This window comes from Chryseobacterium sp. TB1-D10 (assembly GCF_059803555.1).
Window position 1 is genome coordinate 173,015 of the sequence record NZ_JAPFHB010000002.1, and the last position, 230,686, is coordinate 403,700.

Here is a 230,686-nt window from a genome sequence, read left to right on the forward strand (position 1 = left end):
AGGGAGAAATATCGAGCAACACGATGTTTTCTTTGGTATTGCAGAAAGTGTCGAAGACCTGCATTCGGAGATCAAAAATTTTTGGAAATTTACCAAACTTCATATCGACTGTTATCAGGAAGTGAAATTTGCTGATGGTTACGAACTGAAAATTGTAGAAAAAACATCTGAAATATCTGATAATCAATTATTTTTTGTCAATCTTGGTGGATATAAGTCAGGGCATTTTGAGGAATTTCATGAGCAGCATTTGATGGTTGGGAAATCTTTGGCAGAAGTCATTAAAAAAGTTAAAAAGACCCGGTTTTATAAAACAATGGGTTTCAAAAATGCACCCAGCCACGTAGATGATCAGCACGGTGTTGACATTGATGATATTTATAATGTCAATGATCTTTTGTCAAAAGAAACTAAAGAAAAATATTCCATTATTCTTGAAAAATCGGAAATTGAAAATCAGGAAAATGTGATGAAAATAGGTTATTTTAAAATCAAATAAATATGAAAATATTCTCACTTTTTTTAATTTTAATTTCATCATTTGCCTATTCGCAAACATCGGAAGAGAACTTAGTAAAAGCTTCGATTAATAGCTTGTTTGACGGAATGAAAACTTCAGATTCAGCGAAAATTAACAAGGCTTTTTCCAAAACAGCAGTTTTGCAAACCATTACAAAAAATGGTGAAGTCAAAAGTGAAAATATCAACGATTTTGCTCTTGGTATTTCCAAAGCTGAAAAAGGAAGTCTGGATGAGCGAATCACATTTTCAAGTATCTTTATTGATGGAAATCTGGCTTCTGTGTGGACACCTTATGAATTTTATTATCAGGGAAAATTCTCGCATTGTGGCGTCAATTCTTTTCAGTTGGTGAAATTTAATAATGAATGGAAAATCCAGTATATCATTGATACTAGACGAAAAGATAATTGTAAAAAGTAATATAAATTTAGAAATAAAAAGAAAGTAAAAAAATGAAAATCGGAATTTTAGGAGGCGGACAACTCGGAAGGATGTTCATTCAGGAAGCATTGAAATATGACGATGAATTCTATGTCCTTGATCCAAATCCGGAATGTTCTTGTGCTAATATTTCGCACTACACAAGAGGGAATTTCAATGATTATGATGATGTTTTGGAATTTGGAAGACACAAAGATGTGGTTACGATTGAAATTGAACACGTGAATGCCGATGCGCTGGAAGAATTGGAAAACCTGGGTGTGAAAGTAGTCCCGAATTCAAGTATTATTAAGATCATTCAGCAAAAGATTCTTCAGAAAAAATTCTATGAGGAAAACAGAATTCCTTCTCCGGAATTTGAAATTATGGATGGAAGCGAGGAGGAAATCAAGATTCAGCTTCCCTTTGTTCAGAAACTAAATACCGGCGGATACGACGGCAAAGGTGTACAACTCATCCGAACAGCTCAGGATTGGAGAAATCTTTGGACGCAAGAATCAGTTTTGGAAGATTTGGTGGACATTGATAAAGAATTATCTCTCATCGTCGCCAAAAATGAAAATGGTGAAACCAAAACTTTTCCAGTGACAGAAATGGTTGCTGACCCTAAACTGAATCTTCTCGATTTCAATATTTGTCCGGCTGATATTTCGGCAGAAACTCAAACTCAAATCGATAAAATTGCCAGCCGATTCATTAACAGTGCAGATTCTCCAGGACTTTTTGCCATCGAGTTGTTCCTGGATAAAAATGGGAAAGTCTGGGTCAATGAAACTGCGCCAAGACTGCACAATTCCGGACATCAGTCTCAGGAAGGAAACTCAAATTCACAGTTCGAACAGTTTTACAGAGTGGTGAGAAATCTACCGTTGGCAGATACAGATTCTTTCGGATTCTCAGGAATGTTGAATCTGGTTGGTGAAGAAAATTATTCGGGAAAAGTAATGTATCAAGGTCTGGAAGAGGTTCTGAAATTACCAAAAACCTATGTTCATCTCTATGGGAAAACCGAAACAAAGCCTGGAAGAAAAATGGGTCACATCAATGTCTTGGCAGATTCCCGGGAAGAATTGATGGAGAAACTGATTCAAATAAAATCTATGGTAAAAGTCATTGCATAGAAAACAAAAAGCAAGGTTTTTGACCTTGCTTTCTTTTTATTTTTAAGTTGAAAATTATTTAGCTTTCAATTTATCAAGTGTATTGTTGTAAGCTTCTTTGGTATCCTCAGCCGCTTTTTTAGTTGCCTCTTTTGTATTTGCTGCTGCATTGTCCATGGCTTCTTTGGTGTCTTTGGCAGTTTCTTTCATATCCTGTTTCGCATTTTCTGTTGCCACTTTTGCTTTGTCGACCGTATTGTCTACGCCTTCTTTTAGATCCTGAGCGGCATTCCCAATAGCAGCTTTCGTATTTTGCCACGCAAGATTTGCATCTGCTAACGCTTGTCTTGCAGCCGTTTCTGCTTCTTTATCTCCTTTTTTGATGGCAGCATCCAGGTCAGCTTGTGCTTTGTCAATTTTTTCTTTCGCTTCGGTTTCTGTCATTGTTCTGGTTTCTGTACTTACTACGGCAAGCGTGTCTTTATTTTCGTCAGTTACGACGGTTTTTTCCTGTTTAGTACAAGATGTTGCGAACAATAGTACAGTTACAGAAGCTGTTATAATAATTTTTTTCATTATAAGTTTTATTTTAAATAGTTTGGATAATAGTATCAATGTAAAAGTATCAAATAAATCAATACAATTTGTTTAATTTTTACTGTGCCTTGGTTTTCTTTTCAGCATTCCCGGTTTGTAATTGATGATGAAAACCCCGCCAATGATAAACACAGTTGCCAAAAGGAATTTTGCAGAAATGGTCTCACCCAGAATCAGCCAGCTGAGGAAAATACTGATGATCGTATTCACGTAAGACAAGATAGAAACTTGTGTCGGCAGTAATGTTTTCAATAAATAATGATAAGCGAAAAACGCTGTCACAGAACCGAAAACTGCCAGATAAACAATCGCTGAAATACTTTTTACAGACCAGCTGTCAATATCAATTTTATCGGAAAATAGAAATGCAAAAATCAACTGCACGATTCCTGCAAAAGCAAATTGATAGAAAAGATTGAGGAACAGATTATTTTTCTCAGAAGTCAGTTTTTTTGTGTAGATCGTTCCTGCGCCCCAGCAAACAATGGCTAAAAGTAAAACCAACAAACCATTTCTATAATCCGGATTTCCAAGATCATTGATTCCGTCCCAGAAAATGAAAACCACACCAAAAAGTCCCATCAGAAGACCAATCATCGTTCGGAAAGTAAATTTTTCCAACCCGATAATCATACTTGCAATAAAGATGAAAACAGGAGAAAGCGCACTTATCAATGATGTTAAACTACTCGTAAGATCTTTCTCAGCAACTGTCGTTAAACCATTTGCACCAATCAACATCAATGTAGAAAGTGTAAGTTGGATGGAGAGATTCTTCCAGCTAATCCATTTCAATTCTTTTTTGAAAAGTAAGATGGGAAGAAGAATAATAGCCGCTAAAAACTGACGCAATCCTGCAACAAACCAAGGCGGAACAGTTTCTACCCCGATCTTGATACCCAGGAAAGTCGTTCCCCAGACGATGGCAACGATGAAAATACAGATAATGGTTTTGGAAGTCAAGCCTAAAGAATTAAAAACAAAGATATTCCAAAATCCAGAGTTTTACTCATAAATCTTTATCTTTGGACATCTAATAAAACTTTAAAAATGGTTGGAATAATAATGGGCAGCCAGAGCGATCTCCCAATTATGCAGCAAGCAGCAGAATTTTTGAAAACACTGGAAATTCCTTACGAGCTTACCGTAGTTTCTGCGCACAGAACGCCAGAGAGAATGTTTGATTATGCAAAAACAGCGAAGGAAAGAGGCTTAAAAGTCATCATTGCAGGTGCTGGCGGCGCGGCACATCTTCCGGGAATGGTTGCCAGTTGTACCACTTTACCAGTGATTGGCGTTCCGATTTTGTCTTCAAATTCCATCGATGGTTGGGATTCTGTTTTATCGATTCTTCAAATGCCTTCCGGAATTCCCGTTGCGACAGTTGCATTAAATGGAGCGACAAACGCCGGAATTCTCGCTGCCAAAATCATCGGAACTTCAGATTCAGAAGTTTCTCAAAAATTAGAAATATATCAAAATTCATTGAAGGATAAAGTCCTTGGAACAGTGGATGATATTAAGAAATTGCATCCGAATCAGTTTGATAAATAATTTTTGGGCAGCTATTTCCGTCTTCCGTTCCCAATCTTTTTTGCCTAAGCTTTTCCAGCCGCAAAAAAGGATTTCCACTCAAGCCGGACTGCAGTTTCAACCTTTATAGATATTTTGCCAGAAGTATATGATCAGTAAAAAAGTCATCGAAAAATTGAGTGACAAAGAACTCAGCAATTACATTAAACCCGAAAGCAAATTTGTCGCAAAAAGTATCCGATATGCCTTTGACATTTTGAAAGAAAGAGGACACGTTTTTTCAGAAACCGAAACCGAACGCATCGAACAACTGATCCGATCGAAAGAGAAAATCGAAATGGAAGATGTCACCATTGATGACAAATGGGACAAGAATTTAAGCGAAGATGAAACCGCTATCGAGTTGTATTCCAATAAAGTGATTTGGTTCTTCAGTGTCATTTTTGGTGTGATCTTCGGAACGGCTTTGCAGGTTTTTAATTTCTTCAAGGTCAATGACAAAAAAGGAGCAATCACATCTCTCGTTTTCGGAATTTCGTACGCTCTTGCAACAACTTATCTTTTGAATCTATTTGGAGACATCAGATAGGGTAAGATGTCACTCAGGTTTTTACTTTCCGGGATTGGCGCAATAGGACTAAACTTGATCAGAGAAAAAATGTTTAAAAGCGAGATGGAATATCGAGCAAAGTCGTTCGTCACACCGTTAGTGGTTTCGCTTTCTATACATCTCGTCATCATCTATTTCGTCTTTTTTGAATCATAATCGATGCACTTATTATAAAAATTCTACTTATCCAAAATTCCCCGAATCTTATTCGCATTCGTGATTAATTCCTCCAAATAATCAAAATTCTCTTTCTCCAACGCAGACTTGAATTTTCGAAGCTGTGTAATATGTTCATTCAAAACATCCAGAACATTTTCTTTGTTTTGACGGAAAATCGGAACCCACATTTCCGGATGTGATTTTGCAAGGCGAACGGTGCTGGAAAAACCGGAACTCGCCAACTGAAAAATAGTATCTTCCTCACGTTCTTTTTCCAAAACTGTGTTCGCCAAAGCGTAAGAAGTGATGTGCGAGATGTGCGAAATGTAAGCGGTATGAACGTCGTGCGCATCGGCATTCATATAGATTGGATGCATCTCCAGATTCTCGATGACCTTTTCTACAATTGTCAGAGCATCTGCGTCCGAATCTTCTCGGTTGCAAATCACAGCCGCTTTTCCTGCAAAACTCTCTTTGGTTGCAGATTTAGGACCTGAGTTTTCCGTCCCCCACATCGGGTGGAATGCCACAAAACGTTTCCTGTTCTGGTGACCTTTGATCGAATCTACAATCCCGGATTTTGTAGAACCAACATCCATCACAGTTTGTTTTTCATTAATTAAATCCAAAACCGATGGTAATATTTTTCTTGCCGAATCTACAGGAATTGCAATGATAATTAAATCAGAATTTTTCACACCGTTTTCCAGATCTGCTTTCTCATCAATGATATTAAGCCTCAGAGCACTGTTGAGATGTTCTTCATTCTGATCAATTCCATAAACGAAATCTGTGAAGTTTTTGTTCTTTAATTTCAGTGCAATAGACCCGCCGATCAATCCGGTTCCAATGATGCTAATCTTCTTCATAATATTTAAATTTTTAAAACAAAAAACCCCGTCATCAGGACGAGGTTTTGATATTTATACATACGAATCCTAATCCTTTTTGAGGGTCAAAATTGCGTAATAATATGTCGTGTTAATTGTTTTCACAGAACGAAGATAGACATTATTTTTTTAAATTTATTTATAACTCTTTTATCTTTTAGAAAGTTATCCGTATTATATTTCCAAACCCGCTGTGGAAGGGAGCCGGACGGTGTATCTCACCAGACCGCCCCGGTCATCTCTCCGGACCGCCCCCGTGCTTAAAGCAGACCGCCCCCGTAACTTCACGGGGGCGGTCTGTCGGATTACGCTCTCAGTATATCTTTGAGCATTATGGATTCGATATGATCAAAGTAGACGGAATGTCCGATAACCAGAGGCTTTTGGAATCGATGAGGTTTTTCCAGCTTTTGCTGCTGATTAACATTAAATCCTGTGACTGAAGAAAATCTTTCTCAATAATTTTTTCGTTGTAAAGCGTGATGTGATTTGGTGCGATATGTTCGATATTTCTGATTAATTCACGGATTTCGGTATTCTTACGGATTTGTCCGGCTGCGTCTAAGATAATCACTTGAGAATCGTTATTGTTGATCAGGCGTTTTGCATATTCTACCAAAAAGAAATCATTAAGTTCAAAGATCGGGATGAATATTTTATCAGCACTTTCGAATTTTTTATCCACCATAATCCCGACAGGAATATTGGTTTTATCCAGAATACTCAATGTAAAATCATCAAAAGGCGATGAATTAAAAATGTAGGATTTTCCTTTTACAGTATTCAATAATTTCTCAGGATTAATGATTTTCGTTGTGAATCCAAGCAGTTTTCCAAGCAAGCTACCTTCATAAATCGATTTTCCTAACATCACAAGAAGCAAGTCGTAATGACCTTTGTTTGTAATGCTGATCAGATCATTCTCAATATCATTAGACGCTTTGAAAAGGGTAGTGACTTCCAGCTTCAACTCGTTAGAAGTATCGATCACATTTTCAAACATATCTTTTTCATAAACATCATTATCAAAAGCGTGAAGCTCATCAACCGGTGCAATTGTCATCGCTGTTATGCTTTTGTTGCTATTCATTTTGTTTGTGAAATTATCTGCCAGTTTCAGAAGCGTACTTCCGGATTCAGCATTATCGAAAGATAGAAGAACTTTATATTTTCCTCCGTTTTCCTCCGTTTCTCCATCAGTCAAATCCTTTTTTCCTCTGAATATAAAATTAATCAAATCGAGAGCAGGACCAGTCATAAATGTGGTTACCAACGCCATTATAACCATCATCGCAAAGATTGACGGACTCAAAACGCCAAGATCGTAACCAATATTCAGAACAATTAATTCCATCAGGCCACGCGTGTTCATCAATGCGCCAATCGTAAGACTGTCCTTCCAGCTTATCTTCAGGAATTTTGCAGTTAAAGCACTTCCGATAAATTTTCCAGTTACAGCCGTGAGAATAATTAATCCTGTTATAAGCCAAAGATGACCGTCGTTCAGCAATCCGATTTGAGTTCTTAAACCAGTAAAAACAAAGAATAATGGAAGTAATAAAACCAATGCAACATCTTCAACTTTCTCGATAAATAAGTTTCGGAATTTCACATTTTCCGGCATTATCGCTCCAGCCATAAAGGCTCCGAATAATGCGTGAATCCCAATAACTTCTGTTGCATAAGACGAAATTATTAATGTTAAAAAGAAAATCGCAACTATTGATTTATTAATGATTCCTTTTCCGGCTTGCAGTTCTCCGATTCTTTTCAGGAAAGGTCTTACAATTTTAATCATCAGGAAAACATAACCGATCGCCATCAAAATCACATAAATAGAACTGGCAAAAGATCCGGCTTTTACAATCGCAATCACGGCTGCCAAAATACACCAGGCTGTAATGTCATCTGCTGCAGCACAAGTTATGACGATGGTTCCGAGTTTTGTTTTCTGAAGATTCCGTTCCTGAACAATTCTTGCCAAAACCGGAAATGCTGTGATACTCATCGCAATCGCAATAAACAAGGCAAATGAACTGAATTGAATTCCTTCCGGCGCAAATTCCTTATAAATGAAATATGACAATCCAATTCCTAATGCAAAAGGAATAATAATACTTGCGTGGCTGATGACCACTGCATCGTGCGCTTTTTTTCTAAGAACGCTAAGATCCAGTTCCATTCCTACGATATACATAAATAAAATTAATCCTATCTGGCTGAGAAACTGTAAGTTGCCTAATGATTCTTTCGGGAAAAGAAAAGCGGAAAATTCCGGGAAATATAATCCAACTAATGACGGTCCGAGCACGATTCCAGCAATCATTTCACCAATTACAGATGGCTGCTTCAGCTTCATACAGATCCAACCGAAAAGCCTGGCTACAAAAATAATGGTAACGATCTGAGCCAGAAGTAGTGCTAAAGGATGATGCAGATTGGTCATAAAAGACTCCGAGAAATTGTCCCACATTGATCCCTTATTTTCTTTGATCACAATGTTTTCTCCAGCTTCCAGAGTTTTTCCTTCTACTATAAACCAATATATCAGTCCTGAGAAAAAAAGAATTGTAACAACGTAAAAAATAATATTCCTGTACTTTTTCATATTCATTAATCTAAATTTTACCTGATTTCAAGATGTAAATTTGAGAAGTTTTTGAATACGAAATTCATCTTACACTAAGAAATGTAATAAAATGACTGAATTATGTACTGAAATTTTAATTTTAGTATTTCCTTATCAATTTTTCAGAAACCTGATCTTTGAAAACCTCACTGACAGTTAGTTTTACGGGATTTCCATCAGCAGAAATTAGATCCAGAATTATATCCGATGCAGAAAAAATCTTAATAAGCTGAACATTCACCATTTCCTTTTTATTAATCTGGACAAAATATTTTTGTGGTAATAATTCCGATAAATGTTTGAAACTTAGATTTTTTAATATAATTTCTGAGCCACTTTTCAGTATGACATCTTTGTCGCGGCTGTCGATCTCAGAAGTTTTTATGTAAACGATTTCGTTGGTCAGAATTACGGTTTTTCCAAGATTTGTGTTCCATTCGAAAAAGCTGTTTTTTTCTGTTTCGATGATGAGTTTTTCTACCTTTTCAAAAGCCTGCTGAAGACGTTCTTTTTTGATTGGTTTCCGGACATAATCGACTACACTCAGATCAAAAGCTTCCGCTGCGTATTCTTTATAAGCTGTCGTAAAAATGATTTTCTTTCCTTTAATCAATTCAGCAACCTGAAGTCCGTTCATTCCCGGCATTTCTATATCCAGAATGCAAAGGTCGCAATCGATATTGTCAATTTCCTGCAAAAAAACTTTTGGATTGTTGAAGGCTTTTACAACTTCCACATTTAATTCGTCACAAAGCAATTTCAGGTAACTAATTGCCAGTAATTCATCATCCAGTATAACGCACTTTATCATAAAATTCTCCCAGATTGATTTTTAAATGAGCGGTATAAATATCATTATTAATGCTTTTCGTCAGTTTGTAATGACTTTTATAAATCATCTTCAGCCTTTGATCACAAGAACCGCTTCCGAAACCGCTGTTTTCTTTCTGCATCGGCGTTTTTTCGGAAATCTTGTTGCTGACTTTCATTTCGAATTGACGATTTTCCAGACTTAAATTAATTGAAATAAAAGAATCCTGAGCAAGAAAATCGGTGTGTTTGAAAGCATTTTCTATTAGATCAACAGAAATTAATGGCGCGAATATTTTTTCGGAATAAATTGAATCTTCCTTATCAATTTTAGTTTTAATCCTAAGGTCAAAAAGTGGGTTGATTTTGATTTTATTAATATCAATCAGACTCATGGCGAAGTCGAGTTCCGCTTTTGCGCTGACATATTTGTTGCTGCTTTCGTAGAGAATGTAATCCAGAATATTGGCCAATTTATCAAGCGAAATGTAAGTCTGATAAGCGTGCGACTGTACAGAATTCAGGATATTTTTAAAAAGATGGGGATTGAGTTTGGTCTCGATATGTTCCAGCCTGACGTTTTCCAGTTTACTCTCAATGGCTTTGTAGTTATCCTCGAGAATCTTGTTTTTTGTATTTGCAGATTTGTATTTCCCGTAAAGAAAAAAACATAAAACGATCAGAAGAAAAATGGCGAAAATCCCTCCAAACAGCAAATAATCCGGGAGTAATAAATTTCTGCCATTCATTGGATAGATGTTAGAAGTTAAGTTTTAGAAATTAGATTTAAAATTAATATTAAATCGACAGATCTATTTTATTTTTTTTAATCCTGTAAATTCTGCATTTTCCTTACATTTGGAATAGTTGACTTCGAATCTTGGATTGTTTTTCGGGTAGAGCAGAAGGTATTGCGGACAAGGTTTTTGTTGAGCTTTACTTCTGTCGAAATCGATTTTTCCTGCAGAAATAATACTGTCTTTTAGGAATTGTTCTGAGATTTTATTGATTTCCATTTCTACCTGAAAATCCGGAGAATAGATGAAGTCTTTGGTCAATGTTTCTGCAATCACTCTGTCATTCGGAAAATAAGAGCAGGTTGTTCCTTTTTGATTAAGTATAAAAAATACGATCAATAATCCAGGAATAAGCCCGATGGAATAGAATTTAAGTTTTTTGAACATTGTCTGGTCTTAGAAAATCAAAAGATTAATGTCGTGGTAAGGAAGATCAAATCTGTTGCAGATCAACTGTTTCGTATGTCGGCCTTTGTACATATATAGTGATTGCTTAATTTCACTTTTATGGATCAGCATATTTTCGAATCCGCCTTCTTCGTCGTAGCCTAGAAGATAACTTAGGAAGAAATTGCTCACAGCTTTCGTAGTAGTTCTTGGCATTTTCGAAGTTAGGTTTGGTAATCCGCAATGGATCACGCCGTGTTTTATAACGAAAGGATTCTCTGTGGTTGTGAGTTCCGAAGTTTCGATTACTTTTCCGTTATCGATTGTTATGTCGATGATGACGCTTCCTTTTTTCATTTTCATTACCATATCTTCGGTAACGATTGGTGGAAGATTAAGTCTTGGCAAAGCACCGATGACAACGTCTGCTCTTCTTAATGATTTGGTTAATTCTTTAGGATCGATGATAGATGTCGGAACGCGGCTGTCAACCAAAGTATGAAGTCTTCGAAGCTTCGAAAGTGAATTATCAAAAACTTTGACGCTTGCTCCTAGTCCAATTGCTGCTTTCGTTGCAAATTCACCAACGATTCCTGCTCCTAATATTACAACTTCTGTCGGACGAACACCGGTGATTCCGCCGAGCATCAATCCGTTTGACATTGCCAAAAGTTCTGATGCATATAATATAGAAACACTACCTGCGATTTCCCCGATTAATCTTACCAGAGAAAGCTGCTTATACTCATCCGTAATGAATTCGAAAGCAATCGCATTGACTTTTTTACAAGCCAATTTCAGGAAATATTCTTTATCCCGAAGGTTGATCTGCAAAGCGGAAATCAAATAAGTCATCGGCCTTAGATAGTCGATTTCTTCTTCTGTAGGTGGGTTAATTTTTAAAACTAAATCCTGGGCAAATGCCACTTTTGGATCGTCTGTTATCTCTGCGCCAGCCTCAGAATACAGTAAATCCGAGTAATGGGAACCAAGACCAGTTCCGGCTTCTATGATGACTCTGTGACCATTATTAACAAGGATCTGAACAGCGTCCGGAATGATACACGTTCTTTTTTCGTTCAGACAGGTTTCTTTCGGGATTCCGATGCTGAATGTTTTTCCCTTTTTTACAACTTCAAGTTTTTCTTCCTTCGGCATCAGATCTTCTTCTGTAAAAGGCGTAAATATGGTGGATGTACTGCTCATAAAAATGAATCGTTAATCAAAAATAAAGAACAAAGATAAAACAATTTAGTGTAAGGTTAATTAAATTCGATTTCTCTTCCGGAATCTGTATTGTTAATAGTCATTTCATGAAAATCATAACCTTCCAATTCGTCCATATAAATCTCCGGCCATTCAATGATAGAAAGGTAGCAATTGTCCAGATATTCCTCGATTCCGAAATCGTAAGCTTCCTCAACAGATTTTAATCGATACAGATCAAAATGGAAAACTTTTCCCTTTGGAGTGTCGTATTCATTGACGATTGAGTAGGTTGGTGACGAAATTTCGTCCTGGCTTCCTAATTCTTTAAGAAGAAATTGAGAAAAAGTTGTTTTGCCTGCGCCAAGATTTCCTTTTAATAACAAAATGGGATGTTTGATTTCCGGGATAATTTGCTTTACAACCTCATCCCACTCATTCAATGCATCAATAAATAACCTCATTTATTTTTTTTTGCAAAAATAGCTTATTCCGAAAATAGTATTCATTTATTTACTTTAATATTAACATAAAAATAATTTTTTGGATGATGTCATAATGTATCAATTATATTATTATTTTTGCAAAAATAATGTAGTATTGATGATTGTCTTGCATTTACATTGTTTTTTTAATTATAAAACCAAATATTGTATGAATAAAAAATTTATTCTTTTGTTAGGAATAATGTTATTTCAGTCAATTTGTGCACAGGTAGGGATTAATACAAGTTCTCCTACCAGAACATTGCATGTAGCTGGCGATCTGAAGATAAGGCAGATGACAGACGTGTCAGAGTTGCTGTCTTATGATAGAATTCTTGCCGAGGATGCGGATGGAAATATAGATTATGTTTCAAAAAGCAACTTGCTGCCAAATAGTTCTGATCCGGATGAGGCTAACAAGGAAGCCTACAGTCAATTATTCAATATGAGCACTGAAAATGGAGATCCCAGCAAAATTCTAAAATGTGGGAAGTTTTATTTTTTATTTGATTCCGGTGTTGATTCACGTATTAAATTCCGATTGGCAGATGAGCCTGCTTCTTCAGTAGACATATTTATGAGTATGGAGCAGAATTGGGACGGCAACGGATTCCAGTTTTTTCAAGGTCACGCTTCAAATGATCCGGCCACTGTACCATTTGTTTTCAATCCCGAAAATTACAATATACCACAGGAATTTGCAGAGGCAAACGTAGCAGATTCTGAGCAGAATGTCATGCATTTCCAATACCCAAATGACCCCAATTTTTACAGGCTTACAATATACAGAGTGAGGCAAAAAATAGGATCTCCGGTTGTACTCAGCTGGGATTTTGCTGCCACTTGTGAAAAATTCTAAATATGAAAAAAATTACTTTATTGCTTTTTACATTAATGAGTATCTATGCAATATCTCAAAATCAAAATGTCGGCATTAATACTGAAAATCCCACACGTAAGCTTGACGTCAATGGTAATCTGAGGTTGGCTACACTCCCGGATGTTACCAATGATAGCAATTTCCCGAAAATCATGGCAGTCAATAAGGATAACGGAAATGTGGATCACATTACTGCTTCTTCTTTTATGCAATCTGATGTCAATAATGTAGAGGTAAAGCGAAGTATCTATCTCGCGCCTACTCCAGATGATACAAAAGAATGCAGTTGCGGAGATATGACATTCAGGATTAATAGTTCGAATATTGCTGAGTTCAAACTAAACAGCAATGCGATTTTTAATTCAATCAATTCTACCGCTTTCGAACTGGATTATGGGATAAAAAGATGGACGAGTACTTATTACAATTACTTCAATGATACTGTTAATTTTACATTAGCCAATTATTCCACTTATCAGACTTTAGATCCGGAATTATTCAATTCAAATAATACAGTAAGGATCTACACCATCATTCTGCCGAAACAGAACAACCTTTACCGCCTTACCCTTACAAGGCTTGCAAACACAGACAGCAACCATACCTTCAGTTTAATTTGCGAAAAATTCTATATACAGACTTTATAAGATGAAAAAAATAATTACTTTTTTTACAATTGGATATTCGGTATTACTATTTTCACAAGTAGGTATTGGAACGCAGTCTCCGGACAAAACATTAGACGTCAATGGTGATCTGAAAGTGGTAACAACTACAGACAAGAGCAATGATGCAGCATATAATAAGATATTGGTAGCTAATTCTTCTGGTGAAATAGGAGCCTGGACAAAAGACGGAATCCGGGATCAGATAGAAAGTGTATTTCTGGAAAACAAAAAAGTAATCGTCTTTTCCAACGCGCCCGATATTGACAGGACGATGGAGTGCGGTAAATTTGAGTTCAGATTCAACACAGGTCCTGAACCTCAAATGAGATTGTCGACAGCTCCCACTTCCGGTACAACAATCTACTACAGCAGGATTCATAAGCAAAATTCCGGGGCTAATTCATTTTACGGAGATAATACGATCACTACAAACATACCTGCCGTTTACGACACGTCAAACGATTGGGTTTCGCTGGATCCTTCAGGACGTATTCTCAATTCTTTGGATGAGATTTACATTTCTTATCCGGGCGACAAAAACCTTTATAGATTGACATTGCTTCCAAGAACCATGCAGACAACGCCAACGGTACTGTATTTTTATACAATGATGTGCGAAAAATTTTAGAAAATATTGGTCGCCGTAATTTTTTTTAAAATTTGAAATAAATATAAAATCTCCATCTGGGGATTTTTTTGTTTCCAGACTTTAAATATTATAAATTTACCTCGTGATTACAAAAGAAACCATAGACCAGATTTTCTCTACCATCCGTGTTGAAGAAATTATCGGCGAATATGTTCAACTGAAAAGGGCCGGCTCCAACTTCAAGGGTCTGAGTCCTTTTCACGAAGAAAAGTCGCCGAGTTTTGTCGTTTCTCCAAGCAAGCAGATCTGGAAAGATTTCTCCACGGGAAAAGGTGGAACCGCTATTTCTTTTCTGATGGAGATTGAAAATTTCACCTATCCGGAAGCACTTCGCCACGCTGCGAAAAAGTACGGAATTGAAATTAAAGAAGATGTAAAAGAATATTCCGAAGAACAAATACAAGCGCAGACTGAACGTGATATTTTGTACAAAATCCACGAAATTGCCAACGATTTTTTCCAGGATCAGCTTTGGGAATCTGAGGAAGGCAGGATGATCGCTTATTCTTATTTTAAAGAAAGAGAACTTCGGGACGATATTATCAAGAAATTCCAACTCGGATATTCGCCTGAAAAGAAAAATGCGTTTACAGAATTTGCTTTAGATAAAGCCTATTCCAAAGAAATATTAGAGAAATCAGGACTTTCAATTTTTCCGGAAAACTCACCTTCCGGAATTGACAGATTCCGTGATCGTGTGGTTTTTCCAATTCACAGTTTTTCAGGTCGGGTTTTAGGTTTTGGAGCAAGGATTCTCAAGAATAATGTCAAAACTGCAAAATATCTCAATTCACCGGAAACCGAAATTTACCACAAGTCAAATGTTCTTTATGGATTAAATCAAGGTAAACAGGCGATTTCCAGAAAGAATCTCTGCCTTTTGGTAGAAGGTTATATGGATGTGGTTTCACTTCATCAAAGTGGGATTGAAAACGTGGTGGCAAGTTCCGGAACGTCTTTGACAACGGAACAAATTAAATTAATAAAACGCCTCACCGAAAACGTCACAATTCTATTCGATGGTGACAATGCAGGAATCAAAGCGAGTTTTCGAAGTATCGATATGTTGCTTTCCGAAGGGATGAACATTCGGGTGTTGCTTTTCCCGGACGGCGACGACCCAGATTCTTTCGCAAGAAAACATCCGCAAGAATTTGTTGAGAATTTCATTGACAAAGAAGCCAAAGATTTCATTGATTTCAAAGCCGAAATTCTTCTCAGAGATGCAGGAACTGATCCAATCAAAAAAGCAGAAGCCATTCGTGATATTGTAAAATCCGTTGCTTTTGTTCAAAATGGTTTGAAACGTGAAGTTTATCTGAAAGAAGTTTCCAATAAGTTTGGACTCAGCGAGCAAAGTTTGTTTAATGAACTCGAGATTCATAAAAACGCGCCTAATCAGGAAAGAAAACCTTCATCATTTCAGGAAAAACAAGTTCCGCAGAAGTTAGAAGTTGTTCAGGAAGCTTTAATTACAATCAATCCGCTTTTGATGCTGGAAGAGAAATTGGTGGATTTGATGTTGAAATATGGTGATCTTATTCTTGAAAGAAAAGACCACGAAGGAAATGCTTATCAGATTACGGTCATCGAAGAAATACTGAATCACCTCAATGAAGACGATTATGAAATTCAGCTCAAAATCAATCAAAAAATAATTTCCGAAATCAAAGAAGGAATCGAGCAAAAGGAATTGCGTTCCGGTCAGTTTTTCTTCAATTTTATGGACGAGGAAGTTTCCGGTAAACTGGCAAATGCACTTATAGATAATTATCAGACCAGCAATTGGAATCAGTATAATATCTATTTTAGTTCAGAGGAAGAAGTCGTTCCAAAAATGGTCTCAGACGTTGTTCTGCGTCACAAAAGAGAATATGTTGTAAAATTAATTCACGATCTCAAAAATTCCCTTAACGACCATGGAACGCTAATCTATCAGCAAATAATCCTTTTAACTCAATTAAAGAACAAATTAGACAGCGAATTATTTCGTATTTTGTGACAGAAAGTCCTACTTTAGCAAAGGAATAGAAATTGCAAACTCAAAAGAAATTTAGAAACAACCACAGATAATATGGACATTAAAAAAGAATTCAGAGATTTCTCAGTAAAACATTTGGGAAACAACGGTCTGGTAACAGATCAATATATGGGAATGTTTAACCCGACCAACCTGACGCCTTACATTATGGAGGAGCGCAGAATGAACGTTGCACAGATGGACGTTTTCTCCCGATTGATGATGGACAGGATTATTTTCCTTGGAACAGGAATCGACGATCAGGTTGCGAATATCGTGACAGCACAGTTACTTTTCTTGGAAAGTTCTGACTCCGCAAAAGATATTCAGATCTACATCAATTCCCCTGGTGGAAGCGTTTATGCAGGATTGGGAATCTATGACACGATGCAGATCATCAAGCCAAACGTAGCGACAATCTGTACAGGAATCGCAGCATCAATGGGTGCAGTGCTTTTGGTAGCGGGCGAAAAAGGAAAACGTTCCGCCTTGAAACACTCAAGAGTAATGATTCATCAGCCAAGCGGCGGCGCACAAGGTGTAGCTTCCGATATGGAGATCAACCTGAGAGAAATGTTGAAGTTGAAAAAAGAACTTTATGACATCATTTCCGACCACTCCGGACAGACTTACGAATGGGTAGAAAAAGCATCTGACAGAGATTACTGGATGACCTCTACCGAAGCCAAAGAATACGGAATGGTAGACGAAGTTTTGGAAAGAAAAGCTTAATTAGAAACCAAATAATACAATAAAACCTGATTCACTTGAGTCAGGTTTTTTTATTTGGGGCGCCTTTATCCGCCCTCCGTTCCCGCTTTTTTTGCCATTGCGATCGACGTGAGACAGTCAAAAGAACTTTTCAACAATCGCAATGACAAAAAAGAGCTCCACTCAGGTCGGGGCGCACTTCGCACAGTTGAAACATTAGTCTTGTAATTTTGGATTTGTAATACAATTGAAGCAAATTAATTAGACTTATTACATAATACATTATACAGCGCACATTTTACAAAAAAACATTTTGCAGAAAATCTCAATTTCACTACTTTTGACGCATCAAAATTATAGAAATGAAAAAATCAGTGATATTGTTGGCTTCCGCTATTCTCGTTATTTCTTGTGACATCCCTGCCGGAGGGAACAAAGGCCGTCTGAAAAAAGAAGGCGATATTGTAAGATACGACGACCCAAATGCACCTCACGGAACTTACGCACCAGCGTCAGATACTGCAAAAGCAGTTCACAGCATCGCAGACACCGCAAAAGCTTCTACAATGGAATCAAAAGCAACTGCACCCGCAACCACCGAGGCCCCAAAAGCTGAACACTAATCAGAATTTTATAAAAATATTATAACAAAAAATGTCTTGCGTTTGCAGGACATTTTTTATTTTTACGAACCTTACTTTGACAAAGTTTTTTAATCAATTATCATTTATCAATCATAATGAGTACACAAACATACATCAACGAAAACAAACAACGTTTTCTCGACGAACTTTTCGACATTCTCAGAATTGCTTCCATCAGCGCAGATCCAGCCTACAAATCAGAAGTTCTGAAATGTGCAGACGAAGTCGCAAGACATCTGAAAGTTGCAGGTGCAGATAATGTGGAAATCCTTGAAACCAAAGGTTATCCAATTGTTTTCGGAGAAAAGATCATCGACAAGAATTTGCCAACTGTTTTGGTTTACGGGCATTATGATGTTCAGCCAGCAGATCCGTTGGAATTATGGACAAGCGATCCATTCGAACCAGTTGTGAAAACGACCGAACTTCATCCGGAAGGTGCGATTTTCGCAAGAGGTTCTGCCGATGACAAAGGTCAATTTTTTATGCACGTCAAAGCGTTCGAAGCAATGATGAAAACCGATTCTTTGCCTTGTAATGTCAAGTTTTTGATAGAAGGTGAGGAGGAAGTTGGCTCTGCAAGTTTGGCAGATTTCCTTGAAGATCATAAGGAAAAACTGAGCTGCGATGTAATCTTAATTTCCGACACGCATATTTATTCGAATGAGCAACCAACTGTTACAACAGGTTTAAGAGGTTTGAGTTATGTGGAAGTCGAGGTAGAAGGTCCAAACCGTGATTTGCATTCCGGACTTTATGGTGGTGCCGTTCCGAATCCGATAAATGTTTTATCAAAATTAATTGGCGATTTAATTGATGAAAAAGGACACATCACAATCGATGGTTTTTATGATAATGTTTTGATCGTTTCGGATGAAGACAGAGCAGAAATGAACAAACTGAAGGACGATCAGGAAGGTTATAAAAAATCGATTGGTCTTAATGATATTCAAGGCGAAGAAGGTTACACGACTTTGGAAAGAGCGTCAATCAGACCAACTTTAGATGTCAACGGAATCTGGGGTGGTTATACTGGCGAAGGAGCTAAAACTGTGATTGCTTCCAAGGCTTTTGCCAAGATTTCAATGAGATTGGTGCCAAACCAGACACCTGAAGAAATCACGGAAAAATTCACCAAATACTTTGAAAAGATCGCGCCTAAAAGTGTGAAAGTAAAAGTAACGCCTCACCACGGCGGAATGCCTTACGTTTTGGAAAGTGATACCAAAGAATTCCAGGCTGCTAAAAAAGCAATGGAAAAAGCTTTCGGAAAAGAAGTTTTGCCTTATAGAAGTGGCGGAAGTATCCCAATTACATCACTATTCGAGAAAGTGTTGGGCGCAAAATCTGTATTGATGGGATTCGGTTTGGATTCAGATGCTATTCATTCACCAAACGAACATTACGGACTTTACAACTATTACAAAGGAATAGAAAGTATCCCTTACTTCTTTGAATTTTACGCGAAAGGATAAAAAATTAAAGACAGTTGATTCTGTCTTTTTTGTTAAATATTAATCATTAACTAAACCACATAGACACATAGAAATTAAGTATTTATAAAGATTAAATAGAGTATGAAGTTTTTCTATTTAATCTTAAAATTTTTCTAAAAAAACTATGTGCCTATGTGGTTAAAAATAAAATAAAAATTATGTCAAAAGTAATATACATCACAGGCGGAACCAAAGGAATCGGTTTCGGAATAGCAGAAGTCCTATTGAAAAACGGTCACAAAGTAGCCATCAGTGGGAGAAAGCAAGAAGATATTGATAAAGCTGTTTCGGAACTTAAAAGAATTTCAGAGAGTATTTTTGGTGTGAGTTCGGATGTTAGAAATTTTGCAGACGAAGAGAATGCAGTTTCAAAAATTGTAGAAAGATTCGGAATTCTGGATGTTGTCATCGCCAATGCTGGTTTGGGAGTTTTCAAACCAGTTGATGAATTGAGCATCGAAGACTGGAACGCAATGCAGGAAACCAATTTGACAGGCTGTTTCTATTCATTGAAAGCTTCGGTTGAGGAATTGAAAAAATCTGAAGGTTATTACATCACCATCGCAAGTCTCGCAGGAACCAATTTTTTTGAAAATGGCGCTGGATATAATGCTTCCAAGTTTGGAGTTGTCGGTTTTACACAAGCCGCAATGATAGACCTTAGAAAATATAACATCAAAGTTTCTACCATAATGCCAGGTTCTGTTGCTACAAATTTCAATGGAAATGTTCCTACAGAAAAAGACGAATGGAAGATCCAGCCGGAAGATATGGGAAATCTCGTCCTCGATATGCTGAATATGAATCCAAGAGTTTTGCCAAGTAAAATAGAATTCAGAGCAAGTCAGGTTAAGAAATAATTGACTTAAAATCGAAATTTGTCTTGTTTAAGTTATTAAAAATGTAGACGGTTTTTAGCAAAATTGTCAGTATTTATCGGCTTTATTATTTGTAAATATTCTAAATACCCGATTAATAAAGGCTTAACGAATCCTATTTATTAAATAACAATAAATTATGCATGCATAGCATTTTTTATATAAATTAGCCAAATTCATATAACAAAATATATCACAATAAAATGAAAATATTAGTTTGTATCAGTAGTGTTCCAGATACTACGAGTAAAATTAACTTTACGGCAGACAAGTCTGCATTCGACAAAAACGGAATCCAGTGGGTAATCAATCCTTTGGACGAATTTGCTTTGACAAAAGCTATAAAATTACAGGAATCCCAAGGCGCAACCGTAACAGTTGTGAACGTTGGTGACGCAGGAACAGAGGCGGTTATCAGAAAAGCTTTGGCAATAGGAGCGAATGACGCAATCAGAGTTAATACTGAAGCTAAAGACAGTTTCTCTGTAGCTAAAGAAATCGCAAAAGTTGCTCAGGACGGTGGTTATGAATTAATCCTGATGGGAAAAGAATCCATCGATTACAATGGTGGCGCAGTTCCGGGAATGGTAGCGCAATTGCTTAATTTCCCATTTGTGAATGCATCAGTTGGATTAGAAGTTAATGGCTCAGAAGCGACTGCAGTAAGAGAAATCGAAGGTGGAAAAGAAACTATTTCTGTAAAATTACCAGCAGTTGTTGCAGGTCAAAAAGGTTTGGTCGACGAAAAAGATTTGATCATCCCAAATATGAGAGGCATTATGTCTGCAAGAACAAAAGCTCTTCAGGTGGTAGAACCTTCAAATTCGGAGGTGAAAGTGGAAGCTGTTTCTTTTGACAGCGTTGCACCAAGAGCAGCCGTGAAATTGGTTTCTGCAGATAACCTGGATGAACTGGTAAGATTACTTCACGAAGAAGCAAAAGTTATTTAATCATTCAAAATTTCACATTCAAGATTCATTGTTTCCCAAGCTTGAATTTTGAATTTTAAACCTTAAATTTAGAAATTATGGCAGTATTCGTATACGCAGAAAATATAAACGGAATTTATAAAAAAGCAGCATTTGAAGCCGTTTCTTATGCAAAAGCAATAGCAGCAAAAACTGGAGATTCAGTGACTGCGATTTCCATCAATCCTACAGATTCTTCAGATTTACTTTATAAATATGGCGCAGATAAAGTCATTAATGTAAAAGATGCAGGTCTTAAAAACTTCAGTTCAAAAGCTTACGCACAAGCAGTGAATGAGGTTTTCGACGGAAATGTTATCGTTTTTCCTCATACAACAGACGCATCTTCAGTGGCGCCGATGTTGGCAATTCAGAAAAATTATTCTTTGATTACCAACGTAATTGAAGCTCCGGAAAGCACTTCGCCTTTTCAGGTTAAGAGAAGAGCGTTCTCAGGAAAAGGATTTATGCACGCAAAAGCTGACGCAGCGGGCGTTATCGTAACAGTTTCTCAGAACGCATTTGGTGTTAAAGAAAATGCGGCTTCCGGTTCAGAAGAAGTGAAAGAATTGAGCATAGCCAACGAAGATACAAAAGTGATCAACCACGAACAGTCTTCCGGAAAGCTTGATCTTAAAGAAGCTGAAGTTGTAGTTTCCGCTGGCAGAGGTCTGAAAGGTCCTGAAAACTGGGGAATGATCGAAGATCTGGCAAACGTTTTGGGCGCAGCAACAGCTTGTTCCAAACCAGTTTCAGATATTGGATGGAGACCTCACACAGAGCACGTTGGACAAACTGGGAAAGCCATTTCTCCGAATCTTTATGTGGCAGTTGGTATTTCCGGAGCGATTCAACATTTGGCGGGTGTCAACAGTTCCAAGACGATTGTTGTGATCAATAATGATGCGGAAGCACCTTTCTTCAAATCTGCGGATTATGGCGTAGTAGGTGACGCTTTCCAAATCATTCCTGCATTGACAGAGAAAATCAAAGCTTTAAAAGGCGCTTAATTTTCATTAATATAAAATCAAAACCTGAGTCATTGGCTCAGGTTTTCTGTTTATATATTCTAATCATTGATTCATTTATTTTTTTAATTTTCATGGCAGCTTTTTCCGTCCTCCGTTCCCAAACCTAACGTAGTGGTTCGATGAAGTCAATCTTTTTTGCAGATGATTTCCAGTTCAATAGAAATCGAATTCTTCGCAAAAAAGGATTTCCACTCAGGCCGGGCTGCGAAGATTCGTGTTCAAAATCAATGCGTTATATTTTATTAAAGTTTGGCATTTTGAAATAAATACTTTTTACGTCGTACTTTCTACATAAATACGATGCAAACCACGTAAAATTCAACAATTTCTCAGCGAAAATTAACAAAAAATTTTATATTTGCTAAATGGATTATAAAAAATTAATCATACGAGGAATCTCATACAGCCAAACCCAGTCGGGAGCTTATGCGCTGTTGTTGGAACATGAAGAAACATCAGTCAAACTGCCTGTTGTTATAGGAAATTTTGAAGCGCAATCCATCTCTTTAGGATTAGAAAAAGACATCAATCCGCCTCGTCCTTTGACGCACGATCTGTTCACACAATTCGTTAAAAATACCAACTTCAAGATCGAATCTGTGATCATTTATCAAATAAAAGACGGCGTTTTCTTTTCAAATATCAATTTCAAGAATCCATTATCCGATGAAGAACTGATTTTGGATGCAAGAACTTCCGACGCTGTTGCCATGGCAGTCCGTTTTGATGCACCAATTTTCACAACTTCCGATGTCCTGAATGAAGCCGGAATTCTGTTGGAACTGGATGAGACACCGAAAGTAAGCGATGAGGAAACAGAAGCCGAAGAAGTTGCAGATTTCAATGATCTTTCCGGGATTACTTCCGAAGAATTGGACCAGCTGCTGAGTGATGCTGTGAAAGAAGAAGATTATGACACCGCGCTAAGATTACAGGAGGAAATCAAAAGAAGAAACAAAAAAATCGATTAACCAATACTAATATCATTTTATATAATGAGTCTAAAATTACGATTGACTATACTTAGCTTTCTGCAATTCTTTGTTTGGGGAGCTTGGCTGATAACGATGGCAAACTTCTGGTTTGGAACCAAACATTGGGATGGAACACAGTTTGGCGCTGTTTTCGGAACGATGGGAATTGCCTCGATCTTTATGCCAACCATCACGGGAATCATCGCAGACCGTTGGGTCAATGCGGAAAGGATTTACTCTGTTTTACAAATTCTCTACGGTATTGTACTTTTCATTTTGCCACATTCGGAAACGCCGGACTCATTCTTTTATATTATGCTTTTAGCAATGTGTTTTTATATGCCGACCATTGCTTTGACGAATTCAATTTCTTATACCATTTTGAAAAACAGTCATCTGGATGTTGTGAAAGACTTTCCGCCTATCAGAGTTTGGGGAACGATTGGTTTCATCGTTGCGATGTGGATTACAAATCTTACAGGAAATAAGGCGACAGAAGGGCAGTTTTACATTGCCGGAGCTGTAGCAATTCTTTTAGGCTTATATGCTTTGACATTACCAAAATGCCCGCCTCAAAAATTAATCGACAAAAGTGCACCGCTTTCTGAACAACTTGGGCTAAATGCTTTTAAGTTATTCGGTAATTTCAAAATGGCTTTGTTCTTTTTATTTTCGATGCTATTGGGTGCAGCTTTGCAATTAACAAATGCTTACGGTGATGTTTTCCTAAGCGAATTTGCTAATTTCCCCAAATACGCCAACTCAATCGTAGTAGAAAAATCGACAATCATTATGTCTATTTCTCAGATTTCTGAGACCCTGTTTATTTTGGCAATTCCATTCTTTCTTAGAAAATTCGGAATCAAAAAAGTAATGCTGATCAGTATGTTTGCCTGGGTTTTGCGTTTTGGATTGTTTGCATTCGGAGATCCTGTAAACGGACTTTGGATGATTATTCTTTCCTGCGTGGTTTACGGAATGGCATTTGACTTTTTCAATATTTCGGGTTCACTTTTTGTAGAAACTACAACCGACAAAAAGATTCGCTCTTCTGCTCAAGGTTTATTTATGATGATGACAAACGGTTTTGGAGCTGTTCTTGGAAGTTATATCGCAGGTTGGGCCATTGATAAATTCTTTACCATAAAATTCACAACGGTTTCCGAACTTTCAAATTATCTGCAGACAACTCCGGATAATTCTACTTTCTTGGGCATTTTGAAAAATTCATTTAATTCAGCTGTCAATCCGGATGGAACTTTGTCGAATATTGTATTTGTAAAAGACTGGACTCACATCTGGCTTTATTTTGCAGCTTATTCTTTGGTAATAGCTATTCTTTTTGGATTATTTTTCAGGCATAAACATTCTGTTGCAGATGTTGAAACTATTAAGCATTAATTAATTCATAATTATATTGGCATATTTTTATATACACTTACAGAAAAATAAAGTTTATGAGAAAAATAATAACAAGTGTCGTTTTGGTTTCTTCTTTCCTTGCGATAGGAAATATTACAAGTAGCTGTAGTAAAGTAGAAGATATTATTGATGACATTTCGGTGCCGGTTCCTTTGACAATTCCATTGGATTTCAATGCGGAATTCCCATTTGCAATAGATAATAATGTTTCTTTGACCACTCCAGAAATTCCTGTAACTCTTGATGTTAATCAAAAGATTAAAGATTATAACGAAAATTTATCAATCAATAATTTGAAATCAGCTAAACTGGACAAATTCAGTATAGAAGTTGTTGAAGGAAATACTGTGCCTTTAGATGCTATAAAAGATGCTGAAGTTTACTTTAAAACGCCAAATGTAGGAACGGTTTTGGTGGCTAAATTTACAGGTAATACCAATCCGACTTCTGTTACATTTACACCCACTAGTGACGATTTAATCAGTCATTTGCAGACCAACCAGCACACTTTCTACCTGAAAATAACAGGTGGTAAACTTGCGGCTGGTAATATGAAAATCAAAGTTAATACAGGCTTTAGAATATCAGTAGGCTTATAATATAAAAGATGACTTAGCGGTCATCTTTTTTTGTGAAATCTTCGTAAGGATTTTCTTCACTGAAAAGTAAATTGAGAATCATTCCAATAATCACGCAGGTATTAATGATCAACCATAAAAAATGGGGAATTGGAATGACTAAGAAAGGATTATAAAGTATTGCGAGCGAGAAAAAGATCTTGACATCCAATTGGTCTCGTCTCTGGAAAGCATCGTAAGCGAGCCATCCAAAACCTGCAAATAAAATATACCCGGAAAACCTGTAAAATAAGTAAGGCATTTGCAGAAAACATAGTATCAGAATTCCCGCTAGAATTAATTTTAGAAGCTGATGCATATTTCTCAGTTTCTTGTAAAATTAATAAATAAATGTTTACGTTCTAATTTATTATTGGATATTTTAAATAATTGATAAATATAATTAATTATGATAAGTTATTTTATAAAAATAGAAAATTGTATGTATTATTCGAAAACAAGATTATTCTGGATTGCCAGAGATTTTAATTCAGTTTCTTCCCATTCTTTTTGGGCGTTACTTTTCAGCGTAATTCCACCTCCAACAAAGAGAAAAGCGTAATTCTTAAAGAAGCTTGCACATCTTAAATTTACAAAATAGTAAATGAAATTTTCTGTCTCAACCTTGATGTATCCTGCGTAGAATTCTCTGTTAAAATGCTCAATACTTTTGATGCCTTGTGCGCAGAGTTCTTTCGGAAAGCCGCAAACGGCTGGCGTTGGATGTAATTCAGAAATAATTTTGTCCAGACTTTCCGGGCTTATTTCCGCCGAAAAGTTGGTTTGAAGATGTTTGATATTTCCGGAAATCAAATCTCTGGTTGGGGATATTTTCAGGTTAGATGAGAATTTTCTCAAAATTGACTGGATGTAATCTGTCACCGCTTTTTGCTCCTCAACTTCTTTTTCTGTCCAGTTTTCTTCCAACGGAAGCGTTCCTGCAAGGCTCATTGTTTCAAAGGAATTATTCCTTTTATCAAATTTTCCCAGGACTTCGGAAAATCCGCCCATCCAGATTTCATTATTTTTCTCGAAAAGATAGCAGAAAGCAGAAGGGTAGCTGTTGCAAAATTTGAGGAAACTTTTCGTTAATGATAATTTTTTCTCGGAGTCGATGTCAAGGTACATCAGTAGTTTTCTTCGGGAAAGAACTAATTTTTTAAGTTCATTCTTCTCAATGAAATCTTTGGCCTGCGAAATTTTGAGAGCATAAGATTCCTGAGTTTCTTTTCCGATTTCTATTAATGAGCTTTTGTTTTTTGGAGAAACAGTCTGATTTTCAATTTCCTCTTTCGAAATTTCTTTGATAGATCCCTTAAAATCCAAAATGGTTTTAGAATCAAAACTGACGAAGGAAACCTGTTTTTCTGATGAATTTTCTAACGTGTGAAAAACCTCTGAGTCGGGCAATCTGAAAACGAGCATATTGATTAAAATAAATTAAACTTTGCCAACAGGAACAATATTATTCGTCATTGTCGTGTGGTTGATGAGGTTTCCCTTTTCATCACGGATTTCGATTTGGGAAACGTGCATTGTGTTTCCTTTTCGGATGAAAGTCGCCGTTCCTGTCACGATTCCCTCTCTTATGGCGCGCAAATGATTGCTATTAATATTAGTTCCGACAGGAACCGATTTGGAAAGGTCCAGATTAATTAACGAAAGACAAGATCCTAAAGTCTCTGCCAAAACGCAACTTGCACCGCCGTGCATAATGCCGTATGGCTGATGAACTTTCGGTGTTACAGGCATTGTTGCGGTCAAATGGTCATCTGAAACATCTGTGTAAACAATGTCTAAAGTTTCACCAAGAGTATTTTTACTGGCTTTGTTCAGGCGGTCAAGGATTTCTGTTTTTTTTGCTTCGTTCATTCTTAATAAATTTGCGGATTCCAGTTCTCAGGATGTTTCGGCGTGATATCATATCTGACATAGAAATCCTGAATTTCCTGCATGATTTCTTCAAAAGTATGCGTTTCTAATTTTTCGTAAGGAATTTTGTAACCAAGATTGATGGTTTTTCTTTTGTAATCTCCTCCTGCCAAAACAATTGGAACTTTCGCAGCCATCGCCATATTGTAAAAACCTTTCCGCCATTTCGGAACCCAGCTTCTGGTACCTTCCGGCGTTATTACAAGACTGAAATCATCTTTTTTGAACTCATCTGCTACAAATTTCACAAGGTCGTTTTTTTGCGAACGGTCGATTCCAATTCCGCCAAGACCTTTTACAATGCCGCCATAGAAGGCTTTTGTATGAGCATCTTTGATGATGACTTTTAATTTTTTATCCAGCGTCCAATACGCAAGATTACCAAGAATATATTCGCTGTTATCGGTATGTGGTGCGACAACCAGGATGCATCTGTCCAGATTGTTGACATCGCCTTGCAGAACAACTTTCCAGCCAATAAGTTTCAGAATGGCTTTTCCTAAAAATTTCCTCATAAACAAAAAAATAAAGTACAGCGACAAAGCTATACTTTACAAATTTACAAAATATGTTTATTTTCTAAGAAATATCTAGATATTCTTTACATTCAAAAAAGGCTGGAGAAAAAATCGACCAATTTGATGGCGATAGCAATTACAAGTTGTATCATTTTATAGTAGTTTTTGGTTAGAAATTAATTTTCTGAAACAAATTTAATAAATTAATTAATAGTATTGATAGTAATTTGGTTAATTTTTTACTAAATTTTTAATTTATAGTCGGGTAAATTACGGCATTTGTAAGATCCAAAGGATTATAGCTTTTCAAAATGTGATTCTGCATCACTTTTGCCATTTCCTTGAATTGATCTTTGCTTGTAATTTTGGTTCCTCCAACCTGGAAAGTTCCCGGTGGTACATCATCGAACTTCTCTCTCAGTTCTTTCATCGGATCGTTATAGAATTTCAGCATTTGTTTGTGCATATCTTCAATTTTGACATTCAAAGGTTTTTTGCCTGCAAAAGCTTCCAGGAAATCTAAGGTATCATAAGTCTTTTCCAGCTTCTGGCTTTTGGCTAATTTGAAAATAAAATTGTCTTTGCTGTCATTCAATTCAAAGATCAAACCTGGCAAGCCTCGGAATTTGTAAGGTCCTTCTGAAATATTGACGTCTTTGGCGAACCAGGCTGTCCATTCTCTTCCTCCAAAATTAGTCGTCGCTTTTTGCAGGGTGTATTGTCCTGAAGTTTTGGTTTCATTTTCCAGTTTCCAATCCATTTTGTCTGTGGTTTGGTACGAAAAATAATCCATCATCATTTCGTAATTTGTGTTTTGATAAGAATTTTTATCTCTTTTGATGGCCGGCGTCTGATTCCAGCTGTAGTTGTGTCCGCCTTTTTTATTAATAGAATCGTTCAGAATGTTTTCATAGTCGTAAAACTTAACATCGGTTGGATTGATGTCCAAAGCCATATTTACCTTTCTGTATTCTGTAGATTCGGAATTAGGCTTGAACTGATATTCGTAAATAAAACGGTGTGTTTGTGCTTTTGATAAGGTGGTGAAAACTACCAAAAGAAAAAGTGTATAGATTTTCATATTAACTTGATTTTAATAAAATTGAACTTGAGAGTAGAATAATAAATAAAATAAATCCTGTGATTTGCCAGATGGTTGATGGCTCTCGGTAATCGTGTGTTTCTGAGATTTTGATTCCTAAAATAGGTTTCAGCTTATTCCAGTCCCAGGCTACTAAAACTAATGCTGCAAAAAGCATTAACGAAGTGATGACCCAGGTTCCGGTAAAATGCATACTGATTGTAAGAATGCAAATGTTGAGAATAATTCCAAAAAACATCAAAGCGCCTAAAGTTGCAAATCTCTGAGTGAATAATAGTAAGGCTGTCAGCAATTGACAAAATCCTAAAAACTCCCAGTAAAATCCCGTTCTGTACATCGCTTCGAAATAGTAGCCAATCGGATTATCAGTTCCAATGTTTGTAAATCTTTCTCCAAGCAATTTGGTAAGTCCCGAAGGAATAAAAGCAAATCCAACTAAAAACCGAATGCCAATGATCATAAGATTCAGCGTTCTGTTGTTTCTCAGTTTTGAGTACATAGTTTTTAGTTTTTTTAAAGAAGAACTAGAGGAAAAGCGGAAACTCTTTACAGTTTTTGACCCGCTTTTCGACTAATCCACTCTCAATTTTTATTTGGTTTTGATATTGATTTCTTTCTTTCCGTCTTTGATGTTGATGTTAAGATCTTCTATGCTTTTCTTAACTTTCTCATCAATTTTCATTCTTTCCAAAACCACATCTGCAGAATCTTTGGAGTAATATTTCCCATTGATTTTCACGCTGTCGCTTTCGTCAGAGTTGTACTCGATTGTCGTTCCGTTGATATTGATTTTGTTTTTCTCAACCGTTATTCCGTTATTATCCTCATTGTCAGAATCGTTGTCGTCATCGTCATTATCATCGCTTACATTTACCTGATATTCTTTTTCATTAATAATTTTCGTATTTCTAGGAACTACAAGTTCATAATCCAGTCTGTAGTTTCTGAAACGGTATTCATAAGGATATTCGAAGTAGTTAGGTAATATAATTTTGTTCCCTACAATTTCCACCGGTACTTTCATTTTGAGAGGCTGGTTGTATCCATCCGCTTCTTTTTTCACAATCAGATATGGTGTTTTGATATCATCTCTTCTCGTGATTTCTACGTGAGGATAATCTTTTTTATAGATCTTCGACTTATCAGAATAGATATTATTAAAATAAGTTTTGAAGTTCTCAGGAATTTCCACTTTTTTGCTGTCGATGTAAATGGTGTCAGCAGCATTTGGTGCAGTAAGTGAGATGTTTTCATAATCCTCATTGTCTCCGCTGTAAGTGAAGTTGAATTTTGAAGCATTAGCAGCCAATACACCTACCAAAACTAACCAGATAATTCCTAAAGTTCCCAACACAGGACCTACATAATTGAATTTAGTTTTCGGAGAGAATAATTTGATAGATAACAATAAGAAAGCAACTCCGAAGATAACTGTAGGCAAAGCCGCAATCGCTAAGATCAGATAACCCATATTATTTTCTTCAAGATAGAATCCAAGGTTGTTGTCGATTCCAAATTTCCCGGATCCGTAAGCAAATGTCATTGCGAAAAGTCCGATGAAACATCCTGCAGCCATCAGTGCCAGCCATACAGCAAGACAATACTTAAGGATTTTCAGGATTGTGTCTCCTGCAGATCCGATTTTTGGTTTGTTTTCCGTGTAGATTTCTCCAGCTCTTGTAGAAGTTTCGTTTGCAAACTGAACTATTTTCCCAGATTCTTCCTTTAGATTGTCAAAATTCAAAGGTTTCCCTTTCATTTTCAAAAAATCCGAAGCTGATTCTGCTTTTGGTAAAACAGCCCAAAGGATAAAATATAAAATCACAACTAAGAAAGATGAGCCTGGCGCTACCCAAAGGAAAAGAAATGCACCAATCCAGATCAATCTCATCCAGCTGATTTCCATTCCGAAATAAGCTGCCAATCCTGCGCAAACTCCCGCAATTTTTTGTCTTTCCGGATCACGGAACAGTTGCTTTTGAGAATTGCTGCTGTAAGAAAAAGCTCCGGTTGTTTTAGACTGCTTTTGTTTACCTTCAGAGAAATAGGCTTCCTCTTGTTCATCAATCTGTTCTGGTGTTCCGATTTGAGCAATTACTTTCTCTACGTCAGAATCATTGATGACTTCTCTTTTTCCAAGCGTTTCTTTGAAGATCTCTACCATTCTGATTTCGATGTCGTTCATCACTTCATCAGCTTCAGCGGCGTCTAGGGAATTTCTAAGAGCATTCAGATAATCGCTTAATTTTATATAAGCCAGCTCGTCTATCGTAAAGGAAAAACCAGCGAGTGCTATAGATAATGTCTTGTTCATAATATTAGTTTTGAGAGTTTGAGATAATTTGGTTTACAGAATCTGTAAGTTCTTGCCAAGTGGTTTGCAGTTCAGCGAGGAAGAGACTTCCTTTTTCCGTGATCTGGTAGTACTTTCTTGGCGGTCCGCTTGTGGATTCTTCCCATCTGTAAGCTAAGAATTCGCCATTTTTCAATCTTGTAAGAAGGGGATAAAGCGTTCCTTCCACTACATCCAGTTTTCCTTTTTTGAGAGATTCTATCAGGTCGGAAACATACATTTCACGTTGTTGGATAAGACTCAAAATACAGAATTCCAAAATTCCTTTGCGCATCTGCGCCTTTGTGTTCTCGGTATTCATATTAATTATTTGGTTTTAAAATTTCGAAGTTTAAAGTTTGATATTTTGAGTTTTATAGAGCTTCAAAACATCTTTCTTAAACTTTACATTGCAAAGATATGTAAATAGAAAGGTATTGTGCAATACAAAGTAGTAAATATTTTTTAAATAGTTATTTAATTGATTGATTATCAGTAATTAAAATTTAAATTAAAAATTTGAGAAAATTTAAACTGAATATAATTTGTTTAAAAATGGACTTTTAAACAAAGTTTTTTTGATGCGTTTAAGCAAGAGTGATGAACTTTTATAATCTGATTTTGCGTTAATATTATAAATTTTAAAAAAAAGTTTTTTATAAGGAATTCAATCTTATTATAAAAGACGGCTGAGTAAAATGTCTGGAAATAGCAGACTTTGAAATTGCCAAGAGAAATAACCTATAGATGATTATTAGGACATTGAACTTAAAATCTGTCACATTTTATTTTTGCTTTCAAAAGAAAACATTTTGTAGATGCAACAGTAAATTTCATTAAATCATAATGGAAACCCTTGAATATATAAAAAATAATTATTTAAAGAAATTCAAAAATTATTGAATTAAAATTTGCAAATGAGAAATGTTTTCATACTTTCGTAACAGATTTACAACAACGATAATGAATTTCATATTCACAACAACAACAACTTCTACAACTACAACTACAACATTTGTAGGTTGCAGGAAGACGCGTTTGTAAATTGAAAAAAAAATATTTAACAAAAGCCTTTCTGAATTCAGAAAGGCTTTTTTATTTAGCTACAGAGAAGCAAACTGTTAATAGAGAAAAGTAAACGTAATAATCGAAGCTCCGTAAGAACGAGCATTAAAAAATATAACCAATGAAAGTATTAAAATTTGGAGGAACTTCAGTCGGAAGTTTGGAGGCGTTGAAAAATGTAAAATCAATCGTTGAAAAAGAATTCAATAAAAATGAACCATTAATAGTAGTTTGTTCCGCCTTTTCCGGAATTACAAATTCTCTTTTGCTAGCAGCAGAAGAAGCATTAATTCAAAATGATTTCTCAGAAATTCTGAAAACAACAGAAGACAAACATTATCAGATTATTTCAGGATTGCTTCCAAGAACGATGCAGAATCCATTATTGATGTTGGTGAAAGTGAGCTTCAATGAGATTGAGGATATTCTGTTTAGCGTCAAAAACTTAGGCGAATTATCTGTAAGAATCAAAGATACATTATTGTCTTACGGCGAACAATTATCAAGTAAAATAATTGCTGCTTATCTTCAGTCAGAAGATTTTCCAGCAAATTATAAAGATGCCAGAGAGCTGATTGTAACGGATTCAAACTTCGGAAATGCATCAGTCAATTTCATTAAAACAAACGATAATCTGATGAATTGGAATCCGGAAAATCAGATTTATGTAACCACTGGTTTTATTTCAAAAGATGAAAATCAAGACACAACAACTTTGGGAAGAGGCGGTTCTGATTACACTGCGGCGATTCTTGGCTCTGGTTTACAAGCCGAAGAAATCCAGATTTGGACAGATGTTGACGGTTTTATGACAGCAGATCCAAGATTGGTGAAAAATGCTTTTTCTCAGCCGGAACTCAGTTATCAGGAAGCGATGGAAATGTCCTATTTCGGCGCAAAAGTCATCTATCCGCCAACAATGATTCCGGCCATCGAAAGCCAAATTCCGATTTATATCAAGAATACTTTCAATCCGGAAAATCCGGGAACTTTGATTCATCAAAAATCCGAAATTTCCAAAAGTCTAATCAAAGGAATTGTCTCCATCGAGAAAACTTGTCTCGTCAATATCATCGGAAACGGAATGATTGGGATGAAAGGTTTCAGCGGAAGATTGTTCAATGCTTTGGCAAAATATGATGTCAATGTTATCCTAATTACGCAGGCGAGTTCGGAACACAGCATTTCTTTTGTCGTCAATTTTAATGATGAGAAAAAAGCCGAAAAGGCCATCCGGGAAGAATTTGAATTTGAAATCAATGCCAACAAAATCGATGAACCGCAGTTCGATAATGAGTTCAGTATTCTTTCCGTTGTCGGCGAGAATATGAAAAAAACGAGAGGAATCAGCGGGAAATTTTTTAGCGCTTTGGGCAAAAATGGAATCAATATTATTGCCATTGCCCAAGGTTCTTCCGAGCTCAATATTTCTGCTGTCATTGAAAGAAATGAACTCTCAAAGGCTTTGAATGTTGTCCACGATTTGCTTTTACTTTCGCCAGTGAAAACCTTCAATGTGATGTTTGCGGGAACAGGAAATATCGGTAAAGAACTCTTTAAACAGCTTAAAAGAGAAGAAGAAAATCTGGAGAAAAATCACCAAATTAAAATCAATGTCATTGGTGTAACCAACAGCCGACAAATGATTATCTCTGAAAACGAAAGTTTAAATTTTGACTTAAATGAAATTTTGGATAAAAATTTGGAAAAAGCTAATTTAGAGTATTTTATAAATTCTATTTCAATCAAAAATTTACCTAATATGGTTTTTGCAGATAACACTTCCAGCGAAGATGTTGTGAGCTATTATCCACAATTCTTTGAGAATAATATTTCGATTGTAACTTGCAACAAAAAGGGAAATTCTTCCGGTTACGAGCAGTACAGTAAGTTCAAAAGATTGGCAAAAAAGAACAACGTCAGTTTCCTTTATGAGACCAATGTAGGCGCGGGACTTCCAATCATTAAAACGCTCAATGACCTCTGGATTTCCGGAGACGAAATCTTGAAAATAGAAGCGATTTTATCAGGAACCATTTCTTACATTTTCAATAATTACGTGGGCGAAAAAACCTTCGCTGAAGTTGTAAGAACGGCGCAAGAATTAGGTTACACAGAACCCGACCCAAGAGACGATTTGAACGGAATGGATTTCTCCAGAAAGATGCTGATTCTTGGACGAGAAATTGGCTTACCTTTGGAAATGTCCGATGTCAACATCAAAGATTTCCTCCCGGAAGCTTGTCTTAAAGCAGATTCGATTCCGAGTTTTTATGAAGAGTTGGAAAAGAACGAACCTTACTTTTCATCATTCAAAAATGAAGCAGAAAGTTCTGGTCAAAAACTCAGATTAATCGGAATTCTGGAAGACGGAAAAATCAACATCGAAGTCAAAATGGTTGACGCCAATCACGCTTTCTACGGACTGTCAGGAAGCGATAATATCATTTCATTCACCACTTCAAGGTACAAAAACACGCCTTTGGTTGTCAAAGGTCCAGGCGCCGGCGCAGAGGTTACTGCCGCAGGTGTTTTCGCAGATTTAGTACGAGTTACAGCACAATAATTTAAAATATCGCAAAGGCTCAAAAATTATAAAAAATAATCGCTGAAAAGCCGCCAAGAAATTTGCGACTTAAAAAAGTAAGCATTTAGAATTTTTTTGCGCCTTTGCGTTAAAAATTTTTATCATTAAATCAATTAAAGAAAATTATGTCTTTAAATACAATAAAAGTTTTCGCTCCCGCAACAGTCGCCAACGTCGTTTGTGGCTACGATATTCTCGGTTTTGCCATCGATGAACCAGGCGACGAAATCATCCTGACAAAAAACGATTCCAACAAAATCACCATCACAAAAATCGAAGGCGATGGCGGAAAACTTCCAAAAGACCCGGAGAAAAATGTCGTTTCACACGTCATCAGATTATTCTTGGAAAAGATAAATTCAACCCAAGGAATCGATATCGAGCTTTACAAAAAAATGCCACTCAACAGCGGAATGGGTTCCAGCGCAGCGAGCAGTGTTGCGGCTTTGGTCGCGATTAATGAATTGATGGGGAAACCATTTTCGAGACAGGAATTGTTGCCTCTCGCAATGGAAGGCGAACGTATTGCCTGCGGAAATGCACACGCAGACAATGTTGCACCCGCACTTTTAGGCGGAATGGTTTTGGTCAGAAGTTACGAGCCGTTGGATGCGCTAAAACTGCCTTATCCAAAAGATTTGTCGGTAGTTTCCGTTCATCCGCACGTGGACGTTCCCACAGGCGAAGCGAGAAAAATCATCAAGGAAAGAATCAGCCTGAAATCTGCTGTTCAGCAATGGGGAAATATCGCAGGATTGGTCGCCGGATTTTGCACCAACGACCTTGGTTTGATCAGCCGAAGTCTCGAAGATGTTATCATAGAGCCGGTTCGCGCAATGTTGATTCCATATTTTTACGAGATGAAACAGCTTGCTTTGGACAATGGCGCGATTGGTTTTGGAATTTCCGGTTCCGGCCCGTCGGTTTTTGCCCTGTGTGAAAAGCAGGAAATTGCAGAAGTTATTTCTCATAAAATAAAAGAGTTACTCAATCAGAAAAATATAGAAAGCGAATCATTCGTCACAAAAATCAACGACGAAGGTGCGAGAATCATTAATTAAAATAATTTGACTACGTCGAACCGCTTTGTTAGGTTTGGGCAGCTTTATCCGCCTTCCGTTCCCAATCTTTTTTGCAGAAGATTTCAGTTTAATTAGAAATTAAGTATAAGCAAAAAAGGATTTCCACTCAAGTCGGGCTGCGCTTCGCAAAGTTGAAGATTTGTCTTTTAGTCCAATTTTGTCATTCCGTAGGAAACCTAACGAAGTGGTTCGACGAAGTCAATCTAAATTGTTGAGATTCCTACGGAATGACAAAAGAGCTTTAAAATTTAATTTCTTTGCTGAGCGTAACCGCCTTTACGAACCTTAAAATATTTTCAATATGAGTAAAAAACTTTGCGGACTTTGCGTTCAATTTTTCAAACATTTAAAAAACTAAAATGAAATACATATCAACAAGAAAACAAGAAGAAACCAACATCAAAACAGCCATTCTGAAAGGTTTGGCAGATGACGGCGGACTTTTTATGCCCGAATGCATTCCGCAATTAGAATCAGAATTTTTTGAAAATTTATCCAATCTTAGTTTGCAGGAAATCGGTTTTCGGGTTGCAAAAGAATTTCTCGGCGAATCCATTTCTGATGAAAACTTAAAAGAAATCATCAACGAAGTCCTGAACTTCAAAATTCCGGCTGTCAAAATCTCGGATCACATTTATTCCTTGGAACTATTTCACGGTCCAACGATGGCTTTCAAAGATGTTGGGGCAAGATTTATGGCGAGGATGATGGCGTATTTCTCAGAAGGAAAACCGATGAAAGTCATTGCTGCAACTTCTGGCGACACGGGAAGTGCTGTTGCTTCAGGGTTTTTTAACGTTCAGGGAATTGAGGTCTATATCCTTTATCCAAAAGGAAAAGTAAGTCCGCTGCAGGAAAAGCAGCTGACAACCTGGGGCGGAAATATCAAAGCTTTGGAAATCGATGGGACGTTTGACGATTGTCAGGCTTTAGCAAAACAAATTTTGTCTGATGAAGAACTGAATCAGAAATTCACTTTGACATCGGCAAACAGTATCAATATTGCCAGATTGATTCCACAATCATTCTATTATTTCTGGGCATTTGCTCAATTACAAAAATTAGGAAAGCCAATTGTTTTCTCAGTTCCAAGCGGGAATTTCGGAAACTTAACGGCTGGTCTTTTTGCCAAGAAAATGGGATTGCCGATTCATCAATTTATAGCTTCGACCAACGCCAATGATGTGGTTCCGAATTATCTGGAAACTGGAAATTACGAATCAAAACCTTCAAAACAAACCATCAGCAATGCAATGGATGTTGGAAATCCAAGCAATTTTGAAAGAATGAAAAGTCTTTTCAATGATGATGTTTCAGAATTCAAAAAAGAAATTGAATCTTATTCTTTTTCAGATGAAGAAACGAAATCAACGATGATAAAAGTTAAGAATGATTTTAATTATATTCTTGATCCGCACGGCGCAGTTGCTTATCTTGGTTTAGAAAAGTATTCAGAAAAATTAAATGAAGATTTTGTTAGTGTTTTATTGGAAACTGCTCATCCTGCAAAGTTTGTAGAAGTTGTGGAAGAAGTTTTAAAAGAGAAAATCGAAATCCCTGAAAAACTGGAAGCTTTTAATAAAAAAGAAAAACAATCTGTGGAATTCCCAGCGGATTTTGAATTGGTGAAAAGTTATTTGATGAAGGAGAATTAATAAAACCACATAGACACATAGAGGTTAATGGTTTTAAAGGTTAAATAGAAGTAGTGCCCTATTTTATCTTGAGCTTAAAAAAACTATGTGCCTATGTGGTGAAAAAATATTAATTGTTTTTAAACAAATTTTATTTTATCAGTTTCTAATCCCAAATAAAATCATATCTTTGCACCCGAATTACATAATAATCATTAAATAATATTGGAATGTATTTAACACCAGAAAAAAAGTCAGAAATTTTCGCAAAGCACGGAAAATCTGCAAATGACACAGGAAGCGCTGAAGGACAGATTGCTCTATTCACTTTTAGAATCAACCACCTTTCTCAGCATTTGAAAGCCAACCGTCACGATTTTGCTACAGAGAGATCTCTAGTAATGTTGGTAGGTAAGAGAAAATCTCTTCTTGATTACTTGAAGAAGAAAGAAATCTCCAGATACAGAGCTATCATCGCTGAATTGGGAATCAGAAAATAATTTCCGCTTTCAAGCAAAAAACAAAAGCAACTCAATTTGGGTTGCTTTTTTTGTGGATAAATGATCTTGTATTATTTTAATTTTTTTTATCTCTATTAAACTCTATTTGTGCAGTTATAAAATTCGTAAATTTTCTAACAAACTTAGGGTTATAATTCATTATACTAAATGCTTTATCATATTCTGAATTATATTGCTCTGAATCATTAAGATAAATTGTTTCTTGAATTAATTTTCCATTTTTAAATCCTGCTTGATATTCTTCCATAGTAATATCTGATAAAGCTGATGTATGTCCAATTATAAAATTTTTATCTATTAAATTTATTTTCTTTAATAGATTGAGAATTAAATTATCATCTTCATTATTTTCAAATTCTTCAATAAAAAATTTAATTTCAAATCCGTCCATATCTAATGGAAAAGTGATTAAATCTCTTACTTGAAGGAAAATTACATCATCAGTAATAGTTATCTTTTCGTTTGTTACGATAAAGCTATAATCCATTTTTAGTGTAAGTTTTAAATTAATTATGCTTCAGCAATCTCAGATTTCCGAGAATCCCTAAACAGAAAATAAACCCCAATCAAACTCAACAAAACAAACAACCCAAAACTTATCAAAGAAAATAATTTCCCAGTTTCGATAACGGCTGGTTCAAATTTCATTTCAATTTTATGTTTTCCTGCTGGGACGTAAAGCGCTCTCAGAAGGTAATTAGCTTTGATGTAGTCGACTTTGTTTCCGTCCAGATAAACATTCCAGCCGTGTGGATAATAAATTTCTGAAAATACTGCTAATTGAGCTGTTTTGGAAGATGAATCAAACGACAATTCGTTTGGCTGATAAGATTTCAAAGCAAGAAACGCCGTTGAGTCTTTTACCAGATTTTTTCCGTTGAAATAAGCTTTATCATCTTTAGAAATTACAGCGATTTTCTTGGTGTCGAGATTTCCGGTTTCGTTCAGTTCTTCGTTTGGATTGTCCACGAATTTGATGTCAGAAACAAACCACGCATTCCCGTTGGCTTCAGGATTTGGTGTGATTTCCGGTTTTTGCTGGTCGCCCACCAGGAAATATTTGGTGTTCAGCATATTCAGGATTCTCACCGTTTTTACCTGGTCTGTTGTTGAAAAATATTTGTTGATTAAATCATCATAACGTCTCAGTTTCACAGCGTGATAACCGCCAATCGACGATTTGAAATAAGACGTATTTGTCTCACTGAAAGTTGATAGAATGTTATTGAAAATCCTGTAATGATCCTTGTCTTTTTCTGCAATTGTCTGCAAAGCTTTATTAACTTCGGTCTGTTGAAGAAGACTTTGAACAAACGTGTCGTTTCCAGCTTTGCTCATCAGATATTCCGAATTTTCTGTTTGAAATGGATAATCAGCGAAGGTTTTGTCAACGAAGTTATCGTCGTTCAGATAACGTCTGTTAACCGTCCAAAGGTCAAATAAACTCACGAATCCGATAATTAATAAAACGATGTTGACGTTCAGTTTTTTCTTTAATCCTAAAAATAAAACACCAGCCGTAATCAAAACATAAACAATCGCTTTGAAAGCATCGGTTTGGAACATAGACGCTCTTTCATCAACCAAATAATCTAATAAGAAAGGCGGAAGATAAGTTTTTTCAGTAGCGGTATAGAAACCTAAAATTCCTTTTCCGAAAACCATCAGAATCAATGTAATTCCCAAAACAGTCCCAGAAACATAAAATAAGATTTTCTTTTTGTATTCTTCGGTCAGATTTTCATCAGTAAAGAATTTATATAATCCAAGAATCGCAATGAAAGGAAACAAAAATTCCACCACCACCAAGATAGACGAAGGCGCACGGAACTTGTTGTACATCGGAACATAATCGATGAAGAAATCTGTCAAAGCTGAGAAATTGCTTCCCCAGGCTAAGAAAATTGTCAAAATTGATGCGCCTAAAATCCAATATCTGTAACGTTTTCCGGCAAAGAAAAATCCTAAAACGGCCAAGAAACAAACCACTGCACCTTGATAAGCTGGACCAGAAGTGCTTGGCTGGTCGCCCCAATAAGTCAGGCTTCCAAAACCTTTCATCATCATTTCGTATTCCTGTTGAGATTTGATGTTTTCCTGAGCCAGTTCCTGCACGTGTTCCATCATTTTGTCAGAACCTTCTTCCTGACTTGCTCCTCCCATCAATCTTGGAATGAATAAGTTAAGTGTTTCCAGTTTTCCGTAGCTCCACATTGTGATGCTTTCTTTATCCATTCCGGATTTTCCGGCTGTAGTGGAACCAGTGTTCAGAATTTGTTTTCCACGTACGGTTTCTTTTACATATTCGGCGTTGGCCATAATTCTTTGCGAGTTCATTCCAACGCCGATGATTCCGGCAACTGCTACGATTCCTGTCGAAATCAGAAAATGTTTCCACTCGATTTTTCCTTTGATGGCTCTTATTAATTCAGATAAAAATAAAAATCCTAATCCGATGAACAGGTAATAAGTCATCTGCGGGTGATTCGCACAAATCTGAAGTCCCATAAATAGGGTAGTAGCAATGAATCCGAGAATATATTTTTTTCTGAAATAAACCAATAAAATTCCGGCTACCAACGGTGCAAAATAAGCAATCGTATGAACTTTTCCGTTATGTCCCGCCGCAATAATAATGTAAAAATAAGTTGACAATCCGAAGAATGTCGCACCAAGCAAAGCGTATTTCCAATTTCTAACCGCAACCATTCCCAAAAAGAAAAATCCGGCAAACAATAAGAACAAGTAATTTGCAGGTTTTGGAAGGAACAAAAACAAATCGTCAATTTTTTTGATGACATCGCCACGAAATTGCGCACCAGTCTGGTAAGTAGGCATTCCACCGAACATTGCGTCGCTCCAGTACGTTTCATTTTCGTTATTCGCACGGTATTGCAAAAGTTCTTCTGCACCACCTTTGTAGAAAACGATATCGTGCTGCATCAGACGTTTTCCGGAGATGACAGGATTGGCATAAACCACCGCCAGCAAAATGAAAACGACAAGACTCGCAAGGATGAAAATTAGATTCTTCTTATTTTTGAACATAGATGTTAGACTTTAGATATTAGATTTGAAATCAGTATTTTACCAATTAATATCAATTTCAAAATGGCTTTAAAATTTAAATTCCAAATTTAATATTAAAAAACCTTTCAGACTTCATAATCTGAAAGGTTTTGTGTTTATTTTATGTCGGATTTTGACTATTGTTTTTTCTCTTCTTTTATTTCTTCAAAATCTACAGTTTCTGCGTCCCATTTTACTTTAGGCTCAGGCATTTTTTTCGAACCCGTCTGTTCATTTTGCTGTTGATTCTTAGGATTCAGATTTGGGAAGTTTTTATAAAATGCATTAAAAAACAATCTTTTCAAAATATTCCAGACGAAGAATATGATGATGGTTGCGATAATGAATTCGAAAATGTATTTCATTTCCTTATTTTTTTATTTAATTCTAAAATCTATTTGTAAGAAGGATTGATGATAATAGACGTCGTCGAGTTTTTGCTCATGCTCTGCGTTTGCTTTCCGTCAGAAACACTTTCTTTTTGGGTTGTTTTGATGCTCAAATTCTGGTTCAGAAGCCAGCCTGTATTTTCATCGATGATGATTTTGCCGCTTTCGGTTCCGCCAACACTCATCGTATGCGTCATTCCATTTTGAGTTTGCTTATCAGATTTTGAAGGAATCACACCAGTTACACTGATTTCCGCTTTCCCATCCTCAACTTTAGTCAATGTAAATGTCAAAGTTTGTTTAACTTTTCCAGGAACAATGTCTTCAGAATCTGTCCATTTATCACCGATTTTTGCTCCTTTTGCAGGAAGAAGTTTCAGGTTTTTGCCTAATTGTTCTTTCATCATTGCTTCATTGAAACCAGTTTTGAAACTTTCTATAAAAGCTGTTTGCTGTTTTGTATCTTTCACAGTTCCGGCAATTGCTTTTTTCAGATTGTTGTAAACGGCATCAAATCCAGTTACAGATTTAATGTTTCCATAAGAATCCATTTTCACATTCAATTTGTTGCCTGCCAAGCCTTTGCTTACCAGATAATCCATTTTAAGAGCTTCCTCTTTTGGTGCCGCCTGTTTGGTGTCAATGGTTATCGTTTTTCCGTTCGAAGAATTAGACATTCTTTTTCCGGTCATATTCAATGTCAAATCGTAAATATTGTTTTTGAAATCATTGACAGTTACAGACATTTCGTCCGTAGTTTCATTGGTTCCGGACATTGTTTTTCCGTCTGGTGTGTTCAAAGTTTGAATTTCTCTTTGATAAGAAACCAACGGATAAGTTACTCCTTTTTCCAAAATGAATTTCTGCTTGTAAACGCCGCTGCTGTCAGCAATCGCTTTCGGTTTTGAAGCTTCCTCTGCGGAAACTTCTACCGTTACAGTTTCGGTTTTTCCTGTTTTCGGATCAACTCTTGTAATGGTTTTCGTTTCCTTTTTACAAGCTACCAATGTTATGGCGATAAGCGCGAGCGCTGTTATTTTTTTCATAATTGATGTTTGGTAAATGAAATAAGGTTTAAATTTTTTTAATCCTTAATTATTCATTTTTAATTATTAATAATTTTCTGTCTCACTGCTTCATAAAGAATCGCACCACACGCTACAGAAACGTTCAGGGATTGGGTTTTGCCTTCTATCGGCAATTTTATTTTTTCGTCCGAATGATGAAGTACTTCTTTGGAGATCCCAGTTTCCTCATTTCCCATTACGATTGCGCAAGGTTCTGTAAAGTCCACGTCGTATATCAATTTTTGCGCCTTTTCTGTTGCTGCAAAAACTTTGATCCCACTTTGCTGAAGAAAATCTACGGAATGGGCAAGGTTTTTTTCTTTACAGATTTTAATATTATAAATCGCTCCAGCCGAAGTTTTAATCGCATCGGAATTAATTGGTGCACCACCTTTTTCCGGAATCAAAATCGCATCAACGCCCACACATTCTGCAGTTCTACATATAGCTCCGAAGTTCCTGACATCGGTCAATCTGTCAAGAATCAGGATAAACGGTGTTTTCCCTTCTTCGAAAAGTTGAGGCAGAACATCCTCTATTTTATGGAACGGAACATCAGAAATAAAAGCAATTACACCTTGGTGGTTTTTTCTGGTGAAACGGTTGAGTTTTTCTACGGGAACATAGTTCGGACGGAGATTGTGCTTGGCCAAAAGTTGCTTCAGTTCGAAGTAAATTTCGCCCGTCAAAGCGTTTTGTAAAAATATTTTATCTACGGTTTTTCCGGCCTCTAGGGCTTCCATCACTGGTCGCAAACCGAATATGAAATCGTCTTTTTTCTCTGGATTCATTAATGAGATTTTGTTTTGCAAAAGTAGTCTTTTTGAGATTAATTTTATCTTAACAAAATTGTAAAGTTCTGTATTGAACCACAAAAGTCTCAAAAGGAAATAATTTATTGAAGAAATTTAGAATAAGAGAAAAAAGAAAATCTTATAGAAAGTCTTTTTTAACTTTTGAAAAACAGATTAGAGAATAAAATTTTGTGATGTTTGTGGTTTTTTTAATCAAGCACAAAAACCAAAAACTCATCATTTTCAGTTTTGAATTTCAGATCACCGGTTTTTCTGTAATCTTCGAAAAGTGGTGTGGGGAAAGTGTCGTCGAATTGTTTGGTCTTGAAGAATTTTCCTTTTATTTTCAGTGGAATTTTCTTGATGAGTTTATCTGTCGTCACTGGAATTTTGAATTTTCTCTTTTCCGGATCTTTGGAATCAACGTAGAAACAATGTGCAATTAAGTCAGCTTTGTCAACGTATTTTTTATAATCAGCAACTTTTACGAAATTGGGAAGATTTGTATCATCCCAAGTCAAGTATATAACTTCAATTTCCTGAGTTTTGCTGATAGGTTGGTAATACTTGAATCTCTCATTCTCAGATTTTGAAAATGATAACAGCATTAAAAGCAAAGTCGGAAAAAGAAATCTAAGATTCATTTATTTTTGATTTTGAATAAATCATTTATCAATTATAACTCATCATCTATAAACTGAGTCCTTCTCCAATCAACGCTCTTTTCTGCGCAAGAATGTAGCCGTAATGAATACTTTCGTGCATATTATTAAAAATAATTGCATCCTGAATATTCTTAAGATCGATTCCAAAACTTGTGGAATAAGGTGTGTAATCCGGGAAAAAATCGCCGTCATAATCCTTCATCAGGATTTTTGAAGTTTCAATAAGAAGATAGGCCAGGTCTTCCATTTCGGATTGCTTTACATCCACATTGGCAAATGTCCCTTTTTTGTAAGTTTCTACCCAGTATTTGTCGATCCGGAACTGATTTCCGCTAAGATAATAGCAAAGCAATTGTTGTTGTGCAATACAATGCGCGATATTCCAATAGATGTTATTATTAAAACCGTCTGGTATTGTCAGAAGATCTTTTTCCGAGGTTGTTTGTAAAATATTTAAAAGGTTTTTACGGATCTGTCTATGATTGGCAAAATGATAATTCATTTTCGAAGAGAAATTTAATTAGCTCAAAGTTATATTAATTATAAATAAACGACAAATTATCCATATTTATTAGCAAAAACAAAAACAGTTTGCAGATAACTTTCGACTTCTAACTTCCAACCTTAAACCTTTTAACAAATATTTAACGCAAGATTGGCAATTCTTATGTTTGCTATTGCTGGATTTTATGTGAAATTTACCAATTATTTTTATTAATTAATATGTCAGAATTGAATCAAGCAGAAGATATCAGACAACTTACCGAAAAAGTAAAAGAGCAGAATTACTTTTTCTCGATCCTAAAACAGGAAATCAACCGCGCCATCATTGGGCAGGAATATATGATAGACCGTTTGCTCATCGGACTTCTTGGCAATGGACACGTTCTTTTGGAAGGTGTTCCCGGATTGGCAAAAACATTGGCAATTAAGACTTTGGCCGAAGCGGTCGACGGTCAATTTTCCAGAATACAGTTCACACCGGATCTTTTGCCTGCAGATGTTGTGGGAACGATGATTTATAGTGTAAAAGACAACGATTTCAGTATCAAAAAAGGACCAGTTTTCGCGAATTTTGTTTTGGCAGATGAGATCAACCGGGCGCCGGCAAAAGTACAGTCTGCACTTCTCGAAGTGATGCAGGAAAAACAAGTGACGATCGGTGACGAAACAATGGCATTACCAAAACCTTTCCTTGTTCTCGCAACTCAAAACCCGATTGATCAGGAAGGAACTTATCTGTTGCCGGAAGCGCAGACCGACCGTTTTATGCTAAAGTGCAAGATCGATTATCCGGAATTTGAGGATGAGCGAAAGATTATGAAAATGATTTCAACGCAGGATATTCCTCTGATCAGAAAAGTGGTGGATTTGAATCAGATTATTGAAGCTAAGAAACTCATCAATCAAATTTACCTTGACGAAAAGATAGAAAAATATATTCTTGATATGGTGTTTGCAACCCGTTATCCTGAAAAATATGGATTGTCCGAAATCAAAAATTATATCAGTTTTGGTGCTTCGCCAAGAGCAAGTATCAATCTGGCAATTGCTTCCAGAGCTTTTGCATTCATCAAAGGAAGAGCATTCGTAATTCCGGAAGATGTGAAAGAAATTGCAAAAGATGTTTTGAGACACAGAATTGGATTAAGCTTCGAAGCTGAAGCCGAGGAAGTGACTCAGGATGATATTGTGAATAAAATTCTGGCGAAGATACAGGCGCCGTAAGAACGGGAGAGTTCTGTAGGAACGAAATGTTTGTAGAAAGAAGAAAGTAAATTTAAGACGGCTCGCTAGGAGTCGAACTTACAAATTGGTTAATCTGTTGATAGTGGTCAGTCGTCCTATTGTTTTTGAAAAAACTAAGAGGTCTGAAAACTATCAACCGATGACCGACAAAAAATAAAGAAAGTAAAGTGCAAATAAAAGACATTGTCAAGAAAGTAAAGCAGATAGAAATCCGCACTCGCAAGAAGACGGAAGCATCGCTTATGGGACAATATCACAGTGCATTCAAAGGACAGGGAATGACCTTCTCCGAAGTCCGCCAATATCAGTTTGGCGACGATACCCGAAGAATGGACTGGAACAAAACCGCACGTTTCCGCGAGCCATTCGTCAAAGTAATGGAAGAGGAAAGGGAACTCACAATGATGCTCGTTGTGGACATATCTGCCTCAATGGATTACGGAACAAAAACTCAGTTGAAAAGAGAATTTGTCGCCGAAATCTGCGCATCACTAGGATTTTCTGCTGCGGGAAATAATGACAAAGTTGGATTGATTCTATACGCGGACAAAGTTCTGAACGTGGTTCCGCCACAGAAAGGACGAAAGCATGTTTTGTCCATCATCAGTAACATTTTGTCGGCAGATTACGTTCCTTCAAAATCCAATCTGGATGTGGCTTTCAATTATATGATGAGCGTTTTCAAAAGAAAATCTCTGGTCTTTTTGTTTTCAGATTTCGAAGATGAATTTGACCAAAAAATCCTGAATGTGACCGCAAGAAAACATCAGGTTTTAGGACTTCGTGTTTTTGATGAAAAAGATATGGAGATTCCGGACATCGGTTATGCGCTTTTTCGAGATGCAGAAACAGGTCAGCAAGTCTGGGCAAATACTTCCAGCGCAAGATGGCGATATGAATTTGCGGAACAGCAGAAGCGGAAAATGCGCCAGACAAAAGAGGAATTTGAGAATTCGTCCGCTCATTTTTTAGATATTAAAACCTCCGAAGATTACAGTAAGTTTCTGTATCAATATTTTAAGAAATAAATTTCAAGAAACAAGAGTAAAGAGTCAAGATTAAAGACAGCAAAATAATGCCTTATAGAATTTTCAAAATATTTTTTTCGTTTTTCATTTTAATTTCAACATTAAATTTATCTCAAACCTTATCGTCAAATCTAGATAAGACCACTCTGGCATTGGGTGAAGTAGCGCTTTTTAAAATTCAAATCACAGATCTTCAAGGGAAAGATGTTCAGATTGCGGCCAGAAATGAACTGCTTCCTTTTCATTTTGAAATGGTAAATGACAGTATTGCAGTTCAAAAAGATATTTATCTGAGATCTGTGAAATTTGCTGTCTTTCAGGAAGGTAAATTCACAATTCCGGAAATCGAAGTTAAAGTTGGCGACAAAATTCTGAAAACCATCCCTTACGAAGTTGAAGTCATTAATACAGCCAAAAAAGGCGATCAGATTAATGACATTATGAAGAATAAGGAAGTCCGGCTTGATGTTAAGGATTATTGGGAATTGTACAAATTCTATGTTCTTTTGGCTTTATTAATCATTGCAATCATTGTTTTGATCTACGGAATTATCAAGTATGGAAGAAAGCGTAAAGACAGTCCTGCAGTTACTACAAATCAAACTCTTAAAGATTTGGAGAAACTGAGAAAGAAAAATTATATCGAAGACGAGAATTTCCGTGCTTTCTATGTAGAATTGATTGAAATTTCCAGAGCTTTCATCACTAAACAATATCAGATTCCTGCAGATGTTTTGCTGACAGATGATCTCATCACTTATATGAAATCGACAAATGCCATTTCTCAGGAAAACGAAAAAATTGTGGAAGATATCTTTCTTCGTGGTGATCTTGTAAAGTTTGCGAAAACAATTCCAAATCAGGAAATAATGTCCAGAGATTTTGCGGAAATCCGTGAATTTGTTAAACGTTCAACAAAAGATGTGGAAGCAGAGAATCTGAGAAGCATGAATAACGGCGAAAAAGAAAATTTCAGAACCAAAAATCCATAAGTTTTTCTTCAATCATTTATCAACCATCATTTATCAATTATAATTAATCCGTGAATTTCGAATTTTACAGTCCGTGGTTTTTATTGCTTTTTATTTTGTTTATTCCATTAATGATCTTGGATGCGGGCAAAAAAAAGAGTAGGGGAATTGCTGTGCCTTCGGTTCAGAATATGCGGCCAAGCGGAAATATTTCCCTGGTAATGGCTTTTCTGAGAATTTCAAAGTATTTTATTCTTACGGCTCTGATTATCGCTTTGGCAAGACCAAGAACTTACACGGTTTCTCAGGATCGTGACGAATCAAAAGGAATTGACATAATGCTTTCTGTGGATGTTTCGCTCAGTATGCTGGCAAAAGATCTGGATCCGGACAGGCTGGAAGCTTTGAAAAAGATTGCCGTAGATTTCGTCAATAAAAGAGAAAATGACAGAATTGGTCTGGTAGCATATTCCGGAGAAGCGTACACAAAAGTGCCGTTGACGACGGATCATCAGGTTGTTGTAGATGAACTTAATCAACTCAATCCTTTGGAATTACAACCCGGAACGGCGATTGGCGAAGGATTGTCCGTAGCAGTGAATCATTTGAAAAGCAGCAAAGCAAAAACTAAGATTATCATTCTGATGACAGATGGCGTGAATACCATCATCAACGCCATGCCACCACAAATAGCTGCAGAATTGGCAAAAAACAACGGTATCAAAGTTTACACCGTTGGGATTGGAAGCAACGGATTTGCCGCTTTTCCAACAGGAACCAATATTTTTGGAGACATTGTTTTCACGGAACAAAAGACAGAAATTGATGAAAATACATTGATGGATATTTCACAACTTACTGGGGGAAAATACTTCCGTGCAACAGATAATTACAGTCTGCAGACGGTGTATGATGAGATCAATCAATTGGAAAGGTCGGATGTAAAGACTTCCAAATTGTATAATTATGAAGAATATTTCAGGATATTCCTTTGGGTTGCTTTAGGACTTTTGCTGTTGGACGCATTGTTTCGTTGGGTCATTTTTAAAATTTTGAATTAAGCTGATGAATTGGTCTTTAGGAAATTACTGGTATCTTTTATTACTGCTGCTGCTACCTGTCATTGGTTACTTCATTATCCATTATATCCGATGGAAAAGCAAGAGAAGGAACATCTTTGCAGAAGACAGATTTCAGGAGGTTTTGTTTGAGAAAACATCCTGGTTCACAAAAATTTTTCCGGTTCTTTATCTCTTTGGATTCTTGTTTTTAATCTTTGCCATCATCGATCTTTTGGGAGGAAAAGAAGAGATCAGCGTAACTCAAAATGTGAGCAGTACAATCTTTGTTCTAGACGTTTCCAATTCGATGAATGCCCAGGATATCCAGCCAAGCCGATTGGATGAGGCTAAAAATATCATTATCAATTCGCTTCAGAAAATGACCAATGATAGAGTAGGAATCGTTGTTTTTGCGGGCGATGCTTATTCAGTAATGCCTTTGTCCAGCGATTATTCTGCGGCAGAAACATATCTTTCCGGCATCGAAACCAGCGTTGTACAAAACCAGGGAACCGATTTTCTGAAAGCAATGGAAGTGGCCTCTCAGAAATTCAAAAATATTAACAAAGGTTCCAAAAATGTTGTCTTAATAAGCGATGGCGAAGACAATGAAGGCCACGAGGAAGAAGCCATCGATCTGGCAAAAAAACAAGGCATCAAAGTCACAACAATTGGCGTAGGAACAGAAGAAGGTGCGCCCATTCCGGAATATTATTATGGACAATTAATGGGCTATAAATCCGATATGTACGGAGAAACCGTAGTTTCCAAATTACAGACAAAAGCGCTTAATAACATCGCTTCGTCAACAGGCGGAAGTTACTTCAATGGGAATAATCTAGACGAGGCGATCAATCATCTCACTACCGAATTACAGAAAAATACAGGCTCCAGTTCCACAACCATCAGCTCTCAGTCGGCGGTTCATTACTACCAATACTTTCTGGCAGCTTCTTTAATTTTCTTTTTCCTGATTTATTTATTCAATCCGAAGAAAGATTTCAATTTATAGATTAATTTGGGCAGCCATTTCCGCCCTCCGTTCCCGCTATTTTTTGTCAGAGGATTTCGGTTTTTATAGATACGTCAGGCAACCACAAAAAATGAGCTCCACTCAGGTCGGGCTGCAGCTTCGCAAAGTTGAGGTTTTTATCATTATTTCAACGTTTACTCTTCCATTGAATTTTTCAAAAAAACTATCAATATCAATCTGCAAAATTTGAAAGAAAATATCAATCTCAAATTTTAAACTTTTACATTCAAAAAATGGTATTTTCCATCCTTATAATCGGCAAAAATATGATGAAGACCATTGCTGATGATGATCTGTTCCGCACCAATTAAGCTGTTGTATCTTGCAATCTGTTCAAAGTGGATTTCCTTCAAAGCAATATTCGGCGCTTTGCATTCTATTAAGATTTTCGGCTTTGTTTTTTCGGTGATCAGAAGGTCGATTCGTTTAGTTGTTCCATTTAATTCAAGCTTCTTTTCTAGGATGAGAGATGACAGATTCTTCTTTTTTACAAACCGGTAATAATGCAGCCAGTGCTGTCTTACCCACTCTTCAGGCGTCAGTACAAGCCAGATTTTCCTTACCAGATCATAGATAAAAAATGTATCTTTGTCTTGTTTGATTTGCAAATCAAAGTCATTTTCAAAATTAAGTTTCGGAACCTGCATACGATAAGATGAAAGAAATAGATATTATCCTCAAAAATATTAAAAATAAAGAACTATTACCGGTTTATTTTTTTCACGGCGAAGAGTCCTTTTATATAGATCTGGCGGTCAAGCATTTTGAGCAGGACGTTTTGGAAGAGGATGAGAAAGCTTTCAATCAAACCGTTGTTTACGGTAGAGATACCAATTATCCGGAAGTTCTTTCATTAGCAAGACAATATCCGATGATGGGCGACAAGCAGCTGATCATTGTGAAAGAAGCACAGGATATGAAACTCAATGATGACGAATCCAAAGCGTTGGAAACTTATCTGGAAAATCCTGTGCCTTCGACAATTTTGGTTTTTGCACATAAGTTGAAGAAATTGGACGCAAGAAAAAAGGTTACGAAAACTTTAGCCAAATTCGGAATGCTTTTCACTAGCGAAAAGATGAAGGATTATCAGCTTCCAACCTGGATACAAGGCGAAATGACCGTGATGGGAATCAAATCTGCACCCAACATCAGCCATCTTCTGGCAGAATATTTGGGAAATGACCTTTCCAGAATTGCCAATGAACTCAACAAACTGAAAATCGTTCTGAAAGACGGCGCCATTCTGGACGGAAAAATCATCGAGGAACATATCGGGATCAGCAAAGATTTCAACATCTTCGAACTTCAGAATGCTCTGGCTACAAAAGATCAGGCAAAAGCTTTCAGCATTGCTTATTATATGGGCAAAAACAAAAAGGCAAATCCTGTAGTAATGTCTTTTGGTTTTCTGTACAAATTTTTCTCAGATCTTATCATTTATCATACACTCACTGGTCAATCGCCTCAAACCATTGCTTCACAGATGGGCGTTGCGCCGTTTGCTATTAAGAATTACGCAGAAGCCGCAAGATTCTATCCTTTGAAGCACGCTACCCGCGTCATTTCAATTCTTCGTGAGATGGATCTCAAATCCAAAGGTCTTGGTGTGAGACAAATGGAGGATGAAGAGATTTATAAAGAATTGGTTTACAAAATCATAAAAGTGGACGAATTGAAGGTTAAGGTTTAGCAATATTATTTGCCATTCACATCAGCCACATTGATACTTTAGATAGGTTTTGAATAATTAATTCACGAAATTTGTACTCGCTTTTTCGCATAAAGATTTATATTTGAAAACTTATAAATTGGAACGGAAATCGCTAATCAATTAGCCTTAAAAGAATAAAATAATTTAATTTTAAAAATGGAAAACAATATTTTAGATTGTGTCATTGTAGGTTCCGGACCTGCTGGTTTTACAGCGGCCATCTACGCTGCCAGAGCAAGTCTGAAACCCGAATTATTTACAGGATTGGAGCCAGGAGGACAACTCACAACGACTACGGAAGTTGAGAATTTTCCAGGTTATCCGGATGGCGTTACAGGTCCGGAAATGATGTTGCATCTGCAAAAGCAGGCAGAACGTTTTGAAACCAAAGTTCATTACGAGATGATCACAAAAGTAGAGTTTGCCAAAGAACGTGGCGGAATCCACAAATTAAGTACAGGTTCTCGCGAGATTCTTGCAAAAAGTGTAATTATTTCTACAGGAGCTGCTGCAAAATATTTGGGATTGCCGGATGAAAAAAAATATTCCGGTGGCGGTGTCTCTGCGTGCGCAACCTGCGATGGATTTTTCTACAGAGGAAAAGATGTTGTAGTTGTAGGAGCCGGAGATACAGCTGCAGAAGAAGCAACTTATCTTTCTAAAATTTGCAACAAGGTAACTTTGTTGGTAAGAAAAGACCATTTCCGAGCATCAAAAGTGATGGTGGACAGAGTAATGAGTACATCTAATATTGAAGTAAAATACAACCACGAACTTATCGGTATAGAAGGTGAAAACGCTTTGGTAGAAAGAGCAAAAGTGGTGAATAATTTGACTGACGAAGTTTCTACAATAGATGTTCACGGGATTTTCATCGCTATTGGTCACAAACCAAATACAGGCATGTTCAAAGGACAAATTGATCTTGACGAAAACGAGTACATCATCACCGAAGGGAAATCTGCAAGAACCAATCTCCCTGGTGTATTCGCAGCTGGCGATGTGCAGGATCACCATTACAGACAGGCTATTACGGCTGCAGGAAGCGGATGTATGGCCGCGATGGATGCAGAGAAATATCTTGGAGAATTAGCTGGCGAAAACCATACCTGGGTAGAGCAATAAGCATTAATTACAATATCATAAAATCAAAATACACCGGGAAATTCCCGGTGTATTTTTTAAAAAAAAGAACTATTAAAACTAATATATATGATTGTGTTTGTTTTGATTACTTATCGCTAAAAGCTAGATTTCTTCTTGTTTCAGGTTGATTTCTGCTTCTGTCTTCTTCTTTGCTATGGATTTTATAGTACAAATAAGCAATCAAGGTTGGCTTCTGGAAAATTTTGTAATATCTGTATTCTGTATGGAAATGACGCAGATTGATCTTGTAAAAATCATACCCGATCACGACCAAAAGACATATGCTGATCACATAAAATACCCGGAATTCTAAACTGTAATAAGTCAGTCCTGAAAAGATAGCTCCCAGAACATAAGCAGCCATAATGCTCATCAATAACTTTGCTCTGGCAATGAGCTCCGGATTTTTCCTGAATTTTTTCTGAGTAAACATCGAAGCCAAAATTCCCAAATCCGTAGTAGTTCCTGTAAGGTGAGTTGTTTTCACAGAGAAGTTGGAGATACTTGCCGTCAAACCATTTTGAAGACCTGTTGCGAATAACATCAATGCCACCAAAACTTCTGTCTCCTGAAGGGTTTTCTCATAAAAGAACTGACCGTAGATTCCGACTGCCAAAAGACATAGGATTTCAAGAAAAATCGGCAATGAGTGTGCGAAATATTTACTCTTTTTGTTAAGATTGATAACGCTCATATTTGCTACAAATCCTCCGAAGAAGAATAAGAAAATCCATCCACCCACAACTGCAACCTGAGACCAGTTTCCCTGGCTGATTTCTGCCGCAAAAATGGCATAATGCCCTGTTACGTTGGAGGTGAAGGAAAGAAATATTAACAGAGATGCAATATTTATAGTTCCTGCCGTAAAAGCAGTCAGCGTCCCCAGTCTTATATTGTCTCCTAATGTCCTGCTGTTACTATAATTTCTTAACATGATATTTACTTTTATTCATTAATTTTAAACTCATCATTTCAACTTCATCATTCAGATTTTCTCTATAAAAAGATTTCTGCCAATCTTCCTTTTTCCGGAACGTATTCCTGAGTTTTTGTTACAACTTCCTGAGCCTCTAATATTTTGTTTTTCTTGAGGTAATTAGAAATATCGAATTGATTTTTGCTCAGGTTTTTACTTTTGGCAGATGCGTAATAAGCCTCGTCTACATTTGCAGCTTCCAGATAATTGTTGAAAGTTCTTTGGAAACTTCCGGTGAAAATATCACAAGTTACCTTGTTGATCAGATTCGGATATTTGTTACTGATAATGCTGTACGCATCGCAGAATTCTTTTGGTCTTATTTTGTTGAAGATAGAACTCTTGGTAGAAAACAAAAGATCTCTGATAGAATCTCCCATATCATAACCGGAAACGAAAAGAATGTTGTATTTATTCTCATCATTTTGATTATATTTCTTTTTCAAAACTTTTTTCAAGATGTCCAAAGATTCAAGCGAAAAGTCGGTTGCAATTAAAATGGTTTTGGTCATAACTTTAATATTTGTGAGTTGTTGTTTTTTGATACTACAAAACTATATCCGCCAAATTAGAAAGTCTTTGGAACCAAATTAAAATGTAATGAGAGAGATTAAAATGAGATTAGAATTTCATTTTTGGATACTAAATGAATCTAAACTTGTCATCCTGCAGTTGCTGAAGGATTTGAATTAAAACAAAAAAATATTTATTAGTGTACAGAAAAAGCAATCTGAAAAGATTGCTTTTTTGATTTATTTTACTTTTTCCAAAAGATAAAGTTTTCCGCCAGAGAAAGCTTGCGTGGGCATCAGACTGCCTTCAAGAATCATTGTTTTACTGCTGATATCGATGACCGAAATATAATTGCTGGAATTGATTTCGATATAGTTTTCCTTCTCTTTCGTCAAAGGGTTTTTACCAAAATCGAAGTCATACTTCTGCCAGCTTTCTTTTTCGGTACTGCAGTGTACCGGCTTGAATTTTGACCTCTTGGAATTGAAGATAATCTGGTCAAAACCATCCGCGCAGTCACTGGTAAAGGAACTTTCCGGATTCTGATCCGCGCTGAAGTCTGCAAAAGATCCGTGATAAATTCCGACAATTTTCCAGATACCGTCTATTCTGTCTTTGTCAATTTTTCCATTGGCCTTGCTTACGGCCCAGCTCACGCCTTTTACAGTACCTTTCACGGCTTTGTATCCAACTTTTGCAACGCCTTTCACAGCTTTTGCAGCCGTAGAGACGATGCAGGATTGCAGAACAGCTAAGGCAAATAATGGAAGGATTATTTTTTTCATAACATCAGATTTTACACGAATATAATACATATAAAGTACTTATTTGGGTAATCTAAAAAAATACTTTGATGTATTAATTTAAAATCTTAATAACTAAAAGTTCTAGACATTTTCTACCGGAACGAAAATCGGAAAGCTGATCTGCACCGTAGTTCCCACATTTTCCTTAGAATTAATGATCAATTCTCCGTTGTGAATCCTGATGATATTCCGTGCTAAGGGTAATCCGATCCCGTAACCTTCATAATTCTTCGTGTTGGAAGCGCGGAAAAACGGATCATAGATTTTATTAAATTCAGAATCCGGAATACCAATTCCATTATCTTTTACAATGATGTAAACGTGCGTATCTGTTGCTCCTAAAGAAACTTTAACTTGCTGAAAATTAGAATATTTGCAAGCGTTATTAATGATATTTGCCATTGCAAGATGAAGGAGCTGCTCATTTCCCTGGACTTTTAGTTTCTTAGGATTATCCGGCAACATACTGATGTCCATAAAAACATTGTTCTTGGAATTGATTCTCGTAGCAGTTTCTATAACATCCCAAAGAAGCTGATCCATACGTAATTTATCCATCTTCTGTATTTTGCCGTCAAAACCGGTCTGGGCAATCATCAGTAACGCTTTGATTTTTTTGTCCAGCTTTTCTGCTTCATCCAAAATAATCTGAAGTGTTTCCTGATAATGTTCCTCGGATCTCTTCATAGAAAGCGCTACATCCGCTTCTCCCATTATGGATGTAAGGGGAGTTCTTAGTTCGTGTGACACATTTCCAATCAGGTGGTTTTGGGTTTCGAAGGATGTTTCCACTCTGTTCAGCATATCGTTGAAGGTGTCTACCAATTCATTCAATTCTTTGTTTCCGGGCTGAGGTTCCAAACGCAAATGCAGGTTTTCTGTACTTATTTCTTTTACTTTATTGGTGATTTTTAATATCGGTTTGAACAAAGTCTTAGACAAATAGAAAGAAAATATCATTGAAAAGAAAAGTGCCAGAATCATACACGTAATCAGCGTTCTTTTGAGATACCCCAGATAATAAACCACATAATGGTTCTTTGCAGATGCAATTGCTATATAGTCTTTGTTGTGAGAGCGGAAACTTTGACCAATGTAATAAAGCTCTTTGTCATTATAATTGGCTACTCCTTTTTTCACAATGTTTTTAAAGAAGGTATCAGGAATGTGAATCTGATGGGAAATCCTGTTGTAATTGGAATCTTTTGGGATTTCAAACACATAATCTTTTTCCATTGGTAATTCCTCTTCGCGGGTCAGATTTGTAATGATCTGATTGGTGGTTGTATCAATATGAGGTCTGCTTTTCTCGATCTGAACAATCGTAGTTGCACGGATTTTCAGCAATTCATAAAACCTCTGATGCGAAAAATTAACGATCGAAAAATAAACCAATCCGCTGAAAAGCATAATGACCACTGTAAAAACAAGCATCAGAAGAAGCATTGTTTTAGTTTGATTGGTAGAGATTATTTTCATCATATTTTAAGGTTTTTTCAGGACGTATCCCATTCCTATTACGGTATGAATGATTTTGTTCTCATCCTGGCTATCCAGTTTTTTTCTGAGGTAATTCACATAAACATCTACCACATTGGTTCCCAATTCATAATTCACGCCCCAAACAGCATCCAGGATTTCGGCTCTGGAAATTACTTTTTCCGGATTATTGAGGAAATAGAGTAGGAGCTTATATTCTGTGGATGTAAGCGAAATTTCTGTTCCGCTCCGCGTTACCTTTTTGGTATAATCGTTTACGGTAAGATCTTCGAATTGGTAAGTGTTTTCATCATTTTCAACTTCATTGGAGTCTGTTCCGTTGCTGTGTCCGCTTCTTCTGAGTAATGATTTTATCCTCGCCACAAGTTCGATAAATTTGAATGGTTTTACCAAATAATCATCACCGCCACTTTCCAGTCCCAGAACGATGTTTTCGGAAGAATCCAAAGCTGTAAGGAACAAAATTGGAATTGTTTTGTTCTTTTTTCTGATTTCTTTGCAGACTTCCAGACCATTGATGTCTGGCAGCATAATGTCCAGAATGATCATATCGAACTCATTATTCTCAACCATTCTAATTCCTGTAGAACCGTCCAGCGCAACTGAAATTTCGTAATCCAATTCCTGAAGGCCTTTTTTGATAAAGGAAACAACGCTGGATTCATCTTCGATCAGAACAATTTTTTTCATAGAAATTAAAATCAAATGGGTGTTGATTTTCAAAAATAACGATTTAAAATTTAACTCAGATAACTAACCTTTAAATCTAAAGTCGATTTTTCATAAATTAGCCTAATGAGAAATTTAGTTTACATTTTCCTGGGTGGTGGTTTTGGAAGCGTAGTGCGTTTTCTGATCTCAAATTATACACAGAAGCTATGGAATATCAATGCCTTTCCACTGGGAACTTTTGTTGTGAATGTTTCCGGCTGTTTTCTAATCGGGATTTTGTCCGCATATTTTCTGAAAGTCGATAGTTCTCTTAAATATCTTTTGATCACTGGCGTTTGTGGTGGCTATACCACTTTTTCTACTTTTTCCGCAGAAAACTATTTACTCTGGCAAAATGGGAGCTATTATATTTTAATTTTATATGCTTTATCAAGTCTCATTGTAGGGTTATTAATGGTTTTTTTAGGGTTTCAGATGATCAGGAATTAATTTTTCCCTTTGATTACGAAAGATTTAAAACTTTTTCTCAAAATTAATTTGGTCGTAAAGCAAAAGCTTTTTATATTTGCACCACTGAAAACGAGAAATCGTAGCAAGTAAGGAGAGATGGCAGAGTGGTCGATTGCGATAGTCTTGAAAACTATTGACTGTAACAGGTCCGGGGGTTCGAATCCCTCTCTCTCCGCAGAAAACCCTATAAACGTAATGTTTATAGGGTTTTTAATTTTCGGGTGCTAATATAGGTGCTAAATATTTTTATATGTAATTATATATTGTTTAGCAAATCACACTACAAATTTATATTTTTACCATCCTTGATGTTTTCCATTTCATCCTCTATTTTATCAAGAAAGATAAAGAGTTCTTTAAAATCAAACAGAATGTTATCCAGATCATTTGGAGTTCCTCCCTTTAAAGTATAAGTATAGTCTACAAATAATGAAAAAAGATTTCTTTTTATAGTTTTTGGAGGGTGGTCTTCTATAAACCGAATAATAGCTTTGCTTAGATTTTCATTCAATTGTTCCATCCTTTTCTGTTTTATCAATTAATCCTTCTTCTTTGACCAATTCATCAAGGTCATTCATCAGCTTTTCCACGATGACTTTCATATGGTCTATTACTTCCTTGTCAAGACAAGTAAACTTATGGCGCAGAAATTTATGGTATTCCAAAGTGGGAATAAGTTTAAGCAGGAATCCATCATATAAATGTTGATAGCGTATCATATCCGGATTGGCGTATAAGCATAGTTGCCATAATGATTGAAAGGACAAATAGTTGGGCATATAGCAGAGCTTCACAAAAATGTAGGTTCTGCAAAACGAAAGGAAGAATAAAGCGAAAAGAAATGGTATTCCCTGATGGTTGTCATTTTCATTCCCAACCATACTCAAAAACTGCAAGCCATTGCCTTTTGCTGATTTGTAATATGAATCCAAGTCTTGGTGCAGATGATGGGGAGATTCCCAATGTGGCTCGGGATGATATGGACTTGAAGCGTAAATCCTGTTTTTACCCTGTATAATCTTGGCAAAGAAATTTTGATACTTGAATAGGTGTTGCTGAATCCAATTGCGGTCGTGGCTGATAAGCACAAAATCATATTGTTTGCCAGCTTTACTTTTAAGATAATATTGGGTCTCTTTCAATTTTTCATTACTAACATTATGAGCAATTATAAGCAGATAATAGGTAATATTGTTTCCATAGGTGGCTTTATGAAACAGATAGATCTCTTCTGTATTTTCCAACTTTATAATGATTTTGACTGCTTTATCGACAATTTTATCATTGTTATCCGCCAAAACATCGGGTATTTCAAAAGGTGTCACAATGTGACGAGGTGATTTTTTGATCTGTTTTTTCAATTGGTCTAAGCGTATTTCTATCATACTGAAAAGACTTTCTTCTGCAATACCAATTGCTTCAAAGAATTCGTTTTCATACATAAGTTCATCCTCACGAGCTGATCTTCTTGCTTTGTCAAATAAACTGATCAGATAATATTTCTTTCCATTTTGTTTTACAAAATATTTTTGAATCTCAGGAGTATAGGGTACTAAATTATAAATGCGCTGGTGCAGGTTTTTTGTATCAGAGGAAGATCCTGTATATAGGTTTTCAAGATATTCCAAGTCATACCTAATCACCTTTTCATAGCTGAGGAAAACACTTACAAACGATTTGTCCTTAATGAATTCACGTGTTTGAGACAATAATAAATTGTGATCGTGGTAAAATATTTCCTTGTAATTTTCAAACTTTTTGTTGAACTTTTTCCAATTTCTATCAATCAAAAGGTGATTTCCATAATGCTCATTTTGATAGATCAAAGCAGATGGTTTGCAGTAATATTCAACATAGGGATGTCCTGAGTCAAACTTATGATGGAGTTGAGTATTGTAAAATAGATGGATATGCACTTTATGCTCATAGTAGGCTTTTTTTATCCAGTGTTTTTGTTTTAACTTATCAATATCCTTTTGGTGTTCCAAATTAATAATTAGATGAGAATCCTGAGAATGTACACTTTTGTTATAAAAGATCTGAATGACATTGTAATCTTGGTTAACCTGTTTGATTGCACTTTCCAAAACTTCGTTTTCGAGTTTTAAGAATGAAAATTGTTCTGAAGTTTTCATATTAGTAAGATTTTGGATTGTGATTTTCGATATTAAAGTAGAAGTAAATAGCCTCAAGAATCACACGCATTAAGGAGAACCATATCATTAAATCAATATGCACCTGCAAATCTTTATCTTTCTCAAGTTTCAGAATATCATCGATAGTAAAATCTGGATTGCCAATCTTCTCAAGGAATTTTTGGTAGTATTCTTCGCCAGTAACAGAAAGGACACTCAGAAAAAGTTCATTTAAATAATCATCCAAAGGGATTGAAGCAATGATATAATTTTCAGCTTGATAGGATTTATCATTTTTAATTTCATCCGCAGGAATAATCCGCCCCGATTGGTCTATAAACTCGGGAATGCTTGAAATCAGAAATTGTAGGTACGTCAGTAACCCAGCAATTTTCAGATTGGCTGAATCAATGTCCGGAATCTTCATATTTCCCGAAAACAGTTCTTTGATCCTGTACTTTTGTATCAGTCTGGGATAGCGGTCAAACAGTTCAGTGACTTCCGAATTTCCTAATTTACCTAATAGCAGATAGATTCCTTTATTCAGTTCATCTATCTGCCTTTTGTCCGACAGTAATTTAAAGCTCGTTTCCACCATCTCTATTGAGTTGATGATTCTTTCGTTCCTTGTTTTTTTATTTCTCATATTAAAATTTTAGAGAAATAAAGGTGGTAAGCTGCCGTCAGGTATTCAATGCTTTAGCAAGGTTTAATATTCTACTAGGCGGATTTCTTATTCTTTGTTTTTTTTGATGCCTCTTTCACTTATGATTTTTGCAGCATCCAGCATTTTAGTCAAATGAATGAATGGCGTAATGAAATCATACTCAAACTCTTCTGCAAAGGGCGACAAGGACAGATGTGTTATTTCACAAAGAAAGAAATCAAATTCATCGGGTGTTTTCTCGTCAAATGCTTTTTGAAATACTAAAAATGGATTTTGATATTCCTCGCTAGTAAGTGAAGCCTGCCCAAGAATTGACCACTTTTCCGGAGCTTTTCTCACTTTCAATTTTTTATCTTTAGTTTTTAAGCTAAAACACGCTTTCAAAAAAGAGCGAAAAGCAGTATATATAATAAATGTTTGTCCCGGAGTGCCTGCCTCATAAGCTTCCAGCTTGTTGGTGTGAAGTAGAAAATGATTCAGTGTTTCTTTATAATAATCTAAATTGGCATATTCAAAAAAGACCTCTAAAAATTCAAAAGGGTTTTCGACTTCCTGACCTGCCCAAAAGGAAGTTTCCAAAGATATTTTACTCTTTTTCATTATTACCTGTTTTTATTTTTTTGACACCTCTTTCACGGATTATTTGTGCGGCATCAAGTATTTTAATCAAATGGATGAAATGCGCTGCATTGCTATCCGCTGGTTTATCATAAGAATTGGCTAATGAGAAATAGACAATTTCTGTAATAAAATATTCAAACTCTTTCAAACTAAATTCTTTGAAAGCTTTTTGAAAGACAAGGAAAGGATTTCGATATTCTGCATCTGAAAGGAAACCTTGTAACAATAGGGATTTATATTCCGGAGGATCATTTAGTTTCCATTTTTCACTTTTGAATTGTATGAGGTAGCTAGCCCTAATAAACGATCGAATGCATAGATGAAAATGAAAGATCAGTGAAGGGTCATCCTTCATCAAGACCTTGGGCTGTGTTGAATAGTTGATTACATCACATAGTCTTTCTTTTACAGCGACTAAATCATCCATTCTGTAAAAGGCATCTATGAGTGTTAAACAAGAATGCTTTGTGTCACCATCCCAAAATTCAGACTCAAAATCTATTTTCTTCTTTTTCATAATAATTAGATTAAATGATTAGAAGCGAATTTCAAATCTTAAAAATGGATAATCAATACTAAAAGCGGGTATTACATCCTCAAAAAAGGATATTTTACAGGATATTTTTTTAACTTTACAATTCAGACGATTTAACAGAAATGGTTTTATCTTTGAGCCTTTAAAATTTGATAACCGCTATGGAACAGAAAATACATCAGGGAAGAAATGTAAAACGCTTTAGGGAGATGCTCGGCATTAAGCAGGAAGCATTAGCTCTTGACTTGGGCGAGGAATGGAATCAAAAGAAGATTTCTTTGCTTGAACAAAAAGATGTGATAGATGAAAATTTGCTGAAAGCAATATCTCAAGCACTGAAAATTCCTGTTGAAGCTTTCCGAAATTTTGATGAAGAACAGGCAATTAACATTATTTCAAATACATTTGATAATGGAGCTTTCTTAAATACAGGGCATACTTCTACATTTAATGTTAATCCAATTGAAAAGATGGTTCAATTACACGAAGACAAGATTGCATTATACGAGCGTATGTTGAAGGAAAAAGATGAAATGATGGAAAGACTTGAAAAGCTCATTAATAGATAAAAATATAAGTAATTCGGGATAATCACTTTTTCATAGGAAAGGCTCAACTAAGGTTGAGTCTTTTTATTGTTGATTTTGAAATACTCTTTTTATTATTTTCACTATTTAATTATTTTTAACGCTATGGATATGTCACGATAGAAAACATTCTTCATATATACGCTAATTGATCTGTCCTGTCCTTGCTTCACCTACAGATAAGGTATGGACAAATCTCTTTGTGCATAAACAAAAAAACCACATTTTATACACCGTTTTTTGAGATGTTATTAAATAAACTCACTAATTTAGCACCAGACAAATTAACGTTTGACTATGAACAGAATTAAGGAAGTGTTGGAACAAAAAGGAATTAAGCAAACTTGGTTGGCTAAAAAACTTGGAAAAAGCTACAATATGGTAAACGCTTATGCTCAAAACAGACAACAACCACGATTGGAAACTTTAATGGAAATAGCGGATATTTTGGACATAGACGTGAAAGAATTGCTAGTTTCCAACAAACCTGAACAAAATAACTAATGAAATCAACCGAAATAAAGCATAACGTTCAGAACCTGATTGACAACTTCTCAAAAGATGAATTTGTCTTTGATTTATTGATTGCATACGGCATCTCTAAAACGTCTGTAACCCGACTAAAAAAAGGAGATTACAATCTATCCAAAGTTGATGGAGAAATATTATACAAAAAGAAAATATTCTTTAAAGTTGAAGCCACTGACAAATTGTTAAGCAGTATTGAATCCATTACAAAAGAAGAGCGGATTTTAAAACAACAGCCACGATTTGCAATTCTTACCGACAATAAACAAATAGTTGCCAAAGACCTGAAATTAGGTAAGAACTTAGATATTAAACTAAAAGAGTTACCCAATTATCACGATTTCTTTTTGCCCCTTGCTGGCAGCGAAGTTTACAATTCTGGCAACAACAATGAAGCCGATAGAAATGCTTCCTATAAAATGGCTTCTTTGTATGATTTGTTGATTGATGAAAACCCAACTATTTACAACTCAAAAGAAAGCATACACAGCCTTAATATTTTCTTATCTCGTTTATTATTTTGTTTTTTTGCAGAAGACACAGAGATTTTTAAAGATGAAAGCATTTTTACAAATACACTTGTTCAACACACTACTCAAGATGGCTTAGACACAAATTTATTTTTAGATGATTTGTTTGACCGTTTAAATACCGAAAATGTAGAACATCTTCCAGAATACCTTAGAAAGTTTGAATATGTAAACGGTGGTTTATTTGGTCAAAAAATAAATGCACCACTATTTAATTTCAAAGCGAGAAAGACATTAATTGAACTCGGCGAACTAAATTGGAAAGATATTAACCCAGATATTTTTGGGTCAATGATACAGGCGGTGGTAATTCCTGAATACCGAAGCGATTTAGGAATGCACTACACCTCTGTAGAAAATATCAAAAAACTGATAAAACCTCTCTTTCTTGATGAACTCTATGAAGTTTATGAAAATGCAACAACAGTAAACCATTTAAGAGCACTTATCAAAAGAATCTCCAAAATCAAATTCTTTGACCCAGCTTGTGGTAGTGGAAATTTCTTGATTATTACCTACAAAGAAATACGATTACTGGAAATACTCATTTTAGAAAAAATTACGGATTTAGAAGGACAAAGTCCCACTATAAAATGGACTGCAATACAGCTTTCGCAATTTTATGGTATTGAAATAGATGATTTTGCCCACGAAATGGCAATACTTTCACTTTGGTTGGCAGAACACCAAATGAACAAAGTGTTTGAAGAACGATTGCTTGATTACGGAAAATCGAAGCCTATATTACCATTAAAAGAAGCAGGACAAATAAAACAAGGAAATGCGACAAGAGTAGATTGGAATATCGTATGCCCAATTTCTTCAGCAGACGAAGTGTATGTGATTGGGAATCCACCATATTTGGGAAGCAGAAATCAAAATGAAGAACAGAAAAAAGACCTTGATGCATCAATCAATATGATTAAATCATATAGAAAACTTGACTATATCTCTGTTTGGTTTTATAAAAGTGCTAATTATATAAAAGGTTATAATGCTAAATCAGCTTTTGTTTCAACTAATTCGATTTGTCAAGGTGAGCAGGTTGGAATTTTATGGAAGCCCATTTTTGAAATAGGAATTGAGTTTGACTTTGCGTACACGGATTTCAATTGGACTAATAATGCTAAAGGAAAAGCAGGTGTTACGGTCGTGATTATCGGATTAAGAAATATAAGTAAAATCCCAAAATACTTAATTACAGATGGAATAATTACAACAACTCAGAATATTTCGCCCAATTTGGAAAACGGTACAACAAAAAATATTCAAAAACAAACTAAACCGTTGAGTAAATTCCCTGAAATGAGAAGAGGAAATATGCCCAACGACCAACAGTTTTTAAGAATATCAAAGGAAGAAAAAGACCAATTGATAAATAAATACACTGAAATTGATAAAATAATTAAAAAGCAAGTTGGTTCAGATGAATTCATAAACAATATAGAAAGATATTGTTATTGGATTAGTGATGAAAATCTTTCTTATGCTTTGACAATTCCAGAGGTTAAATTAGCCATAGATAATTGCTACAATTATAGAATTACCAGTAAGGACAAAACATTGCACTCTCAAGCTTTAAGAGCTCATCAATTCAGAGAGTTTTTTGAATGTAATGACAATTCATTATTGATACCTATAGTTTCGTCAGTAAATAGAGAATATATACCAATAGGATTTGTAGATAGGGATACTATCATTCCAAATTCAGCACAAGTTATTTATGATGCCAATAGCTTGATTTTTGGAATTCTGACATCCAAAATGCACAATGTATGGGTCAAATTTACTGCAGGAAAAATGAGAACAGATTATCGATACTCTATTTTTCTTTGCTACAACACTTTTCCATTTCCAGATATCACAAACAAACAAAAGGAAAACTTAAACCTCTATGTTTTTGCCATTTTAGATGAACGAGCCAAACACCCAAGCAAAACAATGGCACAATTGTATAATCCAACTACAATGCCCAAAGGTTTGCTACAAGCACATCAAGAACTCGATACTGCTATAGAGCAATGTTACCGTTTGCAACCTTTTAAAAACGATACCGAGCGTTTGGAATACTTGTTTAAACAGTATGAAGAAATGTTGCAGAAAGACACACTTTTTGCGAAGCAAAAGAAAACGAGAAAAACGACAGTGAAATAGTATGGAAGCACAACTAAATATTGAAGTAAGGAGCCGAATCCTCGAATACTCTTTATTCATTGAGGGGTCAATTAATGATTTACTCCTATTAAATCTTGGAATCTATAATGAAAAAGAAAAGACAAGGCTATTTAGCAATAAAGGGAAATTAACCTTCCAAAACAAAATCGATTTATTATTTGACATTGAAGTTTTATCGAAAGAAGAAAATTCAGAGTTCGAACTTTTGATGAATATAAGGAATAAGTTTTTACACGATTTAGAATGCAACTCTTTCAATATACTATTTAACGAAAAGATTAAGGATAATGGTCTTCAAAATCGATTTAAAAAATTTCTTGAGGAAGGACAATCAATTTCTGATGAAGAAGCCTGTAAAAAGGCTTGTTACAGTTTATTTCAAAAAAACATTGACACAATTAAGAAAAAAAATAGTGAAAATATAAAATCTATAGAGAACAAAAATAAATTATTCCAAGTTCAAAATGAACAAATAATATACTACATAGATTTTATTCAAGAACTTTTAAATAAGGTATCAATAGCAACTGAAAATGCTGAATTGGAAAATCCAAAGGTTGCAATTTTAGGAGAGTATATTCTAAAAATATTAGAGGAATCTGTCCAAAAACTTAATAGCGAATCAAGAACAAATATTTATGAAGAATTTTTCAATTCTAATGAAAACATTAAAGCAGCTTTCGGCATAAAAGGAGAACTTAAAGAATTGCCAAAATGGGATGATTTTAACTTGAAAAACAATCATAAATCAAGCAATTAATGTCAAAGCATACTAAAATAAAATCCCAATTCAATCAATTCATCAAGACTTTAAAAGTTGATGAATTAACATCTTATGAAATTAAATTAGTCAATTTGATAACTGAAAATTTTGATTCCATTGCAAGTGTCGGAACAGCGGCAGGAAAAAGAGCTTTATTATTAAATGATTTGATTAATCAAAATAGAGATAAGATTAGTACGAGCTTACCTCAAATAGAAGACAATAAAAGCGAAAACGTCAACGATATTTCACGAATAAATAGTATTGAAATTGAGAATTTCAGAGGTTTTGCTTCTAAGGAATCTTTTGACCTTGATAAACCAAAAATTTTAGTTTATGGGCCAAACGGAAGTGGTAAAACAAGTTTTTGTGAAGCATTAGAATACTCGTTACTCGGATATTTAAGCGAAGCAGATGCAAAAAGAATTGATGTAAAACACTACATAACAAATCTTCATACTGGTAAATCCTCAAAACCAATTATTAAAGGGATAAACTCAGAAGGAGAAATTATTGAAATCAATGCCAATCCTGACAGCTATTATTTTTGCTTGATAGAGAAAAATAGAATTATTGACTTTGCTCGTTATTCATCAAAAACGCAAGGACAACAAGAGAATTTATTGGCTACGCTTTTTGGTTTAGATGAGTTTTATTCTTTCATAAACGGATTTACTGATAATATCACTGGTAGAATACCCGTTGAATCTCAAAAACAAAACGAACTCAATAAAAAAACACTTGAAATAGAAGGATACAAACAAAGTATTAAAACTTCTAATGAAAAACTCGTTGAGCTTGAAAAGCAAAAACAGACTATTTCTGAAAATTGCAGATTAAACAAGGCATTTGATAAATTGGATTTATTTATCAATGGAAATCAAGAAATAAAAGGCAGAATAGCTCTTGTCGATGAGGAGTTACAGAAGCCTAAAGGCCAGTTGTTCACTCATTCATCAGTTAATGAACTATTTGAATCTATTTCCAACATTGAAAAAAATCTTTCAACTTTTGAAGTAAATAATACAAAGTTTGAAGAAGAAAAAGAGAAAGTAGACTTTGTTGAGTTATTTAGATTAGTTGAGAATTTTGAGGAAACTCTTTCCGACAAATGCCCTGTTTGTGAAACACCAGTAGAACAAGCAAAAGTTAATCCATATGAAAATGCTAAAACCAAACTAAATGAGCTTGAAGGTATTGCCAAAATCCAACAAGATAGAGACAACGCTTGGAGTAATCTAGTTTCGGAAGTTTATAATTTCACTATTGACTTTGAGGGAAGAAAAAAAAGTGCTGATGAATTAAAAGTTGAGATAGCTGTAAACATTCCAGAACAACTCAAAAACTTTCAGAAGGAAAAATCGGAACAAGAAAGCTATGTGAAAGATTTAAAAGTGTTTTTTAAAAACATCAAATTACATAAAACCAGTTTACTTGCATTAGAACAAAAGATTACAGACACAAATGCTGTTTCAAATAAACATATAGAAACCCAAAATCAGCTACAGGCAGAAAGAAAGAACTTATTAGCAATCAAAGGGCAGATAGACCAGTTAAAAGCCAATACCAAATCTCATAAAGATATAGTAAGTTCGGCAGAAAAGGGGATAAAGGAATTTGATGCAATAAATAAAACACTCATTGAAGAAGTTCAAAAAGAAAAGATTTTAATAGATGATAATAAAAAGTTTGTAGAAGCATACTCCGCATTGTTGCAAAAACTCAATAAATATAAAAGAGAATTGCCTTTATCACTTGTTTCAAATCTTAATGATTTAACAAAAGCCTTTTATAACTTCATAAATCAAGGCGATAGTAAATTTGAGTTAATTGAAAATATTGTATTGCCTTCCAACGCAGGAGACAGAATAAAAGTTTTTTTTCAGGATAACCCTGAAATTGAATTGGATGCAATGCATATTTTAAGTGAAGGTCACACAAGGTGCTTAGGTTTATCCATTTTACTTGCAAAAGTTGTTCAAGACAGACTTCCATTTATAATTTTTGATGATATAGTAAATGCTATTGACCACGACCACCGTGGAAATATAAGGGAATTGATGTTTGATAATCCAATTATTAATGAAAAGCAAATAATTATTACTTCTCATTCGGAAGAATACATTAAGGATATTGAGAATAAACATTTTACAAAAAATGGTTTTGAAAGTGAAAGAATATTGTATGCGTTCTTAAAACCAACATCAAAAACTGTTCGCAAAAAAGAGACAACAAAACATTATATAAACAAAGCTTCGGCACACATTGAAGAAAATTCGTATCGAGACTGCTTAATGGAGTGCCGAAGAGCTCTTGAAAATTTAAGTAATGCCCTATGGAATAAAGCAAGTAAAAAGTATAATTTTCAAATAAGTTATAAAGTTAGAACTCCAAACGCACCGCCAGACTTGATGGGAATTGTTAATTCTCTTAAAAAAGAACTGACTGCACTTAAGGTTACAGACTTTGAGAATAGTTTAAAAATTCTTACTTGGCTAGCAGGTCTTGAAACTACAAATAATCAAATATGGAATTATTTGAATAAAGGTACACACGAAGAACCTGACCGTGATGATTTTGATTCAAAAATTGTGGAAGAAGTTTTAGAAAGTTTAATTCAGTTAGAAGCCGAATTACATCAAAAGAAAGGAAAATGAGCAAGGAAAATCAAAATAACGATTTACAGCCTATAAACAACTTTGTTATTTTCAAAACCGAAAGTGGCAAAGTAAATATAGACGTTTTTTATCAAGACAAAACGCTTTGGTTAACTCAAAAAACAATAGCTGAACTCTTTGAAAAAGGACGTTCAACCATAACCGAACACCTTAAAAAAATATTTGAAGATGCCGAATTGGATGAAGCTTCAGTATGTCGGGATTTCCGACACACTGCCGAAGACGGCAAAACCTATCAAACCAAATACTATAATTTAAGAGCCATAACAGCGGTTGGCTACAGGGTAAATTCCCAAAGAGCCATTGAATTTAGAAAATGGGCAACTGAAATTTTGCACGAATACATCATCAAAGGTTTTGCTATGGATGATGAGCGATTGAAACAAATCAAACATTTTGGAGAAGATTATTTTGAAGAAATGTTGGAGCGAATCCGTGAGATTCGATTAAGTGAGAGACGTTTATATCAAAAAATTACAGACATCTACGCTCTTTCTGCTGACTATGACAACAAATCGGAAATTACCCAACACTTTTTTGCTTCGGTTCAAAATAAACTACATTGGGCAATAACAGGGAAAACGGCTGCCGAGATTATTTATACAGAAGCGGATGCTACCAAAATTTATATGGGTTTAAAAACTTGGAAACAAGCCCCTGATGGAAAGATTTTAAAAAGTGATGTAACTATTGCCAAAAACTATTTGAATGCAAAACATTTAAAAGCTTTAGAAAGGATAGTCACATCTTATTTAGACTTAGCAGAAAACCGAGCAAGAAACAGGCGGGTAATGAATATGAAGGATTGGGATAGCTTTTTAGTTCAATTTTTGGAATTGGCAGATTATCCTATTTTAAAAGACAATGGCAAAATATCAATGTTGGAAGCAAAGCTAAAAGCCGAAAGTGAGTATGATAAATTCCGTGTGATTCAAGACCAAAATTATGTTTCCGATTTTGATAAGGAGATGAAAAAATTAATAGACAAGAAAAAGAAATAGCCAATGCAAAATTTAGTACACGTAACATACGACCAAACAGGAAAAAGTAAAAGTACCAATGCGTTTGGTATGCGAGAGATGCAGGAGAAAGCGTATGAAGGTAGAACTGCACAATATTTATTGCTAAAAGCACCTCCAGCATCAGGTAAATCGAGGGCTTTAATGTTTATTGCTTTGGATAAATTGCAACATCAAGGCATTAAAAAAGTAATTGTTGCTGTTCCTGAAAAATCCATTGGAGCATCTTTTGGCACAACAGAACTAAAAAAATATGGCTTTTTTGCCGATTGGAATCCAAACCCAAAATACAATCTCTGTACACCAGGAGAAGAAAAAAGTAAAGTAACAGCTTTCTTAAATTTTTTAGATTCTGAAGAACAAATATTGATTTGCACACACGCTACGTTGCGTTTTGCCTTTGATGGTTTAGACGTAAAAAAATTAGATGATACTTTGGTAACTATTGATGAATTTCATCACGTATCAGCAGAAGGCGACAATATTTTAGGACAGGTTTTAAAAAGCATTATGGCTAATTCGAATGCTCATATTGTAGCTATGACAGGTTCGTATTTTAGAGGCGATAGTGTACCGGTTTTAATACCAGAAGATGAAGCAAAATTTACGAAAGTAACCTACACTTACTACCAACAATTAAACGGCTATGAGTTTTTAAAGTCATTAGGGATTGGCTATCATTTTTATACAGGTAAATATTTTAAAAAGAATACTGAAACAGGAATTTCTGCTTTAGCAGAAATATTAGATGAGAATCAAAAAACAATTATTCATATTCCAAGTGTAAACTCTGCAGAATCTTCGAAGCTTAAGCACGATGAGGTTGACCATATTATTGATGTTTTAGGAACAATAGAATATCAAGATGAAATCACGGGAGTGATACACATAAAAAGTCACAAAACAGGCAAGATTTTAAAAGTTGCAGACTTAGTTCAAGACAATCCAAAATCAAGGGATAAAATAAGTGGGTATTTACGTGAAGTAAAATCGGCAGATGATATTGATATTATTATTGCTTTGGGAATGGCAAAAGAAGGCTTTGATTGGCCTTATTGTCAACACGCTTTAACCATAGGTTACAGAGGTTCGCTGACAGAAATTATTCAGATTATTGGCAGAGCTACGAGAGACAGCAACAATAAATCACATGCTCAATTTACCAACCTCATTGCTCAACCTGATGCAGAAAATGAGGATGTGAAATTGTCTGTAAACAATATGTTGAAAGCTATTACAGCATCTTTGCTAATGGAGCAAGTATTAGCGCCAAACTTCAAATTTAAACTAAAAAAGGATGAAGATGAAGACGACGACGATACGGATGATGAAACCACTATTAAAATAAGAGGATTTAAACTTCCAACTTCTCAACGAGCCAAAGACATCATTGATACGGACATAAATGATTTGAAAGCAAAGTTATTGCAAGACCCTCAGATGCTTAAAGCAATGCCAGGTAATGTTGAGCCAGAAGTTATTAATACTGTTCTAATTCCAAAAATCATACGAGAAATCTATCCTGATTTAAGTGATGAAGATGTTGAAGCAGTTAGGCAATATGTAGTGGTTGATTCAGTAATAAAAAACAGCACTATTGAGGAACAAGGTGATAAGAAATTTATTAGAATGGCAGGTAGTTTTGTAAATATCGATGATATTCATATAGACTTGATAGACCAAATAAATCCTTTTCAAAAAGCATTTGAGATATTATCAAAATCGGTAACAACACAAGTTTTAAAACTAATTGACGAGCATATTCAATCTACTAAGTTTGAAATGACCGAAGATGAAGCGATTTTGTTATGGCCAAAAATCAAAGAATGGGTAAAAAACAATAATGGAGAACAGCCCAACATTCAAGCATTTGACCATAAAGAAAAAAGAATGGCAGAAGCATTAGTATTTTTAAGAGAGTTGAAACGAAAAAAAGCACTTGCAAATGGCTAAGAAAAAACTAACAATAGAAGATATTTTTGATGATGACGACTTTGGATTATTAGATTCAAAACTCAAAACTTCGGCTGTAAAAACAGATGAAGAAAGACTGATTGATTCCTTTGATGAAATAAATACCTTTTTTGATAAGAACCAAAGAGAACCAAATAAATCAAGTATGTCTGAATATGGCTTGTTGGCAAAATTGAAAAACTTTAGAGAAAACGAAGCGCAAAAGAAAATCTTAAAACCTTTTGACAGGTATAACCTGTTAGGCTATGTTGAAATGGAAAGGCAAACAATAGAAGATATTTTTAATGAAGAGGATGAGTTGGGCTTGTTAGATTCGGATAAAGATTTAGATATTTTTAAATTCACACATACGCCAAAACCAGAAGATAGAGCGGATGCTGATTTTGTTGCACAAAGGAAGCCTATTAAAGAAAAAGAGTTTGAGAAATATGAAGCAATGTTTCAAAAAGTTCATAAAGAAATTAAAGAGGGAAGAAGAAAAATTTTGCCCTTTACAAATATTGAAAAAAATCTACACGTAGGAGATTTTTATTTAATGGATGGCTTACTACTTTACTTAGAGTCAGCTAATTTAAAAAAAGGAGAATGGGAACAAAAATCTGGTAACAGAGTGAGAATTGAAGGACGCACAAGAACAATTTTTGAAAATGGGACTTACAGTAATATGCTTTATCGTTCGTTAGGTAAACAAATCCAAAAAAATGGAAAACTTATTACTAATACTTATGAAAAAATTGAACAAGACTTGTTTGTCAATACGGGAGTTGTAAAGGAAGAAGATATTCATTCAGGTTGGATTTATGTATTGAAATCAAAATCAACCAACACGCAAATAGTGAATATTAAAGACTTGTATAAAGTTGGATTTGCAAGTAATTCAGTAGATGAAAGAATAAAAAATGCTCGATACGAAGCGACTTATTTATTTGCAGACGTTCAAAAAGTTGCGACATATAAAGTTTATAATAGAAATGCTGACAAATTAGAGGCACTTTTGCATAGATTTTTCGGCAATGCTTGTTTAGACATTGACTTGTTTAATGAAAAAGGTCAGCGACTAAATCCTAGAGAATGGTTTGTAGTTCCATTTGAAGTAATAGAAGAAACAATTCAATTGATATTAAATGAAAATATTGTGAATTACGAATACGATCCTGTTGCGAAAAAAATTAGATTGAAATAGAGCAAAAAAAAATCAAATAATCGTGCTTCTATAAGATATACAATGTCAGTTCGTAAACGAACTGACATTGATAAAAATAATTAGATTTTTAGATGTTGCGAAATAACGCATAAAATATTAAATTTGCTTTACGGTAAGGAAATGTATTGAAAAGCAAAACACTAAGTACGGTTAGGAAATTCAATACCACTATTAATTATAATATCAAATTCAGTAATAACTATTCTTATTTATTTTCCTTACTTGCTTCAAACCCATCCTTAAATCTCAGAAAATCCTCTGCTTTTTTAGGGTTCTTTTTAATCCACAATTGCATTACTTGAGTGTTTTCTTTCAATGTTTTTATCTTATTTTCATCGTAGATTTTTTTTCCTTCATTAGCAATTTCATTTAAAATATCTTGGCGCAGTTCACTTTTGGCTTTGATGCTTTCTTTGTACCAAGTGGTTGCTAAGTAGATAGAGCCAATCAACACTAAAACCGCAAAGACAAAAACACCAATTCCACTCCAAATGAATTTCTTTTTCCACCTTATGTCCTTTCCGAAACTTTCCAAATAATCTTTGCTTTCTTTTGAAAGAACCGCCTCTATTTGAGTCGGAATACTAGCAATGAATTCAGCTTTTTTAGTTTGCTCCATTTCTAAAATTCCAAATAAATTCTCACAATTTGAATTTACTACTTCCAAACTCATTTGTACCTCATTCAATAAAGTCGTATGATCTTCAATAGCAAACTCAAGTTTGATATTTTGTTCAGTATTTGCAATGTTTGACTTAACTACATTTTCTAAAAGTTCCATCCCGTCACTTTGTGATTCTCTATTTTCATTTTCCATATTAATAATTTTTTACCGTGATTATCTTCTTAATTTTCGCTTCTTTTTCCAGAGTTCATCTTCGTCTTGAGCTACATAACTAGGTTTTAATAAGTCTTCTAATAGATCACCTGCAATTTCTATTAAGCTTTCATTTTTTTCTGATCTCAAAACATCACCTATTTCATTAATTACACTATTCTGACTTAATGATTTTAACAGATCATCAAGATCAGAATCTACTACCAAAAGAGAAAACCCGACATTTTTCCGAAAAAAGAATCCGTTTTTCTCTTCACTACCACCAACTTTATTTATCCACAAATCTCGAATTTCATTTTTTTGAACGGATTTAAATTCTCCGTTATATTGGATTCTTAATGAAAATCCTTTTTGTTGTAAATGATCTCGAAATTCCTTTAAGTTGTCAGCGTTTTTTTGTGCATCCCTAACTGCTTTCTTAATTTTAAATACAGATTTTATTTCAGAAATTTTTAGTTGATTTGAGATTTCAGACAATTTGTAACCAGCTTTGTAAATTCTTTCTGTTTGATTATTTTTGTCTTTTGCCATCACAATTCGCATCCCCGAAATGCCGTCCTTGACATTTGAAGACAATTGAACTTCAAAACCCTTTTCTTTCATTTTTGAAATAAGTGCATCAAAATTATCAGTGGTCTTTAAAGTTTCCGATAAGTTCTTCAGCATTTCCGATTTCTTCTTGATACCAATTTCAACATCGGTCAATAATCCTTTTTCTTTACAAACTTCCCGAACAGCTTCCCCGAATCTTCTTCCTATGTCGTGTGATTTCACGGTACATTTCCCCGAAATATCAATCCTGTTCACGATAAAATGAATATGCTTATGCTTTGTACTGTTGTGAATATCCAATCGATATTGGTTGTTTTCTGTCACTCCAATTTTATCTAAAGCTTTAATGGCAATTTCTGCAAATTCTTTATCCGTCAATTTTCTGCCGATCTCGTCCGGTTGAGAAATGTAGCCAGTCAATGCCCATTTTTTTACTTTTAGATTTCGGTCAGCTACGATTTTCATTTCCTGAAACTGACCTTCCGGAGTGGAACTCAAAAGGCAATTTGACGAAATCATTTCGGCTGTTCCTTTGTCATTCCCATTATATTCTAAAGCAACTTTTGTAATGGCTCTTGTCGTCGCAGAATTATTCATTTTCCCGAGTTTTTTGAATATAAATATTGATGAATCAATTCGATTAGATTTTCAATTCTTATTAAAATTTCTTTCTTATTTTCAAAAACATTCCATTCTCGATTTCTTAAAAGATTGCTTATTTTTTTGAAATGATTTCCATATTTTAATAAGACTTCATCGGTTTGAAATTCATTAATCTTCAGTTCTTTTTCAAACAAAACATTCCGGATATAAGTGGATAGTTTTAGCGAATGTTTTTCTTGTTTCTGAATCAGAATTTCATATTCGGAATTGGTCATTCTTATCGAAATCACTTTTTCCAATTTTTTTTTCTGTTTGGTTTTCAAACCACCTTTCCGACCTAATTCTTGAAAGTATTTTTTTCTCTTTTCCTGAGCAATCCTTTCTGCATTTTCTTTGGCGGCTTGATGTACAAATTCTTGTAAAAAGTCTTTTTCCATTGTGTTTATTTTTGTGTATTTCAAAACATTTCTGACGGTAGGAAGAAATCAAAAAGCCCAATTTTGCAATCAGCGGTCACGCTTATTGTAAACTTTGGGTACTTTTTGCACTAACAACCCACCGTTTTGTACTTATGTTTATTTTACCTAGGTCAGTCTCAGAATACCTGTATCTATTTTACGCAGGTATTTTAAGTACAACCTTGTGTTATTTTACTTACCTTCTTCTAAGCTTGACTTGACTTTCATTTGATGGGTTTTTATGAACTAACCAATCATTCAGGTCTTTAAAATCTGAATACAGAACCCGACAATCTTCTGCACTTTTGTTTACATTTATAATCATTTCAACGGCACGATTTCCGGCTTCATCATTGTCAAAATAAAGCTCAATATTTTCATAATTTTCAAGTGAGTTTTTAATGTTAGAAATGATCGAAACTGAATTCAAAATGATATAGTCCGAAGGTTTTTTTTCCAGAAAAGTTTCTACATTTTTAAATGATAGAAAATCAAAAAAGCCTTCGAAAACCCGAAGCGAGTCCAAACCATCTTTAATGGTGAAAATATCTTTTTTACCCAAACAAATTTTCGAATATTTATTACGAATTTCATAACCTCCGGAATCGTTCTCGAAACCTATTCCGAAATAGTTTTTGTCATTCATTTGATAATGAATTTCCTTTAAAAAGTCAGTTTGCTTTTCAACTTTCCTTTCTTTTAAGTATTCCAAAAGTGCAGGATGCTGGACGTTTTTGATTTCAATTATCTCATAAGTTTTCTGAAAATCATCTAATTTCTTGTTTGAAATATTTTGCTGATGAAAAGAAGAAAACTTTTGATCTTCTGCCCAAATTAAAATTTCACTGGTAGTCTTGTTCAGATATTTTTTCAACAGATCTACGTTAGTTCCGCCGATTCCTTCTGAAAACAAGTACCAATAATTAAGTTTTTTATTAATTTTAAAAGAGGCTTGGGATTCGCTGGCAAAGGGGTTAAGATACCAAGCTTCTTTTTCCGATTGTTTCGTGGGAAGGTGTCCGAGAGAAAGGAGGACTTCTTCCAACGGGATTGTATTTAATTGTTTGCAATTCATTGTTGTAATTTTTAGTGTTATTAGTGATAAATTGTAGGTGTGCTGTTCCTTCAAATGGACGGGTTTAGTTTTAAGGAATTTTTGATGAATTGATGAGGGAACGCTGTATTTAATTGATATGAAGTGTTTTAAACCCTCATCAAACTCTCATCATCTCATCAAACTAGAAATATTTTGCTCATCAAACACTCATCAAAAAACAAGGGTTAAAAATTTGATGAGGCTTTTGATGAGACATAAGAGATTGATTTTCTTTTCATTATCTCTTAATTCATCATTTCATCAAATTTTTGTAGAATAAAATTTCTTTCTATTGTAAAATACCGTCCTGTTTTGTTCTGTTGGAAAAAACTTAAGCCATAATCTAGGTCGTATTTGATATAGGCTAATGAATTGTTTTGGGGCTCAAGCTTCCAGATCTCTTTGAGTAACTTTCTGACATCATTGATTGTCCAATAACTGTTTTTGAACATTTTACCCAGCATATTGAAAATATCCTGTGGAACACAATGGATCTTGCTGTCTTCTGTGTTTTCAAAAAACTCATATAAAAGTCCAATGATCTTGGATTCGAGTTTGTTATTGTTTTTCCATAGCAGTTTCTGAAGCGCTTTGGTTCTGATCTCAGACTCGGTAAACCACATTCTGGTTACCTTATGGCTGTGGAAGGGTCTTTCAATCAGATAGCGTAAGAAATAGGGGATTTCGGAATTCAGATTTTTTAGAAATTCGGTATTTTCTGATTTGATGGATTTTACTTTAATAATCCAAAAACGAATTTCTTCTTCATCGATCTGAATAAAGTTGTCCTCATTATTGGAACAGAGAATGAATTTTCCAAAGAATTCTACTTCCTCACGGTCTTTTCCTTTGGCTTCCTTCTTGTCTTTATCGGTTGTCGAAAGGTATTTAAGACGCTCAGTAATTTCTTTTTTATCAAAAAATACTTCATCGATGGCAACAATTAACATTGAAGTCCAATCCGAATTGAACTGACTGCTGAAAGAATCTCCTTTGATGTAGGTCATATTTAGTCCAAAAATGGATTTCAGCCATTTGATGAAAGTAGATTTTCCGGTAGATCTTTCTTTGCTTACCAAGCAAAGAATAGGCAACATCTGGATTGGATATTGGAGTAGGATTTTGATATAATCTAAACCTAACTCCAACTGTTCTCCGAAAATATGTTCCATAAAGTTCAGGGAAAATGGAATTTTTTCTTTTATGGAATTCAGTTCTGACTTTTCGCTGGTAGGTTGATAGGGGATTTCATTATACATATTATAAAATCCTGCAATAATTTGCTGATAATTTAGATGATTGGGAATACAGCAGAAACCGTCATATTTAGGAACTTTTGATACATAAATCTTTCCGTGATCGCTGATAATGGTTTCACGATTCCAACGGACTAATATGGAAATCTTATCGCCAGAGATCTGCGGTTTTTGAATGGTTTTATAGTAGGTGGTTCCTACTCTGAGATATGGGATTTTTTCGCTCATTTTGGTAAGGGGTTATTCCGTACGGAAGTACGAAAAGGTTGAACAATAATGATTCTGATAGACAAGCGATTTTGTCTATCTTTTGTACTTTAGCGATTTAACATCGCTTAAAGCACTCATCAGATCTAAATGGCTGATTCGGTAGAATCGTCCTATTTGTTCTGCTTTAATGTTTCCTTTTAAAATGTGTGAGCGTACCGTCTGATAATCAAGTTTAAGAATTTCTGAACATTCTTTGATAGAGTACAGTTTCTTTTTTAGTTCGATGTCAGGTTCTTTTTTCAGAGAATAGAGTAAGTCCTTTACTTCTCCTAATTCGTCAAGAATGGTTTGGAATGGATTTGTTGTCTGCATAACGATATTGTTTTATTTGCAGACAAAATTGTATGATTGGATTAACTAATGATGCAATTCTACTCAATTGCGTAAAGTTTAATGCTTGATATTAAATAGTTTAGATAATTCTTGATAGATACTTTCTTCAAAATCAGTAGTTTTAACAAGAACAGCTCTTGAAAATGTTCCTTTATCAAAATTGGTATTATATTCATTTTCCATTGCCTCAATAATCGTAGTGTCTTGAAAATCCGGATTGATGATATGATTGTCCTTTAAGAATCGGTGGATTCTGATGAAGGAAGATTTTTGATCTACGAGTAAATTGTGATTTTCATCGATGAATTTTTTGTCTTTCAAGAAAGCAATAAATATTTTTGAGCTGTCATTGCCGATCATAATATCAGATAATCGAATCTCTCTTTTTGTTTTGCTTTCTAAAGCAAAATATAGAAAAAGGGTAGCTCCTGCACCACTCAGAAAATTCCCCTGTAACTTCATCAGGTTGCTTGAGTTAAAGTGTTTTGTCGATTCTTTTTTATATTGGTCTAAACAATACTGAATCTTCTCCTCAAAATTATGATTTCTGGATGTGTCAATGTCTTTGAAGTGAAAACTGAAAAAATTATCCAATTTTTCGTATTGGATCAAAAATTCATTTTTCATCTTTTCGGTAAGAATAATTTTACTGGCTTTCTGTTTGGCTTTTTCAATTCTTCCAGACAACAATTGTTGAATTCTTTCTCTTTTGACAACCCAATAATAGATCATCATAGGATAGCCTATAATCTCTTCCCAGAAATTCCAACGTCCATAAAGCTTCTGTTTATCCATAATCTAAATTAATAATTATTTAAAAACTTCGTTCATATAATTGACTTTGTCATCTTCACTTGGGCGGTAGTAATTATTGAAAACCTCTAAGCTGGTGTGTCCTGTGTAGCTCATAATTACTTTGTCGGGAACTTTATTGTTCTTCATTATTGTAATAAAGCTTCTTCTTGCAGTATGGGATGAAATTCTTTCCCAAAATTCAGACTTTACATCTACCAATTCATCACCGTATTTCATTGTTTTTTTGATATCCTCTGTAAATTTCATTTCCTTAAATACCTCCTTTATAAATTCATTCATCTTTTGATTGGAAATATTAGGAAGTTCAAACTCGTATTTTTCCAAAATCGCTCTGGAAATGATGTTTAAAGGAATTGCCAAGTTTTTGGTCTTGCTTTTTAAATCAATTACCCGGATAAAGTCTCCCTGAATATCCTGTTTCGAAATGCTGTTATAATTTCCGAATCGCATTCCTGTTACGCAACCAAAAATAAATAAATCTCTAACTCTTTCCAATCTCTTATTTTTGCTAAAATCATACTGATAAATTGTTTCAACCTGCTGGTAATTCAAAGCAACTTCATCAGTTCGGAATTTGGGAGGTTTCTTGAAATTAATAAAACTATTGTTGTAGGTGTATTTTTTGTTCAAAGCCCAGTAAAGAAATGTTTTTAACAATCCAACATTACGATGTACTGTATTTGCTGAATGGTCTTTTTCTTCAATACAGTATTTGAGAAACTTATTATACGTTTTTTCGTCAAAATTTCCCAAGGTTAATTTTATCTTTAATTTATCCTGAAAATCCTGTAAAAGTTTTTTATTGTAATCATATCGGTCTTTGGTAGATTTAGAAATCGAGTTACCTGTATAATCGTTTTCTTTTTCCTGAATAAATTCATCGTATATTCTTGAAAAATCATCTTTTATTTTGATGTTTTTAAATTCTTCATCAAATCGTTGTCTTATAACGTTAATAGTTAACTCTTCTCCAATATTTTTATAGCGATTGACGATTTCGGTAAAAAAGCCAACATACCTGTCAAGTTGCTTTTTTATGCTTCTGTGATTTTCAGATCTCTTTGTCCTGCCGTTAATGTCATTAGGTTGCCTATTTTCAAAATCCCATTCAGAAGATTTTATTTTTTCACCTGTAGAATAAATAAAATTCTTATTTTCATTTCCGAAATAGGAGCGGAAATATATGAGTGTTTCCTTTTCGCTGTTAGGTTCTTTAAGTTTGAAGGTAGAATTCATAGGGTGCTAATTTAGGTGCTAATACTTCTATAATTAAACATAAAAACAAGTTGTTTTTATTACTACAAATATACTTAAAATATTGATTAATAGGGTATTTATACAAAATTATATATATTAATTTTAATAAGGTTCGTTTCCCTCTCTCTCCGCAACATTCTGTAAAGCGTTTATTTAAAGCGTTTTACAGAATTAAAAGCGGTAAAATAGTAAATTAAAGTAAGTTTTTCTTGTCCTCAACGCCTGCGAAGCAAAAACGACAATGGAAAATCTCGAAGTTAAAATCTATATGCCAAAAAGGCAGGTGGAAGCTATTACGTTTATATCTATGACAGTTCTTGTCAGAAAATAATCCAAAAATATTACAAAGGAATTAATGTTGTCCCAGATCCGGAAGAAGGGCTTGCCGCTGCTCAGGACCTCCAAAAGGCATTAATAATCAAATTAAAATCCGGATGGTTTCCAAACATAGGCAAATTACTAATACAACCCACAACAATTAAGGAAGCTTTTACTAATGCTTTGCTCCGGTTAGATGGAAAAGTATCAAAGAATACTTTCGATGCCTATTCCGGTACTACTCGATTTTTTATTCAAGCAATCGATTATTATAATTATTCGAAACTACCTACAGAGAAGTTTTCACGGGCATACGCAAAGAAGTGCCTGGACTGGATAGTTGAAGAAAGAAAGTGGTCAAATAAGGCTTATAATAAGAATTTGGGTTTTATCAGATCAGTATTTTCAGAAATAATTGAATCCGAACAAGCTGAAATAAATCCATTCAGAGAAATCAAGAATTTAAAAACAGAATTTTCAACCGCCAATTTACCACCAACTGATCAGGAAATGAAATTGATCTGCGATGAGTTAAAATCTAAAAATTACGGCTTCTACATTTTTTATATGCTAATTTATTATTGCGGAATAAGGCCGGATGAAGCCAGACAACTAAAAGTAAGTGATCTAAACTTTATTAAAAACATAATCAATTTACCTGGTAAAATTACTAAAAATGGAAAGTCTCGATCAATTCCTATGCTGGGAATATTCTTGGGATGCTGCAGCCATGCAAAGATGAAAATCCTGATTATTTCGTTTTTGGAACCTGGGTGCCGAATGGTGGCCGACATTCTGAAAAGAACTGGTTCTCTCCCAATCCCTACTCTCTTAAAGAAGATACACCAAATAAACAATGGAAGAAACTCATTAAGGATGGATTGGGAATAAATAAAAAGCCTCTACTCTGCCAAACATAAGGGCGCAGATGATAAGCGAGAAGAGGGAATGCCAATAAAAACCATCAGCGACATCTTCGGGCACTCCGAAACTAAAATGACTGAAAGATATATGCATTCATTGAAGTTAGAAAGATTTGAGCAAGCCAGAAAAGTAAAAACAAAAATATTCTAAATAATAAACCACAACGTTATGACAAAAACAGAAAGACAGATTATTGCCTTACAGATGGCATCATTAAAATCATTGGCAGCAATGGAAAATAAAATTGATATTCTTGTTTCGGAAGTGAATAAAGCGCACGATATATTAGCCTCACAATCGCCATCAAATAGGAGATTAATTGAACAGATGAGAGAAATATCTAAAGAAAAGGAAAAATTATATTATAAGAGAATGACTGATTTAGCGGCAGTGATGTATGCTTCGCTCGGACCAGAATTTGAAATTAATTAACCTATAAGACCTCGACTATGAGGTTTTTTTATAATAATATAAAATGTTATAAATATGTTAGATAATTTGTTAGAGTAATCTAACTGTTATATATTTGTACTGTAATACAGTAGTTTGCATTTTTGACGCACGGCGGAGAATGAAGATGATTGAGTACGAATGATGAAGAAAGATTTAGCTGGAGTAATCCGCCCAAAGCGTCATAAAAGACAACCAGAGTTTGAATTACAATGTCAGATATGTTGGTATTTAAGATTACAATATCCGAAAGTTGTTTTTCTTTCCGATACGGTAGCGAGCATTAAGCTTACGGAAGCGCAAGCGAGTCGAAATAAAAAGATTCAGAAAAGCGGGTTTAAGATTCCTGATTTACTGATTCTTGAGCCAAATAGCAAGTATGCTGGATTAATGATTGAGTTAAAAGTCAAAGATCCGCATAAACTAAATGGTGATATTCGATCTGACGCTCATCTTAAAGGACAAGAGCAAGCGATAAAAGTTCTGAATGAAAAGGGTTATTATTCCTGCTTCAGTTGGAATTTTGAAATGACTAAAAACATTATCGACAAATATTTAAAAGAGTAATTTTTTCATAGTTTATTATTTTACCCGGTTGGCTTTTGTTAGGCGGATTTTTATTTAAAACCAATATGGAGTTAACAGGAACAATAAAGAAAATCGGAGACACTCAAACCTTTGCGTCTGGGTTCTTAAAACGTGAAATAGTATTACTTACGGATGAGCAATATCCGCAGCCGATTAATATCGAATTCCTTTCAGATAAAAGAGATATAGTTGATTACCACAAAGAAGGTGCTAAGGTTAAGATCCACATCAACATCAGAGGGAGAGAATGGACAAGTCCACAAGGAGAGGTAAAATACTTCAATTCAATTTTAGGATGGAGAATAGAAAGTCTCGCCGGTGAACCAACAAATACAGAACGTTTGAAAGAAAACGAGCCTACAAAGGCAAATGATAAAAACGTATTTGCAGAAGATGAAGATGACGATTTGCCATTTTAATCACTACTTATAGAGCAAAGATAAAAACCTTGAAACAATGACAATACAAAAAGCAAAAAAATCAGGATTCACTCACATAGGAACTACCTACGGCTTCATTAAGATTTACGCAAAAGATGTATACACCGAAGAACCTGATATTACTGGAGTTAATTGGTTCTGGAATCTTCTGTTAGAGATCGTTTCGGATATTGATGTAACGTTTGAATTAGCTGATGGATTTTATATGGAGGTTGTCAGCTTAGACGACATCATCGCAATTTAATTTGAATGGCTTAAAAAATAAATACTATGAAAGGTAAAATTATTGATATCAAGCAACAAAACAAAATTGAATGTGATTTTTGCGATTTTGTAGTTAAAAATGATAATCCTAATGAATTAGCAGAGATTTCTGAATTTGTAAATAAACATTGCCCAGAATGCCATTCTAATTTACTGACACCTGAAGATTACTTGGAATATCTTTCTTTTGTAAAATTGATTAATCGTGCTAATAAATGGTTGGGATGGCTAAGTTATTTATTCGGAAGCCAAACTGTCGAAATGGGAGAATCTACTAAAGTTAAAATTCACGATGGGTTACACATTACAAATTAATTCCCGATGAAGAAATACGGCTTACTCCCCAACGGAAAGAAAAACCTTAAACCTAAAAATAAAAGACGATAAGTTAATATAACTATTTACTTTCATTATGATTGAAAATACATTAGAAAATAAAGTTTTATTCTTTTGGGATAAGTGGGGTAAAGATATAAAATACAAATCTAAAGAATCTATATTATCCTTATTAAATCAACCTTGCTTAATGAATTGTTTTTTAACATTTATAGAAAATGAAAAATCAGAGATTAATAATGATTACAAAGGCTTATCAGTTGCAAAACAAATAGAATACAATTGGAGTGATTTAATTTTTTTACATAATTTTGCTAACTAACAATGTAACATAACGAAAATCGTTATATTAACAATGTTTCAAATATATAACATTTATTGTTAATTAACAATTTTGCAATGACTAATTTTCAGAAGATACTAACAGATATTGTTAACAATGATTTAGAGGGGCAAAAAGGTGTTGCCGCAAAATTAAATGTGGAAGCTCCTTATATTTCAATGTTGCTCAATAATAAAAGAAAGTTAAGCAAGGATTTAGCGGTAGTTTTTGGAAAAATATATAACTATGATCCGGATGAGTTATTACGAACACAGGATATAGAAAAAATAGGATTAAGAAAAGACGAAATTTCTACATTATCATTAAATAGAAAGCCAGTTAGAAATGATAATATAGATTATTCCAAACTTCCGATAGAAGATAAGCTGAGTTATTTGATAAACCAAAATATTGAACTAAAAAAAGATAATGACGAAATAAAAAAAAGATTTTGAAGAAATTAAAGAATCTAATAATCAATTAATAGATAATCAGGAAGCGATAATGATTTTTTTGGATATTTATATGAAACGAATCACCAATCACTTCAACATTGTTTTACCTAAAAAAGAAGTTACGGAGATCGATGTAATAAAGAAAAGCTTTGCTAGTTCAAATTAATCTGAAGCATAACAATGCATATTCTAAACTTGGTAACACATAAACGTCCGGTGCCGGATATATTTACAAAACGTGTTTGTTTTTCGGAAAGCACAACAAAATTATAAACCAAAGCGATTAATGTCTGGCAATTATAATCATATTCTTTACAGTCAATTGCACTATTGTTTAATAGCGCATCACTAATAATTGATAGTCTTTGAATAGATGATAGATATTCAGATTTCTTTTTCATTGATTGTGAGTTTTTAAGGATTGTAAATATATGTAAAATAATTATACATAAAACAATAATATTTAAATATAATTATTAATTAAATAGGAAATTAAACGCTTATTTAATGAAAAATTCAAAATTAATTCCGATTTTTAATTAATCTAAATAATTAATTATCTTAAGTTAACTTTTACAAAAATAAAATAAGCTAACGTCAAAACGTGACGCATTAAAAACTAAAACTAATATATTATGAAAATAAAAAAACTAATCTATCCAATTTTATTTCTGGCTCTTGTTAATTGTTCAAAATCAGATGAAATAATAGAAGAAATAATAACTGTAGGAGTTGAAAATAAAATTATTGTGACCAGAAATGCGAGTAATTATAACTCAATACGTAAAACAATTGAAAATATAAAAGACGCATCCGAATCGAAGCAATATATTGTATTTGTTCCTAATGGAATTTGGAGAGAAACTGATTTACAAGGAAAAAAATATGTTAAATTAGTGGGAGAAAGCCTGGATAATACTATTTTGATTTGCGATCCTCTCGGTTCAATGGCAAATCTTAAATCACCAGCAAATTATTCCTTCCCAGATTCTGCAAATAAATTATTATCAGAAATAGAACAATCGAAAAGACATTTATTTAATATTACTTCTGATACACAAGTCGAAAATCTCACTGTCTCCGCAATTAATTGCAAATATCCAATACATATCGATGATGTGACATTTAAAAAAGTAATTTTCAAGAACTGTAGAATTAAAGAAGAAATTTGTAATCAAGTTGTAGGAATTGGTACACACAATGGTCAAAATATCCAGTTCGAAAATTGTATTTTAGAAAGCGTAAGTAGTGCAGTTGATAGAATGGCTGTATTCCTTCATAATGGAGCAAATACAAGTGAAGGCAACGTAATTTCATTTAATAATTGTGAGTTCAAAAACGCAACATATTTAATAATTGATGAATTAGGATCTGGGCAAAAAGAAGAAATTAACTTAATAAACTGTTCTACTAATGTAAATAAAAACCTAATACTAATGGTCGATAAAGATTCTGACGGCAAAACATTTTGGACGAATCCGGCGACCGGAATTAAAGAACCAAATCCCGTGAATGTGCCGTATAACTTCCGTTTAAACGTAACAGGAACAAAAATAGACAATATATATTCTTATGATAGCGGGAACTTTAGCCCTGCCTGGAATGGAATTCCACAAAGAAATATATTAACATTCAAGGAAAATGTAATAGGATTGAAATGAAATAGTAAAAAATAGTAAAAAACAAGTAAATATTAACCCAAAAATGCGACGGAGGAAAATCTTAACTAATTGATTATTAAACATAAAGGAGAATACGAATTAATTTTGTGGACTCCCTCTCTCTCCGCTGGTTGAGAAACTAAAATAAGCTAAAACGCTGTAAACATCAATGTTTACAGCGTTTTTTGTTTTGCGTTAGAGTCAAAAAAAATCAAAATAGGTCACGATTTTTATGACCTTTTTAGTGATCTATCGTGAAATTTGGAGAATGGGTCACGAAAAATTCAGAAGAACCTGACCAATAGGCAGTCTAACGATTGTACATCTTGCAGAAAGTGGTAACAAAAACTAAATTATTAAACAATTAAAGTTACCACATCATGAACAAAACATTCAACCTATTATTCTTTATAAAAAAGAATAAAATCCGAACAAACGGTACCGCTCCCATCTACTTACGAATCACTATAGATGGCAAGGCAGCGGACATTGCCGCTAAAAGGTATATCGAACCGCAGAAATGGGATGGTAAAGTGGGTAACCTTTCAAAGAAAATATTGAAGATCTATCAGCTATGACAGAATCCTTATTAACGTTTGACGTAGATAATTCTGTCCAGGATCTTATTAAAAAACCTAAAAGTAACTGGACGATCGTTGTGGTAATTCTCCAGTCATATTTTTCGGGTTATTCGCATTCGTAACTGCATTATAGATCTGCGTTGTAAAAGTGACGGTCTTGGATAGATTACATGGCTCAATTTCTGCAACAGATGATGGATACCAAAACTTTAAAATATGTATAAGAAAATCCTTGCAGGTCTAGGTGGCGCAATTGCCCTCAACCTTGTTCACGAGATCATCAGAAAAAATTTTGATAATGTTCCGGAAGTCAATAAAGTCGGAGAGGAGGCTTTGAATAAAGCTCTAGAAACGCTTGATATGAAAATAACCGACAAAGATCAGCTCTACGGTGCGACATTGGCGGGCGATGTAATAAGCAATGGTATTTACTATGCTGCGACAGCAACCAGTGGTTTTGACCTAGTGTCAGGAGCAGCGGCAGGTCTGGGAGCTGTATTACTACCAAATAAGATGGGACTTGACGACTCTCCGGTTGCAGAAACAAACCAAAAGAAGATTATGACCGTTGGATATTATCTTTTTGGAGCAGTCGTTACGAAGCTGATCTATGATAGGATAAAGTAATTTTTTTGAACAAATGTGATTCGGATCACATCAAATTAGTGATTGAAGTCCTGTTGTTGGAAAATGGGGTTTTTAAATTTGTGAACAATAAATAAATTTCAAAATGAGCAAAAAAGTTTTATTCGTGCTGACTAGTCACGATGAATTAGGAAATACAGGTTTAAAGACAGGATTTTGGACTGAAGAATTAGCAGCTCCTTACTATGCATTGTCTGATAAAGGGGTTGACATTGCATTGGCATCTCCAAAGGGCGGTCAACCACCAATTGATCCGAAAAGTGAAGACCCTTCATCTCAAACAGATGCTACACGCAGAATGGACAATGATAAGATTTTAAAGGAAAAATTAAAAAACACCCATAAGTTATCAGAGGTCAAAAGTGAAGACTTTGATGCGGTATTTTATCCAGGCGGTCATGGTCCTTTGTGGGATCTGGCTGAAGATAAAGTTTCCCAAGAACTCATTGTTGATTTTTATACCAATGATAAACCTGTAGCGTTCGTTTGTCACGCACCCGGAGTTTTGAAGGATGTGAAAATAGACGGTGAATATTTAGTTAAAGATAAAAATGTTACCGGATTCACTAATACAGAGGAAGAGGCTGTACAACTTACTGATGTTGTTCCATTTTTGGTTGAAGATATGCTGAAACAGAATGGCGGATCATATAGTAAAGTTGAAGATTGGACTCCTTACGCAGTGGTTGACGGAAGATTGATTACAGGACAAAATCCTGCCTCATCTGAAAAGGTGGCTAAGGAGTTATTGAAACTTATTTAGTTTTTTTTCATTACAGAAGATCAGAACTTGGTGTTCGACTATAAAATAATTCCATTCCTTTTTAGGAAAAATTAGGAAAATCAATTCTTTTTTTAAATACAATTAACACCAGCATTCACCTTCAAATGTATTTAGTTTCCATAATTTTCTAGAGGAAATGCTTTTATAAAGGTTTTCATGGTTATTAGTTTTTATCCCCATATTATTTGGGGATTTTTTTATTTCTAAAGCAACAAAAATGTTGTTATGTTAAACACAAAAGTTTGAAAGTGATTGGGGTTATATATTCTTTTTAAAGGATAGGTAATTGTTGCGTTCCGTTTTAAAACTTACTTTTTCAGGATATATAAACACGGCTATTTTATTTAAGTGCAAAATATAATATTTCAGATATTATCTGGCTCGATCTCTTTTTATAATCTTAACTTTAATCTAAACATCTTTTTATAGTACGGATTATTCTAATACATCTAAGCAAAAATATATTGTAAATAAGTTTCCACAGATTCATAGCTGTTAATTTGCAGTTTTTTCTTGAGTCTCATCTTACAAGCCCTCACGCTTTGAGGTGAAATGCCAAGGCTGTTTGCCATTTCGGTGCCATTCAGTTTTAGCGTCATTAGAACCAATATGCGGACTTCTGCCTCAGTGATAGGAATTCCGCTCTGCTTTATTTTGCTGAAAAAATCAGGATATATCCCCACAAAACGTTTTTTAAATTTATCCCAGCCGTCATCGGTAAAGATTTTCTGTTCCAATAGCTCACTTACATCATAATCAATGTCCCGCGTTTCTTTGTCAGGTTCTTGCAATTTGCTGATAATATTATTTTTATCCGTCAGGTCGATGATGTAGGTCTTGAGGTCTTCTTCTTTTATTTGAATAATTTGCTTTGAGGTTTCAAGTTCTGCCTCAAGCTGCTTTTTTCTAAATTTAATGATTGATAGATAGCGGTAAATAAAAAATGCAGAAACCAACAAGGCGATCATCACACAGGCTCCGACGAACATAAAACGTTCATTGGCAATTTCCTTTTCATTCTGAAGGTTTTTGATCCGTAGATTTTTGACCTCGATTCCTAAGTTGGCTTGAAATTGAGATAGAATTTTACTTTGATTGGCCTTCATCAAGCTCTTCTCGATCTCATTGTGTTTTTTGAAATAGTACAATGCAGAATCAGGCATTTTAAAAAGATCAAAATTGTGGGAAAGTTCATAAAGACCCTCGCTGATACGAACTTTGCTTTTGCTTTCATAACTGAGTTTAAGGCATATTCTGGCGGCGTCAAGTGCTTTTTCCTTGTTTCCCTGTTTGGCATAAACGGTACTTAGATTTTGATAGGCAACCGCTTTGCCCTCTACATCATTTATTTTTTCACATTGCTTCAAAGATAAAAGGTAGAATTTCAGAGCTTCATCATAAGCTCCCGAATATCTGTAGATCTGACCTTGATTATTATAAGCTGTCGCCAGATCATGAGGTTTATTGATTTCTTTGAATAACCTGATCGCTTCATTGTTTTGGGCAAACGCTTCCTCAAAATTCCGTTGTTCTTTGAGAATCAATGCGCGGTTGGTATGCGTTAAACCCAAAAGCCTTTGCATTCCATTTTTTTCCGCTAACGCTGCTGATTCGGTATAGCATTCCAGAGCGGCCGTGTTGTTCTCAAGCCTCCAATGTACCAATCCAAGATTATTAAGTAGGGTGGCTGTCTCTTTTTCGTCGCCGGAGGCTTTTACTTTTTGATAAGCCTTGGTGAAATAATTGAGTGCTTCCTGATAATTTCCAAGATGCCATTGCTCATCACCCAGTTTCCTAAAATTGCCTGATTCATCTTTTGCAGAATGGTTTTTATTGGCAACAGATTTAGCGCCTTCATCATTGCAAGAAACGGCAAACAGCAAAATTAAAAACAGGAATATTAATGGATTTACTTTGTTCATTTTCAGCATAATAATTCAAATTTAAATTTTTATACTGCATAAACAAAAAAAAAGGCTCCGGATATTTACCGAGAGCCTTTGATTTTAGTATTCAAAATTATTTGACGATCATTTTCTTGGCTTGTTTAATGCCAGACGATTCTAATTGATAAAAATATATTCCTGTTGGTAAACCTTTGGTATCAAATGTTACGAGGTGACGACCCGAAGGATAAACCGCGGAAGTTATTTCCCTGATCAGGCCGCCCTGAGTGTTGTAAAGTCTTATGACAATCTTTCCGCTATTGATTAGATTAAATGGAATTGTTGTGTTATTTGAAACCGGATTGGGATAGTTTTGACCTAGTGTATCTTTTGTTTTAGAAGAACTCAAGTCATGCGAAAGACCAAGTGTTGCGTCGTGCTCTGTTTCAAAAAAGTAAAGCCCTTTGAAAAAAGATTGGTTGCCCACGCTGCCTGCCAGCAAAAGGCGTCCATCAGAATGTGGGATTAATCTTTCTCCAAAAAACTCAGCATATTCTGGTCCGTTGAAAAATGTCTCACCTTTGCTTTGTCCGTCCTTATCGATTTTGATTAAGGAAGCAATTGGAAAAGGCTGGTTAAAGATCTTATGAGGGAACGGATCGATTAGGACTTGATTCATAATATAAGACACATCAGAAGCGTCGATATGAAAATCATTGTAATAATGCATATTTTCTGATGCGAAATTCCAAAGTTCCTCGCCAGAAGCATTATATTTTACCAAAGTATTATTAATATCACCATTAAGGGCAAGGCTGTAACCCACGACTGCAATATCCCCATTGGTGAAAGATTTGATCGTGTAAGCGCTCATCTTTATTTGCGTTACCAAAAGTCTTGCTCCAAAGTGTTGTTCCTGTTGCGCTTATTTTTGCTGTAACAATATCATCAGCATAGGTTTCTTTATTTTTTGCATAGCCATTGATGTAGATGCTGTTGTCATTAGCAAGATAAAGATCAGTCCCATAGGAGTTTGAACCATCAATAGTTACTGGGACAATCCAGCCCGGAGTTCCATCAGCATTGAACTGAACGGTTGTCAGATTGACCTCTTCCGAGATAAAGCTACCGCTACCGTGTGCGCCTGTCAGTATCAAGCGTTTGTTGGAATCAACTTTTCCGGAATTGATTCTGTAGATGTTATTACCAGTAGATCCTGGCATATAAGTTTTCCAGGCAAGAGAACCGTCAGCTGCTAATTTAATACCTAAAAACGAACTTGAGTTACTTCCTTCGGTTTCTTTAGCAGTCCCACCAAGATAAACAGTTCCGTCTGTCTGAGGTTCCATAACATAAACCTGAGAATTGTAAAGTTCAATATTGCTTGACCAAAGCTGACTTCCCTCAGGCGAAAATTTTATCACTTTTAAAGCTGGAGGATTCTGTTCAAAACCAGGTAACAGGCAAACATAAGTGTTGCCATTGGCATCGGCTCTCGCTACAATACCTTCTGCAGCATTACCATTTTCTGCATTAAATACCGTATTCCAGGCTATATTCCCTTCTGAATTGTGTTTTACAAGGAAATAGTTGTTATTCAGCATTCCATCAGCAAAGCTGTAATACGAACCTGTTGAAAAAGTGTTGCCATTTTTATCATTAAAAGAATTAAGCATTGTTGCATCTTTTGTGCCTAGGTTTGTGTAAATGGTGTTCCATTGTGGTGCTGGGCTAATAGTTTCAAATGTAGATTTTACAGTTTCAAAGACAGCGCCTTTTTCGGTATAATAAGCATTGACAGAGAAATAAATATTCCCGTTATCATCTGTTCCTGCGCCTGCCATCTGTCCCATAGTTGCCATTCCTGTAGAAGTAGAAATCACAAAAGCAGATTGTCCCAAAAGGTCTCCATCTTTAGAGTATTTGTAGGCGCGTGCCGCAACATCCTGTTCCCATTCTTCAGCACCTGGCGTCATACCGTTGGCGGATACAATGATATTTCTTTCTTTATCAAAAGTTAGTGAAGCAGTATTAGTTTCAATAAGATCAGTGGTCTCTTTCGCCCAGTTCTGTGTACCGTCGGTATTATAAGATATTAATACAGTTCCGTCTTCTGAAAAACCGCCGGCGTGGCTTCCTGCTACATACAATGCATTATTTTTTACACCAATTTTCCAGCCCATCGTTCCTTCACTTTCACTTCTGTAAGTTTGAACCCATTCTTGCTGTCCTTCAGAATTATATTTGATGGTTCCTATACGATTGAGGAAAGTGTCAAAAGTTCCGGTAACATAAATATTTCCGTCGATGTCTGTGGTAATTGCCCTTGCTACAGAGTTAGTCACTTCAGCAGCATTATCAGGATCGGTACTTTTATAATTATAAGCCTTTTCCCAAAGTTTGGAACCATTAGCATCATATTTTATGGTATGGTAGTTTAACCAGCCGTCAGTATTGGGAGAATAGCCTGTGACTATGACATTACCGTTGTTATCTACTGCTACAGATGTCGCCTCATTCCAACTTTCTCCTCCAGCAGGATTTTCTGTATGATGCCATTGCTCAACGCCGTTGCTGTTATATTTTACAGTTATGTAATCTACAGAACTGCCGGACCAGGCAATTCCGGTGATATATACATTACCATTGGTATCAGTGGTCATGCCGTTAGGAACTTCAAGGCCTTGTTTACCATTATCAAAGCTTGCGTCCCAAAGTTTGGAACCGGCAGTATTATATTTGACCATCCGGATATCCATATCATTACCATTCCATTTAAGGCCGGAAACAATAATATTTCCGGTATTGTCAAATGCGATATGCATCCCATATTCTATGGCAAACTCCGCAGTCTGCTCACGTATTAGCCACACTGTTTGCCCGTCCGGACCAATCTTGATGGTAAAAAAATCTCCGGAGGATTGCCCTTCGTTAGAACTTCCTCCTGTAATATAAGTGTTTCCCAGGCCATCTGTAATGGAGGCGTAGGGGATATTATTACCTTTATAGGCTATGCCTCCAAAAAATTGGTTTGTCTTGGATGATGTCTTAGATTCTTGTATTGCCAGACCCATCTGGGATAACATTTTTTGCTGGGGATCGGCAAAGGTTTTATGAGCAGTATTCGGTTTAAAAGAATTCCAGCGCGATAATAAAGAAATGCTGCCACTTGATTGAGAAACGAGGTAACCATTTTGTTTTTTTAGAGTATTGCTTTGTGCTGAAGCACCTATACAGATGGCTGTTGTAACAAAAATAAAAATAGATTTGGTAATTAATTTCATCTAATACAATTTAATTGTTTTAGGTAAAATTATTCCAAATATAAGTATTTAGCGAGCTTAAAGTGTTGACATTGGTGTTGACAAATGAGACTCTATTGTAATTACATGCAATGATGCGGAAGAATCATCAAAGATATTCGCAATGGCAAACATTCTTCTGCACGAGTTTAACAGTAAGAAATTCTACACAAATGAAATTTTTGGGCTTCGTTTGGTGTCATCATCAGTATCTTATTGAGGAATATAAAACATCGCTGTAATAAAGACATGACAAAAAACATGATGTTTAAAATATCAAAAATAAATAAAAGGATTCATATTTTAAAATTGAACTGTCAGTTCGACTTTGTGTATTTTTAAATAGATCATATTTTTTCTTGAGTATCAATTTCAATAAATGTATTTGTGAATCATTTATAATTTTTAAATTAAAATAATAGCAAAATACAAACACATTTTTAATGTAAAACTGGAAAGATTGTTAATGCAGTATTTTATTGAAAGAGTTTTATAATACAGCATCCATTTAACTTAACTTTAAAAAAAGGAATGATAAAAGTTTGTTAGGATTTTTTCACATCAAAATTAAACTCTTTATAAAAATAATTAGTCCGCTTCACCACCGTAAACTCTTATTGATTGTTGCAGGTTCTTGTGTGACTGACTTTTTTGTCTTTACATTAGTTAAATATCGGTTTTATTGGTACCTGCCACACTAAATACTTAGTTAATCCGTTATATTATTCATTCCGGTAATATGTCCGAAATTCAATATTCCTTTTTATTCCAACACCCGATTTTAGCACATCTGTTTGTTCGCGTAAATAGATCAAACATGATATCTTATGTCACAAAAATTAAAATTTTCATCTGCTTCCGGTTCTCGTTTTTATGCAACAGTAAGAAGCAGGGTAGACCAATATTTCATCCAGAACAAATTTAGTCAGCATGGGAATGCATCAATGTGGGGAAAGACCGTGTTTTTTCTTGCGGGTTTTGCAGAAATTTACCTTATCATCTTCTTGGGTGTATTGCCTATCTGGATGCTCTTGCCACTTTCTGTAATGCTAGGTATGTTTAGTGCATTTGTAGGCTTTAATGTGTGTCACGATGCTATTCACGGTGCGCTTTCCGGCAATAAAAAAGTTAACAGGATCTTCGGGTTTATTTTTAATCTCGTCGGCGCCAATCCCTACTTATGGAGTATTACACACAATGTCGTCCACCATACTTATACAAATATTCCTGGTCACGATGAGGACATTGAAATCGCTCCGGGATTGATACGGATTGCTAATGAAGACGAAGTGAATCGCATTCAGCGCTATTAGCATTGGTATGCGTTTCCGCTTTACAGCTTAGCATCATTGTCTTGGGTGTTTCGTAAAGATTACAAAAAATTCTTCCAGAAAAAAATAGGTGCTCATCAATACAGACACCCTAAGCTATAGTATTTCAATTTATTTTTTTACAAAGCACTATATATATCTTGTTCATTGTATTGCCTTTATTGGTGTTGGATGTAACCTGGTGGCAATTTATAATAGGCTTTCTGCTTTTGCATATTTCCCAGGGATTAACGATGGGATCGGTCTTCCAACTAGCCCACGTTGTGGAAGGTACCGACTTTCCGGTTCCTACTGAATCTGGACAGATAGACGAGGCTTGGGCGGAGCATCAAATGCGTACGACAGCGAATTTTGCAACGCATAACAAGGTTGCTGCATTTTTTCTGGGTGGTCTGAACAGGCAGATAGAACTTAAACTAAATGTTGATGGCAATTTGTTTAAAAGAGTTGTAGAAAAATTTACAAACGATAATTTTTTTAAGTAAATTTTTAAAGTATAGGGTTCTAAACCTCCATAAAGTTTTATCAGTAATGATTGTACTTGATTTAAAGCATTAGTTATGTAGAATTACTTATTGCCTTTTCTAATAGTTCATTTATAAAGTGATTAAGCTTGTCTGTTTCGCCATTCTAAAAGTTTTGAAATATTGTGATTTTTTAGTTAAGCATTTATAATTATTTTGGAATTATATAAAATTTGAGCTTACACGTATAGATCAAAATATTGAGACGCTTGATCGGGCATTTTCCCTGTCCCATCGCCACAATAAGTTTGGATGCATACTTTATCTCATCATTTTCTGACGGGAATTTATGGATCAAAACATCTGGTTGCTGGTTTTTCAACTCTACAACCTGTGAAAGTTGGCTTCTGAAAAAATCTCCTAAACTCATATGACTACTGTTTTATTTTTCTAATCAATTTTCTATCCAAAGAAAAATTAAAATTATTCTGGCTATGTTTGATTTTTAATCCTAAAGTGATAAAAACTGGCGTTAAATTAATTTTTCAAGAAATTTAAAATTTGTTTAAACAAATCTACTTTTAAGGGTTTGCAATAAATTGTAAAAATGGAACATTTTAAATATAGAAAGTATATATTTGAGTATAGTTCAAGTTACAATCAATGTTCTGTTCTTGGAGATTATTTTAAATGAATAATTTATAAAATATAAACTGTTTGCAATTGCCCGGATTTGAAAATTGATTAGAATAGTAATGAAAATATGCTCCGATGAAACAGACGTTCAATGTATCAAAATCGACATTAATTTTTTATTCGCTAACTGCGCCATTTATCATTGGAGGATCATTTTATCGTTTGTACTGAATGATACAATTATTTTTAAATTACAAACTTTTAGAATTACAATATGAAATTACTTCACAAAGCAGGTTTCGCAGCAATCATTTGTCTTGCCTTTTTTCCAGGTGTTAATGTGCTTGCGCAAAATGGAACCTATGAATTGAAGAACAAAAATGGTTCTTACTGCTATGTTTCTTTTATGAAAAAGGGGAATTACGCCGAAGCAGAGATATTTGCATGGTGGAATACTCCAAGTGCACAAACAGGCTCATATTACGGTGCCGGCACATTGATTTCCAATAAAGTAAGCTTAAAAAGCAACGAAAATGAGCCGGACTGTAAAGTGACTTTGTCATTGGAACAGGAGAAATTACGTGTATCATTTGATAATTGCGAAGTCGATCATTTACTGGACGATTTTACCGGATTGTATAATAAAATAACTGATGCTACCGCTGGAGATTATACCGTTTCTGCAGTTAAATCTTATTTTCATAAAAAACCGAATGCTGCTACAAAACTAAATTCCTATGTGGTAAAGGGAAATAGGGTCACTCTTAATCTCGATAGGCTAGAAGCTGGTAACTGGGTTTACGTTTACTATAAAAATCCAAAAGGTAAAGAAACTGCTGGATATATACTGCTGTCTGACCTTAGAAAGTTGGAGAAATCGTAGAAATACAAGTTGTCGTTGGATAGATATGAATGTTTTGCGCTGATTTAATGTCATTTAAGTGTTTGATCTATTTATAGCAAACACCAGGTTTCCCATTTATCTAAAACACAATCCCATCAATAGTCCCAACACAAGAAACGACGCAAGTTTCGTACTCTTTTGCAACACAAGCTACAGATTTTAATACGACAACAGAAGGTTCGTACCGTATTGTGAAAAATTTCAGTCTGTTAATTATGTAGGAAATGATACTGCCTTTCATTGACAAGTTGTATGAGCAAGAATTCAATCATACTTATTTTGGCATTTTCAGAATTGATCTATTTCTATTAAAATAATTAGGTTAGTAAATTTTAGATTATCCTACTTCTTTTCTAAATGAGGTGATCAACGTAAATAATTCTACAGCTCCAATATTCAGTTCTGATGCCGTGAGACTTATCGGTAGATTTCCTTCCTGGTCTGTTAGTCCATTCGTCAGCATTCCTGATAATTTCTTTTTGATCAACGGAAGATATTGGTCTGGTTTATCAACAGTAAGAGTGACCAACGTATCAGCACCTACCTTTTCTAAATTGACGTCAATAATATCTTTCCAAAGAATCAATTCTGCAGCTTTGCTCACCGCAGTAGTTTTGGAAATAATTCCTTCATTACTGAGTATTAGTAAAGGGGATTTGTCGCGAAGCGCACTTAGTTTATTAACAATTACAATAGCTAATATGATACCGAATATTCCCGTGGCAGCAGCTAATTTGGTACTTATTTGATCATCATATAAACCGATGCTGTAAAGAAATATAGCGATGAAAACTACCAATATTCCTACGCAAATCAGAATTAGGTTCAGTGATTTTCTTTTGTCTCTGTAAAATTCCATTTAGATGATATATATAATTTTATTTGCGATCTATTTCCAGTCAACATTCAGTTTGTTTTCAGTAGCGAAGATTTTACCAGTTTCCATTAGGTCTGTGTACATCTTTTCAAACTTTACCCCATACTTTTGCTCAATTGATTTTTCTAACTCATCTTTACTGGTCTGATCAGCTTTACTATCGCAAAGCTTCGCATAATTTGTATATTCATTTTTATAAACAGGAATTATAAACTCATAGAGTGCAACGGACTTTTCCTTGATTGCTTTTCTGTCATCAGAATTTGCATTCAGTGCTTTGATATCATTGAGGGACTTTTCCCTATACAGAATATTATTTTGTACGAATTTCCTGGCTTCGTCACCATTCTTCTTGCTGGATGGGATATCAGGAAATTCGGTTGTTTCGTCATTTATATGTTTTACGAGGATCGGAGTTGCAAAATCACTTATGGTATTCGTATTCAAAATTGCTGTGGTAAAGAACTTGTCGGCCGGCTCTGCGCAGGATTGTATAAAAAACGCCAGAATTACAAGTAATGCTACGGAGTGGTTTTTGGTAAAAGTCTTGATGATGTTTTGCATAATTTATATTGATTTTAAAATGTCAGTTTGATGCTAAATGCCAGATCCATTTTCATTAAATTTTTATTGAAATGCCGATGTTTAATGGAAAAACTCAATTAACAATTAAGCTGAATCTATTAGCAAATTTCAGACCTAAGGATTAATATAAAAATTGGATTTGTATAATACGTTCATTTTTTAATTCTACAAGCTTTGGATCCTTTCCAGACGTCTCTGATTAAATTTAAGTCCAACGAATGTACGGTAAGCATTTAACCTGTTTGGTGACCATCCTAAGTATAAAATTTTGAGGTACTATAGAAAATGCAATATTTCAATTTGTGCCAACGGTAGAAGTCTACTATAGCTTTACGGAAAACTGTTATATCTACCAGTACAAGGATCACCTTGGAAATGAAAGGTTGAGTTTCGCACGAAGCAGTACAAGAGCTCAGGATTTAAAACATTCTAATAATTACTATCTCCTTGTTATCAACCATTTAAGTGCTAACGGTAGTGCTTTTTTGGTCAGGGGTTCTTACAAGAATTATAAGTATAACGGAAAGGAGTTGCAAGAGACTGGGATGTATGATCACTGAGCAAGGATTTATTCAAACCTGCTTGGAAAATTGCGATTAGTTGATTTTTTAGCAAATTCTGTAAGACAAATCCCAGCAAAAGAGGCGTTACTTGCACCCATTATAATGAAATTAACTGAACGCATTATCCTGTAAATCCCTTTGATCAAAGCGAAAGTTATTTAGACTCATTTGTAATCTTGTCAATGATGCTGTTTGATAACTCGTTCAATTTGCCTTGGGATTCATCGGTCACCATATTAGTTACTAAAAATATCCCCATTTTTTGATTGGGGTATAGAGCTATCCAGGATGAATGTCCAAAAGTACCTCCGTTATGATAAAGCATCTTTTTTTTAACTGTCATAGTTATACGTATTCCAGGCATAGGCCCTTCCGTACTGGTCGATTCCGGCTAATCTACCTGTTGCTTGTCTGACAACTTGATCATTACTCTCAATATAGAGCTTTATATAAGCAAGCATTGAGCTTGTCGTAGATTTCAGTCCACCTGCATAATTGTAGTACCCGTTTATCAAAGGCATAGGTTCACCTTTACTGTTATTTCCAATAGATACATTGGAATTGTTATTATTTTTCAATGTAGAAACGGTGTTTTTTTCACCAGACCTGGAAAATATATATTTTTGAAACAGATCGTGGGAGGATGATTGGTAAACCTTTCTAAAATATAACCAACCAGCTGTATGCCCACACCCGAATAATAATAGTTCTTGCCCGAATCATCGGTCAGTCTTACATTCTTCAATCCCTTAAAAAAATCATCCTTTTTAAAATGTTTAAAGCAGGTTAATTGTTCCTCTGTCGTCTTTATGCCTTTATAACAGTTGATATCTGAAGGAAGTCCGGATGTATGTGTGATCAAATGACGAAATGTTACAGGTATGCCGTCCTTTAAGATCAGGTTCGGATATTTATAATCAAGATATGTCGTGATATCATCATCAAGGTTGATTTTATGGCCATAAACCGCTTGAGAAAGTAACAATCCGGTGTAGTTTTTTGTAATAGAGCCTATTTCGTATATGGTATTATTGTCCGGACTTTTTCCATTGTTTAATTTGCCATAATGAAATTGATAGGCTTTGCCTTTTATATAAAGAACGCCTGAAATAGCTTTGTAACCGGTAGTTTTCATCAGCTTAGTGACTTGCTCGCCGATTATCGTTGGGATTGAATCCTGAGTGGGATCTTGCTGTTCTGAAGCGGGGTAAGGATTTTTACCAGGCATACAAAATGTAAAGAACAACAGGCAAGCCATTATAAAGAAAGTGCTGGGCTTACCAGTAAACGAGAAAAATCTTTCGTTATTCATAAATTACATAATTTGCTTTATCAACCCTTGTATTACCTGTTTTCTCATTGTAAGCATATAAGATTAGCTCGTAATTTCCAGCAGTATTAATTAGAAAATTGCCTTCAAACAGGTTTGTCGAGGTCAATGACATTTTAATGTCCTTAATATATTTCCCATCTTTTTTAAGTATGCCTTTCACTTCGATTTCATCAGAATTCCAAACACCACCTTTATCAATGATGCATCCGCACATCATTACAACGTTGGCTTGAATCTGGAATGGATTGTCTTTAATCGTTTTCAATGAAATGTACTGGTGAGTCCGTGGGATTCAATATATCAATAATAAACCCCGGAATTTCTAAAATAATTCCATCCCCTAAAATATCCCGCCCGGGAATCAGCCATAATTCCGTGCTTACTTTTGCTTGAGCCTGTCTGTGATTATAGGGAGACACCACTTCTATGCTGACGTGTGTAGGTTCGTTAATATCGATTTGGGCCAGAAAACCTGCTGTTTGTGCATCAGTAATTGAACTTCCTCTCATTTTAGGATCTTTCATGATCAGATCTGTATTGCCTGTACTGCCGATGGTCTTGCCTTCAGCCAAGATCTGCTGATTTAGCTTATTTCTGATAATGCCATAGGCACCACCAAGAGAACTGCCGATGAATTTTGCATCTCTTGCCTTTGCTCTTACCATCAGTTTTGTTTCTGTAGCAGAAACCATAGTACAGGAGAAAAGAAATAGAATGATGGATATTGTTACCTTCATGAGATATTTGATTTTAAGTATTCTTGCTTGAATCTGTCATAAAAAGATTTTTTTTTCAGTTCCTGATCTATACTATCCAGATAATGAAGGATACCAATGTTATCAGACAGCAACTGTAAGATCGATCTTTCGCAGCTGTGCCAGATATGCTATAACTGTGGCAACATTTTAATTGCTTTATCAGATAGCGATACCATCTGCTTTCGCTTGTCGGTATTGTCTTTTTTGACATGCAGATAGCCTTTGTCTGCAATCTTTTTTACGATAATTACAACCGAGGGATGAGCGTAGCCCAAGGCGTCAGTTATAGCTGCAATTGGAATCTCCTCTTCTTTTTGCAACAGCATAAATACAAGGTACCAATTAGGCTCAATATCTATATTAAACTCTTTATAAAATTTTCTTACATCGTGCGACATAGGGTCACTTATTCTTTTCAATCGGCTATCGAGTGCCTTGTATCCAAGATCTCTGATAAAGTCTAATTCATAGCATAGTTTATTTTGACTACATATATTAATCAGATGACCATTACTGTAGTTTGTTTTTTTTGTAATTTTAGAAAACAACACAAAAGATACATTAATCAAAAATCGTAATTTGTATTTTTTCAATTTGTTTCAGATGTTTGATGATTTGATTGATGAAAATTGAAATGTATCAACCAATTTTAGTGTAATCAACTTGAAATTGAAGTTTGGATTTTGACTTTATTTCAACTCATATTTCTCATATGAGGCGAATTGATTTTCTATAGCAAATATATTCTTTTGTCACTGTGGAAAAAAATCATTTTGGATATCCGGAATCAGGGATTCCAGAACCTCCGCAAAAATATTTCAAACTTTCATCAATACTTTTCTTATCACTTACAATGAATTGATCGCAGTTTTCCTTGTGCCTGCCTGAATGTTAATCAGCCATAGAAAAATCAGAAGCCTCACAAGATGCAATTGCAGTACATTGAAATTTTGGTCCTTAATATTCTCAAAGGATATATCGCAAATGAACATTATTAATTTGCCCTGTTCTTTGTATGAGAGTCAATCTAAGCTAAGCAACGCCTATGGAAGGCTATGACCCGAAGCTGGTTGATGAAGGTTTAGGTCTATCCGAAAATGGGCTTAACGCTTCAGTTATCTTATCATTTGGCTACCGGGATGATGACAATGGTTTTCTGGCTTCCATGCCGAAAGCCCGACTACTTATCAATGAATTTTCTGTCAGAATAAATTAATGAGCTAACCGCCGGAAATTATGTTTAGTTTTTTAAATTTTGAGATTACTAAAATTTGCCCTGATATTTGTCGGAGCTTTTTTACTTTAATGATTTGTAGCAATGTAAATAACTGCTATTTGAATTACTAAAACTTCTTGGATATATCAAAAGTTATTTCGATCTGAATAAAATGTCAACTTTCCTTTTAACCGGTTCATTAGGACTCACCTTATAAAACTCTTTTAGTAAGTCAAGAGTGGTGGGTTTTTTGGGATAATGGTTATGCAAAAGAAAATTTTTAAGGGCTATGTTTACCTGATCTTCACCTATTATTTCACTCAATTTCGCCATCATCACTGCGCCCTTAGAATATGAAATGTGCGTGTTTTCTGCCATAACTTTGTAAAGTGGCTGAATCTCGGACAGACCTTTTTCATTGTCATAAATTTGCTGGTGAACGTTTATTCTTTCCATCATTTTTTCTTTACCGTGCATCTTTTTGTAAAGCATCATTTCGGTATACATAGCTAAAGTTTCGGTCAGCATCACGGCACCTTCTCTGTCATCAGGATCGATTTGGCTGTTTCCCCACCAGAGATGTGAAAGCTCGTGCCCCGCAAGCTCATTAACTACGTCCTGATTCTGATCTGAATTGATGTTCGCGTGAAACAACATATCTTCTGTCATAAAAATAGATGAAGGATAGGCGGTGGCTGCAAAACCTTTCGTGAAGGAAGAAACTTCTGCAAAGTTGATGGTTTTGAAGGGATACTTACCAAAATTTTGCGTGCAGTAATCTAAAGTGAGTTTCGCATTTTCAATCAGATGATTCACATTTTCCGAATGTTTTTGATTGTAAAAAATATTGATTGCTATGCCTTTATAAACTGTGGTTTTTATTTGATATTTTGCGGAAGAAACAGCGAAGCGAAACGGAATATTTTCAGCTTTATACCGGAAATAGGTTCTGTTATTTTTACTATAATGTTGAATTAGATCTCCGGTTCCTACAGCAGTCTGGTCTTTTTCTGTGGAAATGAGCATATCCAAATTGATAAAATCCTTCTTGAACACTTCCGGAGCTTCCAACTTTTTTAATTCCGATTGTTTTCCCAATTTAAATTCAGTCCGTTTTCCTTCATTTTCAATTTCATTAGTAGCTTGATAACCGAACGTTGGAAAATATCGGCTGATTCTCATAAAAGAACCATTTTCTATGATGGAATTGAATGAATCGTGACCATTAACGGCAGACCACTGATAAGAAATTTTAAAATTAAGGCTGGCTATTTCTCCAGGCTGTAAGGGCTGTTTTAAAGAAATTTCAGTGACTTCCTGATTGATCTTTTTTGATTCATAATTTGTATTGAAAACCGCAGATTCTATTTTCAAATCTGGATGAAAATTAATTAAAATCTTTTTAATGGGTTTGTCGGTGTGATTGACCAGTTGATATTTACCATCGATCTTATATGAATTTTCAGACGGATAAAGCTGAATTTCAGTGATTACATCTGTAATCGTTGGCTGCGGCAGGGTTTCATATTTTTTGAATTTCTTTTCATATTGAACAGACTGAAGTATTTTCTCATCTTCATTTTGTGGAATATAATCTTTCATAAAAAGACTTCCTGTAAAAACGCCAATTGATAATAAAATGACTGTGAAAATGATTTGTCTGACATTCCATTTTTTAGTTTTGATGAATTCATTAATCAGCCATAAAAAAGCAATCAGGCCTAATCCGAATAATAATCTTTCAGCAAAAGCTGCTGCATAGATTCCATACCCATTGAAATCACTGTAAGCGCCTTTATAATCTGAAAAAATCCTTAATAGTGAATAAGAAATAATCTTTTTTGAGACTGGTCCGGCAAACGTAAAACCTGCAAGAACAGAAACCCCCAGAGCAACAAAACGATTTTTGATATTGTCATTGATCAACAATATAAAAGCTGAGAAAAGAATCAGCGGGAAAGTATTGAAGAGGATTGTTCCTGAATATGCATTACAGTCGATATAAAAATAGTTGTAAACAAGCTGAAATGCTAATCCTTCCAAAATCAGAATCGCTGTAAGAAAGAATAATAAAATACATACAGAAAGAAAATGTCCGTTCAGTTTGCTTTTAGAAAAATAAGTGCTTTTTTCAATCAGTGAAAATCCCGATGAATGACTTCTCCAATACAAATCGTTGATAAAGTAAATGACAATTAACATTCCAAACAAATGAAAATTCTCCGAAATAGTGGTAGATATCAATCCCGAACTTGCATATTTTTGAGGAAGGCGAATTCCTTTTTCGATCTCGGCATACATTTCCATTCCGACAAAAAATAAGAGCAATATTGAAACGGCAACAATAGTGATGCTTTTAAAAAGGTAAATCAGGTCTATTTTTGCAAATGATACAACAGATTTTATCCCGGCAGAAATTCCAAATACTGATTTTGTGGTTGTAAATTGCCCTAAATTATTAGTAAAAGAAACAATTGCTATCTGATTTTTGTTCCTGTTTTTACTTTTGTTTTGAGAAAATGTTGAGAAAGAAAATAATCTGTAAGTCAATAATAAAAGCAGGATTGAAATAATCAGAAAAACGATTCTGTTGATTAATAAATATCCCGAGAACGGAACAATCAGTTCATTCTTTTGCTGAGCGGATAATGTTCTTGCTTCAAAAAAATAAGATGACATTCCAAAAGGATCAATCAATGCCGACAATTGCTGTACTTCCAATGATTGTGGTAAGCTTCCTGCCATAAATGGAGAGTTGGAAAATACCAGAATAATCATATAAAGAACATAAAGAAACAACCCACCGACAACGACCAGAAGCTTTTTCTTCATAATGAATGAGATGAAAAACAAAAAACTGCACACTATAAAACAATTGATTCCTCCGAAAATCAGAAGAGGGTAGAAGTAATGCCAAAAGTTGAAATAAGGATGGATTTCACTTCCCGTCCGGAAATTCTGTCCAATCACAAATCCGGTCATCAAAAATGTAAAACTTAGAAAAGTCTGTAGAAAAAAAATAAGGAACTTCCCCTGCAAATAAATTCGTTTTGAAAATGGATACGAGAAAATAAGAATATCAAATTTTGAATCCCAATCTTTAAACAGAATCTGACTGGCATAAATGATTGCGAAAAAAATGATGACCAGACTCAATATTCCGGTCATAAAACCAATGGTGTACGGTGAATTCAAATAAATTCCATCCCCGACTGTAAGATTGAACTGGTTCCCGCAGAAAATGCCGATCAATACTAGAATTAAGGCACCAAGATATGCCGGCCAACGTTTTACAAGACGTCTGCCCTCGAATAAAAATAAAGCATTCATAACTAAGGTTTTTGAGTGAGCGTATGGAAATAAACGTGCTCCAATGAAGGTTTTACTGAAGAAAAATCTTGAAGCTGCTGTTCCGAGAATGCAGTGATGTACAATTCTCTTTCAATCAATTGCTGACTGATGATTCTATAATTGGATTGATAATTTTCCAGCTCATCTTTTCCAATAGGTTTTGACCAGATCTTATTTTCCAGTTCAGCAATCAGTTTGTTTGGCTTTCCCTGGCTAAGAAGTTGCCCCTGATTAATAATGGCAACTTTTGAGCAAAGATTTCGGACATCTTCGACCAAATGGGTAGAAAGAATGACGATCACATCATTACTAATTTCGTTGAGCAAAGAATTGAATCGATTCCGTTCTTCAGGATCTAAGCCGGCAGTCGGTTCGTCAACGATTATGATTTTAGGATTTCCCAGCAAAGCCTGCGCAACGCCAAAACGCTGTTTCATTCCTCCGGAAAAGGTATGGACTTCCTTATTTTTAAAATCAGAAAGATTGACTTTTTCCAACAGGTTTAAAATCTGGTTCTTTCGTTCGGAACTGTCTTTAATTCCTTTCAATATGGCGATATGCTGCAAAAGATCGTAGGCCGATACTTTGGGATAAACGCCAAAATCCTGGGGAAGAAATCCGAGATTTTGTTTGATATAATCGGGGCTTTCAGAAACATCGATACCGTTGAAAATGGTACTTCCAGAAGTTGGTTTCTGCAGGCCTACAATGGTTTTCATTAGAGACGATTTTCCGGCTCCGTTAGGTCCTAATAAACCGAACATACCGTTTTCTACTTCCAGAGAAATATTTTTAATGGCCTGAAAACCATTTTTGTAAGTGAGGTTTAGATTGTTAATGTGTAAGGTATTCATAGGATTGATTTTAGATAATAGAAATCCTGGCAACGTTTCCATTGCTTTTCAAAATGTGTGTAAAAAATGTTTATGGTAAAGCTTTATAACCAAAAGTCACAAAAGCCTTTTGAAATATTTGATTTATTCCTCTTTATACTCCAGAATATCTCCTGGCTGACATTCCAGTGCTTTGCAGATTGCTTCCAGCGTATCGAAACGCACACCTTTTGCTTTTCCCGTTTTAAGAACAGAGAGGTTGACAGTGCTGATTCCCAGTTTCTCTGCCAATTCTTTGCTCTGCATTTTTCGTTTGGCAAGCATAACGTCTAAGTTGATGATAATTGGCATTTTTATATAAATAGATCTTGTTCGTTTTGTAAATGTAATCCCTGTTTAAAAATATTGGCAAGGAAAAAACAGAAAATTCCCAACATAAAATGGATAAAGACCAGTCCCCATATAATTGTTTCAACTTCTACGAAAAAACTTGCCATAATGACGATAGGGAGTGGTAAGAAAATATTATAGCTATAAAATCTTTTAAGGTGTAATATATTTTCTTCGGTAAATAATTTTGTCTGAAAGAAAACCCTGAACACTTTTGCTGACAACCAGAAAAAGATACCGTATGTTACTAAAACCAGTAAAAAAGACAGGATGATATAGGGATAATTGTTTTCAATGTTCAGAAATGGCTGCTCTGTAAATGGATAATTGATGTGCAGATATAAATTATCCTTGTAAGGTGTAACAGCAAAACCGGTTAAAAGGCAACAGACCGAATAGATGAATGTAAGCAGATAACCTGCTGATAACAAAATGCACAGATAGTACAGGATCTTTGAAATATTCTTACTCTGCTTCATAGGATGATCAATTAATTTATTACTGCAAATATATAATTAATTATCGTAAAACATTAATTAATTTAATTATATTATTTTTATTAAGTAACCTTTCAAATCAGGAATTAGTAATGAGGGTGACTCAGATATGCTACAGATGGCTTTTTTTTGATAATATCTTATCCTATTATTAAGTAACCAGTAAATATGTTATCCCAACTCAAGTTATTTCTAAAATGGGCAGATTAGATTTGCATTAAAAGATATTAGCCGAGAAAGATCAGCATCTCTTTTAGTGTGAGTTGAGAGAACACTTTTATATATTAGAATTTAAGTATTAATTTGACGGGGTAATTTTATAACCTAATGGAATTGGTTTGAAAGGATTAAAGAATACCAAAAATCAAATAAAAAAATTAGAATATCTAAGCCCATAAATATTTTAATGCTGATTTAAGTAGAAATTTGGGATCTTTACTAAAAAATGCTAAAAAAATCCGGTAAACAAATTTGTTTATCGGATTTTTTAGATAAGAATTTTAGCTTAAAACTCTATTATTTTCTCTGCAAAAATTTTCCACTGTATTTTAGATATTCCAAACATTCCACCAATTCCAATCAATGAATTTCTCATCTTACCGATGAAACTGGTGTTCATATTTGGTGTTTCGTTTCTGCCATAGATCCCGATTTTTATAAATTTTGAACCTCTTGAAATTCTGAAATTAGATGTTGATTTTTCTGAATAAAAATGAGCAATGTGCTTGCTCTTGTTTTGACCTGGAACCTTTGTCGGAATACAAATCATCGTAATATTCTCAATCTCGCCCACATTTGGAAGTTGATTGGATATTTTTTCGATTTTTACCCATTCATAACCATTTGATTCCGGATTTCCAGGTCCTGGAATTTTGATTCTGATAAGGTCGTTTTCCTGAGGTGATCTAGAAATAGGAGTGCCAGTAGGATCGTGAAGTCTAAACTCTGCAGACTTTTTATCGCAGTAATTTTCCCATTGATTAATTAAAAAAAAACGGTTTTTCAATATTTCAAAATTCTTATCGGTAATTTCCGAATTCTCAAAATGAATATATTTTTCTGTGTCGTGGAAACTTCCTTTTTTCTGTTGTGGGATTCCCGGGATTTGCTTAGGTTTCATTGGTTCTTTAGTCTGTATTATATGTCAAAAAATAAATTCCGGACGAGCCGGAATCTATGTGATTGATTTATTTTGCTTTGGAATTGAGATTTGTATCTGCAATACTGGTGAGTAATTCGTCACATGTTTTTTCTTCTTCCAGAGTTTCTAATAAGTTTTTCAGACATTTTTTTTCTTTCAATACTTTTGCAAAAGCTGCCAATGTACCATAAGTTGCGATTTCATAATGCTCAACTTTTTGAGAAGCAGCAATGATTCCTGCATCTCTTACAGATCCCGGCTGTGTCTCTTCCACAATGCTCTCGCCTTCATCCAAAAGACCTTGCATTGCATCACATTTCTTTGCCTGTGCTTTTTTGCCTAATGCTTTGAAGCAATCTTCTAATCGAACGACATGATTTTTTGTTTGGTCAAGGTGATCACTTATGGCTTGTTTAAGTTTTGCATCCGTTGCATTTTTATGCATTTTTGGAAGTGCTTTTACAAGAGCTTTTTCCGCCCAATAGATATCTTTAAGGCTGTCTTCAAAAAGATCTTTCAGTTCTTTAGCAGCATCTGATTTTGCTGGTGTTTTTTTAGCGTTAGTTTTTGCAGTTGTGGTTTTTGCAGCTGCAGTTTTTGTGGTTGTTTTCTTAGCTAGTGTGGATTTAGTTGCCATAATGATAATATTTTTTATAAGTTAAAATTGATTAAACAATTACTATACCAACGCTGGTTATATTATCAAGTATGGTTAACATAACCTTTTATTAATAAACGTATTAGATTATTTTAATAGTTTTGTTAATTAATTGACAATCGTGATTTAATGAAAATTATATAAAATAAGATTTTTTAATTTTAAAATTTATTTTATTTTTGGTATCAACTTAAATTTTATCAATATGGTGTAAACCAATTATTTAATACTACCTTTGCTTCAATATATCACTGTGGAGCTGCTGATATTAAATTATTAATACAATTGCCATTCGCTTCACCTTATTATTTTGCTGTAAAAATGGCTTGCAGCACTTTTATCTCTCAAACTATGAATGCATTAGCATTAAATCTTCCTACAGATTCTTACACAGAATTTTTAAACCGTTTCAAAACATCAATTTCGTCTCTTTTTCAAAAAGAAAATATAGATCAGCTAAGTCTTTCAAGAGGTTTGCCTCCGAGTGTATGGAAAGAAATTTTCAATTTAAAACCTTTATCCGTTGCCATTCCAAAAGAATATGGCGGTAGAGGTGTAAAAGTAAAAGAATGTCTTGGGATTCTTTCCGCAGCTTCTTATGAATCTCTGCCTTTGTCTTTGACTTTTGGGATCAATATCGCATTGTTTCTGGAGCCTTTGGCAAAATACGGAAATGACCTTATCAAGGGAGATATATTCAAACATTTTCTGGATTACGGTGCAATGGGTGGTTTGATGATCACTGAACCGGATTACGGTAGTGACGCGCTTAGTATGCGCACGCAAAACGAATTAAAAGACGGAAAATACCACATCAAAGGTACAAAACACTGGCAAGGTCTTACAGGATTGGCGAATTATTGGCTGATCACTTCCAGAAACGCCAATGCAGAAGGGAATCTTGGTAGAGATGTAGATTTCTTCATCGCAGATACGCACAAACCAAATCAAAATATCGAAGTTTTAGAATATTATGACAATGCGGGATTATATATGATTCCTTATGGTCTTAATAAAGTTGACATCCAAGTTCCTGAGGAGAATAAACTGATTCCGGAATCCACAGGTCTTAAACTAATGCTCGACGTTCTTCACAGAAGCAGATTCCAGTTCCCGGGAATGGGAATGGGATTTCTGAAAAGAATGATGGACGAGGCTACAACGCATTGCAAAGAAAGAATCGTAGGAACTTCCAATCTTTTTTCTTTGGATCAGGTTCAGTTTCAGTTGGCAAAAATGCAGTCGTTCTTCACACTCTGTTCAGCAATGTGTGCAAAGAGCTGCAAAGTAAGTGGAATAGACCACGATGTTTCAGGGAGCGGTGTTCACGCGAACAGTATGAAAGCTTTGGTGACAGATATGATGCAGGAATCTGCGCAAATGTTGGTTCAGCTTTCTGGCGGAAAAGGTTACAGATTGAGCCATATCGGAGGAAGAGGAATTATGGACAGCCGTCCTTTCCAAATCTTTGAAGGATCAAATGAAATGCTTTACACGCAGATCTCAGAAGGAATTCTGAAAGATATGAAGAAGAAAAAAACGGAAAACCTTGGAGAGTATCTTTCTATTAATGAATTGACGAGCAACGCCTCAAAACTTTATAAAAAAGAATTTGATTTCACAATTGGAAGTCCGATTTCTCAAAGAAAAATGATCGATCTTGGGAAAATTATTGCAAGAGTTGTTACCGTTAATGATCTTTTAGAACTTAATAACGAAGGTTTCAGTCAGCAGTTGACAGATAATTCCATTGAAATGGTAAGACAGGAAATTGTGTCTTTGCTTGCGTCATTGAATCACCACAAAGATATTTCAGCTTTGGAAGATCTTGGTAATAGTGACTGGATGGCATTTGCATAATCATCAAGTATAAAAAGGTAATGACCTCAAGGCTAATCGTTTTGAGGTCATTTTTTAATTTATAAATTTTCAATAATCATTTAAATAATATTAATTTGAAAATCAATCAATTAAAATAGTGTTTGTTTCATATTAATGTTGTACATTTGCATTATAATTTATAAACAGAGGTGTCTGCCTTGCTTTTTCTGTCACAGTTTAGAATACCAATTTTTCTCTCCCCAGTTTTCGCTTACAGTACCAATATTTCAAAATTTTTAATATAAAAAATTGAAATTTATTGTTGACCTCAATTTTTAAATGACAAAAATAGCTCTCGTGGAAAGGAGTTATCATCACACCAAAATATTAATATAATACTAGAATAATTTATGGCAGATTCTTTCTCCAAAAAAGAAAATTTTAAGAAAAAAATCGCAAAACAAAAAGAAAAAAATATTCGTCGAGAAGAACGAAAGACCAATAATGACAAAGGAAAGGAAATAGAATTTATGTATGTGGATTCTTACGGAAGATTGACTTCCACGCCTCCTGAAGAAAGATTGGAAGTGAATTTGGACGATATTCAATTAGGTGCAGCTCCTATAGAAGCAGAAGAGGCAGTTAAAACAGGAATTGTAACATTCTTTAGCGAGAAAGGTTACGGTTTTATTACAGAGGATGGTAACAAAGAAAACGTTTTCTTCCATAGCAACAATTGTGTGCACTTGGTGAAAAAAGGAAACAAGGTCTCTTTCGAAAAAGAAAGATCACCAAAAGGTTACTCCGCTATCAACATTCAACTTATCAAATAGATAATTTATAACAACAATTTTTTAATACCATTACAATGCAAGAAGGCACAGTAAAATTTTTCAACGAAACAAAAGGTTTCGGATTCATTTCTCCATCAGCTGGAGGAGACGACATCTTTGTACATTCATCAGGTTTAGTTAGCAGAAACATTCGTGAGAATGATAAAGTAACTTTTGAAGTACAAAAAGGACAAAAAGGATTAAACGCAGTTAATGTAAAACTTGCGTAAGCATAAAAAGTTTTTTCCATTGAAAATGATAAGCTCTAATTTATTTTAGAGCTTATTTTTTTTTATTCAATATCCAAGATCATTGGCTTCATTTTGGTTAGTCAGAAACTATGATTTCCAGACTGAAGTACGATCCAAAATTAGATTCTCTTACCGAAAAAGAACTGAAGCTTTTAGACAAAGCTTCTGACTCTATTCTGAAGTTTGTACAGAAATCGCCAAAAATTAATAAATCTGAGTTTGCCACAAGAGATGCACACGCAACGACTTATTCTCTTGTAAAAGGAAGTTTCCAGGTCTATAATGAATTCGAAAAGAAAGACATATTTCCGACCGAAAAAATGGATTGCATCATTCGGATTTCGCACGCTCATATGAAATTGATGAGTCAGAAGAAAACCATTCGGGCTTACGGATTTTCAGTTAAAATCTGTAATGATGAAAGGACGATTGCCAATTATCCAATGGTGAATTTTCCATTGTTTCCGATTGTCAACATTTCGAAATTCCTTAAATTATTCATTTCGATCAACAATTATTTCGCCGGAAATTTCTTTCAGAAGATTTGGAATTCGCTGAAAATATTCAAAAGTTTTGTCAGCATCATTCCAAATACTTTGAATTTTTCTTTTCAAAATCAAGTTTTAAAGTTTATCAATCATTGGAATCATTTCATTTTATCATTTGATTATCATTCCATTGGTGTTTATAGAATGGGCGATGATTTGGTTAAAGTGAAGCTAACACCAATTAAAGTTAATCACAAGACTCAAGATAACAGAATCGATTTATCTATTGAAAATTATCTTAAAAATCATATTTATGAATTGGATGTGTGCATTCAGTACTGTTATAATTTCAAAGATCAACCTGTCAATCAATTGAATAAAATGTGGAAAAACTCCAAGTTTATTCCAATGGGCAATATTCAAATCACTGAATTATTAGATAAAAACAAAATCGAAAACGAATTACTCTCTTTCAATCCTTTCGATAATATTCAGGAGTTACAGCCTGTCGGAAAAATCCAAAAGTTAAGAGATAAAGCTTACAAAACATCACTAGAAACCAGAACCGAAATTAATTTAAAATAAAATGGACGAAAATTTACTAGGAATAATCGCAGGTATCCTGACATCTGTAGCAATGATGCCTCAATTGATTAAAGTTATCAAAGAAAAAAACGTGGAAGACATCTCTATCGTGATGCTTTTGGTCTTGATCTCTGGACTCTCGCTTTGGGTTTGGTACGGAATTTTGAAAGATGAATTACCAATTATTTTATCAAACGGATTTTCAGTCTTGGTCAATTTAACTTTGCTTACTTGCTGTTTTATCTTCAAAAGGAAAATCTAAATCTCATAAATATCAGAATCCGTAAAAACGTAATACATCCCTTTCTTAGGGATGTTTTTCGTATCCAAACCTGTAAACTCACTGAAAGCAGGCAACAGCAGTTGCTTCGAAGTCTGAGCAAAACAGGGGAGTTTTATTCTTTTTACCGGAGAATTAATAACAAAACCAGGATGAATATGTCCAGTAATCTGAAATTTAGGATTTGAACGATCAAAATCGTGAACGAATGAGATATCTCCAATTTCTAAGGAAGTATTTCGTGAATCCAAACATAATTTCTTTTCTAAAGTTTTCGAAATTCTGTCGTGATTTCCTTCTACTAAAATGAATTTAATATCAGGATATTGTTTTTGCCAAGTGCAAAATTCATCGACATCTGAATTGTTTCCCGCGTGCAATAAATCACCAACGATAATAAATCTCTCAGGCTGGAAGTTCTCAATTAAAATGGATAAACGCTCCAAATCATTTTTCATAATATGATTCGCCAAAGCAATTCCGTTTTTACGAAAATGAGCGGTTTTTCCGATGTGTAAATCTGAAAAAATCAACGCCTTTTCCTTTTCCCAATACAAAGCTCTTTGATTGGTTAAAGTGAAAATTTCATTTTGAATTGTTATGTCTTTGGTCGCTATCTTCATAGTAAAGTTGGAAGACGGAAGTTTTTATTCATCTTTAATATTTCTTCCGGATTGTTTAATTAATTTCTGAATTCTCGCATCGAGATTTTCACTCGTCAGAGTCTGTCGCAAACTGTCGACCTTGATCGGGAAACTCAAAGGCGTAAATTTATTGGAATATTTTAAAATAAACTTCGATTTCTCAATTCGTTTAAAAGCTTCAACCAAACGTTGTTCCTGCAATTGCATATTGAAAACTTCCGTATAAGCCTGCCTTACCAAAAAATGATTCGGATCGTAATCTTCTAATACTTTGAAAATCAATCCGGCTGAACTTTGCAAAGCTTTATTGGAACGTTGCTGTCCGGGGAAATTCTGCACAACCATTCCTGAAATTACCGCAATATCTCTGAATTTACGTCTCGCCATTTCGGCCGAATTAATACTCGAAATCTCATCAACCATCAGATTATCTCTCGTCAGAATTTTATCTAAATTATCTTCATTCAGCGGAATTTCTTTATCGCTGAACAGTTCAAAACCGTAATCATTCATCGCCATTGAAAAGGAAATTGGAGCCAGTTTGGAAATTCGGTAGGCAATCAACGCTGCCATCACTTCGTGTACCAAACGTCCTTCAAAAGGATACATAAACAAATGATAACCTTCTCGGTTTTTAATGAGTTCAATCAAAAATTCATCATCTTTCGGAATGTGTGAACGCTTTTCCTGATTGGCCAAAAGCGGATGTAGAAATTTCAGTTCCTTCTCAGAAGCTTTCGGATTCAACGCTCCGGACAATTTTTCTCTTAAAAAATGACCCAAATTTGAACTTAAAGGCAATCGTCCACCCAAGTAACTCGGCGCTTGCGCTTTTCCTTTGGAAGCCCGAACGAAAACCGTCATATCTTTAATCATCGCCACTTCCAAAACCCGACCCGCCAAGATAAATTTCTCTTCTTTCTTCAGTCTCGAAATAAAATATTCCTCCACCATTCCGATATAACCACCGGAAATGAATTTCACTTTCAGCATAGCATCACTTACAATCGCGCCCATATTCATTCGATGGAGCATTGCAATTTTTCGGGAAGTTACTTTGTGCAAACCGTCTTCCATCACGACAACTTTATGGTATTCTTCGTAGCTTTTTAACGCACTTCCGCCAATCGTGAGAAAATCAATCATCGCTTTCCATTCCTCATCCCTGATTTCCTGAAACGTATAGACTTTTTTGATTCTTTCGTAAACTTCATTAGGTAAAAATCCGTCACCAACTGCCAAAGTCATCAGGAACTGAACCAAGACATCAAAGCACAAAACCACTGGTTCACGAGGTTCAATAACTTTCTGTTTTACGGCTTCTTTTAAAGCGGCAACTTCAATCAATTCTAATGAATGGGTTGGAACACAGAAAATTTTCGAAGTTTCAAAAGGGGAGTGACCGCTTCGTCCGGCACGCTGCAGAAATCTCGCAACCCCTTTCGCAGAGCCAATTTGAATTACGGTATCCACTGGTTTAAAGTCAATTCCCAAATCCAAAGATGATGTGGAAACGACCGCTTTCAGTTTTCCTGAACTTAAATTTTCTTCAATCCAGATTCTCAAATGAGCATCAATCGAACTGTGATGAATCGCAATCTGTCCGGCAAAATCAGGATAGGCATTCAACAAAAGCTGATACCACATTTCGCTCTGACTTCGGGTGTTCGTAAACACAATGGTCGATTTTGATTCCAGAATAATTGGAACGACTTTATCTGCCAATTTTTGGCCGAGATGTCCTGCCCAAGGCAAAAGTTCGACTTCATCTGGGAAAACCGAAATAATATCAATTTTCTTGAGTTCTTTAGCTGTAATTTTTGTTTTTTTAATGTCATACGGAATCAAAACATCCTGCGCTTCATCAAGGTTTCCTATAGTTGCCGTAATTCCCCAAATTTTAAGTTTCGGAACATAATGAAAGAGTTGTGAAATTCCCAATTCCACCATCACACCACGTTTTGAACCCAACAATTCGTGCCATTCATCCACCGCAACACAATGCATATTCGTAAAAAATCGTTGATGATTTTTCTGAGCCAAAAGCAAGTGCAGACTTTCTGGAGTTACGACCAGAATTTCAGGCATATTTTTGACCTGCTGTTGTCGGACTTTCGGGTCGGTATCGCCGTTTCTAACACCAACTGCCCAATCCAGACCAATCTCGTCAATTGCTTCCTGCATTGCTTTGGCAATATCTTTGGATAAAGAACGGAGTGGCGTAATCCAAATCATTTTTAATCCCTTTTTATACTTGTCAGGATTCGTCAAAAAATCTGAGATTAAGGCTAAAAATACCGAAAACGTTTTCCCAAAACCTGTCGGTGCCACGACCATTCCGCTATAACCACTACCAAATTTTTTCCAGGTATCAACCTGAAATTTAAATGGGGAATTACCTTTTTCCGTCATCCAGTTTTGAATGATTTTAAAGCCTTCGGTATTTTCGTAGTTGCTCAAATTCTGTTAATTATATATTTAACGCAAAGAACGCAAAGGATTTTTTGACATTCTTGTGCATATTTTTCGTTCGTAAAGGCACTTCGTTCAGCAAAAGATAGTACTACCGTGGCTGAGTGAAACGCCTTTGCGAACGAAAAAAAGTTTTCAATAATTTTAAAATAGACCTTGCGACCATTGCGTTTAAAAAACTTATTGTATCAATTTCTTAATCTCTTCAATATCATCAATATCATTCACCGTTTTATCTTTCCGCCATCTTAAAATCCTTGGGAAACGCAATGCCACACCGCTTTTGTGACGGTTGCTGAAGCCAATTCCCTCAAATGCAATTTCGAAAACCAATTCCGCTTTTACGGTACGGACGGGGCCGAATTTTTCAATTGCATTTTTATTTACAAACTTGCTGACTTCCATAATCTCTTTATCCGTCAATCCGGAATAGGCTTTGGCAATAGTGACCAGTTTATCGCCACTTTTCACGGCAAAACTGTAATCGGTGTAGTAAGCGCTTCGTCGTCCGCTTCCTTTTTGGGCGTAAATCAAAACTGCATCAATCGTCAACGGACTGATTTTCCATTTCCACCAATCGCCTTTTTTTCGTCCGGAATGATAATGCGAATTTTTCTGTTTCAACATCAAACCTTCACTGTTGATCTCCCTTGAGTTTTCCCTGATTAAATCTAATTTGCTCCAATCTTCAAAATCAATTGCCTGAGAAATTTTGATGTTTTCGGGAGCTTCATTTAATAATAATTCCTCCAACATTGCTCTTCTGGCAGAGATGGGTTTTTCTCTCAAATCCGTTCCTTCCAGTTCTAAAATATCATACGCAAAAACCTCAATCGGAATTTCGGTTAGCATTTTCTTAGTTAAAGTTTTACGGTTCAAACGTTTCTGTAATTCATTAAAATTTAAAACGTTACCTTCTTTTACCGCAAGTATTTCTCCATCAATCACAAAGTTGCCTTTCATCGCTTTTACAGTCTCAGCAATTTCGGGAAATTGTTCGGTCACCAGTTCTTCACCACGAGACCAGATAAAAACTTCATCGTTCCTTCTGATGATTTGTCCACGGATTCCGTCCCACTTATATTCGATGAGCCATTCTTTAGGTTTTCCTAAATCTTCCAACTCTTTTTCAAGCGGATAAGCCAAACAAAAAGGGTAGGGTTTTGAATTATCAGGATTTATATTTTCAGCAGAAATCAGTTCGTGAAATGAAACTTCGTCGGGTTGCCATTTTCCCATCAAACTGTGCATCAAAGTGCTCGCTTCCTGTCCGGAAAATTTGGTTAAAGAATTAATCAAAGTCTTTGAGGAAACCCCAATTCTGAAACTTCCGCCTAATAATTTGTTGAAAATCAATCGTTCGGTATAGTCCAAACCGTTCCAGGAATTTAAGACAAATTCTTTTTTCTCGGCTTCAGTTTTGGTTTTCAGTCCGATGATTTCATTCATCCATTCAGACAGTGTTTTCTCGATTTTTTCGGAGGGTGGCGGAAGAATTAAAGAAATCGTTTCTCCTAAATCTCCGACCGAAGAATAGCTTTCTTGAAACAGCCAGAAAGGCAGTTGAATAATCTCCAGCGCCCATTCTTTCATATAGTTGGTGTTGACATTTCGCTTGGGTCTTTTCCCCGTAAATAGGGCGATAAACCACAATTTATCATCATCAGGCGCACGTTCAAGATAATCGATGATGGCATCGATTTTAGCATTGGTTTTATTGGTGCTTTCGAGAGCGTTGATGAGTTCTGCGAAATTTTTCATTCTAATCTTTTGTTTAATTTGGGCAGCTTTGAACTTCGTTCGTAAATTTCGATAAAGTCTTTGCTTCATCTCATTTATGCTTTCTGTTCCCTCCAGAAACTTTGGAATCAACTCAAATAGGGCTGCGAGCTATTCGATGTTTAAAAATTAACAGGCCGCTCCTACGGAGCTCTTATAATTATTATTTTAATCTGCTATTAGCAGTTCGCTCCTACGGAGCTGTTAAAAACTACTCCAGCTTTTTCAAATCTGAATCTGTTCTTAAAGTTTGCCGTCAACCTTGTCAAGGTTCAAAACCTTGACAAGGTTATTTCTAGAATCAATCATTATCTTTTGCAACTTCTTTTTCAGTTACCTCTTCATCATCGTCCCCATACAAAGTTTCCACAACATCAGATTTAATTCCGATTTCATTCAAGTATTTAGAAAAAACTTCGGTTTGACCGTGTGTCACGTGAACGATTTCGGCTTCGGTGGCTTTAATGGCTTGCAGTAATCCTTTCCAATCGGCGTGATCGCTCATCGGAAATCCGGCATCCATACTTCGCCATCTTCTGGCACCACGAACCTGCATCCAACCGGAACAAATTGCTGTTGCAGCATCCGGAATTTTCTTGATGACATTGCTGTCCAACAAAGCGGGCGGAACAATAACAATGTCGCCTGCAACGTGTTTGATGCTTTCTCTGAAATCGGGAACTTCATAATCGGGAAGCACAATTCCGACTTCTTCAAAAGCTTTGTTTAATTTGCCAATCGAGTAGTGAACGTGGATTTTTCCCATTCCTTCAACGGCTTTCATAATTCGCTGAGCTTTACCTAAAGAATATCCTATAAATACGGAAGTTTTCTGATTTTCCTGATTCCGCAAAACCCAATTCTGAAGTCTTTTATTAAGATCCGGAACTTCGAGCCAGTTGTAAATAGGAAGTCCGAACGTACTTTCTGTCACAAATTCATTACACCTTACCAGTTCAAAAGGTGTACTCAACCCATCATCCTGTACTTTATAATCACCTGAAACCACGCTTACATAGCCTTTATATTCCAAACGAATTTGCGCCGAACCAATGATATGACCAGCCGGATGCATCGAAAGCTTGACCCCATTAATGTCTAAAACTTCGCCGTATTGCAAAGTCTGACATTCGATATCCGGAGAAATTCTTTGATGTAAGATGGGTTTTGTGAAGTGATGGCAAAGATATTTTGTCATTCCCCAACGGGCGTGATCTGCGTGACCGTGAGTGATGACTGCAAAATCAACAGGTCGCCAAGGGTCAATGAAAAATTTACCCTGTGGACAGTAAATACCTTTGTTTGTGAATGTGATGAGTTTCAAAAGTGTGATGATTAGTGTGTCTCTGAATATTCAAAAACCTAACCAAATTGAATGTTTCAGGAATTTTTCAATCTGCTTTCAATTTTCGCTCAAAAAAAATCTCCAACGAATAAGATTTGTTGGAGATTTATATAATTTTAAAGATGATTAAATGGTTGCGTTACCTTCAACGCCGTCTGAGTTGTCGGTTTTTCCACCACTTATTGCAGCTGCAGCAAAACTTAATAAACTTACCAGTTTGCCAGCTTTTGTGTCCCAGTAATATGTTTCTTTTGGCTCAACACGGATAATAGAAACATTTGGATCGTCTTTTCCATCAAACCAGGCATTTGCCATTGGCGACCATTTGTCTTCGATTGTAGATTTGTCCGTATAAACGTAAGCGTCACCAAAAATTGAAAGATATTCGGAATTGCTGTTGTTCATAAAATAAAGCTGAACACGTTTATCTTCTTTGATTTCAAAATTCTTGTTGCTTGTTTCGCTGCTTATGAACCAAAGATTTCCATTTTCATCGGTTTCCTGTAATCCCATTGGTCGGGAATTTACCGGCAATCTATCGAGTTCCGTGCAAAACATGCAGATTCTGGCTTTTTCCGACAGTTCCTTTATTTTCGCAATTGCTTCTTGGTTTGTAAGATCTTTTGTAGACATAATATTTTATTTTTTGATTGTTTTAATAATTCCATTAATGCATTTACAAATAGTGTGCTAAAGATTAAACTTTAATTGTTGATAAAATTTTAAAAATTTTAATGGTGGAATATTTATTGTTAGAAAGTTGGTAATAATTATTCATTATTAATTTCAATTATAAAAACTAAAATATGAGAGCAATCTGGAATGGTGCCATTGGCTTTGGACTTGTGAATATTCCCATCAAATTGTATTCGGCAACAGATTCCAGCACTTTGGATTTGGATATGTTGGACAGCAAGGATTTGAGCAATATCAAGTTCAAGCGCGTTAATGAGAAATCTGGAAAAGAAGTGGTTTGGGAAAATATCGTCAAAGGCTACAAGCTTGAAAATAAATACATTGTTCTCGATAAAGAAGATTTCGCAGCGGCAAGTCCGGAAAAATCCAAAGTCCTAAGCATTGCACAATTCGTCAAAGAAGATGAGATTGACTCAGCACTTTTCGAAACACCTTATTTCCTCGAACCTCAGAAAAATGGTGAAGCGGCTTATAAATTATTATTAAAATCATTAATGAAAACAAAAATGGCAGGAATCGGTTCTTTCATTTTGAGAGAACGTGAAATCCTATGCCTGATTCGGCCTTATGATGACAAAATATTGATGGTCAACAGAATGCGTTATCCGGAAGAAATGAGAAGTTACGAAGATTTGAAAATCCCAAGTGGAAAAGCACCGAAACCCGACGAACTCAAGATGGCTGAGTCATTAATCAAATCTTTGGCAACCACTTTTGATCCTTTAAAATATAAAGACACTTACAACGCAGATTTACTGAAAATCATCAAGCAAAAAGCAAAAGGCAAGAAAGTGAAACTGGTTGAAGAAAAAGAACCAAAAGGAAAAACCACAGATTTGATGGCGATGCTGAAAGCCAGTCTAGAAGGCAAAAAGAAAAAAGTTGGGTAGAAAAGATACAAGAAAAAAGGCAAAAGATTCAAGTTTTAAGCAAGTCGAAACTCTATCACTCTCAAACACTTAAACACTCTAACTCTCAAAATACTATAACACAAAATGGCACTAGAGGATTACAACAAAAAGCGAAACTTCAAAGAAACTTCAGAACCGAGTGGAAAGGAAAAAGCGAGCGGAAAAAAACTGAAATTCGTGATTCAAAGGCACGCAGCGTCGAGATTGCATTACGATTTTAGATTGGAAATGGAAGGTGTTTTAAAGAGTTGGGCTGTTCCAAAAGGGCCGTCACTAAATCCTTCTGACAAACGATTGGCGATGATGGTGGAAGACCATCCTTATGAATACAGAACTTTCGAAGGCTCGATTCCGAAAGGAAATTATGGTGCCGGCGAAGTGGAAATTTGGGATGAGGGAACTTACGAACCCATAGAAAAAGTAAAAGGTAAAACCCATGACCTTGTGATGCGAGCCGAACTTCACAAACAATCTTTGAAATTTATTCTTCACGGAAAGAAATTGAAAGGCGAGTTTGCATTGGTTAAAATCAAAAACCCGCAAGAAGACAATGCTTGGTTGCTCATAAAACATAAAGACGATTTTGCGGTTTCAGATGATTACAACGCGGAAGAGCACACTTCAAAAAATTCCAAAGTAACGGCTTACCTCGAAGGGAAAGACAATAAAAAAAAAATACCGCCTCCGAAAGCATAAAGCATTTTAAAAATTATACTCCAGCACTTTCCGGCGAGAAAAAACTTTCGGAATTCATTGTGCCGATGTTGTGCAAAACGACTGATAAAGCCTTTGATGATGCTGAATGGGCGTTTGAAATTAAATGGGACGGTTATCGGGCAATTGCAGACTTGAGAAATGATTCTATCGGATTGTATTCCAGAAATGGCCTCGATTTTTCACAGAAATTTAAAAAAGTTGCGAATGCACTGAAGCTTCAGGAACACGAAATGATTCTGGATGGCGAAATTGTCGCGTACGATGACAAGGGAAAACCGAACTTTCAATGGCTTCAAAGAATCGGCGACAATCCTGATTTGGCATTGATCTATCAGGTGTTTGATTTGCTTTGGCTGAATGGACATTCGACGGAGGAACTGACTTATCTGGAACGGAAAGAATTACTGAAAGATGCTCTCGTTCAGAACGAAATAATCCAATTCCACGACCACATTATCAAAGATGGAAAAGATTTTTATCAAGTCGCAAATGACCTTGGTTTGGAAGGCATTGTTGCGAAAAAAACCGACAGTACTTACAAAGAAGGCATTAGAAGTTCTGAATGGCTGAAGATTAAAATTAATCAAACCGATGAAGCCATTATCTGCGGATTTACAGAACCAAAAGGCTCCCGGAATAAATTTGGTTCCCTGATTCTCGGGAAATATCTGGACGGCGAAATGGTTTTCTGTGGCCACACGGGTACAGGTTTCAACGACAAAGCGCTTTCTGAACTTCATCAATTAATGAAACCTTTGATTATCGAAAAATCAGTTTTCAAAATCACGCCGAAGACCAATGCGAAGGCAAATTGGATAAAACCGGAATTGGTTGCGGAAATCAAATTTACGGAAGTGACCAAAGATTTTATTTACCGTCATCCCGTTTTCCTGCGACTTCGCGACGATGTGAAACCGAAAGATGTGGAATTCAATGCTGAAAACAAATCAAAAAACGAAATTGTGAAAAAAGCTGAACCAAAAACCAGAACTGCCAAAAACGAAATCATAAAAAAAATCGGAAAACAGGAACTGAAACTGACCAATCAGAATAAAATCTATTTCCCGGATGACGACGTGAGCAAAGGTGATGTGATAGATTATTATCAAAGTATTTCGAAATATATTCTGCCTCACCTTAAGGCGCGTCCGCAATCTATGAACCGATTTCCCAACGGAATCAAAGGTCTTAGTTTTTACCAAAAAGATGCTTCGGAAGAAACACCGGATTGGATTGAAATAGAAAAAGTTTTTTCGGAAAGCAGTGATAAATACATCAATTATATTATTTGCAATGATAAAGAAACGATGGCTTATCTTAATAATCTAGGTTGCATAGAACTGAATGTCTGGACGAGCCGATTACCGAAAGCTGATTTTCCGGATTATCTCGTATTGGATCTTGACCCGTCGGACAAAAACACTTTTGAAGATGTGATAGAAACGAGTCTGGCAGTGAAAGAAGTTTTGGATTTGGCAGGAATCAACGCTGTTCCAAAGACTTCGGGAAGTTCGGGAATTCACATTTACATTCCGATGGGTGCGAAATATGATTACGACCAGGTCAAGGATTTTGGACATTTATTAATGCAAATGGTTCAGCAGAAATTGCCGGATTTGACAACTTTAGAACGAAGTCTTCAAAAGCGGGATAAGAACAAGATCTATCTCGATTATCTTCAAAACCGTCGTGGACAGACGCTTGCCAGTGTTTACAGTCTTCGTCCGAAAGATGGCGCGACAGTTTCAATGCCTTTAGAATGGGACGAAGTGAAAGTTGGTTTGAAACCGACGGATTTTACTATTCATAATGCTTTGGAACGACTGAAAGAAAAAGGTGATCTCTTTAAACCTGTTATGGGAAAGGGAATTGATATGTTGAAAGTAATAGAGAAATTGGAGAAATAATTCAATAATAATTGAAAAAATCCCACTCAACAAATCGTTGAATGGGATTTATTAATTTGTTTTTTACTCGGTTAAATTCTAAATCCGCCGGCAACTTCAATTCTTTGTGCATTAATCCATTTAGAGTCGTCTGAACAAAGGAATGCCACAACGCTTCCGATATCATCCGGCAAACCAACTCTTCCTAAAGCCGTTTGCGAAGAAACCAACTGATTATATTCTGCACTGTCACGAACTGCACCGCCTCCAAAATCTGTCTCAATCGCACCCGGAGCAATAGAATTGACTCTTATTTTACGAGCTCCCAATTCCAAAGCCTGATATCTTGATAATGAATCGATTGCCGCTTTCATCGCACCATAAGCGGAATATCCTGCAAATGAGAATCGTGCCAATCCTGAAGAAGTGTTCACAATGCTGCTTCCGTCATTCAGCAATGGTAATAATTTTTGAGTTAAAAAATAAGGACCTTTGAAATGAATATTCGTCATTGCATCCAAAGTTTCTTCGGTCGTAGTTTCAAAACTTTCATTGATTCCGATTCCTGCGTTGTTCACTAATGCATCAAGTTTTGAAGAACCAAATTGAGTTTCCAAAACATCTTTTACTTCGGTTACGAATTGGTCAAAACCTGCGGTTGAAGAAATGTCCAAAGGCAATGCAAATGCTTTTTGTCCTATGTTTTCAATTTCTTTTACTACTTCATCCGCAGCTTCTTTTTTGGTTTGATAAGTCAAGATGATATCAAATCCTTTTTTTGCCAATGCTAAAACTGAATCTTTTCCCAATCCACGGCTTGCGCCTGTTACTAATGCTATTTTACTTGCCATTTTATTTGTTTTAATTAATGGTACAAAGTTGGAAAATTATCGCATTAGCTTATTTGCATAAATCAAATTAAAATTTGTGAAAATCAAACAATCAGTAATTCTCGGTAATGTTGTGGTGATTGCTTGCTGTATTTCTTGAAGAAGTTAGAAAAGTGTGCTACTTCTTCGAAACCTAATGTGAAAGCGATTTCCGAGATGTTCCATTGTGTTTGGGTCAACAAAATTTTTGCTTCTTGGAAAATTCGGCTTCCGATGATTTCGCCGGTTGTTTTTCCTGTTGTTTCTTTCAGAACTCTGTTGAGGTGATTGACGTGAACGCCTAATATTCCTGCAAAATCGGCAGGCATTTTAAGTTGAAGAAGCTGACTGATGTTTTCGATAGGAAACTGTCTTTCTAATAGTTCTATGAATAGAGTGGTGGTTCTTGAGGCGGCCGTCTTGGTATTTTCAACAGGCAAAATTGGTTTTAATTTCTGTCCAAAATGAATCAATTCCATTACATAATTTCTCAGCAAATCATATTTGTAAACATAATCAGACTTGATTTCTTCGTGCATTTTCAGGAAAATCGCTTCGAATTGATGAAACTGTTCTGTCGATATCTGAAAAATAAAATCGCTCTGAGGCGAAAAAAGTGGAAGAAGATCTAGCTCCAATCCAATCTTAGAAGTTGGTAAAAAATCTTTGGTGAAAACGCAAAAATGTCCAGATTGGTCTGTACAAAGATGGGTATAGTTGTAAGGGATTTTCGGAGAAGCAAACAGAACGGCGCAATCTTCAATCTCAATGGTTTTGTCGGCGTATTCTACTTTGTTCTTGCCGTTTATCAGACTTATTTTGTAGTAAGTTCTCCTGTTGTAAGGCATTTCGGTCTTCGATGTGCAGTTTCTGTAGATTTCAGAAATATCAAAAACGTTGAAATGACCAATATCCTTATGAATGTTTTCAGTGAGAAATTGATTGATGTCAGGACAGGTGTCACCCAAAATATCCTGATAAAATTCTTTGATGGTTATTGAACTCATTGGTTTGTAAAAATCAAAGATACAAGTTTTTTTAAATGATAATATCCTTAAGCCAAAACTTCGCTTGGCGATATTCCAAATTCTTTCTTGAAAGCGAAAGAGAAGTGAGACAAATCTTCGAATCCTAAATCCAGATAAATATCATTGGGTTTTCGTTTCTCATTTTGAAGCAGAAAATGGGCTTCTTCCAATCGTTTTTGAATCAGCCATTTTCCGGGATTCATTCCGAATATTTTCTGAAAATCACGTTTAAAAGACGAAAGACTTCTCCCCGTTAAATAAGCAAATCTTTCCAGATGAATATTGAATCGAAAGTTACGGAGCATAAATTCTTCCAAATCAATCTTTTCAGGTGCTCCGAAGTTGAAAAATACATTCGCCAGGTCAGGATTATTCTTCAGCAAAATCAATAATAATTCTTCCCTTTTAATATCAGAAAATTCGTCATCAATCTTTTCTCCATCTGCATAATAAGGTGCTAAAGATTGTATGAAGTTTTTAATCAGCAGATTTTCTTCGACCTCCAAAAATGAATTATCGTTTAAAAAGGGCTTTATAGAATAATTATTTTTTTGTAGGAATTTTCTCAAAAAAGCCTCGTCAAAAGTGATGATAATTTTCTCGAAAGCACCGTTGATTTTATGTTTTGTGTATCTTATCAGATGGTTTTTCCGGGCAATGTAGTATTCTCCTTCGTTTACCTGATAGTTTTTATTTCCGTCAAAAGCCACCATAGAACCTTTTGTCAAAACAATAAAAAAATGCTCCGGAATAAACTGTTCGGGAGATATTTCCGGACCTAAATGGCAGGATTGGATGTTGTTGAACTTCAAAGTTTTGATTTTTGTACAAGTAAATTTACGATTTGTTTCAGAAAAAAGCACGGAAAGAATTTTCATCCGTACTTTTTCTTTTGTTATTTAATTCGTGCATTTGTGGCAAGAAATCATTTCAGGCTATCAACACTAGATAATATCGCTTCTTCACGACTTTTTGGTGTCCAGCCTAAGATGATTTTTGCCTTTTCATTAGACATTTCTTTATAAAATTCGGATGCTGTTTTATCCATTTTGGCAATGTTGGCAGCCTTTTCGGGTCTTTCTTTTTTGATTAATTCTGCAACATCATAGAAACTCATCACGCCATCAGAATTTGCTAAAAATCTTTCTCCTGCAGCTTCCGGACTTTCCATTGCTCTGATATGAAGGTCGGCAACATCACGTACATCTACGACGCCCATTGTAAAATTGCCACTTTGATTGGTCGTTCCGTTTATAATTCCAACAATGGCAATATCTAACGAAGCTGAGGTTATTCCGCCCAAGGCCGGTCCGAAAATCCCGACAGGATTGATGACAGAAAGTTCCAGTCCTTTCCCCTCATTTTCCATAAAATCCCAAGCTGCTTTCTCGGCAACGGTTTTCGATTTGATGTAGGCAGGAAGCGGAATGTTGGTGTCCGTCCAGTCTTTTTCTGTGAAAATGTGACCATCAATATTAATGCTGTAGCCAACTGCTGCAAAAGAAGACGTCAGAACAACACGTTTTACACCAGATTTTTTGGCTGCCTTCAAAACACGCAAAGCACCATCCCGAGCCGGAATGATCAATTCATTTTCATCTTTTGGTTCCTGTGCGGGAAATGGCGATGCTATGTGTAAAACGTAGTCGCAATCTTTTAAGGCTTCATCCCAACCCTTATCTTCTGTAAGACTAGCTTCAAAAAATTCTAAATTCTCAAAATCGGAAATCCCACCTTCTTTCAAAGCATTGATGACGGTTTCTTTTTTTGATAAAGAACGAAGCGTTGTTTTTACCAGATAGCCTTTTTGTAATAACTGAAGAATGGTATGAACGCCTACGAATCCGGTTGCTCCGGTTACTAATACTGTTTTATTTTTCATTTTGTCTAAATTTATTAATGCAAAATTCAGCAATAATAATCCAGATTACTTTGTTGTGAAGTTCAAATTTTGTTTGTTGAAAAGTTCAGAATTAAATTTAATGAAAAATATTCGCCGTCATTTCGGCTACAACCAAACTCATTTTGGCAACATTTCCCTCACTGCGTCTGCGGACATTTGTATTATAAAATTTAAATAAAATTACAATGCAAAAAACAATTTTCATTACAGGCGCATCATCAGGATTAGGAAAGGCTACAGCCAAATTATTTCAGTCAAACGGCTGGAAAGTTATTGCAACAATGAGAAATCCTGAAAAAGAAACAGAACTTTCCCAATTGGAAAATGTAACCTTGCTTCCGTTGGATGTTACCAATCTTGAGCAGATTCAGGAAACAGTAAAAACAGCAATTGCCCTTCATACGATTGATGTGGTTTTCAACAATGCAGGTTATGGTTTGATTGGAGCTTTGGAAGCTTTAACAGACGAACAGATCGTAAAACAATTAGACACCAATTTACTCGGAGTCATTCGTGTGACGCAGGCTTTCATTCCTTATTTTAGGAAAAACAGAAACGGATTATTTATCACCACAACATCAATTGGCGGATTGTTGACTTTCCCTCTTGATTCGCTTTATCACGCTACAAAATGGGCGTTGGAAGGCTGGAGCGAAAGTATGTCTTTTGAACTTGCTTTACACAATGTTGGTATCAAAACCATTGCACCGGGCGGAATTAAAACTAATTTTGCAGGAGAATCATTAGCCGTTGCCAACCATCCGGCTTATGAAGAAGGTATGCAGAAATTATTTGAATTAATGAATCCCGACAATTTCGAACCTGTGGAATGGATTGCGGATGTGGTTTATGAAGCGGCGACAGACGGAAAAAGTCAGTTGCGATATGTGACGGGAGAATTTGCCAATCAGCTGTACAACCGTCGTTTGGAAATCGGTTCAGAGGCGGCAGTTCAGGAGATGAAACAGATGGCATTTGGAGATTTAATCAATTAAAAAAAATAAGAAATGAATAATCCGATAAAAGTAGATTCCATATCTCAGCTTCACGAGATGCTGGGTTTTGGGAAGCCTGTTCACCCTTTGATCAGCATTAATGACAACACCAATATGATTGTTGACGATCATCTTTTAAACCAGCATTTTCTGTTCAATTTCTATAAAATTTCCTACAAAAAAACAAGGAAAGGCAAAATTGGATACGGACAAGGTTATTATGATTTTGACGAAGGCGGAATGGTTTTTACTGCGCCCAATCAACTCATTTCCACGAGTGCCGATGATATGGAATATGAAGGTTTGACATTACTCATTCATCCGGACTTTTTTAGAAATTATTTATTAGCTGCCCGTATTAAAAGCTTTGGATTCTTTTCATATTCTGCAAACGAAGCTTTATTTTTATCAGACAAAGAAAAGCAAACGATATTTTCGGTTTTTGATAATATTAAAGAAGAATTAAATAACACGATTGATGATTTCAGCCAGGATGTTATTCTTTCTCACATCGAGGTTTTGCTCAATTACAGCAACCGTTTTTACAAGCGCCAATTCATTACGAGAAAAGCTGTCAACAACGATTTGCTTTCGAAAATCGAAGAACTTTTAAATGTCTATTTTGATAAAGAAAGCGCATTGAATCAAAGTTTGCCAACCGTTGAGTTTCTCGCAACCGAACTCAGTCTTTCACCACGATATTTAAGTGATATGCTACGGTCTTTGACAGGGCAAAATGCTCAACAGCTCATCCACGAAAAACTGATCGAAAAAGCAAAAGATTATCTCACGACGACCCAACTTTCAGTAGCAGAAATCGCTTACCAATTGGGTTTTGAGCATCCGCAGTCTTTCAATAAGTTATTTAAAAATAAGACCAATCAGACGCCTGTACAATTCAAGCAAGGTTTTTATCATAACTAAATTTAAAATGAATATAGAAACATTTATCAAAGATTGGATTGCCGTCAGCAACAGTTACAACACAGAGAAATATCTGGAATTTTACAAAGAAAATGCCGTTTTGGACGACCCTTCAGTCGGAAGAAAATTTATCGGTCACGACGGAATCAAAGATTATTTTGTGAGTTATTTTATTGGTTATAAAACTCAGACTGAATTGAGGAAATTAGAAGTTAAAGAAAACTCAGCTTACTTGGAAGTAGAATTTACAGGAGAATTTCCGGAGGGTAAAATTGGCGGAAGCTTTGATTTTACTTTTAAAAATGATAAAATTGAATTTGTAAAAGCAGATTTGATTTGATAAACAAAACCTTCTTGATGTAGAATTAAGAAGGTTTTTTAATGCTTAATTACTGTTTTTTAGATTTTTCCGAACCCATTTCGGCTTTTACTTTTTCCCGATGCTGCATTCCCCATTTTGTCATTGCACCCACAACTTCTTCGAGCGTGTGGCTGTAGGGTAGAAGTTCGTATTCTATACTTACGGGATAACCATTTTCTACTTTTTTGATGATAAAACCATTCATTTCCAGTTCCTTCAGTTCGCTAGAAAGTACTCTTGCAGAAATTCCGCTAACTTGACGCTGAATTTCTGTAAAACGCTTGTTTCCTCTCGCCATTGCGATGATAATCATCAGTTTCCATTTGCCACCGATGGCATATAATGCATCCGAAACTGCCATTAAAACCTTATGACAATCTTCGGTAAATGCCTTGTTATCTGGTTGATTTCCTTTTGATTCTGACATAACTTTGGTTTATGTTAGTCGCTAACCTTTAGGTAACAACTAATAAAATGTAAGCAAATATAATATAATTTTGTCCAAGAATAATTACAGAAAGTAATTTAAAATTTAATTAAACAACAAAATTATGACATTAGAAATTTTAAAAACAAAACAAGATTTAAGAGAATTGATTGACAATTATGCGTACCTAAGTGATGAGTGGAAAATCTCTGAGGTGATGGATTTGTTTACTCTTGATGTCACGTACAAAGTCTTTATGGGTGGTGCTTTGGTTGCAGATGTTTCGGGAAGAGAAAATATGGAAAGTGATTTTAATCTGCACGCTTCACAAGTAAAAACCTATTTCACATTGAACGGACAACATACCGTGAAAATCGACGGCGAAACAGCTACAGGCATTTCTTTTTCTCAGATTAAAATGATTCGTGAAGCTGACGGAAAAGATGTTTTAACAGATTACAGCGTGAAGTATGATGACCAATATGTTTTTCAAAATGGCAAATGGCTGATTAAAGACAGAATCGGATATTTTGTGATCATTGAGTCGAGAACTATTTCGTAAAATTTAAGTTTAACAACATTTAAAGCGGTAGAATTTTTTGTTTCGGCAGAGAATTCTATTGGCGTTTTAATATTTAGATTAAATTTAAAATAAGATAAGTTTGAATTTCTTAATTTTGTAAGATGAAAGAGAAGGTTACACGAGTTCTGTCTGAGTTTAATAATGAACTGAAACTTCAGGGATTTAAGGCATTTCAAATTGAAAATGACAGCAACGAAACCCGTACTTACAGCAGAAAAGAATTCTATAAAATATGCCTTACCACAGGAAAAAGTAAAATTCACTATTCTGATAAAACCTATGAGCAGGAAGGTACAATTCTCTTTTTTGGGAATCCGCATATTCCATACTCTTGGGAAACGATTTCTACAACGTATGTAGGTTATACGATTCTTTTCTCTGAAGAATTCTTTAAAAATTCCGAACGTTCCGAGAGTTTACAGCAATCTTCTTTTTTTAAAATTGGCGGAACTCCAGTTTTGAAAATTAGCGAAGAACAAAGAACTTTCCTCAATACCATTTTTCAGAAAATGATAGTGGAGCAGGAGAGTGATTACGTGTTTAAAGATGAATTGATTAGAAATTACATCAGCCTCATCATCCACGAATCTTTAAAGATGGAGCCTTCTGAAAATTATGAGCAAAACAAGAATGCATCATCAAGATTAACCTCTGTTTTTCTGGAATTATTGGAAAGACAATTTCCGATTGAAACGATTCAAAATCCGCTTCAATTAAGAACCGCTCAACATTACGCTCAGCATCTGAATGTTCACATCAATTATCTGAATCGGGCTGTGAAAGAAGTTACCGGAAAATCTACGACTTCACATATTACCGAAAGAATCATTACAGAAGCGAAAGCTCTTTTGCAGCACACCGACTGGAGTATTTCCGAAATCGCTTATGCGCTGGGTTTCGAATATCCGACTTACTTTAATAATTTCTTTAAAAAACAAACAGGAACCAATCCTAAAGCTTTTCGACTGACGGAAGTTTGATTTTCTTAACTTTTGGTTTGATAATCTTTAACGGCTTGCTTGTAAGTCGCAATACCTTTGTATCTGATCATCAAATCAATTTAAAATGTCAGATTCACAACCTATTTCAAATCAGGAATCTTTTCAAAAAGATCTTTTCGAAAGGCTTTTAAACGGCGAAACTATCTTTCCAAACGATACGCAAATAGACAGATTACGAGAAGAAGCTTTTGCTGTAAAAGTTTTGCTTAATCAGATGAATAATTCTGTAAATCCTGAAGAAATTACAGACATATTATCACAAATTTTAGACAAAGAAATTCAGGATGTTGCCGTATTTACGCCACTTTACATCAATTACGGAAAGAACATCAGCATCGGTAAAAACGTATTCATCAATTTCGACTGTACGTTTCTTGCATTGGGCGGAATTACGATTGAGGACGATGTTTTAATTGGTCCAAAAGTCAATCTCATCACAGAAAACCACCCATTAAATCCCAAAGAAAGAAAAGGACTGATTGCCAAACCGATTTTAATCAAAAAAAATTCCTGGATTGGTGCTAATGCCACCATTTTGCCAGGCGTAACGATTGGCGAAAATGCGGTAGTCGCTGCAGGAGCTGTAGTTTCTAAAGATGTTCCCGATAATACGATTGTGGGTGGAATTCCTGCTAAAATTATTAAAGAAATTACTAATGATTCAATTTAAATTTAATTATAAAACAGTTTTGCTATTCACTCTTTTGACTGTAGCAACCTTATCGTGTAACTCTAAAAATCAAGAAAAAATGGACAAAGAAAATACAACATCTCTTTTCCCGAAAGAAGAAAAATTACCCAATGACTGGTTTACAGGCGACGCTTTTTTATCGCCTTTGGTCGCAAAGGATAAAAACAATGAATTTTCTGCCGGAGCCGTTACCTTTGAAGTCGGTGCAAGAACCAATTGGCATACCCATCCGAAAGGTCAGGTTTTAATTGTGACCGAAGGTTCGGGATTTTATCAGGAAAAAGGACAACCTGCAAGAGCTATCAGAAAGGGAGATGTCATCAATATTCCCGAAAATGTAGAGCATTGGCACGGCGCATCAGCAAAGACTTCGATGACGCATATTGCTATTACCAATTTTAAAGACGATGTCCAGGTAACCTGGCTTCAACCCGTGTCGGATGTAGAATTTAATGAAGTTAACAACCAAAAATAATAATGAAAAGACTCACATTAATAATTGCTGCGACTTTATTGTCTTTAGGGCAAATATCAGCGCAAAAGAAACAGAAATCTTCCAATCAAAATTCAGAAAAAATGAATACATCAAAAGAACATTATACATTCCAATTAAGCGATAAACTAACCCGTCAAAAAGTAAGTTTCAAAAACCGATACGGAATCACACTTTCTGGTGATTTATACCTTCCAAAAAATGTCGGAAACGAGAAATTATCGGCATTGGCAATCAGCGGACCATTCGGTGCAGTGAAACAACAGTCATCAGGATTGTACGCCAACATTATGGCGGAACGAGGTTTTGCTGTTATAGCTTTTGACCCATCTTACACAGGAGAAAGTGGTGGCGAACCAAGAAATGTAGCTTCGCCGGAAATTAACACTGAAGATTTCAGTGCAGCCATTGACTTTTTAGGATTGCAGCAAAACGTCGACAGAAACAAAATTGGTATTATAGGAATTTGTGGCTTTGGAGGATTTGCTTTGAATGCAACTGCGATTGATAAACGAGTGAAAGCTGTTGCCACGACAAGTTTGTATGATATGACGAGAGTAATGTCGAAAGGCTATAATGATTCTGTAACACCCGAACAACGTACTAAAACTTTAGAAGATTTAGGTCAGCAACGTTGGAAAGATGCCGAAAATGGAAAACCGACAGACGGACCAAGAAATTTACCTGAAAGTTTGAAAGGCAATGAACCTCAGTTTGTAAAAGAATATTTCGATTATTACAGAACACCACGCGGCTTTCACGTTAATTCTGTGAACTCTAACGGAGCTTGGTTAATTACCAATCCGATAGCATTTATGAATATGCCGATTTTGACTTATATAAAAGAAATTTCCCCAAGACCAATGCTTTCGATTGCCGGAGAAAATGCACACTCAAGATATTTCAGTGAAGATATTTTTAAAGCTGCCAATGAACCGAAAGAATTAGTGATCATTCCAAACGCTGTTCACGTGGATTTGTATGATAAAGCGGATGTGATTCCTTTTGATAAACTGGAAAGTTTCTTTAAAACTAACTTAAAATAGTCGTTATCTTAATAAGAATTTATAAGAGTAATAAGACTTCTTGTCGCTATTTTTATTGCACAAAAAAAGAGCATTCTCCGAAAAGAATGCTCTTTAAATAAAAACCTTAAAAATTCAAAAAAATTATAATGAAACCCCTCGTTTCCAGGGGATAAATACATCCTGCTTCAGTTGGTCTGCTTTCGTTTCCACGTTTCCGCTTGCCAATTCGATAATATAATCTACGATCTCTTCACCAACTTCCTGAATGCTTTTTTCGCCCGTGATCACGGTTCCTGCATTCACATCGATAATGTCTGACATTCTGTTGATCAGCGCTGTATTGGAAGAGATTTTCACAACCGGTGCGATTGGATTTCCCATCGGATTTCCTAAACCTGTGGTGAATAAAACCACCGTTGCGCCAGAACCTACCAATCCTGTGGTACATTCGGCGTCGTTTCCTGGCGTGTTCAATAGATTTAAGCCCGGTTTTGAAACGTATTCGCCATAATCCAAAACGTCTACAATTGGCGCAGTTCCTCCTTTTTTGGAAGCGCCTGCGGATTTCATGGCGTCAGTGATTAATCCGTCTTTGATGTTTCCCGGTGAAGGATTCATATCAAATCCCGAACCTGCATCTACAACAGATTTCTCGAAAGCTTTCATCAAGGTTAAGAATTTGTCTGCTTTTTCCTCATCCACACATCTGTTCATCAGTTCTTGCTCAACACCACATAATTCAGGGAATTCTGCCAGGATGGTTTTTCCCCCCAATGCTGCAAAAATATCTGAAACAATTCCTAAAGCTGGATTGGCGGATATTCCTGAGAACCCGTCAGATCCGCCACATTCCAAACCAATACTGATTTTGGAAACCGGCGCAGGTTGACGCGTAATTTTGTTGGCTCTCTTGATGGCTTCGAAAGAATCTTTGATGACCATTTGGAACATTTGATCCGTAGTTCCAATCTTTTGCTGTTCGAAGATCAAAATCTCTTTATCGGTATTCGGGCTCATTTCTTTCAAAGCATTTTGAAAAATATCAACCTGAAGATTCTGACAGCCTAAACTAAGAACCGTTGCACCAGCCACATTCGGATTGTTCACATAACCAGCAAGCAATTTTGCCAAAAGCTCCGAATCTTGACGAATTCCACCACAACCACCTTGGTGATTGATAAATTTCACTTCGATATTGTCCAGAAGATTCTCATTTCGGGAATTGTCCACAACGTCTTCCACGTTTTTTTCTTCAATCAAAGAGCGGAGGAAATTTTTGTAGGAAACTTCTTTTTTTGGTAACAGTTCATTTTCAAAAATATCTTTCAGCTTCTCAATATTCTTGTTTTCACAAAAAACCAATGGGAAGAACAACCAGACATTTTTGGTTCCAACTTGTCCGTCAGAACGGTGATAACCATTGAAAGTTTTGTCTTTCCATTTATCAACATTTGGTGGTGTCCAGCCAAGATCTCCGGTTTTTTTGAAAACTGGTTCACTTTGGTGTTTCACATTTTCAGTCGTGATCACTTCGCCTTTTTGGATGGTTTGATTGGCTTTCCCAACTACAACACCATACATAATGATCTGGTCGCCAGATTCAAAATGTTCTCCGGCGAATTTATGTTTAGCTTTTGTGTCAGTCAAAACTTGGTAAGTCTGTCCGTCCAATTCCACAAATTCGCCGGCGTAAAGATCCATCAACGCTACGACTACGTTGTCTTTTGGATTGACTTTCAATACTTTCTTCATAATTTCTAAATGTTTAAAAATTATTATTTAAAACTCTTGTAACCGTCTTCGATACCTTTGGAATCGATTGCACTCAAGGCTTTGGTTACAGATTCCACCAATCCTGGAACATGCGTAAGATCCTGATCCCAGAAACTGGTTTCAGATAAAGCTGCTTTTGCTACTTCTCCAAGATCATTGTTTGCCCAGATTTCATTGAATCTAGCAATTACAGGTGCATCATCCATCACTGGAAGTGTTTTCCCATTGAATTCGCCTTGGTAGAATCTGATCAATGCGGCAAGAGCGAAAGTCAGGTTTACAGGCAATTCTTTTTTATCTTCAACATATTGCAACAAACTTGGCAACACTCTCACTTTGAATTTCGCAACTGAGTTCAATGCAATGCTGGAAAGCTGATGTTTCAAGAATGGATTTCTGAATCTATCAAAAACTTCCTCAGCGAAAGCCGTCAATTCTTCTTTTGAAAGATCAAGCGTAGGGATGATCTCATTGTAAACTGTTTCAGAAATGAATTTCCCAGCGAATTCCGCATCGATGGCTTCTTTCACAGTTTCTTTTCCGTCAAGGATAGAGAATGCCAACATTGCTGTGTGAGCACCGTTCAGAATTCTTACTTTTCTGGTTCTGTAAGGTGTGATGTCATCAACAATCAAAACCTGATCATCAATTTTATCAAAAGGAATCTTAGCTTTCAATTTGTCATCACCTTCAATCACCCAAAGCAAGAATGCTTCACAAACTACCATTAAGCTATCATCATAATCAAATTTAGCTTCGTATTCGTCTTTTTCTTCTCTTGGATATCCAGGCACGATTCTGTCCACCAATGTGTTATGGAAAGAGTTGCTGTTTTCTATCCAAGCAGAGAAGCTTTCTTCAAGATTCCAAAGTTGAGCATATTGAAGGATATATTTTTTTAATGTCAATCCATTATTCTCAATCAATTCACAAGGAATGATGTGAAGACCTTTGTCCTCAGCACCATTGAAATGTTTAAATCTTTCGTAAAGGAAAGCCGTCACTTTTGCAGGGAAATTTTTGTGAGGTCCAGCTTCAAGCGTTGTTTCAGAAGGATCGAAAGCAATTCCGGCTTCTGTGGTGTTTGATAAGATGAACTCCAGATCTTCGCCTTTTGCCAAATCAAGATATTCCAGATAATTCTCGTAAGGACTCAATGATCTTTGAATTGCGGAGATCACGCGTTGGTCATCTACAATTTGACCTTTTTTCACACCTCTCACGAAAAGTGTGTAAAGGTTATCTTGCTCTTCCAATAGATCCACCAATCCACCTTGCGTCGGCTGAATGACTGCAACACCAGCGTTGAAACCGGCTTCTTTGTTCATCTTGTCAATCAGATAATCAACAAAGGCACGCAAGAAGTTTCCTTCTCCGAATTGTAAAAATTTTATAGGAAGTTTCTCAGTAAGACCTGAGTTTTCACGGTTTAGTTTTTCTTTAGTTTGATATTCCATTTCGTTATTCTTTAATAATTTTATAGGTAGGAACCAATGATTTCATTACAAACCACGCAATCAAATAAGCGACTGCACAGAAAGAGAAAATAATCATATATCCTTTGTCGATACCGTCTGAAACCACGGCACCGGATTTTTGTAATTGTTCAAAAAACCCTTCCGGTAAACGTTGATCTGCGTATTGAGGAAATTTTTCCAAAAGTGGAACGCCATCTACAGTTGTCCAGGCTTTGTGAGAATAATCGAACAGCAGACCGGAACTTTTATTGATAATCGTAGAACCAATTCCGCCCGCCAATCCACCAATTCCTGTAATGGTGGCGATGGCTTTTTTCGGGAACATATCACCAACAGTAGAGAAGATATTCGCGGACCAAGCCTGATGCGCCGCACCCGCAATTCCAATGATCAATACCGGGAACCAATAAGAGATTTTACCTGTAGATTGTGCCAATAATGCCAACAATGGGAAGAATGCGAAAATCAACATTGCTTTCATACGACCAGAGTAGGGATTCATTCCTTTCTTTTCTACAAAGAATGTCGGAAGCCAGCCACCAACGATGGATACCAATGTGATCATATAAAGTACGAACAATGGAAATGCACTTTGCGTACTGTCCATTCCATATACTGAACTTAGATAAGCCGGTGTCCAGAAAAGGTAGAACCACCAAACGCCGTCTGTCATAAATTTACCAAAAGCAAAAGCCCAAGTTTGTCTGTATTTGAAACATTGCGCCAATGTAAAAGTTGTTTTTGGCTGAGACAAATCTTCGATAATTGTAGCATCGATATCCTGGTTGATGTAATCCACTTCGGCTTGATTTACTTTTGGATGCTCGTGTGGTTTTTTGTAGTAGAAAATCCAGATTCCCATCCATAGAAATCCTAAAGCACCAATTAGAATAAATGCCATTTCCCAACCTAAAGCTTGCGCAATAAAAGGAATGGTTATCGGAGCGGCCAAAGCACCCACAGTTGCCCCAGCATTGAAAATACTTGTCGCTAAGGCTCTGTCTTTTTTAGGGAAATATTCTGCTGTAGTTTTGATGGCTGCAGGGAAATTGCCCGCTTCACCAATGGCTAAAATCAATCTAGCGAAAATAAATAACGTTACACTCACATTAATCACTCGGGAAATATCCTGAACTTTGGCGATGTTATGCTTGGCCTCTTCAAAACCTACAAACCATTCTCCTGTGATGATTCCGGATGTTGCAATCCCACAAAATGCGTGTAAAACCGCACCGACAGACCAAACCCCGATTGCCCACAGAAAGCCTTTTTTGGTGTCCATCCAATCCACAAATTTTCCTGCGAAAATCATACTTGCGGCGTAGAAAATCGAGAACAGTGCGGTAATGTTACCATAATCATTATTATCCCAATGGAATTCTGGCGCAATAAAATCTTTCCAAGTCAAAGATAGAACTTGCCTGTCCAGATAGTTTACCGTGGTTGCCAAGAAAAGCAAACCAACGATGGTCCATCTGAAAGTGGTCGGTTTAGTAGTTGTAGGTTGATTCATATTTGAATGATTTGGTTGTGTTTTTATTTTTAAGAAGCTTTAATAGATTTGATGATCTCTAAAACTTTTATCGTTTCGTTTTCGATGGTTGCGTAATCTTTTGCCGCCATCAATTCTTTGCTCACTAATTTGCTTCCCATTCCGACAGCGGAAACTCCGGCTTTGAACCAGCTTTCGATGCTTTCTTTTGTCGTGTCAACGCCTCCTGTTGGCATAAATTTAAGATTTGGGAAGACGTCTTTTATAGCACTCATAAATCCAGCTCCTAAAGCATTTCCCGGGAACAACTTTACGAAAGTCACGCCTGCAGCTTCCGCCATGATGATCTCCGTTGGTGTCATACAACCTGGGCTGTAAAGCAAATGTTTTGAAATCAAAAATTCTGCAACTTCCGGTACAAATCCCGGGCTGATGAAGAAGTCTGCGCCAGCTTTTTCGTACTCTTCAGCTTGTTTCAAATTTTTTATCGTTCCGATTCCAAGGAGCATTCCCGGCATTTCTTCATTTCTGAGTTCTACCATTTTGGTAAAGTTGCTCAATGCAAATTCGCCTCTGCTTGTATATTCCACAGCGCGGATTCCTGCTTTGTAAAGAGCTTTCAGTATGTCGAGAGTTACCGTTTCGTCTGCGTTGTAATACAAAGGCAAAAGTCCTTGGTTGATGATCGCATTGGTAACTAATTGAATCTTTGTCATTTTTCTTAAATTTTTACTTTAAAAACTATTTTTCTAATGAAGCCGTTTCCAATCATCGGTGCGTGGACATCATTTGGATAAAAAATAGCAAACTGATTATCGTTTAATTGGAAAAACATATCCGGATCATCATTGTAAAAAAGAACATCTTTTTCTGCATTGTATTCTCCGATTGGGTTTGTGCATTTTTGCCTAGATTTCCAACCAATATTTTCTATTCCCTTCAGACAAATTTGAATATCGATATTTTGATTATGACATTCGAATTTGGAAAGACTTTCTTCTTTTGTTTTGGCCATTTCATCAAAAACAATCATTTTAAGATCTTCCTGAATCTCTGTAACTCCAACTTCTAAAGAATCTAAATTCTTGTTTTTTAAATAGTCGAAAGCTTTTTCAAATAATGGATTTAGCAAAAAATATTGAGAAGCGTTTTCTAATGTATCTATAATCATTTTTTTCTAAATTATCTCTTTATTCTCCCGCCTTTATCACCATTCATCACATCCAAAATATCGGAAGCACTGCAATGATTAATGTCGCCTGGAACTGTATGTTTGATGGCACAAGCGGCGTTTCCAAACTTAAGAGCGGTCTCGTCATCGAAGTTTAATAAACCATAGATCAAACCTGCAGCGAAAGCATCTCCAGTTCCGATTCTGTCCACAACCTGTAGGATTTCGATTGGTTCAGATTCGAAGTAGGTTTTATTTGCCCAAGCTCTTCCTTGAGTTTCCTGCGTACTTGCGCTGGCACCAACTCTTACTTTATCAAATATTTTTTTGATAGAAGGTATTTGTCTCTGGAATTCTTTACAAGCTTCGATGAAACTGTCTTTGTCAGAAGAGAATTTGGTTCCGATGATTTCATTGATTTCATTCACGCCACCGATAAAAATAGTGGAGTAGGACACCAATTCTTTCAAAACTTCGAAACCTTCTTTTCCGTATTTCCAAAGGTTGGAACGGTAAGCCGGATCGGCAGTTATTTCAATTCCTTTTTCGTTGGCAGTTTGCAAACCTTTCTTCAAAGCGATGTACGCACTTTCCGAAATTCCTGGAGAGATTCCTGTCCAATGGAAATAGTCTGCGCCTTCCAAGGCTTTTTCCCAATCGATTTGGTTTGGATTGATGTTAGCGAAAGATCCATTCAGACGGTTGTAAGCAATTCTGGAAGCACGAACGGATGAACCAACTTCAAGAAAATATAATCCCAAAGGATGTTCGTTTTTTGCAATATGAGTCGTGTCGATTCCATAACTTTTGATGGAAGCAAGTGCTGATTCTCCAACGAAATCGTCGGAAACTACGCTCACGTGTTTTACATCGCAACCCATTGTTGCCAATGACGCAGCAACGTTGAGTTCTGTACCTCCGAAAAAGAATTCCATCTCGTTGCTCTGCTTCATCATCCTGTTGTTGGCAGGTGACAATCGCATAATCACTTCTCCAAAGCTTACTACTTTGCCCATTAATCTAAATTTATTTTAAGAATCAAGATACAAGAATCGGGATTCCGGATTTTTTAATTATTTGATAAAATCTTCTCTGTGCGGGCTGAAAACATCAACTAAAATGCCGTCTTCCATGCATTCCACACCGTGAACGACATTGGATGGTACGAAGAATGAATCTCCTTTTTTCAGGATTGAAATATCTTCTCCAATGTTAACTTCAAACTTTCCTTCTGCAACATAAGTTACCTGAATGTGCGGATGTTTGTGTTTGTAACCAATGCCGCCTTTTTTGAAACGAACGTTGACCATCATTACAGAATCGTCGTAACCAACGATTTGTCGGTCGATATATTCATCTATTTTTTCCCATTCTGTGGAATCGGATTTGTAGAAGATTTTTGATGTTTGTTCTGTTTTCATTTTTTTTGTTTTGAACACGAAGTTCACAAAGTTTTTAGTTTATTGAACTGTTTTAAGGTTCACAAAGCCGCTTCGCTTATATAAGTTTCTAATAATGAATCACTCGCAGCCCGACTTGAGCGGAAATCCTTTTTTGCTTTTACTTAATTTCTATTGAATTGGAAATCTTGTGCAAAAAAGATTGACTTCGTCGAACCACTTCGTTAGGTTTGGGAGCGGAAGGCGGATTAAGCTGCCCAAATTATTTTCCTTATTTTAAAAAGTAAAATAGTCTTTTGCGTTGTTATAACAGATGTCTGACACTATTTTTCCAACTAAATCCATATCTTCCGGAAGTTCGCCGGATTCGATCTCGTTTCCTAACAAGTTACATAGAACTCTGCGGAAATATTCGTGTCTCGGGAACGAAAGGAAACTTCTGGAATCGGTCAGCATTCCTACGAATGTGCTGATCAATCCCATATTTGAAAGGGCGTTCATCTGTTTTTCCATTCCGTCTTTTTGGTCAAGAAACCACCATCCGGAACCGAATTGTACTTTTCCTTTGACAGAACCATCGTTGAAATTCCCAATCATTGTCGCCATAATTTCGTTGTCGGCAGGATTCAGATTGTAAATGATTGTTTTGGTCAATTTATCTTTGGAATCTAATGTATTCAGGAATTTGGAAAGATTAACCGCCTGACCGAAATCGCCGATGGAATCCCAACCTGTGTCTGGTCCCAGAACTTTCAACATTCTTGCATTGTTGTTTCTCAACGCACCCAAATGATACTGTTGAACCCAGCCAAATGAATGGTAAGTCTCACCCAAAAACAACAAAATTGCCGTTTTGAATTGCTCGATCTGATGAGCAGTTAAAGTTTCTCCTTTTCTCTTAATTTCAAAAATTGAGTTGATCTCTGAATCGGTAAACGTTTCGAAAGAAATGTTGTTCAATCCGTGGTCACACAATCTGCATCCGTTGGCGTGAAAGTATTCTATTCTTTTGATCAGCGCATCCTGTACATCCTTGTAAGAATTGATTTCGATTCCTGCAGATTCGCCTAATTTGTTGATGTAAGCGTTATAATCCTCATTATCAATCAAAATAGCTTTATCAGGACGGAAAGCTGTACTAACCGTGATTCCGATATTATTTTTCTTGATTGTTTGATGGTATTCTAAAGTGTCAATTGGATCTTCTGTGGTACAAACCGTTTCCACATTTCTCATTTTTAACAAACCGTGAACAGATTTCTCCGGTGTTTGAAGCTGAGCTGATACATTTTCGAAAACCTGATCCGCATTTTTTTCATTAAGCAAATCGTAAACGTCAAAATATCTTGCCAATTCCAAATGTGTCCAGTGGAACAAGGGATTTCTCAAAGTATTCGGAACTGTTTTTGCCCAAGCTGCGAATTTTTCTTTGTCAGAAGCGTCTCCGGTGATGAATTTTTCGTTCACGCCCATTGTACGCATTGCTCTCCATTTGTAGTGGTCGCCACCGATCCAAACCTGAGTAATGTTCTCAAACTGACGGTTTTCTGCAATCTCTTTTGGAGGCAAATGGTTATGATAATCGATGATCGGCTGTTTTTCTGCAAAATTGAAATACAGCTCTTCAGCGAATCTGTTCTTTAATAAAAATGTATCTGTGATGAAAGGTTTTGTAAGTGTACTCATTTTTAATTATTAATGATAAATTATTAATTATGAAATGTTTATTCGTTGGAAGGTTTTCCAATGGTTGCTAAAATTCCGCCATCAACGTAGATTATTTGTCCGTTGATAAATTGACTCGCTTCTGAAGCTAAGAAAATTGCGGTTCCGGCAAGATCTTCCGGATTTCCCCAACGGCCCTCCGGCGTTCTGCTGATGATGAACTCGTTAAAAGGATGACCGTCAACTCGGATTGGTTCTGTTTGAGACGTTGCAAAATATCCTGGACCGATGCCGTTGACCTGGATGTTGTGTTTTGCCCATTCTGTCGCCAGATTTTTGGTCAGCATTTTCAGTCCGCCTTTTGCAGAAGCGTAAGCCACGACGTTGTCACGACCCAATTCGCTCATCATAGAACAGATGTTGATTATTTTACCAGATTTTCTGGCAATCATACTTTTTGCGACTAATTGCGACATAATAAAAGGTCCAACTAAATCTACATCAACCACTTTTCGAAAATCGGAAACTTCCATATCCAAGGCTGGAATTCTTTTGATGATTCCGGCATTATTAATAAGGATGTCGATTTGTTTATGATTCGCCTCGATTTCTGCTACTTTTTCAGCGGCAATTTTCTCATCGGTCACATCAAAAATATAACCTGTTGCTTTAAATCCTTTTGATTGGTAATATTTGATAGCTTCTTCCAATTTGGATGGCGTAGTGCTGGTTACCACAAGTTCTGCACCTGCTGATCCCAAACCTTCTGCCATTGCCAAACCTAAACCGTGTGTTCCACCGGTTATTAAAGCTACTTTTCCTGTTAAGTCGAATAAATTTGTCATAATTATTTTAATTCGTCAGTTTTTACAGCATCCATATCGCCGTAATCCATATTTTCTCCTGCCATTCCCCAAATAAAACTGTAGTTGGAAGTCCCAACGCCAGAGTGGATAGACCATTCCGGAGATATCACTGCATCTCTGTTTTTCAGGAAAATGTGACGTGTTTCTGTTGGTTGTCCCATAAAATGTGAAACCGTTTGCCCTTCTTCCAAATCGAAGTAGAAATACGCTTCCATTCTTCTGGTGTGTGTGTGTGAAGGCATTGTGTTCCAAACGCTTCCTTCGTGCAATTCCGTCATTCCCATTTGAAGCTGGCAAGTTTCCAGAACGCTGTTCACAATTAATTTGTTGATAGTTCTTCTGTTGGCGTATTTTGCATCGCCTAATTCTACGATTTCAGCTTCAGCTTTTGTAATTTTCTTAGTTGGAAAAGCTTGATGAGCTGGTGCAAAATTGATATAGAAATAAGGTTGTTCGCCGCTTACAGCTTCGAAAGTCACTTCTTTGTTTCCTTTTCCTATATATAAGGCTTCTTTATTATTAAGTTCGTAAGTTGTTCCGTCAACAGTCACTTTTCCTTTTCCGCCAACGTTGATGATTCCTAATTCTCTTCTTTCAAGAAAGTAAGGTGCTTTCAGTTCATCGATTGTTTCTAATGTTAAAGCTTTATCAACTGGCATTACTCCACCAACGATCAAGCGGTCGTACATTGTGTAAACCAATTTGATGTGGTTTTCTACGAACAAATCGTTGATTAGAAATTCTCTTCTAAGATCTTCTGTTGTGTAATTTTTTGCATCGTTCGGATGATGCGCATATCGAAATTCTGATTGAGTCATTTTAGTTTATTAATATGAACAAATAATTAACGCTGTGTAATCGATTGCATTCGCAAATGAAAATTTGGCACTGGATATATTTTTTTTGTAAATATAATTATAAATTCCAACTGATAAACATAATTTTGAATTAAATTTTAAAACACTTAAAGTCAGGTGATTATATTGTAAATTTTGGTAGAATGTGATAAATAAACCAAATTTTATAATGTTCCTTTTTAGCATTAGAAGATAATTTTGTGCAATAATTCGCAAATTGTTGCTCAAATATTATTTATCATTCAAAAAAACCTAAAATTTATTTAACAAATTGATTATTAGATTATTATAGGTTTTATTCGTCTTTTTTTATTGACATAAATCTGTAATCATAAAAATATGATTTCCTAACAAAGAAATTATCATTTTTGGCAAAAGTTGTATTGTTAAGTTAATTTTTGGTTAATTAAAAAACTTATAATTTTTATAATTAATGATTTTAATCAGCAGGATTAACTAGTGGAAAATGCTAATTTAGAATCTTTGTGACAACATTTTATATCGATAAATTTGTCTTAAATTACTGTTAATCAGTTGTTTATTTATATTGTCTCATTTCCAGTTTATTATATGTTACACTAATATTAATAAAAAAAATATTTTTTTTGTTTGGTAATTGAAAAATAATCTTAGTTTAGTCAAGTTAAGAATTGTTAAAAAATTAAGTGCAATCGATTGCATTTTTTGAGACAATTTTTTCAAAGGTTAAATAAGTGTAAAAATTATTACTAATTATAAAACTAAAAAATATCTATGAGTGGTTTAAAACTAGGTATTCAAAGTGCTTTTATTAAAACGACGATCGCTTCTGTCTTTTTACTACCGGCATTTGGTTTAGCTCAAGAGTTAATTAAGGTCTCGGGGAAAATTACCTCTGACCAAAACAAGCCTGTACAAAATGTAGAAATTACAGTAAGAAATTCGAAGTTTTCTACAATGACGAACAAGGCTGGACAGTACGAGTTGAATGTACCTAAAAATGCAACGCTTGTTGTTCGTTCAAAAGGATTCGAAGAACAAGAGATTGAAGTAAATGGTAAAACAGTCATCAATGTTGTTCTTGCAAAGTTTGATTCTAACAAAGAGAAAAACATAGACGAAGTTGTTTTGGTAGGTTATACAACTGTTTCTAAAAAAGACGTAACTAACTCTATTTCTTCCGTAAAAGGAGAGCAATTGGCGGATATGCCCGTAAACAGTGCTGCGGAAGCTATACAAGGTAGAATGGCCGGTGTGCAGGTTACCTTTGGTGAAGGTTCTCCGGGAGCTGATCCGGAAATCAAGGTAAGAGGTGGAACATCTATCACACAAGATAATGCACCGCTTTACATCGTAGACGGAATCCAGATGGATAATGCACTGTCTCTTATTTCTCCAAAAGAAATAGAGTCTATTGAAGTTTTGAAAGATGCTTCATCTACTTCTATCTATGGAGCAAGAGGAGCAAATGGTGTAGTTTTGATTACGACCAAAAGCGGTAGAAAAAACACTAAAACTGTCGTAAATTACAACGGTTATACTGGTGTTCGTACCATCGCAAAAACATTGGACGTGATGAGCCCTTACGACTTTGTACTTTATCAGTACGAATTGTACAACAGAGATGGTGATTCTCAGCAGCAGGAAAATTTTGTTAAATTATATGGTGTCTATTCTGAAATAAAAGATGCTGACGGCAATATAATTGATCCGGGAATCAACAGATATAAAACGATACAGAAAAGAGATTGGCAGGAAGAAGTTTTCGGAAAAGAAGCTTTTAACTTTACGCATAACCTGAATATATCAGGAGGTTCTGCTACTTCAGCATTTACATTGTCATTAAACCACGTTGAGGAAGATGGAATTATGATCAATTCCGGCTATAAAAGAAATATGGCCAACTTCAAATATGATTTTGACATCAGTAAAAAACTAAAAGTCGGATTGACGGCAAGATACAGCCAGACTTTTATCAATGGAGCAGGAACGTCCACTACAGGATCACAGACGACGAACAGACTGAGAAACGTGATCCGATACAGACCTTTTGAAAATGGAATAAGTGCCGGTGGAGGATCTGATGAATTTGCTACAGATGATTACGCTACTACAAACTTGATAAATCCTGTACTGCTTTCTAATAACGAGATTAAATATAACAATACAGACAACTTATTCTTAAATGGTGTTATCACTTATAACATCTTTAAGGATCTTACTTTCAAAAGTACAATAGGATATGTACAGAATGATCAGGAAATCCAGCAATTCTCTGGTCCTAAGACTTATCTTTCCAGAATCAACTCCGATATGTCTGTCGTACAGTTGACAAACACACAGACCAGAAGAATTACAAATACCAATACCCTAAACTACAAAAAGAAATTAGGTGATCACAAAATGGATTTCCTTTTGGGTCAGGAGATCGTGCAGACCAATGGAGACAGATTGGACATGACTGTAAAATGGATCCCGACCTCATTGTCCGCTAATCAGGCATTTTCAAATATTATTCTTGCTGCGCCTCCAGCTGGTCAAGTTCAGGATGCGCCAGATAATAAAGTTACGCCTCCAGGACGTCTGGCTTCTTTCTTTGCTAGAGCAAATTACATTTACAATAACAAGTATATTGCAACAGTTTCAGTAAGACGAGATGGATCCAACTCTTTTGGTCCAGCTAACAGATGGGCAAATTTCCCGTCCGCATCATTGGCCTGGAAAATCGGGGAAGAGAATTTCCTGAAAGATTCTAAAGTGGTAAATGATCTAAAATTAAGAATTGGTTACGGACAATCCGGGAATGACAGAATTGCACCTTTCTTATATGATACTTTCTACAACCCGTCAAGCCAATTTGGTTATACCGGTGGGACAGGTATTATCACTGGATCTGCGCCGGGAAACATTCAGGCAAACCCAAATATTAAATGGGAAGCAACGGTTTCTAAAAATGCAGGTTTAGATTTTACAGTTTTCAACAAACGAGTGTATGGATCTATTGATGCTTACATTACTGATACCAAAGATTTGCTTTTATTAGCAAAAATTCCTCAGACTTCCGGATATGAATACCAATACCAAAACTCTGGAAAAACTCAGAACAAAGGTTTGGAATTTACGTTGGGTGCTATCGTGGTTGGTAATGAAAACTTCACATGGAAAACAGATTTCAACGTTGCAGCAAACAAGAATATGATCAAAAGTCTGGGTTCTTTGACGCAGTCCGGGACAGATTATTATTTAGTTCCTTCAGGATGGGTAAATAACTTGTTTGATTTTAAAGTTCAGATTAATCAGCCGGTTGGAATGTTCTATGGTTATGTAACTGAAGGCAGATATGAAATCAGCGATTTTGACTTCAATGCAGCTAACAATACTTATAAGTTAAAAGCGGGAATCCCGACTTCTACTTCTGTGGCACTAGGAAACAGAGCGGCACAGCCTGGAGATCTTAAACTGAAAGATTTGAACGGTGACGGAATTATTGATGTAAAAGATCAAACAGATCTTGGAAATGCGCAACCGAAGTTTTATGGAGGTTTCAACCAGACTTTCAAATACAGAAACTTCGATATGAGTTTGTTTTTCAACTTCTCTGTTGGGAACAAAGTTTATAACGCAAACAAAATCGAATTCACTACCAAATACCAGTACACAGACCAGAATATGCTGGCAGAAATGTCTGACAGATGGAGATGGTTCAATGACGCTGGTCAAAAAGTGACTGATCCAACAGAGTTGGCAGCACTCAATGCCAACACAACAATGTGGGTACCAACTGGTGGTAACTATTTCTTACATTCATATGCTATCGAGGACGGATCGTTCTTAAGACTAAACAACGTAACAGTTGGATATTCATTAAACAAAGATGCGCTTAAAGCCATTGGTATTACAAATTTAAGATTATACGCAACAGCAAATAACGTTTTTACAATTACCGGTTATTCTGGATATGATCCGGAGGTAAGTACCAGAAAGAGTACACTTACTCCAGCAGTGGACTATGCCGCTTTCCCAAGAAGCAGATTTTTCTTAACAGGTGTTGATATAACTTTTTAATTCGAAACAAAAATGAAACTTAACAGATTAATTTCAATTCTAAGTTGCTTAATTATATTCTTCACATTTACATCTTGTGACGAGTTCTTGGATGCAGAAAATATTTCTAATTCTAACGAAGAGCAACAATTTGACAGTACAGCAGATACCTTCACAGCATTGATTGGTGTTTACAACCAAGTTATCGGTGATGATGGCTACGGACAGAGAATCAGTTTATACTTTCCTCAGTCAGGTGATGATTTCAAAACATCCGGAGACTACAACTGTAATGACAGAAGAGGACTGAGTACTTATGGTGCTTGTACTTCTAATCCGGATCTTAACAAGCCTTTCCTTAAACTATATTCAGGAATAGAAAGAGCAAATCTTGTGATCAAGAATATTCCATTATCTCCGGTTTACCAAAATGGCTCTGCGGCAGACAAAAAATTGATGGACAGATATTTGGGAGAAGCTTACACATTGAGAGCACTATTCTATTATGATTTGATTAAGAACTGGGGCGATGTTCCTATGCAAATGGTTCCATCTTCTGACCTGGAGACAGTTTATCTTCCAAAAACTGATAGGGATGTAATCTATGAGAAGATTATTGCTGATTTAGCAACTGCATCGGCTCTAGTACCCTGGAGATCAGAAGCAGGAACAAGCAACACGCGAATCACCAAAGGCGCTGTGAAAGGGCTGAGAGCAAGAATTGCTTTGGCTAGAGCTGGTTACTCTCTAAGAAGGGATCCAAGAATTATGGCTAAAGGTTCAAATTCTCAAGTTTATTATCAGATTGCTTATGATGAGTGTAAATCCATCATCACTGAAGGTCAACACGGATTGAATGGAAACTTCGAAGCTGTGTTCAGAGCATTGCACGACAATACAGAAGATGCTGCACACGAAGTGATTTTTGCAGTAGGAGCCTTTGGAGGTAATGCTGCGACGGATAGCAAAATTGGTTATTACAATGGGATGAGACATGAAACTGCTCCTACTTCTATTTGGACCAGTAGTGGTGGTATAAATGCCATTGCAACTTATTTTTATGAGTTTGGGAAATTTGATGTCAGGAGAGATCTTACAGTAGCCTCAATGCAGATTAACGGTACAAATCAGGCGATCCTTTCAACAGGTGCTCTTTGTACCGATGGAAAATTCAGAAAATCCTGGAGCAATGTGACAGGAACTGCGCAAAACCTTGCGATCGACTGGCCGATGATCCGTTACTCTGATATTCTATTAATGTTTGCCGAAGCTGATAATGAGATCAACGGTTCTCCATCTGCAGACGCTGTGAATGCAGTGAAAATGGTGCGAGACAGAGCATACGTTGGAAATCTTGGACAAGCGGGAACAATACCGACTGACAAAACAGGATTTTTCAATTTCATCGTTCACGAGAGATTGTTGGAATTTGGAGGTGAAGGGCTTAGAAAATATGACTTAATTCGTTGGAATCTTTTGGCAGCTAAAATTGCTGAGACAAAACAAAAATTGGCGTCTTTATCAAGCGGAACTGGACCATATGCCAATGTACCATCTGTCTTATATTATAAAGAGTCACCTTACGACAGAACAAAAACGGCGCAGGCTGCACTTAATGCAATAGATATTTATGTACCTGCTGGTGTCAATAGAGCCGATGTTTATTATACACCTGCTCCGCCATCTACATCTGTGCCAACTGGTTACAAAGCCGTCAATTGGAGAGTTGCTGTAACTGCAGATTATATCAACAGTCCGTCAAAAGGCTACGCTCAATATTTTGAAGCCAACAGAAAAGAATTGTTCCCGATTTATGATGACATCATTTTGTCAAACTATAATCTGAAACAGGATTACGGTTACTAGGAAACATTCCTTTTATCACTTGAATTTTTAAGTTTTTATATTTTTAATTTTTTTTGAAGATTCACTCTATCAGAGTTTTATACTCTGGTAGAGCTGATTCTAAGGATTTTGTTGCCTTTACTCAAGAAAAAAAATATTGCACTATTATTTAAAATTAGTTAATGAAAATAGGTTCGTAGAAAGACAATACTAATTATAATAATCAACATTTATTAGACCTTATAACTAACACAATTAACTCAATTAAATAAATTTTAGATGAATAAAATTAAATTACTTTATTTGTTTCTTTTACTTGCATTTACGCAGGTATCAGGACAATCCGTTACCTTTAACGATGCGAAAGGCTGGATGGAAACTGCCTTTGTAAAATGGCAACCAGTAGCTAATGCTGGAAAATATAATGTTTACTACTCTGGAGAAGGTGTGGTGAATAAACAAATAGACGATTATTTGATTCGCAGCTACGGATCATACTTTAGAGCTGACATCCCTGGACTGAAAGCCGGAAATTATACAATTACTGTAAAACCAGTCGTTTTAGGTGTCGAAGGTACAGGTTCTACCACAAGTACGTTAACAGTTCTACCTCAGGACAGAACAGGTTTTGCTTTTCATGGCGGACGAGTTCCCGGAGGTTATAAAGCGGATGGTACACCAAAAGATAACGCCATCATTTTGTATATCACTCAGAAATCTAAAGACTCTGTTCCATTCAATGTTATTACGAAAAGTAATGGCGGGACAACTCCTTATGTAGGATTTCAGAACATCTTATATGGCATCAAAAAAGGTTACGATACAAGACCTTATATTTTCCGTTTGGTAGGTGACATCACAGATGCTACGACTATGGAAGGTGGAGATTTTGTGATAGAAAATGATAACAATGCAAACAGTTATATTACTGTAGAAGGTGTTGGAGATGATGCAACTGCAAACGGTTGGGGAATCCGTATTAAGAACGGAACGAATGTGGAGGTCAGCAATCTTGGCTTCATGAACTGCGATAGTAGTGAAGGTGATGATATTGGGCTACAGCAAAATAATTCTTACGTTTGGATTCACAACAATGATCTTTTCTACGGTGATGCCGGAAGTGATGCCGATCAAATCAAAGGAGACGGTGCGTTGGACAACAAAGGAAGTTCTTACAATACTTTTTCTTACAACCATTTCTGGGATAACGGGAAGGCAAGTTTATTGGGACTTAGTGAAGGTACAACTGTAGGTCTTTATGTATCTTACCACCACAACTGGTTTGATCATTCAGATTCCAGACACCCAAGAGTAAGATTCTATTCTGCTCACGTTTATAATAATTATTTTGATGGAATTGCAAAATATGGATCAGGATCTACGGAAGGTTCTTCATTATTTTTAGAGGGAAATTATTTCCGTAATGCAAAAAATCCGATGATGATCTCTCTGCAGGGAACAGATGTTTGGAATCCGTCCACACAACAGAATGATCCTAATAACCAGGGAACTTTCTCTGGCGAAGATGGTGGAATGATCAAAGCTTTCAATAATACAATTGATCTTGATATTGCAACTAACTCTATGCGTTTTGTAGCTTACGGCGATACAAATCCATTGTTCAATATTCCCGGGAAAATAAGTTCTTTGACAGATTTTGATGCTTACCTGGCAGCAACTCGTGGAGAAAATGTTCCTGCAACGGTAAAATCTAAGGTTGGAGCAAAGACTTACAATAACTTTGATACAGATGCTTCTCTTTACATTAAAAATTTAGTTGTAGAAGATCCTGCAGCTGCAAAAGACAGAGTGAAAATGTATTCCGGACGTGTAGAAGGTGGAGACTTCAAATGGGTTTTCAACAATGCAGTAGATGATAAGTCTTATGCAGTGATTACCGGACTAAAATCTGCTTTGACAAATTATGGAACCAATATGGTTTTCATTCAGGCAGAAGGTACAAGCCAGACTTTGGTAAATACTTCGGCTAACAAAGATCAGACAGTTGCTACCGGAATTGCAATCAGCCCAATTGTATTCACTTGGGGTGGAGACGCAACAGACGTTACAGTTACAGGTTTACCTGCAAACGGATTGACTGTTGCAAAAGATGCTTCGGCTAAAACGCTTACAGTAACAGGAACACCATCTGCAACCACTGCTTACACAGTTACAACGGTTGGTTCTAATGGAAATTCAGTGGCTATAAGTGGAACTGTAACAGTTGGAAACACGCCTCCGGTATCTGGTGGAGAGATTCATAACTTTACAACTTCTGGTAAAATAAGCACGTTCTATACAATTACAGGTAATATGAACTCTACAGACGGTTCTCAGTCTTATGACGGATTAACGTTGACTAAGCGTTTGAAAATGGAATCTGCAACAAGTATCACTTATACAACGTCTCAGGTTTCTACTTTAACATTGGTTTTCGATGCAGATTTTGTGAAAGCAGTTAAATTCGACGGGACTAATTATACAGCAACAAATGGTGTTGTAACAATTCCTAATGTTGCTGCCGGAGCGCACAGTATTACAAAAGGAGATACGACTAACTTGTACTACATCAAAACTGCTTATGCAACGATGGCAACAAGTGACATCAACAAATCTCAGGTAAGTTTATATCCAAATCCGGTTTCTGATTATTTACATATTACAACTGCGGGTGAAAAAGTATTAAGCGTAAAAGTTTACAACTTTGCAGGCAGCCTTGTTAAAAATAATGCGGTAATCAACAATGATTCGGTTGACTTGAGAAGCTTGAACACAGGTAACTACATCATCTCTATCACAACTGATAAAGGTACAGTTACCAAAAAAATTATCAAAAAATAACCCTACATAGACTAATGTCAGTCTGAAGTTTCAGATCACATTATTTAATTGTTAAATAATACAGGTTTTCATCCCGAACGGGGTGGAAACTTGTATATTTAAAAAAGATCAGTAAAAATGAAGCAGTCCAAAATCAAAAATCTTTTATTGTTATTTTCTTTTATTCTCGTTTTGATCAGTATCAATTCTTTCGGCGTTATTAATGATAATTCTGAAAAAATTTATACAGTCGCAAAAGACGGAACAGGAGATTTCCAAACAGTACAGGAAGCAATTAATGCTGTTGAGAACGGACTTCAACACACTACTAAAATTTTTATTAAAAAAGGAACTTACCGGGAAAAGATTACAGTTCCGGCGACCAAAGGTCCAATCATTTTTGAAGGAGAAAATCTTAAAGAAACGATTATCATTAATGACGATTTCGCTTCCAGGAAAAACGCTGAAGGCAAAGAATTCGGAACAACAGGATCATCCACGATTTTTATTTTTTCTAATGATTTCTCAGCTAAAAATATCACATTCCAAAATGATGCTGGCAAAGTCGGACAAGCTGTTGCGGTTTTGATTACCGGCGACCGTGCGATTTTTGAGAACTGTAGATTTCTTGGATTTCAGGACACATTATATTTGAAAGGTCAGCAAGACGATCCTTCAAAAACGAAAGACATCCGCCACTATTTCAAAAATTGTTATATAGAAGGAACAACGGATTTCATCTTCGGAGCGGCAACGGCTGTCTTCGAGAATTGTGAAATTTTCACTAAAGAATCCGCGACTTATCTTACGGCAGCTTCAACACCGGAAGGCAAAAAGTTCGGTTTTGTTTTCATTGATTGTAAAATCACAGGCGATGCAAAATCCCAATCAGTTTATCTCGGCAGACCTTGGCGGCCGTTTGCAAAAACAGTTTTCATCAATACAGAAATCAGCGATGTTATAAAAGCGGAAGGCTGGCACAACTGGAAAAAACCTGATGCTGAGAAAACGACTTTCTACGGAGAATTCAATTCCAAAGGAATCGGAGCAAATCCAGAAAGGCGAGTTGCCTGGTCTCATCAATTATCAAAAAAAGAAGCAAAAGAATATTCCATCAAAAAAATCCTCTCAGGAAATGACAATTGGAATTTTAAAATTAAAAAGTAATTACAATTTAAATTTTTTTTAAGTTTTACGCCTTTGTGAAACTCAGAAATAATAAGCATAAAAAAGAAAAAATTTGTGCACTTAGTGTTCAAAAAAGTAAAAATAAAAATGAAAAACATCATTCTAAAATCCATCTACTCAGGAATTCTGATCAGTTTCATTAGCTGTTCAGCCCAAACAGATGTGATTCAGAAAATCAAAAAAGAAGGAAGCAGACCATTTTCCTACGCCGAATTATCAGTTAAAGAAGGCGGGAAATGGGAAGGTAATAAATACGTTGGCGGAACTTTCAAAAATATCACAGAACTTTCTCTTCCGGCAGAACATACAGACCATTCCTCTTACATCAGATACGAAGGAATCGGTTTGGAAAACAACCAGATTGGGTACAGATTGTACCTCGACTGGAGAAATGCCACCGATATTTTCGGTAAAAAAGTAACCACTTTAGTTTTACCCGAAGTTGGCCAAGACGGCTTCGAATCTTACCACCACGATGCACCTTGGGGCCAGGATATTTTGAAATCCGGTCGTACAATCGGCATTGGTTCGTACGGAAGATATGACGAGCAAAATGACTTCATAGAAACATTCAAAATCGTAAAAAACACTGATGTAAAAGTTACTAATGAAGCCGATAAATCATTCGCAACCATCAATTATAAAGGCTGGAAAACCTGGGGCGATGCAGTTGATTTACAATCCAAACTCACGATTTTCAACAAAGACCGTTTCGTGAAAGTGGATTTATCTTCAGATCAGATGCTTTCCAATTTGTGTACCGGGATTGTCGCAATCAAAGATATCCCGTTCAGACAAGTGGTGAGTAAAAACAAAAAATGGGCTTACATCGCAACTTATGGACAACAGACTTTAGCGAAAAAAGAAGACAATCTCGGAATGGCGGTTTTTTATCCCATCGATAATTTTGATAAATATATTAAGACAAAATCCACACACGTTGTTGTTTTCAAAAAAAACAAAAGTGTATCATATTACTTTCTCGGCGCCTGGTCTCAGGAAACAAACGGCTTGAAAACTGAAACAGATTTCTATAAAGATTTAGATAAGAAGTTAGACCAATTGGACAAAGACGGAAAATTATAGACTTTGTTCTTAATTAAAAAAATAAAAAAAAATGAAATTTCAAACTCTAAAAATATTATCCATCGCAACATTTGCATCAGGAATGTTTCTTTCCTGTGCTCAAACTAAAACTGCGACCACTTCAAAAGCAACAACAGAAACTTCAGCAGGAAAAACAATTCCGACAAACCTGAAATGGTCCGAAAGAATGATGCTTTCCGAAATGAAACGTTTCCCGGATGCCTGGATGCTCGATTTCCACAAAACACCAAAATGGAGTTATCCCAACGGATTGGTTTTGAAAGGTGCGGAAGAAGTCTATAAAAAAACCGGTAAAAAAGAATATTTCGATTACATCAAAGGTTATGCAGACACAATGGTAAATGCAGATGGAACAATCAAAACCTACGAGATCAAAAATTATAACATCGATATGCTGAACTCCGGAAATGTTTTGTTGTACCTATATTCCGTTGATAAAAAAGAGAATTATCTTAAAGCATTACAGTTATTAAGATCCCAGTTGAACGACCATCCAAGAACTTCCGAAGGCGGTTTCTGGCACAAAAAAATCTATCCAAGCCAAATGTGGCTGGACGGATTGTATATGGGTGAACCTTTTTATGCAAACTACACGCAGATGTTTGACAAAGGCGATGCAGCAACGAAAGCTTATGATGATATCGTCAACCAATTCGATTTAATTCAGAAACATTTAAAAGATCCAAAAACCGGATTGTTGTACCACGGCTGGGACGAAAGCAAACAACAGGCTTGGGCCGACAAACAGACAGGACTTTCTCCCAATTTCTGGGGAAGAGCGATGGGTTGGTTCGGAATGGCAATCGTAGATGTTCTGGATTTCCTTCCGCAGAATCATCCGGGGAGAGCAAGATTGATTTCTTATCTTAATTCCTACTCCGAAGCTTTGGTAAAAGTTCAGGATTCGAAAACGGGACTTTGGTATCAGGTTTTGGACAAAGGCGGCGAAAAAGGAAATTATCTCGAAGCTTCAGGATCATCGATGTTCGTTTACACTTTCGCAAAAGGAGCCAGAAAAGGTTATTTACCAACGTCCTATAAAGCAATTGCAAAGAAAGGTTACGACGGTATTATCAAAAACCTGATCTCTGTAGAAAAAGACGGAACAGTGAATCTAAATCAAAATTGCGCTGTCGCAGGTTTAGGCGGAACGCCTTACAGATCTGGAACTTACGAATATTATGTCAACGAAGAAATCCGCTCCAACGATCCAAAAGGAACTGGACCATTCATCCTCGCAAGTTTGGAATTCGAAAAGTAATATAATAAGAATTATTTGGGCAGCTTAATCCGTCTTCCGTTCTCAATCTTTTTGCCTTCGCTTTTCCAGCTACAAAAAAGGATTTCCACTCAAGCCGAGCTGCAATTATTCGACGTTAAAAAATAAAAATTTGAAAATCAATAAAAAACATATCATCCTTTCATTGTTTGCCTTATCAATCAATCAATTGGATGCGCAGAAAGCGAAACCTTACGTTTCAGAAGTTTGGGTTTCTGATTTAGGAAACGGAACTTACAAGAATCCGGTTTTGTATTCTGATTATTCAGATCCGGATGCGATTCGCGTTGGAGATGATTATTATATGACGACTTCCAGTTTTAACGAAATGCCAGGTTTACCGATTCTTCATTCTAAAGATATGATCAATTGGAAATTGGTCAATTACGCCATCACTGATTTAATTCCAAAGGAAACTTACAATGTTCCGCAAAGAGGAAACGGCGTTTGGGCACCAAGCATCCGTTTTCACAAAGGCGAATATTTCATCTATTGGGGCGACCCGGATTTCGGCATTTTTATGGTGAAAACGAAACATCCTTTTGGTAAATGGGACGACCCGGTTTTGGTAATGGAAGGCAAAGGTTTGATAGACACTTGTCCGCTTTGGGATGACGACGGAAATGCATATCTCGTTCACGGCTGGGCAGGAAGCAGAGCCGGCGTGAAGAGTATTTTGACCATCAACAAAATGAATTCTGAAGGAACAAAAGTTCTGGACAAAGGCGTTCACATCTTCGATGGCCACGAAGCGAATCCAACAGTTGAAGGTCCGAAATTCTACAAAAGAAACGGCTATTATTACATTTTTGCTCCGGCTGGTGGCGTTGCAACTGGCTGGCAATTGGTTTTGAGGTCGAAGAATATTTATGGACCTTACGAAGAAAAAATAGTTCTGGAACAAGGCAAATCCACAATCAATGGCCCACACCAAGGTGCTTGGGTTGATACGCCGAAAGGTCAGGATTGGTTTTACCATTTCCAGGATGTGGATGCAGGCGGAAGACTCGTCCATCTTCAGCCGATGAAGTGGGAAAAGGATTGGCCTGTAATGGGAATTGATACAGACAAAAACGGAATCGGAGAACCGGTTCTGACTTATAAAAAACCGGAAGTCGGAAAAACTTTCCCCATCGAAACACCGGCGGAATCTGACGAATTCAATGATGATAAAATTGGATTGCAATGGCAGTGGAGTGCCAATGAAAACATCGTTTGGTCAGCAAAAATTCCTGGAAAAGATTATTTAAGATTATTTTCGATTAAAACGCCAGAAGGCGCAAAAAACCTTTGGAACGTTCCGAACTTATTAACTCAGAAATTTCCTGCACCAAACTTTGTCGCGTCAACCAAAGTGAAATTATTTCCCGAAGATGCGAAAGAAGGCAAAGTTGCCGGACTCTTGGTAATGGGAACGGATCACGCTTCTCTTGTAATTGCCAATAAACCTGATGGTTATTATCTTCAGTTGAGAAAGGCTCCAAAAGCTGAAAAAGGCGGCGAAGAAAAAATCCTTAATGAAATCAAATTAAAATCAAACGAAGTTTACCTTAAAGTTGATGTCAAAGAACCAAACGGAATCTGCACTTTCAGCTACAGCGAAAACGGGAAAAGTTTTGAAAATATTGGAGAACCATTTCATGCAAAACCGGGAAAATGGATTGGTGCAAAAGTCGGAATCTATTCTGTGAGCGATCCAAAAGTTTCTAGAGGCGGTTACGCAGATTTTGACTTTTTCAGAATTACAAAAAAATAAATCAAAGAAATTATTAATATTAAAATGAAATTATCTTTTAAAAATATCTCAGCCGCATTTTTTGTCACAGCATCACTCCTGATGACGGCGCAAACGGAACAGGATAATCAGAAAGAAAAAATCGTAACACCCTCCAAAGATAAAACCACGACCAACATTTTTCTGGCTGGCGATTCCACATTGACAGATTATACTTTGGAAAGCAATTACCAGGAAAAACGATATCCACAGCAAGGTTGGGGCGGCGTTTTTCAAGAATTTTTTGTGGCAGACAGTCTTAAAACATTGAAAACGCCTTCTCTCACAAAAAATGTTTTGGTAGTTGACAAAGCCAAAGGCGGAAGAAGTACCAGAACTTTTTTCCAAGAAGGAAGATGGCGTTATATTTTTGAAAATCTGAAACCAAAAGACTGGGTTCTGATTCAGTTTGGACACAACGATGAATCTGAGAAAAAGGTGGATCGGTACGTAGATGTTCCGGGTTACAAAGAATATTTGAGATTGTATATTCATCAGGTGAGAGAGAAAGGTGCGACGCCAATTTTGGTAACACCAGTTTCCAGAAATTATCCATGGAAAGACGGCGTTTTGGGCGACAGTCATGTAGACTATGCGAAAGCTATGATAGAAGTGGCACAAGAACAAAAGGTAGATTTGATAGATCTCAACAGACTTTCAAGGGAATTTTTAACCAAAAAAGGAAAGGATTTTGTGACCACTACTTACTTTATGAATCTTCCCGAAGGCAAATATCCCGCATATCCAAACGGACAAAAAGACGACACGCATTTCCAGCCGGAAGGTGCAAAAGCAATGGCACAGATCGTTTATAACGAATTCAAAAAAATTGTCACTAAGAAATAAATTAAATATCCAGAATCCAGGTTCTGAAAATCAAAATAAGTATAATGAAGAAATCGATTAAATTATTAGCATTAAGCTTAGCGACACTATTTTCTGCAAACAGTTTTGCGCAATTGCAGACAGCTGATCTTTACAAAAATGTAGAATTCAAAATGCCAACTGTGGTTGAGACTTCTTTTCCTGCAACTTCGGTCAGCATCAAAGATTTTGGTGCAATCGCAGGCGGAAATGTAAAAAATACTGAGGCTTTCAAAAAAGCAATAGCAAGCATTAGCCAAAAAGGCGGTGGAAAAGTCACCGTTCCAAGAGGAATCTGGATGACTGGTCCGATTGTTTTGCAAAGTAATATCAATCTTCATCTGGAAGACGGTGCGATGATCATTTTCAGCAGGGATTTTGCAGATTATCCTTTAGTGGATGTCAGTTTCGAAGGTCTTAACACAACGCGTTGCCAGTCTCCAATTTCTGCAAAAGGCGCAACCAATATCGCCATCACAGGAAATGGCGTGATCGACGGAAGTGGCGACGCTTGGAGATACGTTAAAAAAGGAAAAATGACTGACGGACAATGGAAAGAATTGCTTTCAAAAGGTGGTGTTTTGTCTGATGATAAAAAGACGTGGTTCCCGACAGAAAGTTCTAAAAGAGGATTTACAAGCACGGCTAATTTCAATATTCCGGAAAAATTAACTACAAGAGAAGATCTTGAAAAAGTAAAAGATTTCCTTCGTCCGGTAATGGTAAGTTTGGTAAGTTGCGACAAAGTGCTTTTAGACGGTCCAACGTTCCAGAATTCTCCCGCATGGAATCTTCATCCATTAATGTCAAGCAATTTAATTCTAAGAAATCTGAATGTGAGAAATCCCTGGTATTCTCAAAATGGGGACGGATTGGACTTGGAATCTTGCAAAAATGTTTTGATTTATAACAATACATTCGATGTTGGTGATGACGCCATCTGTATCAAATCCGGAAAAGATAAAGACGGAAGAGACAGGGGTGTTCCGACAGAAAATGTCATTATCAAAAACAATACAGTTTACCACGCACACGGCGGAATTGTAATCGGAAGTGAAATGTCTGGTGGTGTTAAAAATCTTCACGCTTCCAATTGTACTTTTATCGGAACAGACATCGGACTTCGTTTCAAAACGACGAGAGGCAGAGGTGGCGTTGTGGAAAACATCTGGATGAGTCATATTGATATGATTAATATTCCGGCACAAGTAATCGGTTTCAATATGTTTTATGAAGGAAATTCACCGATTATCGAAGAAGATCAAAGTGCGGACGATGAGAAACGAGTGGAAAAACAAATTCCTGTGACAGATGAAACGCCGGTTTTCAGAAATGTATTTTTCAAAAATATCAATGCAACCAATTCTTACGAAGCATTATCACTGAACGGATTGTCTGAAATGAACCTGAAAAACATCGTGATAGAAGATTCTTATTTCGATACCAAAAAAGCTTTAACCATCGTAGATGCAGACGGAATTACACTTAAAAATGTAAAACTGAAATACAGCGATGGAACTGGTGCAACAGTTTATAACAGTAAGAATATCGATCTTTCCGGACTGACTTTGGAATCTGCAAACAAACCAACAATCAAAGTTTTAGGGAACAAAACATCAGCAGTAAAACTTCCTAAAACCGTTGCCAAAGAGCAAATTACAATTGGTAAAGATGTTGCCAGAAATACTGTTAAATAATCAATTTTAATATGAGTTTTCACAAACTATATTTTCTTATTTTTTTCTTATTTGGAGCTAAATCTGCATTCGGACAAATAACGCGTCCGAATGCGACTCCTTATACAAACGAAGCCACCTTCGAAAAATTGAAGAAAAAATATTCTTTCATCACACCACTTGACAGACCAACTCCTTCAAATATCGGAATCGATAAAGATGTGGAATACGGAAATGTCAACGGCGTCTCTTTGAAAGCAGATATCTATTATCCACTTGACAAATCTAAAAAATATCCGGGAATCGCTATGGTTCACGGCGGCGGCTGGATTTCCGGAAGTAAGGAAAACGAAAAATATATGGCTCAGGAACTGGCTTCCAAAGGTTATGTTGCAATCGCTGTTGGTTACAGATTGTCTGATGTTGCCAAATATCCGGCAGCCATTGATGATGTTGAAAATGCCATCAAATTTTTAATTAAAAACAAAACAAAATACGCCTTAAATCCTAAGAAAGTAGCAATTTATGGAGAATCGGCAGGAGCACAAATCGCAACTTTGGTTGGTGTGAAATCTAAAGGTCAACTAAAAGCAATCATCAATGTTGATGGTGTTGTATCTTTCATTCATCCGGAATCCGGAAAAGAAGGAACTTACGATGCATTTTGGCTCGGCTTTTCTCATCAGGACAATCCGAAAATCTGGGCAGACGCTTCGCCTTTGGAATTTGTGGGTAAGAATACGCCACCTACGATTTTTATTAATAGTTCTCAGCCACGTTTTCATGCAGGAAGAGATGATATGATGGTGAAATTAAAAGCTTATAATATTCCAACAGAAGTTCATAAAGTCAAAGATACGCCGCATTCTTTCTGGTCGGCAGAACCTTGGTTTACAGAGACTTTGAATTTGACCGTCCAGTTTTTGGAGAAAATTTTAAAATAGATTTTATGAAGAAATTCTTTTTGATATTAATGTTTTCTTTTGGTCAGTTTTTGTTGGCTCAAAATGATCCTTACATCACAATAACAGTTGCAAAGGACGGAAGCGGACAATTTACTTCTATTCAGAAAGCTATTAATTCAGTTCGGGATTTAGGTCCGGGCGAAGCTTTAATTAAAATTAAATCAGGAATCTACAATGAGAAAATTGTCATTCCTTCTTCAAAACATTGGATTACAATAGAAGGAGAAGACAAAGAAAATACGATCATTACAAACGATGATTTTTCTGGAAAACTTAATCCTATAACCAATGAAAAACTCACCACTTTCGATTCTTATACGGTTTTTGTTTCTGGAGATGATGTGAAAATTTCAAATCTTACGGTTCAGAATTCTTCCTGTAATCAAGGTCAGGCGGTTTCCCTTCACGTAGAAGGCGATCGTTTTGTGATGAAAAATTCTAAGATTTTGGGTTGTCAGGATACGCTTTATGCAGCTAGAGATAACAGTCGGCAGTATTATGAAAATTGTTATATAGAAGGAACAACGGATTTTATTTTTGGTCAGGCAGTAGCAGTTTTTAAAAATTGTGAAGTCAGAAGTCTTGCAGATTCTTACATTACTGCAGCTGCAACGAGCAAAGAAAATGAATTTGGTTTTGTCTTTTTTGATTGTCATTTGACAGCAAAAGAAGGTATTTCCAAGGTTTTTCTTGGCAGACCTTGGCGTCCGTTTGCAAAGACCGTTTTCATTAATACAACAATGGAAAATCATATTTTACCAGAAGGCTGGAATCCCTGGAAAGGCGATAAAATGTTTCCTGATAAAGAAAAAACTGCTTTCTACGCTGAGTTTCGAAGCAAAGGAGACGGAGCAGATTCTGAGAAAAGAGTAGAGTGGTCGCATCAGCTTTCCAAAAAAGAGCTGAAGAGATATAAGATCGAAAATATCTTCAAAAAAACAGCTGACTGGATCCCAAAATAACAGATGTTGCACAATTATAAAATCTCTTAAATCTAAGAAAATCCATTTCACATCACATATTCAGTAGTTTTTATGCAATCGATTACGTTAATAATTTCGTTTTAAAGCTTGTTTTGTAACCAATAATTTTTATAAAAATCATTTTTAGTTAAACATTCATTTAATAGATTTGTTCTTTATTTAAAGGAAATTTTAATTTTATATTAATCAAAATTAATATTCAGTTAAAAAAATAAAATAAAATTTGTCCGATTATTTGAAAATAATTTTATATTAGAAGCGTCGATTTATGCACAAAATTGTGTAATCGATTGCATAGAAATTATTAAACAACTATATAAATTAATTTATCATGAAAAAACTATTATTCTCTTTAATTTTTGCAGGTATTTCTGCAGTAACTTTTAATGCTCAAAGCAAAACCTGGGATTTCAGCGATACGACTAAGTTTACTGCCGGAGCTATCTCAACAGACACTACTATTGATGGTTTGTCTTTTTTACCTGGTGGCAGCGCACTTACTATTTCTACTACTAATTTGGCAACTTTCACAGATCCGGCATATGTTCCAACACAGCGTTTGGCATTTGGCGGGAACAGTTATACTGGCTCTCTAAATCCTGCTGTGGGAACAACATTGCTAGCTGGGAGAAGAGTATTGCAATTCGCTGTGTCAAATAATGCAACGATCAAGTTATGGGCTAGAGGCGGAGGTGCTGGCAGATCTCTTTTGATCTCTGATGCTGCTGGAAAAGTTCTAAATTCTACAACTTTTGCAGGCAATACTACTTCAGATATTGCTGTCGCCAGTTATACCTATACCGGAACTGCTGGTAATATTATGATAACTGTAGGTGGAGGTGACAATAGTTTGTATAAAATAGAATATACAGATAATTCCAGCTTGGCAGTAAACGATATAAAGTCTGGTTTAAAAGCAAAGGCATTCTCAATTGGTAACAAAATTTATGTTTCTAATCTGGAATCTAAAAAGACAGATATTAATGTTTATAACGCAAATGGATCACTAATGAAATCTTTGAAATCTTCCACAGATACAAACATTGAAATCAATGCGAAAGGGCTTTATATTGTAACTCTTAGTTCAGAAGCTGGTGCAAAGTCTGTAAAAGTTCTATTGAAATAAACAACAATAAGTAGTAATTATTTTCATAATTTTTTTCAAAAACCCTGTAAATGTTTGTTTGCAGGGTTTTTTTTGTCGAAGCTTTTTATATAATTGAAAAAATCAAATTTATGTTTCAGGATGAATCATTGAATGGGTGATTATGTTCGGAAATTTGTATCCATGTTTCATTTTTTTTTAAAAAAATGTTTTTTAATAAAATTGCACATCATTTCAGTTATTTTTAGACAACCGATTGCACTTATTTTTGTCGTCATTTTTCCATTTTCAGTCAATTTATTTTACTTTTTGAGACATCATATTTATTATGAAAGCCTCATCAATAGAGAGTTTTTTTGATCTGTTAAAAAAAGTTAACATTAAATTAAAAAAAAATATCTTGATATTGAATAATAATTTTATATTAGAACCGTAGAATTATTACACATAATTGTGTAATCGATTGCATAAAAAATATCAAACAATTAAATAATTTATTTTATCATGAAAAAATCATTACTTCTTTTAGCTTTTTCAGTAGTAGCGTCTGTTAACTCTTTCAAAGCGCAAACCACCTGGGACTTCTCCAGTGCTGCATGGCCAGTGACTGCTGGTGAACTTACAGCTACAGTGAAAAATAATCTAGGTCTTGTTCCGGGACCTGCAACTGTTGTGAATTTTGCACAGGTAGAAGCTAATACGGCTACATTCTCAGATGGTTATTCTGCAACAAAACGTTTCAAATTGAATGGTGGCGGCTATACTTCAACAGGAACTAATACTACGCCAACACAACGTCACATTATTCTTAAAGTAAACGGAAATTCTGTTATCACTATTTGGTACAAAAACGGAGGCGGTGGAGATCGTACTCTTTATATCGGTAACGGATCAGCAGTACTTGCCTCTAAGACTTATTCTAATTCTCAGGACGGAATCATTTATACATTTGAATATGCAGGTCCTGCAACTAATTTGTACTTCTACGGAGATCAGTCTCTTAATCTTTACAAAATGACTGCAACAAACGTTGGGACAACTGTTTTGGGCGTAAATGACGTTAGAAAAGATATGAAAGCTACTGTTTACACCAGCGGAAGCAAAGTTTTTGTTTCTAATCTTGAATCAAAAAATACGCAGGTAAATGTTTTTAATGCTAACGGATCTTTGGTAAAAGCAATGACAACTTCTGCAGATGTTAACTTTGAAGTGAATACTAAAGGTTTGTACATCGTAAACCTTAAATCTGAAGCGGGTGAAAAATCTGTGAAAGTTTTGGTAAGATAAGATCTTTTTCAAGAAGGATTAAAATCAATAAAATTTAAATGAATTAAATTTTTCATTAATAGAGTTTGATGAAACGCGTTTTCATCAAACTTTTTTTTTTCTTTTTTTTAAAAATTAAATAATTATAAATAACTAATAACCATTTTGTTATATAAAACTTGAACTATCAATTCCGATATTTCAAACTAATTCTAAAAGATCTTTATCCTAATGAAAAGAATAATCTTAATGTCTGCGTTTCTGATAACGTCTATATTTCAGATCAATGTAAAAGCACAATGTCCTGCAACAGGCTGGGCATCTCAAAATGGAGTTACCGGCGGAGGAACAGCTACACCTACAGTGGTTACAACTTATGCGGAGCTAAAAACTGCAATCAATGCAACTGCGGTAAAAGTGATTCACATCTCAGGGCAAATCACGTTTCCTACAGCTGGCCGATTGACACTTCAAAATCAAACCGGAAAATCTATTTTAGGACTAGCAGGAGCAAAACTGATTTCCGTAGATCTTACGTCTGGCGGATCAGGAATTCTCTATGCAAAAAACAGTTCCAATATCCTTATCAAAAATATCACGTTTGAAGGTCCCGGAGCTTACGATGTGGATGGAAATGATAATTTAACGATCGACAACTGTACCAGCGTTTGGGTAGATCATTGTACTTTTCAGGATGCTTTGGACGGCAATCTTGATATCAAAAATGCATCTGACCTGATCACTGTGACCTGGACAAAATTCCAATATTTAAAAACTCCTATTCCCGGTGGTTCCGGAGGTAGCAATGACCACAGATTTTCTAATCTTTTCGGATCTGGCGATGATGCAACACAGGACGAAGGGAAATTGAGAATCACTATGCAATATTGCTGGTGGGGACCTGGCGTGAGAGAAAGAATGCCAAGAGTGAGATTTGGAAAAGTTCATTTGCTGAACAACTATTTTAACAGTTCTGTTAGCAACTACTGTATTTATGCCGGTTATAAAGCGGATCTTCTGATTGAGGGTAATTACTTTGAAAATGTAAAGAATCCAATCAGACTAGAAACAGGAAACTTCACAGCAGCACAATTGGTTAGCAATACTTTCTCAGGAGCTACAGGAACTATGACAGGTTCGGGAACTGCTTTTACGCCACCGTACACGATTAATAAAATTGCTTCTACGGATGTAAAACAAACCGTTATGGCAGGAGCCGGAGCTGTGCTTTTGCAACCTACGGATTGTCTTTTTTTGGCAACGGGCGAAGTGAATTTTAAATTAAGTTCAGCTACAACATTTTACCCAAACCCAGCTTCCGAACAAATTTCTCTAAAAGTTTTTTCCAAAGAAAACAACAAAGCATTTCAAGTAAGAGTAATGGATATGTCAGGTAAATCCGAAGGTGTTGTCTATAATGGTACGCTTTCTAAAGGCGATAATACCATTAATTCTATCTCATTGAAGAAAATTGGCAAAGGTGTCAAATTATTCGAAGTAAAAACTGACGATAATTCTTACGTCCAAAAAGTAATTGTAAAATAAATTTTAAGATTAAAACAATTCACAACTATTAATAAACAATGAAAAAAACTCTAATCTTTCCAGCTGCACTTTTGAGTGCTGTGATGATCTTCGGAATAGGAACAAGTGTGTCCTATTTCAAAGTTTCATCAAGTGACGATGTGAAAACTTCTATTTCCAGTACAAAATTGGAAGAGGTTTATAAATCCGGCGAAAATAAAAATATCGCAGGTCAGTCAAAATTAATTGAAGCAACACCTGCATCAGTAACTTGGCCTTTGATTACAAACATTACCGAGAAATCTCTTGAAGGTAATTTGGAATCCAGTATCAGTTATCCAGCGGCCAGTGTTGCCTATCAGGTAAATACCAAAATAGATTTTACAGGCGACGCCATTACGGACAGTAATGTTATTTTCTGGCAGCTTGTTGGTTCTGCAAACAGTTGGACAGGAACGGGAAGTACCACGGTATTAAATGCGGATGTCTACGTTCAGTTGGATGTGAATCCTACAAATGGCGGAACATTGACGGTTAACAAAATTGATGCTCTGGTAGGTGCATCAGGAACTGGGAATATGTATTATCAGGCGTTTTATAGCGTTAATTCTGACTTCTCAAGTCCAGTGTCTATCCAGTCAGCTTTAAAACTACCAAATAATGGTTCATCTGCCTTGAGCTTTACACTTGCTACTCCTGTGGTTTTAACCGGCAGTCAGAAAATGTATGTCAGATTTTATCCATATTTGGCTGCTGCAGCTACAAACAAGCAATTTGGTTTGAGAAATGTTAAGATTTCCGGAACTATGGAAGGCGCAGTTGCAAATCCTGCGACAGTTTCCACAACGGCTGTTTCTTCGGTTTCTACAACAAGTGCGGTTTCTGGCGGAACTATTTCCAGCAATGGAGGCGGCGCGGTTACTGCAAGCGGTGTGGTTTGGAGTACAAATCAATTGCCTACAGTTGATGATTTTAAAACGACAGAAAACGCAACATCAGGATCTTACACCAGTTCATTATCGAATTTAACTCCTGGAACAACATATTACGCACGTGCCTATGCAACCAATTCTGCCGGAACTTCTTATGGTTCTCAGGTTAGTTTTACAACTTTAGCAAATATTGTTGCGCCAACAGTTACAACTACTTCACAGTCTCAGGTTACCAACAAATCTTTTGTAGTTTCTGGTAATGTGACAGATTGGGGCGGAGCAGATGTTACAGAACGAGGAATCGTATGGTCAAAAACCAATAATACACCTGCGCTGGACAATGCAACCAAGGTAATAACAGGCTCAGGATTAGGAGCTTTCTCTTCTTTTGTTTTCGGAGCAGAGGCGTCAACACTATATTATGTGAGAACTTTCGCAACCAATTCTGCAGGAACTTCTTATGGTAGTGTCGCAACTGTAACAACCAAAGCAACAGACCCCGACATAACTAAAACTATTGCAAAAGATGGCTCGGGAGATTATACTACAGTTCAGGCAGCTTTCGATGCTGTTCCGGACAATTATACAGGAAGATGGATTATCCATATCAAGCCGGGAACTTATACAGAAAGACCTACGCTTCTTGCTGCTAAATCAAATGTATTCCTGATTGGCGATGATGCTGCTACAACCATTATCACAAATAACATCTCAGCGGGCAACATCAATCCCGATACAGGTCAGGCTTACGGAACATCGCTATCCCAGACAATGGCAGTTTTCGGCAATGATTTCACAGCTTCGAAGATTACCATTGCCAATACATTTGTAAATTCAACGGCTAATACTCAGATCAATTCTTCCACGCAGGCAGTTGCTTTGAAAACGCAGGGCGATCGTCAGGCATTTTACGATTGCAGAATTCTGGGTTATCAGGATACATATCTTGGAAACAGCATCGGTAGAGCTTATTTCAAAAACTCTTACATAGAAGGTAACGTAGATTTTATTTTCGGACGTCAGACTGTTGTTTTTGATCAATGTACAACATACATCAACCGTAACAATAGTGTGGTAACGGCACCTTCTACAGAGGCCAGTACCAAATTCGGATTTGTATTCCTGGATTGTAATTTGACAGTACCAGCTGCCGGAACTACAGATTTTAACGGAACCGTTATTAGTAATTTCCACTTTGGCCGTGCTTGGCAGAATATACCTAAAGCAGCTTTCATCAGATGTGCAACACCATCTATGCTGAATGCAACAGGATGGACAACACCTATCAACGGGGTGTTGCCGGTAACATTTGTAGAGTATGGAAATACAGGCGACGGTGCAACACCAGAACGTCTGGCGCAGAGAGCAAACGGAGGCGTGGTGCTTACAGAACCGCAATCTCAGGTGTATACGATTGCTAATGTCTTCAAAAAAGAAACAGATGCGTCATTTGTGTTTGACTGGATGCCGCCTGCTTCTGTTAGTTTTGACTTTGGAACTTTAGGAGTAAATAATATCAGAGAAGCTAAACTAAGTGTATATCCAAATCCATTCACAGATCAGGTAACGATTGCTTATGATTTGAAAAACAGTTCTGACGTAGCGGTTACAGTTTACGATATGAGCGGAAGAATGATTAAGAATATTCAGAAGGCGAATCAGAAATCTGGCATTAATAACCTGACGATCCAGACCAAGGACTGGAAAACCGGAATCTATTTTTACAGTTTAAAAACAAATTCGGGTCAGATCAATGGTAAATTAATCAAGAAATAATAAATTTTCATAATGTGAAAGCCAATTCCGTTTCGATGGATTGGCTTTTTTGCTTATTGATTTTTTAATAATTAATACGCCTGACTAAATTATTTTTATTAGTAATGCGTTTATGTTAAAAAAGCCGAAAGTGTTGGAAGATTAATCCTGTTTTTTATGAAAACTGAATTTAATATTCCGTATTGACAGGGATTATTTTATATATTTACAACACTGGTATCTAATGATTAGATAAAGAATACATGACAAAGAAAAATACAACGATATATGACATTTCCAAAAAACTGAATGTAAGTGTGGCGACTGTTTCCAGAGCGCTGAACAATCATCCCAGAATAAGCCAGGCGACCAAAGAACTGGTTGTGAATGCGGCAAAGGAAATGGACTACAAGCAGAACAATCTTGCAAAAGCACTCAAAAGCGGAGAGACCAAAACAGTAGGTGTTATAGTTCCATATATCAATACCAACTTTTTCTCATCTGTGATTCGCGGGATAGAGGAGGAGTTGTCTCCGCACGGCTATCGTGTCATTATCTGTCAGAGCCACGATGATGCTTCTATAGAAAAAAAACAGCTGAATACTCTGCTTCATACCCAGGTGGACTGTATCTTTATTTCAATTTCAAAGAATACCACAGATACGGAATATTTGAAAAAAGTGGTAAGCACAACCAATACCCCAATTATATTTTTTGATAGAAAGAAGGATGTTCCGGGCATAAGTACAATTACAATAGATGACCACAAAGGAGCTTATCAGGCGACTGAACATCTCATAAATGAAGGTTATAAAAACATCTACCACTTCTCGGGAGATCAGAATCTGGAGATCTATCAGAACAGGCTCAAAGGTTACATCAGTGCTTTGCAGGATTATAAATTACCGGTGATTCAGGAGAATATCATCAATACCGGAAGTTCTATAGAAGAAGGAATCCACGCTATGAAAAATGTTTGGAAACGCAAAATAAAACCGGATGCCATTTTCTCCGCTTCGGATTTTACAGCTTTAGGGGTTTGTAAAGAAATCAAAAATCTGAAACTCAGAATACCGGAAGATATTGGTGTGATAGGCTTCAGTAATGAACCTTTTACCCAGTTTATGGAATTGTCCATCAGTTCTGTAGATCAGACACCCGTTATGATGGGGAAAGTTTCCGGCAATGTATTCCTGGAAAGTATCAAAGATAACTTCTCGGGAATCACGATAGAAAAGAAACTTGTTCTCACACCAATGCTGCAAATAAGGCAATCATCTAAGAGAAGCAAATAAACCAAAACCCACCAGATCCTGGTGGGTTTTAGTTTATTTTAAGTTGAAGTGCGCTTTACTCTAATTTCTATAAGCTAATATCTAACTTCTATTAATGATAACTGATTTTACCACCTGCAATTTTCTTATCATTCTTAGATTTTGGTTTTCCGTAAATATCGATAATGCCGCCTGCTCTGGTAGTGGCGTCAACAGATTCTATTGCATTTACTGATGCTTTTCCTCCGGCGTTTGTAGTAATGCTTGTGATTTGTGTTTGAAGGCTTTGTCCGTCATATTTTCCGCCAGTATTCACAACGATAGATTGCGAATCTGTATTTCCGGACAGTTTTAAAAGTCCGCCGGTATTGATTTTCCCTTCAACTACTTTCGCATTGATATTAAGATCAATGTTGGAACCCTCGTTGGAAGTCAGTCCCAATTTTGTTGATTTTACAATATCAGAGGATGTAATCTTTGCACCCTGGCTAGCCTGGATATCATTTATGTCCTGATAATAAAGCAAAATTTTCACATCATCACCTTGCAGAAGCTTTGTAGGTTTCATTCGGATTCTGAGTTCGTTTCCCGAATTTACAAATTCTACATCATCTGCCATTGTTCCGCTGACTTCGACTTTGTAAGTGTCCGAAGAAACCAACTCAACCGGGATTTTATCAAACACTTTAAGATTGGTAAAAGCCGTGATGTCTTTACTTTGAGCAAAAGAAAACTGAGAGATCAGAAGTGCCGAGGTGGCAAGGATTATATTTTTCATAATGGTAATTGTTGATTTAATAACAAGCACATCTTTACAAATCTAAAACCACTTTTTGTTATAAAATGTTAAAGTTATAATTTGAAGTGACTCTTTTTATTTTAAATATCTTATTTTTAATCTCTTGTTCATGAAAAAATCAATCTCTTTATTTATATTAATCATCATCTTCTCTTGCCAGTCTGTCAAGAAGAATAATCTGTTTTTGGATAAAAAGATTCCTGCAGCTGAACTGAGAAAGGATATAGATTTCACTTATCAGAAACTACAGAGATTCCACCCCAATCTTTACTGGTATATTTCTAAGGAAGAGCTGGATTATAAATTTGATAGCCTCAAAACCAATATAAATGAGCCTTTGACGCCCAATCAGTTCTTCTTCAAACTGGCTCCTGTCATTGCAAGCATCAACGAAGGACATCTGAGACTGAGGTCTGTTGGGAAAAAATACTCCAAAGCAGAACAGAAGGAATTCAAAACCAAGAAACCGCTTTTTGCCTTGATGGATTATAAAATCATAGATGACAGAATCTTTGTGAAAGAGAACCGGGAGAATGTGGCTAAGATCAAAGTAGGAACAGAGATCCTGAAAATCAATGATGAGAATGTGTCAGATCTTGTAAGAAAGTATAAGAAACTGTACAGTTCGGATGGTGAGAACAAAACTTTTCAGAAGTATTTTATGAATCTCACATTCTTCAGCTACTACACCCTGGAGAATGGTTATCTGGACAGTGTAAAACTGAAAACAGTCTGCGATAACGTCATACAAGACGTACACCTCAAAAGACAAAAGAAAAATGAAAAAGAAGTGACCGAGGAAAAAGTGTTGCCAAAGGTAACGGCAGATCAGAAACTTCAGGATTATGATGCTGCCTCCAAAAGCTATAACAGAAGTTTCAGCTTTATGAAATTTGACAGCAGTGTGGCATACATCAAGATCAAATCTTTTTCGGCAACCTATGCCAAAAAGTTCTATGAGCAGACTTTCAGGAAGATCAGAAATGCAAAATCCGAATATTTAATTATAGATGTCCGGGACAACCTTGGTGGTTCACTTTCCGAGATCAACACCTTGTATTCTTACCTTACGGATGAGAAATTTACTTTGATCAAATCGCCGGAAATGACATCCAAAACCTCCGGCATGCATCAGAATTATTTCCGTGGACAATCTGTTTTTAGTGGTATTCTAACTGCCCCGGGCTATCCGTTTTTTCTTGTGGGCAATTACCTTCTCTCTTCTAAAAAAGACAAGAAATATGTCTTTCGTGAGTTCTCATCCAAACCCACAAAACCAAAAGACAATGCTTTTACGGGTAAAATTTATGTCCTTGTAAATGGGGCGAGTTTCTCTGCATCATCAATCATATCAGCGAAACTAAAGTATGAGAAAAGAGCAGTGATCGTAGGCGAAGAGACAGGCGGTGCAAATGACGGAACTGTAGCCGGAGTCAACAATACTGTTGTACTTCCCAACTCACATTTGACGCTGCCCATCGGCTTATTCCTCATCCGCCCAAATATCGAGTTCGAAGACCAGAAGAGAGGCGTAGTTCCTAATTTTCCGGTAGATCCGAATTATAACGATATCTTCGGCAAAGATGATAAAATCCTGAAGTGGACATTGGACGATATTGAGTTCCGAAATTCCGTCACGCATCAAGCTAAATAAGATTTAATTACTTTCTCAGATGATTGTTTGGGCGAACAAAGCATCTTTGTTCGGGCGTACAATGATGCCTTGTCCGGGTGGGCAACATCACTTTGTTCGTTCTGGCAAAGTTCATTACTTCAATTATTCAAATCAAACTCTGCCTAATTGTCAAAAAACCACGATTGGCAAAAGAATTGAGAAATGTACTTTGTAAAATTACCATTATGGAAGAAAACAAAGATATACACGAGGAAAACCTAAATCAAGAAACGAATTCAACAGAAAATCCTGAAACGGAAAATCAGGAAAATGTGTCACAAAAACCAACTGCAGAAGAACTTTTGGCAGAAGAGAAAGACAGATACATCCGTCTTTACGCAGAATTCGAAAATTATAAAAAAAGAACGCAGAAAGAGAAGAATGATTTCTATCTGTACGCTTCTCAGGATCTGATGACATCTATGCTAGGTGTTGTAGATGACTTCGAAAGAGCCATCAAAGAAATCTCAAAAAGCGGCAACGAGTCCGAACTGAAAGGAATTGAACTGATCTACCAAAAACTGAAAAGCAAATTGACAGACAAAGGTTTGAAAGCCATCCACGTAGAGCAGGGCGATGCCTTCAATGTGGATCTGCACGAGGCTATCACGTCTATTCCTGCGCCATCCGAAGATCTTAAAGGAAAGATTATTGACGTTGTAGAAACAGGATACCAGCTTCACGAGAAAGTAATCCGTTTCGCAAAAGTAGTGACAGGAAACTAAAAAATAAATGATAAAAGATCAGCGATTATTGATTTAAATCGATTATCAACCATCATTCATCAACTATGAACAATCAATTATGGCGAAGCGCGATTATTACGAAATATTAGAAATTACCAAGTCAGCAAGTGCTGATGAAATAAAGAAAGCCTACAGAAAGATGGCAATCAAATATCATCCGGATAAAAACCCGGGTGATAGTGCAGCTGAGGAAAAGTTCAAAGAAGCGGCAGAAGCTTACGAAGTACTGAGTGACGACAACAAGAAAGCAAGATACGACCAATATGGTCACGCAGGCGTTGGCGGTGCTGGAGGCGGATTTGGCGGTGGCGGTTTCGGCGGCGGAATGAATATGGAGGACATCTTCAGTCAGTTTGGCGATATTTTCGGTGGTGGATTTGGCGGCGGCGGTCAGCAAAGACAACAACAATCGAGAGGTTCTAATCTTCGTGTCCGCATCAAACTAAACCTTGAAGAGATGATCTCCGGAACTCAGAAAACCATCAAGGTCAAAAAAATGAAGCTGGCAAAAGGCGTGACTTCCAAGACTTGCCCTACTTGCGGCGGAAGCGGCGTGCAGGTGAGAATGATGAACACGATGTTCGGACAGATGCAGACGCAGACAACTTGCGGCACCTGCCAGGGTGTTGGGAAAGTAGCGGATAAAATTCCTGCTGGAGCTAACGCACAAGGTCTTGTGAAAGAGGACGAAGAAATAACGATCAACATTCCGGCCGGTGCAAGAGATGGCATCCAACTGAATGTGAGAGGAAAAGGGAACGATGCACCGCTTGGTGGAACGCCTGGTGACCTTTTAGTCGTGGTAGAGGAGGAAGTGGATAAAACCATCAAACGAGAAGGCGACAATCTTCATCAGGAATTGTATGTTTCTTTTGCAGAAGCAGCTTTGGGAACAACTAAGGAAATCAACGTGGTTGGTGGAAAAGTGAAGATCAAAGTGGATGAAGGAACACAGTCTGGTAAAATCTTGAGATTAGCCGGAAAAGGTCTGCCAAATATCGAAGGTTACGGTGGAAAAGGCGATATGTTTGTTCACATCAATGTCTGGACACCACAGAAACTGACGAAAGATCAAAAAGACTTCTTCCAGAAACAACTGGAAAACGGCGATATGAACGCCGAACCAACAGGAAAAGAAAAAACATTCTTTGAGAAAGTAAAAGATATGTTCAACTAAATATTAAAGAGACTCGGTTTGAGTCTCTTTTTTCATTTTACTAATAGACGCTCACAAACCGTCTTGCTAAAATTCTCTTCACGTCCATTATAAGCAATCAACATCGACAGGTCAAAACCTTCAATTTGCAGTATTTTTAGTTTGGTTCCAAGACTGAGATCTCTTTTATTAAGGAAATTCAGAAACTCTTCTGATGATGTTGTAACTGATGCTAATTCCACAGTTTGATTTTCCTTGCATTTGCTTAATTTTTTATGATCGGGCTGAATGACGTTTCCATCTTTGTCTGGGATTGGTTCACCATGAGGATCCATCTTTGGGTAATTCAGGATCTCATCCATCTTATCAAAAAACTGGTCGGAATGGATGTGTTCCAACTGTTCCGCAATCTCGTGGACATTCTCCCATCCGAAACCCATTTTTTCTACAAGGAACATTTCTGTCAATCGGTGTTTTCTTACGATGAGTGATGCTTCTTTTTTACCGGATTCTGTGAGTTTGATGGGTTTGTAAGATTCATATTTTACCCAGTTCTTCTCTGCAAATTTCTTAACCATACTGTTGACAGATGGCATTTTGATATTCAGCTGTCGGCTGAGGTCATTCACGGAAACTTCATCATTCTCATTCACAAGATGGTAAAGTGCTTTCAGATAATTTTCTTCGGTTAAAGAATTCATATTTCAAAATTAAGGAAAAGTTAGATAATGGTCGATTTGTGGCTAACAATTTAATTTGTTTTTAATTTTAACCCATAAATCAAAATTAATACCTTTGAATACACATAAAGCAGAAAGAAAAAATGAAGAAATATTCTTTTAAAAATGACTACTCAGAAGGTTGTCATCCCAATATTTTACAAGCGTTAATCAAAACCAATCTCGATCAGCAAAATGGTTACGGTTACGATGATTATTCTAATGAAGCCCGAGAATTAATTAAGAATAAAATTAATGATCATAAAGCAGATATTTATTTTGTAAGTGGCGGAACGCAAGCGAATCTTTTAATTATTTCTTCGATTCTTCGCCCTCACGAAAGTGTGATTTCTGCTGAAACCGGACATATTTTCACCAACGAAACCGGCGCCATAGAGGCAACAGGACACAAAATCCACGGCATCGTAACCGAAGATGGAAAACTAAAACCAAAACACATTCAATCAGTTTTAGATTCTCACACCAACAAACCACATCAGTTGAAACAAAAGTTGGTTTATATTTCAAATTCAACAGAAATCGGAACGATTTATCAGAAAAATGAACTGAAAGAATTGTACGAATTTTGCCAATTACACGATCTTTATCTTTTTATGGATGGCGCAAGATTGGGACAGGCTCTGACTTCGGAAATCAATGATTTGACTCTGGAAGATATTGCTAATTTCACAGACGTTTTCTATCTCGGTGGAACAAAAAACGGCGCGCTTCTCGGTGAAGCAATTGTGATTACAAATGATAAATTAAAAGAAGATTTTGGATTCCACATCAAGCAAAAAGGCGCGATGCTGGCGAAAGGAAGATTGTTGGGAATTCAGTTTTTAGAATTGATGAAAGATGATCTGTATTTTGATCTGGCAGAACATTCCAATGTTCAGGCAATGAAGATCAAATCGGCTTTTCAGAACAAAAGCTTCAACTTTTTATGCGAAACTTTTACCAATCAGATTTTCCCAATCTTTAACAATTCTCAAATCGAAAAGTTGTCTAAGAACTTTGACTTCTATGTTTGGAAAAAGATGGATGAAGAGAATTCTGCAATAAGAATAATTACTTCCTGGGCAACTGCTGATGAGGTAGTTGAAGATTTTATTAATGAAATTAAAGCTTTGTAAATTTTAACTGTATTGAAATTTATTCATAAAAAAACTCCCAAATAGGGAGTTTTTTCTTTATATTATTTCCTCTTTCTGAAGTTTGTATTTCTTCGAGATAATCATGATCACCGCTCCTGCAACCATAAACGGAATACTCAGAATCTGACCGGTATTAAGCCCGGCAAACGAAATGAATTCTTCGCCTTGAGGCTCTTTCAGGAATTCTACAAAGAAACGGATCGCCCAAAGTAGAATGAAGAATAATCCGAATAACCAGCCTTGCTGATATTTTTTGTCTGTTTTACGATATAAAAACCAAAGCAAAAAGAACAGACATATGTAACCAAAAGCCTCAAATAACTGCGTTGGATATCTCGGGACAGTAACACCATATTCTGAACTTTGCTGTGGAAATAAAATGGCAAATGGGGAAGAAGGATTAACCTGCTTTCCGATGATTTCTGAATTGAAAAAATTTCCCATTCTTACAAAAGCACCGCCGGAAGCCACCACAATTCCGATTCTGTCATAGACCCAAAGCGGATTTTTCTTAATAATCTTGTAACTATAATATAAAGTGGTTGCAATGACCATTATCGCTGCGCCGTGACTTGCCAATCCGGAAAATCCTGTAAAATGCAAACCGCCTTTTGTGCTGATCGGTAAAAACACACTCAGGAAATCCTCCCTGAAAAGTTCCGGCTGATAAAAAATAACGTGTCCTAATCTTGCTCCCAGAATGGTTCCTAGCAATGTCCAGGTGAAAAATGGTTCCAGATATTTCTCATCCACACCATCGATTTTAAAGATTTTTGCCATAATGAAATAGCCTAAACCAAAAGCCAGAATAAACATCAGACTGTAAAAATGAAGCATTACCGGACCTAGTTTGATTCCTTTTATCGGATCCCAAATTTTGAAACTCGTTTCCAATTCAGCATGGTCTGTAAGTTTTAAAACATGATTGGACTTTAATAAATATTTGAAATTCTCAATATTTTTCTGGTCAAGAACAGGTTCGACTGGTTTCAAGTCTTTATCCAAAAACTGAAAATTATTTTTCTTGAAAGATTCCAAAACATTCTGAATACTTGCCAGATGATCCGCAGATTCTGGTGTAATATTCTCTTCATTCAGGATAATCAGTTCATTGTTAATGGTTTTATAAGATTGATTTGCTAACGAATCCGGTCTTTGTGTTGCGAAGATTTTTACAGCTAAAGTCTCTTTGTTATTGATCTTCAAAGTTCCGTCTGAAAGGTCATTTGCAGAACTTTGGGAAGAAACCATTTGGAAAATTCCCGCAAATAAGATGAGATAAAATCTTAGAAAAATATTGTTCATTGATAGTTAATTTTAATGTTTTTTCGACGGCACCGGATCATAACCTTCGCCTCCCCAAGGATGACAGCTTGCAATTCTTTTCATCGCCATCCAACTTCCCTTTATGAGTCCGTGAACTTTCAGCGCTTCCAGAGTATAATGCGAACACGTAGGATCGTACCTGCAGTTCTTCCCCAAAAACGGCGAAATGGCGAATTGATAAAACTTTATCAAAACCACAATCGGAAAAGTGAGGATTTTGTTCAGCATCATATTAAGCTATGCAAAAATAGCAGAAAAAACAGAAAGGAATACGAAATTATTCTTCTTTTTGTTAACTCAATTTAAACAATAGTTTAATTTAATCTTATCATTCGATGTTTTAAATCTGCAAAACTTGAATTTGAGTTTTAAATTGAGGACTTTTGCAAAATGGATAAGAGAATACTTCCGCTAACACTTGGCGGATTGGCAATTGGGACTACAGAATTCGTAATAATGGCGCTTTTGCCGGATGTTGCCAAATCTTTAAATATTTCAATTCCACAGGCTGGGCATTTTATTTCTTCTTATGCAGCAGGCGTAGTGGTTGGTGCGCCAATCCTGGTAGCTTACGCTGCAAAATTTCCTCCCAAAAGAATCTTGATTTTCCTAATGATTGCCTTTACCATCTTCAACGGATTGTCGGCTTTATCCAATGATTATTATACGATGATGATTCTGAGATTTCTCTCTGGGCTTCCTCACGGCGCGTTTTTCGGTGTTGGGATTGTGGTTTCATCACGATTGGCAAAACCCGGAAAACAGGCGCAAAGTATTGCAATGATGTTTGCTGGATTGACTTTGGCGAATCTCGCAATGGTTCCATTTGTTACCTGGCTGGGACATCAATTGTCATGGCGATATGCTTTCGGCGTTGTTTCTTTGATAGGATTGGTCACTATTCTCGCTCTGAAATTCCTCCTTCCTTATATGAATAGTCTTCGAACAGTTGGTTTGAAAGATGAATTGGAGTTTTTCAAAACCATCAAAGCCTGGCATATTATCTCGATTTCGGCTATTGGATTTGGAGGTCTATTCGCTTGGTTCAGTTATATCACACCTTTGATGACAAACGTTTCCAAATTTCCGACAGATTCCATCGCTTACATTATGGTCTTGGCAGGTTCCGGAATGGTTATCGGAAATTTCTTGGGTGGTATTATGTCTGATAAAATGCGACCGGCTTTAGCGGCGGCTATTCTTTTTACAGCAATGATTTTAGCTTTGATCTGTGTATTTTTCTTCTCAGAAAACAAAATAATTTCTCTTGTCTTGACTTTTATTTGTGGCGTTTTATCGATGTCTGTCGGAACGCCTATCAACATCATTATGCTGCGAACTGCCAAAAATTCGGAAATGATGGCCGCTGCAATTATGCAGGCGGCTTTCAATATTGCGAATTCTCTTGGCGCCTATTTCGGTGGTTTGCCTTTGGAATTTGGACTGACGTACAATTATCCATCTTTGGTTGGCGCAGGATTATCAATTATAGGATTAGTTCTTTGTCTTGGATTTATGAGAAAGTATAAAGCTGTGATTTAATTGGACTATTGATTTAATTTAACACAATGAAATGAAGATTTTTTTAAATTCTCCGAACGAGTGAAATGTTTGCAGAAAAGAAATTACGATGAGTCTAAAGTGCCGTAGGTACGAAACTCTACCAATCCAAATTTGAAAGTTATTTTGATTTATCAATTGTTCGGAAAGTAAGGCTGATCCTTGGTTTGATAATTTTTGTTGTCGTCGGCAATCTATGAAGCCAGAATTTCTGCGTTGTGTCTTTCATCATCAATAAACTTCCGTTTTCCAGAATTAATGAAACCAATTCTTTCGTAGTTTTATGTTTGAAGTTGAATTTCCTTTCTGCTCCGAAACTTACAGAACTTATTGCGCCATTTTCCTTTAGATCCTTCTCCCCATCGCTGTGATAGGCCATTCCTTCCGAACCGTCGTGGTAGAGATTAAGCAAACAGGAATTGAAAATTTCGCCACTTACTGATTCGATTTTTTCTTTTATTTCCAGTAATGTTTTGTTAAACGGCAAAGCAGTTTTTGTTCGTCCGGAATAGGTGTAACTGAAAGGCTCGTTTCCGTACCAAGCGACTTTTCTTTTGGTCTCGATGAGTTTTCCAAAGATGACGGCTTCATCACTTTTCCATTCTATTTCCGTCATTAATTTATTGAAGTAATTATTCGCTTCTTGTTCAGAAAACACTTTTCCGTAGTAAGATGTTGTTCCGTCATAAGGCAGAATATTTTCTATTAATTCAAGTTGGTCGTCAAAAAGACTCATTATTTTGCTTCTTCAAAATTATCGTAGTATGTGTAATCTTTGGTGATCTTTCCATTCTCAATAGTGAAAATGGTGGAAATGGGAAGTTCAAATTTGGATTGATCCGGCGCTGTTCCCGTGGAAACAAACTCAACAATAATATTCTTGTCACCGGAAGGATAGACTTGGAGCACCTTATCTTTTAAATCTGGAAAAACCTGATTGAGCTCCGTATATTTTTTAACAAATTCAGCTTTAGATTGTTTCACGATTCCATTTCCGAAAGAAGGATCTTTGAATTGCGCATTCTCAACATAAAGTTCAGAAAGTTCCTTCCATTTATGCTCATTGAAGAGTTTAAAATAATTTTCAACTAATTTTTGATTCTCAGTTTGAATCTTCTCGTTTGAATTATTGCAAGAAATCAACATTGAACAAAACATTATTCCCGAAATCAGAATTTTGATGGCTTTCATTTATTTGTTTTTAAGGTTCTAAAATACGATTAACTTTTCAATTAATGATTATTGACAAAGTTTCATCTTCCAAATTTTCTGTCCTTATTCTATAATCCTTATTTTTGCAGTCGATTATCAATTATCAATCATCATTTATCTATTATAAAATGAAGCCGAGCTTAGCAAAAGGAACGAGAGATTTTACCGCAAAAGAAGTTTCCAGAAGAAAATATATCACCAATGTTTTACAGCATAATTTCGAATTGTTTGGATTCCAGCCTTTAGAAACCCCAAGTTTCGAGAACCTTTCTACATTGACGGGGAAATATGGCGAAGAAGGTGACCGATTGATCTTCAAAATCTTGAATTCCGGAGATTACGCTTCAAAAACAAATGATGAAGATTGGTGCAATAAAAATTCTCAAAAATTAATTTCTCAAATCTCTGAAAAAGCGCTTCGCTACGATCTTACAGTTCCATTTGCAAGATTTGTTGCGATGAATCAGGGCCAATTGGCATTTCCTTATAAACGTTATCAGATCCAGCCGGTTTGGAGAGCAGATCGTCCTCAAAAAGGAAGATTCAGAGAATTTTACCAATGTGATGCGGATGTGGTTGGAAGTACGAGCCTTTGGCAGGAAGTGGAGTTGCTTCAATTATATTTTAAATCTTTTAATAATTTGAATTTGGCGGTTTCAGTTCACATTAATAATAGAAAAATCCTTTCCGGAATTGCAGAATATGCAGGAATTGCAGATCAATTAATTGATTTCACAGTTGCGCTGGATAAATTAGATAAAATCGGGAAAGATGGCGTGACAAAAGAAATGCTGGAGAAAGGAATTTCGGAAGAAGCAATTTCAAAACTGGATTTTCTTTTCAATCAAACCAATGATGCACTGGAAAATCTATCAAACTTAAAAGAAAAATTCCAGAGCAATGAAACTGGACTAAAGGGTGTTGAAGAACTGGAATTCGTTATCAAAAATGCTTTAAAACTTGGAATTAATTCCGAAGATCTCGTTTTTGACATTACGCTTGCAAGAGGTTTGGATTATTACACAGGTGCGATTTTCGAAGTGAAAGCGAAGGGTGTGGCGATGGGTTCCATCGGTGGTGGCGGCCGTTATGATAACCTGACGGAAGTTTTCGGTGTGAAAGATGTTCCCGGAATTGGGATTTCTTTTGGACTGGACAGAATCTATCTTGTGATGGAAGAATTGGGAATTTTCCCGGAAGATTCTGACGTTAAAGTCAAATATCTTTTCGCCAATTACGGAGAAGCAGAATCCATCGAAGCCTTAAAATTAATTTCAAGATTAAGAGAAAAAAATATCTCTGCAGAACTTTACCCGGACGCTTCGAAATTGAAAAAGCAATTCACTTACGCCGAGAAAAAAGGCATTGAAAATCTGGTTTTCCTTGGCGAGCAAGAAATAAAAGACCAAACAGTCACCATCAAAAATCTTATTTCTGGCGAACAGCAAACTTTGAAAATAGAAGAGTTTTTATAATAACTTTAATTATCAGAAACAAGACTGGTAATACTCTTCATTTGAGGATAGTCGATACCCTCAATTTCCTGTTTTCTTTTTCTGATAAAATCTGTAGGTCTGATACCATTGATTTCAAAAAACAAATCCGAGAAGTTCTGTCGTGATGCTATGCCACATTCTTTTGCCAAACTATCAATGGTGTAATTGAGATAAATACTTTTCTCAAATAGTAGTCGAGTAATATGTTTTATTCTGAGATCGCCAAGGTATCGGTTAAAATTCATTCCCTTTTGCTCATTAATAACGTATGAGAGATAATTGGAATTGGTTTCGAACTGTATTGCAAGTTTGTGAATGGTCAGACCTTTTTGTGTAAACTGTTTTTTCTCTTCGAATTTTTTTAGCTTTTGCATCAGATCTTGTCTTAAAAGCTCTGTGATGTGCGGTTTTTTATCATCACAATTTTCTGCTTGTGCCGCCGGAGTCTGAGAATTTGATTTTTCTGATTCTGTATAACTGTCGTTTCTCAGTTTTTCCTGCAAAATAAGATAGTTGTCCAGTGTACTTTTCTCTTTTTTGTGTCTTTTCAGTAGAATAAATCCAAGGATTCCAGCAGTAATCAGAAGACCTGAAATCAAATAAGCGCCCCAGATATTGGCAGTTTCCAGTCTTCCTTTTTCTTCCATCAGTGTATTGGTATCATATTCCCGATGGATTTTCATAGAAAGATAGGCGAAATCTCTGGAGATAATGCTATCAGCCTTAAGAAGTTGCGTGGTGTAGTACAACTGTTTTTCGTGATCTTTTTTTCTTTTGTAATGGTTGATTAGAAGCTCGTAGTTTTCTCGAAGTTCCGGAAGGATAAACTCGTGTTTATTAAAAATAGAATCTATTTTTTTGAAATTTGAAATTGCAAGATCTTCATTTTTAAGTGCGAGATAACTTTTGCCTACGTAGAAATAATCGATTGACATCCAGGCAAAATCATCCTTCATCATACTAAGAGATTGATCAAAATTCTCAATAGCAGATTGATACTTGTTGTTATTATATTCCGAGATGCCTTTGGATTTTAAAAAATAGCTTCTTTCTTGTGAAAAATCTGTGTTGTTAAAGGTTTTTAACAATCCAATGTCTATCAGAGAATCTGCTTTTTTGCTGTCCTTCAGATGGTTGTAGCATATAATCATCTGATGAAGACTGTTTAGATAACCTTTTTCATTGTTGTAGATCTCATTTCCGAAAGAAGAATTCGCTGTGTTCAATTCTGTTTCAAAATAGCGAACACAATTTCTGAATAGCTCCAAAGCTTCCTCGTGGTATCCTAAATAGTTTTTGATAACGCCTAGGTGATAGGAAATCTTATTTTTGAGATAAAGATCATTTGAGTTTTTGGCGTATTTATAGGCCATAAGGTACTCATCCAATGCAGATTTATATTTTTTTTGTTTGGCGTAATAAATACTTCCACGCAAAACGTAGGACGACGAGATTCTGTCATCATTTTTTGACTTGTATGCTGCATCTATGCAGCTATCTGCATATTGAAGTTTGTTTTGGATTGATTTTGAATAAAACGAAGCGTCCTTATAAGCTTGAAACAACTCATCTGGCTTATTTTCTTTTTTAGCCTTTTTTATATAAGGTTTGAGGTAGAGAAAAGCCCTGCTATCGCCCTCATCAAAAGTTTCATACTTTGATCTGAAAAAATCATAGGATTTTGGATCATTGTCTTTTGAAAAAACAAAACCGGAGAATAGTAATAATATGACAATGAAAAAATTTTTCATGATAAATTTTTAAAACCTCACCATTTGTATCTGCAAAAATACGTAAATCCTAAATATGATTGACAACTATTTAATAGAAAAAGAATATGAGTGTGTTTTTATCATTTGTAATATCAATTTATTGATTTACAGAATTTTAAGCATGTAGCAATTTACGAATTAGGACGTCATTATTTCCCAATCAAGACCATAAATGTTTTCAGGGTTCAAAATTAGAATCTAATTTCGTCACAGAATAAGAAAAGAATTATCTTTTTTTGCAACTCACTTTAAAAATAAAAAATTATATCAATATGAAAAAGTTCTTTACAATCTTAGCGATTGCATTTGTCTCTTTTAACTTTGTCTCGTGTAGAGAAGATGACGCAGCTTCTGAGATGGAAGTTAGTACTATGACTAAACAAAATACCGCAAACAAAATCACGGACAGTACAGGTACGGACTCAATAAAAGTTAATAGCGCAGCACAAAACGCTGTAGATCCACCAAAAGATCCACCAAAGGACAGGACACACTGGTAGAGACCGGTTTTGAAATAACATTCATTCTTTACACTTGTAAAAACCTCAATCCATTTCTGATGGATTGAGGTTATATAAAAACTAACTAACCATTTTATTATAATTTATTTTATAGTTAAATGTATTCTGGGCTTAATTTGCTGAAGGTTCATCACCTTTATCAATAATGAAGTATTGTTTTAAAACCATTTATAATTTGAAAGTTAGATAAAAAACTGAATTTTGGATTTATAACTAGCGGTCTCAGTCAGATTCTCATCACGATGATTATGCTGACAGAACCGTATTTAAAATAAGATAATCATGTTTAAATTAAATAAATTAATAATCGTAAAACTAGCAGGTTTCATCTCATTTATTTTGAGAATTTGTTTCGGTGATGAAATATTCCGTAAAAAGCTACATTAAAGAAAAGTTTCTCTATTTTTGCACCAAATTCAATTTATGAAACCTGGTCAAACCCAAACCCTCAAAATTGCTGAACAAATCTCTTCTGGCTACATCCTGAATGATGAAAATGGCGAAAAAGCATTCATCCAAAAAGTTTTTGCTGATGAATCCTGGGAAATTGGGAGCGAAGTTGAAGTGTTTGTCTACCAGGACGATGGAAACTTAAAAGCTACTACCGAAAAAGCCAATGCAGAAATAGGAGAATTTGCAGTGATGACTTGCGTGCAGAGTCTGCCGACAGGCGCTTTTATGGATTGGGGAATCATCAAAGATCTGTTCATACCGTACAAGCAGCAGAAATCCAAAATTCTGGAAGGTAAACGCTACATTGTTTATGTTTATACCGATGATGCAACTGGATTAACTACCGGAACTACCAAATTCAAACGTAATCCGCAGTACGAAGATTTACCACTGAAAGAAGGCGACAAAGTTGATCTTATTATCATGAATGAATCCGAATTGGGTTGGAATGTCGTGATTAATAAAAAATACATTGGACTCATCTACTCAACTGATGTTTTCAAAAAACTATATCCACTTTCAGAGGAAACAGGCTACATCAAAACCATTCGTGAAGATGGGAAAATAGATGTCACACTACAGCCGCAAGGTTTCGAAAATGTAGACGAATACAAGCAAAAAATTATTGATAAACTCAATGATAATTACGGTTTGCTTTACCTTTCCGATAAATCTTCTCCGGACGAGATCAAAGATGATTTGCAGATGAGCAAGAAAAACTTTAAAAAAGCCATTGGTAGCCTTTACAAAGACAAAATTATTGAGATTTCTGATGACAGAATAAAGTTGTTGTAATATTCAATTGACAATTATCAATTTTCTGAAACTTTGTAGACAATTATTTTCACTTGGACTCGTTTTTGATCTCAGAAAGGAAATTCCCAAATGAAAAAGATTCTCATCAGCGGCGCAACAGGACTTGTCGGAAAAAAACTTGCTAAAAAATTATATGAAAGAGGCTATAAGGTAGAAATTCTTGTGCGTTCCAAACCTGAAAAATCTGATTTCAAATCTTACATTTGGAATTATGAAAAAGGTTTTATTGAGGAGGGCGCATTGGATAATACTTATATTTTCATTCATCTTGCAGGAGCAACGATCAGCAAACGCTGGACAGAATCTTATAAAAAAGAAATCTACGACAGCCGCATAAATTCTGCACAGTTCATTTATGAAAAAATGCAGAAAAAGGGAATTCACCCGGAAGCTGTGATTTCTTCTTCCGCGGTAGGAATCTACGGGCAAACAACATCTCAGCAAATTTTCTCTGAAAACGATCCGCCTGCTGACGATTTTCTTGGGAATGTGTGTGCGGATTGGGAACTGAAAGCATTACAATTCGAAAAGCTTGGTAGCAGAGTGGTACGCATCAGAACTTCGACGGTTCTTTCCGAAAAAGGTGGTGCTTTGGAAGTTCTTAAAAAACCAATTGAATTAAATGTAGGAGCAGCTTTAGGAAGCGGAGAACAATATTTCCCTTGGATTCATATCGATGATTTGATCAATATCTATTTCAAAGCTGTAGAGGATATTTCTATGAATGGCGCTTACAACGCTGTTGCGCCGGATTTCATTAATAATAAAGAACTTACCGAAAAAATCGCCTCTCATCTTGGTAAGAAAATTTGGCTGCCAAATATTCCTAAATTTATTATTAAAACTATTTTGGGTGAAATGTCAGTTTTGGCTTTGGAAGGAAGCCGCGTCTCGTCCAGAAAAATTGAAAATTCTGGTTTCAAATTTATCTATAACAATTTGGATCAAGCTTTGGCAGATGTGATTAATTAGTATTCATTTTGCAAATAGCTTTTTAAATCCCTACTTTTATCAAAATTTATCAATGAAGCTTACAGAAGAAAATCAGGAAAAAGTCACGGTTTTAGAGAAAATCGCCAATGGAATTATCTGGTGGGTTGGATCTATTCCTTCGCTTATTTTTCACACAGTTTTCTTTATTGTCTGTTTTGCATTACCAATTTTTAAAATTGTAGAGTTTGAGCATATGTTGTTGGTTCTCACAACGGTTGTTTCTCTGGAAGCGATTTATCTTGCGATTTTCATCCAAATGTCAGTCAATAAAAGTACAGAACATATCGAAGACTTGAAGGAAGATGTCAATGAAATTCAGGAGGATATTGATGAGATCCAGGAAGATATCGAGGAAATCCAGGAAGATGTAGAGGAGATCCAAGAGGATATAGATGAGATCCAGGAAGATGTGGAGGAAATCAACGAGGATGATGATGACGATGACCACAGTGAACGCGCCAGAACGGTAATGCTGAAAAGCAAAGTTTCCAATAATAAAAATGATATTAAAAACCTCAAAGACAAGATCAAAGAACTAGAAGGTTTGATTGAAAGCCTTAAAAAAGAAGATTAATTTTTATAATTCCAATTTCAGAATTTTCTCCATCTGTTTCTGATTCACACTTTCCGGAGTATTTCTAAACATAAAATTCCGAAGTCCCGTAAAATTCTCCCATTGTGCGACTTTCCCAAGTGTCCAACTTGTGTTAACAATGTGATTTACTTTTGATCTTCTGATCTTTTCAAATTGATGAAAGATTTTATTCCAGTCTTTTTCAGTTTCTAAAAGTTTTCCAATGATGTATGCATCTTCCACCGCTTGGCAACCACCTTGTCCCATATTTGGCGTTGTGGCGTGCGCTGCGTCACCAATCAAACAAAGATTTTCCGCAGTCCATTTTTCCATTGATTTTAAATCAATGATGTCATTTAGAATAATATTTTGTTTCGAAGTTTTAGAAATCATTTCCAAAACATCAGGATGAAATTCTTTGAATGTTTCCATCAGATCAATATCTTCAGAATAGAATTTCTGATTCACCAAAGCATACCAATACAAAGTATTATCCTTGATTTTAACAAAACCGAAACGTTTTCCTTTCCCCCACATTTCATAGGCGTTGTGACTGTATTTTTCTGGGATTTCGGTGGTCAATATTCCACGCCAGCATTTTTGTTTGGCTTCACGGATTTGTCCGGATTTAAGAATTTGGTTTCTTACCAAAGATTTCACTCCATCAGCTCCGAATATGATCTCGCTTTCGATTTTTGTTTTGTCTTCAAAAGTCAAATGGTAATTTTCTTTCTTCTCAATGGTCGAAAGACGCTTATTAAGAATGATGTTTTCTGAAATATTCTCACTCAAGACTTTTTGAAGTTCCGCTCTGTGAATCGCGATATTGCAAACCTTGTATTTGCTTTCAAGTTTCAGAACATCGGTTTTCGAGATAGTTTTCAGTTTTTCATCAGTGATGATCAAAGCGTGCATTTTGGTTCCCGCTTTTTCAATCTTCTCTTTCAAACCGAGTTTATCGAAAATCTGCATTGCGTTTCCCGCCATTGCGATTCCGGCTCCAACGGGTTTTATTTCCGGTGCACTTTCATAGATCTTGAAATCGATGTTGTTTTGCTTCAGAAAATTTCCCAAAGTCAAACCGCCAATTCCGCCACCGATGATTGAGATGCTCATTGTTTTTATTTTATATTTTTTAATTCTGACAACAATTGATTTTGCTTGTTGATAAATAGTGATAAACTATCAGATTTTAATGGATTAGCTTTCTGATATTTCTCGATTTCAGGAAGTGTTCTTCTGATTTTCAAAGCTTGATAAAAGCTAAATATTCTATTGTTGTTAAGTCTGACTTGTTTTTTCAGTTCCTCAAGTTTATTTTTCTTTACATTAAATTTGTCGGAACTATTTCGTACAAGTGCGAGAATTTCTTTTCTCAAAATAGAATCTTGAATTGATTTTGCACTATTCTTAGCTAGTAAGTAGTAATCATCAGAATTACTGACAACATCACTATAAATATTCTTTATTATCTTACCATCTTTTTGTATTGAATTAATTTTTTCATCAAGTTTTTGAAGCTCTTTATCATTCTTTAGTAATTCCGAATAGATTCCATTTAAAATGTCTTGACTTTTACTCATTCTTTTGATTGGAAAACTGGATTCTGTATTTTCTGCAGCCTTTTCAACAATTTCATTCTTATCAGAATTATTTTCTTTACAAGAATAAACGGCCAAAGTAAGAGAAAGAAATAATAAAGTTTTTTTCATAGTTAATATCGCTTTTAACAAAGTTAATTATTAAAACAAAAAAAGCAAGACCAAAAAGTCTTGCTTCAATTTCATTCCAAAAAGGAATTTTTATTTTCCGAGGTAAGATTTCAAGATCTTACTTCTTGTGTTGTGTTTCAATCGTTTGATCGCTTTTTCTTTGATTTGACGAACTCTTTCTCTCGTAAGGTCAAAAGTTTCACCGATTTCTTCAAGCGTCATTGGATGTTTTCCGTTCAATCCGAAATACAATCTTACCAAATCAGCTTCTCTCGGCGTCAAAGTCTGAAGCGCTCTTTCAATCTCGATCTGTAGAGATTCCAACATCAGATCCTTATCCGGACTTGGAGATTCTCCCGAACGCAAAACGTCATAAAGGTTAGAATCTTCACCTTCCACAAGCGGCGCATCCATCGATAGATGACGACCACTGTTTTTCATAGATTCCTTGATGTCTTCCTCGCTCATATCCAGAACTTCCGCCAATTCTTCCGGAGAAGGTGGTCTTTCGTTCTCTTGCTCCAGGTGAGCATAAGCTTTGTTGATCTTGTTGATAGAACCAATCTTATTCAATGGTAATCTTACAATTCTCGACTGCTCGGCCAAAGCCTGCAAAATCGACTGACGAATCCACCAAACAGCGTAGGAGATAAATTTGAAACCTCTCGTCTCATCATATCTTTTCGCCGCTTTCATTAGACCAAGATTTCCTTCGTTGATCAGATCGGGAAGCGAAAGTCCCTGATTCTGATACTGCTTGGAAACGGAAACCACGAAACGTAAGTTAGCTTTGATCAATTTCTCCAGTGCAGCTCTGTCGCCAGCGCGGATTCTCTGTGCTAAATCTACCTCTTCATCGGCCGTGATCAATTCCACTTTTCCGATTTCTTGCAGATACTTGTCTAGTGATGCGGTTTCCCTGTTGGTAACCTGTTTTGTAATTTTTAATTGTCTCATATAAAAACCTCATTCTTTAGGTTGCAATATATTATACGATCAGAAACCCAAAAAGGTTACAAATATTTTATTTTCATCGGATTAATCTTCAATTTTAACGCATTTTAAAACAAATTAATAGAATTTGGGCAGCTTTTGACTTTGTCGAATAGCTATTTATATTTTTTTATGGCAGCTATTTCCGCCTTCCACTCCCGCTATTTTTTGCCATCGCTTTTCCAGCCACAAAAAAATGAGCTCCGTTCAAGTCGGGCTGCAGATTCTGTGTTATCACAACTTTTCTACAACGATTTGAAGGTTTTGTTATCCTTATCAAAAAACACTTCGACTCCGCTCAGTGTGACAAATAATAACCAATTTCCAAATTGTCAAATGTGCCAGTCTGAGCGGAATCGAAGACTTTTACAATTAAAACAATCCGTAAAATTTACCAAATATTCGAGAAAACCATCAAGTTTCCAATCATTATTTAAAGTATTTCTCTGTAAATCAATTATTCTTAACAAAAATTAAGTATTCAAAATTCTCTGTATCGATTCTAATTGTTATTTTTGCCGAATGTTTAAAAATCTGATCAGAGTTTTCATCGGCTTATCACTTTTCTCCTGTGCCAAAGAACCGGTTCCAAAACCGAAAGGCGATCTGCGTTTGGAATATCCGGCCCCGAAATACCTGAATTTTTCTGCACCTTGTGATTACTCTTTTGATTATTCAGATTTTGCAAAAGTCAAAGATGCAAAACAAGCTTGCTGGTACAATTTATCATATCCGGGGATGAAAGCCAACGTTTTCATTACGTATTTCCCTATCAAGAATGATTTTCCGCTTCACGTGAAAGAAGTAGAGAAAATGGTTTATGAACACACGATCAAAGCGAGTTCTATCGATACAAAATCATTCGCTTACCCGGAGAAAAAAGTTTACGGAAATTTCTATGAACTGAAAGGTCAAACCGCATCAAACATTCAGTTTTATGTGACAGACAGTACTAGACATTTTGTAACAGGGAATTTATATTTCAATTCACGTCCGCGTCCGGATTCTTTGGCGCCGGCTGTAGATTATATCAAAAAAGACCTTTTGCATCTGATAGATTCTTTCGAATGGAAACAGAAATAAGAATCAATGTAAAAGACAATAAGAATAAAAAATAACAATATATAAAATAGGTAATCAGCGAAAAGCCAATTGCCATTAGCAAAAACTTAAATTATGAAATTACTAGCAGTAGGAACTGTAGCATTTGATGCCATCGAAACACCTTTTGGACAAACAGATAAAATTCTTGGTGGTGCAGCCACTTATATTGGATTAGCAGCTTCGGCTCTTGATACAGAAGTGAGTTTGGTTTCCGTAATCGGAGGAGATTTTCCTCAGGAATATCTTGATATGATGACTTCCAAAAACATCAATGTGGATGGGGTAGAAATGGTAAAAGATGGTAAAACTTTTTTCTGGAGCGGGAAATATCACAACGATTTGAACTCGAGAGATACTTTGGTTACAGAACTGAATGTTCTGGCAGATTTTGACCCGAAAGTTCCTGAACATTCTTCAGAAGCAGAAGTTCTTTTGTTAGGAAATCTTGATCCTGTAGTTCAGCTTTCAGTTTTGGAAAGAATGAAAACTCAGCCAAAATTGGTCATCCTTGACACCATGAATTTCTGGATGGACATCGCTTGGGATAACTTGATGAAAGTAATCGCAAAAACAGATGTTATCACAATTAATGATGAGGAAGCAAGACAACTTTCCGGAGAATATTCTTTAGTAAAAGCGGCAAAGAAAATCCACACTTTGGGACCAAAATATGTGATTATCAAAAAAGGAGAACACGGCGCATTGCTTTTCCACGATGGGAAAATCTTTGCAATTCCTGCTTTGCCATTGGAAGAAGTTTTTGATCCAACCGGCGCTGGAGACACTTTCGCAGGCGGATTTGCATCTTACCTCACAAAGAAAGGTGATTTTAGTTTTGAAAGTATGAAAACTGCGATCATTGTTGGAAGTGCAATGGCATCTTTCACGGTGGAGAAATTCGGGACAGAAAGAATCGAGAATGTAACTAAAGAAGAATTGAGCGAGAGAATCAACCAATTTAAAGAGTTAACGACTTTTGAAGCTGTTATTTAAATTTAACCTTACACAAATTTATCACTCAAAAGGGTGTTATAAAATATATCAAATGAAGAAGATTTTTTTTCCGGTTGTTTTAGCGTTTACTTCGCAAATGGCTTTTTCGCAATATCTGATTGTGGGTAGAGACAGCATTTCTGTAAAAGATTACATTAAAGAAAATAAATACGGACTGGAAACCAATGGTCCGGATAAATCTGTAAATTCCACGGTAGAATTCCTGCTGTTGCAGCAATTGGCAAAGGAGAAAAAAGCGGATACGCTTAACTTTTTCGTGAATTCTATGAATCAGAAAATGTCAGAATTGAGAGAACAGAAATTCTATCCAAAAGGTCTTGTTGATCCGATTCTTCAGGATTATGTCAATTCCAGCAAAACTGAAACGCAGGTTCTTCTTTTCATTAAACAGAAAAAAACGGACGATAAAACCGACTATAAAGCTCTTTACAACGAAGTGAAATCCGGAAAGCTGAAGATGGAAGATTTTCTTGCAAAGAATGCAGCGCCGGAGGCTGCGAAGCCTTTCTACATAAAACCGGGAATGTTGGATTATGATTTGTATCAGCAGTTAAAAAATGCGCCGGCAAATTCTTATACCTCGTTTATTGATAAACCAAATGTGGTTGCTTTTGCAAAAGTTGTGGCTACAAGACCTAGTTTAGGTTATATGATTTTTGGCGTTTTGACGATTCCCAATGATGCGAATTATGGAACGACTAAAGCCAAAATTTACAAAGAATTAGAATCCGGGAAGAAATTCCAAACCGTAGTGAAAGAATTTGGAGCGACAGAGGAAGAGAAAAATTCTGGCGGTGCAGTAATGGGTTCGCCAATTTTACCGGACGAAGTTTACAACGCATTGAAAGGGCAGCCAAAAGATTTCTATACAAAAACACCAATTCTTTTTGGAGATAAATATTTCATCTTTAATATTTATAACATTGAGCCTTATGCGCTTACGGATGCTAACAGAAAATTCTTCCAGAAAGAAATGCTGGCAACCAGCTATGGGGAGGAAGTGACTTCAAAACTTGTAGAATGGCTGAAAACTCAGGATAAATTTATTGAAACTCCGGAATTTGCTGAGATTAAAAAATCTTACCAAAGCTATCTTAATCCAAAAAATCCAAAAGCTGTTCTTTTCTCTTACGGAAAAAATAAAGTGACTTACGAGGATTTGAAAAAAGCCATAGATTCTCAATATAAAAATCTGGAACAATTGCCAACCAATCAATGGTCGGAGCTGGTTAATTATCAGGCAGAGCAATATATGATAGGTGTCTATGCAAAGAATTTTGAAAATCTTCCTGATGTAAAACCAGAAGTAGATGAGCTTAGAAAAAACCTGTTCTCGGAATATATCTTCTCAGAATACCTGAAGGATGAAGTTAAAAACAATCCAAAACTTTATACAGATTATTATAACGAAAACAAGTCAAAATTCGTCTGGGAAAAGAGAGCAGAATCCCGAGCTGCCGTTATTTCTGATCCGAAATTGCTAAAGGAAATCGAGAAAGAAACCAAGGATCCGAAGAAATGGGATGCGTTGAAAGAGAAATATAAAAATCAGGTTAATGATAAAAATCAGGTTTTAGTTCATTTCGAGCAAGGGAAAATTCAGGAATCTGCTGAGATTTTCAAAAAGTATAATGTGCCTTTCAAAAAAGGAACTTTCACTACTAAAATTGGAGAGCGTGATGTGGTAGTTGCAATAGACGCACTTTTACCGGAGCAGCAGATGACACAGGCAGAAGCTGAACCGGAAATGACAGACGCAGTAACGGAGAAATTGCTCCAAAAAACAATTGCCGACCAACGTGCAAAAACAAAAATTGAAATCCAGCCTGCTTTTATGGCAGAACTGAATAGAAATTTTAAGAAATAATTATAACAAAAAATGAAGCAGAATTGGTTGATAATCTTAATTTTGCACCTTAATAAATAAAAATAATGTTAAAATACACGAAATGTCTTTTTTTATTGTCAGTAATGCTGTGTTTATTTAATACAAATTTATCTGCTCAAATAAAAAAAGGTCAGCTCATAGATGGGATTGCAGCCGTAATAGGCGACGAAATCATTCTGGAGTCTGACATAGAGGATCAAGCGAACTATGCAAAACAGCAGGGCGCAAATGTGGGAGATAAATGTGATTTTATGGAAAGTATCCTGAACAACAAGTTGCTGATTTTTGAAGCAAAAAAGGATACATTGGTAGAAAACAGATCTGCAGCAATCAAGGAAATGGCAGGAACAAAGTACACTCAGATTCTTTCCCAGTTTCCGGATGAGAAAGCAATGTTGGCAGCCTACAAATTCCGTACGTCTTACGAAATGAAAACAGCGATCGAGAAAATTGATGCGGATAACTATTACGGACAGGCAAAATACGGAAGAATTACCGAGAAAGCGGATGTAACGCCAAACGAAGTAACGGATTTCTACAATCAGTTCAAATTCCAGTTACCGAATGTAAAAGACGAAGTTTTGCTTTCAAAAATTAGTATGTTCCCAAAAATTTCTGAGACTCATAAAAAAGAAATTATTGATAAACTCAATAAAATCAAAGAAGATATTAAAAAAGGAGAAAGCTTCGAAAGCCAGGCAAGAATCTATTCCGAAGACGAAGGTTCTGCTGCAATGGGTGGACTTTACAAGAATATCAATGTTGGGCAGATGGTAAAACCATTTGAAGCAGCGGCACTAAATCTTCAGGAAAACGAAATCTCAGATCCAGTGGAATCTGAGTATGGTTACCACCTGATTCAGCTGATCAAAAGAAACGGAAAGAAGTACGATGCAAGACATATCCTGATAAAAAGTACACCGAATGCCAGTGAAATAGCTGCTACAAAAAAGGAGTTGGACAGCATCAGAACTTTGATCATCTCTAATAAAATCAGTTTCAAAGATGCAGCCTACAAATATTCTGATGACAAAAGCAACAAATTCTCCGCTGGGATTATGACCAATAATCAGGATGGTTCTGATAAATTGGAGAAATTAGGATTGGATCCGACTATTTCTTATCAGATTGCAGGTCTTAAAAAGAGCGATATTACTGAGCCTTTCCAACAGGAAGATCAGCAAAAAAGAAAGATGTTGACCATTATTCAGGTAAATGATATTATTGATGCGCATCAGCTGGAGCTTTCCACAGACTACGAAAGAATCAAGGAAATGGCACTTAACAAAAAGAAAAATGAGATCGTTGAGAAATGGGTAAATGCAAAAATCCCTTCCATTTTCATCTCTGTAGACAACAAATACAAGGATTGCAAATTCCATAGCAACTGGCTGAAAGGAACTGTAGTCACCACTAAATAATCTTTGAGATAATAAATAATAAAAGGATGAGCAAAACGCTCATCCTTTTTTTGTTTTAATATTTTTATTATAGATTTATTCCTTTTCTACAATCTTAAAATCTGTAAACTTTCCGTCCCATTTTTCGTTGTACGTTGAGAATTCGATGGATGTAATTTGCCCAACTGTAACATCAATTACATATCCTAAACCTTCTTTCAAACCCTTGATTCCGATGTTTTCACCATTGCTGAATAAGGCATTCGTATCATCAATCTCATCATTGAAATTAACATACTCAAGATTAACATCCAATCCGGTTGATGTCAGTTTTCTTTCGGATACTTTTAGAAATGGAATGTGAGATCTTAGCTGAGGATATTTGGATGTTAAACTTTCTAAGAGAGTTAATTCAAGTTCATTTAATTCTTCCATACATTATTTAATTTCTGTTTTTAATGACAACATAGCCTTCCATGATTCTTCCGTCTGATAATTTGATCTGATACCAATAGCTGTCGGTTGGTAACTTTCGACCATTTGATTCTCCGTTCCATTCGAAGGGTAGTCCTTTTGTGATTTGATTTACGACCATTATTCCGTTTTTATCCATTATTTTGATTTCGGAATTGGGATAATTTTCTATGCCTGATATTTTCCATGTATCATTGATTCCATCACCATTTGGAGAGAAAAGATTGCTTAAAGAAAATATGGTGAAAGATTTTGAACCGAGATCACATCCTAGATTAGTTTTTACAAAAACAGTATAATTTCCGTTGCTCAAATTTTCGAACTTGTTGGAACTTTGCCAATTGATTTGATCCAAAGAGTAAAGATAATCGCCGGTAAATGACATTATGATTATTGCATTATTATTGGTTATCAGAATATTTTGAATGGATGCCAGTTTGGCTTTTTTCACAACTACACTAGCTGTATTATCACACCCGAATTGATTGGTCACTTTTACAGTGTAAGTTTGTTCTTTATCAGCAATGATTTTCTGAGATTTTTCCCCAGTATTCCAATCGTAAGAATAGCCGAAGCCAGCACCAGCGTCTAATTCTACACCAAGATTATCACAAAACTCTTCTTCTTTCCGGAGGTTGATTTCTGGTTTAGGATCCAGTGTCAGACTCAATTTTACATCCTGATAACATCCGAGAGAAGAAATGATTCTCACATCGAAAATATTAGATCCGATATTAAGATTTACAGTTCCGCTTACAACTTGATTGGAACTATTTCTAAATTCGAAAGTATAATCTTGCGGATTTGTGATGAATTCTTTTTTATAATCATCAAGATTGATGGTTTTAAAGTTTGCTGTTGTATCGTTACAGAAAGCTGGTGGAGAATAATCATTAGCCGAAAGATAATTTGTAACAACATTTACCAGAATTGCCAGCTTTTGAGTGCTTTCACAGCTATTTATAGTTTGAGAAGCGTGATAAGTTGTTCCATTTACCAATGGTGTTGTATCTGGAATAGGATTTCCAAAACTATTATACCATTTGATGCCGGTTCCCGTAATAGTAATATTTTTCAAAGTAGGATTGGAAGCTGAACAAAAATCCTGAGTTGTCTTTCCTGTAGGTGGGCTAGGATCTGATAGTGTAACCAGTATTTCTTTCTTTGCACTTTCGCAACCGCTTGAATTTTGAGTGACGTAATATTTTGTGTTATCAATTAATGGAGTAGAAGTACTTATGATGTTTCCGCTTGCATCATACCATTTTGGATTGATCGCAGTTACAAGGATGTCAGATATTGTTTTATTATCGATTTTACAAAAAGGTTGTGTTGAATTTCCTGTAGGTAAGGGTTGTTGTGTAATTTCTACTTGTTGAGTTTGGGTTGCAATATTTCCATTACCGTCATCATAATTCCAATTGATTGTGTAATTCCCCGGGAGAGAATAGGATAGAGGATCTGTGGTTGTTGCAGTTATTTTTCCTTTGCAATTGTCTGTTGCGGTTGGGATTGTAGTTATTACTGTTTTGCAGTCGCCTGTGATTTTTGGCAGAGTTGCAATGTCGGCTGTTGGTTTGATATTGTCACCTATAACTATAGTTATGGAGGTGGAAGTATTGCAACCAGCTGTTCCAGTGATTGCACAATTATAGATTCCCGCTGCTGCTAAAGATGCATTTGGGATCTTAGGGTTTTGAAGGTTGGATTTAAATCCATTGGGGCCCGTCCAGTCATATGTAGCTCCGCCATTCGCACCAAGTTGAATTTCTTTTCCCACACAAATCGGAGAATTAGAACTTAGTTGTGCAAATGATGAACAGTCTTGGAATTTGGCGATGTACATATCATTACTTGGATGTCCACCAGTTTGTTGAAAAGCACCAGGAGTAGAAATACCTGTTGTATTGTTACTTGACATCCCATAAAAATATAAATTACCTTCGTCATCTTGCGTCGTTTGTGCTAGTTGTGTTGCGCCATTACCTACGTAAAAAGTTCCCCATACTTTGTTTAGATTTGAATCATACTTGATGTAAAAAGCATTAAGCAGATTCGTGGGATTTTCCAAATAAGCACCTGAAGTTGTAATTTGAGAAGCCAGGCTGGCATTCTGAAGTAACCCAGTTACAAACAAATTTCCACTATGATCTATGAATGTCCAGTTTTGTAAAGTATCATAAAGACGAAAAGATTTTTGACTTAAGATTGAATTAGTATTAGTATCAATAATATAGAATATGCCACTTTCCAGAGAGTTTAAACTTTTCTCACCACCTAAATAAACTTTATCTCCAATTCTTCTGGCATATTGAAAGTAATCAAAAGTTGGTTCGCCAAGATATGTTGAATATAAAAGGGTTCCAGTATCAGAAAACTTGAAATATAATCCGTCAGTTTCTGTTGTATTATTTTCACTTTTTATTGGGTTGATCATAGGAATATTAGATGCTCTCGTATTTCCTAATATTTCTATATAATTATTTTCGGTATTTATTATTTGTTCCAAGCTTGTAGCATGATTTCCACTGAAATATGTAGACCAGCTAAGATTTCCATTAATATCAAATTGTGTTATAAATCCAGTTTGAAATCCAGCAACATCCGGATTTTCTTGAAAAGCGCCTGGTGTGGACAATCCACTTTTTATAGTAGTTGTTCCTACTAAATAGACTTTATTATTACTAACAGCAACATCAGAAACTAGAAGATTATCACCGGAATATCCTAAGAAAAAATAGCCGGGGATATCATCAATAAATCTCTTTTCGAATTCCAAAGATCCATCAGGTTTTAGTTTTAATAATACTATTTTTGGAAAAAAATAAAACCAGTTATTGGGATAAGCAGGATTAGGAATATCAGTTGTTACACCAAAATAAACATTATTACTGTTATCAAAATCCACAGATCCAATATTATCATCATACTTATTTCCGTAATAAGTTCCCCATAGTTTTTGATTGCCATCTTTAGTTATTTTGGTAATAAAAGAATCGTAACCTCCTTTGATATTATTTTGGAAAGCCCCAACTGTTGCAATATTATTTTTGCTGTCGGTTTCTCCATAGACATACACATCGTTATTTGAATCTGTTTTTACAATTCCATAATCTTCCCCAGTACCACCAAAATAACTCCCCCAAATCCTTGTAGGAGTAGGATCTATTACAATCGTTTTATCAGAATTATTGATGGAAGATTCAAAACCGAAAGTCTGATTTCCAAGATCTTTATAATTAACAACAATACTTTGTTTTCTGTCATTCTCTATCCAAGAATTGGGAATGTTTTCCTGCATTTCACCAAATCTAAGATTCATAGAAAGATTACCATGTTTCAGTTTTGTTTTTGCCCCTTCAAATCTCATTTTGATATCGGACATTTTTCCGCCGGGATGGACTAGGAAATTGTATTCTATAGGTTTTGTAGAATCTTCGGGTTTGAAGAAAACCAGATCTATATTTTTATAAAGATTTTTGTAGGTAACTTTTTTATAATGGTGAACGAAGCTGACGCCTTCTTTTTTATCTGGAAGATTATAATAATTTTCATAATCCTGAGATTTTTCTTCTGCAACTATTTCAGGATTTGATTTGGAATCTACGAAATCAATATCAATTCTATGATATTTGAATTTAGTTTCACTTTTTAGAAATCTTCTATTCAAAGGCTTTTTCAAGCTTTCTTTTTCAGCTTTTCTTTTTTGACCTTTTCTTTCTATATCATAAACATCATAAGAAAAACCATTTTGTTTAATTTGAACATTCAATCCTGGTGAATTAAGTAGGTATTTTACTTCCGGATATGATTTTCCGTTTTGATCCACAATTTGACCTTTGTTTTCGTAAAAAGAAAAATCTTGATTTTTCTTTTGAGCAAAAAAACTAATAAATATTAAGATAAAAATTAAAGAATAAATGTTTCTCATCGTGCGGTTATAAAGTTTCCGCAAAGATAATATTTATTCTAAAAGAATTCTAAGATTTCCACCACTCTGTAAAACTCTGTAAATCATCATCCAAAATCAGTTTTGAACCAATAATTGGTGTCGAAATTTTAAATTTTTTGCCTTGGCTGTTTTCAAAGACTTTTTGCAAAGGTTCATTCCAGGCGTGTTGTGCCAACGCAAATTTTCCGGAATGTACAGGCAAAATATTTTTCACATTGAGATCTTCTGCAACCTGTATGAATTCTTCCGGCAAAGTATGAATATACCGCCATTTTTCATTGTATTGACCATTCTCAAGAATTGCCCAATCAAACGGACCAAACTTCTCCCCGATTTCTTTAAAATGAAAATCATAACCACTGTCGCCACCAAGAAAGATTTTTTTACTTGGTGTTTCCAAAACAAAGGATGACCAAAGCGTATTATTCCTCTTGAATCTTCGGCCGGAAAAATGCCGCGCTGGAGTAGAAGTGATCCTAAATCCGTTTGATATAATTTCGTCTTCATACCAATCTAATTCGACGATTTTTTCTTCATCAAAACCCCATTTTTCAAAATGAGAACCAACGCCTAGTCCACAAATGACTTTGTCAATTTTAGGATTAAGATTTTTAACGGTTTTATAATCCAAATGATCATAATGATCGTGCGAAATAATCAAAAAATCGATTTCAGGAAAATCTTCAACGGAATAAATATCCGTTCCGGCAAATGCTTTAGTCGTTCCCGGAATTGGCGAAGCATTTCCACTGAAAACCGGATCCACTAAAAACCGTTTTCCATCAATCTGAAAATAATAAGACGAATGTCCCATCCAAACCAGAAAATTATCAGTAATCGGTTGGTTTTTAAGATCTATTTTTTCTGTGGGCAAAAGATTCTTAGGTTTTTTATTTTCTGTTTTATCTGTAATGAATTCCCACAAGACTTTTCGCATTGTAAAACCTTCTGCCAACGAAGGCGTATAGCTGAGATTCTGAAAAACACCATCTTTGTAATTCGGAGATTGCTTCATCCGAACTAATCTTTTTCCGGAAAATTCCCCACCGAAAACCGGAAGGTTGTAAAGATAAATAGCTAAAATAATTAGCAGAATCAAAAAAATAAGAATCATAATTTAGTCGGTCTTTTTTACAATTAATACCCAATCATTGTCAAGGATTTTATAGCCCTGATCATAAACGAAAAAGTATTGCGAGCCGTTTTTGTAAGTCACAATTTGTGTGATGTGATCGAAATCAAAACCGGCGTTCTGTAGTTTAAGACGATTGATTTTTGTTTTTCCTTCAAAATTATATTCAGAAAGAATGCGGTAATTTTTGCGGAGCCTGTTGTTTACATTCCGCATATAGTTGGTTGAGTTCTTGTTTTGTTTATTGTTGAAAGCATTTCGGCAGGCATCGGAACAGAATTTTTTGTCAGATCTTCCGACGATTTTGTCGCCGCATTCCGGGCAGGTTTGTGTTTCCATTTGTGTTTTATATTAAACTAATTTATTAAAACTTAATATTTTTTCATCAATTTTATTTTACTTTTTTCTTAATCAATTTTCCCTTTTCATTACTCATATCCTTCATATAATAATAAATTTTGTGATTCTCACTCGAAATCATTTTTTGTAAATCTTTATCATTAATTCTGTCACAATCAGTCGGAACTAAGAATGGGTCTATGATTTTTTTCCAATTACCATGGATGATAGAATAAGTTGTCATTGAGTAAGTGCAACCATTCATTGGCGCCTGGTAAATTGATATTTCATCTTTTTTATCATTATTCAAGTCACCTTCATTAATTAGAATTATTTCACAGCAACCTGCTAGTATGGGTTTTAATTTGTTGTCAGAAAAACGGATTTCATATTCTGCCGGCGTTCCGTCTTCAATTGGATTTCCTTGTTCTTCTTTTGTTTTTACAACAGATGCAATTATATTCTTGCCGTTACCGAGAAAAATGCCTTCGATTTTTTTTCCGATTTTATTAACTGTTGGATTTTGTCCGAAAGTCAAAATACTAAATGTTAGAAAAATAATTATGAATTTCATTATTACAACTTTTTCTTTAATAAATGTTCTTTAAAATTATAAAAACCTTTCCATTTACAAACGATTACAAACGGATATAAATGCTTTTCTACCGATTCGGATTTCCTTTTTGTTGAAAATTTGCACCAAGTAAATCGGGAAAACAGACAACACGACCTGATTTTAAAAGTTTAATTTCAAAAATTTAATGCTATGTCTTTAAGAAACAAAGTGACATTGATTGGTCACACAGGAAAAGAAGTGGAAATTTTCAACTTCGAAAATGGAAACAAAAAAGCAACAGTAAGTCTTGCTACATCAGATTTTTATATCAATGCTGCTGGAGAAAGGGTAGAAGAAACCCAATGGCACAATTTGGTAGCTTTTGGAAAAGTGGTAGATATTCTGGAAAAGTATGTTCCGAAAGGAAAAGAAATTGCCATAGAAGGAAAACTGGCTTATAGATCCTATGATGACAAAGACGGAACAAAACGTTTTATAACGGAAATCAGAATCGAAGAGGTTTTACTTTTAGGATCTAAATAATTAGTATCAACAGTACCTAAGCAAATGAAAGTTTGTTGGGGACTGTTGATTTAAATTGATTTTATGCAGGTTAAAATTTTTCAAATTAGAATCTCTGACAATTTTCAAAAGTCGGATGAAAATTTGGTACGCAATTTTGTTTCCAGATGTCAAATTCTGAGAATAGAAACACAGTTAGTTCGGGAGGAGATCAACTATTGGTCAGTGCTTATATTTTATAATGAAATAAATGATCTTACAAAAGCCAATAATTTGGATAACATTGTTAACAGTAAGTTTACTATCAGGCAGTTTCATAAATATAATCCTAAAGATAATATTGAAATTAACGAGAAACTGAATATCATAGGACAACCTTCTACAGTGGAACTGATGATTTATAATAAGCTCAAGAAATGGCGAGAAGAAAAAGCTAGAAAATCTAATTCACCGGTTTATATTATTCTTCAAAATTCTCATTTGATGTCCATGGCCCGACACTTACCCAGAAATTTAGAAGACTTAGAAAATATAAATGGAGTAGGAAAACCTGAAATTGAAAAATTTGGGAGAGAAATTTTGACAATTTTGGAAAATATCTTAAACGAAAATTTACAATAAAAATAACATTTCCAACAACAGATTTTACAATTTATCTTTTATTTTTGTTAGATGCTAAACGATCAGAAAATTGAAAAATTCCGGCAGATTGTAGAAAATAAGTTTCAAATCTACAATTCACTCTTTATGAGTCTGCCGTATGATAAAATGACAAACATCGGGATGTTGCTCCCTTTCCTTGCCGAAGAAAGTAAGGAAGGTTATCAATTGGGGAAATCACCTGAAGAAATTGTGGAAGAGTTTTTCCAGAAACATACCGAGCTGGAAACAGAGGATCAGAAACTGGAACTTCTCTTCAAAATTATCCAATATATAGAAAGACAGGTTGTGCTTTTTGACAGTATCGAAGATGCAGCTTTCCAACAGCTTCACTCAGAAACTGATTCCGGAACTGTGATGAATATGTATGACAGAGCCAATCAGGATCATCATCTCGCAGATATCAGAAAGAAGATGGACGACTTTGCCATTAAGATTGTTTTCACAGCGCACCCAACCCAGTTTTATCCGAATGCGGTACAAAGAATTATTCACGATTTGCGTGATGCGATTATTAATGATTCTGTAACGCAGATTGATACTTTACTTCAGCAACTTGGGAAAACACCTTTTGTAAACAAGGAAAGACCAACGCCTTTGGATGAAGCTCTGAGTATTATTTATTATTTGAGATATGTTTATTATCAAAGTATTGGTGAGCTTTACAGAAAGATCAAACAGGTTTTCGGAACTTCCAATTATACACCAAGTCCGGATATTATTCAGTTGGGATTTTGGCCAGGTGGAGACCGTGATGGGAATCCTTTTGTAACAGCCGATATTACGATGAAGGTGGCTGAGGAATTGAGAATATCGATTCTGAAAGACTATTACGGACATTTGAAAATCGTTAGAAGAAGATTGAGTTTCCGAGGTGTTTCCGATGTTCTGAGAGATGTAAGCAAAAGGATCTACGATTCCATTTTTCAGGAAGATGTAAGGATTTCTGCTAATGAAATTATTGCTGAACTGAATAAAGCCGAAAAGATACTGAAAGAAGAACATAACGGACTTTTCTTTGATGTTCTGGATGACTTTCGGGATCGCGTGAAGATTTTTGGGACGCATTTTGCGACTTTGGATATTCGTCAGGATAGCAGAGTGCATCAGAATGTAATTGATGATATTTTCAAAAAAATTATTGATGGAAATATTGATTCCAGGACTAATGATGAGAAGATTGATCTCCTGTTAGAATCCGGAATTGTCCTTAATCCTGAGGATTTTGAAGATGAGATGACTTGCGAAACTTTGAAAAGTGTTTATAACATCAAAACGATTCAGGAGAATAATGGCGAACGCGGAATGCACCGCTACATTATTTCCAATTCTGATGAAGTGAAGGATGTAATGAACGTATATGTGATGATGAAGCTTTGCGGTTATGCCGACGAAGATATCAATATCGATATTGTGCCGCTTTTTGAAACGATGGAAGGTCTGGATAAATCTGAAAGTGTGATGAAAACCTTGTACGATCATCCGGTTTACAAGAAACATCTTGCCAGACGAAATAACAAACAAATCATTATGCTTGGTTTCTCCGACGGAACCAAGGATGGAGGATACTTAAAAGCCAACTGGCAAATCTATACCTCGAAAGAGAAGCTGACAAAGATCTCTGAAGAAAACGGGATGAAGGTCGTCTTCTTCGATGGTAGAGGCGGACCACCAGCGAGAGGTGGCGGGAAGACACACGATTTCTACGCATCGCAAGGGAAAACCATTGCAAATAACCAAATTGAGTTGACGATACAAGGGCAGACGATTACGAGTGTGTTTGGTAACAAGGATCAGGCGAAGTTTAACTTTGAACAGCTGCTGACGGCGGGGATCGAGAATGATGTTTTCAAGAGTACGAAGAAGGATCTTAACGAAAAGGAAAGATCGCTGATTTCTGAACTGGCGGATATTAGTTATCAGAAATATTCTGACCTGAAGGCGCACCCAATGTTTGTGCCTTATCTGCAGGAGATGAGTACGCTGGAATATTACGGACGTACGAATATCGGAAGCCGACCAAGCAAACGTGGAGCAGGCGCTGAACTAAAGTTTGAGGATCTGAGAGCGATTCCTTTCGTAGGGTCTTGGGCGCAACTGAAGCAGAATGTTCCGGGATTCTTCGGGTTTGGATTTGCGCTCAAAAAGTTGATGGATGCGGGTCGATTTGAGGAAATTAAGGATCTTTATAAAGGTTCGGATTTCTTTAAAACTCTTGTGCTGAACTCTATGATGAGTATGAATAAGACTTATTTTCCGCTGACTTATTATATGCGAAACAATCCTAAGTTTGGGGAGTTTTGGAATATTCTGTTTGCCGAATTTTCTTTATCCAAAGAAATGATGCTGGAACTTACAGGTTATAAAATCCTGATGCAGGAGGAACCGCTGAACCGTAAATCTGTCAAGATCCGTGAGAAAATTGTGCTCCCGCTTTTGAGCATCCAGCAGTATGCTTTGATTAAGATTCAGAAAGGGGAAGGGAACAGGGAGAGTTATGAGAAACTTGTGATGCGTTCGCTTTTTGGGAATATTAATGCTAGTAGAAACTCCGCTTAGGGAGAAGATTCAAGATAAAAGTAAAAAGAGCCAAGTCGTGATTCTGTTATTACATAAAACCTCTCAAGTGATTGAGAGGTTTTTTTAGTTTAATAAGTGCCTTGTTGAGTTGACATGATGTCTGTTTGGATTTACATGATGCTTTGTTGTGTTGACATGATGCCTTGTTGAATTTACATGATGCCTTGTTGCATTTACATGACGCTTTGTTGAATTATCATGACGCCTTGTTGTATTTGCATGATGCCTTGTTGAGTTGACATGATGCCTTGTTGTGTTTGCGTGATGCTTTGTTGAATTAACATAATGCCTTGTTGAAATTATCATCCCTAGAAACTAATCCTATTCTGGTTGAGATCCCTATGGGATGACAAAGTGTGTGTAATATCACAGCCGGAATAATGTTCCGCTTATTATTTTTGATGTTACTTCTTTCTAGGCAATGGTTTGATGAATTTTAGTTTTGCGAAGGCTTTGTACTCCGGGGAGTTTTTGTCGAGGATTGTGGAGATGTAGGTTTTGGCGAGGTTGAAGGTGTCGACTAGGTTGTTGTCATTGGAGTACATTGTTTTGTTTCGTGCGCTTCTGGCCTGGCTTAGGGGGAAGAAGGTGTCTGCGACCTGCTGGGTGGTCTGCATCATCTGGTCTTTCTCGCCCTGAAGGGTTGCGATCTGATATTCTGTTTCGTTGGGGGCGTAGTCTGGTGTGTTCTGAAGCAGTTCTATCAACTGGGCAAAATTGTTGGTGCGCTGGTCGTAGCTCAACTGGGAAACGGAATGGGTGTTTGGCTCTGTTTGCGGTGGGATGGGTGCTGCAGGTGGGTTTTTTCTGCCGCCTTTTAGTTTTCTTGAGATGGTCATGAAATCTTCCATCTGTGCTTCGGTTACGCCTTTGGTTGTTTTGTAGGCTTTTTGAAGTTTAGTCAGTTTTTTGTTGATGGGAGAGAAGACTGCTTCTCTGGCATTGACTGCGGAGGTGTAGGGTGGCAGTGCCGCATTGATGCTTTCCTGCTGTGTAAATGCTTCTGTGTAAAGGGTCTGAAGTTCTTTCAATTCCAGATCGGGATTGCTTGGTTTGTAGATGGTGCCGAGATCTGTAACGTAGGAATTGAATAGGTTCGCGTTGGCCACGTTCTTTGCGTGACCTGTTTCGGAGGTTGAACTCATTTGTGTTGTTTTTAAATGTTTATTGAAACAAATATAAAATTAATTTTGAATACAAATGAATGTTCGATAAAATATTTTGTGGAAAAAGATATTGGTTGAATGAAATATTGAACCCTCGCCGGGGGCGAGGGTTTTTATATGTAATTATGAAAAAATTTAATTCAATGCTTTTAATTTTTCCATTCATAGTTTGGCCTATTCTGAGCAATATATGTGCTCAAACCACTTGAAGCTAACGCCAAACTTTTCATTGAGTCGGTTGCGGTTTGTCCACAACTATTATAAGAATATTTGTATTTAGCAGAATAAAATTGGACAATTATATAATTGTCTCCAATTTCATAGGCAGAAACTCCTGATTTTTTACCACTGGTACTTGTGTAAGATGTCATATGTATATAGTTTTTGTTTAATTTACATTTTCCAATCATAGCTGGTCTTGTCGCAACCGCATCTGATTCTTTTTTTAACTGTGTCATAGTGTTTGATTGACACTGCCTTATTACATTTTGTTTCTTGACAATAAAATAATTTTTCCATTTCATTAAAGTCGACCCAAAATGCTTTTAAGTCTCCAAGTTTAGGCGAAAATGGATTGTCATGTGAAAGCAAGTTGCCTAAAATATTAGAATTTATTATACTGTCGATAACAGGTATTTTTAATTTTAATTCAGTACTAGCCTTATTTATTTTTGATTTCAATTCGTTAAGTAATTCATCAGGCATTCGCTTTTCATTTACATCATTAAATCTGAAATTAACTTTGACTTCAAGATTTGAACAAATACCTTTCAAAGTATGTTCAAGATATTTTCTAATTGGGTTACCCAAAATATCGACATTCCCTTTTGATAAATTTGATTCAATGATTAACCTTAAATCAGTAGGCTCGTCTTTTAAATGTGTTCCCTCTGTTTCGGTCCATCGAACTTCATTAATCAACCAACTTTTTCTTTTTGCAAGCTGACTGACATATTGGAACCACTCGTGTTCATGAGTAAGTAATATTATTTGATATTTGGAAAATTTTTCAAAAATCAAATCAGCAAATTTTTTTCTATGATTGCTATCAAAACTTGAAATCACATCATCTAAAACTAAAAATTTACTTTCTCTATTAAAAGCTAATACCGAGGCTAAGAAAAAACATAGTCCAAAACAATTCAAATGTGACTCACTAAAGTATTTCTGTGGTGGTGAAACCCAACTACCATTATATTTATATTGAATTGTAATACCATTTAATTCGTCATCATCTCCGATTGTCACGATTTTTAATTCTTGGAATTGTTCTCCAGGATTCATAAATTGATAATACTCATTTATAATTTCCGAAAACGTGTTAATGAAATTTTCTAAACCTTCTTTTTGCTTCTTTACAAATTCATTATAAATAATTTCCATTGAAGACCTTTGGTCCTCAAGAATTTTCTTCTCATTTTCAAATTTTTTAATTCTCAGAAAAGCATCTTTTGCAGATGATATATTTGAATAAATAACAGCATTACTATCTTTTTTTAATGTTTCTTGAATTGTTAATATTTTTGAATTAATAGTTTCAAGAATTGTAAATTCGGTTTCTTTAATTTTTAAAGCTTTTGGTTCTGGAATTTTATTGCCGGATGTTACTTTTTCATTTCCGCTTTTTGAATATTCTACTAATGAATCTACTAATACATTAATAGATTTTTTTATAGCCTCAAATTCCTTTTCATTGAAGTGGCTATCAGAAGTTAAGATGTCAAACCGCTTTATTCTTTCTGTCGAAATTGCAATAATAGATTGTTTTGCTAAATCGAATGTTGCTTTCTTTTTTGAAGATTCTTCAATTTTTTTTAGCCTAATCTTTATTTCCGCTAGTAAGTCTTTTCTTTCTTTTGATTGCAAACATAAAGGGCAGTTATCTTCTTTATGATATTTCTTTTCAATAACATAACTTCCAGCTTTTAACAACTCAGATAAGAAAATCTGCATTATACTCTCAACATCGCCTGAAATTAAGTTAAATTCTTTATGGTATTTTTCATACTCCGAATTTATCATTTCAATCTCACTTTTTAAATTAGTCAGAGTAGTTTTGCAATTTTCGAGAAATCGTAATTTATTAAGGATTTTTGTATTTGCCGGAGCTTTAAGAAGATTTAATATTGAATCAATATCTCTAGTTGAAGTTACAACCTGACTCAGATTTAAGGGTTTAACTATTTCGTTTATTTTTTCAAATAAATTTTTTTCAACGCTAATTGTTGCACCTATTTTTTCAATCTGAATTTGTTTTTGTGTATTGATTTGAGATTCATAATTCTGATTTTTAATCTCTGTTTTAATTGAATTGTAAGTTTTTTTTAAAACTTCTTTTGTCTTATTTACTTCGGCGAAGCCAATTACATCTGAAAGACTTTTTAATTTATCCCCTTTTGTTTTATCAATGAAATCTGTTAAAAATTGATAACGTAGAATGAGATTTTCATTTTTTGTAGTATTAATGTATGAGTCAAAGTGAGGATCTTTATTAGAGAAATCAGAAATTAATTTACCCTTTTTATTGCTTAGTGTTTTATTTGAATTGATAGAAGAATTTGTAAATTCTATTTCGACCGAAGAAACATCGGTTTCTGAAATATTAGAATTTCTCAATGCATCTTTAAGATCAATTTCCAAACCAGCTAAATGCCTAACCTCATTATTGAAAAACCATTCTAAAGAATCTGAAATACTACTCTTACCTGTGCCATTGTCTCCATATATAAGTATAGATTTTTCAGATAATGGAAGTTCGATTTTTTCTTTAATACCTCGAAGTCCTGATATAGATATTTTTTTAATTTTTGTTTCCATTTTTATCTCTTAGTTTTTGAAGTTCATTCTTCAAATTTGTATCAGTTAATTTCCCTTGTTCAAATAGTTTTGCTAAACATTCGGCAATTGATAAGTCAATATTGTCAATTTTAGATATGTTTAAAAAAAAATCTTCTAAAATTTCATTTCCAGATTTTACGTCTTTTTCCATGGTTAATTATTTAAAGTAGTTCCAATCAATTTTAAAATTTATGTTCAATTCACTGCTATGTATTTCAGCACCTGTTTTATTATTACAAATTGGATAAACACCATACTGTTCAACAAAATTGAGGATAAAATAACTTTCAAGATCTTCAATTCTAAAATCCCAATTTGCTTTAAGTATATCAAAGTTTATATATGTGAAAAGCAGCGGTGCTTTTTTTCTATAATTAATTAGTCCAATATTTTTTGATTTTCCATCAAAATGACCAACTAAGCGACTCCTTATATTATTTGTTTTTTTCTCACTCATACCAATATAAAGTAACTTAGATTTATCAAAAGGATATTCAATAAAAGTCTCTTGAGAGAAGATGAAATATAATCCCACAATACCATTAAGAGATTTAATATTAATTGAATCAAAATGTTTTGGTTCATCAAAATATATTGATATTGTCTGCATTATCTATGATTATTAATTTATCATTTACTTAATAGAAAAAAAAACACAATCAATAATTCGAGTATGATAGTTTATTTTTAGTAAATATAAAAATTTAACAACCAAATCCTATTTTTTTTAATTATAATATGTTAAAATCATCATTATTCAATAAATGTGATTTTAATAATGTAAATTTAGGATTATGGTTTAAAAGTACTTTACGGATATCCGTAATGTGGGATAATATTTTATTTGAAGTAGAATAGGCGCTTCGACTCCGCTCAGCGTGACAATGCGAATATTAATGACCTTTGGCTTCGGCTACGATCAGCCAACGGTTTTTAGGAGTTGAAGTTTTGATGAATGTTTAATTAAGGGAATTGTAGTTTTCGGTTTTACTTTTTCTCGAAGTAGTGGGCGATATTATTTCTGTAAATGATGAGGATGCAGCCCAGGATCAAATTGAGAGAGGCGAGGAATAATGCGATTTTGTTGTCGGACTTTGGGAGGTGAGCGTCGTTGGAAAGGCTGTCTTTGAACTCGTAATATAAATAGGAAATGACCGCAGTTACATTGTCTATCACCAGAAAACCGCCGATGATAAAGAGTCCCAGAATGATGATGTTGCGGGTGTTGAAGTTGTGGATATTAATTTCGGTGTTGTCATAGTTCTTGTCCAGCCGGAGCCAGTCTATGATTTTGTCGGGATTCCTGACCAGCAGATAAAAAGTAAGATAGCAAACGGTCAATATGATGATAAGGTAAACGAGTACGCCGGTGGTGGAGTTGGCTTCAAATCCGGAAGTCATAAACTGAAGCTGGGCGGGTAAATAGCCTATCAGTATCTGAACGAGAAAATATATGCCTATCAGTTTGAGTAATACTCTGAAGAAATCCCGTAGTGTCATTGGTTGTTTGTTTTTTCAAATATAACTGATTGGATTTAAATAAACTAGTTTCTGAAAAAAGAAATTAAAGCAGGGTTCGATTCTGCAAAATGGCGATGGATATTCATTAATTACCTTTTGATGGCACAAATTCTGATAAGTAGAGGTTATCAAATTACGAACTATGGCACAAGATTTACAATTGACACACTGCGATGCTTGCGACGAAAAGTATTCTTCAATGATATTAGATTCTAACGATTTTAGCAATTCCCGTATTATAGAAAACACCCATTCTGAGAAGCAATTAAACGATGATATCTTTTCAAATAGACAAGCACTGAGTGATTACGTAGATCAGGATATCTATTTTTATGATCTGTACATCACGTACAATAATTTTCATCAGGATATCCCAACCAGACAAGCCATATGATAGAACGATGAAAATTTCCTTCTCTTTAATTGCTTCTACAAATCAACAAAAAAACCTTGACTGATTGCCAAGGTTTCGTTTATTAAGGGAGTATCTGATTATTTCAGAATCGCTGGTAAAACAAAATCTTTTACAATTCTCTCCGCCTGCGGATGTCCGTAAGGTTTGTTGTAGGCTTTGGAAGTAATGATGATTACGATTGGCAAATCTTTGAAAATGATGAACTCGTTGCCACCATTGCCTGCACAATAATAGGTTTCGTAACTTTTACCTTTGTACTCAACCGATTTGTTCCAGAATAGATAGCTGTAAAATTCATTGTTTCTTCCCAGAATCTGGATCTGATGTGAAAAGGTTTTCTTTACCCAATCTTTAGATAAAATCTGTTTACCGTTCCAAACGCCATTGTTTTTGTACAATTGAGCATATTTTGCATAGTCCAAAGATCTCATTTGAAGACTTCCGGCCGTGTTTGCAACGTTTTGTGGTGTGTATTGCCATTGGTATTTTGTAATTCCTAAAGGTTTAAACAATTTTTCTTCGGCGTATTTTTCCAGACCATCAGGAACTTTTTTATCAAGAATGTCTCCAAGAAGAATGGTGCCTGCTGTGAAATAATCCCACTTTCCACTATTGGTTTTTGAAGGGTCAATCGGAAGATCGAGTGTGAATTTTACCCAATTTTCAGTAGGATACATATTTTCTTCATTGCCCGGCGAATCACTGTTTGCATCGGAACCTTCAAGAGCAGAACTCATTGTCAGAAGATTTTTTATTGTGATCTGATCTTTTTTGATGTTGTAATTCTGAAATGATTTTAAACCATAAAATTGATCTAAAGTTTGATTTTCATCTTTAATATAACCATCCTGAATTGCAATTCCCATCAAAGTAGAAGCAAAAGATTTGCCTGCAGAACGAGGATCGTGAAGCGTGTTTCTATCGGCGCCGTTGAAATATTCTTCCAATAAAAGTTTACCATCCTTTATGACAACTATGCTTGTGATTTCTTTCAGTTTATAGCTTGCAATCTCAGAATTAAGCGCCTCAATTTTCTTTTGATCCAACTTAAAATCAGAGATTTCCCATCCGCTGTCTGATTTTATTGGTTGATTGGCAATCTGGTCAGCACTTAATGTAGGTGTTTTGATGATGAGTTCCAGTTGGCCTTGTGCTATTAAATTTCCAACTTTTGCATCGCTTTTTTCGTCAAGTTTGATGTAAGGTCTGATTTCAATTTTCAGTTTGTGTTTGCCTTCTTTTTCCAAAGCTTTTTCTCCACCGTTGATTTGGAATCTTTCCCAGAGATGCAGCGCCCAGAGGTTTTCGCCTTTTGTACTCGTTAGCGGAATTCTGAAAGTCGTTAAAGTATTTTTAAGTTCATTGGCATTTCCAATCCAGCAATTTGGAGATATGTTTTCTTTGTAAATCAATTGATTATCAATGTAAAAAGTAAATTGGAGATTTCCTTTTTCAAGTAATTGCTCTGCGGATAAATCTGGAGCCACCTGATGGAGATAGTTGGTGATAGAATTTTCCATAAATACTCTGATATTAAGATCAGATTTATAAGCCAATGGAAAAGATTGTAGGAAATCCGATTGTTTGTATTGATCGAGTGGAATGTTACCTTTCATAAAAGTAATTTTTCCAGTATTGGCTTTGTGTAAAGTTGTAGTAACTCCATCAGTTGTCACTAGATCTTTTGTCTGCGAGAAACCCATTAAGCAAAACAAAGTAAGTGAGATGGTGATCAAAATCCTTTTCATAATTAATTCAAATATTTACCGCAAAACTATGACTAAGTTGGGTTGAAAAATAGAACAGGATTAACATTTGGAGAAAATTATCCAAAAAGAATTTTCCTGTATTGAGAAGGCGTAATGCCGTTGATTTCTTTGAAACATCTCGTGAAATGACTCGAATCCGAAAAGCCGCAGTCCAAAGCGATTGTTGTAAAGTCAAGTTTTTTCTGAGAGATGAGTTGTAAAGATTTCTGAACCTTTAATTTTCTGATATATTCTCCCAAACCGGAATTGAAATATTTGGAAAAATCTCTTGACAGGTGAACGGGATGAATATCTAATGTTTTGGATAAATAGTCTAAGCTTAATTGATCCGGGAATTCATCATTTAAAATCAAATTGATTTCCGAAACCCAAGTTGGTTTTTTATTGGTTTCGGTTTTTTGATGTTGAAGCATTTTCCCCAAAGTTTCTAGTAATAAAGTCTGGATAGAAAGCAGAGTAGTATTGTCATCCGTTTTTGTCTCTCTGAAAATTTTGTAAAGTAGAAACTTCAAATCCGGATTTGAAATATTGATGCTTCCTTGTAAATCTGTCGCATCAAAATCCAAATCATCAAACCATTGCTTTTGTATTTCGATATGGAAGCCTCTTGTGAAACCTTCCGGTTTTATGTTGTAATGCGGCTCCTGCCAATTATGAAAAAGTAAATCGCCGGCAGAACAGTTGTAGATCTCTTTTTTATTTCCTTCGATCACATTTCCTTGCAGGATAAATGTGAAATAAGCATTTTCGTGATAATGCCAATCCACTTTGTCAAGCGTATAAACAGTATCGGTCAACGTAATCCCTTCCAGATTGATGGTTTTGTTGGTTTGTCCGTAGAATTCTCCTGTTTGGGATTGCTTCATTTAATGCTGGAAATTAAGATCAAAATTAATCAAAAACCTCGCTCCAAATAAATGAAACGAGGTTTATTTTTAATGAAAGCGGAAACTTAAACTTTTAAGATTTCAGCTTCTTTTAATTTGTAAGATTCATCAGACTTTCTCACGTAAGCATCTGTCAGATCCTGGATGTCTTTTTCAGCACCTTTGATTAGGTCTTCTGCAATGCCTTCCAGTCTTTTCAGTTCTTTGTTACCTTCCTGTCTGGCGTTTCTGATCACGATTTTTGTCTGATCCGTTTCGCTTTTTGCCTGTTTTGCAAGGTCACGTCTTCTTTCTTCCGTCAAAGGCGGAACGTTGATGATAATGACATCGCCATTATTGGAAGGCGCAAACCCAAGATTGGAGTTTACGATCCCTTTTGCGATTGCACCAATTGCCGTTCTGTCCCAAGGCTGGATAGAAAGCGTCATCGCATCTACCACAGAAACGTTGGCAACCTGGCTAAGAGGCGTTGGCGCCCCGTAATATTCTACCATCACGTCCTGAACCATAGCTGTAGAAGCACGTCCTGCTCTGATCTTTTGGAATGCATGATCCAAATGCTTGATTGCAGCATCCATCTCTTGCTTTGCGGAGGCTACAATGAGTTCTAATTCTTCCATTGTATATTTAAAATTTGATAATTGACACTTTTATTTATGGTTGATAAGCGATAAATGATAATTGATCCAAATATGAAATCATTCATCATTTATCAATCATCATTTATACATTTACTAAAGTTCCGATAACTTCACCGTCGATCAGTCTTTCCAGATTACCTTCTTTGTTCATATCAAAAACGATGATCGGTAATTTGTTTTCGTGACTTAATGTGAAAGCGGTCATATCCATTACTTTCAGGTTCTTTTCAAACACTTCGTCGAATGACAAACTGTTGAATTTAACCGCGTCTGCATTTTTTTCTGGATCGCTGTCGTAGATTCCGTCAACTCTTGTTCCTTTCAGAATTACGTCTGCGTCTATTTCGATTGCTCTTAATGTAGCAGCAGTATCCGTTGTAAAATAAGGATTCCCTGTTCCGGCTCCGAAGATCACAACACGTCCCTTTTCAAGATGACGAACGGCTTTTCTTTTGATAAATGGTTCAGCCACTTTGTCCATTTCGATGGCAGATTGTAATCTTGTGATGATTCCTGCATCTTCCAAAGCGCCTTGTAGTGCCATTCCGTTAATCACGGTTGCCAGCATTCCCATGTAATCGCCCTGAACTCTATCCATTCCTTTTGCAGCACCAGCCAATCCTCTGAAAATGTTTCCACCACCGATCACGATTGCTACTTCACAGCCTTTGTCAACTACTTTTTTGATCTCGACTGCATATTCTTTCAGTCTGTTGTTGTCGATTCCGTATTGGCGTTCTCCCATTAGTGCTTCTCCACTAAGTTTCAGAAGGATTCTTTTGTATTTCATTTATTTTTGTAATTGCTTTTTATTTGTCAAAAAAGAACATTTACTATTAATGATTCAAATTAATTCTAATTTTTGACTGTGCAAATATAATGAAAGGAAAAGAATTACGTTAATGAAAAAGATAGTCGTTCAAAAATTTTGATAAGCCTTAAAATAGATTATTTTTGCAAAGCTAAAATACAGTGTTGAAGAAGTTTTACAATCTCTTTTTTATCGTAGTTTCTAGTGTGGTTTTTTCTCAGACGGGAACCACGGTTTACCAGTTCCTGAATATTCCTATTTCTCCAAGACAGGCGGTTTTAGGTGATGCCGTTTCTGTGCGCGATTATGATGTGAATTTTACAGCAGCCAATCCCGCTCTTATGAATCTGGAGATGGATGATATGCTTTCGGTAAACTATGCCTCTTACCTTGCAGATACAAAAATTGGAAGCCTTAGTTACGTGCGTGATCTGGAATTTGGTCATTTGGTTTCCTTCAATGCAAGATATATGGATTACGGATCTATGCCGAGAGTAGACGAAAATGCTATTATTAATGGTGATTTTTCTGCGATGGATGCATCTGTTGGAATTGGCTACGCATACCAGTTCGAAGACAACTGGACAATTGGTGTGAACGGAAATTTCATAACCTCGAAGATTGATACTTACTCTTCTTCAGCGGTTACCGGAACAGCCGGCGTCACTTATTATTTTGATAAAAGCAATGAAACGTTGGCTTTGGTTTTCAGGAATTTTGGTTATCAGATCAAAGCGTATAATGGTGTGAAGGAAAAACTGCCTTTTCGTGTAGATCTTGGTTATACCAAAATTTTGGATGAATTTCCGGCCGCACTTACCATTACAGCGCACGATCTTCAGCAACTAAATATTTCATCAACAACTGACATCAATGGTCAGCCAACTAAATTTGGCAGGAAAATGCTGGATCATCTTTCCTTCGGTGCAGAGTTGTTTCCTGGTCAGGCGTTTAATCTTAGATTTGGTTATAATGTAAAGAGAGGAGGCGAGTTGGCAGTTCTGGATCAAAGAAGTTTTACAGGATTGTCAGCTGGTCTTAGTATTAAGATTTCATCTTTCAGGTTCGATTATTCTCACATGCGTTATCATAACTCTTCTAATGTCAATATGCTTGGTCTTACAATGGATTTGATAGAGTTGGGCGGAAATAGAAGGTAGGAATCAGAAAAATATTACAATAAGTTGAAAAATATTGCTATCAAATATGATAAAATGAAAATTTTTGGTTATTTGCTATTAGTTATTACATTTTTAGTGATGTTTGGATTAATAATGTTTAATGCCGAAGATATTTCTCAAATGAAACCATCGCATTCTGTTAGAAATAGATGGGTTGGAGAATTGTTTTATGAAAGAGAATATTTGCTTTTTACTTTATCCTTATTTATAGATATTTTATTATTAATATTATTAGTTGATCTGATTATTCAATTCTGTAGAAAGAAATTTGTACTATCTGAATCCGACGAAGTTTTATTTTTAAATGGAAAACATCTTATCAATAAAAATAATATAAAAAAAGTTGAAACTATTGAAGTGAATAAGAATATTTTATTACTAATTTACTTTAAATCAACAAAAGGAATGTTGAATGCAAGAAATTCTCAGTTAGAAAAAATAAAACTAAAAATTCAGCTATTTCTAAATAAGAATAAGTTGAGCGTAAATCTTACTTTTTTAAAGAAAGATTCAGATAGTATTCAACAAATAAAAAAGTTCATACTAGAATAATCTTCCAATTTCATACTGTCAAAATCTCAGAATTTTTTAATTTTGTGCTATGACAAAAAAACCGGTTATCGCGATCGACGGATTTTCTTCCACAGGGAAAAGTTCTATTTCCAAAATCATTGCAAAAAATCTTGGCCTTATTCACATGGACACTGGCGCACTGTATAGAGGTGTGACCTATTTTGCGATTCAGAATTGTATTAATGAAGATAAATCCATTGATATTGAAAAATTAATCGCAGAACTTCCGAACATCAATCTTGAGTTTCAAAATATTGATGGTGAACTTCAGTTATTTCTAAACGGTAAAAACATTGATAAAGAAATACGGTTTCCACAGGTTTCCGACAATGTAAGTCAGGTTGCTAAAGAAGCCGATGTCCGAAATTTCTTATTACAAACTCAGAGAGAGATTGCGGAAAAGGGCGGAATCATAATGGATGGCAGAGATATCGGAACTGTTGTCTTGCCCAATGCGGATTACAAATTTTTTATGACAGCTAGTCAGGATGAGCGTGCCAGAAGACGTTTTCTGGAATTGGAATTGGCAGGTGAAAAGACAGATGTAGAAACTGTAAAACAAAACTTGATAAAAAGAGATAAAATTGACAGTGAAAGGGAAGTTTCTCCTTTAAAACAAGCTGATGATGCCATTCTCATTGATAATACTTTCATTAATAAACAAGAAACCATCGATTTGATTTTATCCTACATCAAAAAGTTTTAACAAAATTTTAAGAACTATAATTCTTCTTTGGCATTTTAGTTGTAAATTTAGAGTTATTATTAGAAATTTTAAATTAACTCAAAAATAATAACAATGTCAAAAAAATCAAATTCAGCAGCAGTTCTGGCTGCATTGTTAGCAGGTGCTGCAACTGGTGTAATTTTAGGATTGCTTTACGCTCCGGAAGAAGGTAAAGAGACCAGAAAGAAAATAAAAGATAAAGCTAACGATCTTAAAGATAAAGCGGTAGATGAATATGGTAAAACTTCTGAAGTTGTAAAAGACAAATATTCTGAAGTATCAAGTACTGTAAAAGATAAATATAACACATTGTCTTCAACTGTGAAAGAAACTGCTCAAAGTGTAGCTTCTACTGTGAAAGACAGTTATGATAAATACAAAGATCAGATTGTTTCCAAAACTTCAGATGTTGTAAAAGACGTAGAAACTGAGTTAGACGGATTAAAATAATCCTCAAATTTTAGTTTTTCAGAAAGGAATTTAGTTTCTAAATTCCTTTTTTTGTAAATAAAAGTGTAATTTTATATTTAACAAGATACTTATGATTGATATTATAAAAGATTATACGACCAAGCGTCTTGATCTCATCAAGCTTCAATTCACAGAGAAATCATCTCTTTCGGCGGGCATTATTGCATTTATTTCTATTGTAGTAATTGCATTTTCATTTTTTATTATTCTCTTTAATTTTGGAATTGCCTTTCTTATCGGTCAGTCTTTAGGAAACATAGGATTCGGATTTTTGATTGTTGCGGGATTCTATTTCGTAGTAATGATTTCTGTTTTCTTCCTCAAGAAATTAATCGTAAAATCTATTGCAAATCAGGTAATTGACTTTCTTAAAAAATAATATATGGCAACTAAATATACTAATCTTGATGAGCTGAGAAGTGAAAAAAGACTTCTGAAACAGGAAATCGGCGAGTTGGAAGATATTCTGACCTTCAAAAGTAAAAAGGAAAGCCTAAGCGTAATCACAAACGGTCTTACAGATAAATTTCTAAAAGAAACTGAAGATGAGGACGGTGAAAAATCTCTTTCTCTGGATACTCAAAATATTATGAGAGAAATTTCTTCCGGAATGAAAGAAACTGCATCCCGAAAAAATGTTCTAAATTTGGCAAACGATAGCGTGAAATCCGGATTGCTTGAGACAACAATCAAAATGGGAACTGTAGCGCTTGTAAGTAACTTTGCAAAAAAAAGTGTGATGAATAAAAATTGGAAAAGAAAAGCAGTAGGGCTGGCATTGGTGTATCTTGCACCTTATGCGCTTAGATTTATCAGAAAGAAACTGGATGAATATCAGAAAAATAAAACCGCATCCAGCCTCGAAAAGTTAATCTAATATTTACTTTTTAGAAAAAATCTCCCCTAAGATAATTCCGGCAGACATAGAAACATTGAGACTCTCTGTCGACCGTGATTTTCCGAATCTTGGAATGGTAATCATTTTAGCAATAAGATCTTCTGTGGAAGGTCTTATTCCGTTTCCCTCATTACCGAAAACCAGAGAGAACTTCTCCGGAAACTTTGTTTCATAAATATTTTCACCATTCATATCTGTCCCGAAAACTGGATTTTCATACGCAGTCAGATATTCTTCCAATTCTGTGTAAAAAACATTTACCCTTAAAAATGATCCCATTGTTGCCTGGATTACTTTTGGATTGTAAACGTCTACAGTATCATTGCTGCAAATGATTTGCTCTATACCAAACCAATCTGCAAGTCTTATAATCGTTCCCAGATTTCCCGGATCCTGAATCCCATCCAAAATCAATTGAATCTTTACATCCTTCAGAATTTTACTTTCCGGGATCTTACAAACAGCGACAGAATCTTTCGGATGCTGCAGGAAACTGATCTTTTTCAGATCATTAGGCAAGATTTTCTCAATGTTCTGCGTTTTGAAAATAAGATTCTCGGGATCTACAGAATATAGGTTTTCAATTTCGTAGTCAGAGTTGGGCAGTTCTTTTATAATTTTATTACCCTCAACTAAAAACAAATTGTATTTTTGCCTGTATTTCTTTTTGTCCAGAGATTGTATAGTCTTTATAGTATGAGCCGTAAGCATAGTAACAAATATTTTCAAAAATATCATATATTTTATTACTCCGCAATTTTAAGTGTGATTTTGTACGCATGTAATGTGACCAAAAAAGTACCTGACGGAGAATATCTTCTTACAAATAACAAATTTGAGTACACAGATGGCAAAGTTTTGGGCGATGAACTTCAGAATATGGTGGCTCAGAAGCCTAATAAAAAAACACTCTTTATTGCACCGCTCGGTTTGATATTTTACAATGCCGCCAATCCTAAATACGACACAATTCTTAAAGAATATATGACTTACCCGAGTGAAATGAGAAATCAGAAACTTCGGGATTCGCTAGCAATAAAATTCAATCATCCCGAATATGTGGGAAAAAACCTTTTCTGGAATCGTTTTTTTCATACGGTTGGGAATCCACCTGTCATTTTCAGTGATGCAAAAACCAAACAGAGTGTAAAAAGTATTAATAACAGACTCATCAACCGAGGCTATTGGGACGCAGAAGTGAAAACTACTGTGGATAAAGATTCTGCTGCAAAAAAAGCCGAAGTAGAATACATCATCACTCACAAAGATCCAACAAAAATAAAAGAGTATTACTACAATATTCCGGATCCAAATATCAGAGCTTTATACGAATCCAGACTGGATAAAAGTCTTGTAAGGAAAGGTCAGATTCTGGATGAGACGGTTCTTGAAAAAGAAATTACAAGGATTAATGACTTAGCAAAAGAAGCAGGCTATTATAAATTCAATAATGACAGTCAGGATATTTATTTCGTAGCAGATTCTTTACAGAGCAGAAAAGATGTCCCATTGACAATGGCGATTCACAAAGATTCTGCCGATACACCTTACAGAAAAGCTACGATTGGAACAATCAAAGTTTCAGTCGCGAGAAATATTAATAATGTGAATAAACTTCCTCTTAAAGACAGCATCAGAGGAATTAATATTTATAGAAAAGACAGTACATACAGGGCTAATGCACTTTGGCTGCCAATTACTATAAAACCAGGCGAACTTTATAACCAGGATAATCTGGATCTTACCAGAAGAAATCTGATTGCGATGAATAACTTCACCATCTTGAAAGCATCAGACGAACTAAGGAAAGAAGGAACTGCCGCAGAAAGAGATAGTATTGTAGATGTAGAGTATGTTTTAAAACCATTACCAAAATACGAGTTCAATATCGCAACAGATATCCATTACTCTCAGATTCTTAATTTTGGTTTCTCGCCATCTGTTGATCTTACGACCCGAAATGTCTTTGGAGGCGCAGAGAATTTAGTGACAAGTTTTTCAGGAATCATCGGGACAACCAAAGATCCAAAAGATCCCAATGCTTTTTTCAATGCTTACGAATTATCTGCACAGGCTGCGCTTCAGTTTCCAAGATTATTGGTTCCGTTTAAAAATTATTGGAAGCTCATTCCCAAAAGATATTCGCCCACTACAAGTATTAATTTAGGAGCATCTGTACAGAACAATATTGGACTTGGGAGAATCAATTTTAATACTGGTCTTAGTTTTAACGCCAATGTGGGAGACGGAAGAGTTCAACACAGATTGACGTTGTTCAATACGCAATTGAGTTTAACACAGAATAAAGACAGATATTATGATTATTTCCCGGCAGATAAAGAAATTAGAGATAATATCTTTAGACTTTATGATGTAAATCATCCGGGCGTAATTGGCTCAGGTTCATCAGACGATGTTTCCGCAATAATATTATCTGATACACCTTTTGTGACAGATCTGATTAATTCTGACAGAAATCTGCTTTACAATTTCCTTCAATCTATTTATAACAAAGAAAGACAGACCCAGGATGTTATTATTTCTTCTATCATTTATAATTTTACTTATAATGAGATTGGAAAAAAAGATTACTTCAATCCGTTTTCATTTACAGGAAAAGTAGAAATTGCCGGTAATTTTCTGAATGCGGTTACGAAAAAGGAAGAGAATTATTTGGTTTATGGGAACACGAAAACCATTTTCAATATTCCATTTTCACAATTTATAAAATTCGATTTAGATTACCGTAAATATTTTACCTTCTTCACTGATCGTGCAAAACCTCATACATTGGCGTTTCGTCAGTTTGTGGGAATAGGGATTCCGTATGGTAATTCTACAGATATGCCTTTTGTAAGATCTTATTTCAACGGTGGTGCGTATGACATCCGGGCTTGGGTTGCTTTTGGCGGATTGGGACCGGCAGATTCTCAGTTGGATGAGCGCGTTCGTTCGTATGCGATGGACAACGTAAAGCTGACAACGAGTATAGAATATCGTCTGCCATTGACGGATACATTCGAAGCGGCATTATTTACAGACGCGGGAAATATTTGGGGACTGAAGGATAATGGCTTTGGAGATCAGTTCAAGTTCAGAAAATTCATCAGCCAGATGGGTGTAGGAAGTGGTTTCGGGATCAGAATGAACATCGCTTATGTAAATCTGAGATTGGATATGGCGTATAAAATACATGATCCTAACCAGCCGGAAGGCGAAAAATGGGTCATTGATAAAATTCAGCCTCTGAAACCAACGATCAATTTCGCAATCGGTTATCCATTCTAAAATCTAAAACTACAAATGCGTCTTTTCAAGTTTATTATCATTATAATTCTTTGTTTATTCGGGATCTATTCGGTTTCTATGAATTTTGTGGATGAAAGTAAAACCTTTGTCCATCATTCCGAAGTTGCTTATCCTATTGATAAAGTTTTCCCTCAGTTTAATAATCTTCAGAACTTCACAACCTGGAATGATTTCTTTAATGAAAAAAAAGACATCAGTTACAGTTTTTTCACACCGTACGAAGGCCTTGGAAGCTCTATGAAATTCTCAGATAAGAAGAATAATGACTTCGGCGACTTGTTCATCCGGTATTCCAACCCCAATCGGACAATACGCTACCAGCTCTTCGACGGTGAAAACGAAAATCCGTATTTGATTGATGTGAAATTTATTCCATCAGGAAATAAAACCAAACTGCTTTGGAATATTCATACACCCAAGAGAAGTTATCTGGAAAGATCATTAAATCTTGTTGCAGAAGATTTCTTTGTAGAGAATATTGATAAAAGTATGAAAAACCTTTATTCACTTTTAGGTAACAAAGTAAATAAAGATCAACAACTGGCTTCTGTTAAATATGACAGTATCATGGTGGAAAATCGTGATGGCGGACTGCTATTGGGTGTTAACGTCAGCACAAGAAATACAAAGGAAATTATTTTCAAAAACGTCTTGATGAATCACAACAAGGTTCTCAACTTTGTAAAGTCTGATCTTGCGAAAAAAGATGACGAATTCGGAATTCCGGTTTTGCTTACAAATCCTGCAAATCTCAAAGATAAAGAGATTTCTTATTTCTACGGCGTTCCACTATCCAAGCGAGTTGCAGTGAGTGACAATAATTTTAATTTTCAAACGTTGAATGCCTCAAAGGTTTACATTATTTACTTTCAGGGGAATTATAACAACAGATTGAAAAATGTTCAGGAACTCCTGAAAAAAGCGAAAAAAGATACACTCAGAAATGGACAGCTAATGGAAGAATTCCTGGAAGAACCAACTGACGTTCAAGATGTAAAATTGAAATTGTCTCTGCCTGTCTACCGTTAGATAATCTGATAAATATCATGTATATTTACGGTAATATATCAGGGCAAATAATGCCAATCCACAAAAATTTCGTAAATTTGGTGGCAATTATTTAATAATAAATATTTAACAGATAATCTGTAATAATGGATAAATTTTCATTTCTAAATGCCGTACATGCTCAATTAATTGATGATATGTATACGCAATACCAAAAATACCCCGATTCTCTTGAACCTTCTTGGAAGTCTTTTTTCCAAGGTTTTGACTTCGCTTTAGAGAACTATGGCGATGATGATTCGGTTTCTGCAGCGCCATCTGGTTCTGCTCCAGTTCAATATGCTCAGCAAGCTGTTACAAATAATGCAGTTTCAGAAGATATTTCAAAGGAATTCAAAGTAGTGAACCTGATCGAAGCTTACAGATCAAGAGGTCACCTTTTTACAAAAACAAATCCAGTAAGAGAAAGAAGATTTTATTTTCCGACTCTTGATATAGAAAACTTCGGATTGTCCAAGGAGGATCTGAACAAGAAATTCACTTCCGCAACACAAACCGGAATGCCTGCTGCAGCAACTTTGCAGGAAATCATCACGCATCTTCAGAACATCTATTGCGATTCTATCGGAGTAGAGTATATGCACATCCAGAATGTGGAGGAGAAGAAATGGATTATGGAATGGGTAAACGTCAATGAAAACCATCCAACACTTTCTGCTCAGGAAAAAACTGAGATCCTTTTCAAATTGAACCAAGCAGTGGCGTTTGAAAATTATCTTCATACAAAATTCGTAGGTCAAAAACGTTTCTCTCTTGAAGGAGGCGAATCTTTGATTCCAGCTTTGGATCAGTTGATTACAAGGTCTTCTCAGTTAGGCGTTGACGAAGTTGTGCTTGGAATGGCTCATAGAGGACGTCTGAATGTATTGACTAATGTTTTCCAAAAATCATACAAACAGATTTTCTCAGAATTTGAAGGGAAGGAATTTGAAGAAGATGTATTCTCCGGTGATGTAAAATATCACTTGGGTTCTTCTAAAAAAATCACGACTGCAAACGGGGAAGAAGTTAGAATCAATTTAACGCCTAATCCATCTCACTTAGAAACTGTAGCTGCCCTTGTAGAAGGAATCTGCAGAGCGAAAGTGGATAATGTTTACAAAGACGATTATTCAAAAGTTTTACCAATTGTGATCCACGGAGACGGTGCAATTGCTGGTCAGGGCATCGTTTATGAGATCGCTCAGATGATGAATCTGGAAGGTTACAAAACGGGCGGAACAGTTCATATCGTTGTGAATAATCAGGTTTCTTTTACAACCAACTATACTGATGCAAGATCATCTGTTTACTGTACAGATATTGCAAAAGTGACAGATTCTCCAGTGATGCACATCAATGCTGATGATGTAGAAGCTGTTGTTCACGCCATCAGATTTGCAGCAGATTTCCGTGCAAAATTTGGTAAAGATGTTTATATCGACCTTTTAGGTTATAGAAAATATGGTCATAATGAAGGTGATGAGCCAAGATTTACTCAACCAAATCTTTATAAATTAATCTCAAAACATCAGAATCCAAGAGAGATCTACAAAGATCTTTTAATTAAAGAAAATGTTGTTTCTGACGAGGTTTTGAGCAAGATGGAGAAAGAATTCAAAGCGTTGCTTGATGAGAATTTTGATGCTTCCAAGGAAATCGAGAGAAATACGATGGACGTCTTTATGAAAGACGACTGGACAGATTTCCCACTGGGGACGAAAGGTGCAGTTGCCAATGCAAATGTTGACACAACGTACGACCTTGAAAGACTGAAGGAACTTGCGATTAAAATTTCGACACTTCCAGCAGATAAGAAATTCATTAATAAAATTACCCGTCTTTTCGAAAACAGAGTAAAGATGGTTGAAAATAATTCTTTGGATTGGGCAGCAGGAGAGTTGCTGGCTTATGCAACACTACTTACTGAAGGTTATAATGTAAGACTTTCCGGAGAAGATGTGGAAAGAGGAACATTCTCTCACCGCCACGCTGTTGTGAAAACAGAAGACACTGAGGAAGAATATATCCCACTAAGACACGTGAACGACCAAAGATTTGACGTTTATAACTCACATCTTTCAGAATATGGCGTTTTAGGATTTGATTACGGTTATGCAATGGCTGCACCTAAAACATTGACAATCTGGGAAGCTCAGTTTGGAGATTTTACCAACGGTGCTCAGATCATTGTTGATCAATATCTGGTTGCTGCTGAAGAAAAATGGAAGATCCAGGACGGATTGGTAATGATGCTGCCTCACGGATCCGAGGGTCAAGGCGCAGAACACTCTTCTGCAAGACTTGAGAGATTCCTGACGCTTGCTGCAAATGAAAATATCATTGTTGCGAACATCACTTCTCCGGCAAACTATTTCCATTTATTGAGAAGACAAATGAAATTCGGTTTCAGAAAACCATTGGTAATTATGACACCAAAATCTTTACTGAGACATCCAAAAGTAGTTTCTCCATTAGAAGATCTTGCAACAGGAACTTTCCAGCCTATTTTGGACGATCCAACGGCTGATCCTGCAAAAGTGGAAAGATTGGTACTTTGTACTGGTAAATTATACTACGATCTTTTGGCTAAGAAAGAAGAAATTAATGATGATAAGGTAGCCTTGGTAAGATTAGAGCAGATTTATCCATTGAACTTTGAAAAAATCACAGAAATTTTTAATAAATACAGCAATAAGAAAGATTTAATCTGGGCTCAGGAAGAACCTGAAAATATGGGTGCTTGGAGTTTCATTTTGAGAAACTTCAGAAATACAGACATCCAGCTGATTTCTCCGGTTGCAAGTGGAACACCTGCACCAGGAAGTCATAAGATGTTTGAGAAAAATCAGACCAAGATCATCAATGCTGTTTTCCAGTGCAATGATGAACCTGTAAAAAGACCGGTTACAGCTTAATAAAATTAATAAACTATAAAGAATAACAGTTACGGCTGTTCTGAAATTAAAAACAAAATAGAATATGTCAATATTAGAAATGAAAGTTCCTTCACCGGGAGAATCAATCACAGAAGTAGAAATTGCGACTTGGTTAGTACAAGATGGTGATTACGTAGAAAAAGATCAGCCAATTGCAGAAGTAGATTCTGATAAGGCAACTTTGGAACTTCCTGCGGAGCAAAGTGGTATCATCACTTTGAAGGCTGAAGAAGGTGAAGTGGTTCAGGTTGGTCAAGTGGTTTGTCTTATTGATATGGATGCTGCAAAACCAGAAGGTGGCGCTGCTCCAGCTGCAGAAAAACCAAAAGAAGAGCAAAAAGCTGAAGTTAAAAAAGAAGAACCGGCGCCTGCTCCAAAAGTTGAGGCTGCAAAAACTGAAACTTACGCTGCTCAAACGCCTTCTCCTGCTGCTAAGAAAATCCTTGATGAAAAGGGAATTCAGGCCTCTCAGGTAACTGGTTCTGGCAGAGATGGCAGAATTACTAAAGATGACGCTGTTACAGCTTCGGTTCCTGCAATGGGAAGCGCAAGTGGTGGAAACAGAAGTCAATCGACTACAAAACTTTCAGTTCTTAGAAGAAAGATCGCTGCAAGATTAGTTTCAGTGAAAAATGAAACTGCAATGTTGACGACTTTCAACGAGGTTGATATGTCTGAGATCTTTAGAATCAGAAAACAATATAAAGAAGAATTCGCTGCAAAACACGGTATTGGACTTGGATTTATGTCTTTCTTCACGAAAGCTGTAACCAGAGCTTTGAAACTTTACCCGGATGTGAACGCATCTATCGACGGAGATTTCAAAATCAATTATGACTTTGCAGATATTTCTATCGCGGTTTCAGGACCAAAAGGTTTGATGGTTCCGGTTCTTAGAAATGCAGAAAATATGTCTCTAAGAGGAGTTGAAGCTAACATCAAGGACCTTGCTCTTAAAGTAAGAGACGGAAAAATTACGGTTGACGAGATGACTGGCGGAACGTTCACTATCACCAATGGTGGAACTTTTGGTTCTATGATGTCAACACCAATTATCAATCCGCCACAATCTGCGATTTTGGGAATGCACAACATTATCCAAAGACCAGTTGCTGTTGACGGACAAGTCGTAATTCGTCCAATGATGTACGTTGCGATGTCTTATGATCACAGAATCATCGATGGAAAAGAATCCGTAGGCTTCTTGGTAGCAGTAAAAGAAGCAATCGACAATCCGGTAGAATTCCTAATGGATGGCGACGAAAGAAAAGCTTTGGAATTGTAATTAATTTCATCGATATAAAATTAAAAGAGGGCAGTTTTGCTCTCTTTTTTTTAATAATTATTATTTGGGCAGCTATTTCCGCCTTCCGCTCCCAATCTTTTTTGCTCAAGATTTCAGTTAAATTGAACTTTAGTCAAAGCAAAAAAGGATTTCCGCTCAAGTCGGGCTGCAGCTTCGCAAATTTGAACATTTGTCTTTAATACAACCTTTGTCATTCCGTAGGAATCTATACTTTCGAGATTCCTACGGAATGACAAAATTACGTTTTAAATTTACTGTATTTCTTTGCTGAGTTTTACGCCTTTGCGAACCTTAAAAATATTTGCAATAAGTTCAAAGAATCTTTGCGCTCTTTGCGTTTAAATCTTCTCCAAAACCATTCAACAATTATTTCAAAACCATTTCCAAAATTCACAATTAATCCTTACTTTTGAGCAATGGAAAATTTCATCGTATCCGCACGTAAGTACCGTCCGCAAGAGTTTGACACTGTTGTCGGGCAATCGCACGTTACCGATACTTTGGAACACGCCATCGACGAAAGTCAATTGGCTCAGGCATTGCTTTTCTGCGGACCAAGAGGTGTTGGTAAAACAACCTGCGCCAGAATTCTTGCCCGTAAAATCAATGAGAAATCCGGAGCAGCGGATGATGACGGTTTTGCATTTAACATTTATGAATTAGATGCCGCTTCCAATAACTCGGTAGACGACATCCGCGAATTGATTGACCAGGTTAGATTTGCGCCTCAAGTCGGAAAGTATAAAGTTTATATTATCGATGAGGTTCATATGTTGTCTCAGGCTGCTTTCAACGCATTCCTGAAAACTTTGGAAGAACCGCCGGCACACGCTATTTTCATTTTAGCAACGACTGAGAAACATAAAATCATTCCTACGATTCTTTCCAGATGTCAAATCTATGATTTCAAAAGAATCACAATTGAAGATATTCAGGAGCATTTGAGAAAGATTGCTGAGAAGGAGAGCATTACTTATGAAGATGATGCACTTTATCTGATTGCTCAAAAAGCGGATGGTGCTTTGAGAGATGCTTTATCAATCTTCGATAGATTGAGTACATTTTCTCAGAAAAATATCACGCTCGAAAAAGCAGCCGAAGTTCTCAATATTCTGGATTACGACCAATATCTGAAAATCGCTGATTTGGCGAAAGAAAATGATATTCCTGGCGTTTTGACAACGTTCGACGAAATTATTAAAAAAGGTTTTGATCCGCACATTTTCATCGCCGGATTGGGAAATCATTTCCGTGATCTGATGATGGCTCAGAATCCAAAAACTCTGAACCTAATCGAAGTTGGAGAAAAAACCAAATCCAAATTTGCTGAACAATCCCAAAAATGGAAAGCTCAGGAATTGATAGACGGAATTGAGATTTGCAATTTCGCCGACATCAATTATAAAAATTCCAAAAATCAACGTTTGACTGTTGAGATTGCCTTGATGCAATTATCAAGTCTCACTGCAGGTTTGGAAGCTAAAAAAAAAAATTCTTAATATTAGCGCCGCTTCTTGAAGCTAATCTTATTCAAGCGCCAAGAATCAAGACTGAAGAGTCAAGACCAGAAGCTAAATTACCATCAACCAACAACCAGCAACCAACAACCAAAATATCTTTCGAAGAACCTAAAAAGGTAATTCAGAAAGCGTCTGAACCTATTGCGAGGAGTTCTTCTAATTCCAAATTCAGCATCAAAGCGGCTTTGGAAAAAAAAGAGGAAACTCAAAAGGATGAATTTGCAGAAGTCAAAGATGAGAATTTGCCTTCCAACCATTTTTCACAAACCGATATTGATAGGGAATGGGATATTTTTCTGAAAAATCTTTCTAAAACCAACACCTT

The 230,686-nt window shown here is 35.7% G+C and carries 226 protein-coding genes and 1 tRNA gene (2 of these 227 cut by a window edge); 119 read left to right on the forward strand and 108 right to left on the reverse strand.

What is annotated here, in order from left to right:
• The 3 genes in view from OPU68_RS03095 to OPU68_RS03105 are tightly spaced (at most 32 nt apart) and all read left to right on the forward strand, a layout consistent with a single transcriptional unit that may run on beyond the window.
• Positions 1 to 499, forward strand: the 3' portion of a protein-coding gene (locus OPU68_RS03095; RefSeq protein ID WP_498472529.1) for a DUF1543 domain-containing protein. The gene continues 38 nt to the left of window position 1, outside the view; only the last 499 of its 537 coding nucleotides appear in the window; its start codon lies off the left edge, out of view; it ends in the stop codon at positions 497 to 499.
• Between the two features lie 2 nt (positions 500 to 501).
• Positions 502 to 942, forward strand: coding sequence for a nuclear transport factor 2 family protein (locus tag OPU68_RS03100; protein ID WP_498472530.1), 441 nt, complete (start codon positions 502 to 504; stop codon positions 940 to 942).
• 32 nt (positions 943 to 974) lie between these two features.
• A complete protein-coding gene (locus tag OPU68_RS03105) occupies positions 975 to 2,084 on the forward strand; it encodes a 5-(carboxyamino)imidazole ribonucleotide synthase (protein ID WP_498472531.1) in 1,110 nt (369 codons plus the stop codon).
• A 54-nt stretch (positions 2,085 to 2,138) separates the two neighbouring features.
• Here OPU68_RS03105 and OPU68_RS03110 read toward each other — a convergent pair whose 3' ends face one another.
• Complete coding sequence (locus tag OPU68_RS03110; protein ID WP_498472533.1) at positions 2,139 to 2,639, reverse strand: hypothetical protein; 501 nt, start codon at positions 2,637 to 2,639, stop codon at positions 2,139 to 2,141.
• A gap of 72 nt (positions 2,640 to 2,711) precedes the next feature.
• The gene (locus tag OPU68_RS03115) at positions 2,712 to 3,623 is read right to left on the reverse strand and encodes a DMT family transporter (protein ID WP_498472534.1); all 912 of its coding nucleotides are present in this window, start codon (positions 3,621 to 3,623) and stop codon (positions 2,712 to 2,714) included.
• Between the two features lie 87 nt (positions 3,624 to 3,710).
• Between OPU68_RS03115 and purE the strand changes: the two genes are divergently transcribed.
• Both purE and OPU68_RS03125 read left to right on the forward strand, forming a co-directional pair.
• Positions 3,711 to 4,214: a 5-(carboxyamino)imidazole ribonucleotide mutase gene (purE, locus tag OPU68_RS03120; protein ID WP_498472535.1), complete on the forward strand. Its 504-nt coding sequence runs from the start codon at positions 3,711 to 3,713 to the stop codon at positions 4,212 to 4,214.
• Positions 4,215 to 4,341: 127 nt separating this feature from the next.
• Positions 4,342 to 4,782 (forward strand): hypothetical protein, encoded by a 441-nt coding sequence (locus tag OPU68_RS03125; RefSeq protein ID WP_498472537.1) that lies wholly within the window; start codon positions 4,342 to 4,344, stop codon positions 4,780 to 4,782.
• Between the two features lie 200 nt (positions 4,783 to 4,982).
• Here OPU68_RS03125 and OPU68_RS03130 read toward each other — a convergent pair whose 3' ends face one another.
• The 7 genes from OPU68_RS03130 to tsaE all read right to left on the reverse strand — a co-directional run bounded on the left by OPU68_RS03130 (position 4,983) and on the right by tsaE (position 12,145).
• A complete protein-coding gene (locus OPU68_RS03130) occupies positions 4,983 to 5,831 on the reverse strand; it encodes a prephenate dehydrogenase (protein ID WP_498472539.1) in 849 nt (282 codons plus the stop codon).
• A gap of 352 nt (positions 5,832 to 6,183) precedes the next feature.
• Positions 6,184 to 8,460 (reverse strand): cation:proton antiporter, encoded by a 2,277-nt coding sequence (locus OPU68_RS03135; RefSeq protein WP_498472541.1) that lies wholly within the window; start codon positions 8,458 to 8,460, stop codon positions 6,184 to 6,186.
• A gap of 121 nt (positions 8,461 to 8,581) precedes the next feature.
• Positions 8,582 to 9,292: a LytR/AlgR family response regulator transcription factor gene (locus OPU68_RS03140; protein ID WP_498472542.1), complete on the reverse strand. Its 711-nt coding sequence runs from the start codon at positions 9,290 to 9,292 to the stop codon at positions 8,582 to 8,584.
• On the reverse strand, positions 9,267 to 10,040 hold the full coding sequence (locus OPU68_RS03145) for a histidine kinase (protein WP_498472543.1): 774 nt from the start codon (positions 10,038 to 10,040) through the stop codon (positions 9,267 to 9,269). Before OPU68_RS03145 ends, OPU68_RS03140 begins: the two co-directional genes overlap by 26 nt.
• Positions 10,041 to 10,103: 63 nt before the next feature.
• On the reverse strand, positions 10,104 to 10,475 hold the full coding sequence (locus OPU68_RS03150; protein WP_498472544.1) for a hypothetical protein: 372 nt from the start codon (positions 10,473 to 10,475) through the stop codon (positions 10,104 to 10,106).
• 9 nt (positions 10,476 to 10,484) lie between these two features.
• Positions 10,485 to 11,681: an alanine dehydrogenase gene (locus OPU68_RS03155; protein WP_498472545.1), complete on the reverse strand. Its 1,197-nt coding sequence runs from the start codon at positions 11,679 to 11,681 to the stop codon at positions 10,485 to 10,487.
• A gap of 56 nt (positions 11,682 to 11,737) precedes the next feature.
• On the reverse strand, positions 11,738 to 12,145 hold the full coding sequence (gene tsaE / locus OPU68_RS03160; protein WP_498472546.1) for a tRNA (adenosine(37)-N6)-threonylcarbamoyltransferase complex ATPase subunit type 1 TsaE: 408 nt from the start codon (positions 12,143 to 12,145) through the stop codon (positions 11,738 to 11,740).
• A gap of 190 nt (positions 12,146 to 12,335) precedes the next feature.
• On the opposite strand from tsaE, the gene OPU68_RS03165 reads away from it, so the two are divergent.
• The 13 genes from OPU68_RS03165 (at position 12,336) to OPU68_RS03225 (ending at position 25,106) form a co-directional block, all read left to right on the forward strand.
• Positions 12,336 to 13,025: a hypothetical protein gene (locus OPU68_RS03165; protein ID WP_498472548.1), complete on the forward strand. Its 690-nt coding sequence runs from the start codon at positions 12,336 to 12,338 to the stop codon at positions 13,023 to 13,025.
• Positions 13,026 to 13,027: 2 nt separating this feature from the next.
• The gene (locus OPU68_RS03170) at positions 13,028 to 13,693 is read left to right on the forward strand and encodes a hypothetical protein (RefSeq protein ID WP_498472549.1); all 666 of its coding nucleotides are present in this window, start codon (positions 13,028 to 13,030) and stop codon (positions 13,691 to 13,693) included.
• Position 13,694: 1 nt separating this feature from the next.
• Complete coding sequence (locus tag OPU68_RS03175) at positions 13,695 to 14,342, forward strand: hypothetical protein (RefSeq protein WP_498472550.1); 648 nt, start codon at positions 13,695 to 13,697, stop codon at positions 14,340 to 14,342.
• A 103-nt stretch (positions 14,343 to 14,445) separates the two neighbouring features.
• Positions 14,446 to 16,365, forward strand: coding sequence for a DNA primase (dnaG, locus tag OPU68_RS03180; protein WP_498472551.1), 1,920 nt, complete (start codon positions 14,446 to 14,448; stop codon positions 16,363 to 16,365).
• A 72-nt stretch (positions 16,366 to 16,437) separates the two neighbouring features.
• Entirely contained in the window at positions 16,438 to 17,115 is a 678-nt protein-coding gene (gene clpP, locus OPU68_RS03185) for an ATP-dependent Clp endopeptidase proteolytic subunit ClpP (RefSeq protein WP_028122990.1), read from the forward strand.
• A gap of 341 nt (positions 17,116 to 17,456) precedes the next feature.
• A complete protein-coding gene (locus OPU68_RS03190; RefSeq protein ID WP_498472552.1) occupies positions 17,457 to 17,717 on the forward strand; it encodes a hypothetical protein in 261 nt (86 codons plus the stop codon).
• Between the two features lie 113 nt (positions 17,718 to 17,830).
• Positions 17,831 to 19,213 (forward strand): dipeptidase, encoded by a 1,383-nt coding sequence (locus OPU68_RS03195; RefSeq protein ID WP_498472803.1) that lies wholly within the window; start codon positions 17,831 to 17,833, stop codon positions 19,211 to 19,213.
• A 179-nt stretch (positions 19,214 to 19,392) separates the two neighbouring features.
• Positions 19,393 to 20,094: an SDR family oxidoreductase gene (locus OPU68_RS03200; protein WP_498472553.1), complete on the forward strand. Its 702-nt coding sequence runs from the start codon at positions 19,393 to 19,395 to the stop codon at positions 20,092 to 20,094.
• Positions 20,095 to 20,315: 221 nt separating this feature from the next.
• Positions 20,316 to 21,062 (forward strand): electron transfer flavoprotein subunit beta/FixA family protein, encoded by a 747-nt coding sequence (locus OPU68_RS03205; RefSeq protein ID WP_498472554.1) that lies wholly within the window; start codon positions 20,316 to 20,318, stop codon positions 21,060 to 21,062.
• A 77-nt stretch (positions 21,063 to 21,139) separates the two neighbouring features.
• Positions 21,140 to 22,090, forward strand: coding sequence for an electron transfer flavoprotein subunit alpha/FixB family protein (locus OPU68_RS03210; RefSeq protein ID WP_498472555.1), 951 nt, complete (start codon positions 21,140 to 21,142; stop codon positions 22,088 to 22,090).
• 386 nt (positions 22,091 to 22,476) lie between these two features.
• Positions 22,477 to 23,082, forward strand: a complete 606-nt coding sequence (locus OPU68_RS03215; RefSeq protein ID WP_498472557.1) for a bifunctional nuclease family protein — start codon at positions 22,477 to 22,479, stop codon at positions 23,080 to 23,082.
• A gap of 24 nt (positions 23,083 to 23,106) precedes the next feature.
• Positions 23,107 to 24,486, forward strand: a complete 1,380-nt coding sequence (locus OPU68_RS03220) for a nucleoside permease (protein ID WP_498472559.1) — start codon at positions 23,107 to 23,109, stop codon at positions 24,484 to 24,486.
• A gap of 56 nt (positions 24,487 to 24,542) precedes the next feature.
• Entirely contained in the window at positions 24,543 to 25,106 is a 564-nt protein-coding gene (locus OPU68_RS03225) for a hypothetical protein (protein ID WP_498472560.1), read from the forward strand.
• Between the two features lie 13 nt (positions 25,107 to 25,119).
• On the opposite strand, the gene OPU68_RS03230 is transcribed toward OPU68_RS03225, so the two are convergent.
• The 8 genes from OPU68_RS03230 to OPU68_RS03265 all read right to left on the reverse strand — a co-directional run bounded on the left by OPU68_RS03230 (position 25,120) and on the right by OPU68_RS03265 (position 31,330).
• On the reverse strand, positions 25,120 to 25,443 hold the full coding sequence (locus tag OPU68_RS03230; RefSeq protein ID WP_498472561.1) for a DUF6804 family protein: 324 nt from the start codon (positions 25,441 to 25,443) through the stop codon (positions 25,120 to 25,122).
• Positions 25,444 to 25,571: 128 nt separating this feature from the next.
• Entirely contained in the window at positions 25,572 to 26,549 is a 978-nt protein-coding gene (locus OPU68_RS03235; protein WP_498472562.1) for a chorismate-binding protein, read from the reverse strand.
• Positions 26,550 to 26,564: 15 nt separating this feature from the next.
• On the reverse strand, positions 26,565 to 26,996 hold the full coding sequence (locus OPU68_RS03240; protein WP_498472563.1) for a PaaI family thioesterase: 432 nt from the start codon (positions 26,994 to 26,996) through the stop codon (positions 26,565 to 26,567).
• Positions 26,997 to 26,998: 2 nt separating this feature from the next.
• Positions 26,999 to 27,571, reverse strand: coding sequence for a 1-acyl-sn-glycerol-3-phosphate acyltransferase (locus OPU68_RS03245; RefSeq protein ID WP_498472564.1), 573 nt, complete (start codon positions 27,569 to 27,571; stop codon positions 26,999 to 27,001).
• Between the two features lie 253 nt (positions 27,572 to 27,824).
• Entirely contained in the window at positions 27,825 to 28,655 is an 831-nt protein-coding gene (locus OPU68_RS03250; RefSeq protein ID WP_498472565.1) for a GLPGLI family protein, read from the reverse strand.
• Position 28,656: 1 nt separating this feature from the next.
• A complete protein-coding gene (locus OPU68_RS03255) occupies positions 28,657 to 29,175 on the reverse strand; it encodes a DoxX family protein (RefSeq protein WP_498472566.1) in 519 nt (172 codons plus the stop codon).
• 90 nt (positions 29,176 to 29,265) lie between these two features.
• Positions 29,266 to 30,990, reverse strand: a complete 1,725-nt coding sequence (locus OPU68_RS03260) for a PspC domain-containing protein (RefSeq protein WP_498472568.1) — start codon at positions 30,988 to 30,990, stop codon at positions 29,266 to 29,268.
• Positions 30,991 to 30,994: 4 nt separating this feature from the next.
• Positions 30,995 to 31,330, reverse strand: a complete 336-nt coding sequence (locus OPU68_RS03265) for a PadR family transcriptional regulator (RefSeq protein ID WP_498472570.1) — start codon at positions 31,328 to 31,330, stop codon at positions 30,995 to 30,997.
• A gap of 864 nt (positions 31,331 to 32,194) precedes the next feature.
• Between OPU68_RS03265 and thrA the strand changes: the two genes are divergently transcribed.
• The 4 genes from thrA to rpsO all read left to right on the forward strand — a co-directional run bounded on the left by thrA (position 32,195) and on the right by rpsO (position 37,876).
• Positions 32,195 to 34,639, forward strand: coding sequence for a bifunctional aspartate kinase/homoserine dehydrogenase I (thrA, locus tag OPU68_RS03270; protein WP_498472572.1), 2,445 nt, complete (start codon positions 32,195 to 32,197; stop codon positions 34,637 to 34,639).
• A gap of 146 nt (positions 34,640 to 34,785) precedes the next feature.
• Positions 34,786 to 35,721 carry a homoserine kinase gene (locus OPU68_RS03275; protein ID WP_498472574.1) on the forward strand — a complete coding sequence of 312 codons (936 nt, stop codon included), beginning with the start codon at positions 34,786 to 34,788 and terminating at the stop codon, positions 35,719 to 35,721.
• A 380-nt stretch (positions 35,722 to 36,101) separates the two neighbouring features.
• Entirely contained in the window at positions 36,102 to 37,397 is a 1,296-nt protein-coding gene (gene thrC, locus OPU68_RS03280; RefSeq protein WP_498472575.1) for a threonine synthase, read from the forward strand.
• Positions 37,398 to 37,606: 209 nt separating this feature from the next.
• Positions 37,607 to 37,876, forward strand: coding sequence for a 30S ribosomal protein S15 (gene rpsO, locus OPU68_RS03285; protein ID WP_028123008.1), 270 nt, complete (start codon positions 37,607 to 37,609; stop codon positions 37,874 to 37,876).
• Positions 37,877 to 37,952: 76 nt separating this feature from the next.
• Here the strand turns inward: rpsO and OPU68_RS03290 are convergent, their stop codons facing one another.
• The 7 genes from OPU68_RS03290 to OPU68_RS03320 form a co-directional block, all read right to left on the reverse strand.
• Positions 37,953 to 38,384 (reverse strand): hypothetical protein, encoded by a 432-nt coding sequence (locus OPU68_RS03290; protein WP_498472576.1) that lies wholly within the window; start codon positions 38,382 to 38,384, stop codon positions 37,953 to 37,955.
• Between the two features lie 23 nt (positions 38,385 to 38,407).
• Positions 38,408 to 40,945: a YfhO family protein gene (locus OPU68_RS03295; protein ID WP_498472577.1), complete on the reverse strand. Its 2,538-nt coding sequence runs from the start codon at positions 40,943 to 40,945 to the stop codon at positions 38,408 to 38,410.
• Between the two features lie 158 nt (positions 40,946 to 41,103).
• Positions 41,104 to 41,331: a hypothetical protein gene (locus tag OPU68_RS03300; protein WP_498472579.1), complete on the reverse strand. Its 228-nt coding sequence runs from the start codon at positions 41,329 to 41,331 to the stop codon at positions 41,104 to 41,106.
• Positions 41,332 to 41,360: 29 nt separating this feature from the next.
• Entirely contained in the window at positions 41,361 to 42,401 is a 1,041-nt protein-coding gene (locus OPU68_RS03305) for a DUF6263 family protein (protein WP_498472580.1), read from the reverse strand.
• Positions 42,402 to 42,460: 59 nt separating this feature from the next.
• Positions 42,461 to 43,213, reverse strand: a complete 753-nt coding sequence (gene rlmB / locus OPU68_RS03310; RefSeq protein WP_498472582.1) for a 23S rRNA (guanosine(2251)-2'-O)-methyltransferase RlmB — start codon at positions 43,211 to 43,213, stop codon at positions 42,461 to 42,463.
• 212 nt (positions 43,214 to 43,425) lie between these two features.
• Positions 43,426 to 43,860 (reverse strand): hypothetical protein, encoded by a 435-nt coding sequence (locus OPU68_RS03315; RefSeq protein ID WP_498472584.1) that lies wholly within the window; start codon positions 43,858 to 43,860, stop codon positions 43,426 to 43,428.
• 46 nt (positions 43,861 to 43,906) lie between these two features.
• Positions 43,907 to 44,383: a DinB family protein gene (locus tag OPU68_RS03320; protein WP_498472586.1), complete on the reverse strand. Its 477-nt coding sequence runs from the start codon at positions 44,381 to 44,383 to the stop codon at positions 43,907 to 43,909.
• Positions 44,384 to 44,604: 221 nt separating this feature from the next.
• Between OPU68_RS03320 and OPU68_RS03325 the strand changes: the two genes are divergently transcribed.
• From OPU68_RS03325 to OPU68_RS03345, 5 genes are all read left to right on the forward strand, one after another.
• Positions 44,605 to 45,609: an AAA family ATPase gene (locus OPU68_RS03325; RefSeq protein WP_498472588.1), complete on the forward strand. Its 1,005-nt coding sequence runs from the start codon at positions 44,605 to 44,607 to the stop codon at positions 45,607 to 45,609.
• Between the two features lie 188 nt (positions 45,610 to 45,797).
• Positions 45,798 to 46,658 carry a DUF58 domain-containing protein gene (locus tag OPU68_RS03330; protein WP_498472590.1) on the forward strand — a complete coding sequence of 287 codons (861 nt, stop codon included), beginning with the start codon at positions 45,798 to 45,800 and terminating at the stop codon, positions 46,656 to 46,658.
• Between the two features lie 59 nt (positions 46,659 to 46,717).
• Positions 46,718 to 47,650 (forward strand): BatD family protein, encoded by a 933-nt coding sequence (locus OPU68_RS03335; protein ID WP_498472804.1) that lies wholly within the window; start codon positions 46,718 to 46,720, stop codon positions 47,648 to 47,650.
• A gap of 110 nt (positions 47,651 to 47,760) precedes the next feature.
• Entirely contained in the window at positions 47,761 to 48,690 is a 930-nt protein-coding gene (locus tag OPU68_RS03340; protein ID WP_498472805.1) for a vWA domain-containing protein, read from the forward strand.
• 4 nt (positions 48,691 to 48,694) lie between these two features.
• Entirely contained in the window at positions 48,695 to 49,702 is a 1,008-nt protein-coding gene (locus tag OPU68_RS03345; protein WP_498472592.1) for a VWA domain-containing protein, read from the forward strand.
• A 233-nt stretch (positions 49,703 to 49,935) separates the two neighbouring features.
• Here OPU68_RS03345 and OPU68_RS03350 read toward each other — a convergent pair whose 3' ends face one another.
• Positions 49,936 to 50,370: a type I restriction enzyme HsdR N-terminal domain-containing protein gene (locus OPU68_RS03350; RefSeq protein ID WP_498472594.1), complete on the reverse strand. Its 435-nt coding sequence runs from the start codon at positions 50,368 to 50,370 to the stop codon at positions 49,936 to 49,938.
• A gap of 8 nt (positions 50,371 to 50,378) precedes the next feature.
• Between OPU68_RS03350 and holA the strand changes: the two genes are divergently transcribed.
• Both holA and trxB read left to right on the forward strand, forming a co-directional pair.
• Positions 50,379 to 51,416 (forward strand): DNA polymerase III subunit delta, encoded by a 1,038-nt coding sequence (holA, locus tag OPU68_RS03355; protein ID WP_498472595.1) that lies wholly within the window; start codon positions 50,379 to 50,381, stop codon positions 51,414 to 51,416.
• A 177-nt stretch (positions 51,417 to 51,593) separates the two neighbouring features.
• The gene (gene trxB / locus OPU68_RS03360; RefSeq protein ID WP_498472597.1) at positions 51,594 to 52,562 is read left to right on the forward strand and encodes a thioredoxin-disulfide reductase; all 969 of its coding nucleotides are present in this window, start codon (positions 51,594 to 51,596) and stop codon (positions 52,560 to 52,562) included.
• Positions 52,563 to 52,668: 106 nt separating this feature from the next.
• Here trxB and OPU68_RS03365 read toward each other — a convergent pair whose 3' ends face one another.
• The 5 genes from OPU68_RS03365 to OPU68_RS03385 all read right to left on the reverse strand — a co-directional run bounded on the left by OPU68_RS03365 (position 52,669) and on the right by OPU68_RS03385 (position 57,068).
• Entirely contained in the window at positions 52,669 to 53,517 is an 849-nt protein-coding gene (locus OPU68_RS03365) for a YoaK family protein (RefSeq protein WP_498472598.1), read from the reverse strand.
• Between the two features lie 62 nt (positions 53,518 to 53,579).
• A complete protein-coding gene (locus OPU68_RS03370; protein WP_498472599.1) occupies positions 53,580 to 54,071 on the reverse strand; it encodes a hypothetical protein in 492 nt (163 codons plus the stop codon).
• Positions 54,072 to 54,311: 240 nt separating this feature from the next.
• On the reverse strand, positions 54,312 to 54,857 hold the full coding sequence (locus OPU68_RS03375; RefSeq protein ID WP_498472601.1) for a hypothetical protein: 546 nt from the start codon (positions 54,855 to 54,857) through the stop codon (positions 54,312 to 54,314).
• 102 nt (positions 54,858 to 54,959) lie between these two features.
• Positions 54,960 to 56,360 (reverse strand): HAMP domain-containing sensor histidine kinase, encoded by a 1,401-nt coding sequence (locus OPU68_RS03380; protein ID WP_498472602.1) that lies wholly within the window; start codon positions 56,358 to 56,360, stop codon positions 54,960 to 54,962.
• Between the two features lie 3 nt (positions 56,361 to 56,363).
• Positions 56,364 to 57,068, reverse strand: a complete 705-nt coding sequence (locus OPU68_RS03385) for a response regulator transcription factor (RefSeq protein WP_498472603.1) — start codon at positions 57,066 to 57,068, stop codon at positions 56,364 to 56,366.
• Positions 57,069 to 57,173: 105 nt separating this feature from the next.
• Here OPU68_RS03385 and crcB point away from each other — a divergent pair, with 105 nt between their 5' ends.
• Positions 57,174 to 57,539 (forward strand): fluoride efflux transporter CrcB, encoded by a 366-nt coding sequence (gene crcB / locus OPU68_RS03390; protein ID WP_498472605.1) that lies wholly within the window; start codon positions 57,174 to 57,176, stop codon positions 57,537 to 57,539.
• A gap of 111 nt (positions 57,540 to 57,650) precedes the next feature.
• A tRNA-Ser gene (locus OPU68_RS03395) sits at positions 57,651 to 57,735 on the forward strand.
• Positions 57,736 to 57,840: 105 nt separating this feature from the next.
• Here OPU68_RS03395 and OPU68_RS03400 read toward each other — a convergent pair.
• The 5 genes from OPU68_RS03400 to OPU68_RS03420 all read right to left on the reverse strand — a co-directional run bounded on the left by OPU68_RS03400 (position 57,841) and on the right by OPU68_RS03420 (position 61,500).
• Positions 57,841 to 58,080: a hypothetical protein gene (locus OPU68_RS03400; RefSeq protein WP_063970162.1), complete on the reverse strand. Its 240-nt coding sequence runs from the start codon at positions 58,078 to 58,080 to the stop codon at positions 57,841 to 57,843.
• On the reverse strand, positions 58,064 to 59,695 hold the full coding sequence (locus tag OPU68_RS03405) for a hypothetical protein (protein WP_115619359.1): 1,632 nt from the start codon (positions 59,693 to 59,695) through the stop codon (positions 58,064 to 58,066). The genes OPU68_RS03400 and OPU68_RS03405 overlap by 17 nt, the downstream gene beginning before the upstream one ends.
• A 1-nt stretch (position 59,696) precedes the next feature.
• Positions 59,697 to 60,341, reverse strand: coding sequence for a hypothetical protein (locus OPU68_RS03410; protein ID WP_115619358.1), 645 nt, complete (start codon positions 60,339 to 60,341; stop codon positions 59,697 to 59,699).
• Positions 60,342 to 60,428: 87 nt separating this feature from the next.
• The gene (locus tag OPU68_RS03415; RefSeq protein WP_115619357.1) at positions 60,429 to 60,962 is read right to left on the reverse strand and encodes a hypothetical protein; all 534 of its coding nucleotides are present in this window, start codon (positions 60,960 to 60,962) and stop codon (positions 60,429 to 60,431) included.
• Positions 60,949 to 61,500 carry a hypothetical protein gene (locus OPU68_RS03420; RefSeq protein ID WP_115619356.1) on the reverse strand — a complete coding sequence of 184 codons (552 nt, stop codon included), beginning with the start codon at positions 61,498 to 61,500 and terminating at the stop codon, positions 60,949 to 60,951. The genes OPU68_RS03415 and OPU68_RS03420 overlap by 14 nt, the downstream gene beginning before the upstream one ends.
• A 179-nt stretch (positions 61,501 to 61,679) precedes the next feature.
• Here OPU68_RS03420 and OPU68_RS03425 point away from each other — a divergent pair, with 179 nt between their 5' ends.
• The 8 genes from OPU68_RS03425 to OPU68_RS03460 all read left to right on the forward strand — a co-directional run bounded on the left by OPU68_RS03425 (position 61,680) and on the right by OPU68_RS03460 (position 72,955).
• On the forward strand, positions 61,680 to 62,087 hold the full coding sequence (locus tag OPU68_RS03425) for a helix-turn-helix domain-containing protein (RefSeq protein ID WP_115619355.1): 408 nt from the start codon (positions 61,680 to 61,682) through the stop codon (positions 62,085 to 62,087).
• Between the two features lie 315 nt (positions 62,088 to 62,402).
• Positions 62,403 to 62,609 (forward strand): helix-turn-helix domain-containing protein, encoded by a 207-nt coding sequence (locus OPU68_RS03430; RefSeq protein ID WP_115619354.1) that lies wholly within the window; start codon positions 62,403 to 62,405, stop codon positions 62,607 to 62,609.
• Complete coding sequence (locus tag OPU68_RS03435; RefSeq protein WP_490464037.1) at positions 62,609 to 65,317, forward strand: class I SAM-dependent DNA methyltransferase; 2,709 nt, start codon at positions 62,609 to 62,611, stop codon at positions 65,315 to 65,317. The genes OPU68_RS03430 and OPU68_RS03435 overlap by 1 nt, the downstream gene beginning before the upstream one ends.
• Position 65,318: 1 nt before the next feature.
• Positions 65,319 to 66,098 carry a hypothetical protein gene (locus OPU68_RS03440; RefSeq protein WP_115619353.1) on the forward strand — a complete coding sequence of 260 codons (780 nt, stop codon included), beginning with the start codon at positions 65,319 to 65,321 and terminating at the stop codon, positions 66,096 to 66,098.
• A complete protein-coding gene (locus tag OPU68_RS03445) occupies positions 66,098 to 68,758 on the forward strand; it encodes a hypothetical protein (protein WP_490464036.1) in 2,661 nt (886 codons plus the stop codon). Before OPU68_RS03440 ends, OPU68_RS03445 begins: the two co-directional genes overlap by 1 nt.
• Positions 68,755 to 69,780, forward strand: coding sequence for a virulence RhuM family protein (locus OPU68_RS03450; protein ID WP_115619351.1), 1,026 nt, complete (start codon positions 68,755 to 68,757; stop codon positions 69,778 to 69,780). Before OPU68_RS03445 ends, OPU68_RS03450 begins: the two co-directional genes overlap by 4 nt.
• 3 nt (positions 69,781 to 69,783) lie before the next feature.
• Positions 69,784 to 71,751, forward strand: a complete 1,968-nt coding sequence (locus OPU68_RS03455; RefSeq protein ID WP_490464035.1) for a DEAD/DEAH box helicase — start codon at positions 69,784 to 69,786, stop codon at positions 71,749 to 71,751.
• Entirely contained in the window at positions 71,744 to 72,955 is a 1,212-nt protein-coding gene (locus OPU68_RS03460; protein WP_115619349.1) for a GIY-YIG nuclease family protein, read from the forward strand. The genes OPU68_RS03455 and OPU68_RS03460 overlap by 8 nt, the downstream gene beginning before the upstream one ends.
• Positions 72,956 to 73,181: 226 nt before the next feature.
• Here the strand turns inward: OPU68_RS03460 and OPU68_RS03465 are convergent, their stop codons facing one another.
• The 8 genes from OPU68_RS03465 to OPU68_RS03500 all read right to left on the reverse strand — a co-directional run bounded on the left by OPU68_RS03465 (position 73,182) and on the right by OPU68_RS03500 (position 80,434).
• On the reverse strand, positions 73,182 to 73,793 hold the full coding sequence (locus OPU68_RS03465; RefSeq protein ID WP_115619348.1) for a hypothetical protein: 612 nt from the start codon (positions 73,791 to 73,793) through the stop codon (positions 73,182 to 73,184).
• Between the two features lie 21 nt (positions 73,794 to 73,814).
• Positions 73,815 to 74,963 carry a relaxase/mobilization nuclease domain-containing protein gene (locus tag OPU68_RS03470; RefSeq protein ID WP_115619347.1) on the reverse strand — a complete coding sequence of 383 codons (1,149 nt, stop codon included), beginning with the start codon at positions 74,961 to 74,963 and terminating at the stop codon, positions 73,815 to 73,817.
• A complete protein-coding gene (locus tag OPU68_RS03475; RefSeq protein WP_115619346.1) occupies positions 74,960 to 75,406 on the reverse strand; it encodes a plasmid mobilization protein in 447 nt (148 codons plus the stop codon). The genes OPU68_RS03470 and OPU68_RS03475 overlap by 4 nt, the downstream gene beginning before the upstream one ends.
• Before the next feature lie 217 nt (positions 75,407 to 75,623).
• Complete coding sequence (locus tag OPU68_RS03480; RefSeq protein WP_498472606.1) at positions 75,624 to 76,502, reverse strand: DUF8464 domain-containing protein; 879 nt, start codon at positions 76,500 to 76,502, stop codon at positions 75,624 to 75,626.
• Positions 76,503 to 76,768: 266 nt separating this feature from the next.
• On the reverse strand, positions 76,769 to 78,007 hold the full coding sequence (locus OPU68_RS03485) for a primase-helicase family protein (RefSeq protein ID WP_115619145.1): 1,239 nt from the start codon (positions 78,005 to 78,007) through the stop codon (positions 76,769 to 76,771).
• 75 nt (positions 78,008 to 78,082) lie between these two features.
• On the reverse strand, positions 78,083 to 78,361 hold the full coding sequence (locus OPU68_RS03490; RefSeq protein ID WP_115619146.1) for a helix-turn-helix domain-containing protein: 279 nt from the start codon (positions 78,359 to 78,361) through the stop codon (positions 78,083 to 78,085).
• 78 nt (positions 78,362 to 78,439) lie between these two features.
• On the reverse strand, positions 78,440 to 79,177 hold the full coding sequence (locus OPU68_RS03495; RefSeq protein WP_115619147.1) for a hypothetical protein: 738 nt from the start codon (positions 79,175 to 79,177) through the stop codon (positions 78,440 to 78,442).
• A gap of 15 nt (positions 79,178 to 79,192) precedes the next feature.
• The gene (locus OPU68_RS03500) at positions 79,193 to 80,434 is read right to left on the reverse strand and encodes a tyrosine-type recombinase/integrase (RefSeq protein ID WP_115619148.1); all 1,242 of its coding nucleotides are present in this window, start codon (positions 80,432 to 80,434) and stop codon (positions 79,193 to 79,195) included.
• 522 nt (positions 80,435 to 80,956) lie between these two features.
• Between OPU68_RS03500 and OPU68_RS03505 the strand changes: the two genes are divergently transcribed.
• The 13 genes from OPU68_RS03505 (at position 80,957) to OPU68_RS03565 (ending at position 88,202) form a co-directional block, all read left to right on the forward strand.
• Positions 80,957 to 81,664 (forward strand): tyrosine-type recombinase/integrase, encoded by a 708-nt coding sequence (locus OPU68_RS03505; RefSeq protein ID WP_498472607.1) that lies wholly within the window; start codon positions 80,957 to 80,959, stop codon positions 81,662 to 81,664.
• 201 nt (positions 81,665 to 81,865) lie between these two features.
• On the forward strand, positions 81,866 to 82,129 hold the full coding sequence (locus OPU68_RS03510; protein WP_498472608.1) for a hypothetical protein: 264 nt from the start codon (positions 81,866 to 81,868) through the stop codon (positions 82,127 to 82,129).
• Between the two features lie 159 nt (positions 82,130 to 82,288).
• The gene (locus OPU68_RS03515; protein WP_498472609.1) at positions 82,289 to 82,714 is read left to right on the forward strand and encodes a hypothetical protein; all 426 of its coding nucleotides are present in this window, start codon (positions 82,289 to 82,291) and stop codon (positions 82,712 to 82,714) included.
• A gap of 65 nt (positions 82,715 to 82,779) precedes the next feature.
• Positions 82,780 to 83,154 (forward strand): DUF3127 domain-containing protein, encoded by a 375-nt coding sequence (locus OPU68_RS03520; protein WP_498472610.1) that lies wholly within the window; start codon positions 82,780 to 82,782, stop codon positions 83,152 to 83,154.
• 37 nt (positions 83,155 to 83,191) lie between these two features.
• The gene (locus OPU68_RS03525) at positions 83,192 to 83,419 is read left to right on the forward strand and encodes a hypothetical protein (protein ID WP_498472611.1); all 228 of its coding nucleotides are present in this window, start codon (positions 83,192 to 83,194) and stop codon (positions 83,417 to 83,419) included.
• A 26-nt stretch (positions 83,420 to 83,445) separates the two neighbouring features.
• Positions 83,446 to 83,754 carry a hypothetical protein gene (locus OPU68_RS03530; protein ID WP_498472612.1) on the forward strand — a complete coding sequence of 103 codons (309 nt, stop codon included), beginning with the start codon at positions 83,446 to 83,448 and terminating at the stop codon, positions 83,752 to 83,754.
• Between the two features lie 97 nt (positions 83,755 to 83,851).
• Positions 83,852 to 84,097: a hypothetical protein gene (locus tag OPU68_RS03535; protein WP_498472613.1), complete on the forward strand. Its 246-nt coding sequence runs from the start codon at positions 83,852 to 83,854 to the stop codon at positions 84,095 to 84,097.
• Between the two features lie 77 nt (positions 84,098 to 84,174).
• Positions 84,175 to 84,552 carry a hypothetical protein gene (locus OPU68_RS03540; RefSeq protein ID WP_498472614.1) on the forward strand — a complete coding sequence of 126 codons (378 nt, stop codon included), beginning with the start codon at positions 84,175 to 84,177 and terminating at the stop codon, positions 84,550 to 84,552.
• A 635-nt stretch (positions 84,553 to 85,187) separates the two neighbouring features.
• Positions 85,188 to 86,213, forward strand: coding sequence for a pectinesterase (locus OPU68_RS03545; protein ID WP_498472615.1), 1,026 nt, complete (start codon positions 85,188 to 85,190; stop codon positions 86,211 to 86,213).
• Positions 86,214 to 86,593: 380 nt separating this feature from the next.
• Positions 86,594 to 86,791: an Arm DNA-binding domain-containing protein gene (locus OPU68_RS03550; RefSeq protein ID WP_498472616.1), complete on the forward strand. Its 198-nt coding sequence runs from the start codon at positions 86,594 to 86,596 to the stop codon at positions 86,789 to 86,791.
• Positions 86,788 to 86,916 carry a hypothetical protein gene (locus OPU68_RS03555; RefSeq protein WP_498472617.1) on the forward strand — a complete coding sequence of 43 codons (129 nt, stop codon included), beginning with the start codon at positions 86,788 to 86,790 and terminating at the stop codon, positions 86,914 to 86,916. Before OPU68_RS03550 ends, OPU68_RS03555 begins: the two co-directional genes overlap by 4 nt.
• A 94-nt stretch (positions 86,917 to 87,010) precedes the next feature.
• On the forward strand, positions 87,011 to 87,421 hold the full coding sequence (locus OPU68_RS03560) for a hypothetical protein (RefSeq protein ID WP_498472618.1): 411 nt from the start codon (positions 87,011 to 87,013) through the stop codon (positions 87,419 to 87,421).
• Positions 87,422 to 87,524: 103 nt separating this feature from the next.
• On the forward strand, positions 87,525 to 88,202 hold the full coding sequence (locus OPU68_RS03565) for a type 1 glutamine amidotransferase domain-containing protein (RefSeq protein ID WP_498472619.1): 678 nt from the start codon (positions 87,525 to 87,527) through the stop codon (positions 88,200 to 88,202).
• Between the two features lie 470 nt (positions 88,203 to 88,672).
• On the opposite strand, the gene OPU68_RS03570 is transcribed toward OPU68_RS03565, so the two are convergent.
• From OPU68_RS03570 to OPU68_RS03580, 3 genes are all read right to left on the reverse strand, one after another.
• Positions 88,673 to 90,154, reverse strand: coding sequence for a tetratricopeptide repeat protein (locus OPU68_RS03570; RefSeq protein WP_498472620.1), 1,482 nt, complete (start codon positions 90,152 to 90,154; stop codon positions 88,673 to 88,675).
• An 88-nt stretch (positions 90,155 to 90,242) separates the two neighbouring features.
• The gene (locus OPU68_RS03575; RefSeq protein WP_498472621.1) at positions 90,243 to 90,983 is read right to left on the reverse strand and encodes a T9SS type A sorting domain-containing protein; all 741 of its coding nucleotides are present in this window, start codon (positions 90,981 to 90,983) and stop codon (positions 90,243 to 90,245) included.
• Positions 90,913 to 93,393, reverse strand: coding sequence for an SBBP repeat-containing protein (locus tag OPU68_RS03580; RefSeq protein WP_498472622.1), 2,481 nt, complete (start codon positions 93,391 to 93,393; stop codon positions 90,913 to 90,915). The genes OPU68_RS03575 and OPU68_RS03580 overlap by 71 nt, the downstream gene beginning before the upstream one ends.
• A gap of 845 nt (positions 93,394 to 94,238) precedes the next feature.
• Between OPU68_RS03580 and OPU68_RS03585 the strand changes: the two genes are divergently transcribed.
• Together OPU68_RS03585 and OPU68_RS03590 are read left to right on the forward strand one after the other, a co-directional pair.
• On the forward strand, positions 94,239 to 94,724 hold the full coding sequence (locus OPU68_RS03585) for a fatty acid desaturase family protein (protein ID WP_498472623.1): 486 nt from the start codon (positions 94,239 to 94,241) through the stop codon (positions 94,722 to 94,724).
• Between the two features lie 281 nt (positions 94,725 to 95,005).
• On the forward strand, positions 95,006 to 95,227 hold the full coding sequence (locus tag OPU68_RS03590; protein WP_498472624.1) for a hypothetical protein: 222 nt from the start codon (positions 95,006 to 95,008) through the stop codon (positions 95,225 to 95,227).
• A gap of 190 nt (positions 95,228 to 95,417) precedes the next feature.
• On the opposite strand, the gene OPU68_RS03595 is transcribed toward OPU68_RS03590, so the two are convergent.
• Complete coding sequence (locus OPU68_RS03595) at positions 95,418 to 95,636, reverse strand: hypothetical protein (protein WP_498472625.1); 219 nt, start codon at positions 95,634 to 95,636, stop codon at positions 95,418 to 95,420.
• A gap of 480 nt (positions 95,637 to 96,116) precedes the next feature.
• On the opposite strand from OPU68_RS03595, the gene OPU68_RS03600 reads away from it, so the two are divergent.
• On the forward strand, positions 96,117 to 96,725 hold the full coding sequence (locus OPU68_RS03600; RefSeq protein WP_498472626.1) for a hypothetical protein: 609 nt from the start codon (positions 96,117 to 96,119) through the stop codon (positions 96,723 to 96,725).
• A gap of 100 nt (positions 96,726 to 96,825) precedes the next feature.
• Here the strand turns inward: OPU68_RS03600 and OPU68_RS03605 are convergent, their stop codons facing one another.
• The 3 genes from OPU68_RS03605 to OPU68_RS03615 form a co-directional block, all read right to left on the reverse strand.
• A complete protein-coding gene (locus tag OPU68_RS03605) occupies positions 96,826 to 96,987 on the reverse strand; it encodes a hypothetical protein (protein ID WP_498472627.1) in 162 nt (53 codons plus the stop codon).
• A gap of 96 nt (positions 96,988 to 97,083) precedes the next feature.
• Complete coding sequence (locus OPU68_RS03610; protein ID WP_498472628.1) at positions 97,084 to 97,605, reverse strand: STM3941 family protein; 522 nt, start codon at positions 97,603 to 97,605, stop codon at positions 97,084 to 97,086.
• A gap of 30 nt (positions 97,606 to 97,635) precedes the next feature.
• On the reverse strand, positions 97,636 to 98,187 hold the full coding sequence (locus OPU68_RS03615) for a hypothetical protein (RefSeq protein WP_498472629.1): 552 nt from the start codon (positions 98,185 to 98,187) through the stop codon (positions 97,636 to 97,638).
• Positions 98,188 to 98,510: 323 nt separating this feature from the next.
• Between OPU68_RS03615 and OPU68_RS03620 the strand changes: the two genes are divergently transcribed.
• Positions 98,511 to 98,768 carry a hypothetical protein gene (locus tag OPU68_RS03620; protein WP_498472630.1) on the forward strand — a complete coding sequence of 86 codons (258 nt, stop codon included), beginning with the start codon at positions 98,511 to 98,513 and terminating at the stop codon, positions 98,766 to 98,768.
• Positions 98,769 to 98,925: 157 nt separating this feature from the next.
• On the opposite strand, the gene OPU68_RS03625 is transcribed toward OPU68_RS03620, so the two are convergent.
• From OPU68_RS03625 to OPU68_RS03650, 6 genes are all read right to left on the reverse strand, one after another.
• Positions 98,926 to 99,114: a hypothetical protein gene (locus OPU68_RS03625; protein WP_498472631.1), complete on the reverse strand. Its 189-nt coding sequence runs from the start codon at positions 99,112 to 99,114 to the stop codon at positions 98,926 to 98,928.
• The gene (locus OPU68_RS03630) at positions 99,104 to 99,292 is read right to left on the reverse strand and encodes a hypothetical protein (protein WP_498472632.1); all 189 of its coding nucleotides are present in this window, start codon (positions 99,290 to 99,292) and stop codon (positions 99,104 to 99,106) included. The genes OPU68_RS03625 and OPU68_RS03630 overlap by 11 nt, the downstream gene beginning before the upstream one ends.
• A gap of 53 nt (positions 99,293 to 99,345) precedes the next feature.
• Positions 99,346 to 100,017, reverse strand: coding sequence for a serine hydrolase domain-containing protein (locus OPU68_RS03635; RefSeq protein ID WP_498472633.1), 672 nt, complete (start codon positions 100,015 to 100,017; stop codon positions 99,346 to 99,348).
• A gap of 58 nt (positions 100,018 to 100,075) precedes the next feature.
• Entirely contained in the window at positions 100,076 to 100,369 is a 294-nt protein-coding gene (locus tag OPU68_RS03640; RefSeq protein WP_498472634.1) for a hypothetical protein, read from the reverse strand.
• On the reverse strand, positions 100,356 to 100,841 hold the full coding sequence (locus tag OPU68_RS03645; RefSeq protein ID WP_498472635.1) for a hypothetical protein: 486 nt from the start codon (positions 100,839 to 100,841) through the stop codon (positions 100,356 to 100,358). Before OPU68_RS03645 ends, OPU68_RS03640 begins: the two co-directional genes overlap by 14 nt.
• Positions 100,842 to 100,990: 149 nt before the next feature.
• Positions 100,991 to 101,455, reverse strand: a complete 465-nt coding sequence (locus tag OPU68_RS03650; RefSeq protein WP_498472636.1) for a MarR family winged helix-turn-helix transcriptional regulator — start codon at positions 101,453 to 101,455, stop codon at positions 100,991 to 100,993.
• 452 nt (positions 101,456 to 101,907) lie between these two features.
• Between OPU68_RS03650 and OPU68_RS03655 the strand changes: the two genes are divergently transcribed.
• Positions 101,908 to 102,078: a hypothetical protein gene (locus OPU68_RS03655; protein ID WP_498472637.1), complete on the forward strand. Its 171-nt coding sequence runs from the start codon at positions 101,908 to 101,910 to the stop codon at positions 102,076 to 102,078.
• A gap of 153 nt (positions 102,079 to 102,231) precedes the next feature.
• On the opposite strand, the gene OPU68_RS03660 is transcribed toward OPU68_RS03655, so the two are convergent.
• The 6 genes from OPU68_RS03660 to OPU68_RS03685 all read right to left on the reverse strand — a co-directional run bounded on the left by OPU68_RS03660 (position 102,232) and on the right by OPU68_RS03685 (position 108,927).
• A complete protein-coding gene (locus OPU68_RS03660; protein ID WP_498472638.1) occupies positions 102,232 to 105,408 on the reverse strand; it encodes an ABC transporter permease/M1 family aminopeptidase in 3,177 nt (1,058 codons plus the stop codon).
• Positions 105,409 to 105,410: 2 nt separating this feature from the next.
• On the reverse strand, positions 105,411 to 106,283 hold the full coding sequence (locus tag OPU68_RS03665; protein ID WP_498472639.1) for an ABC transporter ATP-binding protein: 873 nt from the start codon (positions 106,281 to 106,283) through the stop codon (positions 105,411 to 105,413).
• A 123-nt stretch (positions 106,284 to 106,406) separates the two neighbouring features.
• The gene (locus OPU68_RS03670; RefSeq protein WP_034966009.1) at positions 106,407 to 106,613 is read right to left on the reverse strand and encodes a helix-turn-helix domain-containing protein; all 207 of its coding nucleotides are present in this window, start codon (positions 106,611 to 106,613) and stop codon (positions 106,407 to 106,409) included.
• Positions 106,614 to 106,615: 2 nt separating this feature from the next.
• Complete coding sequence (locus OPU68_RS03675; RefSeq protein WP_498472640.1) at positions 106,616 to 107,131, reverse strand: DUF2975 domain-containing protein; 516 nt, start codon at positions 107,129 to 107,131, stop codon at positions 106,616 to 106,618.
• 523 nt (positions 107,132 to 107,654) lie between these two features.
• Positions 107,655 to 108,269, reverse strand: a complete 615-nt coding sequence (locus OPU68_RS03680) for a hypothetical protein (RefSeq protein ID WP_498472641.1) — start codon at positions 108,267 to 108,269, stop codon at positions 107,655 to 107,657.
• A gap of 67 nt (positions 108,270 to 108,336) precedes the next feature.
• Positions 108,337 to 108,927 carry a YciE/YciF ferroxidase family protein gene (locus tag OPU68_RS03685; RefSeq protein WP_498472642.1) on the reverse strand — a complete coding sequence of 197 codons (591 nt, stop codon included), beginning with the start codon at positions 108,925 to 108,927 and terminating at the stop codon, positions 108,337 to 108,339.
• A gap of 372 nt (positions 108,928 to 109,299) precedes the next feature.
• Between OPU68_RS03685 and OPU68_RS03690 the strand changes: the two genes are divergently transcribed.
• The 5 genes from OPU68_RS03690 to OPU68_RS03710 all read left to right on the forward strand — a co-directional run bounded on the left by OPU68_RS03690 (position 109,300) and on the right by OPU68_RS03710 (position 113,188).
• On the forward strand, positions 109,300 to 110,808 hold the full coding sequence (locus OPU68_RS03690) for an acyl-CoA dehydrogenase family protein (protein WP_498472643.1): 1,509 nt from the start codon (positions 109,300 to 109,302) through the stop codon (positions 110,806 to 110,808).
• Positions 110,809 to 111,179: 371 nt separating this feature from the next.
• Positions 111,180 to 111,602 carry a cold-shock protein gene (locus OPU68_RS03695; RefSeq protein ID WP_498472644.1) on the forward strand — a complete coding sequence of 141 codons (423 nt, stop codon included), beginning with the start codon at positions 111,180 to 111,182 and terminating at the stop codon, positions 111,600 to 111,602.
• Between the two features lie 35 nt (positions 111,603 to 111,637).
• On the forward strand, positions 111,638 to 111,832 hold the full coding sequence (locus OPU68_RS03700) for a cold-shock protein (RefSeq protein ID WP_028123823.1): 195 nt from the start codon (positions 111,638 to 111,640) through the stop codon (positions 111,830 to 111,832).
• A gap of 110 nt (positions 111,833 to 111,942) precedes the next feature.
• Positions 111,943 to 112,926, forward strand: a complete 984-nt coding sequence (locus OPU68_RS03705; protein ID WP_498472645.1) for a catalase family protein — start codon at positions 111,943 to 111,945, stop codon at positions 112,924 to 112,926.
• Position 112,927: 1 nt separating this feature from the next.
• On the forward strand, positions 112,928 to 113,188 hold the full coding sequence (locus OPU68_RS03710; protein WP_498472646.1) for a SemiSWEET transporter: 261 nt from the start codon (positions 112,928 to 112,930) through the stop codon (positions 113,186 to 113,188).
• Here OPU68_RS03710 and pdeM read toward each other — a convergent pair.
• The 5 genes from pdeM to OPU68_RS03735 form a co-directional block, all read right to left on the reverse strand.
• The gene (gene pdeM, locus OPU68_RS03715) at positions 113,185 to 113,829 is read right to left on the reverse strand and encodes a ligase-associated DNA damage response endonuclease PdeM (protein ID WP_498472647.1); all 645 of its coding nucleotides are present in this window, start codon (positions 113,827 to 113,829) and stop codon (positions 113,185 to 113,187) included. The two genes, OPU68_RS03710 and pdeM, sit on opposite strands and share 4 nt — an antisense overlap.
• 24 nt (positions 113,830 to 113,853) lie before the next feature.
• Complete coding sequence (locus tag OPU68_RS03720) at positions 113,854 to 116,310, reverse strand: ligase-associated DNA damage response DEXH box helicase (RefSeq protein ID WP_498472648.1); 2,457 nt, start codon at positions 116,308 to 116,310, stop codon at positions 113,854 to 113,856.
• Positions 116,311 to 116,502: 192 nt separating this feature from the next.
• Positions 116,503 to 118,083 (reverse strand): ATP-dependent DNA ligase, encoded by a 1,581-nt coding sequence (locus OPU68_RS03725; protein ID WP_498472649.1) that lies wholly within the window; start codon positions 118,081 to 118,083, stop codon positions 116,503 to 116,505.
• Positions 118,084 to 118,402: 319 nt separating this feature from the next.
• Positions 118,403 to 119,425 (reverse strand): ligase-associated DNA damage response exonuclease, encoded by a 1,023-nt coding sequence (locus OPU68_RS03730; RefSeq protein WP_498472650.1) that lies wholly within the window; start codon positions 119,423 to 119,425, stop codon positions 118,403 to 118,405.
• Between the two features lie 147 nt (positions 119,426 to 119,572).
• Positions 119,573 to 120,079 carry a pyridoxamine 5'-phosphate oxidase family protein gene (locus OPU68_RS03735; RefSeq protein WP_498472651.1) on the reverse strand — a complete coding sequence of 169 codons (507 nt, stop codon included), beginning with the start codon at positions 120,077 to 120,079 and terminating at the stop codon, positions 119,573 to 119,575.
• Positions 120,080 to 120,252: 173 nt separating this feature from the next.
• On the opposite strand from OPU68_RS03735, the gene ku reads away from it, so the two are divergent.
• The 3 genes from ku (at position 120,253) to ligD (ending at position 123,677) form a co-directional block, all read left to right on the forward strand.
• Positions 120,253 to 121,032 (forward strand): non-homologous end joining protein Ku, encoded by a 780-nt coding sequence (ku, locus tag OPU68_RS03740; protein ID WP_498472652.1) that lies wholly within the window; start codon positions 120,253 to 120,255, stop codon positions 121,030 to 121,032.
• Between the two features lie 105 nt (positions 121,033 to 121,137).
• The gene (locus tag OPU68_RS03745; RefSeq protein WP_498472653.1) at positions 121,138 to 121,749 is read left to right on the forward strand and encodes a DNA polymerase ligase N-terminal domain-containing protein; all 612 of its coding nucleotides are present in this window, start codon (positions 121,138 to 121,140) and stop codon (positions 121,747 to 121,749) included.
• A gap of 65 nt (positions 121,750 to 121,814) precedes the next feature.
• Positions 121,815 to 123,677 carry a DNA ligase D gene (gene ligD, locus OPU68_RS03750; RefSeq protein ID WP_498472654.1) on the forward strand — a complete coding sequence of 621 codons (1,863 nt, stop codon included), beginning with the start codon at positions 121,815 to 121,817 and terminating at the stop codon, positions 123,675 to 123,677.
• 71 nt (positions 123,678 to 123,748) lie between these two features.
• On the opposite strand, the gene OPU68_RS03755 is transcribed toward ligD, so the two are convergent.
• The 4 genes from OPU68_RS03755 to OPU68_RS03770 all read right to left on the reverse strand — a co-directional run bounded on the left by OPU68_RS03755 (position 123,749) and on the right by OPU68_RS03770 (position 127,435).
• Complete coding sequence (locus OPU68_RS03755; protein ID WP_498472655.1) at positions 123,749 to 124,507, reverse strand: SDR family NAD(P)-dependent oxidoreductase; 759 nt, start codon at positions 124,505 to 124,507, stop codon at positions 123,749 to 123,751.
• A gap of 83 nt (positions 124,508 to 124,590) precedes the next feature.
• Entirely contained in the window at positions 124,591 to 125,532 is a 942-nt protein-coding gene (locus OPU68_RS03760) for a helix-turn-helix domain-containing protein (RefSeq protein WP_498472656.1), read from the reverse strand.
• A gap of 47 nt (positions 125,533 to 125,579) precedes the next feature.
• Positions 125,580 to 126,431, reverse strand: coding sequence for a helix-turn-helix domain-containing protein (locus OPU68_RS03765; RefSeq protein ID WP_498472657.1), 852 nt, complete (start codon positions 126,429 to 126,431; stop codon positions 125,580 to 125,582).
• Between the two features lie 47 nt (positions 126,432 to 126,478).
• Entirely contained in the window at positions 126,479 to 127,435 is a 957-nt protein-coding gene (locus OPU68_RS03770) for an SDR family oxidoreductase (RefSeq protein WP_498472658.1), read from the reverse strand.
• A 206-nt stretch (positions 127,436 to 127,641) separates the two neighbouring features.
• Between OPU68_RS03770 and OPU68_RS03775 the strand changes: the two genes are divergently transcribed.
• Genes OPU68_RS03775 through OPU68_RS03785 form a run of 3 tightly spaced genes read left to right on the forward strand, consistent with a single transcriptional unit; the run spans position 127,642 to position 129,715 of the window.
• Positions 127,642 to 128,451, forward strand: coding sequence for an SDR family oxidoreductase (locus tag OPU68_RS03775; RefSeq protein WP_498472659.1), 810 nt, complete (start codon positions 127,642 to 127,644; stop codon positions 128,449 to 128,451).
• Positions 128,452 to 128,463: 12 nt separating this feature from the next.
• The gene (locus OPU68_RS03780; protein ID WP_498472660.1) at positions 128,464 to 129,375 is read left to right on the forward strand and encodes a helix-turn-helix domain-containing protein; all 912 of its coding nucleotides are present in this window, start codon (positions 128,464 to 128,466) and stop codon (positions 129,373 to 129,375) included.
• Between the two features lie 7 nt (positions 129,376 to 129,382).
• The gene (locus OPU68_RS03785; protein WP_498472661.1) at positions 129,383 to 129,715 is read left to right on the forward strand and encodes a nuclear transport factor 2 family protein; all 333 of its coding nucleotides are present in this window, start codon (positions 129,383 to 129,385) and stop codon (positions 129,713 to 129,715) included.
• Positions 129,716 to 129,764: 49 nt separating this feature from the next.
• On the opposite strand, the gene OPU68_RS03790 is transcribed toward OPU68_RS03785, so the two are convergent.
• The gene (locus tag OPU68_RS03790) at positions 129,765 to 130,163 is read right to left on the reverse strand and encodes a winged helix-turn-helix transcriptional regulator (protein WP_498472662.1); all 399 of its coding nucleotides are present in this window, start codon (positions 130,161 to 130,163) and stop codon (positions 129,765 to 129,767) included.
• Positions 130,164 to 130,287: 124 nt separating this feature from the next.
• On the opposite strand from OPU68_RS03790, the gene OPU68_RS03795 reads away from it, so the two are divergent.
• The 5 genes from OPU68_RS03795 (at position 130,288) to OPU68_RS03815 (ending at position 133,977) form a co-directional block, all read left to right on the forward strand.
• Positions 130,288 to 130,725: a nuclear transport factor 2 family protein gene (locus OPU68_RS03795; RefSeq protein ID WP_498472663.1), complete on the forward strand. Its 438-nt coding sequence runs from the start codon at positions 130,288 to 130,290 to the stop codon at positions 130,723 to 130,725.
• A gap of 122 nt (positions 130,726 to 130,847) precedes the next feature.
• A complete protein-coding gene (locus OPU68_RS03800) occupies positions 130,848 to 131,726 on the forward strand; it encodes a helix-turn-helix domain-containing protein (RefSeq protein WP_498472664.1) in 879 nt (292 codons plus the stop codon).
• Positions 131,727 to 131,811: 85 nt separating this feature from the next.
• The gene (locus OPU68_RS03805) at positions 131,812 to 132,417 is read left to right on the forward strand and encodes a DapH/DapD/GlmU-related protein (RefSeq protein ID WP_498472665.1); all 606 of its coding nucleotides are present in this window, start codon (positions 131,812 to 131,814) and stop codon (positions 132,415 to 132,417) included.
• A 79-nt stretch (positions 132,418 to 132,496) separates the two neighbouring features.
• A complete protein-coding gene (locus tag OPU68_RS03810) occupies positions 132,497 to 132,913 on the forward strand; it encodes a (R)-mandelonitrile lyase (RefSeq protein ID WP_498472666.1) in 417 nt (138 codons plus the stop codon).
• A gap of 2 nt (positions 132,914 to 132,915) precedes the next feature.
• The gene (locus OPU68_RS03815; protein WP_498472667.1) at positions 132,916 to 133,977 is read left to right on the forward strand and encodes an alpha/beta hydrolase; all 1,062 of its coding nucleotides are present in this window, start codon (positions 132,916 to 132,918) and stop codon (positions 133,975 to 133,977) included.
• 123 nt (positions 133,978 to 134,100) lie between these two features.
• On the opposite strand, the gene OPU68_RS03820 is transcribed toward OPU68_RS03815, so the two are convergent.
• The 10 genes from OPU68_RS03820 to kduI form a co-directional block, all read right to left on the reverse strand.
• Positions 134,101 to 135,711, reverse strand: a complete 1,611-nt coding sequence (locus OPU68_RS03820; protein WP_498472668.1) for a UxaA family hydrolase — start codon at positions 135,709 to 135,711, stop codon at positions 134,101 to 134,103.
• 23 nt (positions 135,712 to 135,734) lie between these two features.
• Complete coding sequence (locus tag OPU68_RS03825; protein WP_498472669.1) at positions 135,735 to 137,189, reverse strand: tagaturonate reductase; 1,455 nt, start codon at positions 137,187 to 137,189, stop codon at positions 135,735 to 135,737.
• Between the two features lie 4 nt (positions 137,190 to 137,193).
• A complete protein-coding gene (locus tag OPU68_RS03830) occupies positions 137,194 to 138,723 on the reverse strand; it encodes an MFS transporter (RefSeq protein WP_498472670.1) in 1,530 nt (509 codons plus the stop codon).
• 29 nt (positions 138,724 to 138,752) lie between these two features.
• Positions 138,753 to 139,418 carry a beta/alpha barrel domain-containing protein gene (locus OPU68_RS03835; RefSeq protein ID WP_498472671.1) on the reverse strand — a complete coding sequence of 222 codons (666 nt, stop codon included), beginning with the start codon at positions 139,416 to 139,418 and terminating at the stop codon, positions 138,753 to 138,755.
• A 5-nt stretch (positions 139,419 to 139,423) separates the two neighbouring features.
• A complete protein-coding gene (locus tag OPU68_RS03840; protein ID WP_498472672.1) occupies positions 139,424 to 139,873 on the reverse strand; it encodes a NanQ anomerase/TabA/YiaL family protein in 450 nt (149 codons plus the stop codon).
• Between the two features lie 11 nt (positions 139,874 to 139,884).
• Positions 139,885 to 140,889: a sugar kinase gene (locus OPU68_RS03845; RefSeq protein ID WP_498472673.1), complete on the reverse strand. Its 1,005-nt coding sequence runs from the start codon at positions 140,887 to 140,889 to the stop codon at positions 139,885 to 139,887.
• 57 nt (positions 140,890 to 140,946) lie between these two features.
• Positions 140,947 to 141,294, reverse strand: a complete 348-nt coding sequence (locus OPU68_RS03850) for a cupin domain-containing protein (protein ID WP_498472674.1) — start codon at positions 141,292 to 141,294, stop codon at positions 140,947 to 140,949.
• 255 nt (positions 141,295 to 141,549) lie between these two features.
• Complete coding sequence (uxaC, locus tag OPU68_RS03855; protein WP_498472675.1) at positions 141,550 to 142,959, reverse strand: glucuronate isomerase; 1,410 nt, start codon at positions 142,957 to 142,959, stop codon at positions 141,550 to 141,552.
• 38 nt (positions 142,960 to 142,997) lie between these two features.
• Positions 142,998 to 143,783 (reverse strand): gluconate 5-dehydrogenase, encoded by a 786-nt coding sequence (locus tag OPU68_RS03860; protein WP_498472676.1) that lies wholly within the window; start codon positions 143,781 to 143,783, stop codon positions 142,998 to 143,000.
• Between the two features lie 2 nt (positions 143,784 to 143,785).
• The gene (gene kduI, locus OPU68_RS03865) at positions 143,786 to 144,622 is read right to left on the reverse strand and encodes a 5-dehydro-4-deoxy-D-glucuronate isomerase (RefSeq protein ID WP_498472677.1); all 837 of its coding nucleotides are present in this window, start codon (positions 144,620 to 144,622) and stop codon (positions 143,786 to 143,788) included.
• Between the two features lie 792 nt (positions 144,623 to 145,414).
• Between kduI and OPU68_RS03870 the strand changes: the two genes are divergently transcribed.
• The 16 genes from OPU68_RS03870 to OPU68_RS03945 all read left to right on the forward strand — a co-directional run bounded on the left by OPU68_RS03870 (position 145,415) and on the right by OPU68_RS03945 (position 171,062).
• Complete coding sequence (locus tag OPU68_RS03870; protein ID WP_498472678.1) at positions 145,415 to 148,705, forward strand: SusC/RagA family TonB-linked outer membrane protein; 3,291 nt, start codon at positions 145,415 to 145,417, stop codon at positions 148,703 to 148,705.
• 12 nt (positions 148,706 to 148,717) lie between these two features.
• Positions 148,718 to 150,550, forward strand: coding sequence for a RagB/SusD family nutrient uptake outer membrane protein (locus OPU68_RS03875; protein WP_498472679.1), 1,833 nt, complete (start codon positions 148,718 to 148,720; stop codon positions 150,548 to 150,550).
• A gap of 258 nt (positions 150,551 to 150,808) precedes the next feature.
• Positions 150,809 to 153,370: a pectate lyase family protein gene (locus tag OPU68_RS03880; protein WP_498472680.1), complete on the forward strand. Its 2,562-nt coding sequence runs from the start codon at positions 150,809 to 150,811 to the stop codon at positions 153,368 to 153,370.
• 117 nt (positions 153,371 to 153,487) lie between these two features.
• Positions 153,488 to 154,516 carry a pectinesterase family protein gene (locus OPU68_RS03885; protein WP_498472681.1) on the forward strand — a complete coding sequence of 343 codons (1,029 nt, stop codon included), beginning with the start codon at positions 153,488 to 153,490 and terminating at the stop codon, positions 154,514 to 154,516.
• A 108-nt stretch (positions 154,517 to 154,624) separates the two neighbouring features.
• A complete protein-coding gene (locus OPU68_RS03890; RefSeq protein WP_498472682.1) occupies positions 154,625 to 155,623 on the forward strand; it encodes a DUF4861 family protein in 999 nt (332 codons plus the stop codon).
• Between the two features lie 31 nt (positions 155,624 to 155,654).
• Positions 155,655 to 156,905 carry a glycoside hydrolase family 88/105 protein gene (locus OPU68_RS03895; protein ID WP_498472683.1) on the forward strand — a complete coding sequence of 417 codons (1,251 nt, stop codon included), beginning with the start codon at positions 155,655 to 155,657 and terminating at the stop codon, positions 156,903 to 156,905.
• Positions 156,906 to 157,041: 136 nt separating this feature from the next.
• The gene (locus tag OPU68_RS03900) at positions 157,042 to 158,679 is read left to right on the forward strand and encodes a glycoside hydrolase family 43 protein (RefSeq protein ID WP_498472806.1); all 1,638 of its coding nucleotides are present in this window, start codon (positions 157,042 to 157,044) and stop codon (positions 158,677 to 158,679) included.
• A 24-nt stretch (positions 158,680 to 158,703) separates the two neighbouring features.
• Positions 158,704 to 159,543 (forward strand): rhamnogalacturonan acetylesterase, encoded by an 840-nt coding sequence (locus OPU68_RS03905; RefSeq protein ID WP_498472684.1) that lies wholly within the window; start codon positions 158,704 to 158,706, stop codon positions 159,541 to 159,543.
• 44 nt (positions 159,544 to 159,587) lie between these two features.
• Positions 159,588 to 161,258: a glycoside hydrolase family 28 protein gene (locus tag OPU68_RS03910; protein ID WP_498472685.1), complete on the forward strand. Its 1,671-nt coding sequence runs from the start codon at positions 159,588 to 159,590 to the stop codon at positions 161,256 to 161,258.
• Between the two features lie 11 nt (positions 161,259 to 161,269).
• Positions 161,270 to 162,181, forward strand: a complete 912-nt coding sequence (locus tag OPU68_RS03915) for an alpha/beta hydrolase (RefSeq protein WP_498472686.1) — start codon at positions 161,270 to 161,272, stop codon at positions 162,179 to 162,181.
• Positions 162,182 to 162,186: 5 nt separating this feature from the next.
• Complete coding sequence (locus tag OPU68_RS03920) at positions 162,187 to 163,164, forward strand: pectinesterase family protein (RefSeq protein WP_498472687.1); 978 nt, start codon at positions 162,187 to 162,189, stop codon at positions 163,162 to 163,164.
• 352 nt (positions 163,165 to 163,516) lie between these two features.
• The gene (locus OPU68_RS03925) at positions 163,517 to 164,311 is read left to right on the forward strand and encodes a T9SS type A sorting domain-containing protein (protein ID WP_498472688.1); all 795 of its coding nucleotides are present in this window, start codon (positions 163,517 to 163,519) and stop codon (positions 164,309 to 164,311) included.
• 483 nt (positions 164,312 to 164,794) lie between these two features.
• Positions 164,795 to 165,577: a T9SS type A sorting domain-containing protein gene (locus tag OPU68_RS03930; RefSeq protein ID WP_498472689.1), complete on the forward strand. Its 783-nt coding sequence runs from the start codon at positions 164,795 to 164,797 to the stop codon at positions 165,575 to 165,577.
• A 210-nt stretch (positions 165,578 to 165,787) separates the two neighbouring features.
• Positions 165,788 to 167,101 carry a pectate lyase family protein gene (locus OPU68_RS03935; protein WP_498472690.1) on the forward strand — a complete coding sequence of 438 codons (1,314 nt, stop codon included), beginning with the start codon at positions 165,788 to 165,790 and terminating at the stop codon, positions 167,099 to 167,101.
• Positions 167,102 to 167,139: 38 nt separating this feature from the next.
• Positions 167,140 to 169,788 (forward strand): pectinesterase family protein, encoded by a 2,649-nt coding sequence (locus OPU68_RS03940; RefSeq protein ID WP_498472691.1) that lies wholly within the window; start codon positions 167,140 to 167,142, stop codon positions 169,786 to 169,788.
• Between the two features lie 242 nt (positions 169,789 to 170,030).
• Positions 170,031 to 171,062, forward strand: a complete 1,032-nt coding sequence (locus tag OPU68_RS03945) for a LacI family DNA-binding transcriptional regulator (RefSeq protein WP_498472692.1) — start codon at positions 170,031 to 170,033, stop codon at positions 171,060 to 171,062.
• Positions 171,063 to 171,153: 91 nt separating this feature from the next.
• On the opposite strand, the gene OPU68_RS03950 is transcribed toward OPU68_RS03945, so the two are convergent.
• On the reverse strand, positions 171,154 to 171,819 hold the full coding sequence (locus tag OPU68_RS03950; RefSeq protein WP_498472693.1) for a head GIN domain-containing protein: 666 nt from the start codon (positions 171,817 to 171,819) through the stop codon (positions 171,154 to 171,156).
• A 130-nt stretch (positions 171,820 to 171,949) separates the two neighbouring features.
• Between OPU68_RS03950 and OPU68_RS03955 the strand changes: the two genes are divergently transcribed.
• The 3 genes from OPU68_RS03955 (at position 171,950) to dnaJ (ending at position 175,438) form a co-directional block, all read left to right on the forward strand.
• Positions 171,950 to 173,494 carry a S41 family peptidase gene (locus tag OPU68_RS03955; RefSeq protein WP_498472694.1) on the forward strand — a complete coding sequence of 515 codons (1,545 nt, stop codon included), beginning with the start codon at positions 171,950 to 171,952 and terminating at the stop codon, positions 173,492 to 173,494.
• Positions 173,495 to 173,700: 206 nt separating this feature from the next.
• A complete protein-coding gene (locus OPU68_RS03960; protein ID WP_498472695.1) occupies positions 173,701 to 174,240 on the forward strand; it encodes a nucleotide exchange factor GrpE in 540 nt (179 codons plus the stop codon).
• Positions 174,241 to 174,319: 79 nt separating this feature from the next.
• Entirely contained in the window at positions 174,320 to 175,438 is a 1,119-nt protein-coding gene (gene dnaJ, locus OPU68_RS03965; protein WP_498472696.1) for a molecular chaperone DnaJ, read from the forward strand.
• Between the two features lie 32 nt (positions 175,439 to 175,470).
• Here dnaJ and OPU68_RS03970 read toward each other — a convergent pair whose 3' ends face one another.
• Positions 175,471 to 176,118 carry a metal-dependent transcriptional regulator gene (locus OPU68_RS03970; protein ID WP_498472697.1) on the reverse strand — a complete coding sequence of 216 codons (648 nt, stop codon included), beginning with the start codon at positions 176,116 to 176,118 and terminating at the stop codon, positions 175,471 to 175,473.
• Positions 176,119 to 176,240: 122 nt separating this feature from the next.
• Between OPU68_RS03970 and OPU68_RS03975 the strand changes: the two genes are divergently transcribed.
• Entirely contained in the window at positions 176,241 to 177,272 is a 1,032-nt protein-coding gene (locus tag OPU68_RS03975; RefSeq protein ID WP_498472698.1) for a threonine aldolase family protein, read from the forward strand.
• Positions 177,273 to 177,329: 57 nt separating this feature from the next.
• Here the strand turns inward: OPU68_RS03975 and lgt are convergent, their stop codons facing one another.
• Positions 177,330 to 178,187 carry a prolipoprotein diacylglyceryl transferase gene (gene lgt, locus OPU68_RS03980; RefSeq protein WP_498472807.1) on the reverse strand — a complete coding sequence of 286 codons (858 nt, stop codon included), beginning with the start codon at positions 178,185 to 178,187 and terminating at the stop codon, positions 177,330 to 177,332.
• Positions 178,188 to 178,610: 423 nt separating this feature from the next.
• The gene (gene yidD / locus OPU68_RS03985; RefSeq protein WP_498472699.1) at positions 178,611 to 178,847 is read right to left on the reverse strand and encodes a membrane protein insertion efficiency factor YidD; all 237 of its coding nucleotides are present in this window, start codon (positions 178,845 to 178,847) and stop codon (positions 178,611 to 178,613) included.
• Positions 178,848 to 179,009: 162 nt separating this feature from the next.
• On the opposite strand from yidD, the gene OPU68_RS03990 reads away from it, so the two are divergent.
• Positions 179,010 to 180,161, forward strand: a complete 1,152-nt coding sequence (locus tag OPU68_RS03990; protein WP_498472700.1) for an MFS transporter — start codon at positions 179,010 to 179,012, stop codon at positions 180,159 to 180,161.
• A 139-nt stretch (positions 180,162 to 180,300) separates the two neighbouring features.
• On the opposite strand, the gene OPU68_RS03995 is transcribed toward OPU68_RS03990, so the two are convergent.
• Positions 180,301 to 180,915 carry an alpha-ketoglutarate-dependent dioxygenase AlkB family protein gene (locus tag OPU68_RS03995; protein WP_498472701.1) on the reverse strand — a complete coding sequence of 205 codons (615 nt, stop codon included), beginning with the start codon at positions 180,913 to 180,915 and terminating at the stop codon, positions 180,301 to 180,303.
• Positions 180,915 to 181,370, reverse strand: a complete 456-nt coding sequence (locus OPU68_RS04000; protein WP_498472702.1) for a nuclear transport factor 2 family protein — start codon at positions 181,368 to 181,370, stop codon at positions 180,915 to 180,917. Before OPU68_RS04000 ends, OPU68_RS03995 begins: the two co-directional genes overlap by 1 nt.
• 149 nt (positions 181,371 to 181,519) lie before the next feature.
• Between OPU68_RS04000 and hisS the strand changes: the two genes are divergently transcribed.
• Positions 181,520 to 182,866, forward strand: coding sequence for a histidine--tRNA ligase (gene hisS, locus OPU68_RS04005; protein ID WP_498472703.1), 1,347 nt, complete (start codon positions 181,520 to 181,522; stop codon positions 182,864 to 182,866).
• A 5-nt stretch (positions 182,867 to 182,871) separates the two neighbouring features.
• Here the strand turns inward: hisS and OPU68_RS04010 are convergent, their stop codons facing one another.
• Positions 182,872 to 184,638, reverse strand: coding sequence for a helix-turn-helix domain-containing protein (locus tag OPU68_RS04010; RefSeq protein ID WP_498472704.1), 1,767 nt, complete (start codon positions 184,636 to 184,638; stop codon positions 182,872 to 182,874).
• A 392-nt stretch (positions 184,639 to 185,030) separates the two neighbouring features.
• Between OPU68_RS04010 and OPU68_RS04015 the strand changes: the two genes are divergently transcribed.
• The 4 genes from OPU68_RS04015 (at position 185,031) to OPU68_RS04030 (ending at position 188,016) form a co-directional block, all read left to right on the forward strand.
• A complete protein-coding gene (locus tag OPU68_RS04015; protein WP_498472705.1) occupies positions 185,031 to 185,159 on the forward strand; it encodes a hypothetical protein in 129 nt (42 codons plus the stop codon).
• Between the two features lie 444 nt (positions 185,160 to 185,603).
• Complete coding sequence (locus OPU68_RS04020; protein ID WP_498472706.1) at positions 185,604 to 186,428, forward strand: CvfB family protein; 825 nt, start codon at positions 185,604 to 185,606, stop codon at positions 186,426 to 186,428.
• 90 nt (positions 186,429 to 186,518) lie between these two features.
• Positions 186,519 to 187,421, forward strand: a complete 903-nt coding sequence (locus OPU68_RS04025; protein WP_498472707.1) for a TIGR01777 family oxidoreductase — start codon at positions 186,519 to 186,521, stop codon at positions 187,419 to 187,421.
• A 52-nt stretch (positions 187,422 to 187,473) separates the two neighbouring features.
• The gene (locus OPU68_RS04030; protein ID WP_498472708.1) at positions 187,474 to 188,016 is read left to right on the forward strand and encodes a coiled-coil domain-containing protein; all 543 of its coding nucleotides are present in this window, start codon (positions 187,474 to 187,476) and stop codon (positions 188,014 to 188,016) included.
• 3 nt (positions 188,017 to 188,019) lie between these two features.
• Here the strand turns inward: OPU68_RS04030 and OPU68_RS04035 are convergent, their stop codons facing one another.
• The 3 genes from OPU68_RS04035 to OPU68_RS04045 form a co-directional block, all read right to left on the reverse strand.
• Positions 188,020 to 189,132: an FAD-dependent monooxygenase gene (locus OPU68_RS04035; RefSeq protein WP_498472709.1), complete on the reverse strand. Its 1,113-nt coding sequence runs from the start codon at positions 189,130 to 189,132 to the stop codon at positions 188,020 to 188,022.
• A gap of 5 nt (positions 189,133 to 189,137) precedes the next feature.
• Positions 189,138 to 189,728: a hypothetical protein gene (locus tag OPU68_RS04040; RefSeq protein ID WP_498472710.1), complete on the reverse strand. Its 591-nt coding sequence runs from the start codon at positions 189,726 to 189,728 to the stop codon at positions 189,138 to 189,140.
• Positions 189,729 to 189,818: 90 nt separating this feature from the next.
• Positions 189,819 to 190,685, reverse strand: a complete 867-nt coding sequence (locus OPU68_RS04045) for a sigma-70 family RNA polymerase sigma factor (RefSeq protein WP_027383822.1) — start codon at positions 190,683 to 190,685, stop codon at positions 189,819 to 189,821.
• Positions 190,686 to 191,243: 558 nt separating this feature from the next.
• Here OPU68_RS04045 and gldD point away from each other — a divergent pair.
• The 4 genes from gldD to OPU68_RS04065 all read left to right on the forward strand — a co-directional run bounded on the left by gldD (position 191,244) and on the right by OPU68_RS04065 (position 196,148).
• The gene (gldD, locus tag OPU68_RS04050) at positions 191,244 to 191,804 is read left to right on the forward strand and encodes a gliding motility lipoprotein GldD (protein WP_498472711.1); all 561 of its coding nucleotides are present in this window, start codon (positions 191,244 to 191,246) and stop codon (positions 191,802 to 191,804) included.
• A gap of 93 nt (positions 191,805 to 191,897) precedes the next feature.
• A complete protein-coding gene (locus OPU68_RS04055; protein WP_498472712.1) occupies positions 191,898 to 192,818 on the forward strand; it encodes a PfkB family carbohydrate kinase in 921 nt (306 codons plus the stop codon).
• A gap of 52 nt (positions 192,819 to 192,870) precedes the next feature.
• Positions 192,871 to 194,706: a hypothetical protein gene (locus tag OPU68_RS04060; RefSeq protein WP_498472713.1), complete on the forward strand. Its 1,836-nt coding sequence runs from the start codon at positions 192,871 to 192,873 to the stop codon at positions 194,704 to 194,706.
• A gap of 65 nt (positions 194,707 to 194,771) precedes the next feature.
• Positions 194,772 to 196,148 (forward strand): peptidylprolyl isomerase, encoded by a 1,377-nt coding sequence (locus OPU68_RS04065; protein ID WP_498472714.1) that lies wholly within the window; start codon positions 194,772 to 194,774, stop codon positions 196,146 to 196,148.
• A gap of 75 nt (positions 196,149 to 196,223) precedes the next feature.
• On the opposite strand, the gene OPU68_RS04070 is transcribed toward OPU68_RS04065, so the two are convergent.
• The 5 genes from OPU68_RS04070 to OPU68_RS04090 are packed head-to-tail and all read right to left on the reverse strand — an operon-like array spanning position 196,224 to position 202,598.
• The gene (locus OPU68_RS04070; RefSeq protein WP_498472715.1) at positions 196,224 to 196,562 is read right to left on the reverse strand and encodes a hypothetical protein; all 339 of its coding nucleotides are present in this window, start codon (positions 196,560 to 196,562) and stop codon (positions 196,224 to 196,226) included.
• Between the two features lie 7 nt (positions 196,563 to 196,569).
• On the reverse strand, positions 196,570 to 200,532 hold the full coding sequence (locus OPU68_RS04075; RefSeq protein ID WP_498472716.1) for a DUF7948 domain-containing protein: 3,963 nt from the start codon (positions 200,530 to 200,532) through the stop codon (positions 196,570 to 196,572).
• 49 nt (positions 200,533 to 200,581) lie between these two features.
• Entirely contained in the window at positions 200,582 to 201,667 is a 1,086-nt protein-coding gene (locus OPU68_RS04080) for an MBL fold metallo-hydrolase (RefSeq protein ID WP_498472717.1), read from the reverse strand.
• A gap of 3 nt (positions 201,668 to 201,670) precedes the next feature.
• Complete coding sequence (locus OPU68_RS04085; protein WP_498472718.1) at positions 201,671 to 202,024, reverse strand: hypothetical protein; 354 nt, start codon at positions 202,022 to 202,024, stop codon at positions 201,671 to 201,673.
• Between the two features lie 52 nt (positions 202,025 to 202,076).
• Positions 202,077 to 202,598, reverse strand: a complete 522-nt coding sequence (locus tag OPU68_RS04090) for a hypothetical protein (protein ID WP_498472719.1) — start codon at positions 202,596 to 202,598, stop codon at positions 202,077 to 202,079.
• A gap of 192 nt (positions 202,599 to 202,790) precedes the next feature.
• On the opposite strand from OPU68_RS04090, the gene OPU68_RS04095 reads away from it, so the two are divergent.
• The 3 genes from OPU68_RS04095 (at position 202,791) to OPU68_RS04105 (ending at position 206,321) form a co-directional block, all read left to right on the forward strand.
• Positions 202,791 to 203,123 carry a single-stranded DNA-binding protein gene (locus tag OPU68_RS04095; protein ID WP_498472720.1) on the forward strand — a complete coding sequence of 111 codons (333 nt, stop codon included), beginning with the start codon at positions 202,791 to 202,793 and terminating at the stop codon, positions 203,121 to 203,123.
• 63 nt (positions 203,124 to 203,186) lie between these two features.
• Entirely contained in the window at positions 203,187 to 203,723 is a 537-nt protein-coding gene (locus OPU68_RS04100; protein ID WP_498472721.1) for an HRDC domain-containing protein, read from the forward strand.
• 51 nt (positions 203,724 to 203,774) lie between these two features.
• The gene (locus tag OPU68_RS04105) at positions 203,775 to 206,321 is read left to right on the forward strand and encodes a phosphoenolpyruvate carboxylase (RefSeq protein ID WP_498472722.1); all 2,547 of its coding nucleotides are present in this window, start codon (positions 203,775 to 203,777) and stop codon (positions 206,319 to 206,321) included.
• Between the two features lie 425 nt (positions 206,322 to 206,746).
• Here the strand turns inward: OPU68_RS04105 and OPU68_RS04110 are convergent, their stop codons facing one another.
• From OPU68_RS04110 to OPU68_RS04135, 6 genes are all read right to left on the reverse strand, one after another.
• Positions 206,747 to 207,487 carry a hypothetical protein gene (locus tag OPU68_RS04110; RefSeq protein ID WP_498472723.1) on the reverse strand — a complete coding sequence of 247 codons (741 nt, stop codon included), beginning with the start codon at positions 207,485 to 207,487 and terminating at the stop codon, positions 206,747 to 206,749.
• 170 nt (positions 207,488 to 207,657) lie between these two features.
• On the reverse strand, positions 207,658 to 207,879 hold the full coding sequence (locus OPU68_RS04115; protein WP_498472724.1) for a hypothetical protein: 222 nt from the start codon (positions 207,877 to 207,879) through the stop codon (positions 207,658 to 207,660).
• Positions 207,880 to 207,901: 22 nt separating this feature from the next.
• Complete coding sequence (locus OPU68_RS04120; protein WP_498472725.1) at positions 207,902 to 210,325, reverse strand: AAA family ATPase; 2,424 nt, start codon at positions 210,323 to 210,325, stop codon at positions 207,902 to 207,904.
• Positions 210,309 to 210,497, reverse strand: a complete 189-nt coding sequence (locus OPU68_RS04125; protein WP_498472726.1) for a hypothetical protein — start codon at positions 210,495 to 210,497, stop codon at positions 210,309 to 210,311. Before OPU68_RS04125 ends, OPU68_RS04120 begins: the two co-directional genes overlap by 17 nt.
• A gap of 6 nt (positions 210,498 to 210,503) precedes the next feature.
• Positions 210,504 to 210,956: a hypothetical protein gene (locus OPU68_RS04130; protein ID WP_498472727.1), complete on the reverse strand. Its 453-nt coding sequence runs from the start codon at positions 210,954 to 210,956 to the stop codon at positions 210,504 to 210,506.
• A gap of 377 nt (positions 210,957 to 211,333) precedes the next feature.
• Positions 211,334 to 211,846 carry a hypothetical protein gene (locus OPU68_RS04135; RefSeq protein WP_498472728.1) on the reverse strand — a complete coding sequence of 171 codons (513 nt, stop codon included), beginning with the start codon at positions 211,844 to 211,846 and terminating at the stop codon, positions 211,334 to 211,336.
• 163 nt (positions 211,847 to 212,009) lie between these two features.
• Between OPU68_RS04135 and OPU68_RS04140 the strand changes: the two genes are divergently transcribed.
• A complete protein-coding gene (locus OPU68_RS04140) occupies positions 212,010 to 212,261 on the forward strand; it encodes a hypothetical protein (protein WP_498472729.1) in 252 nt (83 codons plus the stop codon).
• A gap of 98 nt (positions 212,262 to 212,359) precedes the next feature.
• Here the strand turns inward: OPU68_RS04140 and OPU68_RS04145 are convergent, their stop codons facing one another.
• From OPU68_RS04145 to pyrH, 4 genes are all read right to left on the reverse strand, one after another.
• Positions 212,360 to 214,030 (reverse strand): serine hydrolase domain-containing protein, encoded by a 1,671-nt coding sequence (locus OPU68_RS04145; protein WP_498472730.1) that lies wholly within the window; start codon positions 214,028 to 214,030, stop codon positions 212,360 to 212,362.
• Between the two features lie 77 nt (positions 214,031 to 214,107).
• Positions 214,108 to 214,917 (reverse strand): helix-turn-helix domain-containing protein, encoded by an 810-nt coding sequence (locus OPU68_RS04150; RefSeq protein ID WP_498472731.1) that lies wholly within the window; start codon positions 214,915 to 214,917, stop codon positions 214,108 to 214,110.
• Positions 214,918 to 215,003: 86 nt separating this feature from the next.
• Positions 215,004 to 215,558 (reverse strand): ribosome recycling factor, encoded by a 555-nt coding sequence (gene frr / locus OPU68_RS04155; protein WP_498472732.1) that lies wholly within the window; start codon positions 215,556 to 215,558, stop codon positions 215,004 to 215,006.
• Between the two features lie 103 nt (positions 215,559 to 215,661).
• Positions 215,662 to 216,369, reverse strand: a complete 708-nt coding sequence (pyrH, locus tag OPU68_RS04160) for a UMP kinase (protein WP_498472733.1) — start codon at positions 216,367 to 216,369, stop codon at positions 215,662 to 215,664.
• Between the two features lie 185 nt (positions 216,370 to 216,554).
• Here pyrH and porQ point away from each other — a divergent pair, with 185 nt between their 5' ends.
• The 6 genes from porQ to OPU68_RS04190 all read left to right on the forward strand — a co-directional run bounded on the left by porQ (position 216,555) and on the right by OPU68_RS04190 (position 220,219).
• Entirely contained in the window at positions 216,555 to 217,550 is a 996-nt protein-coding gene (porQ, locus tag OPU68_RS04165) for a type IX secretion system protein PorQ (RefSeq protein WP_498472734.1), read from the forward strand.
• A gap of 24 nt (positions 217,551 to 217,574) precedes the next feature.
• Positions 217,575 to 218,123, forward strand: coding sequence for a hypothetical protein (locus OPU68_RS04170; RefSeq protein ID WP_498472735.1), 549 nt, complete (start codon positions 217,575 to 217,577; stop codon positions 218,121 to 218,123).
• Positions 218,124 to 218,172: 49 nt separating this feature from the next.
• A complete protein-coding gene (gene cmk, locus OPU68_RS04175) occupies positions 218,173 to 218,850 on the forward strand; it encodes a (d)CMP kinase (RefSeq protein ID WP_498472736.1) in 678 nt (225 codons plus the stop codon).
• Positions 218,851 to 218,943: 93 nt separating this feature from the next.
• Complete coding sequence (locus OPU68_RS04180) at positions 218,944 to 219,321, forward strand: YtxH domain-containing protein (protein ID WP_498472737.1); 378 nt, start codon at positions 218,944 to 218,946, stop codon at positions 219,319 to 219,321.
• A 91-nt stretch (positions 219,322 to 219,412) separates the two neighbouring features.
• Complete coding sequence (locus OPU68_RS04185) at positions 219,413 to 219,721, forward strand: phage holin family protein (protein WP_498472738.1); 309 nt, start codon at positions 219,413 to 219,415, stop codon at positions 219,719 to 219,721.
• A 3-nt stretch (positions 219,722 to 219,724) separates the two neighbouring features.
• Positions 219,725 to 220,219 carry a phosphoribosyl-ATP pyrophosphatase gene (locus OPU68_RS04190; RefSeq protein ID WP_498472739.1) on the forward strand — a complete coding sequence of 165 codons (495 nt, stop codon included), beginning with the start codon at positions 219,725 to 219,727 and terminating at the stop codon, positions 220,217 to 220,219.
• Positions 220,220 to 220,222: 3 nt separating this feature from the next.
• Here the strand turns inward: OPU68_RS04190 and OPU68_RS04195 are convergent, their stop codons facing one another.
• On the reverse strand, positions 220,223 to 220,951 hold the full coding sequence (locus tag OPU68_RS04195; protein ID WP_498472740.1) for an RNA methyltransferase: 729 nt from the start codon (positions 220,949 to 220,951) through the stop codon (positions 220,223 to 220,225).
• On the opposite strand from OPU68_RS04195, the gene tamL reads away from it, so the two are divergent.
• The 6 genes from tamL to OPU68_RS04225 all read left to right on the forward strand — a co-directional run.
• A complete protein-coding gene (gene tamL, locus OPU68_RS04200) occupies positions 220,937 to 223,528 on the forward strand; it encodes a translocation and assembly module lipoprotein TamL (RefSeq protein WP_498472741.1) in 2,592 nt (863 codons plus the stop codon). The genes OPU68_RS04195 and tamL overlap by 15 nt on opposite strands.
• A gap of 15 nt (positions 223,529 to 223,543) precedes the next feature.
• Positions 223,544 to 224,578 carry an SRPBCC family protein gene (locus tag OPU68_RS04205; RefSeq protein ID WP_498472742.1) on the forward strand — a complete coding sequence of 345 codons (1,035 nt, stop codon included), beginning with the start codon at positions 223,544 to 223,546 and terminating at the stop codon, positions 224,576 to 224,578.
• A 125-nt stretch (positions 224,579 to 224,703) separates the two neighbouring features.
• The gene (locus OPU68_RS04210; protein ID WP_498472743.1) at positions 224,704 to 227,514 is read left to right on the forward strand and encodes a 2-oxoglutarate dehydrogenase E1 component; all 2,811 of its coding nucleotides are present in this window, start codon (positions 224,704 to 224,706) and stop codon (positions 227,512 to 227,514) included.
• Positions 227,515 to 227,578: 64 nt separating this feature from the next.
• Positions 227,579 to 228,820: a 2-oxoglutarate dehydrogenase complex dihydrolipoyllysine-residue succinyltransferase gene (gene odhB / locus OPU68_RS04215; protein ID WP_498472744.1), complete on the forward strand. Its 1,242-nt coding sequence runs from the start codon at positions 227,579 to 227,581 to the stop codon at positions 228,818 to 228,820.
• A 437-nt stretch (positions 228,821 to 229,257) separates the two neighbouring features.
• Positions 229,258 to 230,340, forward strand: coding sequence for a DNA polymerase III subunit gamma/tau (gene dnaX / locus OPU68_RS04220; protein WP_498472745.1), 1,083 nt, complete (start codon positions 229,258 to 229,260; stop codon positions 230,338 to 230,340).
• A 206-nt stretch (positions 230,341 to 230,546) separates the two neighbouring features.
• Positions 230,547 to 230,686: the beginning of a DUF8439 domain-containing protein gene (locus OPU68_RS04225; RefSeq protein ID WP_498472746.1), read on the forward strand. 286 nt of this gene lie beyond the right edge of the window; the window shows 140 of its 426 coding nt (coding positions 1-140); it begins with the start codon at positions 230,547 to 230,549; the stop codon falls past the right edge of the window.

Excerpts from the sequence above, each read along its gene's own strand:
- OPU68_RS03100 (WP_498472530.1), top strand. The coding sequence starts at position 502 with ATGAAAATATTCTCACTTTTTTTAATTTTAATTTCATCATTTGCCTAT.
- OPU68_RS03105 (WP_498472531.1), top strand. The coding sequence starts at position 975 with ATGAAAATCGGAATTTTAGGAGGCGGACAACTCGGAAGGATGTTCATT.
- OPU68_RS03110 (WP_498472533.1), bottom strand. The coding sequence starts at position 2,639 with ATGAAAAAAATTATTATAACAGCTTCTGTAACTGTACTATTGTTCGCA.
- purE (WP_498472535.1), top strand. The coding sequence starts at position 3,711 with ATGGTTGGAATAATAATGGGCAGCCAGAGCGATCTCCCAATTATGCAG.
- OPU68_RS03125 (WP_498472537.1), top strand. The coding sequence starts at position 4,342 with ATGATCAGTAAAAAAGTCATCGAAAAATTGAGTGACAAAGAACTCAGC.
- OPU68_RS03130 (WP_498472539.1), bottom strand. The coding sequence starts at position 5,831 with ATGAAGAAGATTAGCATCATTGGAACCGGATTGATCGGCGGGTCTATT.
- OPU68_RS03135 (WP_498472541.1), bottom strand. The coding sequence starts at position 8,460 with ATGAAAAAGTACAGGAATATTATTTTTTACGTTGTTACAATTCTTTTT.
- OPU68_RS03140 (WP_498472542.1), bottom strand. The coding sequence starts at position 9,292 with ATGATAAAGTGCGTTATACTGGATGATGAATTACTGGCAATTAGTTAC.
- OPU68_RS03145 (WP_498472543.1), bottom strand. The coding sequence starts at position 10,040 with ATGAATGGCAGAAATTTATTACTCCCGGATTATTTGCTGTTTGGAGGG.
- OPU68_RS03150 (WP_498472544.1), bottom strand. The coding sequence starts at position 10,475 with ATGTTCAAAAAACTTAAATTCTATTCCATCGGGCTTATTCCTGGATTA.
- OPU68_RS03155 (WP_498472545.1), bottom strand. The coding sequence starts at position 11,681 with ATGAGCAGTACATCCACCATATTTACGCCTTTTACAGAAGAAGATCTG.
- tsaE (WP_498472546.1), bottom strand. The coding sequence starts at position 12,145 with ATGAGGTTATTTATTGATGCATTGAATGAGTGGGATGAGGTTGTAAAG.
- OPU68_RS03165 (WP_498472548.1), top strand. The coding sequence starts at position 12,336 with ATGAATAAAAAATTTATTCTTTTGTTAGGAATAATGTTATTTCAGTCA.
- OPU68_RS03170 (WP_498472549.1), top strand. The coding sequence starts at position 13,028 with ATGAAAAAAATTACTTTATTGCTTTTTACATTAATGAGTATCTATGCA.
- OPU68_RS03175 (WP_498472550.1), top strand. The coding sequence starts at position 13,695 with ATGAAAAAAATAATTACTTTTTTTACAATTGGATATTCGGTATTACTA.
- clpP (WP_028122990.1), top strand. The coding sequence starts at position 16,438 with ATGGACATTAAAAAAGAATTCAGAGATTTCTCAGTAAAACATTTGGGA.
- OPU68_RS03190 (WP_498472552.1), top strand. The coding sequence starts at position 17,457 with ATGAAAAAATCAGTGATATTGTTGGCTTCCGCTATTCTCGTTATTTCT.
- OPU68_RS03200 (WP_498472553.1), top strand. The coding sequence starts at position 19,393 with ATGTCAAAAGTAATATACATCACAGGCGGAACCAAAGGAATCGGTTTC.
- OPU68_RS03205 (WP_498472554.1), top strand. The coding sequence starts at position 20,316 with ATGAAAATATTAGTTTGTATCAGTAGTGTTCCAGATACTACGAGTAAA.
- OPU68_RS03210 (WP_498472555.1), top strand. The coding sequence starts at position 21,140 with ATGGCAGTATTCGTATACGCAGAAAATATAAACGGAATTTATAAAAAA.
- OPU68_RS03215 (WP_498472557.1), top strand. The coding sequence starts at position 22,477 with ATGGATTATAAAAAATTAATCATACGAGGAATCTCATACAGCCAAACC.
- OPU68_RS03220 (WP_498472559.1), top strand. The coding sequence starts at position 23,107 with ATGAGTCTAAAATTACGATTGACTATACTTAGCTTTCTGCAATTCTTT.
- OPU68_RS03225 (WP_498472560.1), top strand. The coding sequence starts at position 24,543 with ATGAGAAAAATAATAACAAGTGTCGTTTTGGTTTCTTCTTTCCTTGCG.
- OPU68_RS03230 (WP_498472561.1), bottom strand. The coding sequence starts at position 25,443 with ATGCATCAGCTTCTAAAATTAATTCTAGCGGGAATTCTGATACTATGT.
- OPU68_RS03235 (WP_498472562.1), bottom strand. The coding sequence starts at position 26,549 with ATGCTCGTTTTCAGATTGCCCGACTCAGAGGTTTTTCACACGTTAGAA.
- OPU68_RS03240 (WP_498472563.1), bottom strand. The coding sequence starts at position 26,996 with ATGAACGAAGCAAAAAAAACAGAAATCCTTGACCGCCTGAACAAAGCC.
- OPU68_RS03245 (WP_498472564.1), bottom strand. The coding sequence starts at position 27,571 with ATGAGGAAATTTTTAGGAAAAGCCATTCTGAAACTTATTGGCTGGAAA.
- OPU68_RS03250 (WP_498472565.1), bottom strand. The coding sequence starts at position 28,655 with ATGAAAATCTATACACTTTTTCTTTTGGTAGTTTTCACCACCTTATCA.
- OPU68_RS03255 (WP_498472566.1), bottom strand. The coding sequence starts at position 29,175 with ATGTACTCAAAACTGAGAAACAACAGAACGCTGAATCTTATGATCATT.
- OPU68_RS03260 (WP_498472568.1), bottom strand. The coding sequence starts at position 30,990 with ATGAACAAGACATTATCTATAGCACTCGCTGGTTTTTCCTTTACGATA.
- OPU68_RS03265 (WP_498472570.1), bottom strand. The coding sequence starts at position 31,330 with ATGAATACCGAGAACACAAAGGCGCAGATGCGCAAAGGAATTTTGGAA.
- thrA (WP_498472572.1), top strand. The coding sequence starts at position 32,195 with ATGAAAGTATTAAAATTTGGAGGAACTTCAGTCGGAAGTTTGGAGGCG.
- OPU68_RS03275 (WP_498472574.1), top strand. The coding sequence starts at position 34,786 with ATGTCTTTAAATACAATAAAAGTTTTCGCTCCCGCAACAGTCGCCAAC.
- thrC (WP_498472575.1), top strand. The coding sequence starts at position 36,102 with ATGAAATACATATCAACAAGAAAACAAGAAGAAACCAACATCAAAACA.
- rpsO (WP_028123008.1), top strand. The coding sequence starts at position 37,607 with ATGTATTTAACACCAGAAAAAAAGTCAGAAATTTTCGCAAAGCACGGA.
- OPU68_RS03290 (WP_498472576.1), bottom strand. The coding sequence starts at position 38,384 with ATGGATTATAGCTTTATCGTAACAAACGAAAAGATAACTATTACTGAT.
- OPU68_RS03295 (WP_498472577.1), bottom strand. The coding sequence starts at position 40,945 with ATGTTCAAAAATAAGAAGAATCTAATTTTCATCCTTGCGAGTCTTGTC.
- OPU68_RS03300 (WP_498472579.1), bottom strand. The coding sequence starts at position 41,331 with ATGAAATACATTTTCGAATTCATTATCGCAACCATCATCATATTCTTC.
- OPU68_RS03305 (WP_498472580.1), bottom strand. The coding sequence starts at position 42,401 with ATGAAAAAAATAACAGCGCTCGCGCTTATCGCCATAACATTGGTAGCT.
- rlmB (WP_498472582.1), bottom strand. The coding sequence starts at position 43,213 with ATGAATCCAGAGAAAAAAGACGATTTCATATTCGGTTTGCGACCAGTG.
- OPU68_RS03315 (WP_498472584.1), bottom strand. The coding sequence starts at position 43,860 with ATGAATCTTAGATTTCTTTTTCCGACTTTGCTTTTAATGCTGTTATCA.
- OPU68_RS03320 (WP_498472586.1), bottom strand. The coding sequence starts at position 44,383 with ATGAATTATCATTTTGCCAATCATAGACAGATCCGTAAAAACCTTTTA.
- OPU68_RS03325 (WP_498472588.1), top strand. The coding sequence starts at position 44,605 with ATGTCAGAATTGAATCAAGCAGAAGATATCAGACAACTTACCGAAAAA.
- OPU68_RS03340 (WP_498472805.1), top strand. The coding sequence starts at position 47,761 with ATGATCTTGGATGCGGGCAAAAAAAAGAGTAGGGGAATTGCTGTGCCT.
- OPU68_RS03345 (WP_498472592.1), top strand. The coding sequence starts at position 48,695 with ATGAATTGGTCTTTAGGAAATTACTGGTATCTTTTATTACTGCTGCTG.
- OPU68_RS03350 (WP_498472594.1), bottom strand. The coding sequence starts at position 50,370 with ATGCAGGTTCCGAAACTTAATTTTGAAAATGACTTTGATTTGCAAATC.
- holA (WP_498472595.1), top strand. The coding sequence starts at position 50,379 with ATGAAAGAAATAGATATTATCCTCAAAAATATTAAAAATAAAGAACTA.
- trxB (WP_498472597.1), top strand. The coding sequence starts at position 51,594 with ATGGAAAACAATATTTTAGATTGTGTCATTGTAGGTTCCGGACCTGCT.
- OPU68_RS03365 (WP_498472598.1), bottom strand. The coding sequence starts at position 53,517 with ATGTTAAGAAATTATAGTAACAGCAGGACATTAGGAGACAATATAAGA.
- OPU68_RS03370 (WP_498472599.1), bottom strand. The coding sequence starts at position 54,071 with ATGACCAAAACCATTTTAATTGCAACCGACTTTTCGCTTGAATCTTTG.
- OPU68_RS03375 (WP_498472601.1), bottom strand. The coding sequence starts at position 54,857 with ATGAAAAAAATAATCCTTCCATTATTTGCCTTAGCTGTTCTGCAATCC.
- OPU68_RS03380 (WP_498472602.1), bottom strand. The coding sequence starts at position 56,360 with ATGATGAAAATAATCTCTACCAATCAAACTAAAACAATGCTTCTTCTG.
- OPU68_RS03385 (WP_498472603.1), bottom strand. The coding sequence starts at position 57,068 with ATGAAAAAAATTGTTCTGATCGAAGATGAATCCAGCGTTGTTTCCTTT.
- crcB (WP_498472605.1), top strand. The coding sequence starts at position 57,174 with ATGAGAAATTTAGTTTACATTTTCCTGGGTGGTGGTTTTGGAAGCGTA.
- OPU68_RS03400 (WP_063970162.1), bottom strand. The coding sequence starts at position 58,080 with ATGGAACAATTGAATGAAAATCTAAGCAAAGCTATTATTCGGTTTATA.
- OPU68_RS03405 (WP_115619359.1), bottom strand. The coding sequence starts at position 59,695 with ATGAAAACTTCAGAACAATTTTCATTCTTAAAACTCGAAAACGAAGTT.
- OPU68_RS03410 (WP_115619358.1), bottom strand. The coding sequence starts at position 60,341 with ATGAGAAATAAAAAAACAAGGAACGAAAGAATCATCAACTCAATAGAG.
- OPU68_RS03415 (WP_115619357.1), bottom strand. The coding sequence starts at position 60,962 with ATGAAAAAGAGTAAAATATCTTTGGAAACTTCCTTTTGGGCAGGTCAG.
- OPU68_RS03420 (WP_115619356.1), bottom strand. The coding sequence starts at position 61,500 with ATGAAAAAGAAGAAAATAGATTTTGAGTCTGAATTTTGGGATGGTGAC.
- OPU68_RS03425 (WP_115619355.1), top strand. The coding sequence starts at position 61,680 with ATGGAACAGAAAATACATCAGGGAAGAAATGTAAAACGCTTTAGGGAG.
- OPU68_RS03430 (WP_115619354.1), top strand. The coding sequence starts at position 62,403 with ATGAACAGAATTAAGGAAGTGTTGGAACAAAAAGGAATTAAGCAAACT.
- OPU68_RS03435 (WP_490464037.1), top strand. The coding sequence starts at position 62,609 with ATGAAATCAACCGAAATAAAGCATAACGTTCAGAACCTGATTGACAAC.
- OPU68_RS03440 (WP_115619353.1), top strand. The coding sequence starts at position 65,319 with ATGGAAGCACAACTAAATATTGAAGTAAGGAGCCGAATCCTCGAATAC.
- OPU68_RS03445 (WP_490464036.1), top strand. The coding sequence starts at position 66,098 with ATGTCAAAGCATACTAAAATAAAATCCCAATTCAATCAATTCATCAAG.
- OPU68_RS03450 (WP_115619351.1), top strand. The coding sequence starts at position 68,755 with ATGAGCAAGGAAAATCAAAATAACGATTTACAGCCTATAAACAACTTT.
- OPU68_RS03455 (WP_490464035.1), top strand. The coding sequence starts at position 69,784 with ATGCAAAATTTAGTACACGTAACATACGACCAAACAGGAAAAAGTAAA.
- OPU68_RS03460 (WP_115619349.1), top strand. The coding sequence starts at position 71,744 with ATGGCTAAGAAAAAACTAACAATAGAAGATATTTTTGATGATGACGAC.
- OPU68_RS03465 (WP_115619348.1), bottom strand. The coding sequence starts at position 73,793 with ATGGAAAATGAAAATAGAGAATCACAAAGTGACGGGATGGAACTTTTA.
- OPU68_RS03470 (WP_115619347.1), bottom strand. The coding sequence starts at position 74,963 with ATGAATAATTCTGCGACGACAAGAGCCATTACAAAAGTTGCTTTAGAA.
- OPU68_RS03475 (WP_115619346.1), bottom strand. The coding sequence starts at position 75,406 with ATGGAAAAAGACTTTTTACAAGAATTTGTACATCAAGCCGCCAAAGAA.
- OPU68_RS03480 (WP_498472606.1), bottom strand. The coding sequence starts at position 76,502 with ATGAATTGCAAACAATTAAATACAATCCCGTTGGAAGAAGTCCTCCTT.
- OPU68_RS03485 (WP_115619145.1), bottom strand. The coding sequence starts at position 78,007 with ATGAGCGAAAAAATCCCATATCTCAGAGTAGGAACCACCTACTATAAA.
- OPU68_RS03490 (WP_115619146.1), bottom strand. The coding sequence starts at position 78,361 with ATGCAGACAACAAATCCATTCCAAACCATTCTTGACGAATTAGGAGAA.
- OPU68_RS03495 (WP_115619147.1), bottom strand. The coding sequence starts at position 79,177 with ATGGATAAACAGAAGCTTTATGGACGTTGGAATTTCTGGGAAGAGATT.
- OPU68_RS03500 (WP_115619148.1), bottom strand. The coding sequence starts at position 80,434 with ATGAATTCTACCTTCAAACTTAAAGAACCTAACAGCGAAAAGGAAACA.
- OPU68_RS03510 (WP_498472608.1), top strand. The coding sequence starts at position 81,866 with ATGACAAAAACAGAAAGACAGATTATTGCCTTACAGATGGCATCATTA.
- OPU68_RS03515 (WP_498472609.1), top strand. The coding sequence starts at position 82,289 with ATGATGAAGAAAGATTTAGCTGGAGTAATCCGCCCAAAGCGTCATAAA.
- OPU68_RS03520 (WP_498472610.1), top strand. The coding sequence starts at position 82,780 with ATGGAGTTAACAGGAACAATAAAGAAAATCGGAGACACTCAAACCTTT.
- OPU68_RS03525 (WP_498472611.1), top strand. The coding sequence starts at position 83,192 with ATGACAATACAAAAAGCAAAAAAATCAGGATTCACTCACATAGGAACT.
- OPU68_RS03530 (WP_498472612.1), top strand. The coding sequence starts at position 83,446 with ATGAAAGGTAAAATTATTGATATCAAGCAACAAAACAAAATTGAATGT.
- OPU68_RS03535 (WP_498472613.1), top strand. The coding sequence starts at position 83,852 with ATGATTGAAAATACATTAGAAAATAAAGTTTTATTCTTTTGGGATAAG.
- OPU68_RS03540 (WP_498472614.1), top strand. The coding sequence starts at position 84,175 with ATGACTAATTTTCAGAAGATACTAACAGATATTGTTAACAATGATTTA.
- OPU68_RS03545 (WP_498472615.1), top strand. The coding sequence starts at position 85,188 with ATGAAAATAAAAAAACTAATCTATCCAATTTTATTTCTGGCTCTTGTT.
- OPU68_RS03550 (WP_498472616.1), top strand. The coding sequence starts at position 86,594 with ATGAACAAAACATTCAACCTATTATTCTTTATAAAAAAGAATAAAATC.
- OPU68_RS03555 (WP_498472617.1), top strand. The coding sequence starts at position 86,788 with ATGACAGAATCCTTATTAACGTTTGACGTAGATAATTCTGTCCAGGAT.
- OPU68_RS03560 (WP_498472618.1), top strand. The coding sequence starts at position 87,011 with ATGTATAAGAAAATCCTTGCAGGTCTAGGTGGCGCAATTGCCCTCAAC.
- OPU68_RS03565 (WP_498472619.1), top strand. The coding sequence starts at position 87,525 with ATGAGCAAAAAAGTTTTATTCGTGCTGACTAGTCACGATGAATTAGGA.
- OPU68_RS03570 (WP_498472620.1), bottom strand. The coding sequence starts at position 90,154 with ATGCTGAAAATGAACAAAGTAAATCCATTAATATTCCTGTTTTTAATT.
- OPU68_RS03575 (WP_498472621.1), bottom strand. The coding sequence starts at position 90,983 with ATGAGCGCTTACACGATCAAATCTTTCACCAATGGGGATATTGCAGTC.
- OPU68_RS03580 (WP_498472622.1), bottom strand. The coding sequence starts at position 93,393 with ATGAAATTAATTACCAAATCTATTTTTATTTTTGTTACAACAGCCATC.
- OPU68_RS03585 (WP_498472623.1), top strand. The coding sequence starts at position 94,239 with ATGTCACAAAAATTAAAATTTTCATCTGCTTCCGGTTCTCGTTTTTAT.
- OPU68_RS03595 (WP_498472625.1), bottom strand. The coding sequence starts at position 95,636 with ATGAGTTTAGGAGATTTTTTCAGAAGCCAACTTTCACAGGTTGTAGAG.
- OPU68_RS03600 (WP_498472626.1), top strand. The coding sequence starts at position 96,117 with ATGAAATTACTTCACAAAGCAGGTTTCGCAGCAATCATTTGTCTTGCC.
- OPU68_RS03605 (WP_498472627.1), bottom strand. The coding sequence starts at position 96,987 with ATGAAAGGCAGTATCATTTCCTACATAATTAACAGACTGAAATTTTTC.
- OPU68_RS03610 (WP_498472628.1), bottom strand. The coding sequence starts at position 97,605 with ATGGAATTTTACAGAGACAAAAGAAAATCACTGAACCTAATTCTGATT.
- OPU68_RS03615 (WP_498472629.1), bottom strand. The coding sequence starts at position 98,187 with ATGCAAAACATCATCAAGACTTTTACCAAAAACCACTCCGTAGCATTA.
- OPU68_RS03625 (WP_498472631.1), bottom strand. The coding sequence starts at position 99,114 with ATGACAGTTAAAAAAAAGATGCTTTATCATAACGGAGGTACTTTTGGA.
- OPU68_RS03630 (WP_498472632.1), bottom strand. The coding sequence starts at position 99,292 with ATGCCTTTGATAAACGGGTACTACAATTATGCAGGTGGACTGAAATCT.
- OPU68_RS03645 (WP_498472635.1), bottom strand. The coding sequence starts at position 100,841 with ATGAAGGTAACAATATCCATCATTCTATTTCTTTTCTCCTGTACTATG.
- OPU68_RS03655 (WP_498472637.1), top strand. The coding sequence starts at position 101,908 with ATGGAAGGCTATGACCCGAAGCTGGTTGATGAAGGTTTAGGTCTATCC.
- OPU68_RS03660 (WP_498472638.1), bottom strand. The coding sequence starts at position 105,408 with ATGAATGCTTTATTTTTATTCGAGGGCAGACGTCTTGTAAAACGTTGG.
- OPU68_RS03665 (WP_498472639.1), bottom strand. The coding sequence starts at position 106,283 with ATGAATACCTTACACATTAACAATCTAAACCTCACTTACAAAAATGGT.
- OPU68_RS03670 (WP_034966009.1), bottom strand. The coding sequence starts at position 106,613 with ATGCCAATTATCATCAACTTAGACGTTATGCTTGCCAAACGAAAAATG.
- OPU68_RS03675 (WP_498472640.1), bottom strand. The coding sequence starts at position 107,131 with ATGAAGCAGAGTAAGAATATTTCAAAGATCCTGTACTATCTGTGCATT.
- OPU68_RS03680 (WP_498472641.1), bottom strand. The coding sequence starts at position 108,269 with ATGAAACCTAAGCAAATCCCGGGAATCCCACAACAGAAAAAAGGAAGT.
- OPU68_RS03685 (WP_498472642.1), bottom strand. The coding sequence starts at position 108,927 with ATGGCAACTAAATCCACACTAGCTAAGAAAACAACCACAAAAACTGCA.
- OPU68_RS03690 (WP_498472643.1), top strand. The coding sequence starts at position 109,300 with ATGAATGCATTAGCATTAAATCTTCCTACAGATTCTTACACAGAATTT.
- OPU68_RS03695 (WP_498472644.1), top strand. The coding sequence starts at position 111,180 with ATGGCAGATTCTTTCTCCAAAAAAGAAAATTTTAAGAAAAAAATCGCA.
- OPU68_RS03700 (WP_028123823.1), top strand. The coding sequence starts at position 111,638 with ATGCAAGAAGGCACAGTAAAATTTTTCAACGAAACAAAAGGTTTCGGA.
- OPU68_RS03705 (WP_498472645.1), top strand. The coding sequence starts at position 111,943 with ATGATTTCCAGACTGAAGTACGATCCAAAATTAGATTCTCTTACCGAA.
- OPU68_RS03710 (WP_498472646.1), top strand. The coding sequence starts at position 112,928 with ATGGACGAAAATTTACTAGGAATAATCGCAGGTATCCTGACATCTGTA.
- pdeM (WP_498472647.1), bottom strand. The coding sequence starts at position 113,829 with ATGAAGATAGCGACCAAAGACATAACAATTCAAAATGAAATTTTCACT.
- OPU68_RS03725 (WP_498472649.1), bottom strand. The coding sequence starts at position 118,083 with ATGAAAAATTTCGCAGAACTCATCAACGCTCTCGAAAGCACCAATAAA.
- OPU68_RS03735 (WP_498472651.1), bottom strand. The coding sequence starts at position 120,079 with ATGTCTACAAAAGATCTTACAAACCAAGAAGCAATTGCGAAAATAAAG.
- ku (WP_498472652.1), top strand. The coding sequence starts at position 120,253 with ATGAGAGCAATCTGGAATGGTGCCATTGGCTTTGGACTTGTGAATATT.
- OPU68_RS03745 (WP_498472653.1), top strand. The coding sequence starts at position 121,138 with ATGGCACTAGAGGATTACAACAAAAAGCGAAACTTCAAAGAAACTTCA.
- ligD (WP_498472654.1), top strand. The coding sequence starts at position 121,815 with ATGTTGTGCAAAACGACTGATAAAGCCTTTGATGATGCTGAATGGGCG.
- OPU68_RS03755 (WP_498472655.1), bottom strand. The coding sequence starts at position 124,507 with ATGGCAAGTAAAATAGCATTAGTAACAGGCGCAAGCCGTGGATTGGGA.
- OPU68_RS03760 (WP_498472656.1), bottom strand. The coding sequence starts at position 125,532 with ATGAGTTCAATAACCATCAAAGAATTTTATCAGGATATTTTGGGTGAC.
- OPU68_RS03765 (WP_498472657.1), bottom strand. The coding sequence starts at position 126,431 with ATGAAAATTCTTTCCGTGCTTTTTTCTGAAACAAATCGTAAATTTACT.
- OPU68_RS03770 (WP_498472658.1), bottom strand. The coding sequence starts at position 127,435 with ATGAAAAATAAAACAGTATTAGTAACCGGAGCAACCGGATTCGTAGGC.
- OPU68_RS03775 (WP_498472659.1), top strand. The coding sequence starts at position 127,642 with ATGCAAAAAACAATTTTCATTACAGGCGCATCATCAGGATTAGGAAAG.
- OPU68_RS03780 (WP_498472660.1), top strand. The coding sequence starts at position 128,464 with ATGAATAATCCGATAAAAGTAGATTCCATATCTCAGCTTCACGAGATG.
- OPU68_RS03785 (WP_498472661.1), top strand. The coding sequence starts at position 129,383 with ATGAATATAGAAACATTTATCAAAGATTGGATTGCCGTCAGCAACAGT.
- OPU68_RS03790 (WP_498472662.1), bottom strand. The coding sequence starts at position 130,163 with ATGTCAGAATCAAAAGGAAATCAACCAGATAACAAGGCATTTACCGAA.
- OPU68_RS03795 (WP_498472663.1), top strand. The coding sequence starts at position 130,288 with ATGACATTAGAAATTTTAAAAACAAAACAAGATTTAAGAGAATTGATT.
- OPU68_RS03800 (WP_498472664.1), top strand. The coding sequence starts at position 130,848 with ATGAAAGAGAAGGTTACACGAGTTCTGTCTGAGTTTAATAATGAACTG.
- OPU68_RS03805 (WP_498472665.1), top strand. The coding sequence starts at position 131,812 with ATGTCAGATTCACAACCTATTTCAAATCAGGAATCTTTTCAAAAAGAT.
- OPU68_RS03810 (WP_498472666.1), top strand. The coding sequence starts at position 132,497 with ATGGACAAAGAAAATACAACATCTCTTTTCCCGAAAGAAGAAAAATTA.
- OPU68_RS03815 (WP_498472667.1), top strand. The coding sequence starts at position 132,916 with ATGAAAAGACTCACATTAATAATTGCTGCGACTTTATTGTCTTTAGGG.
- OPU68_RS03820 (WP_498472668.1), bottom strand. The coding sequence starts at position 135,711 with ATGAAGAAAGTATTGAAAGTCAATCCAAAAGACAACGTAGTCGTAGCG.
- OPU68_RS03825 (WP_498472669.1), bottom strand. The coding sequence starts at position 137,189 with ATGGAATATCAAACTAAAGAAAAACTAAACCGTGAAAACTCAGGTCTT.
- OPU68_RS03830 (WP_498472670.1), bottom strand. The coding sequence starts at position 138,723 with ATGAATCAACCTACAACTACTAAACCGACCACTTTCAGATGGACCATC.
- OPU68_RS03835 (WP_498472671.1), bottom strand. The coding sequence starts at position 139,418 with ATGACAAAGATTCAATTAGTTACCAATGCGATCATCAACCAAGGACTT.
- OPU68_RS03840 (WP_498472672.1), bottom strand. The coding sequence starts at position 139,873 with ATGATTATAGATACATTAGAAAACGCTTCTCAATATTTTTTGCTAAAT.
- OPU68_RS03845 (WP_498472673.1), bottom strand. The coding sequence starts at position 140,889 with ATGGGCAAAGTAGTAAGCTTTGGAGAAGTGATTATGCGATTGTCACCT.
- OPU68_RS03850 (WP_498472674.1), bottom strand. The coding sequence starts at position 141,294 with ATGAAAACAGAACAAACATCAAAAATCTTCTACAAATCCGATTCCACA.
- uxaC (WP_498472675.1), bottom strand. The coding sequence starts at position 142,959 with ATGAGTACACTTACAAAACCTTTCATCACAGATACATTTTTATTAAAG.
- OPU68_RS03860 (WP_498472676.1), bottom strand. The coding sequence starts at position 143,783 with ATGACAAATTTATTCGACTTAACAGGAAAAGTAGCTTTAATAACCGGT.
- kduI (WP_498472677.1), bottom strand. The coding sequence starts at position 144,622 with ATGACTCAATCAGAATTTCGATATGCGCATCATCCGAACGATGCAAAA.
- OPU68_RS03870 (WP_498472678.1), top strand. The coding sequence starts at position 145,415 with ATGAGTGGTTTAAAACTAGGTATTCAAAGTGCTTTTATTAAAACGACG.
- OPU68_RS03875 (WP_498472679.1), top strand. The coding sequence starts at position 148,718 with ATGAAACTTAACAGATTAATTTCAATTCTAAGTTGCTTAATTATATTC.
- OPU68_RS03880 (WP_498472680.1), top strand. The coding sequence starts at position 150,809 with ATGAATAAAATTAAATTACTTTATTTGTTTCTTTTACTTGCATTTACG.
- OPU68_RS03885 (WP_498472681.1), top strand. The coding sequence starts at position 153,488 with ATGAAGCAGTCCAAAATCAAAAATCTTTTATTGTTATTTTCTTTTATT.
- OPU68_RS03890 (WP_498472682.1), top strand. The coding sequence starts at position 154,625 with ATGAAAAACATCATTCTAAAATCCATCTACTCAGGAATTCTGATCAGT.
- OPU68_RS03895 (WP_498472683.1), top strand. The coding sequence starts at position 155,655 with ATGAAATTTCAAACTCTAAAAATATTATCCATCGCAACATTTGCATCA.
- OPU68_RS03905 (WP_498472684.1), top strand. The coding sequence starts at position 158,704 with ATGAAATTATCTTTTAAAAATATCTCAGCCGCATTTTTTGTCACAGCA.
- OPU68_RS03910 (WP_498472685.1), top strand. The coding sequence starts at position 159,588 with ATGAAGAAATCGATTAAATTATTAGCATTAAGCTTAGCGACACTATTT.
- OPU68_RS03915 (WP_498472686.1), top strand. The coding sequence starts at position 161,270 with ATGAGTTTTCACAAACTATATTTTCTTATTTTTTTCTTATTTGGAGCT.
- OPU68_RS03920 (WP_498472687.1), top strand. The coding sequence starts at position 162,187 with ATGAAGAAATTCTTTTTGATATTAATGTTTTCTTTTGGTCAGTTTTTG.
- OPU68_RS03925 (WP_498472688.1), top strand. The coding sequence starts at position 163,517 with ATGAAAAAACTATTATTCTCTTTAATTTTTGCAGGTATTTCTGCAGTA.
- OPU68_RS03930 (WP_498472689.1), top strand. The coding sequence starts at position 164,795 with ATGAAAAAATCATTACTTCTTTTAGCTTTTTCAGTAGTAGCGTCTGTT.
- OPU68_RS03935 (WP_498472690.1), top strand. The coding sequence starts at position 165,788 with ATGAAAAGAATAATCTTAATGTCTGCGTTTCTGATAACGTCTATATTT.
- OPU68_RS03940 (WP_498472691.1), top strand. The coding sequence starts at position 167,140 with ATGAAAAAAACTCTAATCTTTCCAGCTGCACTTTTGAGTGCTGTGATG.
- OPU68_RS03945 (WP_498472692.1), top strand. The coding sequence starts at position 170,031 with ATGACAAAGAAAAATACAACGATATATGACATTTCCAAAAAACTGAAT.
- OPU68_RS03950 (WP_498472693.1), bottom strand. The coding sequence starts at position 171,819 with ATGAAAAATATAATCCTTGCCACCTCGGCACTTCTGATCTCTCAGTTT.
- OPU68_RS03955 (WP_498472694.1), top strand. The coding sequence starts at position 171,950 with ATGAAAAAATCAATCTCTTTATTTATATTAATCATCATCTTCTCTTGC.
- OPU68_RS03960 (WP_498472695.1), top strand. The coding sequence starts at position 173,701 with ATGGAAGAAAACAAAGATATACACGAGGAAAACCTAAATCAAGAAACG.
- dnaJ (WP_498472696.1), top strand. The coding sequence starts at position 174,320 with ATGGCGAAGCGCGATTATTACGAAATATTAGAAATTACCAAGTCAGCA.
- OPU68_RS03970 (WP_498472697.1), bottom strand. The coding sequence starts at position 176,118 with ATGAATTCTTTAACCGAAGAAAATTATCTGAAAGCACTTTACCATCTT.
- OPU68_RS03975 (WP_498472698.1), top strand. The coding sequence starts at position 176,241 with ATGAAGAAATATTCTTTTAAAAATGACTACTCAGAAGGTTGTCATCCC.
- yidD (WP_498472699.1), bottom strand. The coding sequence starts at position 178,847 with ATGCTGAACAAAATCCTCACTTTTCCGATTGTGGTTTTGATAAAGTTT.
- OPU68_RS03990 (WP_498472700.1), top strand. The coding sequence starts at position 179,010 with ATGGATAAGAGAATACTTCCGCTAACACTTGGCGGATTGGCAATTGGG.
- OPU68_RS03995 (WP_498472701.1), bottom strand. The coding sequence starts at position 180,915 with ATGAGTCTTTTTGACGACCAACTTGAATTAATAGAAAATATTCTGCCT.
- OPU68_RS04000 (WP_498472702.1), bottom strand. The coding sequence starts at position 181,370 with ATGAAAGCCATCAAAATTCTGATTTCGGGAATAATGTTTTGTTCAATG.
- hisS (WP_498472703.1), top strand. The coding sequence starts at position 181,520 with ATGAAGCCGAGCTTAGCAAAAGGAACGAGAGATTTTACCGCAAAAGAA.
- OPU68_RS04010 (WP_498472704.1), bottom strand. The coding sequence starts at position 184,638 with ATGAAAAATTTTTTCATTGTCATATTATTACTATTCTCCGGTTTTGTT.
- OPU68_RS04015 (WP_498472705.1), top strand. The coding sequence starts at position 185,031 with ATGACTAAACAAAATACCGCAAACAAAATCACGGACAGTACAGGTACG.
- OPU68_RS04020 (WP_498472706.1), top strand. The coding sequence starts at position 185,604 with ATGAAACCTGGTCAAACCCAAACCCTCAAAATTGCTGAACAAATCTCT.
- OPU68_RS04025 (WP_498472707.1), top strand. The coding sequence starts at position 186,519 with ATGAAAAAGATTCTCATCAGCGGCGCAACAGGACTTGTCGGAAAAAAA.
- OPU68_RS04030 (WP_498472708.1), top strand. The coding sequence starts at position 187,474 with ATGAAGCTTACAGAAGAAAATCAGGAAAAAGTCACGGTTTTAGAGAAA.
- OPU68_RS04035 (WP_498472709.1), bottom strand. The coding sequence starts at position 189,132 with ATGAGCATCTCAATCATCGGTGGCGGAATTGGCGGTTTGACTTTGGGA.
- OPU68_RS04040 (WP_498472710.1), bottom strand. The coding sequence starts at position 189,728 with ATGAAAAAAACTTTATTATTTCTTTCTCTTACTTTGGCCGTTTATTCT.
- OPU68_RS04045 (WP_027383822.1), bottom strand. The coding sequence starts at position 190,685 with ATGAGACAATTAAAAATTACAAAACAGGTTACCAACAGGGAAACCGCA.
- gldD (WP_498472711.1), top strand. The coding sequence starts at position 191,244 with ATGTTTAAAAATCTGATCAGAGTTTTCATCGGCTTATCACTTTTCTCC.
- OPU68_RS04055 (WP_498472712.1), top strand. The coding sequence starts at position 191,898 with ATGAAATTACTAGCAGTAGGAACTGTAGCATTTGATGCCATCGAAACA.
- OPU68_RS04060 (WP_498472713.1), top strand. The coding sequence starts at position 192,871 with ATGAAGAAGATTTTTTTTCCGGTTGTTTTAGCGTTTACTTCGCAAATG.
- OPU68_RS04065 (WP_498472714.1), top strand. The coding sequence starts at position 194,772 with ATGTTAAAATACACGAAATGTCTTTTTTTATTGTCAGTAATGCTGTGT.
- OPU68_RS04070 (WP_498472715.1), bottom strand. The coding sequence starts at position 196,562 with ATGGAAGAATTAAATGAACTTGAATTAACTCTCTTAGAAAGTTTAACA.
- OPU68_RS04075 (WP_498472716.1), bottom strand. The coding sequence starts at position 200,532 with ATGAGAAACATTTATTCTTTAATTTTTATCTTAATATTTATTAGTTTT.
- OPU68_RS04080 (WP_498472717.1), bottom strand. The coding sequence starts at position 201,667 with ATGATTCTTATTTTTTTGATTCTGCTAATTATTTTAGCTATTTATCTT.
- OPU68_RS04085 (WP_498472718.1), bottom strand. The coding sequence starts at position 202,024 with ATGGAAACACAAACCTGCCCGGAATGCGGCGACAAAATCGTCGGAAGA.
- OPU68_RS04090 (WP_498472719.1), bottom strand. The coding sequence starts at position 202,598 with ATGAAATTCATAATTATTTTTCTAACATTTAGTATTTTGACTTTCGGA.
- OPU68_RS04095 (WP_498472720.1), top strand. The coding sequence starts at position 202,791 with ATGTCTTTAAGAAACAAAGTGACATTGATTGGTCACACAGGAAAAGAA.
- OPU68_RS04100 (WP_498472721.1), top strand. The coding sequence starts at position 203,187 with ATGCAGGTTAAAATTTTTCAAATTAGAATCTCTGACAATTTTCAAAAG.
- OPU68_RS04105 (WP_498472722.1), top strand. The coding sequence starts at position 203,775 with ATGCTAAACGATCAGAAAATTGAAAAATTCCGGCAGATTGTAGAAAAT.
- OPU68_RS04110 (WP_498472723.1), bottom strand. The coding sequence starts at position 207,487 with ATGAGTTCAACCTCCGAAACAGGTCACGCAAAGAACGTGGCCAACGCG.
- OPU68_RS04115 (WP_498472724.1), bottom strand. The coding sequence starts at position 207,879 with ATGACATCTTACACAAGTACCAGTGGTAAAAAATCAGGAGTTTCTGCC.
- OPU68_RS04120 (WP_498472725.1), bottom strand. The coding sequence starts at position 210,325 with ATGGAAACAAAAATTAAAAAAATATCTATATCAGGACTTCGAGGTATT.
- OPU68_RS04125 (WP_498472726.1), bottom strand. The coding sequence starts at position 210,497 with ATGGAAAAAGACGTAAAATCTGGAAATGAAATTTTAGAAGATTTTTTT.
- OPU68_RS04130 (WP_498472727.1), bottom strand. The coding sequence starts at position 210,956 with ATGCAGACAATATCAATATATTTTGATGAACCAAAACATTTTGATTCA.
- OPU68_RS04135 (WP_498472728.1), bottom strand. The coding sequence starts at position 211,846 with ATGACACTACGGGATTTCTTCAGAGTATTACTCAAACTGATAGGCATA.
- OPU68_RS04140 (WP_498472729.1), top strand. The coding sequence starts at position 212,010 with ATGGCACAAGATTTACAATTGACACACTGCGATGCTTGCGACGAAAAG.
- OPU68_RS04145 (WP_498472730.1), bottom strand. The coding sequence starts at position 214,030 with ATGAAAAGGATTTTGATCACCATCTCACTTACTTTGTTTTGCTTAATG.
- OPU68_RS04150 (WP_498472731.1), bottom strand. The coding sequence starts at position 214,917 with ATGAAGCAATCCCAAACAGGAGAATTCTACGGACAAACCAACAAAACC.
- frr (WP_498472732.1), bottom strand. The coding sequence starts at position 215,558 with ATGGAAGAATTAGAACTCATTGTAGCCTCCGCAAAGCAAGAGATGGAT.
- pyrH (WP_498472733.1), bottom strand. The coding sequence starts at position 216,369 with ATGAAATACAAAAGAATCCTTCTGAAACTTAGTGGAGAAGCACTAATG.
- cmk (WP_498472736.1), top strand. The coding sequence starts at position 218,173 with ATGACAAAAAAACCGGTTATCGCGATCGACGGATTTTCTTCCACAGGG.
- OPU68_RS04180 (WP_498472737.1), top strand. The coding sequence starts at position 218,944 with ATGTCAAAAAAATCAAATTCAGCAGCAGTTCTGGCTGCATTGTTAGCA.
- OPU68_RS04185 (WP_498472738.1), top strand. The coding sequence starts at position 219,413 with ATGATTGATATTATAAAAGATTATACGACCAAGCGTCTTGATCTCATC.
- OPU68_RS04190 (WP_498472739.1), top strand. The coding sequence starts at position 219,725 with ATGGCAACTAAATATACTAATCTTGATGAGCTGAGAAGTGAAAAAAGA.
- tamL (WP_498472741.1), top strand. The coding sequence starts at position 220,937 with ATGAGCCGTAAGCATAGTAACAAATATTTTCAAAAATATCATATATTT.
- OPU68_RS04195 (WP_498472740.1), bottom strand. The coding sequence starts at position 220,951 with ATGCTTACGGCTCATACTATAAAGACTATACAATCTCTGGACAAAAAG.
- OPU68_RS04205 (WP_498472742.1), top strand. The coding sequence starts at position 223,544 with ATGCGTCTTTTCAAGTTTATTATCATTATAATTCTTTGTTTATTCGGG.
- OPU68_RS04210 (WP_498472743.1), top strand. The coding sequence starts at position 224,704 with ATGGATAAATTTTCATTTCTAAATGCCGTACATGCTCAATTAATTGAT.
- odhB (WP_498472744.1), top strand. The coding sequence starts at position 227,579 with ATGTCAATATTAGAAATGAAAGTTCCTTCACCGGGAGAATCAATCACA.
- dnaX (WP_498472745.1), top strand. The coding sequence starts at position 229,258 with ATGGAAAATTTCATCGTATCCGCACGTAAGTACCGTCCGCAAGAGTTT.